The organism is Paraburkholderia monticola (assembly GCF_001580545.1).
In the GTDB taxonomy this organism is placed as follows: Bacteria; Pseudomonadota; Gammaproteobacteria; order Burkholderiales; family Burkholderiaceae; genus Paraburkholderia; species Paraburkholderia monticola.
The window spans coordinates 1-222229 of sequence record NZ_LRBG01000007.1; the positions used below are offsets into that span (position 1 = coordinate 1).

Genomic DNA, 222229 nt, shown 5'->3' on the forward strand with positions numbered 1-222229 from the left:
GTCCCCGCAACGGTAAGCGACCTGCGGCGCGCGACTCGATTCCGTCTTCGATTCCGCCGCGCCGCGCATGCGTTTTTTGATGCCACTGTCCCGCGAATTCGCAAACAGGGACGGGAAGGCAAAGCGCGTGAGGCCGCCAGCCCGGATACCGGCCAGACGCGGAGGCGGCGCCGCATGCATCCGTGCATCACGTGCGCCGCCGGCCGCCGGAATCCGCGGGGAACGGATGTGAAGGCGTTCAAGCGCGGCATCGCGTGTGTCGTGGCGTTTTTTCTGATGAATTCGCCGCGCGCCGCGCGTTTCACCGCGCCCGGATTCGCAGTAGCGCATGACCTCAATGTTCACCGCCGCGTGCGCTGTCGCGCGCCGCATCTCCTCTCCCCACACCGCATGGCGCGCGCCATGCATGCCGCGATGACGCGCGCGTGGCTGATCGGCGCCGGTCCCGGCGACGTCGAACTGATGACGCTCAAGGCCACCCGCGCGCTCGCGCAAGCCGATGTCGTGCTCGTCGACGATCTGGTGAATCCCGACGTGCTGCAGTTCGCGCGCGCCGACGCGCAAGTCGTGTACGTCGGCAAGCGCGGCGGCCATCCATCCACACCGCAAGCGGACATCGTCGCGCAAATGCTCGCGCATCTGCGCGCCGGGCGCAGCGTCGCGCGGCTCAAGGGCGGCGATCCGTTCGTGTTCGGCCGCGGTGGCGAAGAGTTGCAGGCGCTGCACGCAGCGGGTATCGACGCCGACGTGATCAACGGCATCACGGCCGGCATCGCCGCACCCGCGGCGCTCGGCATCGCCGTCACGCATCGCGATTACGCGCAGGGTGTCGTGTTCGTCACCGGCCACGGCGCCGGCAGCAGCGAGCCTGACTGGGCCGCGCTCGCGGCGACGCGCATGACGCTCGTCATCTATATGGGCATGCGGCGGCTCGGTGAAATCGCCGGCGCGTTGCTCGCGGCCGGCCTGCCAGCCGAGACCCCCTGCGCGGCGATCGAATCGGCGACGCGGCCCGGGCAGCGTCACGTGCTCGCGCCGCTGCGCGAGTTTGCCGAGGCGGTCGCGCGCGCAGGGCTCGGCTCGCCGGCCATCGTCGTGATCGGCCGCGTGGCATCGCTCGCGCTGGCGCGTGAGGCCGCGCAAGGCGACGCACGCGCGCGGCAAACATTGAGCGTCGGCATCGGTTGCCGCTTGCACAGCGAAGCCGCCGATATCGAAGCGGCCGTACGCGCCGCGCTCGGATCGAATGACTTCGCGCAGATCCGCACCATCGCGACGATCGACAGCAAAGCCGACGAGCCGGGCCTGCTCGAATTCTGCTCACGCCATCAGCTGCCGTTGCGACTGTTCAGCCGCGAGCAGATCGCCGCCGTAGCGGTCGCGTCGCCGTCGGCGGCCGCGCGCGCGCATCTCGGCGTCGACGGTGTGTGCGAGCCGTGTGCGCTGCTGGCGGCAACAGCAACGGATTCAACGACGGCCACGCAAGCCGCGCGTCTGGTCGTACGCAAGCGCACGCACGCCGGCATCACCGTGGCGATCGCAGCGGCGACCCGTGCTGCTTTTAGCGAAGCACCCAGCGACGCGCCCCCAATCCATCCCGCCTCTCAAGACCAGGACCCTCGATGAAAACCGATCCCGAATCGCATCAACGCATGACCGAACGCCGCCGTGAAGGCCACGAAAAAAAGCAGGCCGGCGCGACCGTCGAAAAAGGCCTGCTGATCGTCAACACCGGCACCGGCAAGGGCAAAAGCACGGCCGCGTTCGGCATGGCCGTGCGCGTGCTCGGCCACGGCATGCGGCTCGGTGTCGTGCAGTTCATCAAGGGTGCGCTGCATACGTCGGAGCGCGACTTCCTCGGCGCGATCGCGCAATGCGATTTCGTCACGATGGGCGACGGCTACACCTGGAACACGCAGAACCGCGAGGCCGACATGGCGACCGCGCGCAAAGGCTGGAACGAAGCGCGGCGGATGATCGAAAGCGGCGACTACCAGATGGTGATCCTCGACGAGCTGAACACCGTGCTCAAGTACGAATACCTGCCGCTCGACGAAGTGCTCGCCGTGATCCAGGCGCGCACGCCGATGCTGCACGTCGTCGTGACCGGCCGTCACGCGCCCGACGCGCTGATCGAAGCCGCCGACCTCGTCACCGAAATGCGCGCGATCAAGCATCCCTATCGCGAGCAGGGCGTGAAAGCGCAGCGCGGCGTGGAGTTCTGAGCGATGTCAGCGTGCCCCGCGCTGTTCATCAGCGCGCCCGCGTCGGGACAAGGCAAGACCACGATCACCGCCGGGCTCGCGCGCTATCACCGGCGGCTCGGACGGCGCGTGCGCGTCTTCAAGACCGGCCCGGATTTTCTCGACCCGATGATCCTCGCGCGCGCGAGTGGCGCGGCGGTGCTGTCGCTCGATCTGTGGATGGTCGGCGAAAGCGCGTGCCGCAATCTGCTCGCGCAGGCGGCGCAAGAGGCTGATCTGATCCTGATCGAAGGCGTGATGGGTTTATTCGACGGCACGCCGAGCAGCGCCGATCTTGCGAGCGCGTTCGGCGTGCCGGTGCTCGCGGTGATTTCCGCGCAGGCGATGGCGCAGACCTTCGGCGCGCTCGCGTTCGGGCTCGCGCGCTTCAGGCCGCAACTGCCGTTTCATGGCGTGCTCGCGAATCGCGTCGGTTCCGCGCGGCACGCGCAGATGCTGCGGGAAGCGCTTCCGCCCGAGCTGCGCTGGTGCGGCCACATCGCCGCGAGCGACGAGATCACGCTGCCCGACCGCCACCTCGGCCTGCACCAGGCCGACGAAATCGACGATCTCGAAGCGCGCCTCGAACGCGCGGCGGATACGCTCGCGTCGACCGCGCTCGCCGAACTGCCGCCGCCGGTCGAGTTCGGCGCGCCCGCGCCCGAGGTGCTGCCGCGCCTGCTGGAAGGCAGGCACATCGCCATCGCGCGCGACGCCGCGTTCTCGTTCATCTATCCGGCCAACGTCGCGCTGCTCGAAGCGCTCGGCGCGCGGCTCAGCTACTTCTCACCGCTCGCCGACGAAGCCCTGCCCGACGACACGCACGCGCTCTATCTGCCCGGCGGCTACCCCGAGTTGCACGCGGCGACGCTCGCGGCCAACGCGCACAGCGCCGCCTCGATCCGCGCGCACGTCGAGGGGAACAAACCGGTGCTCGCCGAATGCGGCGGCATGCTCTATCTGCTCGACACGCTGACCGACACCCACGGCACGCGCACGCCGATGCTCGGCCTGCTGCCCGGTCACGCGACGATGCAAACCCGCTTCACGTCGCTCGGCATGCAGCAGATCGACGGGCTGCACGGAACGCTGACTGGCCATACGTTTCACTACTCGAAGCTCGCCACGCCGCTCGCGGCAGAGCGCTTCGCCACGCGCGCGCACAGCGACACGCCCGGCGAAGCGATTTTCCGCGTGGGCCCGATTGTGGCAACCTATATGCACGCTTACTGGCCCTCCAACCCGGCCTTCACGGCCGCCCTCTTTCATGGCGAAGCCTTTTGACGACTCCGAGCGCGACGCGGTCTATCGCGCGATTTACGAACGCCGCGACATGCGCCACTTCGTGCCCGATCCGGTCGACCCCGCGGTGCTGCGGCGTCTGCTCGACGCGGCGCATCACGCGCCGAGCGTCGGCTTCATGCAGCCCTGGCGCATCGTGCGCATCACCGATGCCGGCCTGCGCGAGGGCTTGCGCGACATCGTCGAACGCGAACGGCTCGCGACCGCCGACGCACTCGGCAAGCGCCGCGACGAGTTCATGAAGCTGAAGGTGGAAGGCATGCGCGAATGCGGGGAACTGCTCGTGATCGCGCTGATGGACGGCCGCGAGCGGCACGTGTTCGGCCGTCGCACGCTGCCGGAGATGGACCTCGCATCGGTCGCGTGCGCGATCCAGAACATGTGGCTCGCCGCGCGCGCGGAAGGATTGGGGCTGGGATGGGTGTCGCTGTTCGACGTCGACGCCGTGCACCAGTTGCTCGGCATGCCCGAAGGCGCGCGGCCGGTGGCGATTTTGTGCCTCGGCCACGTCGACGCGTTCTACAGCGAGCCGATGCTCGAAACCGAGCGCTGGGCGAGCCGTCTGCCGCTCGCCGATTGCGTGTTCGAAAACCACTGGCCACGCGACGAGCCGACGCAGGAATAGCTCACCCGCCCGGCCATCGTGGCGCGACCCGGACGGCCAGCACGCGTCGAATCAACGCTGCAGCGGTTGCATCGACTCGACGTTCGGCACGCCGCTCGCCTTGTCGATGCTGAGTTTCACCCGCCAGTCGGCCGGCGCGTCGAACGGCAGCTTCGCGAGCGCGGTTTTCACGAGCAACGGCAGCGCCTCCTGCGGGTCCGCGTTTCGATCCGTGAACACCGCGCCGACCTTGTAGCGCTCGGTGCCGCTCGCGTAGTCGAAGAAGCGCAGCGTCAGCGCGTGCTGATACTCGCGCCCGAACAGCAGCGCGCCGAGACCGCCGCCGCCCGCGCCGCAATCGGCGGGCGCGCAATCTTTGCCGCCAACGCCGATCGACGCCGGCCGCGTGCCATACGCGACCGACAGCAGATAATGCGCGGGCTTGCCCGCCGTATCGACGAAGCCGTGTTTCGCCAGTTCGTCGCGCAGCAGCTTTTCGGCTTGCGGATGGTCGGCGCTATCGTCCTGCGGTTGCGTGCGCGCGAGCGTATAGGTCTGCTCGCCTTGCAGCGCAACGGTGTGGTCGGCGCCGTCGTTGGCGACGGTGTGCACGTCGGCGGTGAGGCCCGCGCAACCGGTAAGGCTCGCCGCGGCCAGCGCGGCGCAAAGGTGAGCGATCCTGGTCATCTTTTCTTTTCTCTCTAGTCCATCGATTTCGTCAACGTCGGGTCAGGCGCCCGGTGCGCTCAATTCGGCGTGCTGCGCGTCGTCGAGCGCGGGCAGCCAGATCGTAAAGGCCGTCCCCTCGCCCGGCGCGCTCACGACCTCGACGCTGCCCCCGTGGCGCGTGACGACGGTTTTGATGAACGCCATGCCGAGCCCCGCGCCGCCCACCTCCGGCCGCTCCGCCTCGTGAAAGCGGCGGAAGCGCTCGAACAGCCCCGCCTGTTGGTCCTTCGGGATGCCATAGCCCTGGTCGCGGATCGTGCACGACACGCGCCGCGGCGCGCTGTCCGTGGGGTTTGCTCGCGACTCGCTCGCGAAACTGCACACGATGCGCGTGTCGGGCGGACTGTACTTGACCGCGTTGTTCAGAATATTGACGAGCGCGCGTGTCATCAGCGAGCGGTCGGCGCAGATCCAGGGATCGTCGTCGCTGTCTTCGCCGGTTTCCGTATGCAGCGTGATGCGCTTCGCGTGGGCCTGCGGCCAAACCTCGTCGCTGGCATCGATCACCAGTTCGGTCAGGCTCAGCGGCTCGAGCACATAGGTCTGCGATTCGGCCCGCGCCAGCTGCACGAAGTCGTCGGCGAGCGTCAGCGCGCGTCGCGCGTAGCGTTCGATGCGCTCGAGCAGACTGCGCGCGAGCACCGGCTCGGTCCGCGCGCGCTCGATCTCGACCAGCGCGAGAATCGATGCCTGCGGCGAGCGCATGTCGTGCGACAGCAGCCGCAGCGCGTCCTCGCGCTGACGCTCGGCCACATGCAGCGCCGACACGTCGACGAGACCGGCGATCCAGCCGGTCGTCTCGCCCTGCGCGTTGGTGCAGGTGGCGTAGCGCAGCAGATGATCGCGTTCGTTCGCGTCGCGCACCTCGACGCCCTGGGCCATCAGCGCCGCGAACTCGCCGCGCGTCGGATCGAGCAAGGCCGGCCAATGCGCGTGCGCTTGGAGATTGCGCTCGGTGTCCGTGGCCGCGCCGGCATCGATCGTCTTCACGAGCGTGAGACCGCCGAGCACGCTTTGCATCGGCCGCCCCTCCGGCATCGGCGCGCCGAGCCGGGCGAAATGCGCTTTCGCCGCATGATTGGCGATCAGCACGACGCCGGCCAGATCGCTGACGAGAATCGGCTCCGGCACGCTGTCGAGGCTGTCCCACACGAAGCGCTTCATGTCCTGCACCCGTTGCGCGGCCTGCGCCATCAGCGCCATATGCTGCTCGAGCACATCGCCGCCAAACTCGCGGCGGCGCTTCGGCGCTTCGGGCAGCAGATGCGGCTCGTCGGCGAGCCGTTGCAGCTCGCCGCGCAGATACGCCATCGTCATTTCGAGGCGGCGCCAGTTCCAGATCGGATACACGATCACGACGCCTAGAATGGCCGGCACCGGCGACATCCAGAGCCGGCCGCCATACAGCAGCAGCGCGCTGCCGGCCGCCGCCAGCAGCACCAGCGCCACGGTCAGCAAGAGCGAGCGGCGCGGCGACAGCACGAGGAAACCGGCGAGCAGCGCGGCGAGCGGCCCCAGGGCGGCCGCGAACACGACCCACCACCCGACCGGCTGGATCTCGCGGCCGGTCAACAGCGTATCGAGCACGTTCGCGTGGATGTAGACGCCCGGCAGCGGACCGAGCTCACCCGACACCGGCGTCGCGAAACGGTCGTACAAGCCCGACGCCGTCACGCCGACCACGACGATGCGCCCACGCAGCTGATCGGCCGGCACCTTGCCCGCGAGCACGTCGGCGAAACTGAGCTTCGCGTAGTTCGCGGCATTCGTGCCGAACGGAATCAGGAACCGGCCTTCGCCGCCGTCGCTACCGTCGTCGCTGCCGCGCGCGGGTTCGTTCGCGCGACGCGGCGGCAGCCCGCCGCGCAGATGCAGCTTGCCGCGTTCGACGGCGTCGGCGACGAGCACCATTAGCTGCGGCCAGCGCGAGCCGTCGTCCCCCTGGAAGCGCGCGACGCTGCGCGCGATGCCGTCGCTGTCCACCTCGAAATTGATGTGACCGAGCCCGGCCGCCGCCTGCGCGAGCGGCGCAACGGGTTGGTCGACGGTGCGCTCGCCCCTCGCGTCGGCCGGTGTCAGCAACACCGGCAGGTAGGTCGGCGAGAGCGCGATGGCGTGGGCGAGTTGGGCGTCGTCGGCGTTGGGCTCCGTGAACAGCACGTCATAGATCACCGCGGCGGGTTGGGCCGCGGCAATCCGTTCGAGCAAGCGCGCATGCACGCTGCGCGGCCACGGCCAGCGGCCGAGCTGGTCGATGCTCGCGTTGTCGATCTCGACGACCACGATGTCGGACAGCAGCGGCTGCGCGCGCCAGTTCAGAAACCGGTCGTACACCAGTTGATCGATGCGGGCGCTTACGTGCCCGAACGAGGTCAGCAGGATTACCGCGATGCCCAGACAGCCGACGCTCACCCACTCGATCAGAAAGCGCCGGCCGGCACGCCGTCCGAGACGGGCGCGCGGATCGAGGCTCAAGCGCGTAGAAGTGGCGGGCAATGGACGATGGAGTCGGGAACGTGGGGATGGGCCGGCCAGCAGGCCGGCCCCGAGAATCTACCAGCGTCAGCGCGCGAGCGTAAAGGAACGAACCGGGCTGCTCTTTTCGTAGAAGCGGCCGTTGTCGAATTGCTCGGCGACGATCGTCCAGTAGTAGACACCCGGCGGCAGATCGCTGATCACCAGTTCGCCGCCGGGCAGATCGGTGCGATCGATGACTGGCTGGCTCAGATCGGCCGTCTTCGCGAGCACGAAGCGAAAACGCGTCGGCACGTTGCTGTGGCTGACGAACCAGCGGAATTCGTAGTCGCGGCTACCCGCGCGCTGCGCGGCCGAAGCGTCCAGCCCCAGCTGGCGCCGCTGGAACGCGTACACGTTCGGCAGGCCGTCGAGACCGTTGCGATCGGTCGACGCCACGCGCACGAAGTACGTGCCGTCCGGCAGATCGCCGAAGTCGGCGCGCGGCTCGCTCACGCGCAGATCGCGCACCAGATCGAGCTGATCGGCGTCGTGGGAAATCTGCAGCCGGTAGCCGACCGCGTGCTCCGCCGGGGTGACGTCGAACACGACGGTCTTGCCGTCCTGCACGCGCGCCGGCCGCGCGAGCGCGGGGGCCGGCAACAGCTGGACCGGACTGCCGACCGCGCCACCCGAGCGCGTCACGTTGCCAAAGCTCGCATTGACCAGTTGCTCGGACGCCTGCAACGGCACGCCTGGCGCCGGCGCGGCGCGCTGGCCGCGTAGGGTGATCGCATCGACACCGACCGCGCCGTCGAGCACGGCCACCGCCGTAGTCTGCGCGCCGCCGTCGTAATCGACGCGAAAACGCGTGCCGCGAACGCCCGCGACCACCGAAGGTGAACGAATCTGGAAGCGATCGTCGCGTCGCGTCGCGTGCGTGACCTGACTCTCGACCTCGCCTCGACGCAGCTCGAAGATGCGATCGGCCACGCCGGTCAGCGTGACGTGCCGCAGTTTCGCGATATTGAGTTCGCCGTTCTGCGCGACCGTCACGTACGAACCGTCGGCCAGCTCGAGCGTCGCGAAACCGTTCGTGCCGGTGCGCAAGCGATCGCCCTCGCCCAGCGTTGCCCCGGCGTTCAACGGCAGATAGGGGTTCGAGTCGAACGCATGCTCGACTGGACCGCTGGTCGCGACCACGCGGGCCGTGTCCCGATCCTGGCGCAGCCTCGAGGCCGGCAGACGCAGCACGATGCCGGCCGACATGCGACGCGGCGCGGGCACGTGATTGAGGTTGCTCAACAGCGCCCAGTCGGTCGGGTCGGCCATGTAGCGAGCGGCGATGTCGTACAGCGTGTCGCCCTCGTGCGTCGTATACGAAGTGTAGACCGGCGGCGCCTTTGGGCCGGCTTTGCCGCCCGCGGGCTGCGCATGGGCGTGTGCGCTCCAGCCCGTCGCGCCCGCGGCAATGAGGCAGGCCAGCGCAAGCCACGCCCCGGCGCCACGGCCGGGCATGGCAGCGCGGCTCGGCGCTGCCGCGTCCACGAAAGCCGTCACGCCTCACCCGCCTCTTCAGTGGGTTCGTCGTCGGCGGCCGGCCGGGTGTCGCTTTCGATCCGCTCGAGGCGGTAGCCGTAGCCGTAGATCGGCGTCAGCCGATAACCCTGCTCCGGACGCAGGCCGAGCTTGCTGCGCAACATCGACACGTGGGTGTCCATGGTGCGCGACGGGATGTCCGTGGCCTGCTTCCAGATCACGTCGAGAATGTGTGCGCGCGACAGCGGCCGGCTCAGATGCTGGAACAGCAGCAGCGCGAGCTCGAACTCCTTCTGCGTGACGGCAACCGGCGTACCGCGCACGACGACGTGCTTCGCGCTCAGGTCAAACTCGAACTCGCCGAAGGCTTCTTTCGTGGCCGGCGGCTTCAGGTAATAGGCGCGACGCAGCAACGAGCCGACCCGCGCGAGCAGCACCGCGCCCGACACGGGCTTGACGAGATAGTCGTCCGCACCGATGTTCAGAATCGACGTGATGTCCGTTTCGCGGCCGCGGCTCGTCATGAACAGGACCGGCAGGCGCTCGGACAGGCTTTCGCGTACCCAGCGCAGCACTTCCTCGCCGGACATGTCGGGAACGTTCCAGTCGAGCACCAACAGATCGAACGTTTGGCGGCGCAGCTGGCGCACCAATTCGCGCCCTGCGCCATACGCGTGACAGACGTGTCCCGCTGCTGACAGCGTTTGACACACAAGATCGGCCTGAGCCGAATCGTCATCGAGGACTGCGATTCTCATAAAACTCCACAACGCAACAGCGCCTTTCGTGGCTGACGGCCGGCGAACCGGCTGACGACCGGGATGACAGCACAACGCCGCCGATCCGGCTTCCCCATAAAACTCCGGCTGCTACTTTTCCGATTAATGGTCCTTTGCCGTGCCCCCGCTTGACGCCGCTTTCGTGAAGCCGAAATCAGCGCGTATATGAATTTGTCATAGCAATTATGCGAGGCAGATCATCATAATCGAAAACCCTGTTCTTTCCCGCTTGCCGTGTACCGGCAATGCGTCGCGAAAAACCCTGATTGAAAATGGTTGATGCGCTTTTTTAAGGTTCGTCCGGTCTGACAGCACGTGCCGGCGCCCTTCCGGGGATGACAGTCGAGGCGGCAAACCGCTGCTGGAACAGCCTTTTGCTTCATCGCCTATTCCCCTCTTTTAAGATTCCTGCCAAATACTCTTATTTAACAATTCCGTAGTCAGTATAAGAATTATCGCAAAATAAATCGTTTAAACATTGTTAGATTTCGTCGTATGCAAATTGTAAATTTGATGCGATCTGCGTGGCCAAATGTGAACTCAATCTGCATTTTGTATGAACGCATCGGACTGTCTCGCATTGGGTGGCCGAGGCGATGACGCACGATCATGCCAGCGGCGCATCGCGGGCAAAAAAAGCGGCGTTGCCTCTTCCGAAGCAACGCCGCTCAAAACACTACACACGCTCGCCGGGGTCTAGCCGCGCGAGTAATGTCACGTTAGCCCGGCGGAGCACCGCACTCAAGACGAAAGAACTTCCTTTGTAACCGCCGCCGAAGTAGTTGTTACCGCCAGCCGACCCTTCGCAGTGCGCGAGTCTTATGCGGTGCGAGTTCGAAATTGGTATGAATTGAAGCCACCTCGGCGGGAATTTACATACACAGACGTTTTGTTACAGTCTGGCCCCCTTTGATGTTGCCGCCACGCATCAGATCAGCGCGGTCAGCGCGAGCCTTCGATCTCCGGCATCGGCGCGAACAGCGCATCGAGATCGTCGTCGGAGAACTTTGAAGCGCCGGCCGCGTCTTCCGCGAGAATGCTGTCGGCGAGGCTGGCCTTGTGCTCCTGCAATTCGACGATCTTCTCCTCGATGCTGCCCGCCGCGATCAGCTTGTAGACGAATACCGGTTTGTCCTGTCCCAGCCGATGTGCGCGGTCGGTCGCCTGGTTCTCGGCGGCCGGGTTCCACCACGGATCGTAGTGGATCACCGTGTCGGCGGCGGTCAGGTTCAGCCCCACGCCGCCCGCCTTCAGGCTGATCAGGAACAGCGGCACCTCGCCCTGCTGGAACCGTTCGACCGGGCTCACGCGATCGACCGTGTCGCCCGTCAGCATCGCATACGGAATCGCGGCTTCGTCGAGCGCCTCGGCGATCAGCGCGAGCATGCCGGTGAACTGCGAGAACAGCAGCACGCGGCGGCCCTCCTCGATCAACTCGGGCAGCATCGACAGCAGCAGATCGAGCTTGGCCGAGCGCATCGCGCGCTCGCCGTCCACGATGCCGCTCGCCGCGCGCAAGAGCCGCGGGTCGCAGCACACCTGGCGCAGCTTCAGCAACGCATCGAGCACGATGATGTGGCTGCGCGCGAGCCCCTGCGCGCTGACCGCCGCGCGCACCTTCTGCTGCATCGCCGTGCGCACGGTTTCGTACAGGTCGCGCTGCGCGCCTTCGAGATCGACCGGACACACGATCGTCGTCTTCGGCGGCAGTTCCTTCGCGACCTCGTCCTTGCGACGGCGCAGCATGAACGGCCGGATACGGCGCGCGAGCAACGCGCGGCGCACGTCGTCGCCGTTCTTTTCGATGGGATTGCGCCAGCGTCGCGTGAAGTCCTTCTGGCTGCCGAGAAAGCCCGGCAGCAGAAAATCGAACTGCGACCACAGCTCGCCGAGATGATTCTCGAGCGGCGTGCCGGTCAGACACAGCCGATGGCGCGCGCGCAAGCCGCGAATCGCCTGCGCGGCCTTGGTGGTCGCGTTCTTCACGTACTGCGCCTCGTCGAGAATCAGCAGATGGTAGTCGTGTTCGGCGAGCACTTTCTGATCGCGCCACAGCAGCGCATAGGTGGTCAGGATCAGCTCGTGTTCGCCGATCTGCTCGAAGCGCTCCTTCCTCTGCGGCCCGTTCAACACCAGCACTTTCAACTCGGGTGCGAAGCGGCGCGCTTCCTCGCGCCAGTTGTGCACGAGCGTGGTCGGCACGACGATCAGCGCGGGATGCGTGAGCCGCCCCGCTTCCTTCTCCGCGAGAATGTGCGCGAGCGTCTGGACGGTCTTGCCGAGCCCCATGTCGTCGGCGAGCACGCCGGCCAGATCCTGTTCGCGCAGGAATTGCATCCAGTTCAGGCCCTGGTGCTGATACGCGCGCAGCTCGGCCTTCAGACCGCGCGGCAGCGGCACTTCGCGCAGGCCCGGACCGGCCTGCAGACGGCGCGCGAGCTCGCGGATCGACGCGTCGCCGCTGAACTGCCAGCGGCCGGTATCGTGCAGCGCGTCGAGCCGGCCGGCATCGACCGCGGGCACGCGCAACGGCGCGCCTTCGGCAAGCGCGCCGCCGAGCGAATCGAACAGATCGACCAGCACGCGCACCACCGGCTTCAGACGATCGGCGCGCAACCGCAGGCGTTTGTTCTCCTCGGTTTTGAGCTCGATCGGCTCGTCGTCGCGGATGCTTTCCAGCGCGCCGGAGAGCCAGCGCCGGTCGCGCCGGAACAGATCGGCCAATAGCGGTTCGAGCCGCACGTTGCGCTCGCCGACGCGAATGCCCATCTCCAGATCGAACCAGCCGTCGCCGGCTTGCTGCGCGGTGCCGTCGATCGCGTCGATCTCGATCACGTTGTAGCGGAACTCGGGCGCCATCGTCACGCGCCAGCCCTTCGCGACCAGATCCGGTACCGCGTCGTTGACGAACTCGGACCATGCATCGGCGTCGGGCAGACCGAGCATCGTGTCGGGCAACAGGCGCGAGGCGTGCAGGTTGCGCGTCGGCACCTTCTGCAGCCCGGTCTTGCGCAGCTCCAGCAAGCGCTTTTTCTCGCTGTCGTAGCGTCGGCGAATGTGGATCACGTCGCCGCCCGGCAGCGGCACCAGCGTCACGCTGCTGTCGGCGTTGATGCTGACGCCGTCGTAGTCGAAGCTCGCGGCGGCCAGTTCGACGGCGGCGGAGATGCGCTCCAGGCCCTTCGCGGTCTTAGCGGTTTTCGCGGCTTTAGAAGTTTTAGCGGTTTTCGTCCCCTTCGCGACGCCCGGCAGCGCGTGGCTATTCAGCGTCAGCACCGGCACCGGCTCGACGTCGATCACCCGGATCGCGGGCGTGTCGTGGGTCGGCGGCAGCGGCAACCCGGGCGCGATCTCGCGCAACACCGATGCGACGAGCGGCGCCTCGGCCAGCGAGATCGGCGGCATCGCGAGGTAGTCGGGCAGTTGCTGGAACGGCAGCGTCAACGGCACGACGCCCGCCTCGTTGGCGACGCCGTCCACGTACCAGACCGGCTCGGTCGGCAGCACCATGCTCGCGCGCGGTTCGGTGCGCAGCACCGGGCGCAGGCGCTCGTCGGCGAGCGGCTCCCATTCGATCCGGCCGGGCCGGTCGGCGGCCCGCGCGAGCGGCGTCGGGCCCGCGTGACCGGGCGCGATGCTGAAGTCGAAGAACAGGCGCCCGGTGGCGATCAGCTTTTGCAGCGTCTCCGCGCCGCTCGTGCCGCGCAGCACGAACTGGCCCAGATCCTCGCGCGAGCGGCCGAGCCACAGGCCGCGCAGGATCGACAGGTCTGCGTCGGAGACGAAACGCGGCTGCCTGAGCAGCGCGCCTTCGACGTCGCCCCAGCTATCGCCCACTTCGACGATCACGCCCTCCGCGTCACAGCGCGCGCGATGCAGCACGACTTCGTGGCGCATATGGAAGCTCGACCAGTTGAGCCGATAGGCGAGCGTTTCCGTGCGCGCGGCGTCCACCTTGCGGGCGGCATCTCTTTCGGTGACGGACTCGGCCGCGCGGGCGCGCGCGCGAAATCGCTCGAGCCAGCTGACCAGTTCCGGTCGCACGCCCGGCGATGGCGATGGCGACGGCGGCACACCCGGCACCGTGATCCGCCGCGCGATGAATACTTCCGAGGTGGCCGGCTCGCTGTCGTCCTCGACCTGGGTGATGTGATCCATCTCGTCGTGGTAGTCGAGTTCCGCGAGCAGCAGCGCCGCGACGTGCTTGCAATTGCGGCCGACCGGGCACGTACATTCGCCTTCGGCCCACGGCGACCCGCCATCGGTACGGAAGCGAACCCGCGTCCGGTATGGCTGCGGCTGCGAGCCCTGCACCTCGCCCGAGAGCGTCTCGCCCTGCCATTTGACGTGGCTGACCGCGCCCACCGAGCGAGCCTTGGCCACGGTGCGCTCACCGAGCCATTCCGCAATGCGTTCCCGATCGAAGAAAACTGACGACATCCGCGTGCATTCCTTTTCAAACCGGCGAAGGCAAGCGCGCGCGGGCCAAAACAGTGCGCCGGGCGACGCTCGCACGCGACGCCCGGCCGATTCTGTCCAGCTGCGCTTTGCCAGTGGTAACCGGCCATTTTACGCGTTGGACGCAAATGGCTGGGGGCCGCTTGGCACGGTTTTGGGAACGGCCCGATCGAGCCGCGAGTCGAGCGGTTTCAGCGTGCGCCGCGCGCCATGCTGCTCCACACGCCATCGCGCAGGATCAGCGCGTGCAACAACGCCGCCGCCAGATGCAGCAGCACCGTCGCGAACAACGCGAACGCGAGCCACGTATGCAGCGCGCGCAGCAGGGCGAACAGCGCGACGTCGTGCGGCGCGATCGGCGGCAGATGCAGCGCGCCGACCAGCGTGACCGGGTACCCCGCCGCCGACAGCATCGCCCAGCCGATCAACGGCATCGCGAGCATGAGCCCATACAGCACCACGTGCGACGCATGCGCCGCGAGCCGTTGCGGCTTCGACATGCGCGACGGCAATGGCGGACTGCCGCGCACGATGCGCACCCCGAGCCGCACCAGCACGAGCAGCAGCAAGGCGATACCGAGCGGCCGATGCAGCGCGACCAGCGCATCATGGGCACGCGACACCGTCGCGACCATGCCGACCCCGATAAACAGCATCGCGACGATCAGCGGCGCCATCGTCCAATGCAGCAGCCGCGCCAGCGGGCTGAAATGTGTGCGCTCGCGCGTCATGAGTGCTCTCCGGTTGTCTGAACTCGATGGATCTCGGGATGCAGCGCCTCCTCGCGCGTGCGACGCTTGTACGACAGCGCGTAGGCTGCCGAGCGCGCGGCGAGCAGCGGATCGTCCGATGGCGCGATCCCGGCCGGCACGATCGTCGGATCGAAGTTGATGTCGCGGCAGGTACCGTCCTCCTGCGACGTGGTGCGCTCGATCACGAGCGTGCCCGCGTCGACGCGCTGACGATCGTCGGGCCATTGCAGCGTCGCGTCGTTGATCGGGTCGCCCGGCTGCGCGACGCTAAGCAGCAGATGCCAGCGCAAGGGTCCGTGCTGCAGACGCTCGTCGAGATCGGCGGCGAGGAAGTTTTTCTCGGCCTGCTGCGCGGCGCTGACCGGCGCGTACGGTGTGTCGGGCACGACGGCCCAACGCACCGCGCGCGTCGTGCCGTGGGCGTCGGTAAACAGAAACGCGTTGATGCTGTAGTACGCGGCGTTCGCGAGGCTCGACGACGGCGGGTGCGCCTTGACCCAGCGCTGGAACGGTAGCGTCTCGGGATTGGCCGCGTAGAACGCCTTCAGCTTCGCGGGGTCCGGTTTGCCGGTGGCGGGGTCGGGCTTCGCGGCCAGCAATTGCTGATAGAACTGCGCGGGCGTATGCACCGCGAACACCGGCGTCGAATTCATGCCGGTGCGCCACTGTTCGCCGTCCTGAAGCCGGAACTGCAGCGCGAGACTGCGCACCGGCGAACTCGTATCGGGCGCGGACGGATTACCGCCGGGCACCGCGAAGCGACCGGACACCGGCGTGCGGCCCGGCGCGAACACCGCCGCATGCGACAGGGCCGCGCCATTGCCCTTGCTGTCGAAATAGCCCTCGACGCACAGGCCTTTGGCGTGATTGCGTCGATAGCCGGGATGCTGGCCCGCGACTGCTTCGAACGTATCGATGATGCGCGGCGCGCTCAAACGCGCGGGCGTCAGCCAGCCTGCGGTATAGGCGAAGCCGGCCGCGAGCGCGAGCACGGCCGCGCCGATCGCGGCGAGCCGGCATGGCACGCAGATCGGCTGATCGCCCGAGCGGGGATTGGGAACAGGGGGTGGTGTCACGAATACTCCTTTGCCGGATGGATCGATGATTCGATCGACGAAGCGACCAACGTACGGGCGAACACACCGCGCGACGATCTATTCCATCCGGCACCGGCGCGCCCCTTCGATCGCGTTCGCGCGCCGGTGGCCGAGGCCGCTTCAATGGGCGCCGACGGCCGGTGCGCTCGAGCTCGCGACATGGCTCGCGGCGGCCGCCGCCTGCGCGGCGAGCGCCTGCTTGTGCTGCTCGACCTGACGCGCGAACACGGGACTGACGTCGGGGTAGGACGCATCGGTGATGTAGTCGAGACCGTTCTGCTGCGCCTCGATCAATTCCTGGTACACCTGAGCGCGCGTCTTGCCCTGCGCAAACGCGCTCGACGAAGCGGCGAGAACGACGAACGACAATGCAACGAACGAAAGCTTTTTCATGATCGACTCCTCAGAGAGTGGTGCGGGTTCGCACGAGGGAGAACCACGGCCCGGCAGCGTTTATTCCTCGATACCCCGCGTGAAAAAAACATTGCAGGGGCCGGGAATAAATGCGCGCAAAGCGGTGTTCGCCATCGAATCGCCGAAATCCAGCACGCATCATCATGACCTCGACCCGCCCCCCATCCGGTGCTCCGCCCTCCGAACACGACATCCAGGCCTATGCCGACGGCACGCTGACGCCCGAACGGGCCGCGTCGTTGCGCGACTATCTCGGCAAGCATCCGGCGGAAGCGCGGCGTGTCGCCTTTTATGACCGGTTGAACGCACAGATTCAGGCAAGCTTTCAGACCACCGAAGAACCCGTGCAGGGCCATATCGGCGCATCGGGCCGACTGCGCATGCTCCTGCAACCGGCTGCTCGCGCGCGTCGGATACTGGCCGCCCTGGTCGCGCTCGCGCTGTTGCTGATCGCCGTCAGCGGTTGGCTCACGGCGATTCAGGTGTCCGCGCAAGCGCTCAATAACGCCGCCGTAATGGCGCTCGCCGAAGTCACCGCACAGCCCTTTTCGGCGACCTCGCCGACGCGCGTCGATCCGGCCGCGCCGATTCTCGACGCGATCGGCTTGCGCCTCGTCGAGCAACGCGTGCTGCGGCTCGGACCCTGGCAGCGCGCGACCGAGTTCGTGTATCTGAACGGCGATCAGCAGCCGGTGGTGGTGCTGTCGGCTGCCGCGCCGTTCGCGCGTGAAGAACCCCAATGGGCCGCACGCCGCATCGGCGACCTGCGGCTGTTGACATGGACCGCGCGGCGGCAGCGCTTCGCGGTCGCGGGCGATGCGCGCACTCACGGCCTGATGCGCGCCGCCGACGTGATCAGCGCGCGCTGACGGCCCCGCGCACCGCCCTCGAAAAACCGGCGCGCCAGATTGCGCGGAATAAAATGCACAAACCCGTGTTTGCAGTTCGAACGCCTCGTGCGACGGCAGCCTCCGCGACCGTCCCGGCGCGTACCGATATCGACGACGCGAGTGAACAGTGAACCCAATGCCGCCCCCACGCCCCCTGACCGGGATCGACCATGGATGTCCGTGACGAGCTGATGGAGCACGTGCCGCGTCTGCGGCGCTACGCGCGGGCGCTGATCAACAATCGCGAGCTCGCCGACGACCTCGTGCAGGACACGCTCGAACGCGCGCTCGGCCGCACCCGACAGTTCCAGCCGGGCACCGATCTGCGCGCGTGGCTGTTCACGATCATGCACAACGTGTTCGCGAATCAGGCGCGCAAGGCGTCGGCGCGGGCCGTCCACGTCGCCGTCGACGACGACAGCATCGCCGAAACCGAGCTCGCGGTGCCGTCGGGCCAGATGCATTCGCTCGAAATGCGCGACCTCGACTACGCGCTGCAGCGGCTGCCGGTCGAGCAGCGCGAGGTGGTGCTGCTGGTCGGCCTCGAGGAGATGAGTTATGCCGATGTCGCGCTCGCGCTGAACATTCCGATCGGTACGGTGATGTCGCGCTTGTCGCGCGGACGCGAACGGTTGCGGGCTTTGATGGCGGGCGCCCAGCCCGGTGCGAAATTACAGGTGGTGCGATGAGCGAGCCGCAAATGCCGATCGGCGAAGAAGACTTGCACGCGTACGTGGACGGCACGCTGTCCGACGAGCGACGTGCCGAGGTGGAGCGCGCGCTCGAACAGAATCCGGAGCTGGCCGCGCGCGTCAGCGATTATTTTTCGCTCAATGGCCTGCTTCACGAGCGCTATGACCGCGTGCTCAGCGAGCCCGTGCCGAAGCGTCTACAGACGGGCACGCCGCGCCACGCGCGGCTGGCCGCGAACTGGCCGCGTTATGCCGCGCAGTTCGCGGGCATGGCAGCGGCACTCGTGCTCGGCGTGGGTATCGGCATGCACCGGAACGATCTGATTCCACCGGTGGCGATCGGTCAAAGCGACGCCGGGGCAGACACTCAGGCTGGCAATCGTCCGGTCAGCGCGGACAGCGCCGAAGGTTTCGCGCGCCGGGCGGCGGTGGCGCACGTCGTCTACATGCCGGCGATCGACCGGCCGAGCGAGATGGGCGCCGATCAGGAGCAGGACTTCGTGCAGTGGCTCGCGAACCGGCTCGGCACCCAGGTCCATCCGCCGATGCTCTCGAAGGAAGGCTTCATGCTGTCGGGTGGCCGCCTGTTGCCCGGCGACGATGGCCCGACTGCGCAGTTCATGTATCGCGGACCGAACGGCGAGCGCGTCACGCTGTGCATCTCGCATCGGCGCGAGAACGCGAATACGACGGCGTTCAAGCTGTATCAGGCGGGGCCCGTCAACGTGTTCTACTGGGTCGACGGCGATTTTGGCTATGCGGTGTCGGGCGGAATCGATCGCAAGGCGCTGTTGCAGCTCGCGCATGCCGTCTATGCGCAGCTGACGGGGGCGGCGCCTGGTTGAAGCGGATCGGTCCCGCGCAGTTGGCGCGGCGTGACGCCCAATAGACGCGACATCCACTGCGCCATATGGCTCTGATGCGCGAAGCCGGTGTCGAGCGCGATCTGGCTGGCGCTGAGGCGGCCTTGCAGCAGCAGCGCTCGCGCGCGTTCCACTCGACGCTGTACCACGTACTGATGCACGGGCACACCGAGCGTGTCGCGAAACAGCGCCTTGAAATGCGGCACGCTCAGTTGCGCCTGTGCGGCGAGTTCGTCGAGCGTCAGGCGCTGATCGAGATTCGCGTCGATGAACTCGATCACACGCGCGGCCGTGCGCGGCGCAAGCGTGCGGCGCTGCTTGCCCGATGCGGGTTCGGCGCCGATCAGCCGCACCAGCATCGCTGTGCACAGACTTTCGGCGTAGAGCGGATCGGACGCGTCGTCCGCCTCGAGTTCCGCGCGCAGCGCCCACGCGAGATGCTGAAAGCGCGGATCGCGCATCTGGAAGCGCGGGCGTAGCTGCGCGTCGGCCGATTTCAGCGCGAGCTGCTCGACGGTCCTTGTTGCAAAGTCCTCGGCGAACCAGATGCTGAAAATCGTGCACGCGGCATCATCGTTCCACTGGCCTTCGAGCCCCGCGGGGATCACATCCGCGTCGCCGTGAGCCTGAATCCGCGCGTGGCGGCGCGCATCGCACAGGCAGCGCGCCGTCACCGGCGCGCCGACGTGCACGCCCACGCGGTGATGGCCGAACGCGGGGATTCGATGCAAGCCGGCCGACACGTTGACCAGTTCCGCACCGAAGCCATGCCAGCCGAGCGCCCTGCTCGTGCGCACGGCGATGCGCGTGCCGCTGTGCGGCGCAGGCGCGGGAATCGGGGTGACGGCGTTCATCGCTTGTCTCCTGAATGACCTGAATGACGGGGAGATCCGTGCATTGTGCGGCGTTTTTGGCGAGTTCGCCGGAGTGACGGAATTTCGTAGCGCGTGGACGGCCGATGCGATTCGCTCGTTCCGCACGGCGTCGCTGCAAAAAATCATCCGTATCTGCGCAATGTCATCCAGATCTGAGCGCCCCGCGAGCCCCGCACCTCTACGATCAGGCCATAGCGATCCTCAAAGGAGCACAACGTGTTCGTCATTTTCGGAGCTACCGGTCATGTGGGCCGAGCGAGCGCGGCGGCATTGCGTCGCGCGGGCCACCCAGTACGGGCAGTCGTGCGCGACGCCACGCAAGCCGACGCGCTCGCGGCAATCGGTTGCGAGATCGCGCTCGCCGACCTGAGCGACGCGAACTCGATCACGCGCGCCATCGAGGGCGCCCATGCAGTGCAATGGCTCTGTCCGGTGCCGCAAGCGCACGACGATCCCGCCGCCGAGATGCGGCAAATTATCGACACGGGTGTCGCCGCTTTTCGCACGGCCGCGCCGCCGCGAATCCTCGCGCTGTCCGACTACGGCGCCGAGCACGCGCACGGCACCGGCATCACGACGCTGTTCCACTACCTCGAAACGCGGCTGCGCACCGTCGCGTCGCCGCTGATCTTGCTGCGCTCGGCCGAGCATATGCAGAACTGGGCGCGCGTGTTGCCCGTCGCGCTCGAACGTGGTGTGTTGCCGAGTCTGCATGATCCGCTCGACAAGCTGTTTCCGACCGTCGCCGCACAGGACGTCGGCGAGCTTGCCGCACAGTTGCTGCTCGATGACGAGCCTTCGCGCACGACGCCGCGCGTGGTCAGTATCGAAGCCAGGGAGAGAGTGAGTGCGCTCGACGTCGCGCGCATCCTGGCGGAACTGTCGGGGCGGCCGATCGTCGCCCATCGGGTGGCGCGCCACGAATGGCCTGCCGTGTTGCGCGGCGCCGGGCTCGGAGAGCGGCACACGCAGCTGATCGTCGATCTGTACGACGCGCACAACGCGGGCCGCATCGACGTCGAGGCGAACATCAGCGAGCGATGCTTCGGCGCGACGACGCTGCAACAGGTATTGGGAGCGCTGCTATCGCGCGTGGGCGGTACAGAAGCGGCGGCGAGCTGAGAAGAGCGCCACGGACGGTCAACCAAGGAGAGCCAGCATGCAGACCTGCCCGTTGCGTCGCGCATGGATCGACGCCGAATCGACGAAAACGGCAATGCGGCGGATGCGCTGCGCCGTGCCGACCCCGCCAGCGAGCCCGCATTCACGCGCCGAGCTTTGGCTGCGCGTCGCGATATCGCTAGCGAGCCTGATCGGCTGGCGCGCGCTGGCGAATCTGCTCAACGCGATTCCCGACAGCAACGACGATTTCGGCTTGCTCTAAAGATGAGGCGCGCCGGCGCGTTCTATCCCATGTGCCCGGGTCAAGCGGACGCCGGGACATGGACCTCGAGCGTCGCCAGCCCACGCAAGGCAATGCGATGCGGCCCAAAGCCGCATCACGAGCGCTTCGCGAGGACGGCCCGGCCCACCCGCGAGCCGTTCTCGCGGCCGAGTTGCGCCGAGATCCACGCGCCGCAATCCACCAGCGCATCCAGATCGATGCCGGTGCTGGCGTTCAGTCCGTGCAGCAGGTACACGAGGTCTTCGGTCGCGACGTTGCCGGTCGCCCCCTTCGCATAGGGACAGCCGCCCAGCCCGGCCACCGAGCTGTCGAACACCCGGAGTCCGAAGTCGTACGAAGCGTGCACGTTGGCCGTCGCCATGCCGTACGTATCGTGGTAATGGCCGGCCAGCGCGGCGAGCGGCACCCGCGCCGCGACCGCTTCGAGCATGGGCAGCACCGAGCCCGGCGTGCCGACGCCGATCGTGTCGCCGAGCGACACCTCGTAGCAGCCGAGTTCGTAAAGGCGTGCCGCCACATGCGCGACCTGGCGCGGCGCGATCGCGCCGTCATACGGACACGCGATCACGCACGACACGTAGCCCCGGACCTTGACGCCCTGGCGTTTCGCGGCATCGAGCACGGGCACGAAACGGTCGATCGACTCGTCGATCGAGCAGTTGATGTTCTTCTGCGAGAAGCCTTCCGACGCGGAAGCAAATACGGCCACCTCGCTCGCGCCCTCCGCCACGGCGGCCTCGAAACCCTTCAGGTTCGGCGTCAGCACGGGGTAGTTGACACCGGCCCACCGGCGCAAGCCGCGCATCACCTCGGCCTGGTCCGCCATCTGCGGCACCCACTTCGGCGACACGAACGAGGTGACCTCGATATCGCGCAGGCCCGCCACGGCCAGTCGCTCGATCAGCTCCAGCTTGATCTCGGTCGAGACGTCCTGCTTCTCGTTCTGCAAGCCGTCGCGCGGACCGACTTCGACGATGCGCACCTGTTCCATCATTCGACTCCTTCGAAATCCAGCAAGCCGGTTCTGTCGGCAACCCGCCTGCGCGCGCAATCACACCGCTGAACCATGAACCTCTCCCGTCGATGCGATCACTTCGAGCGGTCCTGCACGAGCCGGAGCTCCTCGATCATCCGCTCGCGCATCGCAAACTTCTGGACTTTGCCGGTGACCGTCATCGGCATCTCGTCGACGAAGCGGATGTAACGCGGAATCTTGTAATGCGCGATCTGATCGCGGCAGAACTCGCGGATCTCGTCTTCGGTGGCCCGCTCGCCCGCCTTCAGGATGATCCAGGCGCAGATCTCCTCGCCGTACTTCTGATCGGGCACGCCGAACACCTGAACGGTCTGGACCTTCGGATGACGGAACAGAAACTCCTCGATCTCGCGCGGGTACACGTTCTCGCCGCCGCGGATCAGCATGTCCTTCACCCGGCCGACGATGTTGCAGTACCCGTTGGCGTCGAGCGTCGCGAGGTCGCCGGTGTGCATCCAGCCGTCGCGCACAGCTTCAAGCGTGCGCGTTTCATCGCCCCAGTAACCCTGCATCACCGAATAGCCGCGGGTGCACAACTCGCCCGTCTCGCCGACCGGCACCACGTTGCCGTCGATGTCGACGATCTTCACTTCGAGATGCGGCTGCACGCGGCCGACCGTCGTCACGCGCTTGTCGAGCGGGTCGTCGGTGCTGCTCTGGAACGACACCGGGGAGGTCTCGGTCATCCCGTACGCGATCGTCACCTCGCGCATGTTCATTTGCGACACGACGCGTTTCATCGTCTCGATCGGGCATGGCGCGCCGGCCATGATGCCGGTGCGCAGCGTCGACAGGTCGTACTGCGCAAATTCGGGGGCCTCGAGCTCGGTGATGAACATCGTCGGGACGCCGTGCAGCGCGGTGCATTTCTCGTCCGAGACCGCCGCGAGCGTCGCCGACGGATCGAACAGCTCGCCGGGAAACACCATCTTCGCGCCGGTCGACACACAGGCCAGTACCGACATCACCATGCCGAAGCAGTGGTAGAGCGGCACCGGGATGCACAGCGCGTCGTGCTCGGTGAGACGCATCGCCTGCGCGACGAAGCGCGCGTTGTTGACGACGTTGTGGTGCGTCAGCGTGGCGCCCTTCGGATTGCCAGTCGTGCCGCTGGTGAACTGGATATTGATCGGATCGTGACAGTCGAGCGACGCGGTGAGGTCGTCGAGCGATTGGCGATCCAGCATCGACGCGCCGCGCGACACGACCTCGTCGTAGCCGAGCATGCCGGATGTGCGCGTCTCGCCCATCCGGATCACGCACTGCAAGGAAGGAAGCTTCCGCGCTGCCAGCTTGCCGGGTTCGCTTGCGGCCAGTTCCGGGGCCAGCGTCTGCAGCATCTCCAGGTACTGCGACGTGCGCAGACGTTCTGCAGAGACGATCGCGCGGCAACCCGATGCATTGAGCGCGTATTCGAGTTCGTGCAGGCGATAGGCCGGATTGAGATTGACGAGAATCACGCCGATGCGCGCGGTCGCGAACTGGGTGACGAGCCATTCGACGCGATTCGGCGACCAGATGCCGAGCCGCTCGCCGCGCCGCAAGCCGAGCGACACGAGCCCCGCGGCGAAGCGATCGACTTGCGCGCTGAACTCGACCCAACTCCAGCGCACGTTCTGTTCGCGGAACACGACCGCAGGCCGTTCGGCGAAGCGGGCGACCGTCTCGGCCAACAGCGCAGCGACGGTCGCCGTCGACAACGCGGCTTCGGTCGATCCCCGCACGTGGGACAGGTTGTCTCGCGGCGCAATACCCGGCGGCGAACCGGCTGATTGGCTCATGGCTGGTCTCCTCATGTCAGGTCGATACAGGAGCAATCGACCGGAGTCAGCTTAAGCGAGCGCAGCGCGCATGTTCTGCCGTTGTGGTAGCTTATCGTGCCAACTTGTGCGAGCCCGACAGCGCCATGCCCGCCGCCTCTTCCCGACGCTCTGTGCGGACCGATCGCGCCGCGACCCCAATGGCATTCGTGAATGCCGCGCTGCTCGGCTACGAGAAATACGGCGCCGATCCGTCCGACGCGCTACGCGAGGCACAAATTGCGCCAGCGCTACTGAGCGATCCCGACGCCCGCGTGACGGCGACGCAATTCGAAGCGCTGTGCCGCGTCGCGATGCAGCAGCTCGACGACGAAGCGTTGGGCTGGTTCTCGCGCCGGCTCCCCTGGGGCAGCTATGGCATGCTGGCCCGCGCCTCGCTGACCTCACCGGACCTCGGCATCGCGCTGAAACGCTGGTGCCGGCACCATCGGCTGCTGACCGACGACATCCTGCCGACCCTGAGCATCGAAGACGACATCGCGACCCTCGAAATCGAGGAACGACGGCCGCTCGGGGCGCTGCGCGAGTTCTGTCTCGTCACCGTGTTGCGCAACGTGCACGGATACGCGTGCTGGCTGATCGATTCCCGCATTCCACTGATCGAAACGGACTTCCCGTTCCAGCGGCCGCCGCACGGCAGCGTTCATTCGCTGATTTTCCCGGGGCCGGTGCAATTCGACCGCGATCGGGCACGCATGCGCTTCGCGGCGCAGTACCTCGCGTTACCGCCGCGTCGCGACGAACGCGCGCTGCGCACGATGCTGCAGCACGCGCTGCCACTCACCGTGCTGCAATACCGTCGCGATCGTCTGTTGGCGAGCCGCGCGCGTGCGCTGATGCTCGCCCGGCCGAGCGAGCCGCACACCGCCGCCGCGCTGGCCGGCGCGCTGAACGTGTCGGTGCGAACGCTGCATCGTCAACTGGAAGAGGAAGGGACGTCGCTGCAGGAGCTGAAGGATGCGGTACGACGCGAGCGGGCGATCGAACAGCTATGCCGCACCACGCATTCGATCAAGCAGATCGCGTTGTCGATCGGCTTCGCGAGCGAAAAGACCTTTGCGCGCGCGTTCCGGCAGTGGACGGGCGCGTCGCCGAGCGAATACCGGCAGAAGAACACCTCTCTCGCGATGAAGTAAGTCGCCGTGAGCGTGAGGCGTAGCGGTTTTCCGGGCCGCCAAAAGAAAACGCCTGCGCGAATCACACAGGCGTTTCCGTGGCCCCGCTACCGCGCCCCCATGAACGATTTCTCGTCCGTTTGTGCATTAGGGGCCGGCTTCCGCGCGGCTGATTCTCATTATAGGACGCGCAGCGCGATATCCAAGCTGGCAGGAATGCCGCGCCGTTCGCGTTTTGCATCAAACATGCGTATGTTGAAAGACCGGGCGTCCCTTCGACGGCCGTGTCGGGAAGGATGCAGGAGGTCTGCGATGAATGCACCGGATAACGAATTCGTGCTCGTGGGAAGCCTTGAAGAGCTGAATGCGAAGGGGCGGCTCGTTGTGCAAGGTGGCCATGGTCCCATCCTCGTCATCTACGACCGCGGCCGGGTCTTTGCTCTGGACAACCGATGTCCCCACATGGGCTTCCCGCTCGATCGAGGCACGATCGAGGACGGCATCCTGACCTGTCACTGGCACCACGCCCGCTTCGATCTAGCAAGCGGCTGCACCTTCGACCTTTGGGCGGACGATGTCCCGAGCTGCGCGGTCGATCTGCGCAATGACGACGTGTGGGTCACCACCACGTTCGGTCATGCCGATCCTGCAGCGCACTGGCATCGGCGGCTCGCGGACGGCCTCGCGCACGACCTCGGACTCGTCATCGCCAAAGCCGTGCAGGGCCAGCTCGCGGCCGGCGTACCCGTGGCCGATATCGTGCGTCAGGTGGCACTGTTCGGGGCGCAGAACCGTGACGGCTGGAGCGTCGGTCTCACGATCCTCACGGCGCTCGCCAACCTGTTGCCCATGCTGCCCGAGGAGGACGCCTATCTCGCCCTGTTCCAAGGCGCGCGCCGGGTGGCGGCGGACTGCGAGGGCGAGGCGCCGCGGCGGGACCGTGCGCCGCTCGATAGCCGGCCGGAGCCTGACATGCTCAAGCGATGGCTGCGCCTCTGGACCAACGTGCGCCATCGCGAGGCGGCCGAACGCACCTTGTTGACGTCGATTGCCGCTGGTGCCTCACCGTCCGTGCTTGCCGACGCCCTGCTGACGGCTGCAACCGACCGGGCCTTCGCGGACACCGGCCATGCGCTCGACTTCATCAACAAAGCCTTCGAGTGCCTCGACCTGATCGGATGGCAGCACGCATCGACTGTGCTGCCGACGATCGTTGCCCAGATGGTGACCGCCCGTGGCGCCGAGGAATCGACCGCCTGGCGCCAGCCGCTTGATCTCGTCGCGCTATGCGACGAGGCAGCCAGCCAGATGGCGCAACTCTTCGCGGCGGGGCGCAACCCGCAAGGCTGGTCGAACCACACGGCGCTCGCCCGGGAACTGCTCGGCGACGATCCCAGGGTGATCATCGATGCGCTGAAATCGGCGATTCGCGCGGGCGCCGCGCCTGCCGACCTGGGGCAATCGCTCGCTTACGCAGCGGCGCTGCGCGTGGCTCGCTTCGGCAATGCCAACGAGCACGCCGACTGGGAAACGGCGCACCACGTCTTCACCTACGCCAACGCGGTCCACCAGATGCTCAAGCGGATCGACAGCGCTGACATCGACAGTGATGCCACTGCCGTGCGCGCCATCCTGCACGGCGCCATGGCGCTCTATCTCGCCCGTTATCTAAACGTGCCACCAGCCCGCATCCCGGGCGAGGGCAACGATCAGCTCGACGATCTTCCCGCCGACGAGGCGACGATCCGCACCGCCTTGCTCGATGCCTTCGACCGGCAACGACAGGTTGATCTTGCGGCAAGGCTGGTGGCGCGGCATCTCACGCTTGGCTATCCGCCCCAGACGCTGATCGCCACGCTTGCGCTCGCGGTGCTGCGCGAGGATGCGGGCTTCCACGCCTATCAGATGCTGGAGGCCGGGGTCCGGCAATTTACCGGGTGGGGCAATACTGACGAGGACCGGCACATTCTCATTGCGCTCGCCCGTTATCTCGCGGCCCATTCGCCGACTGAACGCGCCACGCTGCAAACGGCCGACATCGCCCAGCGCCTGATGCGGGGCGGCGAACTCCATCAGGAAACTGGAGTGTCGTGACGGCAAGTTGGATCAGGCACGCACCTGGATACGATTGACGACGCCCCCGCTCGCATCCAGGCACCAGGCATCCTGTTCGGCCTGCCGTCTTTCGGCTTCGGTGGCCACCCAACCTGCCAGCGTGATCCTGTGGTTTTCCACGTTGATGGTGATTTGCTCGGCACGCACGCGCGGATCGGTTTCGAGCACCAGGTGCAGCACGTCGGATATCTCTCCGTCGCCGTCCGCTTCGACGGGCACCAGATCGAGCAGGTTCACCACGTCGCGGCAACCGCCGACCCACCAGGCCGTCACACTCGCGAGGCGCTTGTGAGACAGGCTGATCACTTGACCCGTCAAGGTCACCACACCGTCCTTGACCGTGATCTCGATGACGCCGCTGCCAACGTTGCCCGCTTCGTCCATGGTGCCGCGCAGCACTTCGAGTTGACCCTTCACGCGGGCGCAGATCACGCAGTTGCGGAAATCCACCGCCTGAGCGAGCCGTTCGCAAATATGTGTGCGCAACTCGCCATCAGCGACTGGCGGGTTGGCGGTGACACGTAGCTGGTCGACCAGCCGCTCGCCGTTGCTGTGTAGTCTGGTTAGCTGAAGAAAGCGCTTCTTGGATGCGACATCCGGCACCTCGCCTGTCACGATCAGGGCACCGTCGTCGAAAGATAGATGAACGGGATGATGGTGAAGCTTCAGGTGTGATTCGCGTTCGAAGGCTGCCACGACCTGCTTCAGGACTGTATCGCTGCGTTGCATGATGTGCCTCGCGCAAGGTTGATGACGCAGCGCGCGTGATGGGGCGCTGCGCAAACCAGGCCGGCCGGTCACATCGGCAGACCCTGCATGCGACGGGCGAAGCGTGTCCGCTCGGCTCGGTCCATCAGTTGCAGGAATTGATCCGTGCCCATGTGGATCAACTCTTCATGATCGCCGGCCTCGAAGTAAATGTCCGGCTGCGAGGCGAGGCTCTCGTCAAGATAGGTTTTCATGCCGTAGGCCGTACATACCGGCGGCAGCGCGCCCGCGTCGCAATCCTTGAACAACTCCCGCAAATCGGTCTCTTTGGCCAACAGGAGATGGCGTCCGGTTTTGGCCCAAAGCTCGGACAGTCGCACGGCATAGGTCGATGGCAGCACCGTCGCCACATAGCCTTGCTCGTCTTCAAAGAGCACGGTCTTGGCGAGGCGATCGCCGGGAATATGCGCGGCCGCCGCGGTTTCGACGCTGGAATGGCTGTAGGGATGATGCACGATTTCGTACTGCGAGCCCTTGCTGCGCAGGCAGTCCTGGAGCGTGGCTGACATCGACATGACGCACCTCCACTGAAAGCAGACAGGAAACGACTTGTGCAAGACCCTTTAAGGATAGTTCGCTTTCGCTAGCGCGGGAAAGACATGCGGATCGCAGCGCCGTGACTACGCGGGCGCATCAACGAATGGAACGATTACCCCAATGGCCCACCGGTCTGCTTGCGCCGACGTTGGGCCCGGGAGTCAGATCATCCGGCAAGCTTCCGCGCACACGCGGCAAGCATCGCTGCACGTGCCACAATGCTCGGGCGCATGACGGCTGCATTCCTCCGCACATTCATCGCAGATCCGCGCGCACAGTGCACAGAGTTCGAAGGCGAGATGGCTCTGCCGGGCGAGCGCAGCGGAGGTAAAGCGGCACAGGGAACTGCAATCGGCGTCGAGCCGGATGCACTTGGTCATTGCTGCGACGCCCGGGTCTGCGAGGCATGCAGATGCACAGCGGTCGCAAGCGGCGGCGCACGCGTCGCATGCGTCGATACAGGGCTGGTAGGCTTCTGTGTTCATGCTGCGTCTCCTGTCTCTGACGAGGTGACTTCGATGCCGGCCAGCGCGGCGCATCTGATCGTGCCGGCCACTGTCGAAGTATGCAGCACAAAGCGAGGCCACGGTTCGCTTCACAGGAGTCGCCATCTTGCTGGATCGCTTTCTCTACTTCCCCGCGAAAGCGGCAACCGAGGAGCTCGTTTCCGGCGGGCTTCGCGCGTGGCCGACACCTGAAGCGTTCCGGGGTCTAGTGGCCGAGCCGCCCGGATCCGCGCGCGCGAGCGCCATCGTCTTTCACGGGAATGCGGGGCATGCCGGCCACCGTTCGTTCTACGCGGCGGCGCTCACCCGGCTGGGGCTGCGCGTGATCCTCGCCGAATATCCGGGCTACGGGCCGCGCGATGGCACGCCCTCCGAAGAGACGCTGGTCGCGGATGCCCGACAAACCATCGCGCTGGCGCATCGCCTCTATGGCGCGCCGCTGCTGCTGATCGGCGAATCGCTCGGCTCCGGCGTGGCGGCCGCAGCCGGCTCGCGTGAACGCGACAAGATCGCGGGCATGATGCTCATCACGCCATGGGATCGGCTCGAGCATGTCGCGGCTCATCACTATCCCTGGCTGCCCGTGAAGTGGCTGCTGCGCGACCAGTACGACAGCGTGACCCACCTGGCGTCGTTTGGCCGCTCTATTCTCGTCGTGATCGCGCAACGCGACAGCATTGTCCCCGCGCGCTTCGGCGAAGCGCTCTACGACTCGCTCGCCGAACCGCGACAACTGATCGTCGTGAAGGCGGCCGACCATAACGACTGGCCTGGCCGCGTCGATGAAACCTGGTGGCGGGAGGCGATCGGCTTCCTGCTCATGCCGTCGCATTGAGAAATGAGATCAAGCGCCAGCCCGCCGGGCAGCGAACGCTTCTTTGTCCTCGACGCGAAGAACAGACCGGTCGAGGTGTCCGATCGTGGCGAGTGGTCGCGTTGGATGAGCGAGAACGAACTGATCTTCCGGCGCACGCTGCTGGACGAATCCGGTGTGATGGTCACAACCCGCTTCCGGGGTGTGTCCGAACCGAAAACCGGAAAGGCTTCGCTGTTCGTGACTCGCGTCGCCGGGATGCAAGCGCGAGACAACCAGAGCTACGGATCGTCCACGCTCGCGGAGGCGCTCGAGCAGCATGAACTCGTCGTGCAGAAAATCCTCCGCATGCTGAGCGAGCGGTGATCGTCACCCGCGACTCATAGCGACAGCAGTGGAAGCGGGAATTCCGTTATTCGTTCTCGTCGAAGTAATGCCCGAACTTCAGCTGCTTCGTGCGGATATAGCGCTCGTTTTCCTCGCGCATCGGAATCGCGAGCGCCACACGCTCGCACACCGGAATACCGTGCTTCGACAGCGTGTCGAACTTCTCCGGATTGTTGCTCATCAGCCGCACCGACGTGACCTTCAGTGTGCGCAGAATGCCCGCGGCCGAATCGTATTCGCGCGAATCGTCGGGCAGGCCGAGATCGAGATTGGCTTCGACGGTATCGCGCCCCTGCTCCTGCAGCGCATACGCGCGAATCTTGTTCGACAGGCCGATGCCGCGTCCTTCGTGGCCGCGCAGATACAGCAGCACGCCGCAACCCTCGGCCGCGATATAGCGCAGCGCGAGATCGAGCTGCTCGCCGCAGTCGCAGCGATAGGAGCCGAGCACGTCGCCCGTCAGACATTCCGAATGCAGGCGCGTCAGCACGGACGACTGATTGGCGACATCGCCCATCACGAGCGCGAGATGTTCGGCGCCGCTGTCGACCACGCGAAACACATAGGAAGTGAACGTGCCGTAGCGCGTGGGCAGCGTGGCGGTGGCGTCGAGAACGACGCATTCGCCGGTGACGGCGCCGTCTGCTGCGGGCGAGGAATCCTGAGACGTGAGCATGGTGTTGAACAATGGTGCTGGCATGAACCCGGTCGCGCCGGGGGTAAGGTTTGGATTGCGAGTTTACCGCTAATCCGCATGCCAGGTATTCCTGGTGTACCGCGAGCGCACGCCGCGCCTATACTGGAATCGCCTGTCCCACACGACAGCGCGCCATTTCGGCGTGCTGCACTGCGAAACGGAGCCGCTCAATGACAAGCGTTGCACAGCTTCTTAAAACGAAACCGAACCCCTCCGACGTCTTCACGATCGGCGCCGACGATTCCGTCTACGAGGCGATCCGGCTGATGGCCGAAAAGGGCATCGGCGCGCTGGTGGTGACGGACGGCGACAGCATCGCCGGCATCATCACGGAGCGCGACTACGCGCGCAAGGTGGTGCTGATGGACCGCTCGTCGAAGGCGACGCCGGTACGCGACATCATGAGCAAGGCGGTGCGCTTCGTTCGTCCGGACCAGACGATCGAAGACTGCATGGCGCTGATGACCGAGCGGCGCATGCGCCACCTGCCGGTCATCGACAACGACCGGCTGATCGGCATGGTGTCGATCGGGGACCTCGTGAAGAACATCATCGCGGAACAGCAGTTCACGATCCAGCAACTCGAGTTCTACATTACCGGCGAACGACCCTGAGACGAGGCACCGGTTGCGCTGAGCGAGGACGTATCGGTATCCGCGCGGCACGGCACGCAAAATCGGACGCAAAAAAAGCCCAAACCTCGAAGAGCTTGGGCCAAGCTACCTTGCGGCAGCGGAGGTTCCTTCAGAAAGAGGAACGCAACGCGCGCACGGATGACACGCTTGCGGGCAGATCGGTGCGGTGCGCTCGACTTCAACAGTAGCTTGTGTGACACGCATGTACGCCATCAAAACTGGCGTACATGCGTTGTGCTGTGCGCGTGCCGGCGTTCAGTTACCGAAATACACGCTCTTCGCGCCGGTCATCGGCTGGGTCATTGCGCCCGATTGCGTCGATCCGCTCATCGGTGCGCCGTAACCGCTCGTGTCGGCGGTCGGCTGGGTCTGGGTCTGCGCGAGGGCCGGGTTTTGCGCCTCTACGCGCTTCTCGGCGGCCTGGACGTCGGCCGGGTAGTTCGCGTCGTTCGACGTCGCCGGGTTATAGCCCGCATGCTCCAGCTGGATCAGTTCGCCGCGGACTTCCGCGCGGGTGATCGGTTGCTGGCTCGACTGCGCGAACGATACGACCGGCGCGGCGAGAACGGCTGCAATAGCGACTGCCTTGATCAGCGATCTCATGATGACTTCCCTCCAATCTGGTTTTATCTGGATCGCGGCCACCGTGGTGTGCAGCGAATGAATCCAGTCTAGTCACCGCATTGCCGAGGGAAAACCCTTAATTACGAGATTTAAAATTGTTCGGTTCGCAATAATCCGCGGGAATATAGTGGAACCGACTCAACCAGCACCATCTTTCGGTTAACAATTGTCGGGATCGAAACGTTTGCGTCTGATGTTTGCGCAATACGTCTGATCAGGAGAAGAATTCGCCCCGCGTGCAGGCCTAAACGCTTGAATCGGCGGTCACGCGAGGCCGCGACGTCACGCGCCCGCAGGCGGCATCGTCAACAGCTTGCGCGGCCCGCTGACGAACAGGTTGCCCGGCTCGAAAAACCGCAGCGGCCGATGCATTTCGCGCGACAGGCCGATGCGCGTCGTCACGCCGATCGGTGCATCGCCGGTCTCGATCACGCCGATCCATAGCCCCTGTCCCGTGCACAGGTCGCGGCCGTCGAACGGCTGGCCGATGCCGAACGCCACCGTCAGGCGGCCAGGTCCGCGCGCGAGATCGCGCAGCGGTACGCCGGGGCGTCGCGCTTCGATCTGCGCGAGTCCTTCGAGCGGTTCGATCGCGCGCAGCAGAATGCCGGCGCCGACCTCCTCCGCTTCCGCCGACATGTTCAGCATGTACGACACCCCGTAAGTCAGCCGCACATAGGCATGACCGCGCGCGAGAAACAGCGAGCCGTTGTACGGACGACGTCCGATGAACGCATGGCTCGTCGAGTCGCCGACCGGATACGCCTCGGTCTCGACGATGCGACCGCTCAGACGTCCTTCGGGCAGATCGTGCACGAGATATTTGCCGACCATGAAGCGCGCGAGTTCGACGGTGTCGACGGGCAGATCGTCACGGCGCAACGGGCGGATCGGGAGAGGCTCGTTTCGCATGGGTTGGTGTCCTGGTTTGCGTTCGGCGAATGCGTTGTAGCAAAGCCTCACTTTCGCCGCTCTATCGAGTCAACATGGCACTAATTGTTGTATTGTGTGTTTCCGGCCGGTCACACGGCCGTTTGTATGTTCCGGCGCGCTTCGCGGCTCGCCGCAACGGTATTTCGGCTGACAGCGTTCGCCCGGCTGCTGTACCCGCTCCACTCGCATTGAATCCCGCTGTACCCGCTGGTGTAAAGATCGTCCCCATCCGGGGATCGACGTTTCTACGACAACAGGAGATGGTTAATGAAAGCATTCTCGGCAATCAAGATGATCGGTGGCGCGCTGGTGGTTCTCGCTTCCCTCAACGCGTACGCGCAAGGCAGCGATGCGGCCGCGACCGCGGGGACGACGGCGCCGACCGCCAAGCAGACTAAACAGGCCAACCGGGCGCTGCAGAAGAAGGTCCGCGCCACGCTCGCGCGCACGAAGGGCCTGTCGGTCGGCAACATCATCGTGCGCGCACGCGATGGCGCGGTCACGCTGGAAGGCTCGGTGCCGGAACAGGCTCAGATCGAACTGGCAACGAACGCCGCTCAAGGCGTGGCTGGCGTGACGTCGGTGAAAAGCGCGCTGACGATCCGTGCGGAAGGCGGCCAGTAAGCCGGCCATCCAGCCGAAGAAGTTGCGGTAACAGCAGCAAGCTGGCGTCGACGGCGGAAGTCCTGCCGCGACGCCGGCACCCGACACACTCGCCTCGCCTCGCAGCACGGCATTCGAAACCCTCCGTGCGACGATTCCCCAGCCCTCTCCAAACCGCGATACTTTCAGCGCGCGACCCACGTCACAGCGACAGTTCTCTGCGCGACACGCATGTCTTCACGCTGACGATTCAGCGACACAGCAGCATCCATCTCGCGACAAACTATCCTTTATAATATAATAACTTAGCGCCTCTTTTTGAGACATCACATCAAGTCACAACACGCATCGAAAGGAAGCCCATGACTTCCCCCACCACCGTCTTGCCCCGCTGGACCCTCGTCGTGCCATTCATCGGCTGGATCGTGCTCGCTGCCGCCTATGCGATGCCGGGCCACGCGCTGCTGCTCGCGGTGGTCGGCGTGTCGCTGTGCGCGGTCGTGTTTGCCGCCGTGCATCACGCTGAAGTGGTCGCGCATCGGGTCGGCGAGCCGTTCGGCACGCTGGTGCTGGCGGTCGCCGTCACGGTGATCGAGGTCGCGCTGATCGTCTCGGTGATGCTGACGTCCGGCCCCGAGAAAGCCGGCCTCGCGCGCGATACCGTGTTCGCGGCCGTGATGATCGTCTGTAACGGGCTCGTCGGGCTGTGTCTGCTGGTGGGCGGCATCCACCATCGCGAGCAGGATTTCCAGAGCCGCGGCGCGGCGGCCGCGCTGGCGGTGCTCGCGTCGCTGTCGGTGCTGACGCTCGTGATGCCGAACTTCACGACCGCCAACGCCGGGCCGGTCCTGTCACCGTCGCAGCTCGCGTTCGCCGGCGTGTCGTCGCTGGTGCTGTACTGCGTGTTCGTGTTCGTGCAGACCGTGCGCCATCGCGATTACTTCCTTGCCGGCGTACCCGACGAAGACGTCCACGCCGAACCGCCGAGCGCGCGGCTCGCCGGCATCAGCGGCGGGCTGCTGCTCATCAGTCTCGTCGCGGTGGTCCTGCTCGCGAAAGTGCTGTCGCCGACGATCGAATCCGCGGTGCTGAACGCGGGCGCGCCGCCAGCGGTGGTCGGCATCGTGATCGCGTCGCTGGTGCTGTTGCCGGAAGGGCTGGCGGCGCTGCGCGCGGCGCGTGGGGATCGGCTGCAGACCAGCCTGAACCTCGCGCTCGGCTCGGCGCTGGCCAGTATCGGCCTGACCATTCCGACCGTCGCCGGCGTATTCCTCTACATCGGTCAGCCTATCGTGCTCGGCATCAACGGCAAGGACATGGTGCTGCTCGCGCTCACGCTCGTGGTCTGCACGCTGACGCTCAGCACGGGTCGCACGACGATCCTGCAAGGCGCCGTGCATCTGTCGCTGTTCGCCGCGTATCTGTTTCTGTCGTTCGCGCCGTGAGGTGAGGCGTGATGCGTTCCGCGCAAGCGGACGGCCGCCTCAATCTTCCCAATGCTCGACCATCCAGTCGCGGAACAGATTCAGCTTCTGCTGTTGCGCGACCGAATCCGGATAGACGAAGTAATAGCGCCAGCCGGTCTTCAATACCGTATCGAACGGGCGCACGAGGCGCCGCGCCGCGACGTCCTCGTCGATTAGCGCGAGGTCACTGATCGCGACGCCGAAGCCCTGCGCGGCGGCGTTGGTCGCCATGTCGAGCGTATCGAAGCTCGGGCCGAGTTCGGCGTCGATCGTGGCGGCGCCCGTTGCGTCCGCTTCCGCCACCTTCGCGAGCCACATCTTCCAGTCGCGGTGATCGCGCGTCGGATGCAGCAGCGTGTGGCGCGCGAGATCGGCCACGTGGGCGAGCGGCTTGTCCTTCAGCAACTCGGGCGTGCAGACCGGCGTCAGCCGCTCCTCGAACAGCGACACCGCCTGCACGTCGGCCCCCGGCGACGAACCATAGATGATCGCCGCGTCGAACGGCTCGCTCTGGAAATCGACGTCGTGCTGCCAGGTGGTCGTGATCTGCACATGGAGATCGGGATACTCGGACTGGAAGCGCATAATCTTCGGCAACATCCAACGCATCACGCAGGTCGGCACCTTCAGCGCGAGATCGGTGCGCTGGCGCGTGAGGCGCAGCGACATTTCCTCGATGCGCGCGAAGCTCTCCTTGACCGTCGGCAGCAGCATTTCGCCCTCGGCGGTCAGCGTCAGGCCTTTCGCGTGACGCTTGAACAGCGGGAACTTGTAGTACTCCTCGAGCGCGATGATCTGCCGGCTGACCGCGCCTTGCGTCAGGCATAAATGGTCGGCGGCACGCGTGAAGCTGCGATGGCGCGCCACGGTTTCGAAAATCTGCAGCGCGTTGAGCGGCGGTAGGCGTCGCATCGGATATCCAGGATCAGAAAAAATCATTGCGAGGCAGTGACAGCGCCCGTCGCCGCCCTGCCCGTCCATCCCACAGGATACGCGATCGGCCACGGGCGCACGAGATCGTGCGCAAGCAAACCCGCATGCATTGGGCTCATGGCGCGCGCGATATCGCCCGTTCCGCCCGAGGTCGCACCGACGTGGTGCAAAAAGCCTTCAGCAACCGCACCAGAACTGAGCTTTCCTCATACCTCGATGCAAGCCGCGATTATTCAGCCAGGTATGGACGTTAACCCGCATACGCCACCGCCCCTAGCTTCCCGCCGCATCGTCGCAGCGTGCGCCGCCACGTTCGCCGGCGGCGAGCCATGAGCGTACGTCATGCGATCCATGCGCATATTTCGATTGTTGCGCGATTTTGGCAAACCTACAGTGCATTCACGCGCGGTGTATCCGGCAGCGGTCACGGCAAATCATCGGCAACGGGCGTTCAACACAGGAGACCGCCATGCAAGAGATCAAACGGGGTAGAAGGCAGGCCATCAAGACGATCGGTACGGCGCTCGCGGCATCCGCACTGCCGATGCCGTTCCTGAACCTGCGCGCGCAGGAACACAACTTCAGCGGCAAGACGCTGCGCATCCTGACGTGGTCGGACGACACCGGCACGGCCGCGCTGCGCAACATCGCCGCGACCTTCACCGCGAAGACCGGCGCGAAGGTGATCGCCGATCGCGCCGACGGCACCTCCGGCATGGTCGCCAAGGTCAAGGCGTCGGGCGAGCGCCCGACCTACGACGTGATCACGCTCGCGGGTGTCGGCGCATCCGGTCTCGCCGACGCGGGCCTCCTGATGAAGCCCGACCTCGACCGCCTGCCGAACCTGAAAGAAGTCGCGCCGCAGTACCGCACCGGCGCGAACGGCTTCGGCGTCGGCTATCTGCTGTGGTCGGACGGGCTCATCTACAACACCGCGACGGTCAAGACAGCGCCCTCGTCGTACGAAGCGCTGTGGGACCCGAAATACGCCGGTCGCGTGTTCCTGCCGCCGCCCGAGTGGGCCGAGGCGGTCGACCTCGCGATCATCGCCGCGAAGATGAACGGCGGCTCGCAGCAAAACATCGAGCCCGGCTTCAAGAAGCTCGCGCTCCTGAAAGACCACGTGATGACGCTCGGCGAGAACCCGAACCAGGTGGCCGACCTGTTCCGCACCGGCTCGCTCGATATCGGCGGCATCTACTCGCCCGCGTTTTTCCCGGACCAGATCCGCAAGCCCGAGTACAAGATGGGCGTGACCTATGGCATGAAGGAAGGCTTCGCGACGCAGCTGATGTTCACGGTGATCCCCAAAGCGCATCCGGGCGACACCGACCTGATCCACGCGTTCATCAACCATTCGCTCGACGCCGGCGTGCAAGGCCGCATGGCCGCCGACGTGCTGAACGGCCCGGTCAATTCGAAGGCGATGATTCCGGCCGAAAGCCGCGCGTTCGTGCCGAGCCCGCAGCAGATCGCCGAGAAAGCCGTGCTGCATGACGACAAGGCGCTCGCCGCCGTGCAGCCGGCGTGGATCAAGCGCTACACCGAAATCTTCTCGGCGTAACCACGATGCTCGCGCGCTTCTCGCGGCGTACCGCGATGATGCCGGACGAAGCGGCGCCGGGCCCGACGCCCGGTGCCGCTACCGCCGCGGCCGCCACGCCACCCGCCGCCGCTGGGGCAACGACGACGCTCGCCAGAGCGCGGCCGTGGCTGCTGCTCGCGCCGATCCTGCTGTTTCTGGCCATCCTCGGCGCGGCCGCGCTGGTCGTGCTGCGCATGAGCTTCGGCACCTCCGGCAACGAATGGCGCAGCTTCACGCTGCAAAACTACGCGGACCTGCTCGACGGCTATTTCCTGAAGTCGCTGTGGCTGACGCTGCGGCTCGCGTTCCAGAGCATGCTCTGCGCGGTCGTGCTCGCGATTCCGGTCGCGCTCGCGATGGCGCGCACGAAATCGCGCCTGGCGCGCCGTCTGCTGCTCGCGGGTGTGCTGCTGCCGTTGCTCGTCAATCTGCTGCTGCAAGGCTATGGCTGGCTCGTGATCCTCGGGCCGGCGGGTCTGCTCAATCACGCGCTGCTCGCGAGCGGTCTCGTCGAGCGTCCGGTGATGTGGCTGTATCGCGAACATGGCGTGCTGCTCGGGTTGATCCAGACCGCGTTTCCGCTCGCGGTGCTGCCGCTCTCGAGCGCGATGCGCGCGGTATCGATCTCTTATGAGGAAGCCGCCGCGACGCTTGGCGCAACCCGGTGGCAAACGCTGCGCCACGTGCTGCTGCCGCTCGCGATGCCGGGCCTCGTATCGGGCGCGCTGCTGGTGTTCGCGTATAACGCGAGCGCCTTCGCGGTGCCGCTGCTGCTCGGCGGCCGGCGCGTGCCGATGCTCGCGGTGCTCGTGCACGATCAGGTCGCGCCGCTCCTGAACTGGCCGGCGGCCTCCGCGTCCGGCGTCGTGCTGATGATCGCGACGCTCGCGGTGATGGCGCTGTCGCAACGGCTCGTACGCCGGACTCAACGTTTGACCGGGGAGCCTCACGCATGAGCACGCCGCTGCCGACCTCGCGCCTGCCGCGCACCGCCCCGCCCTCCCCGCGTGCGCCGCGTGCGCCGCGCTTCCCGCGCCTGCCTCATACGATGCCCGGCCAGCTCGGCCGCGCGACCGCGCTCGTCGCCGGCGTCGTGCTGTTTCTGACCGCGCTGCCGATCCTGACAATGATCGCGATGTCGTTCAGCGCGGCCGACACGCTCGAATTCCCGCCCCACGCATACAGCCTGCACTGGTATCGCGCGGCCTGGCACAGCTTCGTGTCGCCGGACGCGACCGATACGCTGTCGATGGGCGCCGCGCTGAGCACGAGCCTCGTCGTCGCCCTCTCGACGATGCTGATCGCGACGCTCGTCTCCGTGCCGGCCGCGTACGCACTGTCGCGCTACCGCTTTCGCGGCAAGCCCGCGGTCGAGCAACTGGTCGCGCTGCCGCTCGTCTATCCGCTCGTGATGCTCGGGCTGTCGCTGCTGCTGGTGTTCAACGTGCTGCCGGTCGAGCTCGGCGTCGGCCGGCTGGTCATCGCGCATGTGATTCTGGCGCTGCCGTTCACGGTGAAGAACTGCGCGGCGTCGGTCGCCTCGATCGGCCCCGAGTTCGAGGAAGCCGCGCTCGTGATGGGCGCGAGCCCCAGTCGCGCGCTGATCGACGTGGTGCTGCCGCTGATGCGCCCCGGCATTCTCGCCGGCATGCTGTTCGCGTTCATCGTCTCGTTCAACGAATTCACGGTGACGTTCTTCCTGTACAGCATCGATACGATGACGCTGCCGGTGTGGCTCTATAGCCGCACGGTGTCGTCGCTCGATCCGACCGTGTTCTGTTTCGCCGTGGTCATCGTCGCGATCGACTTCGCGCTGATCTGGCTGCTCGAAAAGCTGATCGGCGACGAAGGCGTCGCGCTATGAACCCGCCACCTTGCTGGAGCCTGCGATGACCCACCTGACCTTGCAAGCCGTCACGCGCCGCTTCGGCGCCGTGCATGCCGTCGACGACGTCGACCTCAGCGTGCCCGACGGCAAGCTCGTGTGCTTTCTCGGCCCGTCCGGCTGCGGCAAGACCACGCTGCTGCGGATGATCGCCGGGCTCGAAATGCCGAGCTCGGGCAGCATCCATTTCGCCGGCCGCGACATTACGCGACTGCCGGCCAACCGGCGCGACTTCGGCATGGTGTTCCAGTCGCTCGCGCTGTTTCCGCATATGACGGTCGCGCAGAACGTCGCATATCCGCTGAAGCTGCGCAAGGTCGCGAAAGACCGGCAAACGCGCCGCGTCGCCGAGCTGCTCGAACTGATCCAGCTGCCGCACATGGCGGACCGGCCCGTCACGCAGCTCTCGGGCGGGCAGCGTCAGCGCGTCGCGATCGCGCGCGCGATTGCTTCGGAGCCCAAACTGCTGCTGCTCGACGAACCGCTGTCCGCGCTCGACGCGAAGCTGCGCGAAGCGATGCAGGTCGAAATCCGCCTGCTGCAGCAACGCCTCGGCATCACGACGATCATGGTCACGCACGATCAGCGCGAAGCGATGACGATGGCCGACGAGATCGTCGTGATGGAGAAAGGCCGCATCGCCCAGGTCGGCAAGCCGCTCGACATTTACCGCGATCCGGTCAGCGAGTTCGTCGCCGACTTCATCGGGCTCGGCAATATCCTGCCGGTGCAGTACGATGGCGCGGGCGTCGTGAGCCTGCCGGGCGGACGCCGCATCGCGGTCACGCCGAATCCGGACACGCTGCTCGCCGATGCCCGGCCAGCGCCCGGGTCCGGCGACGCGATCCGTTTGCTGATTCGCCCCGAGGACATCTGCGTGAAGGCGGCCACGGAACCCGCGCACCCGAACCGGTTGCCTGGCACCGTCACGTTCATTCGCGACGTCGGTTCCTCGCTCGAAGCGACGATCGATTGCGCGGGCTTCACGCTGACCGCCGCGACCACGCCGCGCGAAACGCCGGGACTCGCGCTCGGCATGCCGGTGCTTGCCGAACTGCCGCCGCATGCGTGCAAGCTGATCGCCCCGCGCGCCGCGTGACGGCCGACTGACGGCCGGCTGACCACCTCACACACGCTTCGCCTTCAATAAAACCGCCTTTCGACAGAGGAACCCATCATGAACCAGCGCTCCGCTCTCCACTCGCCCCGCCGCGTGTTCGCGACGCTCGCCGCGACACTCGCGATGACCGCGCTCGGCGCGCTCGCCGCGCTGCCGTCGGCCGCGCATGCCGACGCGCTCGACGACATCGCGAAGTCCGGCACCGTGCGCATCGGCGTGTTCGAGGACTATCCGCCGTTCGGCTCGATCGGTCCGGACATGAAGCCGGTCGGCTACGACATCGACATGGCCAATCTGATCGGCAAGACGCTCAACGCGAAGGTCGAGCTGGTGCCGGTCACCGGCGACAACCGCATGGCCTTCCTCGCCGACCGCAAGGCCGACATGCTGCTGTCGGTCGGCCAGACGCCGGAGCGCGAAAAAGTGATCGACTTCTCGCAACCGTATGCGCCGTACTACCTCGCGGTGTTCGGCCCGAAGACGCTGCAGGTGAAGAGCGCCGCCGATCTCGCCGGCAAGTCGATCTCGGTCGCGCGCGGCACGCTCGAAGACCTGAGCGTGACGAAGATCGCGCCGCCGTCGGCCAACATCAAACGTTTCGACGATCCGAACGGCGCTATTTCGGCGTTTCTTTCTGGTCAGGTACAGTTGATGGTGGTCGGCAACGACGTCGGCGCGACGATTCTCGCGCGGCATCCGGCCAACGATCCGGAGCAGAAGTTCGCGCTGTTCAGCTCGCCCGATCACGTCGGTCTGAACAAGAACGAGCCGCGCCTGAAGGCGAAGGTCGACGAAACGATTGCCAAGGCCCGCAAGGACGGCACGCTGAACGCGATCTCGCAGAAGTGGCTGCGCGCGCCGCTGCCGGCCGATCTTTGAACCCTGTGGCGCGACGCCCTGAACGCCGCGCCGCAACCTGATCCCACGATGGGCACGAGGCCATGACTTACGCGTTCGATTTCAGCGGCTTCGGCCTCTATGCGGGGATGCTCGCTCGCGGCGCCGCCGTGACGCTCGGGCTCACGGCCGTCTCGACCCTGGCGGGCGGCCTCGTCGGCATCGCCGGCGCGAGCATTGCGGCGGCCGGGCCGAAGTGGGCGCGCTGGCTGGTCGCAAGCTACGTCGAGCTGATCCGCAACACGCCGTTTCTCGTGCAGTTGTTCTTCGTGTTCTTCGGCTTGCCGAGCCTCGGCATTCATATCGACGAAATCCAGGCCGCGATTCTCGCGATGACCGTCAATCTGGGCGCGTACGCGACCGAAATCGTGCGCGCCGGCATCGATTCGATTTCACGCGGCCAGGTGCAGGCCGCCCAGGCGCTCGGCCTGCATGGACGCCAGGTGTTCCGCTACGTCGTGCTGCCGCAGGCGCTCGCCAATGTGTTTCCCGCGCTGCTCGGCCAGGTGCTGATCGTGATGCTCGGCTCGGCCGTCGTGTCGCAGATCTCGGTGCCCGACCTGACCTATGCGGCGAACTTCATCCAGTCGCGCAACTTCCGCTCGTTCGAGAGCTACCTGATCATCACGGCGACGTATCTGCTGATGTCGATCGCGTTGCGGCTGTTGCTGAACCGCTTCGGCCGCGGGCTGTTCGCGGGCCGCGCGGCACGCGGTAACAACAGTAGCGGCAACGACGGCTTGCCGCGCAACTGGCGCAGCCGCCTGATGTGGCGCGGCGCGCGCACCCTGCCGACGGAGCGCTGATCATGGTCGAATTCACGCTGTGGGACATCGCCCGCAATCTGGTGCTGGCCGCGCGCTGGACCGTGCTGCTGTCGTTGATCGCGTTCGTCGGCGGCGGGATAGTCGGGCTCGTGCTGCTCGCGATGCGCGTGTCGCCGATCGCATGGCTGCGGCGCATCGTCGTGCTGTACGTCGAGGTGTTTCAGGGCACGCCGCTCCTGATGCAGCTCTTTCTCGCGTTCTTCGGCTTGCCGCTGCTCGGTATCGACGTGTCGCCGTGGGCAGCCGCGACCGTCACGCTGACCCTCTACACGAGCGCGTATCTGGTCGACATCTGGCGCGGCTGCGTCGAAGCGGTGCCGCGCGGTCAGTGGGCCGCGGGCGCGAGCCTCGGCATGACGTTCGGCCAGCAGTTGCGCTATATCGTGTGGCCGCAGGCGCTGAAGATCGCGGTTGCGCCGACCGTCGGTTTTCTGGTCCAGGTGGTCAAGAGCACCGCGCTCGCGTCGATCATCGGTTTCATCGAACTGACGAAGACCGGCACGATGATCACGAATGCCGCGTTCCGGCCGTTTCCGATCTACGGCATGGTCGCGATGCTCTACTTTGCGATGTGTTTCCCGCTGACCTGGTATGCGCGCGTGCTGGAGAAGCGGCAGAAGGTGGGACAGCATCGCTGAAGTGCGGGAAGTGAGGGTTGTGGCCGGGTCCCGACGCTGCTATTGCACCGGTCTCCGGGCCCGCTTTACGCGATCCCGTACAATGAACGATCGCCGATCAATCGACCCATTGGATTGATGCACCGATCTTCATTGCCATGAACCCCGATATTGAACATGCTCTTGCCACCGCGCAAAAGTACGTCGCGGCCGGGCAATTCGACGATGCCGTACTTCTGCTGCGCAATATGCTGGCGACCGCGCCCGATCACGGCGCCATTCTCGAAGGCCTCGGTTATATCGCCGTCAGACAGGGCGATCATGCACGCGCGGCCGAGTACCTGATACAGGCATCCGCGCAGATGCCCATGGCCGCGGAGCAACTAAATTTCGCCGCCCAGGTCTGTCAGTCCGCGCAACGTCACGATGGTGCGATAGCGTTGTTCGAGCGCTGCCTCGCCCGGTTTCCGGACCATGCCGCCTCGCTGCATGGCGCCGCCATGTCGCTGACACAGATTGGCGAGCCGCAGCGCGCGCTCGACATGCTGGAGCATCTGTGCAAAACCCACCCACGATCAGCCGAAGCGCACTACAACCGGGGAACCCTGCTCGGTGCGATGGCGCGTTACGACGACGAACTGGACGCCTACCGACAGGCGATCGCGATCAACCCGCGCTTCGTGCGCGCCTACGTCAATCTCGGGGTCGCGTTGCGAGATCTGCTACGCTTCGACGAGGCCTTGCTTCAGTTCAAGAAGGCGCTTTCGCTCGATTCGAACGACGCCGGCGCCCGCACCAATCGCGCTCAGACGAATTTGCTGCTCGGTGAATTCGAGCACGGCTGGCGCGAATACGAATGGCGTTGGCGCGATGGCACCCAAAACCACGGGCTTGCGCAGAGCACTCAATGGACAGGCGCCCAGCCGATCGATGGCAAGACAATTTTTGTTCACCATGAGCAGGGGTTCGGCGACACGCTGCAATTCGTGCGCTTCGTGGATCGACTCAGTGAGGCGGGTGCTCGCGTCGTGTTGCGGGTTCAGGATGCGCTACTGCCACTCCTCCTGAATTACCGGGGCGCGGCCGAAGTCATCGGCGAGACAGCGCCGGTTCCAGATTTCGACTATCACATTCCAACCCTGAGTCTGCCGTTTGCGCTCAAGATGCGTGCCGCCGATCTCGGGGTGCCTGGACCCTACGTGCACGCAGACGGTGCACTTGCCGCTCAATGGGATCATCTGTTTGCAGACTCCGCTCGACGGCCGAACATCGGAATCGTGTGGTCGGGAAGCCGGACACATGTGAATGATCGCAATCGGTCCATTTCGCTCGAGCAACTGAAGCCCTTGCTGGAGGCCGATGCGAATTTCTTCGCGCTGCAAAAGGATGTACGCGACAGTGATCGTGCGTGCCTCGCGCAACTCGATCAACGCGGGTTGCTGCGAGATGTTTCCGCGCGACTCACCACGTTCGCCGAGACCGCTGCGCTGATCGATCGACTCGACCTCGTTATCACTGTTGACACGGCTGTGGCGCATCTGGCTGGGGCGCTTGGGAAGCGCGTATGGATTGCTCTGCCGTTTATGCCGGACTGGAGATGGCAACTCGACAGGAGCGATAGCCCTTGGTATCCGACGGCGCGGCTGTTTCGACAGGCGACGCGAGGTGACTGGACTGGCGTGGTTGCTGTGCTTCGTGCAGAGGTCGACGCTTGGGGAGACGGCTGAGGGGCGGCCGATGCACGTCCTGGTGACTTGATTGGCGCGCGCGGTAGTGGGACGTGCCGCGGCCACTTTGAGCCATTCGACACAGGACCCTGAATCGCCGACAATCGCCGACCAATGGTTGGCTTTTAGAGGACCGCATGGCCACTGTGAAGACCTCAGCTCCTGTCGCTCTCGTGACCGGCTCGACCTCCGGGATTGGCGCTGCGATCGCGCGACGGCTTTCAAAGGATGGATATTCTGTCGTTCTCCATTCGCGCAGTTCCGTCGATGCGGGGCTCGCGTTGGCCCGCGAGCTCGGTTCCGCCGCGTACGTGCAAGCCGATCTGGCCAACGATGCAGAGCGAGTGAATCTGATCCGCGAGGCGATCGGCGTTTGGGGCCGACTCGACGTTCTCATCAATAACGCGGGCATCAGTCGAGTCATCCCCCATCACGATCTGGCGGCTGCCACGCCGGACGTTTGGCAGGAGTTGCATGAAGTCAATGTGGTTGCGCCGTTTCGCCTGGTAAGCGAAGCGCAATCGGCGCTGCGTGGATCTGCGGCGCGAGGAAGGCCGGGGTGCGTCGTCAACGTGAGTTCGCATGCCGGAGTACGACCTAAAGGTGCGTCCATTCCTTATGCAGCAACCAAGGCGGCGTTGAACCATGTCACGCGCTTGCTCGCACTTTCGCTTGCCCCGGACATCCGCGTCAATGCTGTCGCGCCAGGGTTGGTCGACACGCCTCTAACGGCGGAGTGGACGCAAGTTCAGCAACTCTGGAAAGAGCGTTCACCGATGCGGCGGCCCGCAAGCCCCGGCGATATCGCTCAGGCGGTTGCCTTCCTGGTCGCTTCGGATTATCTAACGGGTGAGATTCTGCTTTCGGACGGCGGTTTGAATCTTACGTAAGCAGATCCCGCCGAACCACTACCCGCGTCTGCTGTACGTTGATCGTCTGTCTAGCGATGACATGACCAGCGCGCTGTTGGGCTCCGTGCGGCCATCAATGCAACCTTGCACGGGTGCAGTCTCTCAAATGGCGTTAAGCGGCTGGGCACTTCTTACAGCACCTTACCGAGTGTGTGCCCTCACGCACATAAGTCACAGAAATAGAAAGCTGATGAGGCGCACGCTCGCCTAGCATCAAGAACGCACCTCGCAGCCTCGCGACGATCAGCCAGATACTTCGGAATCCCTCGGCAAGGCACTCGAACGGAACACACATTGTGAAGACGATCACCAGTCTGGCTTTAGCAGCCATCGCCGTGGGCTTTTTCCTACCTTGTGCCGCGCAGGAGGCGGGAGCCGTCAAGCCTCAAATACTGCTTCAGCAAACTGTAGATGGCATGCCGAGAGGCGAAAAGCAGGAACTACGCGTCCTGACAGCGACTTTCAAACCCGGTGATAAAACCGTCTTTCATACCCACAGGTTTCCGGTGACGGTCTATGTGCTGGAGGGTGCCTTCACGCTGGAAATGGAAGGCATGGCGCCCGTCACCGTGAGGCAAGGTCAGGCGATGGTAGAGCCACCGAATGTGAAGATGACCGGCTATAACCGCAGCAACAGCGATTCGCTCCGCGTCGTTGTATTTTATGCCAGTGACCCAGACACACCATTTCTCGATGCATTGCATTGATCTGCCCGGCGAACACGATGACATGTGCGGCCCACGGTCATTTCAAGGGAATCGCATAGAAAGAACCCGGTTCAAAAACTGACCGGGTTTTCATTTTCCTGCACGACATTAGCGAGGCACTGTCTTTGCGTCCGCGTCGGTCAGGGTATCCAGGAACGCCACCACGTCGCGGATATCCGAGTCTGACCAGACCGGTTTGCCGCCCAGGTGATTCGTCAGCGGCTGCGTCTTGATATCCACGTTACTGCGCAGATTCTTCGGCAGGTCGTCAAACTTCACGACGTGCCCGTGCGCGTCTTTCGGATACCACTTCTCCGGGTTCGTGTCGCGTTGAACATAGAAGCGCATCGAGTCTTCGAGCGTATGGAACATGCCGTTGTGGAAGAACACGCGGCGCGTGGCGACGTTGCGAAGCGTGGGCGTGCGGAACATGCCGCAGAACCACTTCTGCTTTGCCTGGTCTTCACGCAGCGGCCCGCATAAGCCCATGTCGAAGAAATTCGGATTGCGGTTGGCCGGAATGTCCATGTTGCGTGGCACACCCAGCGTCTGGAAGTTGTAATCCGTCAATGCCGGATGCGAGCCGTGAGCACCTTTGTCGACCAGGTGACAGCTTGCACAGTTGCCCTTGTCCGGGTCGCTGAACAGCGCCAATCCGTGCGCTTCCGCTGGCGTGAATTGATCCTTGCCGTCGAGCACGCGGTCGAACTTGCTGGAATACGGCGCGAACGACGGATCATTGAACTGGAATGCCTGCAATACTTTTCCAAGGTCCGCCAGCGCTTGCGCCGGTCGCGAGAAAACGTCCTGGCCGAATGCGTCCCGGAACTGCTGTGCGTAGGCGCTTTGGCTCAGCTTCTTCGCCACGTCATCCGCGCTGGTGTTGGCCATTTCATCCGGATTGAGCAGGGGAAAAGCAGCCTGATCCGCGGGGGTGTTGTAGCGCCCATCCCAGGTGTATCCGCCGATGGGCTGATTGTCGCCGTCCTCGAGGCGCTCTTTCAGGCTATTTGCCTGGGTGTACGTCCAGTAAGGCACGGAACGCAGATAACGCAGCGACGGCACCGAGCGCAGCCCGGCTCGATCGAGGTGCGGGCCACCCAGCTGGACAGCCAGACCGTTCGGCGGCCCATAGGCATTCGCGGGGCTGTGACAGGAGGCACACGACTGCTTGCCGGAAGCCGACAGCGACGGATCGAAGAACGCTGCCTTGCCGATAGCCGCCAGATCAGAAGCACCTGCTTTGACCGGGGCTGCTTGAGCGTCCGCCGCGTGTTTGTCGCATGCGGACAGGAGGAAAAGGCAAAGGGCCGTTGCGAGAACAGCCCTTGAAGAAAATTGGCGCATAACGGATCAAGAAAACAGCCCGGTTCGAACGGAGAACCGGGCTGGGACAACAGAGTTCTTGCAGGACCGCCAGAGATTAGCGGTTATCGATGTTGGCCGACGTGAAGATCGGCTTGAGCGATGCATCGTCGGCGTAGCCAAGATACGAGCCGATGCCGAAGTTGTCTTCGAGCGAATGCAGCAGCGCGTAGTGGTTGTAGCCGGTGCTATCCACGTGACCGCCCTTGATGAACGGCGACAGCAGAAGCGTACCAATCTGATCGCCACCGACGCCGAGGTAGTTCAACGCAATCGACACGTTCTGCACGGATGCAGGCAGCGTTGCCGGGTTAATACCGAGCAGGCTTGCTTCAGCCACCGGCAGCGTGGACATCGTGACCTGTTCCGGACGCGTCACGTTCGGACCCGTTTGCTGGTTGCAGCCAGGGCACTGGTTACCCATCTCCGGCTCCAGCAGGGAGAGCGTCTTGCCATCGGCACTGACTTGCGTGGTCGGCGTAAGCCCGGCCACGACGCCTTCATCCGTGGTGATGATGATCAGGCCGTCCTGCTTGTAGGCGGGCGATGCCTGGATCATCGGGATCGTCTTCTTCAGGAACGCGTCGATCGAAGTCAAACCGCCAGGCTGACCGTTTGCGCAGCCCTTGCCCGCAGTGCCCGTACCGTCACCATCATGACCGTCGTCACACAGGTTCGGCGTGATGAAGGAGAAGTTCGGCGTAGTGGCAATCGACTGAAGATCCGTTGCCAGATCGTCTTGCAGGTTGACCACGTGCGCGTCGCAGTTCGCCAGATCGTCGATGGTCGAGTGGAAATACGGGAACGGATTGTGTCGCGTTGCGTACTCATCGCTCGGCTTGTCACCCGAAGCCGAAGGAGCCTGCGCGGCTTGCGTGCCGTCCACAGCCTTGGTCGGGTCGGTGCCCGCAAGCTGTGCGGTACGGCGCGGGAACGAGCATGTTCTCGTGCCGTCACGGTTCAGGTCGTTGCCCATGTCCTCGTTGTAGCTGCGCCACGTGAGCTTGGCCTGTTCCATCTGGTTGCCAAGATGCTGCACGCGAGCCGGGAACACGCAGCCGCCGCTCTGGTGGCCGTTGACGTCCGTGCCTGCCTTGAGAACTTTGGGGTTCGTCGAGTCGCTGCCCGAATCCACGATATCAGACCACACCTGGAAGCAGTCCGTTTCGGTGTCGTGCGTCGACGGCTGGCCCGATACCATCGAGATGTAATTGTCCAGCGACACGTGGCCGGTGCCGTAGTAGTTCGCAAGGTAAGTACCCTGCGGCACCAGCGATTTCAGGTACGGGTCCTGGTTCGAATCCGAGGCCGTCGTGCCGTACGTCGATTCCGCGCTCTTGTTTTCGAGCACGATAACCCAGACGTGCTTGATCGCCTTGCTCGAAGCGACGGTTGCAATGTACTGGTCGCTCGCTGCCTTCACCACGGCGTTGCCGTTGGTGTTGAAGTCGCCCAGCAGGGCGTCCGGCGTCGTGCCGATCTTGTTCGCCAGTTGCGTTTGAGCATCCGACTGCGACAGGCCGCTGTCCATCAGTTGCGAAAGCTGCGTCGTGATCGCGCTGACGGAACTGACACCGCGCGGCGAACGGAACGTAGCCGTGCTGTTGAACGCCGTGCCCATGTTCTTGCCCGATGCGTCGTTCTCCGTGGCAGCGCTCAGGTCGGCAACGACATACTTCCAGGAGCCGTTGCTCGTATCGGAGATCGAGAACTTGCCCTGGGCATCCGAGCGCGCGACAGGCTCGCCCTGGTCGCACTTGCCGTTGTTGTTCACATCCAGGCAGACCGCCGCATTCTGGATATAGCTGCCGAGCACCTGACCGGTGACCTTCGGGCTGCCGTCCGAACCGCTGATGCTGCTTCCACAGGCAGACAAGCCTGCCATTACGCCGATGCTTGCCAGCATCGAGAGCGCACCCCTGCGCAACCGAATTTTATTCACAACTATCCCTCGTTATAAGCCGGATACACCCGACGGTATTTGACCCGCACGAAGTTTATGTAAGTTGTGTTACAAGTTTGTTAAGGGATTTGTCAACTCGGTGTCAACCAGGGGCAGTCAATGAAGACGACAACGTGCATGACCGCTTCGCCGATCCGTGCAAGGGGCATAAAACACCCCCGCACGCAGATGGCACTGATCGGCTATCAACTATTTATTGGGCTTGAGCACCTTGCGCTCTCATCTGCCGAACATCGGCGAGACCCGCATTCGACCGTTCATGCAGGTGTCCGTAGGCCAGATCGGGATACTGATCGAGCATTCCGCGATAGATCGCTTCGGCTTCGTCCAGACAATGTTTGGCCTTTGCCGTGTCGCCAAGATCGAACGCGGCGACATAGTGCTTCAACCTGAGATCTGTCGCGCCCGGGTCAGTGGACGCCCCAGCCCTCGCAACCTCGGCGCTCAATTCATTGACGGCATTGGTGGCCGCCTGGAACGACGGCCCCCGGCAGCCGGGCTCGTTCTTGTAGGCATCGATCGCCAACTCGGCCTTCACATACGGGCTTTGGGGTCCGGCGGAGGCCATCGGCGCGGTGGTGGTGATGTGGCTGCACGCGGCCAGAGCGGCCGCCACGGAGACAGCCGCCATAAGTTTCATCGACATTCTGATCTCCTTGCTCGTCAAATTTCGCGGTGCGCGATGTCCGACAGCATCATGTCGGGCAGGCTGCGGCTTCCCGTGACGCGGAAACCACTCACCCTGTTCAGCACGAATGCCGGGCCACCGCGGCCCTTCGACAAGGTCAGGCGGGAAAAATCAGAGTCGTTCACGTCGTCCAGCCAAAGTGCCGGCCGCGCATCGGCGGCGACATTGGCGATTTCCACATTGCTGAATTCGATGTTGTTGACATGGCGCATGTAGAACCCGTACGCCGGGAGCGGGCCAAAGCGGAACGGCTCGGGATAATCCGTTTCCCGTTCGGACGGAGTCCATTGATTCAGTTCGTTCGTCCCGCCGCCCTTCTGCTGGACGAAGAAGTCGCTGATCTTGATGTCCTCGATCGAGGATCCGGGTATGCCGCTGATGATCGACGGCATGGTGTTGGCCGGGCCGCTGCAGGTCACGTTGCTGACCAGCACGCGGCGGAAGGTGCTGCGCGGCATGCCCTTTGGACCGCGCATTCGCGCCCCCAGACGGAAGAACAGCGGCGAATTGCGCACATCACGCATGGTGATGCCGGTAATGGTGATGTCCTCCAGAACCGCGCCGTCCACGGTCTCCAACGCGAGCCCGCGACAGCTTTCCAGAACGCAGTTCGAAATCGTGATGTTTTTGAACCCGCCATTCGACTCGGTTCCGCATTTGATGCGGCCGGTACGGTTCCAGGGATTCAAGTCGAATTCCGGCCCGAAGCGCTTGAAGCTGCCGTCGAGAACAGACCCCATCTCATAGCCGCCGGTCACGTAGCAATTGGTGATCGTCACGTTTTCCGTGGCCCGTGGATAGCCGAGAGCATAGGTACTCTTCGGGCAGATCCCATCGTCCCAGGGCGAATTGACCGTGCAGTTCGACACGCGGACATTGCGACAGCAATCGATGTCGATGCCGTCGCGGTTGGTATCGATGATCAGATTGTCGACGGTGAAGTTGTCGACGCCGGTCGCCAGAATGCCGAAATGTCCGCCCGCCAGGATCGAGAAATCGCGCAGGATGACGTTGCGACAGTTCTTCAAGGCGATCGCCTTGTTGCCCACACCGGGCCGTTCGGCAATGGGCAGATCCGGGTCGCCGCCATGCCCGCGACTGAGCCCTTTGCCCCAAATGCGACCCGGGCCGAGAATGGCGACGTCGTGCAGTCCTTCGCCCCAGATCAGGCTGTTGTGCCAATGGTTGTGACCAAAATCCTGGTAGGCTTCCCAAGGCGCGTTGGATTCCGCCGCGTCATAGCCGCCGCTCGACGTTCCCTCCCGCGGGGTGCTCGCCGCCAGGATCGTCGATCCTTGTTCGAGGTAAAGCGCCACCGAGCTCTTCAGGCGAATCGAGTAGCACAGGTAGGTACCTGCCGGAAAGCGAACCGTCCCTCCTCCCGCGGCCGCGGCCGCTTCGATGGCCCGATTCACGGCCGGGGTATCGATGGCCTTGCCGTCGCCCAGCGCACCGTAAGCACGCACATCGAAGACACCGCCTGAAGCTGCATCGATCAGCGATGCAGTCGCGCGCGCCCCTGCAATCGATGGCAACAGCAGCGAGGTCGCCGCAAGCGCCCCGCCCAGTCCGATGAAATCACGGCGCGAAATACGCAAGGCGTCGCCCGTTGCGGGCGACGCTTTTTCAAGATTCTGATGCTTCGACACTAACTTTTCCCCAACGAAATGGTTTCGATTCGCTTGCATCTGTCACAACCGCCACATCTTGTAAGACAAGAGGCGAAGTGTAAATACAAGTGCAAGGAACCGTCACTCGGGGGGACCCTTAATGCTCAACGCCCTGCCTGCGTCGATTGCCGCAACTTCGCCACTTCCGCCGCCCCGACCGCCGGCGCGCCGTTGTTCCAGCCCGCGCGCACGAAGCTCAGCACGTCGGCGATCTGCCGGTCGTCGAGTACCGCAGCGAAGCCCGGCATCGGGAACGGCGACGGCACGCCGTTGATCACGAGATCGCCGGTGCCGTTCAGCGTCACGTTGATCAGCGACGACGCGTCCTTCGCGAGCACGTTCGGATTGCCCGCGAGCGGCGCGAGCATCGGCGCGAAGCCGCGTCCGTCGACGCCGTGGCAATGCATGCAATACGCGGTATAGACGCGCGCGCCGGCATCGTTCGCGGGTCGATCGAGCGATACCTTCGTCGCCTGCGGATCGTACGCATAGGGCGGCGCGGCGTTGCCGCCCGCCGGCGGCAGCGACTTCAGATAGGTCGAGATCGCCGCGACATCCTGATCGCTCATGGCCTGGGTGCTGTTGTTGATCACGCTCGTCATCGAGCCGAACGCGGAAGCATGGCGATTCGCGCCGGTCTTCAGAAACGTGCGCAGATCTTCGTCCGTCCAGCGGCCGAGCCCGGCGTTGTGCTCGCCGGTCAGATTCGACGCGAACCAGCCGTCGAGCAGCGCGCCGCTCAGGAACGCGCTGCCGCTTTCGTCGAGCGCGCTTTCCTGGAACGCGACGCCGCGCGGCGTATGGCACGACCCGCAATGCCCGAGCCCTTGCACCAGATACGCGCCGCGATTCCACGCAGCGTCCTTGCCCGGCTTGTCGCGATAGGCGCCCTTGTCGAGGAACGCCATGTTCCAGAACATCAGCGGCCAGCGCATGTTCAGCGGCCACTTGATGTCGGCCTCGCGATTCTCCTGCTGGACCGGTGCGACGCCGTGCATGAAGAATGCGTACAGCGCCTTCACGTCGTCGTCGTTGACCTTCGCGTACGACGGATACGGCATCGCTGGATACAGATTGTGGCCGTCCTTAGCCACGCCCTCGCGCAACGCTCGCGCGAACTCCGCTTCCGTGTAGCCGCCGATGCCGGTCTGCGCATCGGGCGTGATGTTGGTCACGTAGATGCGGCCCATCGGCGTGCTCATCGGCAAGCCGCCGGCGAACGGCTTGCCTTTCGGCGCGGTGTGGCAGGCAGCACAATCGCCAAGCTGCGCGAGATAGGCGCCGCGTTGCACGAGCGCTTGATCCGCGCCGGCGTTGGCCGCCGCGGTCGCCGCCCCGGCAGGCGTCTGGACGAGCAACGGCAACGCAACGCACAACGCCGTGCCAAGACCCTTCAACGTGTTTTTCATGTCGGGCTCCTTTCGCGTCACGCGCTGTGCAGTTGACGGCCGACCGGCAATTGCCGCAGCCGCGTGCCGGTCGCCGCATAGATCGCGTTGGTCAGCGCGGGCGCGAGCGCGGCGGTGCCCGGCTCGCCGATGCCGCCGGGCGCCTCGACGCTCTTCACGATATGCACGTCGATCGGCGGCGTCTGGTTGATGCGCAGCATCCGGTAGTCGGTGAAGTTGTTCTGCTCGACGCGGCCGTCCTTGATCGTGATCTCGCTATAGAGCGCCGCCGTGATGCCGAAGATGATGCCGCCCTGCACCTGCGCCTCGATCGTGTTCGGATTGACGAGCATCCCGCAATCGACCGCGCAGCTCACGCGCGTGACCGTCACCTCGCCCTGCTCGACCGCGACCTCGAGCACGATCGCGAAGAAGCTGCCGAACGCGTGCATCACCGAGACGCCTCGCCCTTGCCCCTTGGGCAGCGCGCTGCCCCAGTTGCCGGCCTGCGCGGCCACGTTCAGCACGTTCAGCGCGCGCGGCGATTTGCCGAGCAGGTCGCGCCGGTACTGCACCGGATCGATCTTCGCGTGCGCGGCGAGTTCGTCGATAAAGCTCTCGACCACGAACGTGCCGCGCGTCGGCCCGACGCCGCGCCAGAACGCGGTGGGCACCGCGTGCGGCTCCACGCGCACGTAGTCGATCAGTTGATTCGGCAGGTCGTACGGCAGATCGGCGGCGACTTCGACGGCGTCGGGATCGACGCCATTCTTGAACGCGGGCGGCGCGAAGCGCGCCAGAATCGACGAGCCGGCTATGCGATGCTGCCACGCGAGCGGCTTGCCGTTCGCGTCGAGCCCGGCCGAGATCGTGTCGTAGTAGTACGGGCGGTACATGTCGTGCTGGATGTCTTCCTCGCGCGTCCACAGCACCTTGACCGGCGTCGATACCTGTTTGGCGACCTTCACGGCCTGCGTGACCATATCGGTTTCGAGCCGCCGCCCGAAGCCGCCACCGATCAGATGGTTGTGCACGATGATCTGGTCGGCCGACAGACCGGTCACCGCCACCGCCGCATCGACGACGCGCGTCGGCACCTGCGAACCGAGCCAGATTTCGCACGCGTCGCCGCGCACATGAACCGTGGCGTTGACCGGCTCCATCGTCGCGTGCGCGAGGAACGGCTGCTGATAAACCGCGTCGACGCGCGACTTTGCATCACCGAACGCGCGACCGACATCGCCTTCCTTGCGCGCCACCGCGCCGCCGTGCTGCGAGGCCGCGGCGAGATCGTCGACGATGCGCTTCATCGATACCTGCGCGCCCGCGCCTTCGTTCCACTTGATGTCGAGCGCCTGCAGGCCGCGCTTCGCGGCCCACGTATGGTCGCCGACCACCGCGACCGCGTTGTCGAGCTTGATGACCTTGCGCACGCCGGGAATCGTCTTCGCATGCGTATCGTCGACGCTCGCGAGCGTGCCACCGAACACCGGACAGTTCGCGATCGCCGCGTAGACCATGTCGGGCACGCGCACGTCGAGTCCGAACATGGCGGTGCCGTCGACTTTCTCCGGCGAATCGAGACGCTTCGCCGGCGTGCCGACCAGCTTGAAATCCTTCGGGTCTTTCAACGGCACGTTCTGCGGCACGGGCAGCGCGGAGGCGGCCTGCGCGAGCTGGCCGTAGCTCGCGCTGCGATTGCTCGCCGCATGGATCACCTGACCGGCCTGCGCATGGCAACTCGCCGCATCGACCTGCCACTGCTGCGCGGCCGCGCCGATCAGCATCACGCGCGCGGTCGCGCCCGCGCGGCGCATCGGCTCCCACGCGAAGCGGATCGACGTCGAGCCACCGGTCAGCTGGCCGCCGAGCAGCGGGTCCATAAAGAGCTTTTCGTTGGGTGGCGCGTGATCGAGCGTGACCGCGTCGAGCGGCACTTCGAGCTCCTCGGCGATCAGCATCGGGATCGAGGTATAGACGCCCTGACCCATCTCGACCTTCGGTATCACGAGCGTGACCTTGCCGGCCGTATCGATCTGGATGAACGCGTTCGGCGCGAACACGCCGCTTTGCGGCGCCTCGTTCGCATCGCCGCCGATCACGCTCTTGCCCGCCTTCTGATCCTGACTCGCGGCCGGCATGCTGAAGCCGAGCAACAGACCGCCGCCGGCCGCGGCGCCGACCGTCACGCCGAATTTGAGGAAGCTGCGCCGCGAGATGCCGCGCGCAGACTGCGTGCTGGTGTCCGGCGTCTGCGCGCCGCTGTGTGCATCGAGCAATCCCTGGGACATGTCAGGCCCCCTTCGCGGCGTGCTTGATCGCAGCGCGCACGCGGTGGTAGGTCCCGCAGCGGCAGATGTTGCCGGCCATCGCGGCATCGATGTCCGCATCGCTCGGATTGGGATTGCGTGCCAACAGCGACGCCGCCGACATCACCTGCCCCGACTGACAGTAGCCGCATTGCACGACGTCGAGCTCGCGCCACGCCTGCTGCACTTTCTGGCCCGTGGGCGTCGCGCCGACCGCCTCGATCGTGACGATCTTGCGCTCGCCGACCGCCGCGGCCGGAAACACGCACGAACGCACCGCGACGCCGTCGAGATGCACGGTGCATGCGCCGCATTGCGCGATGCCGCAGCCGAACTTGGTGCCGGTCAACCCGACGAGATCGCGCAGCACCCATAGCAGGGGCATGTCGGGCGGGGCATCGACGGTATGGGTTTCGCCGTTGATATTGAACGTCGTCATGAGCGGCTCCGGTGGGGTGTTGTTGTGGTCACGCGGTTTAGATCGCGACGCCGCACCAGACCGCGAGCACCTGCCGGTTTTGTTCGGCATGACGCGCTAATACGCAATGAAAATCGGCCTGTGGTCGAGCGGATGTCGCCATAAAACCGGCTGATTGTAGTCGTGGCGAAAGAAGTTCGCTTTGAGCCGCACAGCGGCATGTGGCGTGCTATGCGCGGCGCATCGGATGGAGCGACGGAACCGATGCGTTTACATCGACGCTTCAACCCGTTAGCGTGATCGGGTAAGCGTTCTATCGCACTGTGTCGTGTCACGATGCGCGATACTGTCGAGTCACCTCAGCCGCAGGAGCCGCCGATGAACGACCCGCAATGCACTCAATTCCTCTCGGATATTCGCCGACCGTTGCTTGCGCTGCACAAGGCGATTCTCGATCACGAACGCGCCGCGTATGAAAAGGAATTCGGCCCGGTGACGCCGGCGGCATTCCTGCAGGTGCTGATCAACGGCTCGGGGTTTCGCTGGCTGACGCCGCTATCGACGGTGATTGCGAGCGTCGACGAAATTCTCGACGACCCGGAAGCCGAACCGGGCGACCGTCTCGCGACCGCCGAGGCCGTGGTCGGCCTGTTCTCGCCCGATCAGCCGAACAACCACTTCCTGCCGCGCTATCTACCGCTCTTGCAGGCCGATCCCGCGATTCTGCATTACCACGGCGAGGTATCGCGATTGCTGCGCGGTGTGCAAACCAGGTAACGAAGATTCACCCGGAGCACGGCGACGGCGTGCGCGCCGCCTGCCGGCTCCTGGATTTCCTCACCGTTGCAACGACGGTAGATTCGCAACGATTCGACGACCGCCGGAATGCGCGGTCGATCGAATTACCTGGCTTAGCTGAATAAATTCGCCTTGAGCTTTTGCGGGAACAGGAAAGCTCAGCCGCGCCCCTGCGGCAGATAAGGCAGCGGATCGACCGGCTTGCCGTCGCGCCGCACTTCGAAGCCGACCGACACACGCGAGTTGTTTTCGTCGCCCATCTCCGCGATCTGCTGTCCCTTGCGAACGATGTCGCCCATCTTGACCAGCAGCTTGCGGTTGTGCGAATACGCGGTCAGAAAATCCTTGTTGTGCTGCACGATGATCAGGCTGCCGTAGCTGTTCAGACCGGTACCCGCATACATCACCCTGCCGTCGGCGGCGGCACGGACCGGATCGCCCGCTTTGCCGCCGATCTCGATGCCGCGCGTCTCGCCCGGCTGGAACGCTTCGACGACGCCACCCGTGGCAGGCCAGGCGAGCGTCACGCTGCTCGCATGCCGGCGGGTTTCCTGCGTGACGGCGCGGACTTCGTTGGCATCCGGAGCCGCTGCGGCCGATTGCGCCGCAGTATGCGGGGCGGTGGGTGCCGCAGCTTGTGAAGCGCTCTGCGCCGCAGGTTGCGCCGCGGCCTTCGCGGCGGCCGCCGCATTGGCCTGCTGCACCGCGCGCACCGTCTCCGGCGACGCGACATGCAGCACCTGCCCCGGCTTCAGCCGCGCCGACGCCTTCAGCCCGTTCCACGCCTGCAACTGTTTGACGCTGACATGGTGACGCTGCGCAACCCGCGCGAGCGTGTCGCCACGCCTCACGCGATACACGAGCGGCGGCGATTTTTTCAGCGACGCGTTATCGCTGGCATCGGTCGACAGCGGTGCCACCGCTGATGGATCGCCAGCCGCTGTTGCACCCGCGTTTGCGGTCGCCACGCCTGAGGCCGCGGCGGCCACACCGTTCTGCGCATTCTGCTGGCCGACGTTCGCGCAACCGCTGACGGCCAACGCAACCCATGCGCCGGCGAGACTGGCCAAGATCGTTCTGTCGAAACGCTTTCTCATTGTTGTTCGACTCCTGCTGTATGGGTGCCTGTTTGCCGATCGAAAAGCTGGCGGGATTGTAAAGTCACATTTAATAAAAACGCCCCGCTCTCACACACTGATACAGACGTTACGAGCCGTATTTCCGTGTGACGACGGCACATGTTTTCGGACGCCAATCGAGCAAACACCGCCGCTTGCCTGCGGCGGGTTCAGATTTGTTGACATTCGCCTTATCGGCAGGTGAAGGGGGAACTTGAATAGCCGGGCGTCGCGGCGGCAGGCGCACAAAAAAAGCCAGCCTTCGAATCCGAAGGCTGGCCGTTTTGCGTCGATGAGCGACGAACTAGAACTTATGCCGGATCGCCGCGCGCACGACGACCTGCTTCGACGTCGAGGACGGCGACTGCGTGCCGGGGATGAATGCGTAATCGAAAATCGACAGCGTGGAATCGCCGGTGACCTGCTGGTAGGCGCCCTGCAGATAGACATCGGTACGCTTGGACAGGTTGTAGTCCGCCATCAGCCCGAACGTATGGATGCGCGGCTTCACGCCGCCGTTCGACGCGTCATAGGTTTCCATCGTGTACACGTACTGCGCGCCGACGAACAGCGCCGGCGAAAACTGATACTTGCCGTTGACCTCGAAGTTCTGAAACTTGATCGAGTTCAGCAGCACACCCGGCGGCGTGACGGGCACGAGCGGCACCAGCGGCTCGATGCCGAGAAAACCGTTTGCGGTCGGCTCCAGGTAGTTCGAGTTGGTATAGACGAAGCCTGCCGTCGCCGGTCCGAACGTGTAGTTGATGCCGCCGCCGAACACGCGCATGCGCGTCGCGATGAAGCCTGCGTCGTTGGTGGCGATCGCGCCGTTGGCGCTGCTGCCCGGATTGTTGGCCTGCAGGTACGCCGCGGCGACCAGCAGCCCGCCGTACGCGTACAGGCCGCCGAAGCTGTATGCCCGATTGTTGGCAAAGCCCGTGTCGTTGCTGAAGCTGTAGGTGCCGCCGAACTGGAAGCCCGCGATCGACGGGCTCGTGTACTTGACCGTGTTGTTAAGGCGGAACGTGTTGTCGGTGTTGTCGTTGTCGTAAGGGTGCGAGAACAGCTCGCCGCCCCAGTTGCCGTTGGCCGTGGTCTGCGCCAGATAATCGACGACCGAATCGTATTGGCGGCCGAATGTCAGCGTGCCGTAGGGTTCCGAGCTGAGTCCGACGAAAGCCTGTCGGCCGAACAACCGTCCGCCCTGCCCGAGTCGCCCGGAATTCAGATCGAAACCATTCTCGAGCTGGAAGACCGCCTTCAGACCGCCGCCCAGATCCTCGGCGCCCTTCAGACCCCAGCGGCTGCCTTGGGCAAGACCGCTGGAGAGTTCATAAACATGGCCCCGGCCGACATTGTTCGTGTAGTTGATGCCTTCGTCGATCACGCCATACAGCATGACGCTAGTCTGCGCGGCGGCAGGCGCGGCAAAAATGGTAGACGCAGCAACGGAGACAGCCAGCGCGAACACTTGCTTGGTCATCATGATCTCCCTGCACCTCGAGTGACAGGACAACTCGATCCGGCCGCTTTCTTCTCTGCGTTCGTTTTTTTCGTCACTTTCGCAGCAGTTCTGAAGACTGCTCCAAGGGCTGCTCTTTCCGGAAATCCTCACACGACATCGGCTGGCCGTCCATGAGAGGATGCGCCGATCTTCGAGAATGTTGCTAATTCTCCACTGCGGGTGGCTGCCTCTTTTTTCGGAGCGCCGCTTCAGGTAAACGGCAGCCGCTGCTGCGTCGTTCGCTGCGTCATTGTCACGAAAAGAAATATAATCCTGCGCCTTTGCTGCAATGCAACGGAACTCGACGCCGCAGCGAGGGTCTGCTTTACACCCCGCTGACACGGCTGCCTTGCGAAGGCGGCCGAGCGCGGCGAGGCGGGCCACAGGCGAGGCCAGCACGGATCACCTTCCCGCCGCCGCACCAATCCCATATTAAAAAGCCTTGTGAGACGCCCGCCGCGCTGGATCAGCGCGCCGTCGCACAGGGCTGCTGTTGACGCCAACCATGCCCAAGTCATCCTCCCGTCTCATCGAGCTCGACTTTTTCCGCGGACTGGTTCTGCTGATCATCGTCGTCGATCACATCGGCGGCAGCATTCTGTCGCGCGTGACGCTGCATGCGTACGCGCTGTGCGATGCCGCCGAAGTGTTCGTGTTCCTCGGCGGCTTCGCGACCGCCACCGCCTATGCGGCGCTCGCCGAGCGGCGCGACGAGACGATCGCGCGCGGTCGCTTCCTGCGCCGCTCGTTCGAGATCTATCGCGCGTTTCTCGTCACCGCCGGGCTGATGCTGCTGGTCAGCGCGGTGCTCACCGCACTCAGCATCGACGGGCCGAATCTCGCCACGACCGATCTCGACGACCTGATCGACTCGCCGCTCGCCGCGCTGCGCGACATCGTGCTGCTGCGCCGCCAGCCGTATCTTGCGTCGGTGCTGCCGATGTACGCGTTCTTCGCGCTGCTGGTGCCGACTATCCTGCCGCTCGCGCGCAGCAAGCCGTGGCTGCTGCTCGTCGGCAGCGTCGCGCTGTGGGCCGGCGCGCCGGCGATCAGCCAGTACCTGCCCGCCGCGCCCGACATGCACTGGGACTTCAACCCGTTCGCGTGGCAGCTGATGTTCGTGCTCGGCGTGCTCGCGCGCTGCCAGCCGGTCTATCAGCGCATCAGCGCGCATCGGTTCGGCTGGCTCGCCAGCGTGCTGGCCTTCGCGGTAGTCGTGGGCGCCGCGTACTACAAACTGTTTCTGCTGCATGCGCCGCTCGCCGCGAGCCTCAAGCAGAACCTGTCCTGGCTGCGCGCGGGCAACTTCGTCGCGATCGCGTGGCTCGTCGCGAATCTGATCGAGCTCGGCTGGGCGAAGAAGGTCGCGCGCCGGCTGCCGTGGGTCGGCGCAATCGGGCGCCAGGGCTTGCTGTGCTTCATCGCCGGCGCGGTGATTTCGCTGGTGGTCGACTCGGTGCTCTATGCGGCCACCGATGGTTACCTCAACTATCCGCTCGGCCTGCTCGCGGATGCGGTGGCGGTCGGCGCGCTGTTCGCGGTCGCGCTGGGCGTGGAGCCGCTGAAGCGGTGGGTCGGACGCATCGTAACGGGGCGGCTCGAGACGTCGCCGTGAGCGTCTCGCGTCGATAGCAATTCCTGCGGACCTCGGGGCGATGGCAGAACTTTGCGCGCATCAAGCCTGCCGCCGCTTTCCGTCTCAAATTTCGCGCCAATGCTGATAGCATGACGGCCGCGCATGACTCCCGCGCCGGCCTTCCACACTGACATGCGTCGATTCCTCTCTTTCGCCCTCGCACTGCTTACCTTCGTCGTCGGCGCGCCCGCGTTCGCGAGTACGGTCGCGAGCCACCGCTTCCATTCCGATGCGCTCGGCCGCGACTGGGACTACACGATTTATCTGCCGGGCGGCTATCGCGCGGACGGCCCGCGCCTGCCCGTGCTCTACCTGCTGCACGGCAATAACGGCGACGCCAACGACTGGCTCACGCAAGGCCATCTGCAGAGCGCCGCGGACACGCTGATCGAACGCAAGGAGATCCCGCCCGTCGTGATCGTGATGCCGCAGGGCGGCACCGACTGGTACGTCGATCGCAAGGAGAAGATGGAGACCGCGTTCTTCGACGATCTGCTGCCCGAGATCGAAACGCACTACGCGGTCTCGACCCAGCGTGGCGGCCGGATGATCGGCGGCGTGTCGATGGGCGGCTTCGGCGCGCTGCGCTACGCCCTGACGCAGCCCGAGATGTTTTGCGGCGCGCTGTTGCTGAGTCCCGCGATCTATACGAACGAGCCGCCGCGCGCATCGGCGGCGCGACGGGTCGGCGTGTTCGGCGAGCACCAGTTCGACCCGCGCGTGTGGCACGAGCTCAACTATCCGGCGCAGTGGGACCACTACATGAGCCGGCCGTATCGCCTGCCGATGTTCATCGCGTCCGGCGACGACGACCTCGACATCCAGGCCGACGCGTCGCTGCTCTACACGCATCTGCGGCTCGCGGGCAATCCGGCGGCGCTGCGGATCATCGACGGCGGCCATACGTGGGACGTGTGGAGCGCGCTGTTGCCTGCCGCGCTCAAATACACGCTCGGCTGCGTGAAGCCGCCGGCGCAGGAGCATCCGTCGAATCAACGGCCTTGAGCCGACGCCGCACTGCATGCGTCGGGACGTCCACGCCAGCGCCCAACCACGTCCGCGCTACTGCACGAGATCGGTCCACAGCACCATCAGCACCGTCATCAACGCGGGGCCGATGAAAATCCCCAGCAGGCCGAACGTCTCCGCGCCGCCGAGAATGCCGAACAGCACGAGCAGAAACGGCAGGCGCGTCGAGTTGCCGATCAGCACCGGCCGCACGAAGTGCTCGGCGACGAACACGACGATCGAGCCGAACACGACGAGTCCGATCGCCTGGGCCAACGAGCCCTGCACGAGCAGCCACAGCGCCGCGAGACCGAACACGATCGGCGCGCAGAACGGCAGCATCGCGGCGATCGCCGTGACGAAGCCGAGCAGCGCCGCGTGCGGCACGCCGGTCACGAAATAGGCGACGCCGAGCAGCGCGCCCTCGCCGACGCCGACCACGACCAACCCCGACACCGTGCCGCGCACCGCGGTCCCCATATGCGCGACGAGGTCCGCGCCACTATCGCCGAAGCCGCGTCGCGCGGCCTTCAGCAGCGAGCCCGAGAGCCGCGGGCCGGCCTGAAAAATCACGAACAGCGTGACCAGCATGAAGGCGAACACCATCGCCGCATGCGCGGCGCGCGCGCCGAAATGGCGGCCGAGCGTCATCACCGTCTCGCTATGCAAACCTTTCATCGCGGCCGAGCCGCGCAGCGGCTGCGCGAGATTGGCCTGCCACCACGAGGTGATCTGCTGCACGCCGAACGGCAGACGGTTGACGAAGTCCGGCAACGCGATGCCGTTCTCCTGCACGTCGCGGAACCACTCGTTCAGCTCATGCGCCTCGCGCAGGGCCTGGGCGAGGCCGAGCGCCACCGGCAGCAGCACCAGCAGCGCGATCACCAACGTGAAGACCGTCGCGAGCAAGGTCGTGCGCCCCTTGAACCAGCGGCTGCCCGCCACCCTGTGCAGCAGCGGCCACAGCGCAATCGCGACGACCCCGGCCCACGCGACCACCACGATGAAATCGCGCACGACCCACAAGGCGAGCAGCACGAGCCCGATATAAAGCGCGACCGACGCGACTTTCTGCCTTTTCAGGCACTCGTCGGCGGACGACGGCCCAGGAGAATTGGGAGGCACTGCGGGAGGGCGTGGAATCATGTGAACTCTGGTGTTTTTGAACGGTGTGCGCGCGAGCCGACCTGAAAAAATCAAACCCGCTACACTGGCGACTCAGTTGGCCGCCCGACCGTCACATCTTAAAGGAAGCGTCGCCACCCCTTGCCGGCCGCGCTGTTCGTCGCGCCACGGGCAACACAGCGTTGCAGAAATGCGCGTTATTAAAAAATCACATAAAAAGCGCGCAACGCCTGTCATTTCAGCCAATCACGGTTGTCAAGTCTGATTATTGCTAATTCCGGAACAGTGTTTCAACTCCCACACAATGGCACTCCGGCGCGCGCAGGACTAAATTCGGCACTCCACAATACGGAGCCGATGATGACCCTGGAGTCCATCCCCCTCGACGGCAGCAATGGCGTACGCATCGAAATTCTCGAGAGCTCCGACACGACGCTGGTGATCCGCTGGGTCGAGCCGGGCCGTTGCCACTACGGTGAGCAGCGCTGGCGCCGCCGCTCGGCGCATTCGTCCGGCACCTGCGCGGTGTCGCGCCGCAAGATTCGCCGCGGCGACCCCGTGTTCAAGCCGGCCGAACGCCCGGCGCCCTCGAATGCCTCCGCGATGATCTGCGCGGAAATCCTCGAACCGCTGCTCGAAGCGGCTTGACGCACGCAGCGTTCCCGCATGGCGCGCGCGGCTCGCCGCCGCGCCGACCCTTTGCCCCAAGTTGATCTGCCTCCAGCCGACGCCCAGGTCGCACCGCTAGCGCCGGCGTAAGCCGGCCGCCGCGGCCTCGCTCGACGCACCACGCCGCCGGCCTCGTTCCCCGTTGCCGCCTGGTGCCTGGTGCGTTAAGGTGGACTCGTTGCGCCTCCCGCTCGCCGGCTCGCTATCCGGCGCCGGCGGCGCGCCTTCCACCACCGCGTTGCGCCCGCCGCGACGCCGCTTGAGGGCCGATCATGGCAGAAGACACGCCGCAAACCCGCGCGGCCACCGCCGCTTCCTCACCTCCCGCTTCTCCCGCTTCCCCCGCTCCTCCCGCTTCGCTGATCCCGCCGCAGCAGTTCTCGCTCGACGTGCTGGTCGAAAAGTACGCGAAAGGCGACGAGCAATCGGCCGACGACGTGTTCCGCCGCGTCGCGCACGGTGTCGCCGAGGCCGAGCCGCCCGAGTTGCGCGCATCGGTCGAAGCGCTGTTCGTCGACAACCTGCGCCACGGCGCGCTCGGCGCGGGCCGCATCATGAGCGCGGCGGGCAGCGGCATCGCCGCGACGCTGATCAACTGCTTCGTGCAGCCGGTCGGCGATTCGATCCAGGGCGTCGACGAACAGGGCTTGCCCGGCATCTACGTCGCCCTGCTGCAGGCAGCCGAAACGATGCGCCGCGGCGGCGGCGTCGGCTACAACTTCTCCGCGATCCGGCCCAAAGGCGCGCGGGTGCATACGACCAGTTCGGCCGCCTCGGGTCCGTGCAGCTACATGGACGTGTTCGACGCGTCGTGCCGCACCGTCGAAAGCGCGGGGTCGCGGCGCGGCGCGCAGATGGCGGTGCTCGATTGCAACCACCCCGACCTGCTGGAGTTCATCGAGGCCAAGCATTCGAAGGGGCGCTGGAACAACTTCAACGTCTCGGTCGGCGTCACCGACGAGTTCATGCGCGCAGTCGAAAACGACGAGCCGTGGCAACTGGTCCATCGCGCCGAGCCGTCGCCGGCGCTGCGCGCGGCCGGCGACGTGCGGCAGCGCGACGATGGCCTGTGGGTCTACAGCGAACACCCCGCGCGCGCGATCTGGGATCGCATCATGCGCTCGACGTACGACGTCGCCGAGCCTGGCATCGTGTTCATCTCGCGGATGAACGAGGACAACAATCTGCGCGCCGTCGAGACGATCCGCGCCACCAATCCGTGCGGCGAGCAGCCGCTGCCCGCGTATGGCTGCTGCAACCTGGGGCCGCTCAATCTGACGCGCTTCGTCGTCGATCCGTTTGCGCAGTTGCAGGGCCGCGAGCCGTCGTTCGACTGGGATGCCCTCGCGCAACGCACCCGCATCCAGGTGCGTTTCCTCGACGACGTGCTCGACGTCACGCTGTGGCCGCTGCCCCAGCAATACGACGAATCGCGGGCCAAGCGGCGCATCGGTGTCGGCTTCACCGGCCTCGGCGATACGCTCGTGATGCTCGGTCTGCGCTACGACTCGCAGGAAGGCCGCGATTTCGCGGTGCGGATCGCGCGGCTGATGCGCGACGAGGCGTACCGCGCGTCGGTCGAACTCGCGAAGGAGCGCGGCGCGTTTGCGCTGTTCGACGCGGCGCGTTATCTGGAGCCCGGCACGTTCGCCTCGCGCCTGCCCGACGACATCCAGCAGGCGATCCGCCGCGACGGCATCCGCAACAGCCATCTGCTGTCGATCGCGCCGACCGGCACCGTCAGCCTCGCGTTCGCGGACAACGCGTCGAACGGCATCGAACCGGCGTTCTCGTGGACCTACACGCGCATGAAGGTGATGGCCGACGGCGGCCGCGAATCATTCGACGTCGAGGACTACGCGTACCGGCTCTATCGCGAACTCGGCGGCGACGTGACCCGGCTGCCCGACTATTTCGTCAGCGCGCTGCAGATGTCGGCGCGCGACCATCTCGACATGATGGCGGCCGTGCAGCCGTACGTCGACACGTCGATCTCGAAGACCGTCAACGTGCCGGCCGACTATCCGTTCGACGCGTTCGAAAGCCTCTATTTCGACGCCTGGAAGAGCGGCCTGAAGGGCCTCGCGACCTATCGCCCGAACGACACGCTCGGCGCGGTGCTGAGCGTGACGCCCGCGCAGGCCGACGACACGCTCGCCGAGACGGATCAGGACCCGCTGCGTATCGCGATCGATCACCGGCCCAAAGGCGAGTTGCCGGCGATCATCGAGAAGGTCGAGTATCTGACCCAGGCGGGCAAGAAGTCGCTGTACGTTGCGGTGTCGTTCATCGAGGTGACGGGGCGGCTCGGCGGCGAAGACGTGACGATCGAGCGGCCAATCGAGTTCTTCATCCCGACCGGTCAGCGCGACGAGTCGCAGCAGTGGATCACCGCGACGATGCGTTCGCTGTCACTGGCCGCGCGAGGCGGCTTTGTCGCACGCAATCTGCAGGACATGCGCAAGGTGTCGTGGGATCGCGGTCAGGTGCGGCTTGGCGACGTGCAGCGGCTCGACGGTCATCGCGCGCCGCGCTGGCACGATTCGGAGGTGGCCGCGCTCGCGTTCGCGATCCAGCAGATCCTGTATCGACGCGGCTTTCTCGACGCCGAGGGCAATCAGGTGCCGTCGCGGATGCTCGCGCGCTTGCCGCGCGGGCAGATGAAAACCGAGATCGCGCTGTCCGCCGATTTCGGCCTGCGTCCGAATCCCGAGGATAGCGCCGACGCACTGCTACAGCCGAATGGCACGCAAGGGCTGCATACGATGCTCGGTCGCAAATGCGCTTCGTGTGGCGCGAATGCGGTGATTCGCAAGGACGGGTGCGATTTTTGTACCGCGTGTGGGGAGGTGGGGGCCTGCGGGTAGTGCTGCAATTTCGTTCCAAATTGCACAAGACCGTGCAATCCTTCGCGGCTACCGATTCCGTATTCTGGGCGCGCGATGGAGAATCATCGCGACGACGCATTCGCAACTCGCCGGCGCACGGCACGGCCCGGAGGTAGAGGCGCGATGAATCAGCGAAGAGTCCTTGTTTATTACGCATGGAGCCGGCCGGCCGAGAGCGCTGCGCCGCTCCATGTGATCGACGATCGATTTCCGGCGCTTTTCGAAAGCCGCAGGACGAGCTTTCCTCAATTTCATGAGTTCGCCGACCCGCAGCGCTTTGACCAGGGCATTGCCGGTTTCCTCGATCACATCATGAAGCGCAACTTCGCCGCCTTCGTCGAGCTGGCGTCCGGGCTGACCGGCCACGCGGTCCGCGAGATCGAACGCGTCGCCGACGACGGGACGCTGACACCGCTCGGCCCCGAAGTTCTCGACGGCGTGGACACGCTCATCGTCATCAGCTTCGATTCGTTCGTGACGGACCAACGGGCCGGCAGCGGCGAAATCGAAGCGGTCGAGGCGTTTCTCGGCGATCCCGACCATCTGGCGTTCGTCTGTCCGCATCACGACATTGGAGAGCTGGAGAGTCTGCCGGAAAGCAGCCATCTGCAGCGCCAGATCGAAGAATATCGACATCACGGCGACAGGACGATTCCGTCGCGGCAAGGTTTCGGAGCCTTCGCGCGTTCTCTGCTCGCGGGTCTCGGCGTTCCGGTGGAAAACCGCTATGGACTTCGTCCCGCCGTCGACGCGGACGGATCACCCGCCGCCATCGAAATCGACGCGCCGCTCGACAGATTGGGCGTTCTGGCAAACGTCAGGACCTTCAATCTTCATCCGCATCTGCCGCAGCTCGAACGACTCGGCGATGCGATAGGAAAGCTCGACGTGCTAGCGCGGCAGCGCATTGATACCGGCGCGCCGCCGCATCTGTTCTCGCGCGAGCACACGACCTTCGACGCTCTCCTGCAGTCGCGTCCCGAAGCGTTCAACGGCAGCCTCTTCGTCAGCGATACGACGCTCTGGAGTTCGATGGCCGGCGGCGTCGACAGCCTTCGTCAGCTGTGGACGAATGTCGTGCAGCGGCCGTCGCGAGCGGACCCACAGCGCGGCTCGTGAGATGCCGCGATCAGCGGGAAATGCTGCCGCTGTTGTGCCAAACTACGCCATCAGCATCACGGCGGGCCCCGCCGTTCGATGCTTCCGGATCGCATAGGGCGGAGGCACGGATGATCTCGATTGACGAAATCCTGCACGCGCGTCCGCAGCAGCCTATCGCCACCACGCGCGGACGAGGCTGGGGCGGCGTGACGGTCGATGTTCATCGTCCCTATTTCGACTGCGCCGAATCCTACGCCGGTCTCGATCATCACCTGGTTTGCTACTGCCCCTCCGGTCGCGCCACGCTGATCCAGCGCCGGGCCGGGACCGTCCATCGCGGCATCGTCAGCGCCGGGACTTCGTACATCATGCCGGCCGGCTACGACTCGGCATGGGAAGGCGATTCGGGGCGCACTGTGAGGTTACGCGTTCCGCCTGGGCTCGTTGAGCGCGCCGCCGAGCAGCTCGGTCACCATTGCGTTCAGGTCGAGATCAGCAATGTCTTCCTGGTGCGCGACCCCGTGATCGAGCAATTCGCGCGGAGTCTCCTGCTGGAAATGGACCTTAAGGCGCATCCGGCTCAGGCGCTGATCGTCGATTCGATCTCGAATGCATTGGCGGCACATCTGCTTCGCAGCTATTCCGTTTTCGGCGCACCCGAATGCGCACCGGACCGCTCGCTCGGTCAGCTCGAGATCGCCCGACTCACCGAGTTCATCGAGGACAATCTCGACCGGCCAATCTGCCTCGACGACCTCGCGAACATCGCGAACGTCAGCCGGTTTCATCTGAGCCGTCTCTTCAAACGGGCCATGGGCGTCACGGCGATCTGCTTCGTCGAGCAGTGCCGGATTCGCCGGGCTCAATCGTTGATCGCCGAGACCAATCTATCGCTGGCGGAAATTGCATTGGAGACGGGCTTTGCCGACCAAAGCCATTTCACCCGGCGATTTCACCGTCACGTCGGTTGCACCCCGGCTGTGTTCGCGCGCGAGCAGGGGCGGCGTCGAACGAGGCCGACTCACCCCACCCTCGCGTAATAAAGATTCTGCGGATGCTTCGCTTCCGCGAAGAAAAACCAGCGCTCCGCGACAAGCCCCGCATACTGCACGAGACACGCCGCGGCCAGCAAGCCGAACGACGCGCCGATCGAGTGCAGCCCGGCGCCGAGCGCGATCAACACGATCGGCACGACAAACGCACCCGCGAGAAAGCCCCATTTGACACCACGCAACGTGCGCGCCGATTTGCCGTGAAAGAACTCACGCAGATTGAACGCGCCGGCGGTAAAGCCTCGCGACACCTGCACGAGCTTCGGATTGCGGATGCCGGTCGCACTCTGCACCGTCGACTTCGGCCGCAAGCGCGCATTGCGCAGCAGCGATGCCGAGCGGCTCGCGCAGCCGGCGAGCGTCAGCACGCAAGCACTGACCGCAAGCCCCACCGTCAACGCGGGCGCGAACCATGCGCTCAATGCGGTCGCGAGCGTCAAACCCGATGCGCAGCCGAGCAACACGAAGTTCACCAGCGTCAGCGGCGTCGCCCATTCCTGCAGAAAGCGCAAGCACGCATAGATCATCGCGGTGCAGACGAACAGCGCGGCGCTCGCGAGCACGCCGAGCCAGCCGAGCGCGAGCGACCACGGCGAACCGAGCCAATGCGCGAGACCGTACAGGCACGCGCAGGCGAGAAACGCCGGCAGGCACAGGCATTCGCGCGACAGCCACGAGGTGCGCCACATCGCGATGGCGCGCCACGCGCGTTCCGGATGGCCGAGATGGAAGAACGACGCGATCAGACCGAGACCGCCCAACAGCACCGCCAGTGCCGCGCCGCTCACGTAGAACGCGGCGGTGGGTTGCGCCACGACGCCCAACCACGCCGCACTCTCGACGCCGACGAGCGCAATCAGCAACCCTTGCGCCGCGCCGCTCAGTGTCGTCAGAAACACTACGGAAAAAGCCGGATTCATCGTGTGGCCTCGTTGTCGTTCAAATGCGCGTCGCGATCGACGCGAGATGCAGCTCACCGCGCTCGAGCTGCGACTCCAGTTGCGAGTCGGGCGAGCCCGACGCCTCGCTCACCTCATCGGTCGTCGATCCGGCCGATTTGCACGAGCACCCGTCGCTGCCGCAACCGGCGGCCGTGGTCGGCACGCGCGGCAAGTAATGATTCGCGGGACGTGTGCCCCACTCGGGCATCAACTGATAGCCGCCGCGCTCGCGAATCGCTTGCGACACGACCGATTGCGGATCGTGAATATCGCCGAACAGCCGCGCGGAGGTCGGGCACGCGAGCACGCAGGCCGGCTTGCGATCGCGTTCGGACAGATGCTCGTCATGAATACGATCGACGCACAGCGTGCACTTGGTCATCTCTTTGCGCGCCTCGTCGAGCTCACGGGCGCCGTACGGGCAGGCCCACGCGCAATACTTGCAGCCGATGCAGCGATCGAAATCGACCAGCACGAGGCCGTCTTCCTTGCGCTTGTAGCTCGCACCGGTCGGACACACCGGCACGCACGGCGGGTCTTCGCAATGCAGGCACGACTTCGGAAAGTGGATCATTTCCGTGTCGGGGAAGCTGCCCGCCTCGAAACTCTGCACGCGATTGAAAAACGTGCCGGACGGGTCCGCGTCGTACGGATTGAAATCGGCGAGGCTGCCCGATTCGCCCGACGTGTTCCACTCCTTGCAACTCGTCACGCACGCCTGGCATCCCACGCATACGTTCAGATCGATGACCAACGCCATCTGGGTCATTGGAAGCTCCTTGCCGTTGCTTCAGCGAGCGTCGCCATTATTTGCGACCCGACACGCCACGCAAGCGCGCGGCGAATTCGCCGCGTCCCGCGAAATAGGTCTGGACGATGCGCGACACCACACCCTTCTGCGCCACCGCACCGGGCAATTCGGGCATCGCCTCGAATTGCGGCAGCGTGTTCCGCGCGTCGGCTTCGGCCGGGTAGATGCGCACGCGCACGTCGAACCACGCCGCCTGCCCCGTCACCGGATCGGAATTCGACATGCGCGCGGGCGCTTCGTCGCGGCCGGGCAACTCGTCGGTGATCAGGTGATTGAGCAGGAAGCCGCGCTGCGATTCGTTCGCGTTCGGACCGAGATTCCATGCGCCCGCGGCCTTGCCAATCGCATTCCATGTCCAGACGGTGCCCGGCTCGACGGTCTCGCTGTAGCGCGCCATGCAGCGCACACGGCCCCATTGCGATTCGACGTAGATCCAGGCGCCATCGGCGATGCCGTTCTCGCCTGCCATTTGCGGATTCACATAGAGATAGTTCTCGCCATGAATCTGCCGCAGCCACGCGTTCTGCGAATCCCACGAGTGATACATCGCCATCGGGCGTTGCGTGACCGCGGCGAGCGGGAACTGTCCGTGATCCGTCACCGCACTTTCGAGCGGCGCATACCAGAACGGCAGCGGGTCGAAGTACTTCTCGACGCGCGCGCGCAGAGAGTCGGGCGGCTGCCGGCCGCTCGTGCGTCCTTGCGCGGCGAGCCGGAATTTCTGCATCACGTCAGAGTAAAGCTGGATCAGGATCGGCTCGCGGAATTTGCGGAAGCCGTTCTCGACCGCCCAGTCGAGATACGGTCCGTTGCAGTTGCGCATGTACTGCAAGGTTTCGGGCAAGCGGTAATGGAACACGCAGTTATTCTTCGCGTACTGCTCCCATTGATTCGGATTCGGCTCGCCGACGAGCGCCTTGTCGCCATCCTTGCCGCGCCAGCCGATCAGAAAGCCGACGCCGGAATCGGGCGAGGTCGTGTGATTGACGATGAACTCCGGATAGTCGCGGTAGCGCCGCCCGCCATCGGCCTTGGTGAAGGCCGGAAACTTCAGGCGCGAAGCCAGTTCGATCAGTACTTCCTGGAACGGCTTGCATTCGCCGGTCGGCGGCACGACCGGGACGCGCACCGAATCGACGGGGCCGTCGAACTCGGAGATCGGTCGGTCGAGCATCGACATCGCGTCGTACCGTTCGAGGTAAGTCGTGTCGGGCAGGATCAGATCGGCGAACGCGGTCATCTCCGACTGGAACGCATCGCAGACGACGAGGAACGGAATCTTGTACTCGCCGTTCGGATGCTTGTCCGCGAGCATCTCGCGCACTTTCATCGTGTTCATCGACGAATTCCACGCCATGTTGGCCATGAAAATCATCAGCGTGTCGATCGGATACGGATCGCCGCGCCACGCGTTGGTGATCACGCTGTGCATGACGCCGTGCACCGCGAGCGGATATTCCCACGAGAACGCCTTGTCGATGCGCACGGGGCCGCCGTGTTCGTCGATGAACAGATCCTCGGGCGCGGCGGGCCAGCCGAGCGGACCGGTCGCGAGCGGCGTGTTCGGCTTGACGGCGTCGGGGTGGTTCGGCGGTTTCGCCGACGGCGGCACCGCGCGCGGAAACGGCGACTTGTGGCGAAACCCGCCGGGACGGTCGATTGTGCCGAGCAGCGACATCAGCACGGCGAGCGCGCGGATCGACTGAAAGCCGTTCGAATGCGCGGCGAGTCCGCGCATTGCGTGAAAGGCGACCGGGTTGCCGGTGACCGTCTCGTGCGTTTCGCCCCACGCATCGGTCCAGGTAATTGGCAGCGTGATGCGGTGCCGGCGGCTCGTCTCGATCATCTCGCCGGCCAGCCGCCGGATCGTGGCGGCGGCGATGCCGGTGATGGCTGCCGCCCATTCGGGCGTGCAAGCGGCGACGCGTTCGCGCAGCAACGCGAACGATGGCGTGACCGGCTTGCCGTCAGCAAGGATATAGCGCCCTTCCAGCGCGGGGGTCACGCCGCTCGCATGATGCGGCACCGCGCGTTGCGTAGCCGGGTCCCACCACAGATGATTCTGCGGAAACAGCGGATTGCCTTCCGGCCGCTCGGGGTCTCGCACGAACAGGCCAAAGGTCTCGCTCGCTTCGTCGAGATCGATCAGCTCCGCCGCATTCGTGTAGCGCTGCACGAACTCGTGATCCCACGCGTCGGCGGCGATCAGTTCGTGCAGGAACGCCATGAACAGCGCGCCGTCGGTGCCCGGCCTGATCGGCACCCATTCGTCGGCGATCGCCGCATAGCCGGTGCGGATCGGATTGATCGCGATGAAACGGCCGCCCGCGCGCTTGAACTTCGAGATCGCGATCTTCAGCGGATTCGAATGATGATCTTCCGCGGTGCCGATCATGAAGAACAGCTTCGCGCTGTCGAGATCCGGTCCGCCGAATTCCCAGAACGAGCCGCCGATCGTATAGATCATGCCGGCCGCCATGTTCGCCGAACAGAAGCCGCCGTGCGCCGCATAGTTAGGCGTACCGAACTGCTTGGCGAACAGGCCGGTCAGCGCCTGCATCTGGTCGCGGCCGGTGAACAGCGCGAACTTCTTCGGATCGGTCGAGCGAATCGCGGCGAGACGCTTTTCGAGCACGTCGAACGCGACTTCCCACGAGACCGGCTCGAACTGCGCGCTGCCGCGCTCGGCGCCGGCCTTGCGCATCAACGGCTGCGTGAGGCGCGCGGGCGAGTACTGCTTCATGATCCCGGAGGCACCCTTCGCGCAGATGACGCCTTGATTCAGCGGATGCTCCGGATTGCCGTCGATATAGCGCACCTCGCCGTCGCGCAGATGCACGCGGATGCCGCAGCGGCACGCGCACATGTAGCAGGTGGTGGTCTTGATTTCGAGCCGTTCGTTCTGCGTGCGGGCGCGGTGCTCCATGGCCATCTCCGTCGCTGTTCCTGATGCGGCGAAAGCGCGGATCGAGCGCGCTGTCGGACGATACCGAGATCGTATTCGCGTCGGCCTTACAAGGGAAATCGCGATTTGCGAGCGAAACTATCTGGCGTGCCGATAGTTTCGGTTTCGCTTTCAGCCGGGGGCGCCCAGCCGGGGGCGCCCAGCCAAGCGCAGCCGGCTAGGCGCGCCCGGCTAGGCGCCCCTCTCCAGTTGCGCGATCAGCGCGTCCGGAATCTCGACGCCCTCCTCGTGCGCCGCCTCGGCGAGCCGCTCACGGCGATAGCCCGGCAGACGCACGTCGTCGTCCATCAGCATCACCTCGATCAGCGCCTCGACCCGCGACAGATACGCATCGTCGCCGGCCAGCGCGCCCGGGTCGATCGCCCAGAACAGATGGCCGATGCGCGAGCGCTCGCCCTCCTCGGTCAGGAACGAGCCCGCTTCGTAGCCGAAGTTCGCGCCGGTCAGCGCGGCGGCCAGCAGCTCGACCACCAGCGCCAGCATCGCGCCTTTGGCGCCGCCGAACGGCAGCATCATGCCGTCGAGCGCGGCGCGCGCGTCGGTGGTCGGCAGGCCGTCGCGCGTGGTGGCCCAGCCTTCGGGGATCGGCTGGCCGTCGCGCGCGGCCAGCGCGATCTTGCCGCGCGCGATCTGCGACAGCGCCAGATCGATCACGAGCGGCGCGCCGTTGCGGCGCGGAAACACGGCGGCGATCGGGTTGGTGCCGAACAGCGCGCGGCGGCCGCCCCAGGCGGGCATCGCGGCCGGCGAATTGCTGAACGCGAGCGCGACCAGGCCGGCTTCGCCGAGCGCGGCCAGATGCGCCGCGCCAACGCCGAAATGATGGCTGCGGCGGATGCCCGCGACCGCGCTGCCATACTGCCGCGCGCGTTCGACGAGCGTCGCGACCGCGAGATCGCAGGCCGGATACGCGAGGCCGTCCGCCCCGTCGATCAACACGGCGGCGCCGCGATCCGCGACGATGGCAGCCTGCGCGGCCGGATCGACGCGGCCGTTGCGCAACTGCGCGCAGTACATCGGCAGACGCGACACGCCGTGCGATGACAAGCCGCGCAGGTCGGCATAGACGAGCGCGCGCGCCGTCGATTCGGCGGTCGCGGACGACGCGTCCGCGCGGCGCAGCGCGCCAATCGCGAGTGAGGTCAGCGCGTCGGGAAACAGTCGGGCCATCGGGGATTCCTTGGTTTTATTGTCGTCAGCGCATCACTGTGTCACTGCCGCGATGAGGCATCAAGTCCGGCGTTATCGTGCGCTGCCGTGGTCCTCACTTCGCCGCCTTTTCGAACAGCGCCGTCGCGTGAGGCAGGCCGGGCTCGTCCTCGCGCGCCTGAGCCGATTGCCCCGGCTGCCCCGCTTGCGCCGCGTGCGGCTTGCGCGCCGGCTGCGCCAATGCCTGCGCCTGCACTTCGCGCGGCGCGGCCAAAAATTCGCGCGCGGCGCGTGCATCGAAGGCGCCCTCCCAGCGCGCGACCACCAGCGTCGCGACCACGTTGCCGATCATATTGGTCAGCGCGCGGATCTCGTTGAGCACGCGATCGACGCCGAGAATCAGCGTAATGCCGGCGACCGGAATGATGTTGTGCGTCGACAGCGTCGCGGTCAGCGCGACGAGCGCCGCGCCCGCCACACCCGCTCCGCCTTTCGACGTCAGCATCAGAATCGCCAGCAAGCCGAGCTGCTGCATCAGCGTCAGATGCGTGTTGGTGGCCTGCGCGATGAATAGCGAGGTCATCGTCAGATAGATTGCGGCGCCGTCGAGATTGAACGAGTAGCCGGTCGGCAGCACGAGACCGACGATCGCGCGCGGACAGCCCATGCGCTCGAGCTTTTCCATCAGACGCGGCAGCACCGACTCGGTGGTCGAGGTGCCGAGCACGATCAGCAGCTCCTCGCGGAAGTACTTCAGCAGCGGCCACAAGCCCACGCCGGCCCAGCGCGCAGCCGCGCCGAGCACGATCGCGATGAACAGGATGCTGGTGATGTAGAAGCACAGGATCAGCAGCCCGAGTTGCTGCAACGTGCCGATCCCGTACTTGCCGACCGTGAACGCAATCGCGCCGAACGCACCGAGCGGCGCAAGCCGCATGATCATTTCGACGATGCGCATCAGCGTGTCGCCGAACTGCTCGATGCCGCGCATCAGCAGCCGGCTGCGCTGCGACATGATCGACAGCGCGATGCCGAACAGCACCGAGAACAGCAGCACCTGCAACAGATCGCCGCGCGCGAACGCACCGACCACCGAGTTCGGCACGATCATGTCGATGAAGCTCGACGACGCCGCGTGCGCATCGGCGACGTAGTGCGTCACCGCATGAGGATCGAGCGAGGCGGGATCGATATTGAGCCCCGCGCCCGGGCGCAGCACGTTCGCGACGACGAGGCCGAGCACGAGCGCGATACTGGTGACGACCTCGAAATACAGCAGCGTCTTGAAGCCGACGCGGCCCACCTGCTTGAGGCTTTCCATGCGCGCGATGCCCACGGAGACCGTGCAGAAGATCACCAGCGTGATCAGCATCTTGATGAGGCGGATGAAGGTGTCGCCGAGCGGTTTCATCTGCACGCCGAACGCGGGTGCGAAATGACCGACGAGAATGCCAGCCGCAAGTCCGATCAGGACCTGCACGTAGAGATGTTTGAGCACGCGCAAGGTGGTGTCTCCTCCACTCGCTGCTGCCAGATGTCGAGCCGGCGCCACTGCCTGCTTGAGCTGCCGGTCACGGGAGGCGTCGATGGCGCACTTCTGCGTGCCGGCATGCGCCGGGAAGGTGCGAAACGCCACGCGCGAGCCATGCGGCTCCCCGCGTGGGTCAGGCCGCCCGCGTCAGGCGCTTTCGAACAGACGCGTCAACACGAACTCGCGATGACCGAGCGCTTCGGCCGCGGTGAAACGGCCATTGATCGTGGCCATCATGCATTGGAGCAGTTTGTCGCCGCTCTGGTCGAGGTTCTGCTCGCGCTGCAGAATGCCGGTCACGTCCACGTCGATATGCTCGCCCATCGTGCGGACCGTGCGCGGATTCGCGCAGATCTTGATGACCGGCACGATCGGATTGCCGATCACGTTGCCCTGCCCGGTCGGGAAGAAATGGACGACGAAACCCGACGCCGCGCACAAGGTCACCATCTCGGCCGCCGCGGACGACGAATCCATGAACCACAAGCCCGCATGCGTCGGCTCCTCGGCTTTGTCGAGCACGCCGTCGACCCTGCACTTCTTGCCGATCTTCTGAATGTTGCCGAGCGCCTTTTCCTCGATCGTGGTCAGGCCGCCCGCGATATTGCCCTTGGTCGGCTGCGACTCGGACAGGTCGTCGGTCTTCCAGCGGTTGATCATGTCCTGGTAGCGGTCGAACATGAACTGGAAGCGCTCGCGCACGCCGTCGTTCGCGCAGCGCGCGGCGACGATCTGCTCGCCGCCCGTGAGCTCCGAGGTCTCGCCGAACACCAGCGTGGTGCCGAGGCCGTAGAGTTTGTCGAATGCGTTGCCGACGGTCGGATTCGCGCCGCAGCCCGAGGTGGTATCCGACTCGCCGCACTTGGTCGACACCCACAGCTCCGAGATCGGGCACGTCTCGCGCTCGAGCGAGGTCGCGTACTGCACCATTTCCTTCGCGGCCTTCGAGGCCCGCATGATCGTGTCGTGATCGCCATGCAGCTCGATGCCGAAGCCCATGACCGGCTTGCCAGTCTTCGCGATACCGTCGACGACGCGTTTGGTCCAGCCCTCCTCGATGCCGATCACGATCACCGCCGCGACGTTCGGATTGCTGCCCGCGCCGATCAGCGTGCGGAAATGCAGCTCGAGGTCGGCGCCGAATTGCAGCCGCCCATACGGGTGCGGCAGCGCCATGGTCCCCTTGATGTTGTGTTCGACCGCCTGCGCCGCGGCATTGGACAGATCGTCGACCGGCAGGATGATCACGTGGTTGCGTACGCCCACGCGGCCGTTGTCGCGACGATAGCCGCGGAAAGTCGTATCCAGGTCAATCACGCTCATGGTGTCTCTCTCGTTCGGGTTGATGGCAGTGAGGGGCGGTTCTGCTTACCAGCGCTTCGTCTTGATGTTGTGCACGTGCGCGTGCTCGCCGGCCTTGATCGGCGCGACCACCTTGCCGATATCGACCCCGTACTTGAACACCGTGTCGCCGACGGCCATGTCCTTCAGCGCGACCTTGTGACCGATCGGAATGTCCTGCTTCGCCGCGACGGTGACGACTTCGTCGTCGTCCATGATCCATGCGTTGAGCTGCATGCCCGCCTTGATACCCTCGACCACCGCCACGCCGACCGTGTCTTTCGCCTCGTGCAGCACGATGTGAATCGTCCTGCGCGGCGCCGATGCGCCCGCTGCGGTGTCGTTGATATCTGCCGTGGGATTGCTCATGAGCGTCTCCATTCGTAGTTTGAATGCGGTGTGGGGGTGCCGCCGGGGCAGCGCAGCCAGGTGCGCCGCGGTGAATCGATATTAGGCGGCGACTTACCCAATGTCAACTAGGTCATCTATATGTGTTAGAAGACCGAGTGAGATCCGTGCGGAGACCCGTGCGGAGACCCGTGCCGCTGTCGCGAAGCGGCGACAACATACGATTCATCCAGGTGGACTAGATGACCTGGTCGTTTAGAATCAGGGCAGGTTCAACCCGGCGAGCGGTACGACTCGCGTATCCCAGAGGTTTTCATGAGCACGCTCGCGATCAATGCGCCCGCGCTGGGCGGCACGCGGTACAAGGAGGTCAAGAGCGCGATTCTCGCCGCGCTCGCGGCCGGCGAATGGAAAGGCGGCGAATGCATTCCTTCGGAAAAGCGTCTCGCCGAACGCTTCGGCGTGTCGATCGGCACGCTGCGCAAAGCCATCGACGAACTGTGCGCCGAGAACATTCTGATCCGTCATCAGGGGCTCGGAACGTTCGTGGCGATGCATCAGCGCGACCGGCACTTCTTCCGCTTCTTTCGCATCGTGCGGCGCGACGGCGACAAGGCCTACCCCGTCGTCACGCTGATCGGCTTCAGGAAGGCGCGCGCATCGCGCGAGGCGGCCGCCGCGCTCGGTATCGACACCGGCGCGCGGGTGCTGCAGTTCGTCAACGGGCTCGCGCTGCACGGCAAGACCGTGCTGATCGAACATATCACCGTGCCCGAAGCGCTTTTTCCGGGTTTGACGGAAAGCAAGCTGCGCAACCGGCCGAACACGCTGTACAACTTCTATCAGGACGGTTTCGGCATCAACGTGGTCGAAACCGATGAGCATGTGAGCGTGGCGCTCGCGAATGAACTCGAAAGCGAACAACTCGGCGTCGCGCTCGGCGCGCCGCTGCTCGAGATTCGCCGCATCGCGTACTCGTATCACCGCAGCGCGGTCGAACTGCGGATTTCGCGGCTCAATACCGAGGAGTACGAGTACATCGGCACACGCGCCGCGCGCGACGATCAGAAATAGCGCGGCAAGGTCGCTGGCCGCGCTTCAGATCGGCGTCAGCACCGGTTCGCCCGCGAAATGCCGCCGCGCGTTGTCGAGGAAGTTATCGACCGAGGCCGTGATCGCTTCGGGCGAGCGGCCACCCACGTGCGGCGTCAGCACCACGTTGCGCAGGCCGATCAGCGCCTGCGGCGGCTCGGGCTCGCCCTCGTACACGTCGAGTCCGGCGCCCGCGATCGTTCCCGCGGCGAGCGCGCGAGCCAGCGCGGCGGTATCGACGACACTGCCGCGCGACACGTTGACGATGAAGCCTCGTGGACCCAGCGCCGCCAGCACCGCCTCGCCGATCAGATGCCGCGTGCCGGCGCCGCCCGGCGTCGCGACGATCAGGAAGTCGCTCCATTGCGCGAGCGCCTCGACGCTGTCGAAATAGCGCAGCGACGGCGCATCGCCGCGCGGCTTGCGGTTGTGATAGCCGACTTCCATGTCGAAGCCGGCCGCGCGCCGCGCAATCTTGGTGCCGATATGGCCGAGCCCGACGATCCCCAAACGCTTGTTCGAAACGTTCGGCCGCATCGGCAGATGGTCGCGCCACACGCCTTCGCGCGTCGCGCGGTCCAGTTGCGGCACGTCGCGCACGACCGCGAGCAGCAACGCGAACGCGTGATCGGCGACGCAGTGATCGTTGGTCCCCGCGCCGTTGACGAGCACGATGCCGCGCGAGCGCGCGTGCTCGACGGGCAAGTTCTCGTAGCCGGCGCCCAGCGCGCTGATCAGTTCGAGCCGCGGCATGCGCTCGATGTCAGCCACGCCGAGACCCGTCGTGCCGTTGGTCAGCACCGCCCGGATTTGCGCGCCGTGGGTCGCGAGCGCGGCTTCGCGCTGCGCTGGCTCGGGGGCATAGATGACGTCGAACGTGGCCGCGATGCTCGCGCGGCTCGCGTCGTTCAGATGGATCAGGACCAGCAGCGATGGCTTCATGAAGGCATTTTTCCCGAGGGCGTGATTGACAGGAATCTGCATGGAATCTTCGGCGATCGAGTGTAGCAAGCCTCCACGGCACGCGCAGAATGCTCACGCGGTGGTTCCGGCCACGCGCGCTCGCCATGTCGACGAGCACATCTGCGCAAAAACGACAGGCCAATCGCCTTCCATTTTCGGCCTGGCCGCAACGCGTCTAAAATAGCCGCACATCCGACCCCGAGAACCCCATGCTGGATACCCTGCCGGGCGGCTCCGCGCCCATCAACGACGACTCCGGTATGTTCGAACTCGCGCCCGTGTCGCTGTGGCTCGAAGATTTCAGCGGCGTGCGCGCGCTATTCGATGAATGGCGCGCTACGGGCGTGACCGATCTGCGCGCTCATTTCGCCGAAGACCCAGGCCGTGTCGCCGACTGCGCGCACCGCATCCGCGTGATCAAGGTCAATCGCCAGACGCTCACGCAGTTCGAGGCCGCCGATTTCGACGCGCTGACCAGCAACCTCGCGTCGGTGTTCCGCGACGACATGCTGAAAACGCACCTCGAAGAGCTGTGCCAGTTGTGGGCCGGGCAATCGAACTTCACGAGCCATACGGTCAACTACACGCTCGGCGGACGGCGCCTCGACGTGCTGCTCAAGGGCGCGGTGCTGCCCGGTCACGAGGAGCGCTGGGACCGGGTGCTGGTGTCGACCGAGGACATCACCGAGCTCGAAGGCGCGCGGCGCCGCGTCACGCTCGCGGAGGAATATGCGCGCGGGCTCTTCGAACATTCGCCGGTGTCGCTGTGGGTCGAGGATTTCAGCGCGGTCAAGCGCCTGCTCGATGGCGCGCGGGCGGCCGGCATCAATGATTTCCGCGTGTTTACCGACGTGCATCCGGAGTTCGTCGAGCGCTGCATGGCGGAAATTCACGTGCTCGACGTGAACCATCACACGCTCGGGATGTTCGGCGCGAAAGACAAGCACACCCTGCTCGCGCGGCTCGCCGACGTGTTTCGCGACGACATGCGCCCGCATTTCCGCGAGCAGCTGATCGACCTGTGGGACAACAAGCTGTTCCAGCAGCGCGAGGTGCTCAACTACTCGCTCGATGGCAGCGAAGTGCACGTGCACCTGCAATTCTCGGTGCTGCCAGGCCACGAGCAGGACTGGGACCTCGTGCTGGTCGCGCTGACCGACATCACCGCGCGCAAGAAGGCCGAGGCGTACCTCGAATTCCTCGGCAAGCACGACGTGCTGACCAAGCTGCGCAACCGCTCGTTCTATGTCGACGAGCTGAACCGGCTCGAACGCAAGGGACCGTGGCCCGTGACGATCATCATGGCCGACCTGAACGGCCTGAAGCGCGTCAACGATCAGCTCGGTCACGCGGCCGGCGACGCGCTGCTGCGGCGCGCCGGCGAAGTGCTCGCGAAGGCGATGGAGTCGCCGTTCCACGCCGCGCGCATCGGCGGTGACGAGTTCGCGATCCTGATGCCCGATACCGACGAGCGCGGCGGCGCGGCGATGATCGACGCAATCCATCAGCTCGTCGAGATGAACAACCAGTTCTATCCCGGCTCGCCGTTGAACTTCGCGATGGGCGCGGCGACCTGCCAGCGCGGCGACCGGCTCGAAGCGGGCGTGCAGCGCGCCGATCTGCTGATGTACGAGGAAAAGCGCGCGTACTACGAGGACCGGCCGGGAGCGGATTTGGCGGCCGGCTGAAGGCCACCAGGCGGCCACCAGGCGGCCACTTAAGGGCCGCCTGAGGGCCGGCCACCTCGGGCGCTCAGCCCGGCAGCTTGGCTGCCAGCACGTCCACCTTGACGATGCTCGGCGGCGCCCCGAACAGGTCGCCCGCCTTCGCCATCAACGCGGCCGCGACCTTGCCGTTCAGATGCGCGTCACGGCCGGCTTCGTCCTCGAATGCGTCGAAAATGCCGTATGTCGAGGGCCCGAGTTTCAGGCCGAACCAGGCGGCGGTGGCCGGTTCCTGCTCGACGAGCGGCAAGCCGCTGAGCAGAAACGCCTCGACCTCCTGTTCCTTGCCGGGCTTGGCTTCCAGACGGACATACAGCGCGAGCTTGACCATGATGCGACTCCTTGATGAGTGGCGGCGGACGGCGATGCTCCGAAAAGGGCTTTTGAAAGGCGCTTTGAAAAGTATAGGCGGCGCCGCTTCAAGCGACGCCCGGTCTAACCCTCGACCCGCGCGCCAGTCACGCGCCCGGAAAGCGCAGCTCGAACCGCACCACGCCCGGCAGCGGGCACACCACGCGCGCACTGCCGCCGTGCAGATGCATGATCGCCTTGACGATCGCGAGCCCGAGTCCGTTCGATTCGGTGAACGCGCTGCGCGCCGCGTCGCCGCGATAGAAGCGGTCGAATAGCCGGTCGAGTTGCGCGGCCGGAATCGGCTCGCCCTCGTTTTCGACCGTCACGAGCGCACCCGCCGCGTCCTGCGCGCCGCGCAGCCTCACGGTCGTATCGCCCGCGCCATAACGCACCGCGTTGACGACCAGATTGTTGATGGCGCGGCGGCACAGCATCGGATTGGCCGACGCGATGCCCGCCGCGTCGACTTCGAAACGCATGCCGCGTTCGTCGGCGAGTCCTTCGAAGTAGTCGGCGATCCTGACGAGCTCGCCGTGCAGATCGACCGGCTGCCGCTCGATCGACAACGCAGCATGGTCCGCATGCGCGAGAAACAGGATGTTCTCCGCGATATGGCTGAGACGGTTCAGCTCCTCGAGATTCGATTCGAGCAGCTGCTGATATTCGTCGGGCTCGCGCGGCTGCGCGAGCGCTACCTGGGTCTGGCCGACCAGCGCGCCGACCGGCGTGCGAATCTCGTGCGCGAGATCGGCGGAAAACTGCTGCAGACGTTGATAGCCTTCGGCGAGACGGTCGAGCATCGCGTTGAACGCGTGCGTGAGCTGGCGCAGTTCGACGGGCGCGGCCTCGTGGTCGAGCCGCACCGCCAGATTCGTCGGGCTGATCTGCGCGGCACGCGTCGCGATCTCGCGCACCGGTCTGAGCGCGCGGCGCAGCACGAAGTATGCGAGCAGCGTCGCGGCCAGCATGCCGGTCAGCGTCGCCAGCACGATGCGGTTGCGGTATTCGGCCAGCATGCGCACCTCGTGAGTCATCGGGTGGCCGGCGATCACCTCGACTTCGGTACCGTCCTCGCGCGCTCTCGCGGTCGCGATCGCCCAATGCACGGGTACGCCGTCGGGCAAGCGCGTCTGCGGGATATCGGCCGCGCGCGGCGGATCGCCCGCCGCGCCGGCCGGCAGATCGGGCACCGCGAGCCTGGCTGGATTCACGTCGACGAACGGCGCTTCGCCCGGCCGACGAAACAGCAGCACGTCCTCTTCCGCGCCGAGCATCGTCTCGAACAGCAGCGGACGCTTTTTCAACTCGCTCACCGAATAAAGGTCGTGCACGATCCGGCTGAAATGCTCGACGCGGCCGCTCAGCACGACGTCGGCGCGGCGTTGCAGCGAGACTTCGGCGGAATGATAGAAATACGCGCCGAGCGAGCCGATCACCACGCAGGCGATCAGCGCGAACAGCAAGGTGGTGCGCGCGATCAGCGAGCGTTCGGTCCAGAATTTCATACGCCGTCGCCGAACGCGTAGCCGATGCTGCGCACCGTGTGGATCAGCTTCTTTTCGAACGGGTGATCGACCTTCGCGCGCAAGCGCTTGATCGCCACGTCGACCACGTTGGTGTCGCTATCGAAGTTCATGTCCCACACCTCCGAGGCGATCTGCGCGCGCGACAGCGCCTCGCCCTCGCGCCGCACCAGCAGATGCAGCAGCATGAACTCCTTGTTGGTCAGCGGAATGTCGACGCCCTCGCGCGTGACCCGGCGGCGCAACACGTCGAGCTTCAGATCGGCGACTTCGAACACATCGTTCTCGCGGATCACGCCACGGCGCAACAGCGTGCGAATCCGCAGCACCAGCTCCGTGAACGAAAACGGCTTGACGAGATAGTCGTCGGCGCCGAGTTCGAGACCGCGGATGCGGTCGCTGACCTGGTCGCGCGCGGTCAGGAAGATCACCCGCAGATCGCGCCGCGCACGCAGCGCCCGCATGATCTCCCAACCGTCGATACCCGGCAGCATCACATCGAGCACCACCAGCTCGTAATCGTGCTCGAGCGCCAGATGCAGGCCGTCCGTGCCGGTGCGCGCGAGGTCGACCGCGTAGCCGTTCTCGCGCAGACCTTTCTTCAGGTAGTCGCCGGTCTTCGGATCGTCTTCGATGACGAGAATACTCATGATGCCCGCTGCTCCTGCGCGCGATTCGACCCGTGGGGCCGCCGCCGCGCGCGCAAAAAAACGCCTGACGAAAGCGCTCGAAAGAAAGCGCTCAAAAAAACCATCCAGCGCTCCCGGCGCCCATTCTACGTGGCCGCCGTCGGTCGTTCATGACGTTTTTGTCATCCTCCCGTCACCCGGATGAGCCGATGCGGGGACTAGTCTGAGCGCACCGTTCACCACGCTGCACCCTTTCCTGGAGCTGCCTCATGAAGACCCGCATGAAGATGACCCGCACGCGAACGCTGCGCGCCCTCGCCGTCCCCGCGCTCGCCGCCGCGCTGTTCGCGACGACGTCCGCGGCTTGGGCCCAGAGCTCGATGCCGACCGGCGTACGCGGCACGGTGACCTCACTCTCGGGCGATCTGCTGAAAGTCCATACGCGCGACGGCCAGGACGTCGACGTCAAGCTCGCCGGCGACACGCCGATTCGCGGCGTCACGCTCGCCAACGTCAACGACATCAAGCCGGACAGCTACGTGGGCACCGCCGCGATTCCGCAGTCCGACGGCACGCTGAAGGCGCTCGAAGTGCACGTGTTTCCGCCGAGCATGCGCGGCTCGGGCGAAGGTCATCGCCCGTGGGATCTCGGCGCGAACAGCACGATGACGAACGGCACGGTCGGCTCGCTCGTGGTCAGCAACGGCCGCACGATCACCGTCAAGTACAAGGACGGCGAGAAGAAGATCGTGATTCCGCAGGACGTGCCGATCGTCAGTCTCGAGCCGGGCAGCCGCGCGTTGCTCACGCCCGGCACGAAGGTCGTGCTGTTTGCGCACAAGGATGCGGACGGTTCGATGGCGGCGAATTTCATTTCGGCCGGCGAGCATGGGGTGACGCCGCCGATGTAATGCGGCGCGTCGTTGCTACTTTTTCACCTCGCCTCTGAAGCCCATGCCCGAATCGCAAGCATTCCCGATCGTCCATCCGCTCGTCGTTCGCGTGACGCACTGGATCAACGCGTTCGCGATGGTCTGCATGTTGATGAGCGGCTGGGCGATCTATAACGCCTCGCCGATCTTCCCGTTCCGGTTTCCGGTGTGGGCGACGGTCGGCGGCTGGCTGGGCGGCTCGATCGCATGGCACTTCGCGGCGATGTGGCTGCTGTGCGCGAACGGCCTGCTGTATCTCGTCTATGGCGTGTCGAGCGGCCATCTGCGGCGCAAGCTGCTGCCGGTTCGTCCCCGCGACGTCGCGCGCGATGCGGTGCTGGCGTTGCGCTTCAGACTGCCGCACGAGACTGGCAGGTACAACGCCGTGCAGCGCGCGCTGTATCTGTTGGTGCTGCTGCTCGGCGTGCTGCTCGTCGCATCGGGACTGTCGATCTGGAAGCCGGTGCAGTTCTCATGGCTGACCGCGCTGTTCGGCGGCTTCGATTTTGCGCGGCGCGTGCATTTCGTCGCGATGGCGGGCGTGGTCGGCTTCGTCGTCGTGCATCTGATGCTGGTGCTGCTGGTGCCACGCACGTTGCCGCCGATGGTCACCGGACGCGCCCGGCGCAGCAGTCATCGCATCGAACCAGCACACGAGAGGACTCGCGCATGAGCGCCCCTAATCGTACCGATACGCGCACCAATGCGCGCACCGATACGCGCACCGATCCGGCCAGCCAGACGGACGCCAACACAGAAGACGCGCGCCGCTCACGCATCGTGCTGGCCGAGCACCGGCCGCAGATCGAGCGGCTGCAACGCCGCCTGTTCCTGCGCTCGTCGCTATCGATCGGCGCGCTCGCGATGCTGTCCGGCTGCAACCTGCAGGACAACGATTCCGTCGATAAGGTGCTATGGGCGATGTCGCGCTGGAACGATCGCGTGCAGGCGTGGCTGTTCGATCGCAACAAACTCGCGCCGACCTATTCGGCGCGCGATATCACCGATCCGTTTCCGTTCAATGCGTTCTATCAGGAGTTCGACGCACCGGATATCGACGGCTCGACCTATCGGCTCGAAGTGTCGGGGCTCGTCGCCGACAAACGCAGCTGGAGCCTCGAGCAGTTGCGCGCGTTGCCGCAGGTCTCGCAGATCACGCGTCACGTTTGCATCGAAGGCTGGAGCGCGATCGGACAATGGCGCGGCGTGCCGTTTCGCACGTTTCTCGAACGGATCGGCGCTGATCTGAGCGCGCGCTACGTGGGTTTCAAATGCGCGGATCGCTACTACTCGAGCCTCGACATGGCGACCGCGCTGCATCCGCAAACGCAATTGACGCTCGATTTCCGCAACGCGCCGCTGCCGGCCAAATACGGTTATCCGCTGAAGCTGCGCGTGCCGACCAAGCTCGGCTTCAAGAACCCGAAGCACATCGCCGCAATCTTCGTGACCAATACGAATCCGGGTGGCTACTGGGAAGACCAGGGGTATAACTGGTTCAGCGGGCTCTAGGGTTTAAGACCTTTAGGGTTTAAGACCTTTAGGGCTTAAGACCTTTAGACCGCAGTGACGTAACGCGGCACCGGTTTCTGCACGCGCGGCGGCGGCGCATCGTGAGCGCAGCGCATGCGTTTGACTTCGTCGACCGGACTGAGGCCGAACAGCCGCTTGAACTCGCGACTGAATTGCGACGCGCTTTCGTAACCGACACGCGCGGCAGCCGCCCCCGCATTCAAACCATCCTGCACCATCAACAGACGCGCGTGATGCAAACGCGTGGTCTTCACATACTGCATCGGCGAAGTCGCGGTGACCGCCTTGAACTGCGCATGAAACACCGCGAGGCTCATGCCGGCTTCGGACGCGAGCGTGTCGACATCGAGCGACGCGTGATAGTCCGCATGAATGCGGCGCAGCGCCTTCGCGATGCGGCCAAAGTGATTCTGATGCGTGAGCGCCGCGCGAATCGCGCCGCCCTGCTCGCCGGTCAACACGCGATAGCAGATTTCGCGCACGATGCCCGGCGCGAGGATGCGCGCGTCGAGCGGCGATGCGAGCGCTTCCATCAGACGCTGCACGGCGCTGCTCAACGCGAGATCGAGCGGCGTCGAATACATGCCGGCGGGCTCATAGTGCGCGAGTCCCTGGGTTTCGTTCAGCGCCATCAGCAACTCGGCCACCATCGTCAGATCGACGCGCACGGACATGCCGAGAAACGGCTGCTCCACGCTCGCCTCGGTCTCGCATTCGAACGGCAACGGCACCGACAGCACCAGGTACTGCTGCGCGTCGTACTGGAACACCTGATCGCCGAGATAGCCGCGCTTGCGTCCCTGACAGACGATCACGATGCTCGGCTCGTACATGACCGGCATGCGCGGCATCGGACGATTCGCGCGCAGCAGGTTGACACCTTCGAGGCTCGAGTGCGTGATGCCGGTATTCGGTGCGAGCAGATCGAACAATTCGACCATGCGGCGTTGCGCGGGATCGTCCGTAATGGGACCGACAGCTTGAGTGGACATGACGATAGGGTGACGAGCAAGAGAATAATGCTTGAAATTTAGCACCAAAGAGCCTATCGCGCTGCCCCTCAGTAGTTTTAGGCAAATCTTCAAGACGATCAGGTATTCCCCGAGCGGCACCGGACTCCTAACATGGGAACCCTGCCGGATCGCCTTTTCCCCGCGCGCAGCGTGCGCGGTCATTGGCCGCCATCAGCCGGGAGCTTGCGACCGGCGGCCATCGACGCTAGCGCGCCGATTCCGGTTCATGCCGCGGCACGCCGCATCCGCAACCCGTGTTGCGCATCGCCGGCGCGTCGCCTGTTGCGCCATCACCCTCTTTGCTGGAGCTACCCATGAGCACGACTTATGCCTATGCAGCGACGGACGCCACCGCGCCGCTCGCCCCGTTCGAAATCCAGCGCCGCGCGCCGCGTGCCCATGACGTGCAGATGGAAGTGCTGTTCTGCGGCGTGTGCCATTCCGACCTGCATCAGGTCCGCAACGAATGGAAGAACACGATTTATCCGGTGGTACCGGGCCACGAGATCGTGGGCCGCGTGACCGCGGTTGGCCCGAACGTGACGAAGTACAAGGTCGGCGAGCTCGTCGCGGTCGGCTGCCTGGTGGATTCGTGCCGCACCTGCGCGAGCTGCGCGGAAGGTCTCGAGCAGTATTGCGAGAACGGTTGGGTGGGCACGTATAACGGTGTCGATCGCGTCGACGGACAGGTCACGTACGGTGGCTATTCGACGCAACTGGTCGTCGACGAGGCCTTCACGCTGCGCGTGCCGCAGAATCTCGACCCCGCGGGTGTTGCGCCGCTGCTGTGCGCGGGCATCACAACGTATTCGCCGCTGCGCACCTGGGGCGTGGGTCCGGGCAAGAAGGTCGGGATCGTCGGCCTCGGTGGTCTCGGCCATATGGGCGTGAAGCTGGCACGGGCGATGGGCGCGCATGTCGTGCTGTTTACGACGTCGCCGTCGAAGATCGAGGATGCGAAGCGGCTTGGCGCGCATGAAGTCGTGATTTCGAAGAATCCGCAGGAGATGGAAGCGCATGTGAATAGCTTCGATTTCATTCTCAATACCGTGGCTGCGCAGCATGATCTGAATCCGTTTTTGAATCTGCTCAAGCGGGATGCGACGATGACGCTGGTGGGGGCGCCGGAGCATGATCATCCGTCGCCGCAGGTGTTCAATCTGATTTTCAAGCGGCGGCGCCTGGCTGGGTCACTGATTGGCGGTATCGCCGAGACGCAGGAGATGCTCGATTTTTGCGGTGAGCATGGGATTACTTCTGATATTGAAATGATTCCGATGCAGAAGATTAATGAGGCGTATGAGAGGATGCTCAAGAGCGATGTGAAGTATCGGTTTGTGGTTGATATGGATTCGTTGAGGAAATAATTTGGAGTTTTTGGCCGCGCAGCGGGTGGGGGTTTTTGCCGCCTGCGGCGCGGGGTTCTGTTTGTTGTTGTTTTTTTGCTTGTGGTTTTGTCGCTGTTTTTGCGGTGTTGGCCTTTCCTTGATTTCTTGTCGGTCTATTGGCGTTGCCCCTGTGCGGGGCGGCACCTACTTTCTTTGCTGCTGCAAAGAAAGTAGGCAAAGAAGACAGCTTTAAACCGCTAACTCTTAAGCGGGTCCCTTGGTTAATTGCGGGTAGTGGTGCATCTGGAATCTGTGTTCTCGCACACTCCGCATTAGTGACAAGGCAGTCATACCTCCGGCGGCGCTACGCGCGCCGAAACCCCGGTCACACCATCGGTCTTCTCGGCGCATCGCCGAGGCGAAGCCGATGGCACCCACTAACACAAGAAAATACGGCTGGTTTCCCCTGCATACCCGTCCGCGACGCACGTAGTGCGGAGCGGGTGCGGATGACGGCTTTGTCACTGCCGCGGAGTGTGCGGGAGCACGGATTCCAGATGCACCACTGCCGTTTGCGAGGCACGGTGCCCACTTAAGAATTAGCGGTTTAAAGCTGTCTTCTTTGCCTACTTTCTTTGCAGCAGCAAAGAAAGTAGGTGCCGCCCCGCATAGGGGCAACGCTAATAGACCGACAAGAACACAAGGAAAGGCCAACACCGTAAGAACAACGATCAACCGCCGCAGGCAAAAAAAAGAAACCCATTTGGAGCACAAAAGTGATCGACAGAATAACGGCAATGCGCACCTTCATCCGAATTGTAGACACCAACAGCTTCACCCGCGCAGCGGAATCATTGAACATCCCACGCGCAACAGCAACGACGATCGTCCAGAACCTGGAAGCCCTGCTGGGCACAGCATTACTAGTCCGCACAACGCGCCGCCTCAGCATCACCCCAGAAGGCGCAGCCTACTACGACCGCTGCGCGCAAATCCTCGCCGACATCGACGAAATGGAAACCAGCATCCGCAATTCGACCGACAATCTGACCGGCCGCCTACGCATCGAAATGCCCAGCGCGGTAGCAAGCTCCATCGTGCTCCCGTCGCTAGACGACTTCCACACCCGTTACCCGAACCTCGATCTCGCGATCGGTGTCAGCAACCGCACCGTCGATATGGTCTCCGAAGCAATCGACTGCAGCATCCAGCTCGGTGAATTGCCCGACTCCAATCTCGTCGCGCGGCAATTGGGCACGCTCGAGCAGGTGACCTGCGCGAGTCCAGCCTATCTGGACCGCTACGGCACGCCCGCCGATCTCGACCAGTTGCGCGCACACGTCGCGGTCAACTGCGTGTCGCCCCATAGCGGCCGCGAATGCGACTTCGATTTCGAAGTGGATGGCGAAGCGCGCAAGGTCAAACTCAACGGCTTCGTGCAGGTCAGCGACGAACAGGCATACCTGACCTGCGGACTGCAAGGCCTCGGCATGATCCAGCCCGCGCGGATCGCCGCGCAGCCGTTCCTCGATTCGGGGCTGCTGTGTGAAGTGCTGCCGCAATGGAAGCCCGTGCCGATGCCGGTCTCGGTCGCGTATGTGAAGAACCGTCGCGTGTCGCCGCGCGTGCGTGCGTTCGTCGACTGGCTCGCGGAGCTGTTCGAGAACGCCGGCCATGTCGAGCAGGATCTGTCGCGCGTGCATCAGCTGCTGCGTGGCCTGCATCCCGCGTAACACGGGTGTGGGCGCGCGGCGCTCGCGCGTTCATGGGTCCTGCGACCGCACCGGCACCGGTCGCGTCAACAGATCGACATAGAAATCAAAAAACGCCGGATTATCAAATCGTTTGACGACCGTCATCTTCTGCAATCCCGGCGGCGGCGAACTCGTGTAGCCCCTTGCCTTGCCATCGTTGGCGCCGAAGCCCGTATCCACGTCCACCCACTCCTCGACGGTCTGCGTCGCGAACGACGGATGCATCAGATACGCAAGCGTCAGCGTGTCCCAGATGTTCGTCGTGTAGTTCGGATTGGTCTCGAAGCCGTTCTTGCCGTCGTAACCATAGCCGTTCAGCGTCTTGAACAGTTGCGTGATGATGGTCTGCTTCGCCGGATCATGCGCGACGCGATCGTAAAGCGCCTTGTCCATTTGCACGGTATCGGTCACGTCGAGCGGAATCACCGTCTGTTTGATCGGCAGACGCAGCACCGCTTTCGCCGCTTTGGGATCGAACCACCAGTTGAACTCGGCGGTTCGCGTGGTATTGCCAGGCACGTCGATCGCGCCGCCCATATAGATGATCTGTTTGATCAGCGGCACGATCTCGGGATGTTCGCGCGTGGCCAACGCGATGTTGGTCAGCGGCCCGATCGCCAGAATCGTCACTTCGCCAGGATTGCGCTTCACCGCTTCGGCGATGAAGTCGATCGCGCTCTGACGCTGCACCTTCGTGTGCGTCGCGAAGCCGTCCGGCGGCGCGACGAGGTCGCGGTCCGATTTCGGCTCGGGCTTGCTCCACGCGCCGATATAGCCGTCGCCGCCGGGGAACGCCTTCAGCTCGCGCTGGACCGTCGTGAAGTCGCGGGACAGTGGGTGATTGGCGCCCGCATACACGCCGATCTGTTTTTCAACGCCGAGTCGTTCGACCGATTTCAGCGCGTCGGCAACACCCTGCCTCAGCCATTGATTGCCCGACACCACGGTAATGCCGAGCACTTTCAACGAACCCTGGGCCTGCAATTGCGCGGCCATCACGCCTAGCTGACCGTCGTCGCTGAGCGTGTTGTAGTCGCTGTCGATGATCACCTTTGGCGGATCGGTCCGTGCATTGAGTTCGTCGGCGCCGTAAGCAGGGAGAGTCAGAGTGGTTGCCACGCTTGCCGCCCAGGTCAATGCCACGAGAATTCGCCTCATCGATCTACACCTCCCAGCGAATACAAAAGCGGCTCGCGACGCCTCTGCAACGTCACGAGCCGCATCAACAGCATGTTGTCAAAACGTCGTTACTGCGATTCTTCCTCCACCCACACCGCATTCTCCCGCGTCATCAACGCGGTCGATGCGGCCGGCCCGAAGGTGCCCGCCGAATACGAGCGCGGCCGCTCGCCCGACTTCGCCCAGCCGTCGAGAATCGGCTCGGCCCAGGCCCATGCCGCTTCGAGTTCGTCGCGGCGCATGAAGTGCGTCAGACGTCCGCGGATCACGTCGATCAGCAGTCGCTCATAGGCTTCCGCGCGACGTTCGGTGAACGCCTGCTGCAGGTCCAGGTTCAGGCTCACCGGCAGCATGTGCATGCCGCTGCCGGGCTCCTTCGCGAGCATCTGCAGCTGGATCGACTCTTCCGGCTGCAACTGGATCACGAGTCGATTGCCGTAGTTGCGCCCACCGCTCGGGATGATCGAGAACGGCAGCTCGGAGAATTCGATGACGATCTCCGACAGCTTCTTCTGCATCCGCTTGCCGGTGCGGAGGAAAAACGGCACGTTGGCCCAGCGCCAATTGTTGATACGTGCGCGCAACGCGACGAAGGTTTCGGCGCGGCTGCCCGCCGGCACGTTGTCTTCCTCGAGGTAGCCCTTGACCGCCTCGCCATCGACCGCGCCGGCCGTGTACTGGCCGCGCACCGTGTCGCGCGCGATGTCCTCGGGGGTCATCGGCCGCAGCGAGCGCAGCACCTTCAGCTTTTCGTCGCGCACCGCGTCGGGATCGAGCGATACCGGCGGCTCCATCGCGACGATGCACAGCAGTTGCAGCAGGTGGTTCTGCACCATGTCGCGCAGCGCGCCGGTCTTGTCGTAGAACCCCGCGCGGCTGCCGACGCCGACCGTTTCGGCCACCGTGATCTGCACGCTCTTGATGTACGGCGCCTGCCACAGCGGCCCGAAAATCGGATTGCCGAAGCGCAGCACCATCAGGTTCTGCACGGTTTCCTTGCCGAGGTAGTGGTCGATCCGGTAGATCTGCGCTTCCTCGAAATGCTTGCCGACGTCGTTGTTGATCTCCTGCGCGGAGGCCAGATCGTGGCCGAGCGGCTTTTCGAGCACGACGCGCGAATTGGCGTCGATGAGCCCGGCCGAGGACAGGTTATCGCAGATGTTCGTAAACAGATCCGGCGACGTCGCCAGATAGAACACGCGACGCACGCCCTCGCGCGACGCTTCCTTCAGGCTCAGATAGTCCTCGGCCGAATCGACGTTCATCCGCACGTATTCGAACAGCGCGAGGAATTTGTCCCACGCGGTCGCATCGAAGGCCTTCTTGTCGATGAAGGGCTTCGCCTTCTCCTCCATGAATTGGCTGATGTATTCGTCGCGCGACCAGGGTTTGCGGCCGATCGTCAGAATGCGGGTTTCCGGCGGCAGGTTGCAATGCAGATGCGCCATGTAAAGCGCGGGCAGCAGCTTACGGAACGACAGGTCACCGGTACCGCCGAAGATGATCATGTCGAGCGGCAGGTCGGGTGTGGCGGATGCTTGTTGGGTCGTCATGGCACGGTCGCAGCGTCTAGGGGGAAGGCGTCGATCAGGAATCGGCGGCCGGCGGACGGGCTACGGCTTTCGTCCGCGGTGGCGCTTTTTTCCGGCAGACGCCTATGGTGCAACGTTTTGGGATAGTTTGCACGGCAAGATCTGCCGCAGGTTCGCGAAAAGTGCCGACCTTGCGCGGCAGACGATTGTTTTTACGGGATTTTTGCGAGATTTTTGCAAAACGGGCCGATGCCGGTCAGCCGCGCTCCAACGCGGCGCGCGCGACCCGGCAGGCGGCCAGATCCCACGCCGCGCAGCCGACGCTCTTGAACACCACCGGCCCCGTGGGCGCCGGCTGCGTCTGATCGAGCACCGCGGCGATGCCGCCGACCCGCGCCCAGTCGACGCCCGCCTGAATGAAATCGCCGGCCTCGTGCCGGGCGCCCGCCGGATCGTCGACGAACAGCGCGCTGCCGGCGAGCGTGGTCGCGCCGATCTCGACCATCTGCGGCGTGAACGCGCCGACGCCGATCACGAGTCGCCCGGCACGGGCCATCTCGTCATAGACCGGCTGTTTGCTCGTGGTCAAGGCGATCACGACGTCGACCGATGCGGGAATCGTCGTGCCCGCCTCCGTGAGCGGGCGCAACTCGCGCACCTTGTCGCGCTGCGCCGCGCAGAATGCCTCGGCGCGCGCGGGCGCGCTGCCCTTGACCCACACTCGCGCGTCGGGATACAGCTCGCCGATCGCTTCCAGATGATTGAGTGCCTGCATGCCGGTGCCGATCAGCAGGAATTCGTGGGGCGCGCGCTGAGCAAACGTCGCGATGCCGAGCATCGACATCGCCGCGGTCCGGCGGCCCGTCACGGTCGGGCCGTCGAGGACGAATAGCGTCTCGCCGGTGTCGGCATCGAAGGCCATCACCTGACCGTGGATCGTCGGCAGATTGCGCGCGCCGTTGCTCGCGCACACGTTGACGAGCTTGTGGATCGCGAGATCGGACGCGGTGGCGGGCATCGACAGCATGATGCCGCCAGCGTTCAGCGGCACGACGAGCCGCTCGGGGCTCACGATGCGCTCATGCGCGTAATCGATGCTTGCGCGCCGCAACGCGTCGACAAGCGCTGCGTAGGGCATCAGCCGCGCGGTGGCGGCGGCGTCGAAGATCTGCGTGGTCGGGCGGGTCATAGGCGGAACGGTCCAATGCAGGATGGAGTGAGCATGACGTCACCGTAACCGAGCGCAAAAGAATTGGCCAGTCGGGCGACCGCTTTACGGGCCGCCGTTCTTGCCGCCGTTGCTGGTGCCGTTGTTGCCACCGTTCTTGCCGTTCTTGCCGTTCTTGAACATCGCCCGACACGCCGGGCTCAGTTCGTCGATGTGTCGCTTCATGCAGGCGGTGATCTTTTCTTCGTTCGGGATCTCCCCGGCGCAGAAATGGATCGCGTCGCCGCGGCACGCGTGGGTCTGTTCGTCGCGGCTCGCGGCCCGCGCGGCAGCGGAACCGCCAAGCACGACAAGGCTGGCGGCAAGAAGACAGAAGCTTCGGTTCATAGGAGATCCACCAGGTCGAACGTCATAGCAACCGCTTTAGCAGGAAACAGACCTCGCCCCTAATGCGCGATGCGCTAGAACGTGCCGCGACTGAGCGTCATCCCCCGCCCCGCATAGAAACGCGACATCGTCGCGAACGGCAGGTACACGTCGGCCTGATGCGGCACGACGCCCGACGGGTTGTGAAACCACACGCCCTCGCGATCGCGGCCGTGCAGCAGGATCAGATGACCGCCTCGCTGCTGGTTCGGCCGCTCGGGATAGCGGATCTCCGGACTCACCGACACGATCGCGAGCGTATCGGCGTCAAGGCGCGCCGCGATCTCTTCGAGCGAGACCTGCGGCAGCACGTCGATAGCCAGGCCGAATGCGGTGCCCGCCCAGTCGGCGAACGGCCGGTAGATCAGACCGTCGACGCCGCCATCGTCGCGCAGCCGGTACACGCCGTGCCGCAGCGCGTCGTCGAGCAAGGCCGCACGCGGTGCATGTTCGATGCGCCAGTAGTCGAGCGCCGATTCGAGGCAGGTGAGCCCGCACAGACGTTGCGCCCAGAAACGATAGCGCTCGGGGTCGGCGAAACCGCTGCGCTGCCAGTGCGGATCGTCGCACGGGTCGCGCTGCTGTTCGACGATGTCGCGCACCCACTCGGGGCTGCCCCATTGTGTGTAGTACGGGACGTCGGCGTGGCGCAGAGCGGGTTCGTTCATCGGTGGTACCGGTTATGGGGTGTTGGACAGGATTACAGCATGCTGCGCGGCCGTTGCATCGTGCCGTCGAAGAAACGCTGCAAACGGAACGCCGACAGATCGAGCGACGGCTCGCCGCCATCGTTCAGTTGCGCAAGCAGCTTACCGACGATCGGGCCCATCGCGAAGCCATGCCCGCAGAAGCCGGTTGCGATCGTGAGGCCTGGGACCTGCGGCGGCGCATCGATGACCGGAATGCCGTCGGGCAACACATCGATGAGTCCGGCCCACGCTTCGACCACCTGCGCATCCCGCAACGCCGGAAACAGCGCGCGCAGCTTTTTTAGCGCGCGCGGCGCATGGCTCGCGTTCGGCTGCGGCTGCGGATCGCGTGGCGCGAGCACGCGTTCGGCGGCGGCTACGCCGCCCGGCAGGCGCTCGCGCAGATCGCGCAGGCAGGCGCCGTTCAGATGGAAGCTGAACTTCTCGCGCTGCGTCCACAGTTCCGGCAAGAACCATTTGAGCGCGCGGAAATGGCCGAGCGTCATGTCGACGTCGACCTGCATGTCGTCGGCGAGATTGATCGCGCCGTTCGCACGCTGGCGGATGCCGAGGCCGTGGCCCCAGAACGTCGACGCGGTGATCGGCGGCAGCGGGTTGGTACGCATGCAGGTGCCGCGCACCGCCTGCTGCGGCAGTTCGAGACCGAGCGTCCTGAGCAACCGCCAGCTGCTGGCGCCGGCCGCGCAGATGAAGCGCGGCGTGCGAATCGTGCCGCGCTCGGTCACCACGCCCGCGATCGCGCCGCCCGCACGTTCGACGCCGAGCACGCCGCAGCCCTCGAAAAACAGCGCGCCGGCACCAGCCGCGCGGGCCGCGAAGGCCGCGGCGACGCGGCGCGGCTCGGCCTGACCATCGCTCGGCGTGTACAGACCGCCTAATGCGGGGCCTTGCATGCCGGTCACGACGGCGTCGATCTGCCTGCGATCGAGCGTGCGGGTGTCGAGGCCGTGCTGACGCGCGACCTCGGTCCATTGCTGGAACGAGGCCCAGTCTTCGTCATGGGTGGCGACATACAGGCATCCACCCTGGCGCCATTCGAGATCGAAGTTCAGCTCGCGCTCGAGCTCTTGCCACAATGGAATGCTCGCCATCATCAGCGGCACTTCCGCGGCCTCGCGGCCCTGCTGACGCACGAAGCCCCACGCGCGCGACGACTGCTGCCCGGCGATCCGCGACTTGTCGAGCACCACCACCGACAGGCCGCGCCGCGCCAGATAATAAGCGGCCGCGCAGCCCATGATGCCGGCCCCGGCGATCACCACGTCGGCGTGCGTCGGCAACGCCTGGTCGGCGGGAGTGAAGCTCGAGTGCAGCGGGTAAGTCGTGGTCATCGGATGGGTGGGCGGGCTGAAGAGGTGGGCGTCATCTTCGCAGCCGGCGCGGAAATCTTCAAATATCCGTCACACGAATATCTGCCCATTATGTGCCACACGAATATTTGACAAATATTCGTCTCACGCATAAATTACATTTATTCGTCCCGCAGATAATCCGCCATGCTCCACCTGATCGCCACGCCTGACCAGCTCGCGCAACTGCTCGCGGCCAGCCGCCACCAGGCCGGCCTCACGCAGGCCGAGGCGGCCGCGCGCGTCGGCGTTAGCCAGAGCCGCATTTCCACGCTCGAAACCGATGCGAGCGCGCTCACCCTCACGCAGCTGCTGGCGCTGTGCGGCGCCTACGGCCTGCAACTACAGTTGCGCGACAGGGATGAGCCGAGCGCCGAGCCGGCGCCGCTCGTCGAGTGGTGAGATGGCACGGCAAACCGCTCTGAAGGCGTTGTCGGTCTGGGCCAACGGCGAGCGTATCGGCGTCTGGCGCCTGCCCGCGCGCGGCCCGATGGAATTCGCCTACGACGCCGGCTGGATCGCGTCGCCCGCGGGTCGCCCGCTGTCGCTGTCGCTGCCGTTCACGCCCGGCAACCTGCCCCACAAGGGGCCGCGGGTGCTCAACTACTTCGACAACCTGCTGCCCGACAGCGACGCGATCCGCAAACGCATCGCGCAGCGCTACCGCACCGATACGCTCGATGCGTTCGACCTGCTTCAGGCAATCGGCCGCGACTGCGTCGGCGCGGTCCAACTGCTCGCCGAAGACGACGTGCCGGCCGGAGTCCAGCGCATCGACGGCACGCCGCTGTCCGACGACGACATCGAGCAGCTGCTCGCGCAAACGGTCGGCAGCCCGGCGCTCGGCGTGCCCGACGAAACCGACGACTTCCGCATCTCGCTCGCCGGCGCCCAGGAGAAAACCGCGCTGCTGTGGCACGACGGCCGTTGGCACCGTCCGCACGGCGCGACGCCGACCACGCACATCTTCAAGCTGCCGCTCGGGCTGGTCGGCAACCGGCTCGCCGATCTGAGCACATCGGTCGAAAACGAGTGGCTGTGCCTGCGGATTCTGCGCGCGTTCGGCCTGCCGGTCGCGAACGCCGAAGTGCTCAGTTTCGGCAAGCAACGCGTGCTCGCCGTCGAACGCTTCGACCGGCAGATGCATTCGAGCGGCACATGGCTGCTGCGTCTGCCGCAGGAAGATTTCTGCCAGGTGTACGGCGTGCCGTCGCATCGCAAGTATGAAAACGAGGGCGGCCCGGGCGTGCTCGACCTCGCGCGGATTTTGCAGCAATCGGTCGACGCGCGGCAGGACATCGAGACGCTGGTCGCGAGCCAGATCCTGTTCTGGATGCTCGCCGCGCCGGACGGCCACGCGAAAAACTTCAGCATCCGTCTGCTGGCGGGCGGCCAGTACCGTCTGACGCCGCTCTACGACGTCATGTCGATCTGGCCGGTCGAAGGCAATGGTCCGAACCAGTGGTCGTGGTACAAGGCGCGGCTCGCGATGGGTCTGTGGTCGCGCAGCAAGCACGATGCGTTTCGCGACGTGCAGCGGCGGCACTTCAACGCGATGGCGTTGAAGTGCTCGTACGGGGCCGATGCCGAGCCGCTGATCCAGCGCTTGATCGAACAGACGCCAGGGGTGATCGAGCGGGTATCGGCGGAGTTGCCCGAGCGCTTTCCGGGCAAGGTCGCGGAGCGGATTTTCAAAGGACTTCAAAATTCGGCGGCCCGGCTCGAGACGATGCCGGCGAGCTGAATGCGCGCGAGCCCTGACGCCAACCCAAAACTTTCGGACAGGCCTTTTAACGCAACTCTCGCGTGCGTCTTTCCGGGCGTTGCGCGCGTTCGAGTATTTCCCCCATTCGCGCATTCCCTAGCGTTTCGTCATGATTTCACCGGTAGAATACTTTTGATGCTCAATGCATCAAACGTCGCCGGTACGGCCGTTGCGTCGCTCGCATCAGCGACCTCGGCACACGGCAGACAAAATCATAAACTGTGAATTTTTTTACGGTACATTGGCTGTCCCCGCGTGGCCGACTGATGCGCATTACATGCGCAGGGTTGGTCTGCGCCGGTCGAACGCGCGTCCTCTGTACCTTTTAACCCGGCGGATTTTCACGCAGCATGGCCAACGAAACACACTCACCCGACTCCATCGCGGTTGCCGAGCGCGTGCGCGAGTTGATGAGCCGGCATGGTATCGGCAAGCGCCAGCAAACCACGGAGCTATGCCGCATCCTCGACCTCAGTTTTTCCCAGGGGCATCGCAAGCTGCGCGGCAATAGTCCGTGGACGCTGTCGCAGATCAAGAAAGTCGCCGAGGTATTCGACGAACCCGCGGCGCAGTTGTTCGGCGCGCAGTCGCTCGATCCGGGCGTGGTCGGCGCGATCGCCCAGGAGGCGGTGTTCTGCATCGGCGCGACCGAGATCGCCTGCACCGCGTGGGTCGGCGCCGCGCTCGAGCCAGGTAGCCGCCCCGAGTTCGTCGCCTATTCGCGGCTCGGTCAATGGCGCGTCGCGCGTCACGACGGCGCGCTGTATCAGAGCGCGTACGAAGTTCACAAGATCGAGATCTATCCGCGCCGCGCGGAAACCGACAAGCCGACCATCGCGGTCGTCGACGACGATTGCTCGAGCGCCGACAACCTGCGCGACTACCTGGAGCGCAGCGGCTTCGCGGCGGTCGCGATCTACGGGCTCGCGGCCTTCAACGAGCAGTTGCAGACGCAGGTGTTCGACGGCGTGATCATCGACTGGCTGTTCGGCGCGCAGACCTCGGCGGCCGCGATTCGCGCGGTGCGTGCGTCGGAGAACCCGGATGCGCCGATCTTCGTGCTGACCGGCGAACTGCTGACCGGCAAGGCCAGCGAATCGGAGATCAGCCAGGTGATCCGCGATTTCGACGTCGCGTGCTACGAGAAACCCGCGCGCATGGCGATTCTCGTCGCCGATCTGTCGAAGCGGCTCAATCGGCCTTGAACCGCCGGTGCGAACGCGCGTCCCGCGCGCCGCATCGCCACCCTCACCCCTGATGCCGCGCCGCCAGCGCCCGCTGCAGGGCGTGTCTCAGATCCTCGTAATGTACCGGCTTTAATAACGCCTCGAAAATCGCCGGCGCGTCAGTTTCCCCCTCCCGCACGACCTCCGGCGCATACGCGCTGACCACGATCACCGGCACGCCCGCCGACGGTCCGCCGCGCGTCTCGAAGTCCTCGAGAAACGTGTAGCCGTCGCGCTCCGGCATGTGCAGATCGAGCAACACCACGTCGCAGCGGTGCGTGTCGAGCCACGCGAGCGCGTCGTTGGCATTGCCGAGCGCGAACGCGTCGTAGTCCATGTGCGCGACCATTTCGCTGAGGGACTCGCGGATCAGCCGATTGTCGTCGACGATCAGCACACACGGTCGCGCGCCGCCCGGTTCGGCCTGCGCCTCGACGCCGGCGGGCTCGACGGTCGCGACCGGCACGACCGGAATCGTCACCGTGAAGGTGGTGCCCTCGCCGACCGTGCTGGCGACATCGACCGTGCCGCCGAACAGCTTCAGCAGCCCCTGCACGATCGTCAGTCCCATGCCCGCGCCTTCGAAGCGGCGCGTGCGCGACGCATCGAGTTGCGTGAACTCCTCGAAGATCAGCGGAATCTGCGCGGACGGCACGCCCGGTCCCGTATCGCTGACGACGAAAATCAGCAGCGCCGGCTGCTGCCGCAGCTCGACACGCACGGTGCCGGTTTCGGTGTAGCGGATCGCGTTGGTGACGAGATTGTTGACGATCTGCCGGATCCGGTGCGGGTCCGATTCGACCAGCCCGCTCGCGCCGCTCGCCTCGCTGTCGAGCTTGAGCCCGCGTGCCTCGGCGGACATCGTGTGTTCATCGACGATCGATGCCAGCAGCTCGCGCGGCTCGAAATGCTCGTGCCGCAATTCGAGCTTGCCGGCACCGAGACGCGCGTAATCGGTCAGGTCCTTCATCTGCGCTTCGAGATGGCGCGCCGCGGTTTCGAGCCGCTGGATCACCTTGCGGTCGGCCTCCGAGTGATAGTTGAAGCCGAGCAGCTCGACCGACGACACGATCGCGTGCAACGGCGTGCGCAACTCATGGCCGATCATGCCGAGAAATGCGTCCTTCGCGAGGCTTGCCTCGCGCGCCGCGCGGCTCGCCTGATGCTCGGCCTCGAGCGCCGCGCGCTGCTGATGCAGCAGCCGCGCGCGGCGTCGGCCATTGAGCACGAGCAGGAGCGTCGCCGCGGCCGACAGCAACAGCAGCACCAGACCGCCCGCGAACAGGATGCGGCGCTTGTCGATGAAATCGCGGTTCATCGCCTCGCGGTCGGCGACATCGGCGAACCGCCGCGACAGCGCGAGATCGTTGACCTCGCTCCAGTGCTGGCGCAACTGCGCATCGATCCGCGCGGCACGGGCACGGTCGCGCGGCAGCACGTCGATCTCGGGCTGGATGTCGTCGAGCACGACCTCGAGCGCCTTGATTTCGTCGAGCTGCCGTTGCAGCAGCGCGAGCTGCGCGGAGAGCCGCTGCGTCGAGCCGGCCATCACGCGCAGCTTCGATTGCAGCAGCTGGAAGCGCAGCAGCAGCCGCTGATAGTCGTCGTCGGCACCGGACTCATACAGCAGCAACTGGTTCTCGAAGCGCGCGTAAGCGATCTGCAGTTGCGCGGCGTCCCAGTAGAAACCGTCGTAGGTGCCGGTGAGCTGCTCGGTCGCGCGCGGATTCAGCAGGCTCGCATACAGCAGATAGCCGATCGCGCCGGCCGGCGCCGCGAGCGCCATCAGCCAGATCAGCACGTACAACACGCGCCGCCACGGACGATGCGCTATTTGACGATGAGGGCCTTGATCTGCCATATAAATTTCGAGTCGCCGAGCGCGCCCTTCAGTTCATCCGGATATGCGTCGCGCGGGTAGATCAGGAATAGCGGCCCGAAATCACTGAGTTTCAGGCGCTGGCCGTTCATACTGTACGCGACGATCACACCGTAGCGGTCGCAGTCGGACACCGGCACGGTGTAGACGTAGTCGTCGAAGGTGTGGAATTCGACTTCGGTGCCGTGCGCGCCGACGACCTTCAGGATGTCGGCGAGCCTCGGGCCGCTGAACGTCGAGCGCGGCGTCCAGGTGGTCGAGGTCGTGATCGGATGCACGGGCAGCGCGAGCAGTTGGGCTTCGCTGAAGTGATAGACGTGATGCGCGGCGTCGTTGGTGTTGGCGATCTTGCCCTGCACGTCGAGCGACAGCACCGGTATCTGCCGCGAGGGCGGCTGCGCATGCGCGCAACCGACGGCCAGCCCGACGATCAGCGCCATCAGCCCCATCAGCCCCGCCCGCCAGCGCGCCCGCCACGGAACAGCGCTTGCGCCGGTCGCCTTGCGCAACGTTGCAATCAGGTTGGCCATTGAATTTTTTATCCGCTTCTTCGATTGATTCGCCGGACTACGGGCGGCAACACGGCTTGCCGATCTCATTGCACGCGAACTAGCGATCGCACCGCGCCGTGGCGTCGGACGCGCGTCACCCCGACACGCGACCTTTGACCCGCATGCATAATATCGCCAAAATCCGCTGACTCAAAAACGGGGACGAGCAGTGTCGCGCCAGTGCGTCAGCCGCGCCGCGCGCATCCCCGCGGACCTTCGCCTTCCCTCGCGCCACGCGGCGCCTCGATAGTCATGAACAAGCCGGTCCTGCCTCTGACGTACGAACAGCTCGATCACTGGATCGAATCGCTGCAACCCGCGTTGCTCGCCGAGCGTTTCACGATGGCGCTCGGCATTCTGCGTGGTGGGGCGCCGCTTGCTCTGATGGTGTCGCACGCGGTCGGCGCGCCGGTCGCGTTCCTGCGCTACGACCGCGAGACGCGCGCGGTCGCCTGGGATTCGACGCTGCCGATTCCGCCCGCGGGCTCGAAAGTGCTGCTGTGCGAGGACATTGCCGGACGCGGTTTTACGCTTGTCGATTGCATCGCGTTTCTGCAGGCTCAAGGGCTCGAAGTCAGAACGCTGACCGGCGCGGTCGACGACATGAGCCGCACGCAGCCCGACTACGCGATCGACGCGCGCGGCTACTTCGCCCTGTTTCCGTGGGAGCGCCAGGCGTACACCGAGCGCTACCGCGACGACTGGGCGCGCGTCGAAGCCGGAGTCGCACCCGCGATGGCCGACGATCACGAATACGCGGCCTACGCGATCGACCTCGACGGCATCCTGCTACCCGATGTGCCGCTCGCGCGCTACGACGAAGACCTCGCCGCCGCACTGGCCGAGCGCGACGCGCTGCTGCCGTTCGAGGTGCTGCCCGGCATCGACCTGCAGCAGGTGCGCACGATCATCACCGGTCGCCCGGAAATGGATCGCGCGCGCACCGAAGCCTGGCTCGCGCGACACGGCTTCGCGCACCTGCAACTGGTGATGCGCGCGCCCGGCCTGCACGACGACAGCCCCGCCGGCGCGGCCGCGCACAAGGCGAGCGCGGCGCTGCGCGCGGGCGTTACGCACTTCGTCGAAAGCGATCCGGTGCAGGCGCTGCTGATCGCCCAGCAGGCGCCGCTCCTGCGCGTGATCTGGTGGGATGCGCTGACGCGCACGGGGATGCTGGTGGGCGCAAGGGCGTGGCGTTGAGCCCAATGCGCCGAGTGGGCGCGGCGGATCGCCCGCGCCTTATTGTTCCTTGCCCTCGCGCTGCTGCAAATGCCGCGCGGCCCGCTGCGACGCCACGACGATCAGCTTCATCGTCGCGCGCGTCGCGCCGACGAAGAGCTTGCGCGCGCTGCGTTCGTCGAACGCATCGAAGTCGATCTCGGTGAAGATCACGCACGGCGCCGCCTGCCCCTTGAAGCGGTAGATCGACTCGAACAGCACGTCGCCTTCGCGATACTCCGGGTTGCCGAACAGATCGTATTTGCCGGTGAAACTGCGCAGCCGATGCGGTCCGAGATGATCGAGCGCGCTCATCGCCGAGCCCTCGCGGCCGCGAAACGACAGCACCGCGATGTCCTGCTTGCGAAAGCCGAGCGAGAGCGCCTGGGTGATCGCGCGTTTGGTCGCGTCGATACTGCTTTCGGCGCCCTGCGCTTCGTCGTAGACCGACAGCGATACCTGGGAGCCGTCGAACGGACTACCCGAGGCGAGCGCCGCGGCAAGCGGCACCGACGCGCCCAGCACGTCGCGCAGATAGTCGAGGATGTCGCGAGGACTGCGGTAGTTGGTGGTTTCCTTCAGCGTGGTCCAGCCGGGCAACGTGACCGGCTCGCGCATGTACAGATTCTGCAACGGATCTTCGAGCCACCACCACGCGCCGCCCGGCCGCAGCAGCCGTTCGAGCGCGGCAACCCACGGCTGCTGGAAATCCTGCCCTTCGTCGACGATCAGCACGTCGAACTGCCAGCGCGATTCGATCGGCGTGTCGGCGAAGACGGCCTCCAGTCGTTCGAACACCTGCGCGGACTCGAAATCGGGCGCGCGGCCCGCGTCGCGCGCGATCCAGTCGCATAGCTGGTGATAGTTCGCGACCTTCGCCTCAGGCGGCGCGACCCGCGCGATGTGATCGGCGAGCGGCCGGTTGAAACACACGTACAACGGCCGCTCGCCACGCGCGACCGCGTCCTTCATCACCTGCACCGCGAGTTGCGTCTTGCCCGAGCCCGCTGTGCCGATCACGCGCAAACGGAACGGCGCGAATTCGAGCCGCCGCGCCCAGGTGGCCAGTCCGCCCGCGAGGCGGGTGACGAGCGTGCCGGCCTGCCCGACGAGCGCGCTCGTGTCGGGCGTCAACGCGAGTTCGTCGGCGAGAAAGTGGTGGATTTTCGGCGCGCAGGCAAGCCGCGCTTCGTCGGCCGGCAGCGCTTCGCGGATGATTGCAGCGAGCCGCTCGCGCCGCGTCGCATCGACGATGCGCGCGGGATTCACGCCGGCGATCGCCGCCTCCTTGACGATGTGGTCGGGACAGTACAGCAGTTCCTCGATGAAATACGTGCCCGCGCCGAACGCCGCGGTAAAGCGCCGGTGCAGACTCTCGATCGTGTGCGCGAGCGCGATCGCGACGTTGCGCTCGGTCTGCAGATAGACCTTGACGAGCCCCTTCTGCGTTTCGCGCAGAAAGCCGGTTTTCTGCTCGATGATCATCACGCGCCCCGCGGGACTCACGATCACGAAGTCGGCCTCGCCGAACACCGAGAAGTTCTGGTTCAGGCGCGTCCAGTGCACGCCGTGGTAGACGGTGTAGTCGGGAGGTAGCGCCGTTTCGAGCAGCGCGAGCGTTTCGCGTTCGCGCGCCGCCGCGCCGGTCGCTTCCAGGCTCTTCCAGTCGTCGGGAACAATGCGGGCCATGCGGTGCCTTAGTGGGTTTGGATGCGGGTGTTCAGCACCCGATCCGGAGTGCGGACATTGTACGCAACGCCATGTCAGCCGGGCGGCCCGTCGCGCAAAGGCGCGCGCATCGTGTATCGTTACTGGCTGAACGCCGCGCGCGTGGCGCGGCTTGCCAACCGTAAGAAAAAAAGGATTTACCGGATGATTACGATCTGGGGACGCGCCAATTCGGTCAACGTCCAGAAAGTGTTGTGGTGCTGCGACGAACTGGTGCTGCCGTTCGACCGCATCGACGCCGGCCTGCAATTCGGCCGCAACAACGAACCCGACTATCTCGCGATGAATCCGACCGGCAAGATTCCGACGCTGGTCGACGACGATTTCGTGCTGTGGGAATCCAACTCGATCCTGCGCTATCTGGCCATGCAATATGGCGACTCGAGCCTGCTGTATCCGCCCGAACCGAAATCGCGCGCGAGCATCGACCGCTGGCTGGACTGGTCGCTCTCGACGCTGCAACCCACGGAGCGCCCCGTGTTCTGGACGCTCGTGCGCACGCCGGAGGACCAGCGCGACGCCGTCAAACTCGCCGCCGATGTGAAGGCGGTCACCGTGTTGTGGCGGCTGCTGGATACGCACCTGCAAGGCCGCTTCTTTCTCGAAGGCGAGCGATTCACGCTCGCCGATATCGTGCTCGGCGCCTACGCCAGGCGCTGGTTCGGTCTGAACGGTCTGCAGCGGCCGCCGCTGCCGAATCTCGAACGCTGGTACGCGCGTCTCGCGACGCGCTCGGGGTTCAAGAAGTATGTGGATTTTGCGTTGACGTGAGCATGGCGCGGGTCGCGCGGACAAGGTTTCAGCTAGTCGCGCGACCCGCAAATTCTTCGACCTTGCTGGCCGGGCCCGAAACGATCAGCAGATCCCCCGGCATGACAACCGTTTCGGGCAGCGCGTGCTGGAAGTTTTCGCCCGCGCGCTTGACGCCCACTACCATGACACCGAACGCGTTCAGCACGCCGCAATCTCCGAGCGGACGATTGTGGGTGGGCACGGGGGCATGAATCGTCGCAACGGCAAATCCTTCGCCGAATTCGATGTAATCCACGATTCGGCCTGTTATCAGGTGAGCGATCCGTTCACCCATTTCCGCTTCCGGATGAACCACATGATGAGCGCCGATGCGCTCGGCGATCTGGCCGTGCTCCGGGGTCACCGCCTTCAGCCAGATGTCCTTGATCTGAAGTTCCGTCAGGGCCATCACCGTCATCAGGCTCGCCGAAAGATCGCTGCCAATGCCGACGATCGCATGGCGGAAGTCGGCCACGCCCAGCTGACGCAAGGTGTTCACGTTGGTCGAATCGGCCTGAACGGTATGCGTCAAGCGGTCCGCCCATAACTGCACCTGCTGCGCGTCCCGGTCGATTCCCATGACCTCATGCCCCAGTCGAACCAGCGATTGAGCCACGGCGCAGCCGAAACGCCCCAACCCGATGACGACGACACTGTCGCCTTTCGAAAAGGCGAGCGAAGTCTTGAACAGATCAGCCAACAATTGGATGCTCCTCGGGGTACCTATATTGCGCGCGCCGTTCGTTCAGCATCAGCGACGTCGCGAAGGTAATGGTTCCAACCCGGCCGATAAACATCAGCGCGATGATCACGAACTGCGCCGGCGCAGGAAGTTGAGCCGTGATACCGGTCGACAGACCGACCGTGCCGAACGCCGAAATAATCTCGAAGATCACCTGATCGGTCGGCACATTGGTGAGCGGCAGAATGACAAGCGTGCCGAGCGTGATCATGAAGGCACCCAGCGCGACGACGGTCATCGCTTGCCTCTGCGCGGACACGCTGACCCGGCGTCCGAACGCTTCGATATCGCTGCGCCCGCGGATCTCCGCCATCACCAGCAAACCCAGAATGGCGACGGTCCCGATCTTGACGCCCCCTGCCGTTCCCGCACTGCCCCCGCCCACGAACATCAGGAAGTAATGCAGGGCCCAGCTGTCATGAGTCATTGCGCCGATGTCGACCGAGTTGAAGCCGGCCGTGCGCGACGATACCGAGGCGAAAGCTGCCGAAAGGAACTTCTCGCCGGGCGGCATCGGACCCAGCGTCTTCGGATTGCTCCATTCGAACAGCAGCAGCGCAAGAAAACCCACGAGCAACAACGCTCCCGTGACCACCAGGGTGAGCCTGCTGTGCAAAGAAAGCTGACGCGCACCGCGCAGTTTTTCGCGCAGATCGTATAGGACCGGAAACCCGATTCCCCCCAGGACGATCGCGACCATCAGCGGCACCAGCATCGCAGCGTCGGCGGCATAGCGCATCAGATTGTCCGGGTGAATTGAAAAGCCGGCGTTGTTGAACGCGGAGACGGCATGGAACAACCCATTCCACGCGGCCTCGCCCCATGCGAGGTGGTAACCGAGATGAAGCCTCACCGTCAGCCAGAGTGCGGTGATCAGTTCAGTGAAGAGGGTCATGCCGAACACCAGTCGCGCCACGCTGCCGACGTCCCCCAGACGCAGCGTGTGCGTCTCGACCTGGGTGATCAGTTTCGCTCGCAGCGGCAACGAGCGGTTGACCATCAGTCCCAGCAACGTGGCCGCCGTCATCATGCCAAAGCCGCCAATCTGAAACAGCCCCAGGATGACCCATTGTCCAAAGGACGACCAGTAACTGCCCGTATCGACGACGACGAGTCCAGTCACGCAGACCGCGGAGGTCGCCGTGAAAATTGCGGTCAGCCACGGCGCCGTCTCACCTTTGGCCTGCGACAAGGGCAACTTCAGAAGGAGCACCCCTGCGGCGATCGTCAGCAGGAAGGCCAAGGCTACTGCCCGGGAGGGGTGGAGCAGTTGTCGCATCGATACCCCGGCGAAACTCATTGAGAAGCTGCCTGACAAAGAATAGGCACTTTTTGCCAGTAAGAGCCCTATTTTTCTTTTGTCGTCAGTGGTCGGCCGACTCCAGGCAAAGCCTTCTCCCGACGCTTCGGCCGGCGCGGCGCCGCCCCCCGCATGCCTCTATAATCGACGCATGAAAACCGCCAAGTCCGCCGCGACCGCTCATCCGGTCACTCCCCCACCTGCCGCCCCCGCCGCTGATGCACACGATCACGCTGCGCAGCAAGACGCGCATGAGCCGTCGCACACGCACGGCTCGTCGCAGGAAGCGGCTCTCTTGCTCGCCGAGGACTACTGCCGCGAACGCGGCGAAAAACTCACGCCGATCCGGCGCAAGGTGCTCGAACTGCTGCTGAACTCGGGACGCGCAACGAAGGCCTATTCGCTGCTCGACGAAATGCGCCAGATCCACCCCGGCTCGGCGCCGCCCACCGTTTATCGCGCGTTGGATTTTTTACTGTCGGCGGGGCTCGTGCATCGGATCGAGTCGATCAATGCGTTCACGGTCTGCCATGACCTGACGCAATGCCAGCACGGCATTCTCGTCGTGTGTCAGGAATGCGGCAGCGTCACCGAACTGCATCAGCCGAAGCTGCGTCAGGCCCTCGTCGCGCAGATCGAGGACGCGGGCTACCGGCTCGCGAGCGACGAAATCGAATTGAAGGGTCTGTGTTCAGCCTGTCAGGCGGCCAAAGCGACCAGCGAAGCCGCGCCGGCGGCCGTGGCGAAATAACGGCACGTCGCCGGCCTGCGCGGCCCAGCCACTGTCCGACAGGATCGCTGCGAAGCGTCGATCAGCCCGCGCCGCGGGCGTCGATCGCGTCGTGCAGCAGCGTCACGAGCGCTTCGGGCAACGCGGGTTTGGTCATGAAATGCTGGAAGCCTTCGCCGATGCTGCGCAGACGGTACGCGTCTTCCGTATGACCGGTGAGGGCCACCGCCACCGCGGGCGCGTGACCACCGCAAATCTCATGGTCGCGCAGCCGCTGGATCAGATAGAAGCCGTCCATGGTCGGCAAATCGAGGTCGCAGACGACCGCGTCGGGAAGCAGGCGCATCGCCGCTACGACGCCCTCTTCCGCATCGGCGACCGCGCAGACCTTCGCGCCTTCCGCCTCGAGTAGCAAGGTCAACGATTCCCGGCTGTCCGGGTCGTCCTCCACCAGCACGATCGTGGCTTGATCGAGCCTCATTGCTGCATTCATCGTATGTTGTTGCTCTGGAAAGCCGGTTAGGCCATCGGAAATGGCCAACGTTTCAGTTTGCTGATTGCCGCCGAACTGCACGGCCATGATGTTGCTGTCCATGATTCCGACTCGATTTCGCACGCCGAGTTGCAGACAGGTCCGCGATTGTAAAACATCGTTCAGCACCTTCCCGAGTACAACGCGTGCGCACGGTAACGCGCCAAAATTGCACGCCGATGAAAAAACGGCTCCCGACGCCTACCGCGATTTATCTGCTGACTGCCCGCAGTTTTCAGCGGCTCGCCGATCGCCGGCACCCGATGTTCCAGCGCGGTTCGTGCGAACCCCGTTCACACGGCCTTTCTCCGCCTGGTATCGATTCCGTCCTTCACAACGTTCGCGCGAGGCGGCGCTGTCGTTCGGCTGGCGTCGCTCGCATCCGGTGTGTGTGGAAGCATGTCGCGTGCCTCGTGGCAACGATCCGCATCGTGCGAACGAGGGCCTTGCTTCCCGCTTGACCGTCGTGCCGCGAGGCATTGGCGCTGCCCTGCTAGCGTGTGGCGGCGTGGCGCTATCATCGTGGGCGCGCAAGCGCCTACAGATCTCCCCGCACTCCAACCCGAGGCCACCCGACACCATGTCCGCTCCATCGCCCGCCCTTTCCGCCGCGACGCTCGATATCCTCCGTCACGTCAGCACCGCCACGCTGACGACCCAGCTGTTCAAACGCGGTTTGCGCAACACGTTCATGCAGGGCGTCGCGCCACTCGGCGCGCAGCGCGGCGCGAATCTGGTCGGGCCGGCGTTCACGCTGCGTAACATCCCCTCGCGCGAAGACATCGACGTGCTGGAGCTGTTCGCGGACCCCGAGTACGCGCAGCGCAAATGTGTCGAGACCGTTCCGCCGGGCCATGTGCTCGTGCAGGATTGCCGCGGCGAGCGCGGCAGCGCGTCGTTCGGTTCGATTCTGTCGTTACGTTTGCAGGTGCGCGGCGTTGCCGGCATGGTGTCCGACGGCCCGGTGCGCGACAGCGCGACGATCGCCGCGCTCGACATGCCGGTGTTCTGCGCAGGCGCGAGCGCGCCGCCCAATCTGATCCGCCATCACGCAGTCGATATCAACGTGCCGATTGGCTGTGGTGGAGTCGCGGTGTTTCCGGGCGACGTGATCGTCGGCGATGTGGATGGGGTCGTGGTGATTCCGCTGAAGATGGCCGACGACGTCGCGCAAGCCGCGGTCGAGCAGGAACGGCTCGAAGCGTTTCTGACCGAACGGATTCGCGCCGGCGCGGCGCTGCCCGGCACTTATCCGCCGAACGAGGCGACCAAGGCGGCGTTCGACGAGTGGAAGAAAAATCGCAAAATCTAGCGCCCTTTCAAAGGGCCGGACGGCCGGCCCTTCAGACCGGCCGTCGCTTCAATCGCTCTTGCTGGGCCCAATGCCTTGCACCAGCAATGCCACTGCATGCCGCGCGATTTCCGGGCCGCCGATATTGCGGCGCAACGGATCGTTGCGCCACAGCTTCGAGGTCGCGAGCGGCAGAATCGTCATGCCGAGCAGCGTGACGAACACGAGCGCGGGCTCGAGCGATGCATTCAGGCGCCCCTCCTTCTGCCAGCGCGCGATTGCCAGCAACGACGCCTTCTGATGCGCGAAACCGAAACGCTCATGCATGCGCTGCCGCAGCAACCCGCCGTCGCTGATCACTTCGCGCACCCACAGCGACGGGAACCACGGGTTATCGCTCGCGATCTGCACGAGCCGCACGGTCAGCTGCGTGATGGCCGCAACGGGGTCGTCGGGATTCTCCTGGAACGGCAGGCCTAGGCTTTCGCGTAAGGGCCCGAAACACTCGTCGATCAGCACGTCGAGCAGTTGATCGCGGGTCTTGAAGTAGTAGTGCACCATCGCGGGCGTGAAACCGGCCTCGCGGGCGATTTCGCCCAGCGATGTCTCGACGATGCCCTGCTTCGCGAACAGCGTGAGTGCGGCATCGATCAAGCGCGCGCGCTGCTCGGGGCCGCGCGCCGCGCCCGTTGGCCGGCCGGGTCGGCGGGCGGTTGGTGCGGCGGTCGGCGCGGCGGTTGGTGCGGCGGGTGCGGGGCTCGCGATATTCGCGGGGTCATCAGACGAGATACTTGCCATTGCATTGAATTTGACGTGAGAGGCGATGTCGCATATATTAATCTCTCGGTTAATTAATTTCAACGCGTTGCCGCCATGGAACAATCCGCCACGTCCCTGTCCGTCGATTCCGCACCGCAGGATCCGCGCTCGGCCTCGTCCGCTGCCGATCATCCGCCGGTCCGGCTGCTGTTTCCGGCGCTGCTGCTTGTCATGCTGCTCGCCGCGCTCGATCAGACGATCGTCTCGACCGCGCTGCCGACCATCGTCGGCGACCTCGGCGGGCTCAACAACCTGTCGTGGGTCGTCACCGCCTACCTGCTCAGCTCGACGATCGTCGTGCCGCTGTACGGCAAGTTCGGCGACCTGTTCGGCCGCAAGATCGTGCTGCAGACGGCGATCGTCATCTTTCTGGTCGGCTCGGCGCTGTGTGGCATCGCGCAGAACATGACTCAGCTGATCGTGCTGCGAGCGCTGCAAGGTCTCGGTGGCGGCGGCCTGCTCGTCGTCACGATGGCCGCGATCGCCGACGTGATTCCGCCCGCTGAACGTGGCCGCTACCAGGGCGTGTTCGGCGGCATCTTCGGTCTCGCCACCGTGATCGGTCCGCTGCTCGGCGGCTTTCTGGTCGAACATTTGACATGGCGCTGGATCTTTTACATCAACCTGCCGCTCGGCATCCTGTCGCTGATCGTGATCGGCGCGGTATTCAAACCGCACGTGCGCCACGTCAAGCACACCATCGACTACATGGGCGCCGCGTTCCTCGCGGGCGCCTTGACCTGCATCATCCTGTTCACGAGCCAGGGCGGCACGATTCTGCCGTGGTCGTCGCCGCAACTGTGGTTCACGCTCGGCATGGGCCTCGTGGCGATCTGGGGCTTCATCCACGAAGAGCGCAGCGCGGTCGAACCGATCATGCCGCTCGCACTGTTCAAACAACGCACGTTCCTGATCAGCAGCCTCGTGAGCTTCATCATCGGCGTGTCGCTGTTCGGCTCGGTCACGTTCATTCCGCTGTATCTGCAAGTCGTGAAGGGCTCCACACCGACGGAAGCCGGCATGCAGATGCTGCCGATGATGGGCGGCTTGTTCATCCTGTCGATGGTGACCGGCCGCTTGATCAGCAAGATCGGCAAGTACCGGCTGTTCCCGATCATGGGCACGTTCCTCGTCTCCGTTGCGATGCTGCTGCTCGCACGCCTGCAGATCGACACGCCGATTCATGTGATGTATCTGTACATGGGTCTGCTCGGCTGCGGCCTCGGCATGGTGATGCAGGTGCTGGTCCTCGCGGTTCAGAACACCGTCGAGTTCAAGCACATGGGCGTAGCGACGTCGGGCGTGACGCTGTTTCGCTCGATCGGCGGCTCGATCGGCGTGGCTGCTTTCGGCGCGGTGTTTTCGAACGGTCTCGCCGCGCGCCTCGAAAAGCTGGTCCCGCCCGACACCGAACTGCCGCACGCGTTGGGTCCGGCCGCGATTCATCAGCTTCCCGAAGCATTGCGCAACGACTATCTGCATGCGTTCGCGGGTGCGCTTCACACGGTGTATCTATCGGCGGCATGCGTCGTGGTGCTCGCCTTCGTGCTCGCATGGCTGCTGAAGGATCATCCATTACGCAAACACTGATCGTGCATGAGCGCCTGATCCCGCACTGACCGCCAGGCGCCCAATAACAGATTGATGACGAGGCCGCACGCAAAACGCGTCGGCCTCGTTGTTTTTTTATCGTGCCCACTTCGACTCGCGCGATGTTCCTCGCTGTTTTCCATTTTTCGCGACACAACAGGCACATACACTCGTTTTTAGCGCATAGCCAAGGTTTCTTCATACCTCCGAATGAGCGCTAGCGCACACAAGGTAGGGGCCAACCGCGTTGACGTCCCCGGCGAAACGCCACATATTGGAAACAGCGGAAATGTAGGCACTGCCTACATCCCCGCGACCTCCGGCGCATGTGGATCGTGATTCCGCGGACAAGGCTCCAGCCTCAACACGATCCGGAGCATGCCTTCATGGCATCGTTTTCCAAAGGTGGGTCCACGGCATGTCCACCCAGACAGCAACCGGCCAAAGCTTTCCCACGCCCTGCAAACGCTGCGGTGGCGCACTCTACCGGCAAGTCGACGCCTGCCCATACTGCGGCGCGGCGCACCCGTTCGAACAGGACGATCCGCACATACGCACCGGCACGCCAGGCAGCCGCGCGAGCGCCACGCACAAGCCCCTGCCCCGATTCGACGACGAGTTCGGCGCAGCGGACGAACACGCGGTCGCCACAGCAGCGGTGGCACCCGAGCCGCTGTTGCCGAACCCGCCGGTCATGCATACCGCGCTCGTATCGACCGACACCAACGTCCCGACCTACGCAGATGAAGATCCGATGTATGCGCCGCGCAACACTGCGCAGACGATCTGGCGTGTGTTGTACGCGATCGGCGCGGTTGTCGCGATCGGCCTTGCGTATGTCGGATATACGCTATTCAGCGACGGTGGCGACTCGGAAGACAAAGGCGTGGAGCAGATCACTCAGGACGCCAGAACAACGACCGGCATGATCGCGCCGTTGGCGTCCGCGCCGGTGGTGACGCCAGCACCAGCACCAGCACCAGCACCAGCGCAGACAGCGCATGCGTCGGTTGCGGTCAAGCCCGTGCCCCCCGCCGTGCCCGAACTGGCGGCGAAGCCCGCGCCCGTCGTGCCCGTCGCCCCCGCTGTTCCGGCGACACCGCCTGCCGCCCCGCCGCTGGCAGCGATACCCGCGCGGCCCACGGCGCAATTCCACGACGCCGGACAGGCATTGCAGGTCGCGCGCACCGCGTTCCGCGAGAACGATCTGTCCAAGGCGCAAGCCGCGCTCGCAGCCGCGCAGACGCTGCAACCCGGCAACAGCGACGCGCAGGGTCTGGCCGATCAGATGCGGCCGCTCGTCCAGCGCCGTGATACCGCGCTGCAGGCCGCTCAGACTTGCGTCGCGCAGCAGTCGTGGCCGTGCGCAAAGCAGCACGCGAACGAGGCGCTCGCGATCGACAGCGGTAACGACGCGGCAAAAGTGATCCTCGAGCGCGTGATTCGCGAGACTGGCTGGGCGCCGCTGCCTGCGCCTCGTGCGCAGGCGCAGCCACCCGGGCCTGCCGGCACGTAAGCCGCGGATAAGCGCACTGGGGCTTGTCCCGAACTCAATGAGCGCCGGCGCGGCGAAAACCGCGACGACGCGGGGTGAGTAGTGCCCACGCGCGTCGCAAAGACTTGAGCAGAGCCAGTAGAGGCGAAGGAGCGCGCCGTCGTCCGACGCGCATTAATCCGCATACCGAAGAGAAAGGCCGCCGTCTGTGCCGATTCGCACATTAACGTGCGTCCTCTGAGCGGAAACAGACGGATCGACCCTTGCAGCAGCTTGAACATGACATGGCAACCGGATCACTGGTGCTTTCACGCGCCACGCGTGAAGCTGGATCAACCTGACCGATAGGTAGAAAGACCATGCTGAAGAGACTTCTCGCGGGATGGCTGGGGCTGGTGGCGCTGATCATCTGTTCGCTGGCCAGCGCGGAACCGACACACTACAAGATCGTCACCGGACCAGAGCGCGGCACCTATATCCAGATTGGTAACGACCTGTCGAAATGGGTGGCCCAGCCGGCCAACATCGACCTCGAAGTGCTGGCCACGAAAGGCTCGGCCGAAAACGTGCAGCGCATGCGTTACGAGCCCGGCGTGAAGCTCGCGCTCGTGCAGTCCGACGTGTACCAGGCGTTCATCGACATGGCCAACTCGGGCAACCCCGACGCGGGCACGACGATCCGGCCGCTACGGCTGATCATGCCGCTCTACGACGAGGAAATTAACGTCGTCGTGCGCGCGGATTCGCCGCTGAAAACGCTCGCCGATATCAAGGACAAGACCATTAGCGTCGGCCTGCTGGGCAGCGGCACCGCGCAGTCGGCGACGACGCTTTACCGCCTGATGTTCGGCCAGCCGATTCCCGAGCAGAACGTCGTGCATCTGAGCAATGAGGACGCGCTCGCCGCGCTGATCGTCAAGAAGATCGACGTCGCGATCATCGTGGTCGGGCAGCCGGCGAATCTGTTCACTGGCATGAAACCCGAGCTGCTGTCACAGCTGCGCCTGCTGCCGGTCGACCCCAACGCGCCCGAGACGACGCGCGCCAAGCAGACCTACTTTCCGACGACGATCCGCCAGAGCAGCTACCCGGACTGGCTGAAGGAGGACGTGCCGGGCCTGACCGTCAAAGCGTTCCTGGTCACCTACGACTACGGCCTGCGCGACACCGTCGTCAATCTGAATCATTTCGCCGACTCGCTGTGCGCGAACTTCGACAATCTGCAGGAGCACGGCCATCCGAAATGGAAGCAGGTGAAGCTGGAATTGCCGACGCTCGTGCGCGGATGGAAATACTACGGTCCGGTCGAGAAGCATCTGCGCGCGTGTCTCGCCAATCGCAGCGCGGCGATGAGCTCGACGGCCGCGCAACAAGCCGCGCCCAAACCGCACACGCCCTGCTCGGAACAGGAACGCATGCTTCTGCTGTGCAAATAGCGCCGTAAGCGGGCCGACGCCTGATCAAACGCGGCTGTCGGCCGACACGGCGCACGCATCCATCGCCCGTTGCAATGCCTCGTACACCTTCGGGCGATTGCATTGCGACACATTGAAGCGCAGAAAACCCGCCGCCGTTTGCGACGCACTGAACACGTTGCCCGGCGCGAATACGACGCCCGCCGTCAACGCATGACGCGCGATGTCGGCGGCGTCGAGCGCGGCGGGCAAACGCGCCCAGACGAACAGGCCCGCGCGCGGCCGGGTCCAGATCTCGAGGCCCGCATAGCCGAGACGCCTGACGGTCTCGCCCATCGCATCGGCGAGCTTCGCGCGCATCGCTTCGAGATGACGCCGATACGTGCCATCGACGAGCATCCGATGCACGACACTCGCCGCGAGTTGCCCGTTGCCGAACGATGTCGCGAGCTTCAGATCGATCAACGGTTCGATCCATTCGGCGCGCGCGGCGATATACCCGCAGCGCACCGCCGCCGACAGCGTCTTCGAGAAACTGCCGATCGACACGACCCGCGCCAGGCCGTCGAACGCGGCGAGACGCGGCGCGGCTTCGTCCTCGAAGTCGGCGAAGATGTCGTCCTCGACGATCAGCAGATCGTGCTCGCCGGCGAGCTTCAGCAGCCGGTGCGCGACGGCCGGCGCGAGTGTTGCGCCGGTCGGATTGTGGATCGCCGAATTCGTCACGTAGAGGCGCGGACGCTGTTCGATCAGCACGCGCTCGAACGCCGCGAGATCCGGTCCTTGCGGCGTATACGGCACGCTCGCGATCCGCACGCGATGCGCGCGCAGTAAGGCCTGAAAGTTGAAATAGCACGGATCGTCGATCAGCACCGTATCGCCGGGTTCGAGCAGGAAGCGGCACACGAGATCCAGCGCATGCGTGCCGCCGTCGGTCAGCATGATCTGCTCGGGCGGCGCATCGACACCGTGCGCGGAAAGCCGCCACGCGAGTTGCTGCCGCAGCGCGGGCAAGCCGGCCGGACTTGCGTAATCGGCCAGCAGCGACTGCGGATCGCGCGCAACCGCGCGCAGCGCACGGCGCACTCCATCTTCCGGCAGCCACGAAGCCGGCATCCAGCCGCAACCGGGTTTCAGCACTTTCGTGCCTGCTTCCAGCGACTGCCGCGTGAGCCACAGCGGATCGACCTCGCGATCGAGCCGCGGCCCGAGATCGGCGAGCGCGAGCGGCGGCGCATGGCCCGACACGAAGAAACCGGAGCCGCGCCGCGCGACGATCACCCCTTCGGCGACCAACCGGTCGTAGGCTTCCACCACCGTCGACTTCGACACGCCGAGCGTTTCCGTCATTGCGCGAATCGACGGCACGCGCGCGCCCGGCATCAACGAACGGCTCGCGATGCGTTCGCGCAGATTGTCCATCACGAGGCCGACGCGCGTGCCCGGCATCGTCTCATTGTTGCCACTTTCCGCCATCTGTACTGCTCCATGTTCAGTACAGTTCGTGCAAACTGTACTGATCTGTAGCTTAACGTTTATCGCCGCGGCGCGCATCATGAGACTCTTTCAGTGCAGGGACGTTTGCAATGGACAAGACCACCAACGGCTGGCTCAGCGGGTTCGCGGGCGTGCTGATCTTCAGCGGCTCGCTGCCGGCCACGCGGCTCGCCGTGCAGGGGCTCGATCCGCTGTTTCTGACCGTGGCGCGCGCGACGATCGCCGGCATCCTCGGTCTGCTGCTGTTGCTGGTGTTCCGCGAGACGCGGCCCGCGCGGCGCGATCTGCTGCCGCTCGTGGTGGTCGCGCTCGGCGTCGTGGTCGGCTTTCCTTTGCTGACCGCGCTCGCGCTGCGTCATGTGAGCGCCGCTCATGCGGTCGTGTTCATCGGCCTTCTGCCGCTCGCCACCGCGATCTTTGGCGTGCTGCGCGGCGGCGAACGTCCGCAGCCGGCGTTCTGGCTGTTTTCGGCGCTCGGCAGCGCGGCGGTGGCCGCGTTCGCGCTGCGGCACGGCATCGACGCCTCGCCGCTCGGCGACGCGCTGATGCTCGCCGCGATCGTCGTGTGCGGGCTGGGCTACGCGGAAGGCGCGCGGCTCTCGCGTCATCTCGGCGGCTGGCAGGTGATTTCGTGGGCGCTCGTGCTGTCGCTGCCGCTGATGCTGCCGCTCGCATTGTGGACGCGGCCCACGTCGTTCGACGGTGTCGGTGCCGCCGCGCTGTGGGGACTCGCGTACGTGTCGCTGTTCAGCATGCTGATCGGCTTCGTGTTCTGGTATCGCGGGCTCGCGCTCGGCGGCATCGCGGCGGTCGGCCAGTTGCAGTTGCTGCAGCCGTTTTTCGGGCTGCTGCTCGCCGGCGTGCTGCTGCACGAGGAGGTGCCGCCGTCGATGATCATCGTCACGGTGATCGTGGTCGCCTGCGTGGCGGGCGCACGGCACTTCTCGCGCGCGGCGCCGGCGCGGCGGGCGGTCTGACGCGGCTCGCTCGTCTCACGTCGAGCGGCCTTTTTCAGGATCGAACTGCGCGGGCAGTGGATCGATATGTCATCATTTCGTCGATTGGCTCAACCCAGGCCCCGCGCCGCGACTGACGATGACGACCGCCTTTGCCCAAACCGTCGAAGCCCGTTTTGCCGAACTGACGCCGACCTCGAAACGCGTCGCCAGCTACATGCTCGCGAATCTCGACCGGCTCGGCCTCGAAACCGCCGACCAGATCGCGCAGCAGGCCGGCACCAGCGGCATTTCGGTCGGCCGCTTTCTGCGCAGCATCGGCTATCGCAATCTCGACGACCTGAAGCGCGAACTGCGCGGCACGCAGCAGCGCCCCTGGTTGATCACGGATCGGCTCGACGCGTTCCGCCGCGCTGCGAGCGATAGCACGCAAACGGATGAACCTGCTCATCCCAGCGACCTGGACGGTTCCGCGCCGCGCGAGGCCGCGCTCGCCCAATCGCTCGAACTGGAGATCGGCGCGATCCAGCATGTCTACGAACTCGCGCGTTCGCCGGCCTTCGCGCGCGTCGCCGAGCGCCTCGCCAACGCAGATGCGGTCTATATCCTCGGCATTCAGTCGACACGCGGCATCAGCAACGCGTTCTATAGCTACCTCGAATACATTCGCCCACGCGTGTTCTATTCGGATGGCACCTCAGGCTCCTACGTCGATGCCCTGAACTCGGAATTCGCCGCACCGTACCTGATCGTGACCGACACGCGCGCCTATTCGACGATCGCGCGACGCTTTTGCCAGGCGGCGTCGCGCCGTGGCCTGCGGTTCGCGCTCGTCACCGATATCTATTGTCCGTGGGCGCGCGATTTCGATGGCGACCTGCTGCAGGTGAAAACCGACGTCGGTCAGTTCTGGGATTCGCTCGCGCCGCTGACCTGCCTGTTCAATCTGCTGATCTCGGCGGTCGTCGAACAGCGCGGACCGACCATCGACGAACGTGTGGCGCGCAATCGCGAACTGCAGAGCGAGTTCGATCAGTTTGATCTCTGATGCCGGGCGCTCTTGCCCCTTGTTCCCGTGAACCAGCGTATCCGTGCCCCGTTGCCGCCTGAATGGCCGTTCCCGCCAAGTCGCGATGTCGCGGGTCGCACCTTTGGCGATCTCGTCGCGCTTCAATATCGCGGCGCCGACATGTGGCTTTGGAGGTGTCGGTGCGGCAACTATCTGACTGCCGGGCTGTATGAGGTGGAGAGCGGCCTGACGCGGGATTGCGGCTGCCGTGAGCAGCGTCGCGTGTGGCGCTCTCGGCCGGGCTCGACCGCACTGCGAGGCGGCGAGGTGTTTGGCCAGCTAACGACGGATCGGTACGCCGGCGATGGTTTGTGGATTTGCCGGTGCGAATGCGGTGCTCAGGTGATAGTGAGTGCCGGGCGCCTACGCCTGGGCAAGGCGCGTTCGTGCGGCGGCTGCCTCGGTGGTTCGACCGATTGAGCGCCACTGCGCCAACACCAGACCCTCGCGGGACCGATTTTTGACCCGCTTCAAATCCGCAACGCCGACAGGCATAGTGAAGGCTTCTCCCGACCCACGCCTGCGACGCCAGGCCCTCGCATGAGCCTCACTGACCCTCCGCGCAACGCCCCGCTCATCCGCGACGCCACCGAAGCCGACCTTGGCGCGATCCAGGCAATCTACGCACACCACGTGCTGACCGGCGTGGCGTCGTTCGAGGAAACCCCACCGTCCGTCGACGATCTGCGCGCCCGGCTCGCATCGGTACGCAGCCACGGACTGCCGTATATGGTCGCGGAGATCGACGGCGAAATCGCAGGCTATTGCTACGCGACGCCGTATCGGCCGCGCGCCGCCTATCGCAACACGATCGAAGATTCGATCTATGTGAACGACGCGTATCGCGGACGCGGCATCGGACGGGTGCTGCTACAGGCGCTGATCGAGCGTTGCGAGGCCGGACCGTGGCGCCAGATGATCGCGGTGATCGCCGATGGCGGCAGCGGCGGCTCGTTGTCGCTGCACACGCAACTCGGCTTCGAGTTGACCGGCACGCTGAAGGCGGTCGGCTACAAACACGGCCGCTGGCTCGACACGACGCTGATGCAGCGCACGCTCGGGCGCGGTGCATCGACCGCACCCGACGACGTTGCAGCCGCGGCGGGCGGCACGCGCGGCTAGGGCCGAACGCCAAACCTAACGCGCACGCGGCAAACGCGTGAACAAGGTCGGATAGTCGATCACGAGCCCATCGCTATCCACGGTCAGATTCGCGGTGAAATCGCGAAAAATGCCTTCATAGCGGTATTCCCGATTCAACTCGATGCACGTGTAGGCCTGCCCGACGCGCGTGACCTGCAAGTCCGGCGTCGAGATATACGCGAGCTCGATCGGCCGACGTTCGCCTTCGGCCAGTTGCAGGCGGCGGATCGGCAACGTGTTGGTGTACGGCGTCGCGGCGATGTCGATGTCGATGCAGCCTTCGAGCGCGCTGAGCGCGAGGCCGTGCCCATCGTGCCAGTGGCCATCGCCGTCGCCATGCAATTCCACTTCGCCACCGCCGACGATCTTCAGTCGTGCATAGCGCGTGCGCCAACGCGCATCGCAGCGTACCGCGTAATGCAGCCCGTATGCCTTGCCATAGCGCTGCCCAATCACGACGCTCTCGACGGCGAAGCCGTTCTCGCTCGCATCGAATACCAGATGTTCGATGCCTTCACCCTCTTCCGAGGTCCATCGTACTTCACGCATCGGTGTCTCCTCGCGAAACGGCGCAACGAGCGCGCCGGACTTTCATCGTAGCGCGAAAGCCCACGCGACAGGCAGCCCCAACCCAGGCGCGCACGGCCGGCAAATAGCCACTATCAACGCGCGACGATGCCTGCGCGGCTTCTTCTCGACTATGCTCGCGGTTTGCCGAGACTCCGAACCCGCCTCCGATGCACGCCGCCGCGACCGATGCGCCATCCTCCTCGCTCAGCGCCCCGCTGCGTACGCTGCTGCGCAGCTTCGGTCAGATCGTGCTGCAACCGAACGCCGCGACCGGCGCGTGCATGCTCGGCGCATGGCTGCTGAGCGAGCCGCGCCTCGTGTGCGCCGCGCTGCTCGGCGCGATCGCGGCCAACGTGAGCGGGCTGCTCGCCGGCGCCGCCGACACCGAGATGCGCGCCGGCCTGCTCGGCTTCAACGGCGCGTTGGCGGGCCTCGCCGCGTTCAGCTTCATCGACGATCGCCCGACCGCCGCGGCTGTCGCGATTCTCGCCGCGACCGGCAGCGCATGGCTGTTGCAACCGTGGTCGCGCTGGCTGCGCGCGCGTGGCCTCGGCTATCTGTCGAGCCCGTGCCTGATCGTGACGTGGCTATGGTTATCGCTGATCGCGAGCGGTCCGTTGCCAGTGAACTCCCCTACGGCTCATCCGCTCGACGCAACGCGTTTCGCGAGCGGCGTGCTCGCGGGCGTGGCGCAGACCGGCTTCGCGTCGGGCGCGCCGGCGGGTGTGCTCGTGCTGCTCGGGATTGCCGCCGCCTCACGGAAGCACGCGCTCCATGCGCTCGCCGGCGCGGCACTCGGGAGCAGCGCGCATCTGCTGCTCGGCGCGAGCGTTCCTTCATTCGACGCCGGTTTTTCAGGGTTCAACGGTGCGCTGACCGCGCTCGCGCTCGCCGACGCAGGCTATGCAGCGATGCTCGTCGGCGTCGCGCTGTCGGTACTGCTGCAAGCAGCCGTTATGCACTTCGGTTGGCCCGCGATGACCGCGCCTTTCGTGCTCGCGACATGGAGCGTACAGGCGCTCCGGCGGCGCCTCGCGTAACGGCACGGCACGTCGTGCCGCGTCGCCACCGCAGCGGTATTGTGCGGTAGCATCGCAAGCCGGTTCGCGCGTCGCGCGGCCTCGCATGCCAGCAAGCTTCTTGCACTGGCGATCAATCGCCTGAGGCCAACAGGAGACAGATATGTCGTTCGCCCACTCCCCCACCGGCCGCATCGCCGAGTCCGGTCCGCTGTCGGAGGCGGAACAGCAGACCCGCATCGATCTGGCCGCAGCCTATCGACTGGCCGCACTGAACGGCTGGGACGATCTGATCTACACCCATATTTCCGCAAGCGTGCCCGGCGAGCCCGGCCACTTCCTGATCAACCCGTTCGGACTGGCGTTCGATGAAGTGTGCGCGTCGAATCTCGTGAAGATCGACATCGCGGGCAACATCGTCGGCGCGAGCGAGCATGCGGTGAATGCGACCGGCTTCGCGCTGCACGCGGCCGTGCACGCCGCGCGCGACGACGCGTTCTGCGTGATGCATCTGCATAACACCGCGGGCGTGGCCGTGTCGGCACAACCTGCCGGCCTGCTGCCGGCCTCGCAGCACGCGCTGCGCTTTTACGGCCAGCTCGCCTATCACGACTACGAAGGCCTCGCGTTCACGCCGGCCGAAGGCGAGCGCCTCGTCGCGCATCTCGCCGACAAGCCCGCGATGCTGTTGCGCAATCACGGCACGCTGACGCTCGGTTGCACCGTTGCGGAAGCCTATGTGCTGATGGCGACGCTGCTGAAGGCCTGCGAAATCCAGATTCAGGCGCAAACGTGCGACGCGCCGCTGATCGTGCCGAGCGATGCGGTCGCCGCGCGCACGGCGGAGCAACTCTACGATGGCGGTGCGATCGAAGGTGCGCTCGAATGGCCCGCGCTGCTGCGCAAGCTCGATCGGCTCGATCGCACTTATCGCGCGTGAACGCGCGAGCGGATTCGCTTCACCCTATCCCCACCCCTCAACCCCACGGAGCAACCTCATGCCCACGTTTCATATCGAACTCTTCGAAGGCCGTACGCTGGAACAGAAACGCCAGTTCGTCGAAGCGATCACGAAAGCCACCTGCGAGTCGCTCGGCGTCGAGCCGAACTCGGTCGACATCATTCTCACCGACGTGAAGCGCGAAAACTGGGCAACCGGTGGGCGGTTGTGGTCTGAGGCCTGATCGATCTGAAGACGACAAAACCGTCACCCTGATGTCGCGATGATCTGGCAGCGCTGGCGAGGCCAGCGCTTTCGATGCATCAAAATGGCGTATCGAAAAAAAAAAGCTGCGCACTCGACGTGCGCAGCTTGCGAGACTGACGACGCGAAAAAACTGCGTCGATGTGGCGGCAAAACAACGTGCCGCCACGTATTCAGTAACTGTTTAGAACTTGTGGATGATACCGACGCCGATCGCGGTCTGGCTACGCGACGAGGACGGCGAACCGTTCTGGCCGTCGCCGATGCTTGCCACTGCGTTGATGATCGACTTGCCGTTGCCCGACAGCGTCTGGCCGCTAGCACGCTGATACGCTTCGAGTGCGTACAGGCCGGTGCGCTTGGACAGCGTGTAGTACTGCGACAGGTTGAACTGGTTGTACGTAGCCGTTTCCTGGATGCCGTTCGACGACGTTGCACGGGTGTAGCTATAGCCAGCAGCCACGTCCAGCACCGAGATCGGCTTCCAGTGCAGCACTGCGCCACCGGTGTTCCAGATCTGCGTGCCGTGGAACAGCGAAGCCTGACCTGCCGAGTATTGAACGTTCGAGTATGCGAACGAAACGTCCCACTGCTGGTTGAACGCGTAACCACCGGTCACCGCGACGCGCTGCTGCTTTGCTGCGGTCTGGAAGCCGTTGTTGATTGCCGACACCGACGGCTGCGAGCCGTTGTTCGTCGTCGTGGAATTCCACGCCGGCGTGCCAACCGTTGCCGCGTTGTCGATGCGCTGGATACCTGCAGCGATACCGACCGGGCCGTTCAGGTACTGTGCCGCCACGCTCCACGTCTGGCCGGCTGCGAAGCTACCCGCGTTGCCGCCCAGTGCGTACGAACCGCTGACCGTCAGACCAGCGAAGCTCGGCGACGTGTAGACCAGCTGATTGTTCACACGGAAAGTCGTATCCAGCGAGTCGATATCACCCGGGTGTGCACCGTATGCGCCGGTGAGCCACGTGGTCGGGCTGTACGGCGACAGCAGCGTGTAGTACGACGTGTAGCCGCGGCCTGCCGTCAGCGTACCGAACTGAGCGTTCGTCAGGCCAACCCATGCCTGGCGGTTGAATGCCAGACCCGTCACGCTTTCCGCGCCGTTCGCGCTGTTAAAGCCTTGTTCCAACTGGAAAATCGTCTTCGTACCGCCACCCAGATCTTCCGAGCCCTTCAAACCGAAACGGCTGCCTGCCCAGATGCCTTGGATCATCTTGACTTGCGAGTTGCCCGGGATGGTTTGCGGCTTCGCTGCCGTGGTCAGCCCAGCCGAGCTGTTCTGCCAACCAATACCCGTATCGACGATACCGTAAAGCGTCACGCTGCTTTGCGCATGCGCGCCCAGGGCGACCAACCCCAAGGCAGAAGCTAAGAGAGTCTTTTTCATTTTTACTCCTCTGTTAAAAACTTTCTGATGCGGCCTGGGCAAGCGCCGCTGAGTGTGGGAAAGACGTTTTTATTTGGATCAGAACACCGGGTGACCGTTGATGATGCTCGGCAACCAGGTCGAGAACCACGGGACATAGGTGACGATATTGATGGCCGAGAAGATAGCGAGGTAATACGGCCACGCCACCTTAGTAGTTTCACCTATCGACACATTACCAATAGCGCAACCAATGAACTGCACCGAGCCAATCGGCGGATGCACGAGACCCAATGCGCAGTTCAGCAGAATCATGATGCCGAACTGAACCGGGCCCACGCCGTTGTGCATCGCCATCGGCAGGAACAACGGGGTCGTGATCAGGATGTGCGCCGCCATGTCGACGAACGTACCGAGGAACACCTGAATCACGTTGATGTACAACAGCATCAGCCAGGGCAGCGAGGTCGCGCCGTCGAGCATGCGTTCGATCGCATCCGGAATTTCCAGGTACGCCATCTGGAAGCGCAGCATGTTCGACACACCGATCAGCAGCAGCACCACGCCGGTCGTTTTCGCTGCCTTGCCGAGCGCATGGCCGAGCTTCTTCATCGTCAGCGTGCGATACACGACGATGGTCAGTATCAGCGAATAACCCACGGCGATCGCGGCCGCCTCTGTTGCGGTGGCAATACCGCGCGCAACACAGAACAGAATGATCGCGATGACCATCAGTCCCGGCACCGCACCGATGAACGTGCGCAGCACCGCCATCCAGCCCGGGAAACGCTGCAGCTGGGTCGAACCGTCCGGACGTCGCGGATAGCCGAACTTCACGGCCTGCCAGTAAGCGGCGAGCAGCACGAGGCCCATCACCCACAGCACCGGCAGCAGACCCGAGAACAGCAGATCGCCGATCGACACACCGCTCATCTGCTTGCCGTTCAGCACGCCGCTCACGCCTTGTGCCGCGAACGCATAGATGATCATGTTGGTCGACGTCGGCATCAGCGCGCCGGCCAGCGACGAGTGCGTGGTCACGTTGACCGCGTAAGCGGCGCTATAACCTTCGCGCTTCATCAGCGGGATCACGACGCCGCCCATGGCCGAGGTATCCGCGGTCGGCGAACCCGACACGCCGCCGAACAGCGTACAGGCGACCACGTTGGCCATGCCGAGGCCACCGCGGAAATGGCCGACCGTGGCCTGCGCGAAACGCAGGATGCGGTCAGCGATACCGCCGTGGAGCATCAGTTCGCCCGAGAAGATGAAGAACGGGACCGCGAGGAACGAGAAACCGTTCATGCCCGAGATCATCGCCTGCATCGCGGTCGCGGTCGGCAGACCTTCGAACAGATACGTCAGAACGCAGGACAGGCCCAACGCGAATGAAACGGGAACCCCTAGAAAGAGGAAAACAAGAAAGCTAAAGCCAAGAAGGGCAAGTTCCATGATGGTTCTACTTTTATTCCGTGGCGGAGAGTTCGAGCGCCGGCTCTTCCCGTTTTTTCCCGGAGAAGAGCTCGAGCAGGTGCTCGATCGAGAACAACGCGATGCACACACTCGCGATGATCGGGATCACGTAGCGCACGCCTTCCGGCACGCCGATGATCGGAATGCGGTCGCCCATGGTGGTTTCCGCCATCTCGAAGCAACCGACGAAAATCGCCACCGCGAAAGCGATCAGGCACAGGTGCTGAATGCCTTTCGCGATCAGTTGGCCCTTCTCCGGCAGTTTCTTGACGAGCGAGTCGAGTCCAATGTGACCGCCCTCGCGAACCTTCAGCGCGGCGCCGAACATCGCGATCAGGATCACCAGCAACAATGCGATGGGCTCGACGTAATCGGGTGCGTCGCTAAATACGTAGCGCATCACCACGCTATAAATCACGAGCAGGCAAAGTGCGGCGAGGCTAAACGACGCCACGACCAGCAGCACGCGAAAAAGAAAATCATTTGGGCGTTTCAGGAAACTCATGACCCTGTCCTTGCTTACGACCGACTTATGCTTGAAATTCAGCCATTCCGTTGCGACGCGATCCGCACGCGCGCGACATCGCGCGGCGGCCGGTCTCGCGAGTTTCCTCGCGGGACCAGTCACGCCGCCGTTGCGACATAGGTTGCCGATGCCGATTGCGTCCGGGACGCGAGACTTACTTGATTGCTTCGATCTCGTCGACGATCTGCTTCATCTGCGGGGTCTTTTCGTACTTCGCCCACACAGGCTGCATCGCCTTCACGAAAGCCGCACGGTCGATCTGCGCAGCCGGGACGATCGTTGCGCCACCCTGGGTGACGGCCTTCGCCGCGTCGGCTTCGCGCGCGGTCCACAGCTTCTGGTAGTACGGCACCGAGTCAGCCGCGGCCTTCTTGATGATCTGCTGCTCTTGCGGCGACAGCGTGTCCCACACCTTCTTCGAGAACACCAGCACCTCCGGCGTCATCGAATGCTGGGTTTCCGAGAAGACCGTTGCGACTTCAAAGTGCTTGGTTTCATCGTACGACGGCAGGTTGTTTTCGGCGCCGTCGACGAGGCCGGTCTTCAGGCCCGTATAGACTTCCGAGAACGGCATCGGGGTCGGCGTGCCGCCCATTGCCTTGATTTCGTCGACCATCAGATCCGACGGCTGCACGCGAACCTTCAGGCCCTTCATGTCAGCCGGCGACTTGATCGCCTTCTTTGCGTACATCGAGCGTGCGCCGCTCTCGTAGAACGTCAGGGCGATGATGCCCTTCGCGGCAAACGCGTCGAGAATCTTCTGGCCTTCCGGACCGTACATGACCTTGCGGAAATGGTCGATGTCGCGGAACAGGAACGGCAGCGACGGGATCATCGATTCCGGCACGATCTCGTTGAACGCGGCACCGTTGATACGCCCCATGTCGAGCGCGCCGATGCGGATCTGGTCGAGCGTGTCGTTTTCGGAACCGAGTGCGCTGTTGCCGAAGACCTTGATCGAGTCCTTGCCGTTGGTCGCCTTGTTGATCTCCTCGCCCATGAACTTCACGGCCATGTTGGTCGGGAAGGTATCGCCGTGCACGTCCGCGGAGCGGAACACGCGCGCTTCAGCCGACATCGTGCTGAACGCCAGCGCCGCGGCTGCGACGATCATCGAAACACGGGTATAGGCAAACTTCTTGTTCATCGTGACATTCCTTGAAAAATAGACCATCCCATCAAGAGCGGATGTGACATGGTTTTGATGCGTCTCCGGCTTCGCGCTCACCCCCTCGCGGGCGCGGGCGCTGGCCGTACTGGCTGTGCAACTTCCCCGGCACAGTTAGCCCAGCACTCCAGTCGATAGCTCGACTACTTACTTCAATCACGCCAGCCGGCTTTCGGCATGCATGCGGCATATACCGCTACCGCACTGCCCACCTGAAGCCCGCCGCATTTCACTGCCACACAAACACAGAAAGCCATTTGTTTGGGCTTATATGTTGTACGACGACATACGAAGTCTATAAAAGGGGTTTTAACTTGTACAGACGGTATTTACCCGCATCAAGAAAGACGCCGGTACGGATGACCGAGCGGGCATGGCGCCGAGGCCCCGCGCCGTCTGGCATTGGATGGTGACAGAATTGACAGGGTCTCCGAAGCCGTTGTTTTTTTGCTAAAGAAACAGGATGAATCGTGGCTTTCAGACCACAAGTTGTACGACGAGTGACGAATAAAGGGCCATAAAAACCGCCCCAAAAATGAAAAAAGCCGGGAGAAAATTTTCATCCCGGCGTATGTACTTCGTAATGTTTATTACAGTTTCCCCGCGAACTCGGGCTCGGGCAGCCCGCTCACGCCAGGCCGCAGCGCGAACACATGACCGTCGTGTTCGCTCGCGCCGTTGGCCGGGCGAATCGACGTGACGAACAGCGTGTCGAGGTCGCGGCCGCCGAACGCGCACATGGCCGGCTTGATGGCCGGCACGGGAATCTGCCGGTCGAGCTTGCCTTGGGGCGTAAAGCGCAGCAGCAGACCGGCGTCGTTCGCGCAGATCCAGTAGCAGCCGTCGGCATCGACGGCCGCGCCGTCCGGACGGCCCGAGTAGTGATGCAGATCAGCGAACACGCGACGGTTGCGCGGCTCGCCGGTCTCGACGTCGTAGTCGAACGCCCAGATCAGCCGGCGCAGCGGATGCGAGTCGGACAGATACATCGTGGTGCCGTCCGGCGACCAGCCCAGGCCGTTCTGCGTGATCAGCGAATCGACGACCGGCGCGGACAACACGCCCTTCTCGTCGAAGCGGTACAGCGCGCCGCCCGGGATCGCCGCCGCCATGTCCATGACCATCGTGCCGGCCCAGAAGCGTCCCTGCCGGTCGCAGCGGCCGTCGTTGAAACGCATGCCGGCGTGCGGGAATTCCGGTGCCGCGAGCTTGCGAAGCGACGCGCTCAGCGGCTCGCCGCCGGCCGCTTTCGACGCATCCGCGAGCGTCACCGCGAACAGCCCGGTCTCGCAGCCGGCGAGCACCGTGCCGGCATGATCGAACGCGATACAGGCAACCTGTTCCGGCAGCAGCCATTCGGTGCGCTGGCCCGTTTCGACCGAGCCGCGCACGATCTTCTTCGCGGGAATGTCGACCCAGTACAGCGCCTGCTCGGCCGCGCGCCAAACCGGGCTTTCACCGGTGGCAGCGGGCAACGGGCCGGCCGCTTCGAAACGCTCCACTCGAGGATTCGCGCTCATTATTTCGGCTCCCGCTTCGGCTCCATCGGACCGGCGAGCACGAACGGGCCGCCCTGGTACTGCTGCGTCGGGTCGTCGAAGCGTGTGTCGGGGGCGCTCGGCGGGAACAGGTGCTCGAACTGCGCCGAGCTGTCCTGCGGACGGAAGCCGAGGAACGCGGCGTTCGTGTTGTCGACCCACGAGATGCGATTGTTCGACACACCATAGACGATCGCGTGGCCGACGCGGTTCGTGAACAGCGAGCAACGCACGAGCTCGATGAAGTCGCGGTAGCTCAGATAGGTGACCAGCATGCGCGCGCTCTTCGGCTGCTCGAACGACGAGCCGATCCGCAGACACACGGTTTCGAGACCGAAGCGGTCGAAGTAGTAGCGCGACAGCGATTCGCCGAAGCACTTCGTCACGCCGTACAGGCCGTCCGGACGCAGCGGCGCGTTGGTATCGACGACCGAGGTCACCGGATGGAAGCCCACCGCGTGATTCGAGCTCGCGTAGATGATGCGCTTCACGCCTTGCTTCTGAGCAGCCGAGTACAGGTTGTACAGGCCGCGGATGTTCGCTTCGAGCAGGTCTTCGAACGGCGCCTCGACGGAAATGCCGCCGAGATGCACCACCGCGTCCACGCCTTCGAGCAGCGCGTGCACGGCCGCTTCATCGGCCAGATTGACGACGGCCGCTTCTTCGTGCGCGGCGAGTTCGCCGAGCGACGCGATATCGGATACGCGCACGACGTCGGCCCATTGCGCGAGCGCGGGACGCAGTTGCTTGCCGAGGTTGCCCGCGGCACCGGTGAGCAGCAGACGGCGGAAAGGTTTCTTTGCCGCGGAGCGGTCAACGTTCAAATCGGTCATGTCTCTATGCTTTTGTGATTGCGATCGGATCGATGGAAGAGAAAGGCGAGCGCCGGATGGACCGGCGCTCGCCTGGAGTTTGATGGCGCAGCGTGCCTGATCAGGTCACCGGCGCCGGGTTGAACAGCGTCAACGCATTGTGCAGTCCGAGCTTCTCCGCGCAGGTCTCCTGGCGGCCGCTGGCGACTTCGAGCATCAGGCGGAACAGCTCCCAGCCCACCTCTTCGATGCTGGACTGGCCGGTCGCGATCGTGCCGGCGTTGATATCCATCAGGTCATGCCAGCGACGTGCTAGGTCCGAACGCGTCGCGACCTTGATGACCGGCACTTCGGCGAGGCTGTACGGCGTGCCGCGGCCGGTCGTGAACACGTGCAGCGTGATGCCCGAGGCAACCTGCAACGTCCCGCAGATGAAGTCGCTGGCCGGCGTCGCCGCGTAGATCAGGCCCTTCTGGCGGACCTTCTCGCCCGGCGACAGCACGCCCGAGATCGCCGAGTTGCCCGACTTGATGATCGAGCCCATGGCTTTTTCGACGATGTTCGACAGGCCGCCCTTCTTGTTGCCGGGCGTCGTGTTCGCGCTGCGGTCCGCGCCACCGCGCTTCAGGTAATCGTCGTACCACTGCATCTCGCGGATGATCGCCGCGGCGACGTCCGCGTTGGCCGCGCGCGCGGTCAGCTGATCGACGCCGTCGCGCACTTCGGTGACTTCCGAGAACATCACGGTCGCGCCGGCGCGCACCAGCAGATCGGTCGCGAAGCCGACGGCCGGGTTCGCGGTCAGGCCCGAGAACGCGTCGCTGCCGCCGCATTGCACGCCGATCACCAGATCCGCCGCCGGGCAGGTTTCGCGGCGACGATTGTTCAGGCGCTTCAGATGACCCTCGGCCATCTTCATGATCGAGGTGATCATCGACTGGAAACCGACGTGCGATTCGTCCTGCAGCACCACGACGTCGCCGTTCTGATCCAGCGCCATGTCGCCGATGTCGGCGACGTCGTCGACGACCGCGGCCGCCGCGATCGGGATCGTGCCCGGCGGCATCAGACGCTCGGGCTGCAGCTTCTCGCAGCCGAGGCTCACCATCATCACTTCGCCGCCGAAGTTCGGATTCAAGGCGATGTTGCGCACGGTGCGGATCGGCACCATGGCATCGGGCGCGTCGATCGCGACGCCGCAGCCGTAGGTGTGACCGAGGCTGACTACATCGTCGACATTCGGATATTTCGGCAGCAGTTCGGCCTTGATGCGCGTGACCGCGTGTTGCACGACGTCGGCCACGCACTGCACCGTGGTCGTGATCGCGAGGATGTTGCGCGTGCCGACCGAGCCGTCCGCGTTACGGTAGCCCTCGAACGTGTAGCCTTCGAGCGGCGCCATGTCCGGCGCCCTGGTGGTCGCGATCGGCAGATCTTCGAGTCCCGGCGGGCTCGGCATGCGGATCACGTGCTCGTTGATCCAGCTGCCCTTCGGCAGCGGCTTCAAGGCGTAGCCGATCACCACGTTGTAGCGGATGACCTCGTCGCCTTCGGCGAGATCGGCCAGCGCGACCTTGTGGCCCTGCGGCACACGCTCGCGCAGCCTGAGGCCGTCGGCAAATACCGCGCCCTCGCCCAGACCGCCGTCGTTGACGACGATCGCGACATTGTCATTGGGATGAACGCGGATGTAGAGCGGAGTTTGTTCCATTGAATCGATCCTTAAGGCGTAATGTGCCTGCTTCGCCAGCAATCATACGTCATCCTACAACGTGAAAGTTTGCCCGGATGTTCCGTATTTACCCTATAGGGTGCATTATGCCGCGAAAACCCCGTTGAGTTACCGGATTTGTTGTTGTACGATGACGTATAAGAAATCTAGTTTCCAAAGAATTTCTACTAGTACGACGTCTGTTGTACTAGGTGGAACCGACTAACGACCTAATCCGACGCCTGGATATTTTTGATCATGACGACACCGCAGGAACTCAAGCAGATCGTTTCCGAAGGCCTCCTGTCCTTCCCCGTTACCGACTTCGACGCTAAGGGCGACTTCCGCGCCGACACTTACGCAGAGCGCCTCGAATGGCTCGCTCCGTACGGCGCTTCGGCGCTGTTCGTCGCCGGCGGCACGGGCGAATTCTTCTCGCTGACGCAAGACGACTACACCCAGGTCGTCAAGACCGCGGTCGAAGTCTGCAAGGGCAAGGTACCCATCCTCGCCGGCGCCGGCGGCCCGACCCGCGTGGCGATCGCCTACGCGAAGGAAGCCCAGCGCCTCGGCGCCCACGGCATCCTGCTGATGCCGCACTACCTGACCGAAGCGAGCCAGGACGGCATCGCCGACCACGCCGAAGAGGTCTGCAAGTCCGTGCCGAACATGGGCGTGATCATCTACAACCGCGCGAACTCCAAGCTTAACGCCGACATGCTCGAGCGTCTGGCCGACAGCTGCCCGAACCTGATCGGCTTCAAGGACGGCGTGGGCGAGATCGAAAACATGGTGACGATCCGCCGCCGCCTCGGCGAGCGCTTCTCGTACCTCGGCGGCCTGCCGACCGCGGAAGTCTACGCAGCGGCGTACAAGGCGCTGGGCGTGCCGGTGTACTCGTCGGCGGTGTTCAACTTCATCCCGAAGACCGCGATGGACTTCTACCGCGCGATCGCCGCTGACGACCACGCTACGGTCGGCAAGCTGATCGACGAATTCTTCCTGCCGTACCTGAAGATCCGCAATCGCCGCGCAGGCTACGCGGTCAGCATCGTCAAGGCTGGCGCGAAGCTGGTTGGCCACGACGCGGGTCCGGTGCGCGCACCGCTGACCGACCTGACTGCGGAAGAAATGGAACAGCTCGACGCGCTGATCAAGAAGCTCGGACCGCAGTAAGACACCGGCGTCACGGCTTCGAGCGAAGAAGCTCGTGAGCCTCATCGACGAGGGCCGCATAGACGGTCCCGTTGCGAACGCCCGGCACGGCAACGTCGCCGGGCGTTCGTGCTTTTGCACGACGGGCAGGTGGTCCACGGGCCGCCAGGCCTCCAGATCCCGCCTCGCCCGACAATACAGGAGATGCCCCATGGACATGACCCGCACGGCCAGTCCCACCGACGCCGCGTCCAGCGCGGCCCGCACCAAGGTCCGCTACGGGATTCTGCTGCTGATCTTCGTGATCACCACACTCAACTATGCCGACCGCGCGACGCTGTCCGTCACCGGTTCCGCGATGCGTACCGCGTTCAACCTCGACGCGATCCGCATGGGCTATATCTTTTCCGCATTCAGCTGGGCCTACGTGCTGTCGCAACTGCCGGCCGGCTGGCTGCTCGACCGCTTCGGCGCGCGTCGCGTGTACGCGGCGAGCATCTTCTCGTGGTCGCTGTTCACCTTGCTGCAAAGCTCGGTCGGCCTGCTCGGCAGCGCCGGCGCAGCGATCACCGCGCTGTTCGCGCTGCGCTTCGTGATGGGGGCGGCCGAGTCGCCGGCCTTCCCGGCGAACGCAAAGGTCGTCGCGAGCTGGTTCCCGACCAACGAGCGCGGCACCGCGTCGGCAATCTTCAACGCCGCGCAATACTTCGCCGCGGTGGTGTTCACGCCACTGATGGCGTGGCTCACGCACGCGTTCGGCTGGCACATGGTCTACGTCGTGATGGGCGTGATCGGCCTGGTGCTCGCCCTGACGTGGCTCAAGGTCATGAAGAATCCGGCCGACCATCCGCGCGTGTCGCGCGCCGAACTCGAATACATCGAGCAAGGCGGCGGCCTCGTCAACGGTGCGCGCACGACCCGCACGGACGACGTCTCGAAGGCGGGCGGCTGGACGCTGGTGCGCCAGTTGCTCGGCAATCGGATGCTGCTCGGCGTTTATCTCGCGCAGTACTGCATCAACGTGCTGACCTACTTCTTCCTGACCTGGTTTCCGATCTACCTCGTGCAGGCGCGCGGCATGACGATCCTGCAGGCGGGCCTCGTGGCCTCGCTGCCGGCGATCTGCGGCTTTCTCGGCGGGGTGCTCGGCGGCGTGCTGTCGGATGGCTTGATCCGCCGCGGCTGTTCGCTGACCGTCGCGCGCAAGGTGCCGATCGTCGGCGGCATGCTGCTGTCGACCTGCATCATCGGCTGCAACTACGTGTCGACCGACTGGATCGTCGTCGCGCTGATGTCGCTGGCGTTCTTCGGCAAGGGCATCGGCGCGCTGGGCTGGGCCGTCGTCGCCGATACGTCGCCGAAGGAAGCGCTCGGCTTGTCCGGCGCGATCTTCAACATGTTCGGCAACATCGCCGGCATCGTGACGCCGATCGTGATCGGTTATCTCGTTGCGCGCTCGGGCTCGTTCAATGGCGCGCTGGTGTTCGTCGGCGTGAACGCGCTGCTGACGGTGATCAGCTACCTGGTGATCGTCAAGGACATCCGGCGAGTCGAGTTGCGCTCGGCGTGAGCCCGTTATAGGCTGGGACCTCGTCTCAGTTATCGTACTTCCAGCCGGCGGACGCCCGGCGCCGCGCGCGATATATGCGCCTGCGACGCATCGAGAGCTCGGGCATCCGCCGATTTACCTCACATTTGCGCCGAAAATGATTCGGCGCTTATATAATCAGTCGTCAGACGACGATATAATAAAAATGCAGCAATCTTCCAGAGGAGCGTTTTCGATGGCTACACCACTAGCATCCACGGCACCGCCACGACGCGCTCGCAATCTTGCCGAGTTCGTCGTCAGCTACGTCACCGAGCAGATCGCGGCCAACGTGCTGAAGCCGGGCGACAAACTCCCGACCGAATCGCAGCTGATGAACACACTCAGCGTGAGCCGCACGGTGATTCGCGAGGCGATTTCGCGCCTGCAGGCGGGCAAAGTCATCGAGACCCGGCATGGCATCGGCAGCTTCGTGCTCGAACCGCAGCGCGAAAAGCTCGGCATCGACATGGTGCCCGCCACGACGCTGCGCGACGTGCTTTCCATTCTGGAGCTGCGCATCAGCCTCGAAACCGAATGCGCGGGTCTCGCCGCACAACGCGCGAAGCCGGACGACCTCGCGCGCATGCGCGCCGCGCTCGACGCGATCGAAGCGACGCGTCACAACGGGCTGGACAGCGTGGACGCCGATCTGCAGTTCCACATTTCGGTCGCGCGCGCCACGGGCAACCGTTATTTCGTCGACATCCTCTCGCAGATGGGCAGCGCGCTGATTCCGCGTAACCGGCTCGACTCGGCCGGCATCGCGCGCGCCGATCCCGACGCGTATCTGTCGCTGGTCAATCTCGAGCACGAGAGCATCCTCGAAGCGATTTCGCGGCACGACGCAGAAGGCGCGCGCGCGGCGATGCGCATGCATCTGTCGAATAGCCGTGAGCGGCTGCGTCGCGCGAACGAAGTGAGCGAAGCGAACAGCTGATCGTCGCGAAGCTCGCGGGCGAAAAAAATGGCCGGGAATCTCCCGGCCATTTTTTTATCTTGCGATGCCTTGCGCCCTTCCCTTCGATGCGCGCCCGGCCGCAAGGCCTGGGCGCGTATCCGTTCAGGGCCGCTTCACATGCTTAACCGCGCGTGAGTTCGCCGTCGCGACGACGCCACAGTTCCAGCGGATTGCCGTCAGCCAGCGTTTGCGGCAGCAGCTCGGCCGGGAAGTCCTGGTAGCACACCGGACGCAGGAAGCGGTCGATCGAGGTCGTGCCGACCGAAGTCGCGCGGCTGTCCGACGTTGCCGGGAACGGGCCGCCGTGGACCATCGCGTGGCACACTTCGACGCCGGTCGGGAAGCCATTGACCAGAATCCGGCCGGCCTTGCGCTCGAGGATCGTCACCAGCTTCTTCGCGCCCGCCACATCGGCGCTGTCCATCTGCAGCGTCGCGGTCAGCTGACCGGCGAAGTGCTCGGCGACCTTCAGCATTTCCTGCTCGTCCTTGCAGCGGACGATCGTCGACACCGGGCCGAACACTTCGTCTTCGAGCGCCGGGTTCGCGAGGAACGTCTGCGCGTCGGTCACGAACAGCGCCGCGCAAGCCTGGGTCGGGCCGCTTGCGGCAACGCCGCGCGCCACGACTTCGACGCCCTTGGTCGCAGCCAGCTTGCTTTCGCCGTCTTCATACGCGGCGTGGATGCCCGCGGTCAGCATGGTTTGCGCCGGCTTGGCGGCGAGCGCCTCCGATGCCGTGGCAACGAAACCCTTCAGCGCGTCGCTGTCGATCGCGATGGCGAGGCCCGGGTTCGTGCAGAACTGGCCCGCGCCGAGCACGAGCGAGTCGACGAAACCGCGCGCGATGCTGTCGCCGCGTGCCGACAGAGCGTTCGGCAGCAGGAACACCGGGTTGATGCTGCTCATTTCCGCATAAACCGGAATCGGCTCCGGACGTGCCGCCGCGACGCGCATCAGCGAGGTGCCGCCCGCGCGCGAACCGGTGAAACCGACCGCCTTGATGGCCGGGTGCGCAACCAGCGCCTCGCCGACCGAATTGCCCGCGCCGACGATCATCGAGAACACGCCTTCGGGCAGATCCATTTCCTGCGCGACGCGCTGGATCACGCGACCGACCAGCTCCGACGTGCCGAGGTGCGCGCGGTGCGCCTTCACGACGACCGGGCAGCCAGCCGCGAGTGCCGCGGCGGTGTCGCCACCCGCCACCGAGAACGCCAGCGGGAAGTTGCTCGCGCCGAACACGGCGACCGGGCCGAGCGCGATCTTCTGCATGCGCAGATCCGAGCGCGGCAGCGGCTTGCGATCCGGCAGCGGCGAATCGAGCGTCGCGTTGAGCCACTGGCCGGCGCGCACGGTTTGCGCGAACAGCTTCAGCTGGCCGGTGGTGCGGCCGCGCTCGCCTTCCAGACGCGCCTTCGGGAGGCCCGACTCAGCCTGCGCACGCTCGATCAGCTCGTCGCCGAGCGCCGTGATGCCGTCCGCGATACGATCCAGAAACTCGGCACGCGTTGCGAGCGGCAGTTGACGATAGGCGTCGAACGCCTGTTGCGCGAGCGCGCAGGCCTGCTCGACGTTCTCGACGGTGCCGCTGCCGAACACCGGCTCGGCAATCTCGGAACCCGTGGCAGGATTGAACGCGCGCAGCGGTTTTTCTTCGCCGCGCACTGCTTTGCGACCGATCAGCATTTCGCCGGTAATAGGCATTTTGGCTTCCCTTGGATGAAGGCTTAAGATATAGGTCATCCTACAACATTGCGGGGGCTCCATGCAACCGGAAACGCTTGTCGTACAGGGACATTCGGGTTTACTCGCCCGTTACAACAGAGGCATGCGATGCTAATCTGCCGTTAGTCATACGACGACTTATAACCTCGCGTTCCGCGTGGTTTTGGGGTCGCCGAAGCTTTTTCCCGATCCATCGTAGTTCGAGGAGACACCGCATGCCCGCCGTCACGCCTTATGAATCTTTGCCCAACCGCTTCCGGCGCGCGGTGCGCGAAGGAAAAACCCAGATCGGCTGCTGGGCATCGCTCGCCAGCCCGATCGCCACTGAATTGCTGGGCACGGTCGGCTTCGACTGGATGCTGCTCGACGCCGAACACGCGCCCAACGACGTGCTCACGCTGATCCCGCAACTGATGGCGCTCAAGGACAGCGGCAGCGCGCCGGTCGTCCGACCACCGGCCAACGACAGCGTCGTGATCAAACGTTTCCTCGACAGCGGCTTCTCGAACTTCCTCGTGCCCTTCGTCGACAGCGCCGAGGACGCCGCCCGGGCGGTCGCGTCGACGCGCTACCCGCCGCAGGGCATTCGCGGCGTGTCGGTCGGCCATCGCGGCAACCGCTACGGCACCGTGCCCGACTACTTCTCGATCGCCAACGACAACGTCTGCGTGATCCCGCAGATCGAAAGCCGCAAGGCGGTCGAGGCGATCGACAGCATCCTCGCGGTGGACGGCATCGACGCGGTCTTCATCGGTCCGTCCGACCTCGCGGCTTCGTTTGGCCATCTCGGCAACGCGAACCATCCGGACGTGCAGCAAGCGATCGCGCATGTGTTCGAGCGCGCGCAGGCGGCCGGCAAGTCGAGCGGCATTCTCGCGCCGCTGCAGGCCGACGCGGAACGTTATCTGTCGATGGGCGCGCGCGTCGTCGCCGTCTGCGCGGATCTCGGGCTGCTCAAGGGCGCCGCGCTAGCGGCGCAGAAACACTTCATGCAGAAACCGGCGGGCGAAGCTTGAACGTCGCCGCCACGACATCATCGGAGCATTCCATGCAAAAAGCAGGCTTTATCGGACTCGGCATCATGGGCAAGCCCATGGCCGCCAACCTTCTGAAAAACGGCGTGTCGCTCGCCGCGTTCACGCGTAGCGGCGTGCCCGCCGAGCTCACGCAGGCCGGCGCCGTCGCATGCGACAGCCCCGCCGCGGTCGCCGCGCACGCGGATGTGATCTTCATCATGGTGCCGGACACGCCGGACGTCGAACGCGTGCTGTTCGGCGAGAACGGCCTCGCGAGCGCGCTGCGCGCCGGCCAGACCGTCGTCGACATGAGCTCGATCTCGCCGATGGCAACCCGCGACTTCGCGGCACGCGTGCGCGAAACCGGTGCCGATTATCTCGACGCGCCGGTATCGGGCGGCGAAGTCGGCGCCAAGGCCGGCTCGCTGACCATCATGGTCGGCGGCGAACAGGCCACCTTCGACAGCGTGAAGCCCCTCTTCGACATGATGGGCAAGAACGTCACGCTGATCGGCGCGGTCGGCGCGGGCCAGGTGTGCAAGGTCGCCAACCAGGTGATCGTCGCGGCGACCATCGAAGCGGTCGGCGAAGCGCTGCTGCTCGCATCGAAGGCCGGTGTCGATGCGGCGCGCGTGCGTGAGGCGCTGATGGGCGGCTTCGCGTCGTCGCGCATTCTCGAAGTGCACGGCGAGCGCATGACCAAGCGCACGTTCGATCCGGGCTTCCGCATCGAACTGCACCAGAAGGACCTGAATCTCGCGCTGTCGACCGCGCAGGCGCTCGGCGTGTCGCTGCCGAACACCGCCACCTGCCAGGCCCTGTTCAACGCATGCGTCGCGCACGGCGGCAAGGCGTGGGACCACTCGGCGATGGTGCGCGCGCTCGAAGTGCTCGCGAACCACGAGATCGGCCAGAAGACCGCGTAAGCGCATCAGCGCACGCGGCGCGAAGTTACGCCGCTGCGTCTGCTCCGGGTTGTCGATGGAGTGGGCGCAGCGGCGTTTTTGCGTGCGCGGGTGGTGTCGTGCTGATGTGCCGCGTGTCGAACCCGGTTTGCAGCGCGCCAGAGGGGTTTCGATAGAGAGATAGATAGTGTCCAACGAACGAACCGCACGCGACGACCGCCAACCCAGCAGCAACAAAAAAAGAGGCGGCACCCGCTTGATCGGGCACCGCCTCTTCTCACTTCAATTGCCAATCAACCCTGCAAGAGTCGACCCTGCCTGGTTTTACCTGGCAGTCGCCGCATCGTTCGACGTCCACGTCGGCTCGGGGATCTTTTCCGAGCTCTTCGCCATCAGGCAGACCACCACCGCGGCAATCAGGTCGAACACCGCGAGCACGACGAACAGCGGGCTGTAGCCGACCTGCGTGACGAGCACGCCGAACAGCGCGGTGAACGCCGCGGCGCCGAGGTAGCCGGCCATGCCGCCCATGCCCGTCGCGGTCGCGACTTCGTGCTTGCCGAACATGTCCGACGTAATCGCATACAGTGCGCCCGACAGCGTCTGGTGCGCGAAGCCGCCCAGGCACAGCAGCGCCACCGCCATGTACGGGCTCTCGACGAGACCGATGCTCGCCGGTCCGATCATGAACAGCGCACCGACCACGAACACCATCTTGCGCGACGTGAACAGCGACACCTTCGCGTACTTGTGGAAGAACGGGCTCAGATAACCGCCCAGCACGCAGCCGATATCGGCGGCGAGGAACGGCATCCACGCGAACATCGCGACTTCCTTCAGGTTCATGTGACGCTCGGTCATCATGTACAGCGGAATCCACGCATTGAACGTTTGCCACGCCGGTTCGGACAGAATCCGCGGAATCCCGATCGCCCAGAAGTCGCGGCTCACCAGCATCGAGCGCCAGTTGCGCTTCGGCGTGTTGATGTCGTCGTGATGCTTCGCTTCCTGGCCGCTCAGAATGTAGTCGCGCTCGTCGTTGCCCAGCAGCTTCTGGTTGCGCGGATGCTTGTAAACGAGCATCCACAGCACGCTCCACACGATGCCCGCGACGCCGACGATCACGAACGCGAGTTGCCACTTGCCGTGAAACAGCGCCCACACCACGAGCGGCGGCGCCAGCAGCGCGCCGATCGACGAGCCGATATTGAACCAGCCGATCGCGACCGAACGCTCCTTCGCCGGGAACCACTCGCTGGTCGCCTTCACGCCGGCCGGAATACCGGCCGATTCAGCGAGGCCGAGGATACCGCGGAACACCGCGAGGCTGCGCCAACCGGTCGCCCACGCGGCCGCCGCGCACGCAACCGACCACGCGAGCGCGAACACCGCGAAACCGATCTTGGTGCCGATCGTGTCGAGCACGAAACCGGCGACCGGCTGCATGAACGCATAGCAGAGCTGCCATGCCACGACCACGTGCGAGTACTGCTCGGTCGTGATGTTCAGCTCTTTCATCATCGTCGGTGCCGCGACCGACAGCGTGTTGCGCGCCAGGTAGTTGATGATCAGCCCGGCCGCGACCAGAGCGACCATCCACCAGCGAATTCCCTTGATCTTCATTGCTGCTACTCCTAGTGATGCGATGCCCGTCGAACCGACCGGGACTTAAGCCTTGCGCGAATAGTCGATGCCGACGAAGCTGCCGCCCTGGTAGCTTTGGCACAGTTCATCGAGCGGATTCGGGCGCGACAGAATGTCTTCCGCATAGTCCTCGGCGTTCTGCTTCGGCTCGTAGCCGAAACGCGCGGCGCCGCTGTTGTCCCACCAGCTGCGCGTATTCGCCGACACGCCCCAGATGGTCAGGAAGCCGACGTCTTCCGCTTCGATGCAGCGGTCGAGGAAATGGAACAGGTCCTTGTGGCCGAACCAGGTGCTCAGGTGGCGCTGCTCGGTCGGACGCTCGAGGCAGCTGCCGATGCGCACGCATACGCTTTCGATGCCGTGCTTGTCCCAGTACATGCGTGCGAGCGCTTCGCCCCACACCTTCGACAGGCCGTAGAAGCCGTCCGGGCGCAGTTCGCAGTCGAGGCTCAGATGCTCGGTGACCGGATACATGCCGATCGCGTGGTTCGAGCTCGCGAACACGATGCGCTTCACGCCGTTGCGGCGCGCGCCTTCGTAGACTTCGACGAGGCCGCGCAGGTTGTTCTCGATGATCTCCGGCAGCGGACGCTCGACGCTCGTGCCGGCGAAATGGATCAGCACGTCCACGCCGTTGAGCAGCCGGTCGACGACGGCCGGATCACGCAGATCGCCGTTCATGACGTCTTCGCCGTCGACGAGCGGCGTCAGCACTTTCGAGCCCGCGGCCGAGCGCAACGGCACGCCGCGCGCGACGAATTCAGCACGTACCACGGAGCCGAGCTGGCCGCCGGCGCCACTCAAGGCAATCTTCTTCATAAGGGGTTCCTTTAGCGCGTCGCGCGCGAGGTCTACAGAGGACAGACAGAAAGTTGAGCGGCCAGCGGAAGCGCATTGCGCGCGTCGCATAACACACTCAAGTTGTACGATAACGTACTATCGACGATGGCCAAGCGGATTTCAACTCAGCATTTACCCTTAAACGACGGGCTTGGTATTTTGCATCTCTTTATAAAACAACGAGATACGAATGCCACGTTCGTGTGACATCGTATAACTCGAAACAGAGATTTGTTCCAACCGTGGGTGCTCGTCGCGCCAGCGCATGCCCGACGGGCAGCGCGAGCGGCGGCCATGCGCCGCCCGCGCCGTCAACTGATCACATCATGACGTGGCCGAGCGCTCAGGAGCCGATGAATTCGAGCAGGTCGGCGTTGACCTTGTCGGCCTCGACCGTGCACATGCCGTGCTGGCCACCCGGATAGACCTTCAGCGTCGCGTTCTTGACGATCTTCGCGGTCTGTCGGCCGGCCGCGTCGATCGGCACGATCTGGTCGTCGTCGCCGTGCAGCACCAGGGTCGGCACGTCGATCTTCTTCAGGTCTTCGGTGTAGTCGACTTCGGAGAACTGCTTGATGCAGTCGTACAGCCCCTTGATCGACCCAGCCATGCCTTGCCGCCAGAACGAATCGATCACGCCCTGAGACACCTTCGCGCCCTCCCGGTTGTAGCCGTAGAACGGCACGGCCAGATCCTTGAAGAACTGCGAGCGATCGTCGAGCACGCCCTTGCGAATGCCATCGAACACGTCGATCGGCAGGCCGAGCGGATTGTCCGCGGTCTTCAGCATCAGCGGCGGCACCGCGCCGATCAGCACGGCCTTCGCGACGCGCCCCGTGCCATGCCGGCCGATGTAATGCGCGACTTCACCGCCGCCCGTCGAATGGCCGACCAGCGTCGCGTCCTGCAGATCGAGATGTTCGATCAGCGCGGCAAGATCGTCGGCATAGGTGTCCATCTCGTTGCCGTCCCACGGCTGCTCCGAGCGGCCATGACCGCGACGGTCGTGCGCGATCACGCGAAAGCCCTTGCTGCCGAGAAACAGCATCTGCGCATCCCAGGCATCGGCGGTGAGCGGCCAGCCGTGCGAAAACACGACCGGGCGACCCTTGCCCCAGTCCTTGTAGAAAATCGCGGTACCGTCTTTCGTCCTGATCGTGCTCATCTGCTGACTCCTTGTGGATGAAGTCTGCCGTTGCCGGCAGGTGGATGAAGCGGAAGCTGTTCACGAAGCATGCGCGCGACGCATGACAGAACGCCGTGCGGATAAGGCAATGGATAACGGAAACCATGGAAACGGCCGGCGTGATCGGCGTGCGGTAAGTCGCTATTGAGCCATGCCGATGGGAAATAACCGCGCCGATGACACCATCAATAACGAGCCAATACGATTTACGCAATACCACCGAATGCGAAACGAACGGCGCATGGACAATGCGCGACAAAACCGATTGCTGCAGCGCGGTCGATTGCCGCAGCGAATGTCACGACCCGCACGCGGCCGCACCGCCGCCGACCAAAGAAACTTGATACTCATCAACGGCTTGCCAAACCGATAAACGTCTTTCGCATAAAACAAGGCGGTTTATTGACGCACATCGCATTGCAACACATTTTCCATCGATCCCCTACTCTTGCGCCATCTGCCCCGCGCAGTGCGCACCGACATCGGTCGACGCGCGTAAGTCCGTTCACGCGGTCATCACGCACAACAGGATCATGAACTCCGCACTATCGGCATTCGATCTCGCTCGCATTCAATTCGCGTTCACCGTTTCTTTCCACATTGTTTTTCCCGCACTCAGCATCGGTCTGGCCAGTTTCATTGCCGTTCTCGAATGGCGTTGGCTGAAAACCGGCAAGGCGTACTACAAAGATCTTTGTCTGTTCTGGTCGAAGATCTTCGCAGTGGCCTTCGGCATGGGCGTCGTCTCCGGCGTCGTGATGAGCTATCAGTTCGGCACCAACTGGTCGGGCTTTTCGAGTTTCGCCGGGCCCATCACCGGACCGCTCCTGATGTACGAGGTGATGACCGCGTTCTTTCTCGAAGCGGGCTTCCTCGGCATCATGCTGTTCGGCTGGCAACGCGTGAGTCCGCGCGCGCATTTCGGCGCGACGCTGATGGTCGCGATCGGCACGCTGATCTCGACTTTCTGGATTCTCGCGTCCAATAGCTGGATGCAAACGCCGCAGGGCTTCGAGGTCGTCGACGGTCATGTCGTGCCGCTCGACTGGTTCAAGATCATCTTCAATCCGTCGTTCCCGTACCGGCTCGCGCATATGGCGCTCGCGGCGTTCATCGTCGCGGGGCTGGTGGTCGCGGCAGTCGGCGCGTGGCATCTGCTGCGCGGCCGGCGCGATCCGGCCGTGAAGAAAATGTTCTCGATGGCGCTTTGGCTGCTGCTGATCCTCACGCCGATCCAGGCATTCGTCGGCGATCAGCACGGCCTGAATACGCGCCAGTATCAGCCGGCCAAGATCGCGGCGATCGAAGGCTTGTGGGACACCGAGAAAGGCGGCACCGCGCTGAACCTGTTCGGCATCCCCGACATGAAGGCGGAAACCACGCGCTACGCGGTGTCGATTCCCCACCTCGGTAGCCTGATCCTCACGCATAGCTGGGACGGCGAAATCCGCGGCCTGAAGGAATTCCCGCCGCAGGACCGCCCCGATTCCACCGTCGTGTTCTGGAGCTTCCGCATCATGGCGGGCCTCGGCGTGCTGATGATCGCGATGTCGATCGCGGCCTGGGTGCTGCGCCGCCGCGGGCGTCTGTTCGAAGCGAAGTGGTTCCAGCGCCTGTGCGTCGCGATGGGGCCGAGCGGCTTCATCACGCTGCTGGCCGGCTGGGTCACCACCGAAGCGGGCCGCCAGCCGTGGGTCGTGTACGGCGTGATGCGCACCTCGCAAGCGGTGTCGCCGCTGAGCACGCAGCAGGTCGGTCTGTCGCTGATGACGTTCGTGCTCGTCTACTTCCTCGTGTTCGGCACCGGCATCTACTACATGCTGAAGCTGATGCGCTCGGGCCCCGCGCTGCCAGGCGGCAAGCCGCACGACACGGCGCACGGCCTATCGCAACCGTCGCTCGCGCAGAGCGCGCGCCGGCCGCTGTCCGCCGCCGATCAGATGATCGACGCCGTCTAACCACGATTCGAGAGAAACCAAATGGACGTAACCGTCGTATGGGCCGCGATCATCGCGCTGGGCCTTTTCATGTACGTCGTGCTGGACGGCTTCGACCTCGGCATCGGCATCGTCTTCCCGTTCTTTCCCGATGAAAAGGAACGCGACCTGATGATGAACACGGTCGCGCCGGTGTGGGACGGCAACGAAACCTGGCTCGTGCTCGGCGGGGCCGCGCTGTTCGCGGTGTTTCCGGTCGTCTACTCGACCGTGCTGTCGGCGCTCTATCTGCCGCTCGTCTTCATGCTCGTGTGCCTGATCTTTCGCGGCGTGTCGTTCGAGATCCGCGCGAAGTCGCGTCGCACGAAGCATCTGTGGGATCTCGCGTTCATCGGCGGCTCGGCCGGTGCGGCGTTCTTCCAGGGCAGCGTGCTCGGCGCCTTCCTGCAAGGCATCCCGGTCGTCGATGGCGCCTATGCCGGCGGCGCGTTCGGCTGGCTCACGCCGTTCAGTCTGCTGACGGGCCTCGGGCTCGTCGCGACCTACGCGCTGCTCGGCTGCTGCTGGCTGATCGCGAAGACCGAGGGCGATCTGCAGCGGCGGCTGCATCGCGTCGTCTGGCCGCTCACGCTGGTGCTGCTCGGCTTCATCGCCCTCGTGAGCCTTTGGACGCCGCTGATGGACGCGGGCATCGCGCAACGCTGGTTCCATGACGGGATCTTCCACCGTCTGTTGCCGGTGCCGTTCCTCGTCGCGATCTGCGCGTTCTTCATGCATCGCGCGGTGCGCGCGCGCCATCACAACACGCCGTTCGTGCTTGCGCTGGCGCTCGTGCTGCTCGGCTATCTCGGGCTGCTCGTGAGCCTGTGGCCGTACGCGATTCCGTCGAGCATCACGCTATGGGAAGCCGCCGCGCCGCGCACGAGCCAGACGTTCACGCTGGCCGGTGCGGCGGTGATCCTGCCGATCATCGTCGCGTACACGACGATGGGTTACTGGGTCTTTCGCGGCAAGGTGCGTCATGGCGACCAACATCACTATCACTGAACCCCAAAGCCGCAAACTGCCGGGCTGGCTCTGGTTCATCGCGCTATGGTGCTTCGGCGTGGCCGCGGCGATGTCGCTCGGTTTCGCCTTCAAGCTTCTGATGAATGCGACGCTGTTCGCGGTCAGATAGCGGCGCGCGAACCGACATCGATCCGCTGCGCATAAGCGGCCGGATCGCGCGCGCAAGCGCTTAAAAAACGGCGCGCGCGGCTCGTCTACCTAGCAAGCCGGAACCTCTGCGCGGGAGACCTGCCTTATCATCACGAAGCGCATAGAACGAGACCGGCAGCCCTCAACGGACAGGCGCGACTCGCGGAGACATCATGAAGTTTCTTGTAGCCGACGACCATGAACTGATCCGGCAAGGCGTCAAAGGGATGCTGCGCGGCTTCGATCCCGACGCCCAGTTCGACGAAGCCGACAGTTGGGAAACCCTCGCGAGCGCGGCGCGCCCCGACGCGAATCACGATCTGGCGATCGTCGATCTGCATATGCCGGGCATGAGCGGCGCGAGGTCGCTCGAAACGCTGCTGAAGGCGAACCCGGCGTTGCCGGTCGTCGTGCTGTCCGCGGAGGAATCGCCCGACGAGATGCGCGCGGTGCTCGCGGCCGGCGCGCTCGGCTTCGTGCCGAAGCGCCAGCCCGCCAGCGTGATGCTGAAGGCAATCGAACTGGTGTTGTCCGGCGGTGCTTATGTGCCGATGGAAGCGCTGAGTCTGCTCGGCACGCGCGAGACGCAAGCGGCCGGCTGCGCGGGGGCCGATGCCGAGGGCTCGGCTGGCGTGTCGGCGCAAGCCGGGCGCGCGGCGGGTCCGGGCAGCGCCTCACAGACCGAACCGCTGACGCTGGTGCCCTCGCTGCAACCGCACCAGCAGCATCTGCTGGAGAACCTCTCCCCACGTCAGCAGGACATCATGCGGCTCGTGCATCGCGGCTGGACCAACAAGATGATCGCGCGCGAGCTCGGTGTCGCCGAAGGCACGGTGAAGGTCCATCTGTCGGTGATCTTTCGGGCGCTCGGCGTGCACAACCGCTCGACCGCGATCGCGGTGATCAATGGATGGTTGGAGGCGGGGAAGACGTTGTAGCGCCTTGCGCCGCGCCGTCCCCCTGCACCGCCGCGCCCGCCGGCCGCCCCTCGTCGATCGCCTGCTGCCACAGCATCTCCAGCGTGCGCCGCAAGCGCGCCGGCGTCACCGGCTTGTGCAGCACTGGAATCCCCTGCAACGCGAGCGCCGTCAGCTCGGCCGATGCCATGTCGCCCGTAATTAGCACCGTCACCACATGGTCGTGCCCTTCTCGCGCGAGCGCGCCGCGCAGCGCGCTGAGCGCCTGCGCGCCGGTGCGACGATTGGCGAGCTGGTAGTCGCACAGCACCGCGTCGGGCACGAAGCCGTCCGCGAGCGCGGCGAGCGCCTCGGCTTCGTCGCGCGCGCCGCGCACGGCGCAGCCCCAACGCTCGAGCAGACTCGCGAGCCCTTCCAGTATCGACGGATCGTCGTCGATGCACAGCACGCGCCGCCCCAGAGCGGCCGGGCCGCCCGCAACCGAGTCGTTCAGACTCGCCACGATCCCGCTCGCATCGCCCGCCTGCACCGCAAAGCGGAACACCGAGCCGCGTCCCGGCGCCGAGCGCAGCTGCAACTCGCCGCCGAGCAGGCCGACGAGCCGCTTGACGGTCGGCAGCCCGAGCCCGTGGCCCTGGCGCGCGTCGCGCTGCGGATTCTCGACCTGATAGAACTCCTCGAAAATACGCTCGTGCTCTTCCGGCGCAATGCCGACGCCCGAATCGCGCACCTCGATATAGCCGCCATTCGGTCGACCCGCGCGTCGCAAGCCGAGCCAGATCGCCCCTTGCTCGGTATAACGCACCGCGTTCGACAGCAGATTGCTCAGCACCCGCTCCAGTAGCACCGGATCGTCGTAGACGATCATCGAAGTCGGCGCGATACGCAGTGCGAGCCCCTTCGCCGCAGCCTGCGGACGATACTGGCTGCCGACCCGCTCGAACAGCTCGGCAAGCCGGAAGTGCAAACGGATCACCTGGGTCACGCCGCTTTCGAGCCGCGCGAGATCGAGCACCTGGTTGAACAGCTCGTTGAGCGCCTCGACGTTGTAGACGATATGCCCGGCGGTTTTCGCGTGTTGCGCGGGCGTCGCCGCCGGATCGTTCAGGGCCGCCGCCAGCAGGCCGATCGCATGCAGCGGCTGACGCAGATCGTGGCTTGCCGCCGCGAAAAACCGCGTCTTCGCGAGGCTCGCCTCTTCGGCGACACGCTTTTGCGCGGCAAGCGATTCCGCGAGGTACTGCTGATCCACGCGCGCCTGCACGACCTGCCGGAACAGCTTGCGATAACTCATCGCGTAGACGTTGATCGCGCAGAAGAAGAACGCGAGCACGATCGCGAGAATCGTGCGATCGAACGTGTGGGAGCCGAAGTGCAGCACGATCGACGGCAGCAGCAGGAACGGAATCGACGTCGAAAAATTGAGGAGATCGAAACCATTCGACATGAACACGCCGGCCGCGAGCGTCACGAGCATCACGGTATGCAGCAGCGGCAGGTCGGTCTGCGGACTCTGGAACGCGAACCACACCGCGAAGCCCGGCCCGCTGTACAACAGCACGCCGCGCAGCGCGTGCAGATAGATCCAGTCGCGCGGCGAGACCAGCTTCGGATAGCGCCGATTGCAGATCCACAGCGCGAGCCCCGCGCAATTGGCGAGCGCGTAAAAAGTGAAGCACGCGATAAAGAGCGGCGGCGAAGGAATATGCGGCCAGTAGATCGCCACGAGCACCGCGATCGAAAACCAGTGCGAAAAGAACGCGATCGGGTCCTGCGCGTAGAGCACGCGCACGAGGTCTTCGTCGATGGCACGTTGGATCGGGTCGGCCCGCATGGAGCGGTCTCCTAAGTCGATCGGCGCTGGAGCAAGGCTCCGACTCCGATCCCACGCAGTTTGTCGCGGCGGGGCCTTGCAACTCCGCTGGGGCGAAGCACTGACCAAGCGCCGGCGCACCGGCGCTCCGGCGCTCCGGCGGAACCGCGGGTCGAACCGGGCGACGCGACACGCCGCCCGCGCGGCTCATTCTACGGCGAATGCCTTACCTTCAGACGAATAGTCAGCAATCCGTCAGAAGGTTTACCCGGCAGTTTACCCATCAGCTAACACTTAATCCATATAGGCGAAGGCGTTGCCGCGACCCATACTGAATTCACGTTTCAGCGCGGCACTTCAGACTCCTTCCCTCGCCTCGCGGCCTACACGCCGCGGGCCACCGCGCTCCTCGCCAACCGTGATGGAGGTTTCCATGGGCGCAGTCCCGAGCTACGAGTTCGCCCGCCAACTCGACGACGCGATCCTGCCCGACCTGTGGCGCAGGCGCACCCGGCTGTCCGCCGACGAAATGGTGTCGATGGTCGAACTCGTCAAGCGCGCGTTGCGGACCTACCACCCGCTCGAATTGCAGGCGCTCGGCGAGGACAAGGAAGAACTGGTCGCACAGTTCATCTATGCGAAGGTGCTGCGCCTCGCGCCCGGTCACACCGAAACGAACGCGTGCGCCGACAGCGCGCCGTCCAACAGCTACGCCGTGTGCGCGTATTTCCGCCGTTACCTGATCGACTGCCTGCGCAGCGCGTGCCATCAGCGCAACGTGTCGATGGAAACCGAGGGCATCGAGCAGGAGATCGATCTGCACGCGCAAGCGCTCGAAGACCCGGTGCAAAGCATGCTGCTGCAATACGGCCTCGACGAACAGGGCGTGCGGCGCGCGGCGCGCGAGTTCATCGAAGGGCTCGACGAGCCGGAGCGGATCGTGCTGGCCGGCAGCCTCGGCTGGTGCTCGGAGGGCAAAGGCGGCCTGTCGGCGGTCGCGGCTCAGCATCGGGTCCCCTCTTATCACTATCGCGCCGTCAAACTCGGCGTCACGATGAAAAAGACGGCCGGTGCCGAAGAATTTTCCAACACGAAGATCGGCCGCTGGCTCGCCGACGTGCTCGGCATCGCGATCGACGTCGACAATCGCGCGGCGATTCTGGTGGCGCTGAATCTGCTCGCGGCGGAATCGATCGATAGTGAATGCAATGAAGTGGCCGCGTAATAGTTCGTACAACCAACAGGCCACATAAAAAGCGAACTAAAGGCGCATGCCCAACCGGCCGGCGACACCCGGCAACGGCGGGCCGGACATGCCCCCTGAACGTCGCACGCTACGACTCCGGCGCGCCTTCCACGGCGCGCCTTTTTTTGCGCCCATATTCCGCCTACGATAAAAAAGCTGTCGCCGCACGCCGTCTTTGTTCAGAAGCCGAGCTTCCGTTCCCCGCATCCGATTTCAGACGAGGTGGTCCTGATGAACCGCTTATCGAGCGCGCCGACGGCGCTGCAAGGGCATTACGAGGTGGTCGTGATTGGTTCGGGCTACGGCGGCGGGATCGCCGCGAGCCGGATGGCGCGCGCGGGCCGCCGCGTGTGCGTGCTCGAACGCGGGCGCGAATTCATGGCCGGCGAGTTTCCGCGCACGCCCGTGCAGGGCGTCGAGCAGATCCAGTACAACACCGCCGAGGCACAGATCGGCTCGCCGCTGGCGTTGCTCGAAGTGCACGTGAACGAGGACGTCAACGCGGTGGTGGGCTGCGGGCTCGGCGGCACCTCGCTGATCAACGCGAACGTCGCGCTCGAGGCCGATCCGCGCCTGTGGGACGACCCGCGCTGGCCGGCCGCGCTGCGCGCCGACCAGGCCGGACGCGACGAGGGCTATGCGCTTGCCCGGAAAATGCTGTCGCCGTCGCCCGTGCCCGACGATTTCCCGCCGCTGCCGAAGCTGCAGGCGCTCGAAAAATCGGCGCACGCACTCGGGATGGCCGAACACTTCAGCCGTCCGCCGATCACCGTCACGTTCAAGGACGGCCCCAACGCGGCCGGCGTCGAGCAGCAGCGCTGCGTCGGTTGCGGCGATTGCAACTCAGGTTGCAACTACGACGCGAAGAACTCGACGCACATGAACTATCTGCCCGACGCGGTCGCGCACGGCGCGCAGATCTTCACCGGCACGGCCGTGCATTCGGTGCTGCGCGATCCCGACACGCAGCAATGGAAGGTCAGCTTCCAGCTCGTGAAGCTCGGCCGCGAAAGCTACGACGCGCCCGATCTGTTCGTGCTGGCCGATATCGTCATCGTCGCGGCGGGCGCGATCGGTTCGAGCGCGCTGCTGCTGCGCTCGCGCGATGCGGGCTTGGGCACCTCGGACATGCTCGGCCGGCATTTCACCGGCAACGGCGACGTGCTCGCGTTCGCCTACAACACGAAGGACACGATCAACGGCGTCGGCTGGGGCGCGCACAAGAAAGGGCAGATTCCGCCGGTCGGCCCCACGATCACCGGGATCATCGACAATCGCGCCGACGAGGAAACCGTCAAGAATGGCTATGTGATCGAGGAAGGCTCGCTCGCCGGGCCGGTCGGCGAGGCGCTGGTCGGCATGCTCGGCGCGGTCGCGCCGCTCGAAGGCGTGGATCCGGACGGCCCGCCTCCGCTGCTCGACAGGATCGCCTACGACGCCCGCGCGATCGAAAGCCTGATTCGCGGGCCGTACCACGGCGCGCTCAATCACACGCAAAGCTACCTCGTGATGGCGCACGACGACGAAAGCGGCCGCATCACGGTCGGTGACAAAGGCCGGGCGCGCATCGAGTGGAAAAACGCGGGACGCCAGCCGATCTTTCAGGCCATCGAGGACGTGCTGATCGCGGCGACGAAGCCGCTCGGCGGCAAATATCTGCGCAACCCGATTTCGACGAAGATCGCCGGCCGGCGCACCGTCACCGTGCATCCGCTCGGCGGCTGCGGCATGGGCGAGGACGCCTGGCACGGTGTGGTCGATCATCTAGGCCGCGTGTTCAGCGACAAGGCCGGGGCCGCGGTGCACGACGGCCTCTACGTGATGGACGGCGCGGTGATGCCGCTGTCGCTCGGCGTCAATCCGCTCCTGACCATCTCCGCGCTCGCCGAACGCAATTGCGCGCTGCTGGCCAAGGCGCATGGCTGGCCGATCGATTACACGTCGCCGGGCACCGCCGCCGCGCCGCCGGCGCAGAAGATCGGCCTGCGCTTCACCGAGACGATGGTCGGCACCTACACGCCCAACGCAGCGGGCGAAGCCGCGAAGAGCCCGATCGAATTCACGCTGACGGTCGAATCCGACGATCTCGCCGACATGCTGAGCAACCCGAATCATCTCGCGCGAACCGCCGGCACGCTGACCTGCCCCGCCCTCTCCGCGCAATCGCTGACGATCAGCGACGGCACGTTCAACCTGTTCGTCGTCGACGAGTCCGACGTCGACGAGCGCAACATGAACTACCGGATGACGCTCACCGCGGTCGAAGGCAAGACCTGGTATCTGACCGGCAAGAAGATCATCACCCGCACCTCGCCGATCAATCTGTGGGAGCAGACCAACACGTTGTACACGGAGATTCGCGCGTCGGCGCAGGACGATGCGCCCGTCGTCGGCACCGCGACGCTGATCGTCACACCGGAAAACTTCCTGAAGGAGCAGCGCACGCTCGAAGTCACGCATGCGCCCGATCTGAAGACGCGCCTCGAATGGACGCTGAAGTTCGGCAAGTTCTTCGCGGGGGTGCTGTACACCGAATACGGCGGGGTCGCGGCGCCGCTGCAGTTCTACGATCCGTACACGCCGCCGCGCGCGAAACGCGCACTGCGCGCGCCGGCACCGCAAATCACCTACTTCGATACGCCCGACCGCACACGACTCAAGCTCACGCGCTACTTCGATCCAGGCGCGGGCAAAGCCTCGAAGCCGATCCTGCTGATCCATGGCTCGGGGGTATCGAGCCGCATATTCTCGACCGATCTGACGCCGACCAATCTCGTCGAATATCTGTACGCGTCGGGCTATGACGTGTGGCTCGTCGATCTGCGCGTCAGCATCGAACTGCCGAGCGTGCTGGTGCCGACCAACGTCGACAAGGTCGCGCGCGAGGACATCCCCGCCGCGGTCGCGAAGATTCGCGAGCTGACCGGCGTGCCGCAGATCCAGGTGCTCGCCCACTGCCTGGGCGGCCTCGCGCTGACCATGTCGCTGCTGAACGGGCTCGACGGCGTGCGCTCGGCCGTGATTTCGCAGGTGTCGGCGCATCCGGTGCCGGGCACGCTGCAACGCATCAAGGCCGGCTTGCATATTCCCGACCTGATGCAGCATCTGCGCGTGCGCGATCTCACTGCCTATACGCAGGAAGACTCCTGGCCCGCGAACCTGTTCGACGAGGCGCTGCGTCTGTATCCGCTCGATCATGGCGAGGGCTGCGGCAATCCGGTCTGTCATCGCGCGACGTTCCTGTATGGGCTGCTCTACGAGCACGACAAGCTGAACGAGACGCTGCACGCGAACCTGCAGGAACTGTTCGGCATTCACGACATGGCCGTGTTCCAGCATCTGGCCACGATGGTGCGTGCCGGCAAGGTCGTCGATGCGGCCGGCGACGATGTCTATCTGACCGGCACGAACGGCATGCGAGGACTCGAGGGCATGCGTCTGCCGATCGGCTTTATCCACGGCGAGAAGAACGAGACCTATCTGCCGGTCAGCACCGAGCTCACTTACGACCTGCTGCGCAAGCGCTTCCCCGACGAGCCGTACGAGCGGCATCTGATTCCGGGCTATGGGCATATCGACTGCATCTTCGGCAAGAACGCGGCGCTCGACGTTTATCCGTTGATCGTCACCTATCTGAACGCGCATTGACGGCGGCGCGGGGCCGATGCGCCACGCGTTATCTGCGCGTGGCGGGTTCTCGGCGCGCCGTCGTTCCGGTATGGTTGCGGTGGCGTATCGATCCCCTTCGCATTCTCCCAACCCTACCAATGAAAAAATTCTTTCTGGCCTTGTTCACCGCCGGGCTGCTCGGCAACAGCGTCGCCGCCACCCAGGTCGAGGCGGCCGAACTTCACGTGATGACCTCGGGCGGCTTCACTGCCGCGTATAAACAGCTCGGACCGCAGTTCGCGGCGTCGACCGGCAACACACTAGACACGATCCTCGGCCCGTCGATGGGTCAATCGCCCGAAGCGATTCCGAACCGGCTCGCGCGCGGCGAACCCGCGGACGTCGTGATCATGGTCGGCTATGCGCTCGACGAGCTGATCAAGCAGGGCAAGGTCATGCCCGCTTCGCGCGTGGAACTCGCCGATTCGCGCATCGGCATGGTGGTGCGCGACGGCGCGCCGAAGCCCGATATCAGCACCGTCGACGGCCTGAAGGACGTGTTGCTGCATGCGAAGTCGATCGCCTACTCGGACAGCGCGAGCGGCGTCTATATTCAGCGCGAGTTGTTCAAGCGGCTCGGCATCGAAGCTCAGGTCGGCGCGAAGGCGAAGATGGTGCCGAAGATTCCGGTCGCCTCGGTCGTGGCGAGCGGCGAGTATGAAGTCGGCTTCCAGCAGGTCAGCGAGTTGCTGCCGGTGAAGGGGGCGACCTTCGTCGGCAAGATCCCGGATTCGGTGCAATCGGTCACGCGTTTTGCGGCGGGGATTCCGGTCAACGCGCCCCATCCGCAGGAAGCGAAGGCGTTGCTCGAGTATCTGGCGTCGCCTGCCGCGCAGGAAACGGTTCGGGCGACGGGGCTCGATTCGGTGTCGGCGCACTGATCAATGAGGCGGCGCACGCGCCGCCTCCCTCAGTATCAGAACAACTTCCCCGGATTCAAAATTCCGTGCGGATCAAGCGCATGCTTGATCGCGACCATCGCCGCAAGCTCGGCCGGCGAGCGTGAAATCGGCAGAAACTCGCGCTTCAGCGAACCGATACCATGCTCCGCCGACACCGACCCATGCAACGGCCCCAGCATCTCATAGACGAACGCATAGACCGCGTGATGATCGACGCCGGGTATCGAACGGCCATCGACGGTCAGATGCAGATTCGAATCGCCGATATGCCCGAAGAAATACGCTTCGTTGCCGGGCCAGCGTTGATCGAGCGCCGCGCGGCAATGGTCGACGAATGCGCCGATCTCGCCGATCGGCAGACTCACGTCGAAGTTGATCGGATCGAGCTTGATTGGAAACTCCGCGGTGCACTCGCGAATCGCCCACAGCGCGTGCGCATCGCCGACCGATTGCGCGATCACCGCATCGCGTAACGCGCCCGCTTCCAGCGCATCGGTCAGCACTTGCGCGAAGCGTTCGCCCCCGTCGTCGGCATCGAAGCCCGCATGTTCGATCAACGCATAAAGCGGATGCGGGGCGTCGAACGGCGAGCGCGCCCCCGTCAGATTCACGCCGAAGTCGTAGAAGTCCGGCCACATGATCTCGAACGCGCCGATGTCGTTGCCGAAACGCGTCGCGAGACGGCGCAGCAGGCTCACCGCGGCATCGTAATCGTCGAGCGCGACGAGCGCCGTATGCCGCGCCGCGCGCCGCGGATGCAAGCGCAACACCGCGCGCGTGATCACGCCGAGCGTGCCCTCCGAACCGATGAACCAGTGCTTCAGGTCGTAGCCGGTGTTGTTCTTGACCATCTTGCCGAGCGAGCTCAGCACGTCGCCATTCGCGAGCACCACTTCGAGGCCGAGCACCTGATCGCGCGCGGTGCCGGACTGGATCACGCGATTGCCGCCCGCGTTGGTGGCGAGATTGCCGCCGATCTGACACGAGCCGCGCGCGCCGAGATCGAGCGCGAGTTCGAAGCCCGCTGCTTCGGCGGCTTCCTGTGCGGTCTGCAACGTGGTGCCGGCGCGCACGGTCAGCGTGGCCGACGCGGCGTCGAGTTCCTCGACGCCGGTCAGTCGTTCGAGCGACAACGCGATATCGGTGGCGCGCGCGATCGCGCCACCCGCGAGTCCGGTCATGCCGCCTTGCGGAACCACCGGCTGATGCGCGCCGTGGCAGATCGCGAGCGCGCGCGCCACCTCGTCCGTCGTGCGCGGCAACAGCAGCGCCGCCGGACGCGTCGGCTCGTGGCGGGTCCAGTCGGTCATCGCATGTTCGCCGATCTGCTCGCCGACTCGCACCGCATCGGCGCCGAGCGCGGCGCGCAAGGCGTCGAGTGTCGTCGCGAGCGGGGCGGCCGTGGTCGCGGTCCGTGTCGTTCTATCTTCAGTGATGCCGTGCTCTGTCATGCGGGATTTCCTTGCTGTGCCGTGGCGGCGAGTTTCTTGCGATAGCCCATCGAATCGTTGATGCGGCCGAGGATATAGTCGCCTGCGGCGACCGGCGGATATTTGCTGTGCGTGTCGCTCGCGCCGAGTTCGCGCGGATCGACCAGCGCGCCATAGGTCGGATCGTAGAACGTCGCAATCGAATAGCGCTCGCGCCCCGACGCATTGATCACGCGATGCAGCGTCGAGCGGAAGCGGTCGTTGGTCCAGCGCGCGAGCAGATCGCCGACGTTGACGACGAAGCTGCCTTCGACGGGCGGCGCCTCGACCCACGTATCGTTGGCGATTTCGCGCACCTGCAGCCCGCCGACCTGGTCCTGCCAGAGCAGCGTGATGCAGCCGTAGTCGGTATGCGGCGCGACGCCGAACTGATCCTCATCCGATTGCGGCGGCTGCGGCGGGTAGTAGACCATCTGCGTGCGCTGCATGCGCTTGGTGTAGCGCGGCGCGAAAAAATTCGCATCGATGCCGAGGCTCACGGCGACCGCGCGCAGCAGATCGGCGCCGCACGCGCCGACCGCCTCGTAATAGTCATACAGCATCGGCCTTAGCTCGGGCATGAAGTCCGGCCAGTTGTTCGGTCCGCGTAATGCCTGCCCTGCCAGCACGTCGAGATCGTCTTCCGGCAGTTCGAGGCCGATGCTGAAAAACTCCTTGTAGTCGGGGCGCTTCGCCTGATACATCGTCGCGTCGCCCAGCGCATTGAAGCCGCGATGCCGATGATTGACCGCCGCGCGGCGCTTGGTGTCGACCGGGAACGCGAAGAACCTGCGCGCGGCCTGCGCGGCGGCGTCGATCGTCGCTTGCGGCACGCCATGATTGACGATGTAAAAAAAGCCGATCGTCGTACACGCTTCGTGAATTTCCTTCGCGACACGTTGCAGCGCGAGCGGATCGCCTGCGCGCACGCCGGCGAAATCGATGATCGGAATATGGGTCACAGGCATCGTGCTGCTCCTTCAAGGATCGGCATTGCAGTGGTATATACCGCCAAAAGCGCCTTCGCAAGTTGCATCGCGCGACTTCATATCAGGGCTTTTCTCTACTCGCGCGAGCATTTATTTTTCACTTGAAACGCGGTATATACTGCTCTGCAGAGCCGCAGCGCCACCGGCGCGGCGAGTTCCACACAGAAATCGACACGCGGCAATCCAACACCCATTCGCCCCCGGAGAACCCCATGCGTATCCTTGCAGACTGGAAATGTGGTCTGGTCATGCTGGCGCTGTGCGCGGCAAGCGTCGCCGCGCACGCCGAAGACCAGCTCGCCAAAGTGAAGAAGGCCGGCGAACTGGTGGTCGGTACCGAAATGCAGTTCGCGCCGTTCGACTTTCTCGAGAACGGCCAGCAGGCCGGCTTCAACAAGGACCTGTTCGCGGAGATCGGCAAGGAAATCGGCGTGAAGGTGCGCTTCATCGACCTGCCGTGGCCGAGCGTGCTGCCTGGCCTCGAAGCCGGCAAGTTCGACATGGTGGGGGGGCCGCTGACGGTCACGAAGGCGCGCATGGAACGCTACACGTACACGCTGCCCGTCGCCGATGCGACCGACGCACTGCTCAAGCGCGCGAACGACGCCTCGGTCAAGCAATCGTCGGATATCGCCGGCAAGACGGTCGGTGCGGGCAAGGGCACCGCGCAGCTCGATCAGCTGAAGAGCTACGTGGCCACGCTGCCGAAGCCGCCTGAAATCCGCGAGTACGTCGACAACAATCAGGCCTACGCGGACCTCGCCGCGGGCCGGATCGCCGCGGTCGCGAACTCGATGACCAACATCGCGTATGTGGCCAAACAACGCCCCGAGATGTTCGCGGTCGTGCAACCGCCGTTCGGCTCGAAGGTGTACTTCGCGTATGCATTGCGTAAGGACGCCGACAGCAAGCCGCTCGCCGACGCGTTCGACGCCGCGCTCGTGAAGATGCAGAAGGATGGCCGCCTCGCCGCGCTGCAGAAGAAGTGGTTCGGCGTCGCGATGGAGATGCCGGCCACGCAGCCCACACCGAACTACTGAGCGTCATTGACGTGGGCCTCACGCGCTGCGCGATAGTATTTTCGCCATAGCGCTGCGCGCGTCGCCCTCCCCGTTCCACCAGCCGCGATCCATGTTCAACACGACCGTCTTCGTTCAGGGCCTGCCACTGCTGTTGCATGCGGCGCTCGCTACCGTCGCCATTTCGCTGACGGGGCTCGTGATCGGCTTTTTCGTCGGCATCGGCGTATGCACCGCGCGGCTGTCGCAGCATCGCGCGGCGCGTCTCGCGGGCGGCGCCTACGTGTTCTTCTTTCGCGGCGTGCCGATGCTCGTGCAGTTGCTGCTCGTGTACTACCTGCTGCCGTTCGCGGGCATCAACGTCTCGCCGATCGTCGCCGCGATCAGCGCGGTGTCGCTGTGCTCGGCTTCGTATATCGCTGAAATTCTGCGCGGAGGCTTTCTGAGTATTCCGCCCGGCCACCTCGAAGCCGCGCGCATGCTCGGGCTGTCCCCGTTCGATACGCTGCGACGCATTCTGGTACCGCAGGCGTTCCGTTTGACGCTGCCCTCGCTCGTCAACGAAATGGTGCTGCTGATCAAGGCTTCCTCGCTGATCTCGGTGGTCGGTGTCGCCGAGTTGACGCGCACCGCGCAGAACTTCGCGGCGAGCACCTACCGGCCGCTCGAAGCGTATGTCGCCGCGGGGCTCATCTATTTCGTGATCTGCGGTTCGCTCGCGCTCGTCGCGCATGCGGCCGAACACCGCTTGCAGCACGCCTGACCGACCCCAAGCCTACGCCCACTGCCCCATGCAAACGTTCGACCCGACCGTCATCACGCACAACCTGCAGCCGATCGCCGCCGGCCTCGCGACGACGCTCGGCAGTTGGGCCGCGGGCGTCGCGATCGGTCTTGTGATCGGCTTTCTGATCGCGGTGCTGCAGCTGTTCTGCGGACGCTGGCTGCGCGCCGCGCTGCGCGTCTATATCGAACTGTTGCGCGGCACGCCGTTTCTCGTGCAACTGTTTCTGCTGTACTACGGCGGCCCGTCGATCGGACTCACGCTCGAACCGATGACGGCCGGTATCGTCGGTCTCGGCCTCTATGGCAGCGCGTATTTCGCCGAAGCGTTCCGCTCCGGCTTCCAGTCGGTGCCCAAAGGCCATCTCGAAGCGGCTTCCTGTCTCGGGCTCACGCGCTGGCAGGCAATCCTGCGCATCCAGGCGCCGCAGATGATGGTGCTGATCGTGCCCGCGCTGACCAATCTGATCATCGTGCTGAGCAAGGAAACCGCTGTGCTGTCGATCGTCACCGTGCCCGAGCTGACGTTCGTGCTGACGGGCATCGGCTCGGCCACCTTCGCCTTCGTCGAAACCCTGCTGGTTTTGTGCGTGTGCTATCTCGCGCTGGTCGAGTTGACCTCGCGCGCGGGCATGTGGGCCGAAGCCCGCCTCGCACGCTTCATGGCATGATTCCGGAACACCTATGAACGCCATCGCCGACATGCCCTCCTCCGCGCAATCTTCCGCGCCGCCCGCCAGCGCCACGGCGAACGCACCGCACGCCGCGCCGCTGATCGACGTGCGCGATCTGCGCAAGCGCTTCGGCGATGTCGAGGTGCTGCGCGGCGTCGATCTGCAGATCGCGCGCTCCGAAGTCGTCTGCATCATCGGGCCGTCGGGTTCGGGCAAGAGCACGCTGCTGCGCTGCCTCGCCGCGCTCGAAACCTACGATCACGGCGACGTGCGCATCGAAGGCGAACTGCTCGGCTATGCAGAGCGCAATGGCAAACGCGTGCGCGCGTCGCAGGGCGAGATCAACCGCGTGCGCCGCAACGTCGGCATGGTGTTCCAGCAGTTCAACCTGTGGCCGCACATGACCGCGCTCGGCAATGTGATGGAAGCGCTGCTGCGCGTGCGCGGCATGTCGGGCGACGAAGCGCGCCGCCGCGCGAACGCGATGCTCGAAACGGTCGGCCTCGCGCACAAGGGCGACGCCTATCCGGCCAAGCTGTCGGGCGGTCAGCAGCAGCGCGTGGCGATTGCGCGTGCGCTCGCGATGGAGCCGCACATCATGTTGTTCGACGAGCCGACTTCAGCGCTCGACCCGGAGCTGGTCGGCGAAGTATTGCAGGTGATGAAGCAGCTCGCGCGCGACGGCATGACGATGGCCGTGGTCACGCATGAGATGGGCTTCGCGGCGCAGGTCGCCGACAAGGTCGTGTTCATCGATCAAGGCCGCATCGCCGTGCAGGGCAAGCCGCGCGACGTATTTCACGATGCCGCGCAGCCGCGTCTGCGGCAGTTTCTGCAAAACTATTTCGACCGCAATGCGTTCTGGACGCGCGGCCCTGACGACACCCAGCCGCTATGAGCACCACCGTTCGCAACAAGCCTCACGGCAAATCCTCCGCCAGCGCGTCCCGCGTTGCGCCGAAAATCGCGCGCGGCAGCGACGAAGCACCCGCCGCGCGCTACGAGCAGGTCAAGCAGCACATCCAGCAGATCATCGAATCGGGCGAGCGCCAGGCAGGCGACCGTCTGCCTTCGGAACTCGACCTCGTCGCGACGCTTGGCGTGTCGCGCATGACGGTCAATCGCGCGCTGCGCGAGCTCGCCGATGCGGGGCTCGTCACGCGCGTATCAGGTGTCGGCACCTTCGTCGCGCCGAACAAGCCGCAATCGACCCTGCTGATGATCGCCCACATCGGCGACGAAATCCGCTCGCGCGGCCATGCGTATCGTTGCGACATGGTGCTGTTGCAGCGCGAGAGCGCGTCGGTCACGGTGTCGAACGCATTGGGGTTGCCGCCGGGCGCTTCGGTGTTTCATGTGATCTGCGTGCATCGCGAGAACGGGCTGCCGGTGCAGCTCGAAGATCGCTATGTGAATCCGGCCGTCGCGCCGGATTTTCTGCAACACGATTTTTCAGCGCTCAAACCGTCCGAGTATCTGCTGACGGTCGTGCCGATGCACGATCTCGAACACGTGGTCGACGCCGCACTGCCGACGCCCGCCGAAGCCGAGCTGCTCGAAATTCACGCCGAGGAACCGTGCCTGACACTGACGCGCCGCACGTGGACGAGCGGTGTCGCGGTGACGTTCGCGCGCTTCGTGCATCCGGGTTCGCGCTATCGGCTCGGCTGCCGCTTTTCGCCGAATACGTCGCAGCGGCAGGGATGAAGCGCGCGTCGGGAACCGGACTAAACGGTCCCCGCCAGATGAAACCGCGACGCCGGATGCCATAGCCGCACCGACGTCGCGACGTTCTCGCCGACCCACGTGCGCCGCCACAGCAACAGACACGGCTCGCCGATCTCCATCATCAGATGACGCCGCACGTAGGCGTCGGGCTTCTGCGCATAGATGCGAAACTCCGCGCGCTGCACGGGCGCGAGCCGCACCATGTAGTGATTCGGCGTCTCGACCGAGAAATCCTGCTGCAGATATTCAGGGAACACCTTCGGATTGACGAAGCGGTCCTCGTACTGGATCGGCTCGCCCTCCTCGCTGTGCACGATGCACGAATGAAACGCGGGACCGCTCGCGAGACCGAGCGCTTCGAGCGCCTCGGCATCGTCGCTCGGTTCGAGCGTCAGCACGCGCGCCGAATGACGATGACCGCGCGCGGCGATTTCATCGGCGATATTGCGGATCTCCAGCACCGTCGATTCATACCGCTGCGGCGCCACGAAGGTGCCCGAGCCTTGCACGCGCGTGAGCACACGCTCGGTGGTCAGCTCGCGCAGCGCGCGCGACACCGTCATGCGCGCGACGCCGAACTCCTTGACCAGCTCCGTTTCAGAAGGGATCAGTCCGCCCGGTTTCCAGGCGCCCTCGCTGATGCGCTGAAGCACGTAGCGTTTGATCTGCTCGTAGGCGGGCATCGCCTTGACCGGCGTGTCGCGATCCTGATCGCTCCCGGCGGCATGCTGTTTCTGCTCGGCCTGTGCGGCGGGCGTTGTGTGCGCCTGTATAGTTGTTTTCACTCCAAACCTCGTCGGTGGTTCGCCGGTGGTACTTGAGGTACACCGTGGCCGGATCTCCGGCGGCCGGGCCCAATCTTACCCGGTTCGGCGGTGCCCGTACCAGCCCAACGCGCTACCAGATATACGGCACGAAACGGTAGCGCACGCGCGCCATGTAGGCCGTGTAGCCGTCGAGCTGCCCGGCGAGCAGGCGTTCCTCGCGCACGGCCCGCCAGCCCATGCCGTAGGCCATCACGGGCGGCGCCACGAGCCCCCACCACGAGCCGAGCAGCAGCGGCGTGCCGACGAAGAACACCAGCGCGGCCGCGTACATCGGATGACGCACGTATGCGTAAGGACCGGTGTCGGCAACCTGATGGCCGCGGCTCGCCTGGATCTTCACGACCGGCGCCGCATAGCTGTTCGCGCGGAACACGAAGCGGCACATGAAGATGCACAGGAACACGCACAGCGCGCCCAAGGCCATCAGCCACGCCGGCAACGGCGCGGACCAGCGAAAGCGCATCGCGTCGAAGCCCATCAGGATCAGCCAGCCGCACCACGCGGTGCCGATCGCGACCATGAACAGACGATCCCAGCGGCTCTGCTGCGCCTGCACGAACGGCGCGAGCCGCTCCGCGAGCAGCGCGGGATCGTGACGCGCAAGCCACAAGCCGATCCATAGACTCAATACCGCCAGCTCGAGCAGATACCACCATGCGGCCGGCCAGGCGAGCGTGCCGGCCGCGCCGAACAGCAGCACGCCCATGAACGCGAGCCACGCCAGCGATTGCAGGATCAGACGCGCGACCATGGCGGCTCCCTCGTGCGCTCGGGCTAGGCGGTCGCGTCGCGCGTGCGCACGCGCTCGAACACGTCGGCGATGTCGATGTCCTCCAGATTCACACCGAAGCGCTCGCGCAGACAGTCGGCGAGTTCAGCGGCGCTCGCGAGGCGTCGCTCGCTGACGAGTTGCCCTTCGCCGTCGCGCTCGCTGAGCTGATCGTTCAGCAGCGCGAGGCGCGACTCGGGCAACACGCGGCACACCAGCAGGTTGTGCACGAAGATCGAATCCGGCGATGTCGACGTGTACCAGTTCGAGGTCTCATAGTCGATCCATTCGGCTGCGCGCAGATCGACGTGATAGATGCGCGTCCAGCTTTCGTCGGGCGTCTGCACCTCGAGGTAGACGGTGTCGTGCCCCGCGTCGGCGAGACGAAACGTGCCGAGCGGAATCGGCTGCGCGAGGCCGGCGGTCAGACGCAGCGGCGCCGTCAGCGTCACGCCGCCGAAGCCGACATCGGCGATCCATGCTTCGCCCTCGATATCGACGCGCAGCACCATATGCGTGCGCGGCGCAATCGTGCCGGGCTCGCGGCCCCACACGACGCGCGCGAGCAGCGGCGTCACCTTGAAGCCAAGTTGCATCAGCACGTTCGCCAGCAGCGTGTTCTGCTCGAAGCAGTAGCCGCCGCGCTTTTCCGTCACGAGCTTGCGTTCGACGGCGTCGAGTTCGAGGCTGACGGGCCGGCGCGTCAGCGGGTTCAGGTTCTCGAACGGGATCGCCTCGGGGTGCAGCCGGTGAATCGCCCGCAGCACGTCGAGCGTGGCGGCATGCGGGCCTTGATAGCCGATGCGGGCGAAGTAGCGTTCCAGATTGATGGCGTGGGACATCGGCGGAATTCCGGTTGGGTTGCGGGTTCGACGCGATCATAGCGGCATTGGGCGCGAGACCGGCCGCGGCTACATCCCTTTCAACGCCGACGTCGCGATCGACGGCACCGTGATCCCGTGGCTCGATGCGAACTGCACGGCCGAGTTGAGCGTCGACATCAGAGACTGCAACTGCCCCGGCGCCGATTTCGCGATATACGAAGCGGTTTGCGCGGTCTGCGGATTGAGGCCCGATTGCAGCAACGACGATGGACTCATTTGACCGATGCTGCCGAGCCCCGACTGCAAGCTCGAATACTGACTCACACCCTTGCCGAGCGACGACAGTCCTTCGGTAAACGCTTCCTTGTTGACCGGCGTCGCCGATGCGCCGCTGCTTGCCTGACTCGTGAACGCATCGGTCAGTTTCTGCGACAGCGATTGCTGCGTGTTGCCGACCTGCGTCAACTGACTGACCGACGGCGTGCCGCCGCTCAGCAGCCCCGCCGCCTGCTGCGCCTGGCCTGCCGCGCTCGTCATGCCCATCGCGGACGCGAGACTCGATTGCCCGCTCAGCACCTGCTGATTTGCGCCGAGGTAGCTCTGCAACAGCTGCGACACGCCGCCCGACGTCGCACCGCCAGCCGCCGCATTGTCGCCGCCCCCGCCGATGCCGAACTGCTTCAGATTCAACTGCGCATGCGCGGCGCCGCCCAACAACAGACCGCCACTCGTCAGCAACGAAACCAGAAGAATGCGCTTGCTCATTTCGATCTCCTTATCGGGACTTTCGGGGTGATGCGTGTGCTTCGACAACTCGCCCTTTCGCACGTTCGGTCTGACCACATCAATACGATTTCATTACATCACTATTAATACCTCATTACGCTTTCATGCCGATTACGCGTAGTCCGTAAATCAAGGCATTACATGTCAGTAATATTGATGAGAATCGTTCTCATTTGTGTTGACTCTCGCAATAGGCCTGCGTACGATCACGCCATCTGCTGCTTTGGCATTGATCGCATCGATCGAAACAAGACTAATAAGGATTTCGATGAAGTTCGTCCAATTCACTGGACCGCGCCTCAGCGCACGTCCATTTTGCGATTCTTCAGCACGTACCAGCGCAATTCATCGTACGCGTTTGCCTTCGATGCGGCGCGTCGCGCTGTGCACGGCCTTCGCGTGGGCCTCGTTGACCGCCCACTCGGCGCTGGCCGAAGCCAATCCCGACGCCAACCCGGAAGCGCCCGAAGCGGACCTGCAGATTCAGGCAACCCAGGCCAACCAGTGGACCGGGTTCTGGAATCGTCAGCAAATGCTCGGCGACATGGGCGGCCTGCGTCCGTGGCTCGGCAAGTACGGCATGACCTTCACGCTGACCGAAACCAGCGAAGTGCTGGCCAATCTGCGCGGCGGTCTCGCGCGCGGCGCGGATTACGACGGCCTGACCACCGCGACCTTGCAGATGGATACGCAAAAAGCGTTCGGTCTGCCGGGTGGCCTCTTCAACGTCAGCGCGCTGCAGATTCACGGCGCGAACCTGAGCGCCAACAAGCTCGGCACGCTGAACACGGCGAGCGGGATCGAAGCCGACGACGCGACGCGTCTGTGGGAACTCTGGTATCAGCAGTCGTTCCTGAACAAGCGCGTCGACGTGAAAATCGGTCAGCAGAGTCTCGACCAGGAATTCATCACGAGCACGTATGCGGCGCTGTTCCTCAACACGATGTTCGGCTGGCCCGCGCTGCCTTCGTACGACCTGCCGTCGGGCGGTCCCGCCTATCCGCTCGCCGGTCTCGGCGTGCGCGTGCGCGGCCAGATCACGCCGTCGTTGACCGCGCTCGCCGGCGTGTACTCCGGCGATCCGCTCGGCAACGACCCGAACAACATGAGCGGCACGAACTTCAACCTGCATAACGGCGCGTTGTGGATCGGCGAGTTGCAATACTCGATCAACCAGCCGGCCGAAGGCGAAATGGTCGGCATGGGCGGCGGCGGTCTGCCGGGCACCTACAAGCTCGGCGTCTGGTACAACACCAACAAGTTCGCCGATCAGCGTTTCGACACCATGGGGTTGTCGCTCGCGAATCCCGCCTCGAATGGCATTCCCGCGAATCACAGCGGCAACTACAGCATCTACGCGGTCGCCGACCAGATGGTGTGGCGCCCCGACCCCGACGAACCGCGCAGCCTCGGCGTGTTCGCGCGCGTGATGGGCGCGCCCGGCGATCGCAACCTCGTGAGCCTCGCGGCCAACCTCGGCGTCGTGCTGAAGGCGCCGTTCAAGGGCCGCGACAACGACAGCGCCGGCCTCGCGCTGACCTACATCAAGATCGGCAATCACGTGAACGGACTTGATCAGGACTTCCTGGCATTCAACGGTCCCCCGTACGGCGTGCGCACCAGCGAAACCGCGCTCGAGGCGACCTACCAGTACCAGGTCAATCCGTGGTGGCAACTGCAGGCCGACGCCCAATACACGTTCAACGCCGGTGCCGGCCAGAATCCGACCGATCCGACGCAGCCGCTGCGCAATACGTTCGTCGTCGGCGTACGGACCATCATCAACTTCTGATGCCGCTCGCCACGCTTTGACACGCAAACCCACGTAACCGGACCAGCACTTCCATGCTTTCGATCGTCACCGTCATCCCCGCTTTGCGCGCCCTCACGGAGGCCCAATCGTGAACCGACTCACGCGCAAGTTTTCGCCGCGCGCCGCGCGGGCCCTGCTCGCCGCGACCGTCGGCGCCGCCGCCTTCGCGGTCGCCGCGAGCGCGCAGGCCGAGCCGCAAGGCTTCCTTGAAACCATCAAGCATCACACGACGCTGATCAACACCGTGCCCGATAACGGCGACCAGAACCCGTACGCGATCGTGGTCGCGCCGGTCAGCGCGGGCACCGTGAAGAAAGGCGACGTGCTGGTCGGCAACTTCAACAACTCGACGAACCTGCAAGGCACCGGCAGCACGATCATCAACTATCACCCGGACACCAAGCAGATGACGGTGTTCGCGACCGTGCCGCGCGACCTGAAGGAGTGCCCGGGCGGCATCGGCCTGTCGACCGCGATGACGATGCTGAAGTCGGGCTGGGTGATCGTCGGCAGCACGCCGAGCAACGACGGCACGACCGGCACCAAAGGCGCCGGCTGCCTGATCGTGATCGACCCGCAGGGCAAGATCGCCTCGACGATCTCGACGCCGAACATCAACGACCCGTGGGGCAACATGGCGGTCGTCGACAACGGCACGAGCGCGACGCTGTTCCTCAGTAACGCGGGCTTCGGCGTCGGCGGCGCGGACGGCAATCCGCCCGTGTTCAAGCAGGCTACCGTGCTGCGCCTCGACCTCGACGTGCCGGAAGGCAAGCCGCCCGTCGTGAAGAAGGAAACCGTGATCGGCAGCGGCTTCGGCGCGCAGGCCGACCGGGGCGTGTTCCTCGTCGGGCCGACCGGGCTCGCGCTGTCGGCCGATCAGAAACTGCTGTACGTGTCCGACGCGATTGGCAATCGCATCACCGAGATCGACGATCCGCTCACGCGCGACACCAGCGCGGGCGTCGGCCGCCAGTTGACCGCCGACGGCCTACTGCATCGTCCGCTCGCGATGGTCACCGCGCCCAACGGCCACCTGCTCGTGACCAACGCGTTGAACGGCCAGGTCGTCGAGATCGATCCCGCCACCGGCAAGCAGCTCTACGCACGCTGGATCGATACCGACAAGGCGCAATCGCCCCCCGGCAACGGCGACCTGTTCGGTATCGCGATGACGCCGGAAGGCGACGGCTTCTACTACGTCGAAGACGACGTGAATACCCTGGTGCTCGCGAAGTAAGCGACACCCGCGCAGGCTTCAAGAAGGTGAAGTGACCATGACAAACGATCAACCCCCACGGCCGTCACGACGCGGCTTCCTGAAAGCGGGCGGCGCCGCGGTCGCGGCCGGCGCGAGTCTCGGCGCCGGGCTGGCAACCTCACAAGCCGCGCTCGCGAAGGCGCCCGCGCACAGCGCGCAGAACGCCGATCCGCAACTCGCGGTCGAGCCGTTCTACGGCCCGCATCAAGGCGGCATCGTCACGCCGCAGCAGAGCCACACCTACGTCGCCGCGCTCGATCTGACCACCGACAAGCGCGACGACGTGATCGCCCTGCTGCGCACCTGGACCGAAGCCGCCGCGCGCCTCACGCAAGGCGGCACGGCCTTCGCGATGCCCAGCGGCGACGGCGGCGACGCCGGCAACAATCAGCCCGCCCCCGATTCCGGCGATGTGCTCGGCCTCGGCCCGAACGGTCTGACGATCACGTTCGGCTTCGGCCCCGGCCTCTTCACGAAGGACGGCAAGGACCGCTACGGGCTCGCCTCGCGCCGCCCCGCCGCGCTCGTCGATCTGCCGCGCTTCAACGGCGATCAGCTCGTCAAGGAGAAGACCGGCGGCGACCTGTACATCCAGGCATGCGCCAACGACGCGCAAGTCGCGTTTCACGCGGTGCGTCAGCTGACGCGTCGCGCCTATGGCGTCGCGACGATGCGCTGGGGCCAGGCCGGTTTCCTGTCGGGACCGCGCGGTCAGACGCCGCGCAATCTGATGGGCTTCAAGGACGGCACCAACAATCCGTCGACCGCGAAGCCGGAACTGATGAACCAGTTCGTGTGGGCCCGCGCCACCGACGACGCGCCGTGGATGGAAGGCGGCACCTACACGGTCGTGCGCCGCATCCGCATCACGCTCGAGCACTGGGACAACACCGAGCTCGGCTTCCAGGAGCAGGTGTTCGGCCGCCACAAATACAGCGGCGCGCCGATCGGCAGCAAGAACGAATTCGACGCGGTGGACCTGAAGGCCGAGGACAAGGACGGCAATCCGGTGATCCCCGAGAACTCGCACGTGCGTCTATCGAATCAGGCGAGCAACAACGGCGCGCAGATTCTGCGCCGCTCGTATTCGTACAACGAAGGCACGAACTTCTATATCGAGCGCTGGCCGCCATGGCGCCAGGAAACGGAGTACGACGCGGGGCTGATTTTCATCGCGCACCAGAGCGACCCGCGCACCGGCTTCATCCCGATCAACGACCGGCTCGCGAAGTTCGACATGATGAACCAGTTCACGACCCCCATCGGCAGCGCGATTTTCGTCGTGCCGCCAGGGGCGAAGCCGGGTTCGTATGTCGGCGCGGGGCTGTTCGAGGCGTGACGAAGCAGATGAAGACCGCCGGGCGCGCAGCGCCTGGCCCACTCAACACCAACAAAACGGACTTCTGCAACATGGCTTATTCCTGGTTTGCCACCCGTCTGCGCGCGCTCGGCAGCGTGGCCGCGCTCTCGCTCACCGCGCTCGCGACGATGCCGTCGGCGGCCGATGCGGCGTCGATCACGCTGTACAACGCGCAGCACGAGCAGGTCGTCAATCTGCTCGCGAAGGACTTCGAAAAGCAGTCGGGCATCTCGGTGAAAATCCGCAACGGCGAAGGCCCGGCGCTCGCCGCGCAGATCGTCGCGGAAGGCGCGGCCTCGCCCGCCGACGTGTACTTCACGGAGAACTCGCCCGAGCTGATGCTGCTCGAGGAAAAGGGTCTGCTCGCGAAGGTCGACGAAGCGACGCTCGCCGCGGTGCCGGCGCGTTACAGCTCGCCGAGCGGTGTGTGGGTCGCGGTGACCGCGCGTGAAAACGTGCTCGCGTACAACACGACCAAGCTGCAGCCGTCGCAGCTCCCCGCTTCGCTGTTCGATCTCGCGAAGCCCGAATGGAAAGGCAAGATCGGCATCGCGCCGAGCGACGGCGACTTCCTGCCGCTCGTGAGCGCCGTGCTCGCACTGAAGGGCGAAGAGCAGACGCTCGCATGGCTGAAGGGCCTGAAAGCCAACTCGCAGATCTTCGACGACGACGAAGGCGTGGTCGCCGCGGTCAATCGCGGCGGGGTCGCGACCGGTCTGATCAACAACTACTACTGGTCGCGTCTGCATGCGGAACTCGGCGATGCGAAAACCCGCAGTGCGATCTATCACTTCGGCCACGGCGACGCTGGCGCGCTCGTCAACGTATCGGGCGCGGCCGTGCTGAAGTCCGCGCACAACGCCGACGGCGCGCAGAAGTTTCTCGCCTATCTGGTCAGCGAACGCGCGCAGCAGCTGATGGCCAATAGCCACGTGATGTTCGAGTATCCGCTGCACGCGGGCGTCGCGCCGGACCCGGTCCTCAAGCCGTTCGCCGAACTGACTCCGCCCACGCTGACGATCCAGCAGCTCGGCGACGATAGCCAGGCCGGCAAGCTGCTGCGTCAGGCAGGCCTGCTGTAAATGAGCGAAGCACTGTCAGCCGGTCCGCCGGCTGTCCCCCCGGCCCCGGCGCCCGCGCGTACGCGCACGCCGCGTGGCCTGTTTGCGGCGGCGGCACTCAGCGCTTTGCTGGTGCTGCTGCCGATTGCGTTTACGTTCTGGCGCGCGGCGAGCTTCGGCCCCGGCGACGCGCTCGATCTGATCTGGCGGCCGCTCGTCGGCGAGCTGCTCGTCAACACGGTGATGATCACCGTCGCGACCACCCTGGTCTGCGCCGTGATCGGCACGGCCGCCGCGTGGTTCGTCGAACGCACGCATCTGCCCGGACGGCGCGCATGGGCCGTGTTGTGCGCCGCGCCGCTCGCGATGCCGGCGTTCATTTCGAGCTATGCGTGGGTGTCGTTGAGCGAAGACCTGCAGGACTTCAACGGCGCGCTGCTGGTGCTGAGCTGCGCCTATTTTCCGCTCGTCTATCTGCCGGTCGCCGCCGCGTTGCGCGGCATGGACCCGGCACTCGAGGAAAGCGCGCGCGCGCTCGGCTGCAACCGTTGGACCAGCTTCGTGCGCGTCGTGCTGCCGCAATTGCGGCCGGCGCTGCTCGGCGGCATGCTGCTGGTCGCGCTCGGCGTGCTATCGGAGTTCGGCGCATTCACGCTGCTGCGCTTTCGTACGTTCACCACGCAGATCTACGCGGAATTCCGCACCAGTTTCGACGGTGGCGGCGCATCGCTGCTCGCCTGTCTGCTGATCGTGATCTGCCTCGTCGTGCTCGCGTTCGAGTTTCGCGTGCGCGGCGCGGCGCGCTATGAGCGCGTCGATCGCGGCACCCGTCGCGCGGTGCTGCGCTACCAGCTCGGCGCGTGGCGCTGGCTCGTCGTCGCGGGCTTTGCGCTGCTGACGCTCGCGACGCTCGGCGTGCCGCTCGGCATGATCGGCTTCTGGCTCACGCAGCCGGGCGCGGCCGCCGTGACGCCCGCCGATGTCTCGCCCGAGTTGCTATGGAACGCGACGCTGTCGTCGCTCGGTTTCGGCCTCGCCGCCGCCGCGTTGACCACGCTGCTGGTCGTGCCGCTCGCGTTCTTGCTGGTGCGTTATCCGACGCGTTTCGCGACGCTGTTCGAGCGCACCGTGTTTCTCGCGCAAGGCGTGCCGGGGCTCGTGATTGCGCTCGCGATCGTGTCGCTCGCGGTGCATGCGCTCCAGCCGCTTTATCAGAGCGCGACGCTGCTGGTCGTCGCTTACGCAATCCTGTTCATGCCGGTCGCGCTCGTCAGCGTGCGCGCCGCGTTCATGCAGGCGCAACCGCGTCTCGAGGAAACCGCGCGTGCGCTCGGCCTGAACTGGACGCAGACGCTCGTACGCGTAGTCCTGCCGCTCGCCGGCCCCGGGCTCGGCGCGGCCGCGGCGATGGTATTCATCTCGGTCGTCACCGAGCTGAACGCCACGCTGCTGCTCTCGCCGCTCGACACCCAAACGCTCGCGACCCAGGTGTGGGCCGATACCTCGACGATGGCGTTCGCCGCCGCCGCGCCCTATGCGGCGCTGCTGACCGGCATCTCGCTGTTCGCCTCGGGGCTGCTGTTCGCGCTGCTGGGCCGCTCGGCGCTGCTCGGCGAGCGCGGCTAGCACGCGCCCGGATTTTTACCGCTGCCTTTCTTCGACCTCCTTCGAATTTTCATGAGCGAACTTCGTATCCGCGGACTGCAGAAATCGTTCGACGGTCATCCGGTGCTGCACGGCATCGATCTTTCAGTCGAGCGCGGCACGCTGCTCGCGCTGCTGGGACCTTCGGGCAGCGGCAAGACCACGCTGCTGCGCCTCCTGTGCGGCTTCGAACGCGCGGACGGCGGCAGTGTCGAGATCGACGGGCGGCGCGTGGTCGGCGACAACCTGCACGTGCCGTCGGAGCAGCGCCGCATCGGCTATGTGCCGCAGGAAGGCGCGCTGTTTCCGCATCTGTCGGTCGCCGACAACATCGTGTTCGGCCTGCCGCGCGCGCAGCGCCGCGCGCGCCATCGCGTCGCCGAGCTGCTGGAGCTGGTCGGCCTGCCCGCGCAGTTCGGCGAGCGCGCGCCGCAGCAGTTGTCGGGCGGTCAACAACAGCGTGTCGCGCTCGCGCGTGCGCTCGCCCCGGCGCCGACGCTGGTCATGCTCGACGAGCCGTTCTCGTCGCTCGATGCCGCGTTGCGCCTCGAAACACGCCAGGCGGTCGCGAGTGCGCTCGCGGCGGCCGGCGCGACGGCCGTGCTGGTCACGCACGACCAGTCCGAAGCGTTGTCGCTCGGGCATGAAGTCGCGGTGCTCTGGAACGGCAAGCTGATCCAGACCGCGACGCCCGAAGCGCTGTACCGTCGGCCGGTGACGCGCGAGCTCGCCTCGTTCGTCGGCGAGGCGGTGTTGTTGCCGGGCGTCGCGCAACAGGGTCGCGCGAGTTGCGAGCTCGGCGAGCTTGCGCTGGTCGCGCCCGTTGGCAACGGCGCGGTCGACGTGATGTTGCGTCCCGAGCAGATCCGCCTGCTGCGCGCCGATGAAATCGCGCGCACAGGTGCCGCGCACGACGCGCTCGTCACCGATGTGATCTTCCAGGGGCAGGACGCGAGCGTCGCGCTGCAATTGCAGTCCGCCACGCGCACGATGGTGCGCGCGCGCGTGCCCGGTTATCTGTGCCCGCGGCCGGGCGAGCGCGTGCGGCTCGCGGTCGAGGGAGAAGTGACGGCTTATTCGCGTGCCTGAGCCGCAAGGGCTGGCGTTCTCGACTACCGCAACGACAGATCCTGCACCATCTGCTGCGCCAGATAATCGCAGGTCGGCCGATCCGATTTCGCACTGCGCGCGACGACGATTTCGAGCGGCGCGATCTTCGGCAGGCCTTGCGCTTCACCGAGAATCGCGAGCCGCGCCGGCACGCTGCATCGCGTCAGCGCAATCACCGACAAACCGGCATCCACGGTCGCGACGAGCCCCATCAGACTCGCGCTGCTGAACGCCGCGCGATAACGGATGCGCGCGCCATCCAGTGCGGCCAGCGTGTGCTGACGCGCGACACAGCCCGGCTCGTACAAGCCCACCGGCAACGGCGAGGTCTTCAACACCGGCGTATCGACCGACGCCCCCACCCACACCATCGGCTCGCTGCGCACGAATTCGCCGCGCAGCTTGTGGTCGCGCGTGACGAAGGCGAGGTCGATCTTGTTGTCGGCGAGCATCGGCGCGAGCGCCGTGCTTTGCGCACAGACGATTTCGATCTCGACGCGCGGATAGAGCGTCGCGAACCGCCGCAACACCGGCGAGAGCAACGACGACACGTAGTCGTCCGGTGCGCCGAGCACCACCCGCCCGGTCACTTCGGGCCGCACGATCGCCGACCATGCCTCCTCCTGCAAGGCAAGCGCGCGCCGCGCGTATTCGAGCAGCGTATTGCCCGGCCGCGTCAGCGCCAGGTTGCGCGTGTTGCGCGCGAACAGCGTCGTGCCGAGCATCGTTTCGAGCCGCTTGATCTGCATGCTGACCGCCGCCTGCGAGCGATGCACGCTCGCCGCCGCCTTCGTGAAGCTGCCCGCCTCCACCACCGCGACGAAGCTGCGCAATAGATCGACGTCGAATTCAGGGTTCACGATTTATCAACCAGGCTTATGGAATTTCTCAATTTAATTCGTTTGTGATAAGCCCGCAAGCGGCGCAATACTTCCAGGCACTATCTTATGGAGTCGTTGCGCATGTCCCTCACCTCACGTCAACAAGGCGCGATCACGCTGGCGAGCGGCGGCCTGCTGATGGGCACGATCGGCGTGTTCGTCGAGGAAGCGCGGCTCGATGCGTTGACGCTCGTGTTCTTCCGCTGCCTGTTCGGCTTTCTGTCGCTGGCCGCGTATTGCGCGTGGAAGGGCTTTTTCACGCGCACGCAGTTCACGCGCCGCACGGTCACGCTCGCGCTGATCTCGGGCGTGCTGATGGTCACGCAATGGGTCGGCTTCTTCGATGCGATTCATCGCACCAGCATTGCGGTCGCGACCGTCGTGTTTCATGTGCAGCCGTTCTGGGTCGTGCTAATCGGCGCGGCGCTGTTCAACGAGCGGCTCGGCGCGGACCGGCTCGGCTGGATCGCGACCGCGTTCGTCGGACTCGTGCTCGCGTCGGGCGTGCTCGCCGCCGGCAATCTGCAAGGCCACACCAGTTATCTGATCGGCTTGAGCGAAGCGCTGCTCGGCTCGCTGCTGTATGCGAGCGTCACGCTGATCGCGAAGAGTCTCGGCGAATTGCGCCCGCATCTGCTGACGCTCGCGCAATGCGCGGTCGGCGTGATCTGCCTGCCGCTGATTGCGCCGCTGATCGCGCCGTTGACGCTCACGCATATCGGTCCGATGCAATGGTTCTGGCTGATCGGCATGGGCGTGCTGCACACGGGATTGTCGTACGTGCTGATTTACGGCGCGCTGCCCAAGCTCACCACGCCCGTGATCGCGGTGCTGCTGTTCGTTTATCCGCTGACCGCGATCGTGGTGGATGCGCTCGTGTACGGCCGCGCGCTGACGCTGTCGCAACTTGCCGGCATGGCGCTGATCGTCGCCGCAAGTCTCGGCGTCAATCTCGGCTGGCCGTTGCTCACGTTGCTGAATCCGAACGGGCGGGCGCGCAGTCACGCGAAGTGAAGCGCGCCCCACCCCGCTCTCACTGAGGGAGAACCTCGCCGCGCGTCTCCGGCGCGAACGGGATCACGAACAGGCCGACCACGAAGGCCAGCGCGGTCAACGCGACCGGCACGCCGAGCGTGTGCATATGCAACACCGCCGCGCCGAGCATGAAGTTGACGCCCGCGCCGACGAATCGTCCAAACGACGTGCAGAACGCAAACGCGGTCGCGCGCACGCGGGTTTCGAACTGCTCGGGCAGCCACAGGCTGAACAGCGCGAAGTTGCCGCCGAAAAAGCCGAGCACGAACAGCCACGCGATAAACGGCACGAGTCCGTTCGGCAGATAGAACGCCCAGCCGAAGCTCGACGCGATCGACACCGCCATCCCCGCGAAGTACACCGCGAGCGTCATCTTGCGGCCGATGCGCTCGGCGAGCGGCGGCAGCGCGAGACACCCGAGGATCGTGCCGATCGACAGGATGCCGGTCGCGATCGACGCAGTGCGAATCGAATCGCCCTTCGACATGCCGGCGCGCGTCGCGAGCTGGATCACCGCGGACGGCTCGTACACGGCGCCCGCCCACAATCCGATGATCGCGATCGTCAGCAGAATACAGGCGACCCACGTGCGACGACGGTAAGCCGGTCCGAGGATCTCGCGCAGCGGCTTCACGCGCACCGTCTTGGCGTCGGCCTTCTGCCACTTCTCCGGCTCCTTCACGCGCAGCAGAATCAGAATCGCGACGACGACCGGCACCGCGCCGGTCAGGAACATCGCGCGCCAGCCGAAATGCACGCCGACCGTGTAGTTGAGCGCGGCCGCGAGAAAGAAGCCCGCGTAGTAGCCGGTCTGCAGATAACCGGCGCCCATCTTGCGGCGATCCTCGGGCCACGCCTCAGCAACGTAAGTCCCCGCCAGCGCCCATTCGCCACCGATCCCGACGCCCGCGATAAAGCGATAAATACCCAGTTGCCACACATTGGTCGAGGTCGCTGCAAGCCCGGTGAAGATCGCGAACGTGAAGATCGTCGCGGCGAGGACTTTAGTGCGGCCGAACCGATCCGCGAGCGGTCCCCAGATGAAGGACAGCCCCCAACCGACCAGAAACAACGCGAACAGGATCGAGCCCGCGAGGCCGACGTTCGATGGCGTCGCCGCGAAGCCCGAACGCGGCAGCAGCTCGGTCAGCGCGGGCGTGAGCACCAGCGCGTAAATGAACGAGTCCATGCCGTCAAGGGTCCAGCCGGCCCACGCGCCCCAGAACCCGGCGATCTGCGAACGATTGAGCGGTGTGCGCTGACGACGCGCGACCCCTCGTCGATCGGACAGTGTATTCATCATGCTCCTCCAGCCTACGATGGTTGAACGTCACGAAGAACGACAAGCGCGCTCGGAAGCGAATCGCCGACGTTGATTGATCGGCGATGTCCTCATACAACTAATTCAGAGGACGGCGGGGGCACTCGCGGGGACGGTTCGTGAAAACTCTTCCGGGTTTGCCCGCGCTGAAATGCGCGTCTTTTTATATATAATATTTGATATCATGAGTCACGCAACTGAAGGTTTTCCCCTGGATGCCCCCATGCACGGTTCACTTCTTCCGGCTGCCGCGCCGCGCGAGAGCACCTCGCACGTGATCGCGGAGGCGCTGCGCGCGGCGATCGTCGACGGTACGCTCGCGCCTGGCGCACCGTTGCGACAGGACGCGATCGCCCGGCATTTCTCCGTGAGCGCAATTCCTGTGCGCGAGGCCCTGCGCCAGCTCGAAAGCGAGGGCTGGGCCCGCGCGGCGGTGCATAAAGGCGCGACGGTCGCGCCGCTGTCCGCCGACGAAGCGCGCGAGATCTACGAGATCCGCTCCGCGCTCGAAAGTCTCGCGCTCGGCCTCGCGATTCCTAATCACTCCGCCGCGACGTTGCGCGAGGCCGCGGAGTTGTGCCGCGCCGCCGAGCTCGAAGCGGACCCATCGCTCTACGTCGCGCGCAATGCCGCGTTTCACATGAGCCTTTACGCGCCCGCCGGGCGGCCGCAGCTCGAGGACATGATCGAGCTGCTGCACCGGCGCGGCGAACGCTATCTGCGCCTGAAGTTCGGCTTGCCGTCGTACAAGGGCGAGTCCGACACCGAGCACGCCGCGCTGCTCGACGCGGTCGAGCGCCGCGATATCGCGGCCGCGCAGTCGCTGGTCGTCTCGCATCTGCTCGGCACCGGCGAGCTGCTGCATCGTTTCCTGACCGAGCGCGCGCGCGAAGAAGCCGCGCTTGCGCATCAACCGAAGCCGCGCGGCCGACGCCCGCGCGTCACCACCGGGAGCTGACCCAGCCGATGACCGAGCCGATGAACCACCCCGCCCACGCCACCGCATCGCCGTCCACGGCTCGCTCATGGACGACCCGCCGCGACGAAAAGAACCGCCGCCTCGCGGCCATCGCGCCGTGGCTCGAAGACGGCGTGCTGCCGTCGCACCGTATCGTCGATGCGCTCGAAACGCTGATCCAGCCCGGCGAGCGCGTCGCGCTCGAAGGCGACAACCAGAAGCAGGCCGACTTCCTGTCGCGCTCGCTCGCCCAGGTCGATCCACACAAGCTGCACGACGTGCATCTGCTGATTTCGAGCATTAGCCGTCCTGAGCATCTGACGCTGTTCGAGCGCGGCATCGCGCACAAGGTCGACTTTTCGTTCGCGGGGCCGCAGAGTCTGCGCGTCGCGCAACTGCTCGAAGACGGCCAGCTCGAAATCGGCGCGATCTATACCTACGTCGAGCTGTATGCGCGCATGTTCGTCGACCTGAGCCCGCACGTCGCGCTGTTGTGCGCGGAACAGGCCGACCGTCACGGCAATCTGTACACCGGCCCGAATACCGAGGACACCCCCACCATCGCCGAGGCCGCCGCGTTCCGTCACGGCATCGTGATCGTGCAGGTCAACGAGGTCGTCGACGAACTGCCGCGTGTCGATATTCCGGGTTCGTGGGTCGACGTGGTCGTGCAGGCGGACCGGCCGTACGCGGTCGAGCCGCTGTTCACGCGCGATCCGCGCCATATCGGCGACTTGCAGGTGCTGACCGCGATGATGGTGATTCGCGGCATCTACGAGCCGTACGGGGTCACGTCGCTGAATCACGGCATCGGCTTCGATACCGCGGCGATCGAACTGCTGCTGCCCACCTACGGCGAATCGCTCGGCCTCAAGGGCAAGATCTGCCGCAACTGGACGCTCAATCCGCACCCCACGATGATCCCCGCGATCGAATCGGGCTGGGTCGACAGCATCCACTGCTTCGGCAGCGAGGTCGGCATGGAGGCGTATATCGAGGCGCGCCCCGATGTGTTCTTCACCGGCAACGACGGCAGCCTGCGCTCGAACCGCGTGCTGTGCCAGTTGGCCGGACAGTACGGCGTCGATCTGTTCATCGGCTCGACGTTGCAGATCGACGCGGACGCGAATTCGTCGACGGTCACGCGCGGGCGGCTGGCCGGTTTCGGCGGCGCGCCGAACATGGGCCACGATCCGCGCGGCCGGCGTCATTCGAGCGAGGCGTGGCTGAAGCTGCTGAAGGGCGACGGCGCGGTGTCGCGTGGCCAGAAGCTGGTCGTGCAGTTGGCCGAGACGTACAAGAAAGGCGGCGAGCCGACCTTCGTCGATGAACTCGACGCGGTCGCCGTCGGCGCCAAAAGCGGCATGCCGATCGCGCCGGTGATGATCTACGGCGACGACGTGAGCCATGTGGTCACCGAAGAAGGCATCGCGCACCTGCACAAGGCCGAGGGCATCGACGAACGGCGCGCGGCGCTCGCCGCGGTGGCCGGTGTTACGCCGATCGGTCTGCGCGCGAAGCCCGAGAAAACCGCGGAATTGCGCCGGCGCGGCATCGTCGCGTATCCGGAAGATCTCGGCATCCGGCGCGGCGAAGCGAAGCGTTCGCTGCTCGCGGCGCGCAGCATCGACGATCTGGTCACGTGGTCGGGCGGACTGTACGCACCGCCCGCGCGCTTCCGGAGCTGGTGACGATGGCGTCCGCGGCGGCTCTTCTCGAACGGTTGGACGCGCCGGTTGCTTCGGTCTCGGGCGAGGCGTGCGATACATTGCCGGCCGCGCCGATGGCGGCCCCACCGTTTTCCGACACCCAACTCGCGCGCAACGCGATCACCGCGCTGATCGACGAAGCCGAGCTCACGCCGAAGCCCGCGCTCGTCGACCGACGCGGCAGCGGCGCGCATCGCGACCTCGATCTCCCGATCATGCGGCGCTCCGCGCACGCGCTCGAACCCACTTTCGCGGCGCTGGCGCGCACGGCGCGCCGCCGCGGCGAACCGTCGGCGCTGCTGCGCACCGAGCTCGCGCAGATCGGCCGCGCGGGCGAACAGGACATGATGCACGCGACGGGCGGCAGCAATGCGCATCGCGGCGCGATCTGGATCATCGGCCTGCTGGTGGCCGGCGCCGCGCTCGACACGTCGTCGAGTCCGTCCGCCCGCTCGCACCTGGCTGGCAATCCTAACGATGTGGATACCTCGCGCGTCTGCACGCTGGCCGCGCAGATCGCCTGCTTCCCGGACCGCTTCGCCGCTTCGTCCGACAGCCACGGCGAACGCGCGCGTCAGCGCTATCAGGTCGGCGGCGCGCGGCGCGAAGCGCAGGACGGCTTTCCGCATGCACTCGACGTCGGCCTGCCCGCCTTGCACGCGGCGCGCGCACGCCAGCTCGACGAAACCACCGCGCGCATCGACGCGCTGCTCGCCATCATGAGCACGCTCGACGACACCTGCCTGCTGCATCGCGCCGGCCTCGCCGGCTTGCATGCCGGCCAGCGCGGCGCGCGGCGTGTGCTCGACGCGGGCGGCAGTTCGACGGCCGCGGGCCGCGTCGCGCTCGACGCGCTCGAGAGCGAACTGCTGTCGTTGAACGCATCGCCTGGCGGCGCGGCCGATCTGCTCGCCGCCACCCTCTTTCTCGACATGCTGGCGCATCGCGACGCCAGCCGGAGCTGAGACTCATGGAACATCTGACCTTCGACTATCCGGCGCAACGCGCCGTCACGACCCGCGCGCACGTCGGCGTGGTCGGCTCGGGCGATCTGGAAGTGCTGCTCTCGCCCGCCGCCGCCACGGCAAGCGGCTCGGCGCTCGTCGCGCACGTGGTCGTGCGCACCAGCGTCGACGGCTATAGCCACATCTGGAAGAGCGTATTCGACCGCTTCTTCACGCGCTACGACGGCGCCGCGCACATCGAGATCAACGACTTCGGCGCGACGCCCGGCGTGGTCGCGTTGCGGCTCGCCGAAGCGGTCGAAGCGGCCGAGGAAGGAGACCCGGCATGAGCACGACCGCCACCATTCACAGCACGCCGCTCCTGCACGAGAGCTTCATCGAACTGCCGGCGCGCGAGCGCGCCCGGTCGCTGCTCGACGCGGGCAGCTTCCGCGAATTGCTCGGCCCGTTCGATCGCATCGAGTCGCCGTGGCTGCCCTTGCAGGGCATCGTCTGCCAGGCCGACGACGGCTGCGTGATCGCGCGCGGCACGATCGACGGCGAGCCGGCCGTGGTCGCCGCGATCGAATCGGCGTTCCAGGGCGGCAGCATCGGTGAGGTATCGGGCAGCAAGATCGCCGCCGCCCTTGAAATGGCGTTGCGCGACTGCGAGCGCGGCAAGCTCGTGCGCCCCGTCGTGCTGTTCGAAACCGGCGGCGTGCGGCTGCAGGAAGCGAACCTCGGGCTCGCGGTGATCGCCGAGATCCAGGCGGCGATCGTCGCGCTGCGCCGGCACGTGCCGGTGGTCGGCGTGATCGCGGGCATGGTCGGCTGCTTTGGCGGGATGTCGCTCGCCGCCGCGTTGTGCTCGTACCTGATCGTGACGAAGCAGGGGCGGCTCGGCATGAACGGGCCGGAAGTGATCGAGCAGGAAGCCGGTATCGAAGAGCTCGATGCGAGCGATCGGCGCCGCGTGTGGCAACTGATCGGCGGCGAGCAGCGCGTCGCGAGCGCACTCGCCGACACGCTCGTCGACGACGATGCCGACACGGTGCGCGCCGCCGTGCACGCCGCGTTCGCGCAGGGCGTGCCGGCCGCGCACCGCAGCGAGCAGGTCGACACGTTCCTGCGGCGGCTCGCGCAGATCGATCCGGCGAACGTCACGCCGGAGACCGTGCGTGACGTATACGAAGCGCAAGGCCGCGCTGCATCGAACAAGGAGCAGGCATGAACGACACGACACTCACACGCGGCGTACGCTGGTTCGAGGCACTGGCAGGTGCGCCGTCGAGCGCGGCGCCCGTCTGGCGAGGCGATGCGCCGCTCGGCGGCGAGACCGCGCGCTTCATCACGGTCGTGCCCGACCCCGCGAACCGCTTTCCACGCGCGACTACCAACGTGGTTGGGCTCGAACAGGGTTGGCAACTCGCGCGCGCGGTGCGCGAAGTGATCGACGCGGATGCAGGTATGGACGCCAGCGCGCGCCGCCCGATCGTCGCGATCGTCGACGTGAAGAGCCAGGCATACGGCTATCGCGAGGAAATGCTCGGCATTCACCTCGCCTGCGCGGCCGCCGTCGATGCCTACGCAAGCGCGCGTGATGCGGGACATCCGGTGATCGCGCTGATCGTCGGTCCGGCGATGTCGGGCGCGTTCCTCGCGCACGGCTATCAGGCGAACCGCATCGTCGCGCTCGACGCACCCGGCACGATGGTCCACGCGATGGGCAAGGAAGCGGCCGCGCGCGTCACGCGCCGCACGGTCGAAGCGCTCGACGAACTTGGCGAGACGATCGTGCCGATGTCGTATTCGATGGCGTCGTTCGCGAAGTTGGGGCTGCTCGATCAGCTGATCGAAGGCATCGACGCGGATGCGCCCGACGCGGCGCAGATCGAGCGCGTGCGTGCGGTGCTGGCAGCGCAGATTCGCAGCGCGCGCGAGGGGAATCGGACGCTCGCGCGCCGGCTGGAATCGGCAACGGCGCGGCAGACTCGCGCGGCGTCGATCGAGGTGCGTCGGCGTCTCGCCGAGCAATGGGATGCTGTGTGATGGGCGTCTGTGCGGCGGCGCCCTTCTCCACCGAGTGCGCCACGTCGTGCGACGCGCGCTGGCGACCGCATGACCTGTTGTGCTTGCGCCGGCTGCATGCGTTCGCCGACGAACCGGCGTGGGTTCGCGACGCGTTCGAACGTGCGCCGTATGCGGTCGTTCGACGCGCGCTTGCCGCGGATGGTTTCGTTGCGATCGGCGTGCGCGGCGCGCAGCGAGCAGAGCGCTACGGCACATGGGTGCATGCGGACGATATCGTCAGTGCCGTGTCGCCTGAATCGCTGGCGCGATCGCAAGCCGATGACGGACGTGATGCATTGCCCGCTTTCGCTGCGCTGATTGCATTGCAACGTGATTCGACTGGCCCGCTCGCGAGATTCGTTTGGGGTCCTGCGGGTAGTACGGGATTTGAACTGGCGACACGCGTGCCGACCGTCAACGAAGCGAGCGATCTCGATCTGTTGATTCGCATGCCTGAGCGGCTCGCATTGGAGCTCGCGCGTGCGTTGTTGGAGCAATTGCATACGCACGCGGAACGTATCGGCGCCCGCCTCGATGCGCAACTCGAAACGCCCGCGGGCGGCGTGGCGCTCGCCGAATGGGCCGGGGGCAAGGCGCGTGTGCTGGCCCGGCATGCTAGCGGTCCACAGTTGATCGCCGATCCATGGGCCGCTGCTGCTAATGATGGCGGCATCTGATGCTCGGCCTTCTCTTCCCCGGTCAGGGTGCGCAGAGCGAAGGCTTTCTGCATCGGCTGCCGCAGCATCGCGCGGTACAGGACACGCTCGCTGAAGCAGCCGACACGCTCGACGTCGACGTGCTGACGCTCGACTCATCCGAGGCTTTGAATTCGACCGTTGCCGTGCAACTGGGCTTGACGATCGCGGGCGTCGCGATCGCACGCGCGCTCGCCGATGAAGGACTGACAGCGCAAATCAGCGCGGGGCTGTCGGTCGGCGCTTATCCGGCAGCGGTCAGTTGCGGTGCGGTGGCGTTTCGCGACGCATTGAGGCTGGTGCGCCGACGCGCCCAGTTGATGGAAACCGCTTATCCATCGGGCTATGGTCTCGCGGCGGTATCCGGCTTGAGCGAGCATCAGGTCGAAACGCTCGTCGCGCAGCAGGGCGCCGAGCCACGGCATCGCGTGTATATCGGCAACGTCAATGCGCCGCGGCAGATCGTAATGGCCGGCGCTAACGAGGCACTCGACGCGTTCATCGAACGCGCGCTCGCGGCCGGCGCGCGCAAGGCCACGCGGCTCGAGGTCAGCGTACCCTCGCATTGCGAATTGCTCGCGCATGCAAGCGACGAACTGCTGGCGTATTCGCGCGAGTTGCGCTTTGAAAGACCTGGCGGTGTTTATATCGGCAATCGCGGTGGACGGCCGTTATATACGGCCGAGGCGATTCGCGACGATCTTGCGACCAATATGCGCTACACCGTGCGCTGGTTCGATGCGCTGACGGCGATGCAGGAAATGGGCGCGCATGTGCTGGTCGAGGCGCCGCCGGGCCAGGTGTTGACGGATATCGTGAAGGAGCATTTTTCGCAGGTTAGTGCGCTTGCTGCCGGCGCGTTGCCGTTTGACAGGTTGGTGGGGACGGTGGGTAGGCGGTTGGAGCGTGGGTGATGGGTGCGCTTTGGGGGGTGGGGGGCCTAGGCGACAACCTGCCGGCCAGCGAACCGGGAACGCTGCCTTTCGATTGGCTGCATTGCTCCGGAACCTGACGGACGCGCTACGCCCACGATTCGGCCATTGCCGCTATTGGGGACGACTGGATTCTACGTCGGCAATCTGGCGGCGGATTCAACCGGTCGATGCCCTCAGCCCCGAGCATGGGCGAGCGCCACAAGCAGATGTGGGCAGGCGTCGTACAAACCTAAACACTTTCAGAAGTTCGACATCGATCAAGTCCGAAACATGTAGGCGCTCCTGATCCGACAGGCGCATCCAGAACGCTACATTTGTGTGTATAACTTCGGATCGCGCCCTGCTATTCTGTTTGAATTGCACGCTGCCCCTATCCGCAGGCGGCGAATTTCCTGATCGAGCGTCGTCATGAGATCGTCAGGCCTCAGGGTGCGCAGGTTCAGCTCGGCGGCTCAGGAGCGCGCGTTCCGGTGGGACTACGCGCGACGGTTCTCCGGACAGCGCAGACTCGCCATCGCAATCTTCACCGCATTGTGGATCGTATTTTCCATCCGCGACTTCCCCCGGTTGAACGTACTCGATCCCGCCCATCTGCACCACAACGAGCTAATTGTGCTGCGAGTCGCCGGAGCGATCGGAATGGCGATTCCCGTGCTGTTCTGGACCCCGCGCGCACTCGATGAGCGATGGGCCGTCGGGCTGCTCAGTGTCTGGACGATCAGTTGCTGGCTCACCACCCTGAGAATGCTGCAGTTCTATCCGGGCGACCTTGGCTGGCGGGAAGTCTATCCGGTGTTGATGCTTTGCCTTTTCGTGATATTCATGGCCTTTCGGCTTCGGGTCACCACGGCGGCTTGGCTAATAGGGATATGCGTCGTCAGCTATCTGATCATGCTTTATTTCAAACCCGTCGGCGGGAGTGTCGAACTGCGCATGGAGTCGGTGGCTGCGCACGCCACGATGGTGCCGTTGATGTCTGTCGTCGGTGTGCTGCTCAGCATTCCGCTGGAACGTGCCGCGAGGCGCGAATTCATGTACCGGCGCACCTTGCGCGCGGCCAAGGCTCGCATTGAAGCGGCGTCGCGCGCGGTCAACGAGCAGAACAGACGCATGCAAGAGCTCGTCAGGGAGAAAGAGCGATTCTTTTCGTCGGCGTATCACGACATCCAGCAGCCTCTCGCCGCAATCAACCTTTTCATCCGAAGCGCCCGGACGAGGATCAAGGACGGCTACGCCGTGGATCGCGAGCTCGATGTCGTCGAGGAGGCCGCGTCCGACATCCTCGAAATGTTCAAGGACATTCAGGACTACAGCGAGCTGGGCTCATATGTTCCGCATGTCGTACCGGTCGATACCCACGGCCTATTGACCGAGGTCTTCGAACAATACCGGGAGACGGCCCGGTTGCGTGGCATCGATCTAAGAATTGCGGGGCGGCCAAGGTACCCACCGTCCATCGAGACCGACCGATCGCTCTTCAAGCGGTCCGTATCGAATCTCGTATCTAACGCGATCAAGAACACGTCATCGGGTGGCGTTGTGCTTGGCTGGGTGCAACTGAATGAACGGCTGCGAGTCGATGTATGGGATACCGGCATCGGCATTGCGCCTGCCCATCGGGACGCGATCTTCTCCGAGTACTATCAGATCAACAATCCGGGGCGCGACCGTTCGAAAGGGCTGGGACTAGGGCTGTCGATTGTGCATCGTGCGATCCATATTCTGCCGGGGCACAGCATGAGTTTCGCCTCCGTGGAGGGGCGCGGATCGCGCTTTTCCCTTTACGCAACGGTTTCGGCATCAACCCCGGTCGTCGGGGCAAATGCTCAGGAGGGCGACGCCTACACGCCCGATCTCACCGGCACGTTCATGCTCCTGTGCGACGATGAACCTACCGTCCTCGAAGGCCTGAGGCGTCTTTTCTCAAGCGCGGGCGCGCTCGTGTACGCCGCCGAGTCAATGGCAGGATTCGAAGCCATCCTTGCCGATGACAGCCGCATTCCCGATCTCGTCGTCGCCGATATCCGTCTGCGCGAGGGAGTCACCGGCAAGGAGGTTGCGAATCGGATCAGGCGTCATTTCGCGTGGGCGGGCGTTATTCCCGTCGCTTTTATCACCGGCGAACTGCTGTCCGATCACGTCCTTCGCGACTTCCCCAAACCGTTCGTGCTATTGCGCAAGTCCTCCGCCCCCAAAGACCTGCTGGCGGACATCAGCCGGTACGTGAACGCTCAACGCAAGATGAAACTCGATCTCGCGAACGATCAGTGACTGAACGCGCCCCGAGTGCGGTGGTCCTCCTGGTACGCTTGATTCGTCTAATGATGGGTGAAAACCGCCACTTTTCAGGCGATGCCGTATAGATCAGCCGCCACTGGGTACTATCTGACCTGAAGACATCGGACGATCACTACCGGTTTAGCCATCCTCCGATGCGTAATCGCAGCTCGGCTCGAAGACAGTTCTGGGAGACGATGGAATGCGCGTACTGATCGTCGACGACCATGAACTGTTCAGAGCCGGATTGGCGCTTCTACTGACGGAGCTCTTTCCGAACATCGAGTTGCTACACGCGAGCACATTGTCGCAGGGGGTGAATCATGCGCTTTGCGAGCACCTGAACATCGTTTTTCTCGATCTCGACCTGCCCGATGGCAACGGTTGCAACGCGCTTGCCGAATTGAAGGAGTCGCGACCGTCGTTACCGGTGATCGTGATATCGGCCGATGAGCGAGTGGAAACCATCAGTCGATGCATCCAACTTCGCGCCATGGGATACGTGCCCAAATCATCGCCGCCGGGAGCGCTTCGTGCGGCGATAAGCGCGGTGCTTGCCGGGGGCGTGTTCCTACCAGCCTCGAGCATCGCCAGCCTCGGTCGTGATATGGACACTGACAAGGCTCCGGCTAATGGACCTGAGGATAGACAGCCACGCGTTAAATCGGAAACGAGCAATGCATCCGAGATGGGACTCACGCCGAGAGAGTTCGAAACGTTGGTGTGGCTGGTACGCGGACTTCCGTCCAAGGCCATTGCCCTAAGAATGGGCCTCGAGGACATTACGGTACGGAAATACATCAGCCATCTGCTTGCGCATTTCAATCTGCGGCGCCGTACGGAACTCATCGTCATGCTGGCAGATAGAGGGATCAAGCTCGGCGTCCCGCCGGTCACGGATCCAGCGCTTGACCGAAGCCTGCCGCCTGCCGGCGGCCACCCAACCCACTGACTTCAGCCAGCGTGCTTTCGATCGATCGCATTCGATACACAAATGTATCAGCGACGTAACGTGCGCTCGCCCCGCACCCTGAACAGTTCAGGAAGGGGCGCCGTCGGGACGCGAGTATCGACATGTCACCGGAATCGGACGGCGAGCATGCATACATCTTTCGCCGACGATGGCTGTCTACCGCCTACGCATGTGCGTTGCGACGGCATTTCGCCTGACCAAGAATGAATATGACAGCAACGCTGAGGGGGCATTCGTCGGGTGCACCCGGAGCGGTGAGTCGTCGTGATGAGCTGAATCGGCCTTGGCTCGTGCGAAACGCGAATAACGAATCGCATGAATAGAAAACTCAACGTAGATAAAGGAACCAACATGAAATCACCTCTGATGGTTGCATCCGCTGTCGTGCTGTTTGTCATGGCCGGTGTTGCTCATTCGCAAGGCACACCACAAGCCTCTCAACCCGCCCCGCAAGAAAACGCCGCAACACAAGCCTCTGACCCGAGTGCGGGGATGGAAGCATACGGCGGCACGCCCGACACACGGGTACAAAGCGGTGCAAAACGTGCCAGACCGTGCCGGATAGATCCACAATGCAACGTTTTTTTCGGAGGGAGCTAACAACGATCTGACGGCGCGCGAGGCATGCAACCCGTTGACAACGAAAAGGTGAAGAAATGAAAGTGCAACCCTCGGCCGTAGCCATCCTGCTATTCCTGCTCACTGCGGCCGGCTCTGCCGACTCTCAGGAAACGCAACCGTCAGACGTCGCTAGCCATTCATCCAGTCAGCAGCCAATAAATCCATCGCAGCGGGCAATGCCGATGGACGGCGACAGTACGTGGGACTATGGAGCCCAACCGGGCGGACGAAATGGCTACGGCAAAACCCGAGATGGGCAACCGTGCATGGTGGGACTGTCGTGCGATATTTATCAGGGTAGTTAGCCTGGGGGCTGTGTCGCGATGAGCCACATAGCTGACGTAGAACTGGGCCCGCTCCAACGTCAGCTATGGCCGAATCGCTGTCCCCAGCGAACCGGCCTGGATGCTTAGGCATCAACTCCGCACCAAAGCACGTCCAATCCACAACCGAAAAAACTTCACTTCGCCAGCGAAGGCTGCCCTTCCAACCACCCCTGAACATCACCAATCACCTCAGTCTCAATCCCAAGGAACCCATGCGGCGAATGCCCACCGCACCGGGTCGCCACATCGCCTTCCCCTTCCGTCGAACCGACTTCGACGTACGCATAGTGATTACGCTCAGCGAGGCGCTTACCCGCATAGGCCGGCGACGACACGCATTGATCGTTCTTATTGGAGACAACAAGCACCCGATGTGTGTTGCCATCCACGTCGAGATCCGAGATATTCGCGCCGCCCCCTTTGCGAGAAACCGTAACGGGCGACGTCAAAACGAACGCATCCGCGATTCCAGCATCGCGCTCGAGCGCATTGCCGACCGACACCGTCCCCGCACTCGTCCCGACCAGTGCGATCTTCGACGTAGGAAACCGCTCACGTACCTTCGCCACGATGGCTTGCGTATCGGCGAACGACTTCTTGCTGCGACGGAACAGGTCATCGACGCCCTCCACATGATCGGAAGGCGTATCGACCAACACCACGGCATCTCCCCGATCGATCCAGTGATGCGCCGAGCGAATCAGAAAATTGCCCTTGAGCGTCGTCGCACCGGAAGTGTCCAGATGCAGCGCACCCGGCGTGCCCCCGAACAGGACGACGACCCACGCCGGGCTCGACGAAGGCGACTCGACGAAGATGCTTTGCGTGACCGCATCGCGCGTCGCAAACGTCACGAGATCGCCATGGTCGAGCGGGTCGGCAAGGCTATGGGCGGATAGCACGAGAACAGCGAGCGCACAGCAGAAACGTTTCATACAGGATTCCTCGAACAGGGTTGAGAGAGTCGAATCATCATGAACGGACTGCGAAACTATCTGCAAATCAGCTCCGGCGCCGCCCAGACCGCTCCTTCACCTTCTCACGCACGAACTCCATGAAGGCGGTCGTGAGACGCGACGGCGCCTGCCTGTCGGAGGTCACGACGCCGTATTCAAACGGGATCGCCGGCGCGAAGTCATGCACGGAAACGCGCTCCGTCAGATAGTCGGTGGACACCGGGTCAATGATCGACACACCAGCACCACGCGCGACGAATGTTGCGATGGCGGCCGACAATTGACACTCCGCGCTCATCACACGTTCTATTTGCCGCTCGGCGAAGATCTCGTCGACGATACGGCGCGTGTCGTACTCACGCGGCATGGAAATGAACTTCTCACCGGCCAGGTCTTCGGGCGTGATGATCCGCTTGCGCGAGAGCCGGTGTCCCTTGGGCAGAATGCATTTCATGTCGGCACTGAACAGTGCCTCGAGTCGCACGCCCGGCTGCCATGTCGTATAGGTCACGAATCCGATGTCGCATTGCTCGCTTGCGACGAGTTCACCGACCAGTTTCGTGCCGTGAATGAGTAACGACACGGTCACGCCTTCGTGGGCCTGCGTGAAATCGGTGATCCATTCCGGCAGCAGGTTCAACGCCAATGCGGGTGCCGCCGCGACGTTCAGCGAGCCTCTCGTGAGCGAGCGGATCTGCTGTGCCGCATGGGCGATGCGTTCGACACCGACAAACGAGCGCTCCACCTCCTGATAGAGCAGCAACGCGTCCGAAGTCGGGAACAGTCTGCCCTTCTCGCGTGTGAACAGGCTGAAGCCGATTTCCGTCTCCAGGTCGAGGATCAGGCGTGTCACCGCTGGCTGCGTGATGTGCAGCATTTCGGCTGCCCGGGTAATCGACTGTCGCAGGATCACCGCCCGGAACGCTTCAAGCTGCCGGCTCTTCATCCCCCACTCCATAACATTTATGCATCGTTCGCGATTATTTCCTGATTTGACGATGCCGATTTGGCGCACAAAACTGTGCGTCAGACGGGCTTATACCCGATAACCAGCAGCATAACATTTAGATATCGATGGAGGCTTCAATGCGCAAACGTATCGTCCCGATCCTGCTCGCCGGCGTTTTTGCCGCGGCGCAAGCCCACGCTGAAACGACGCTCTACGTCGGCGCCTTCGGCGGCTCCTTCGAACAGCTGCTGCGAGAGAAGATCATTCCGCCGTTCGAGAAGGCCAACAACGTCAAGGTCGTGGTCGTCCCCGGTGATTCGACGACGACGATGGCGCGCCTTCAGGCGCAAAAAGGCAAGCAAAGCCTCGACGTGGTGTTTCTCGACGACGGTCCGATGTATCAGGCGATCCAGCTCGGCTATTGCGACACCCTCACCGATGCGCCGGTCTACCAGAACCTGTTCGACGTAGCCCGCTTCAGGAGCAACAAGGCGGTGACGATCGGGCTGAACGCGACCGGTCTCGTCTACAACGAGCGCCTCTTCGCCGCGAAGGGATGGGCGCCGCCGACTTCGTGGCACGACCTGGCCGACCCGCGCTACAAGGGCAAGGTCGCGTTTCCCACCATCAGCAATGGGTATGGTCTGCAATCGCTGATCGTGCTCGCCCGGCTCAACGGCGGCAGCGAGAAAAACATCCAGCCCGGCTTCGACATGGTGAAAGCATCGGTCGCGCCGAACGTGCTGTCGTTCGATCCATCGCCGGGAAAGATCTCCGAGCTGTTCCAGACGGACAGCATCGCGCTTGCCGCATGGGGTGACGGCCGCACCCAGGCATTGCGCAATCAGGGCGTGCCGGTCAAGTTCGTCGCGCCGAAGGAAGGCGCGGTGGTACTGGGTCTGAGCATGTGCCCGGTCAAACACGACGCGCCGAACGAGCTCGCACAGAAGTTCGTGCAGTTCTCTTTGTCGCCGGACATCCAGGCGCTGTATGCGGCGGAAGAAGGCGTCGCTCCGGTCAACAAGCTGACCCACTTGTCACCGGAGGTGGCGGCGCGCGTCGCGAGCCCGGACGCCGTCGCGAAGATGCTGAGGGTCGACTGGGACGTGGTCAACGACAAGCGCGCGTCGTGGACGCAGCAATGGAATCGTGACGTCGAGCGCTGAGCCGCTGCCGGCACCTGAAGTCGCTCGACACAAGCCCGTCCGCGAGCGCGAACGGGCCTCAGGTGCCTTTCCGTCGTCGCCAGAAAAATTGCAAGGTCTACCCAAGTCATGACTTATTTACGGATCGAACGCCTGAACAAGCAGTACGGCGAGACTGTCGTGGTCGACGGCCTCAGCATCGACGTCGCGCGCGGCGAATTCGTCTCCCTGCTCGGACCATCGGGCTGCGGCAAGACGACGACCCTGCAGATGATCGCCGGCTTCGTCGAGCCGACCTCGGGCGATATCAGCCTCGAAGGTCGATCGCTGATCGGCACGCCGCCCGCGCAACGCGGCCTCGGCATCGTGTTCCAGAGTTACGCGTTGTTTGCCCACATGACGGTTGCGGAGAACGTCGAGTTCGGACTGCAGATGAGGCGCGTCGACCGTGCAGCGCGCAAGCGCCGCTGTCTGGCCGCGCTGGAGCTGGTTCAACTCGGCCGCCATGCATCGAAGTATCCGCGCGAACTGTCGGGGGGGCAGCGTCAACGCGTGGCGCTCGCGCGTGCATTGGTCATCGAGCCGCCGTTGCTGCTGCTGGACGAACCACTGTCCAACCTCGACGCAAAACTGCGTCACGACATGCAGGCCGAGTTGCGCGCGATCCAGCAGAAGGTCGGCACCACCACCGTCATGGTCACGCACGATCAGGCCGAGGCGCTGGCCATCAGCGACCGCGTCGCGCTGCTCAATCAGGGCACGGTGGTCCGTTTCGATACCCCGACCGGTGTCTATGACGATCCGGGCAGCCTGTTCGCCGCGGATTTCATCGGTCGTGCCAACGTGCTGCATGGACACGTGAGTTTCGACGGCGCGCGGCGGATGCTGAAGGTGGGCCCGGCGAGCCTGCCGCTCGACGCGCCGCACGCGTGTGGCGAACACGCGTTCTCACTGCGTCCCGAACGCATCGAGCTGGTCGCGAGCGGCGCCGGGCAGGTGGACGGGCGCGTCAGTGCGTGCGCGTTTCACGGCAACTGCTGGTCGGTCAACGTGAGCACCGAAATCGGCGAGCTGCAGGTACAGCTTGCGAATGGCGGCGGGCACGTCGCGCAGGTCGGCGACGCGGTCGGCCTCGACTGGTCCGGCGCCGCGCTGCGTCCGCTCGCACCGCACACCGTGGGGGCCCCGCGATGAGCGCCACGCGCCCCATGATCCGGCCGCTGCCGCCGGACACGACGCGCCGCCGGCGGCCGAACGGTCCGCTGCTCGTCGCGCCCGTGACGCTGCTTTTCACGTTGCTGCTCGTCGTTCCGATGGCGCTCGTCGGCATGCTGAGCCTGCAAGCCTTCGACGCGGCCTCGGGCGGCGTGCTCGATGTCTATTCGTGGCATAACTACGCGCAGATCATCAGCGATCCGTACTATCACGAGATCTTCCTGCGCACGTTCGCGCTTGCCATCAGCGTGACGCTTGGGACGATCGTGCTAGGCGTCCCCGAAGCCTGGTTCATCTTCCGCATGTCGGCTCGCTGGCGTGCCTTCTTCCTGATTCTGACGCTCGGGCCGCTGTTCATCTCGGCTGTCGTACGCACGCTCGGCTGGTCGATCCTGTTGGACGGCCAGGGTGTCGTCGCGCAAGTGCTCGTAGGCCTGCACCTCGTCGACGCGCCGCCGCAGATGCTGTTCTCGTTTTCCGCCGTCGTGGTCGTGCTGGTGCATGCGCTGGTGCCATTGATGGTGCTGTCCGTCTGGACCTCGTTGCAAAGCATCGACCCGCAGATGGCCAACGCGGCCATCTCGCTCGGCGCTAGTCCGCTGACGGTATGGCGCCGCATCGTCCTGCCGCAGACCGCGCCGGGCATTCTGTCCGGAAGCCTGATCGTCTTCGCACTGAGCGCGAGCGCGTTCGCGACCCCCGCGTTGATCGGCGGCCGGCGCCTGAAGGTCGTCGCAACGGCGGCCTACGACGAGTTCCTGCACAGCATGAACTGGCCGATGGGCGCAGCGATCGCGGTGTGCCTGCTCGTGCTGAATCTCGGCACCGTCGCGTTGTACAGCCGCGTCGTCGAGCGACGCCTGAAGCGCCGCCTTGGGGAGACTGCAGCATGAATCGAAACGGTCCGGTGGCGCTCGGCTTCCATGCCCTGTTCACCGTCTTTCTGATCGCGCCGCTCGCGATCGTCTGTCTCGTTGCCTTTACGCCGGGCAATCTGCTGAGCGTGCCGACTCTGCATTATTCGACGCGCTGGTTCAGGGCGCTCGTTTCGAATCCGGATTTCACTCAGGCGTTTTCGAACAGCCTGTGGCTCGCGACACTCTCCGCCACGCTCGCCGCGGTGCTAGGCGTGCCGGCCGCGTTGGGTCTATTGCGCTACCGCTTTGCCGGCCGCGACGCGATCAACTCGCTGCTGCTCTCCCCGCTGATGATTCCGCCCGTCGTGCTGGGCGTCGCGCTGCTGCAACTGTTCACGCGCGTTGGCGTATCCGGGTCGTTCGTGTCGCTCGTGTTGGCTCACGTGATGCTCGTGTTCCCGTATTGCCTGCGGCTCATCATGGCGTCGCTGGTCGCGACGACGCGCGATGCCGAGCACGCCGCCGTCTCGCTGGGCGCGAATGCATGGACCACCTTTCGGCGCATCACGTTGCCCGCGTTGGTGCCGGGCATTGCCGCCGGCTGGGTGCTCGGTTTTGCCAGCAGCTTCGACGAGCTGACCGCCACGATCTTCATCGCGGCGCCCACCACGATCACGCTGCCGGTACGCATCTACATGAGCATGAGCGAAACCGTCGACCCGCAAGTCGCGGCGGTCGCCACGGTGATCATGGCGGTCACGCTCGGCCTGATGTTCGCCCTCGACAGGCTCGTGGGGCTCGACAAGGTTCTGACGGGAAAACATTGATGAAACACGAATACGATTTTGCGATCGTCGGCGGCGGCCTGGTGGGAATGGCGATCGCCTACGGACTCGCCAAGCGCGGCCAGAAGACGATCGTGCTCGACGGCGAAGACTCCAGCGTCCGGGCGGCGCGTGGCAACTTCGGCCTGATCTGGGTATCGGGCAAGGGCAGGAAACATGTCGACTACGGTCGCTGGTCGCTCGAATCGGCGCTGCTCTGGCCGGCGTTCGCCGCGGAGCTCGAAGCCGTGTCGTCGCTCAGTCTCGGCTATTCGCGGCCCGGCGGCGTCAGCATCGCGATGTCCGATGACGCGCTGGCGGGCAGCGTGGATACGCTGCGTCAGTTGCAGGCCCGCGATGCACGGCTCACCTACGACATCCTCGACCGCCAGCAATTGGCCGAGCGCATCCCGGAGGTCGGTCAGAACGTGGCCGGCGCGGTCTACTCGGCAAACGACGGTCACGTGAGCCCGCTCTACACGCTGCGTGCGCTGTTCCTCGCCTTCGAGCGCGCGAACGGACACTACGTGCCGGAGGCCCGGGTGAAGTCGATCGAGCGCGCGAACGGCGGCTATCGCATCGATACCGGCAAGCGCACGCTCGAAGCGGGGCGCGTGGTTCTGTGCGCGGGGCTCGGCAACCGCGAACTCGCGCCGATGGTGGGACTGAGTTCGCCGGTCGTGCCGCTGCGCGGTCAGATCCTCGTGACCGAACGCGTGCGTCCGTTCCTCAAGTACCCGACGCTCTCCGTGAGACAAACCGCCGAAGGGTCGGTCCTGCTCGGCGAATCCGCCGAAGACGTGGGCATGGACGACGGCGTGACGCCTGAGATCGTCGCGCACATCTCCCGCAAGGCCGTGACGCAGTTTCCGCTGCTGAAGAACGTGCGCGTCGTGCGCGCATGGGGCGCACTGCGCGTGATGACACCGGACAGCATGCCCGTCTACGAGGAATCCCCGACGCATCCCGGCGCGTTCATCGCGACCTGCCACAGCGGCGTGACGCTCGCGGCCGCGCATTGCGAGTTGCTCGTGAGCTGGCTGCTCGGCGGCCAGCGCCCTTCTCTTCTGGACTACTTCTATGCAAAACGTTTCGCTGTTTAGTCAGATCGATGGTGCCTCGCCCCGCACCGTGCGGATCGTCGTCGATGGTTGCCCGGTGGACGTGCCGGAGCACGCGAACGTAGCCGCGGCGCTGCTGTGCGCCGGAGTCAGCGTGTTCCGTCACACGCCGGTAGGCGCCGCGCCGCGCGCGCCGTATTGCATGATGGGCGTGTGCTTCGATTGCCTCGTCGAAATCGATGGCTTGCCGAACCAGCAAGCCTGCATGGTGCGCGTGCGCGACGGGATGGAGATCAAGGCCATGGCTGGCGCGAGGGCACTCGTATGACGATCGTGACAGTGGACCTCGTCATCGTCGGTGCCGGGCCGGCCGGCATGGCGTGCGCGCTCGACGCCGCGCGCGCCGGCCTCGACGTGCTCGTGCTCGACGAAAACCCGCTGCCGGGCGGGCAGATCTATCGCAACGTGGGACGCTCGCCGCTGCCCGACGCGGCACTGCTCGGCAATGACTACACCGATGGCGCCAGGCTGGTCGCCCGCTTCGGCGAGGCGCGCCTGCGCTATTGGTCCGACACGCTCGTGTGGCAGATCACGCGCGCGTTGGAGATCAGCTACACACGTCGCAGCGGCACAGCGGCAAGCGGACAGATCCGTGCAAAAGCCGTGGTCATCGCCAACGGCGCTTACGAACGGCCCTGCCCGGTTCCAGGCTGGACGCTCCCCGGCGTCATGGGCGTGGGCGCCGCCCAGACGCTGCTCAAATCGTCAGCCGTGCTGCCCGATGGACCTGTCGTGCTGGCGGGAAGCGGACCGTTGATGTATCTGTTCGCCTGGCAGTTGATTCAGGCAAACCGGGCCCCGGCGGCGATCCTCGATACGACGCCATCGCGCAACTATTGGCGCGCGCTCGCGCAACTGCCGGGCGCATTGCGCACGCCAGCCTATCTGGCGAAGGGCCGGCGTCTCTTGAATGCGATCCGGCGTAGTGGCATTCCGCACATTCGCCAGGTGACCCGATTCTCCGTGGAGGGCGACGGCCGCGCGGAGTCGGTGCAATACACGGCCAAGGGGCGAACGTCGAAGATCCCCGCGAGCGTCGTCCTGCTGCATCAGGGCGTGGTGCCCAACGTGCAACTGACTCGCTCGATCGGCTGCGAGCATCGCTGGGACGAGGCCCAACTCTGCTGGCACCCGCGCACCGATGCATGGGGCGAGACCACGGTGCCGAACCTCTTCGTCGCGGGCGACGGCGGCGGCATCCACGGCGCGATCGCAGCCCAGGCAGCGGGCGCGCTGAGCGCGCTGGGCGTAGCGCATCGGCTCGGCGCGCTACGCCGCGAGTCGCGTGACGAGCGAGCCGCACCGTTGCGACGACAACTAGACCGGCACCGCGCCGTACGCCCTTTCCTCGACACGCTCTATCGTCCGGCGGATGCGTTTCGCCGTCCCGCCGACGCAACCATCGTCTGTCGTTGCGAGGAAGTCAGTGCCGGCGAGATCCGGGCAATGGCGCGTCTTGGCTGCACCGGACCGAACCAGAGCAAGTCGTTTTCCCGTTGCGGAATGGGCCCGTGCCAGGGGCGTCTATGTGGCCTGACCGTCGCCGAACTGCTGGCCGAAGCGCATGCGAAACCCGTGGCGGAAGTCGGTTACTACCGGATTCGCCCGCCGATCAAACCGGTGAGCCTCGGCGATCTCGCCGAATCCCATGTCCCGGATCTGAATGCAGCACAACCGACGGAGTTCGTCCCCAAATGAATGCGTTTCCTATCGTAAGAACCGCTGGCAATGCACGCATGAGCAAGATGGTGCGTGCGGGCAATCTGCTCTTCCTCGCGGGGCAAACCTCGTCCGGCGCCCCCGATGCAGGCACGATCGAGGAGCAGGCGACCGTTGCGCTAGCGCGCATCGATGCGTTGCTGCAACAGGCTGGCAGCAGCAAGCAGCGACTCCTGTCGGTGACGATCTACCTGAAAGACATCGCGCTGTTCGACCGCATGAATGCGGTCTGGCAGAACTGGGTCGATCCGGAGCATCTGCCTGCGCGCTGCACCGTACAGGCGACGCTCGGATTGCCTGAACTGCTGGTGGAATTCAGCGTGACGGCAGCGGTTTGAGGTATCGCCCGCGCGCCCCGCTTCGCGCGAGTTATCCGGGGCTCTGGCCTGCTGGCGCGTCGACTCACCTACACGTTTTGCGTTGATAAATTGACGCTGAATGTAGCGGGGCCATATCGACCGGTAGCATGGGCGTTGGCCCCGTCCCTGCGTGCGAAGGCGCAAAACGATCAGAATAAGGCGCAAAACGTGGAGATTCCCCGACCGGTTTTGACAACTTCAACTGCTATCCTTCAAAACTTGAACCCGATCACTATCGTGGCTTTTTCCAGGTAGTCGACGCCGCAGGTCTCGCCAAACGCAGTCCATCAGCGCACAAAACCGGAGTAGTCAGCGTCCCGCGAAATGCTCACTCCGATGCCACGGGGATAGCAAAAGCCGGCACTCCGGAAACGAGTTGCGCAGATCTCAACATGGTCCATGGATTACCAGCATACTGGCCCGGTAGCGTCTGGAATTCGTCGCATCGTTTTCGCACCGATATGAGGGAAATATGCATAGACCCATCGACACTGAAACGATCCCGAGTACTGAATTGCAGCAGGTCAAGGCGACTTATGCCAAGCTTTGCGAGGAGTACGTTGCTCATCGCAGCAACGGTGAATACCGGGACTATGTGCAATCGGTGATCGCCAACGACGCCAGTCTCGATCGCCACGTACGCGCGTTCGAGATTTACGCGCCGTATATCAAGCCTGGAATGAAGGTGCTCGACTGGGGATGCAGGCATGCTCCCGATTCGTGCATGCTTCGCACGCTCTACCACGACATCGACATATCTGGCTGTGATATCTGCAAAGATGGGCAATTCGCGGAGTTCCATCAGTACGCCGGCTTGTCTTTCCGCTCCCTCGAGCATGAATTTCTGCTGCCCTACGAAGACAATCAATTTGACGTGGTGATCGGAAGCGGCGTACTCGAGCACGTGGCCCGCGAGCAAAAGAGTGTCGATGAACTATGGCGCGTGCTGAAAGACGACGGTTTGTTGATCATCACATTTTTACCGAACCGTTTATCGGTGACCGAAAATGCCTGCAGAGTCATGAAGAAATACACGGGCCATAATCGGCTGTACAGCCTCAGCGACGCGAAGCGCCTGTTTCTCAGCTCGGGGTTCGTGCTCGAAGAATGCGGCTATCACCAGGTCTTTCCGACGTTCGCAAAAGGCATAAAGGGCGGCGGAGCGCTTAATGCACTCGCCAATATCGGCATGAAGCTGAACCGGCCTTTCGAGCGGATACCGATCGTGAATACCGTCTCGGCCAATCTGTTTTTCATCCTCCGCCGCGTGCACGAGATGTAGTGGGTGGCCCCTCGGGGCCTACTTCAACGGATCATCGCGCAATGCCGCGCCCTCCTGTTGGGAAGTCGCAAACGCGCTCAATGCAGGGACGCGCCGAATCACGAGCTTCTCTATTTCCACCACGAGGAAAAACAGGAACCCGCCGACGACGAGCCACACCCATGCCGAGATGGGTAGAGACTCGGTATCGAAGATGGCGTGGAACGGCAGCGTATAGGTGAACAGCAGCTGCAACACGATGACCCCGGCTATTCCGTACCAGAGATAGTGATTGCCCTGATGGGCGCGCACGGTCAGCGACGAATCGAGCAGATGCCGGATGTTCAGCAGATAGAACACCTGGCCGAGCGTAATGGCGTTGACCGCGGCCGTGCGCGCCATCTGATCCGACGCCCCGTGCGACTTCATCCAGAAGAAGGTCGACAGCGTATAGAGCACGAGCGCGAGGCCCACGAACAGGATGCGCCAGATGCCGAAGCGCGTGACAATCGGCCGGTCGATAGAACGGGGCGCGCGGCGCATCACGTCCGCCTCGTGCGGCTCGAACGAAATGGTCAGGCCGAGCGCGACCGAAGTGATCATGTTGACCCACAGGATCTGCGGCGCCGTGATCGGCAGCGTGAAGGCGAACAGGATCGCCACCGCGATCACCGCGCCCTGGGCGACATTGGTCGGCAGCAGGAACAGCATCGCCTTCTCGATGTTGTTGTAGACCGTGCGTCCCTCCTTCACCGCCGCGGAGATCGAAGCGAAGTTGTCATCGACGAGAATCATCCCCGCCGCCTCTTTCGTGACCTCGGTGCCCTTGATGCCCATCGCGACGCCGATGTCGGCTTTCTTGAGCGCCGGCGCATCGTTGACGCCGTCGCCCGTCATCGCGACGATCTGCCGGTTCGCCTGGATCGCCTTGACGAGCCGCAGCTTGTGCTCAGGGCTCGCGCGCGCGAAGACGTCGACGCCGCGCACGCATTCCTGCAGCGCCGCATCGTTCATCGCCTCGATCTCGGTCCCGGACACGGCCGTCTTGCCGTCGCCGATCCCCAGCATTCTTGCGATTGCCGCCGCGGTGATCTTGTGGTCGCCCGTGATCATCGTGACGCGGATGCCCCCGCCGTGGCATTCGCGCACGGCATCGATGGCCTCTTTGCGCGGCGGGTCCATGAGGCCCACGAGGCCGAGCAGCACGAGCGTACGCGGCAGGTCCTGCGGACCCAGACCGCCGCTGCGCAGGCCCGGCTCCGACAGCCACGCCAGTCCGAGCACGCGCTCACCCTGCGCGGCGAGCCGGTCTCCCTCCCTTGCGAAGTGCTCGCGATCGAGCGGCGCGGGGCCTAGCGCTGTCTGCTGCCGGTCGCAGTGATCGAGGATCACTTCCGGGGCGCCCTTGACCAGCAGTATCTCGCCGTCCGCCGACCGGTTCAGCGTCGCCATGAACTTGTGCTCGGACTCGAACGGAATCGCGTCGAATCTCGGTGCGGCGGCCGTCTCGGTCGCACGGTCCATGCCCAGCTTGGCGGCGAACGGATAGAGCGCGCCCTCGGTCGGGTCGCCCTCCACTTTCCATTTTCCGTCTTCCTCGAAAAGCTCGGCGTCGTTACACAACACCGACACGCGGCCCATCAGCCTGAGCACGTCCGGCGCCGCGCCGAGCGGCTTGCCATCGGCCTTGACCTCTCCCTCGAGGGCATAGCCGTCGCCGCTCACGGTATAGGCCGCTTCCGCCGTCACGACGGAGGTCACCATCATCTCCATCAGCGTCAGCGTGCCCGTCTTGTCCGAGCAGATGCGCGACACGGCGCCCAGCGTCTCGACCGCCGGCAGGCGGCGAATAATCGCGTTGCGCTGAACCATGCGCTGCACGCCGATGGCGAGCGTGATGGTGATGAGCGCGGGCAGCCCCTCAGGGATCACCGATACCGCGATCCCCACGATGGCCTGGAACAACTGGACGAAGGTCATGTGTCCGAGCCAGTGGCCCCACGAGAACAGCAGCACGCTGACACAGGCGATCACCGCGGTGATGACGTAGCCGAATTTTTTGATCTGGCGCAGCAGCGGGGTCTCGAGCGCGCTGACCTCGGCGAGCATCTGATTGATCCGGCCGAGTTCCGTTTGGCTCCCGGTCGCCACGACGACGCCGGTCGCGCGGCCGGACAACACCATCGTGCCGCAGAACGCCATGTTCTCGCGGTCGCCGACCGTGGCTTTGGCGGGCACCGGCGCGGTGCTTTTCTCGGCCGGGATGGATTCGCCGGTCAGGGCCGCTTCCTCCGTGCGCAAATTCCTGGCCTCGACCAGACGCATGTCCGCGGGGATTTTGTCGCCCGACTCCAGCAGCACGATGTCGCCAGGAACGAGTTCGTCGGCGGGAATCAGACGGACCGCCGCGCCGCGCATCACGCGCGCCTCGGCGGACAGCATGTTGCGAATCGAGTCGAGCGCCTTCTCGGCCCGCCCTTCCTGCAGGAAGCCGAGCAGCGAGTTGAGGATGACGACGGCCAGGATGACCGAGCCATCGAGCCAAAGTCCCAGCATGAACTTGATGAAACCGGCCGCGAGCAGCACGTAGATCAGAATGTTGTGAAGCTGCGCGAGGAATCGCGCGACCGGCCCTTTCTTCTTGCCTTGGGGCAGCCGGTTCGGTCCATAGGTGGCGAGCCGGCCGGTCGCATCCGCCGCATCGAGGCCGCGCGCGGGATCCACCTTGAACTGCCGCTCGATTTCGTCGGCCGGTAGCGCATGCCACGGTGCCGCAGTCTCTACTGAGCTCATCCTCGTCTCTCCCGGTTCCAGGATCAGCGATCGCCCCTGGGTCGAGCGCCTTTCGTCCCCTCTACCGCTTCGGCGCCAAGTTCCTCCCGCGCCGCGGCGAGATCCTTCATATGCTCATGCGTGGGTTTCGGATATTCGAGGTCGAGCTTCTCGACGGCCTCGACGATCGCGGCCGCGACGATCAGGCGCGTGAACGGCTTATGGTCGGCGGGCACGACGTACCACGGAGCCGCTTCGGTGGCCGTCGCGCGGATGGCCTCTTCATAGGCATGCATGTAGTCGTTCCAGTATCGACGCTCGCGAATGTCGGCTGCGGAAAACTTCCAGTGCTTGTCGGGATTGTGAAGGCGCTCCATGAAGCGGTTCTTCTGCTCCGCGAACGACAGGTTCAGATAGAACTTGAGGATGACCACGCCCTGGCGCGTCAGATAGTCCTCGAATCGCGCGATGTCGGCGAGCCGCTCGTCCCAGATCTTCTTGCCGACCCGTCCTGGCGGGATCTTCTGCGCATGGAGCAGATGCTGATGCACGCGCACCACCAGCACCTCTTCGTAGTACGAGCGGTTGAAGATGCCGATGTGCCCACGCTCGGGGACCTTCGTGCAATAGCGCCAAAGGAAGTCGTGGGAGAGCTCTTCGACCGACGGCTGCTTGAACGAGACGACATCGCAACCCTGCGGATTGACGCGCGACATGACGTGCTTGATCGTCCCATCCTTACCCGCGGCGTCCATCGCCTGGAACACCAGCAGCACGGACCAGGAATCCTGCGCGTAGAGGATTTCCTGTTCCATCGCGAGCCATTTCGACCCGCGCTGGAGAAGTCGCCGCGCTTCCTCCTTCTCCATTTCGAGTCCTAGCGTCTCGCCCGGATCGAATTTCTTCAGGGAGAAATCGCTGCCCCTGGTGACGCGGAACGGATCGGTGTACACCCGCAGCGCGTCGAGTATCTCTTTTCGAACCATCGCTCTTTCTCCCGGACGAGCACCGTCGCGACAGCAGTCGTCCTACTCATACCTTCCCTGATAATAGGTCACGCATGATGTAGCGCTTGGGATATTTGATGGCACGCGCCAAGGGTTCCGATCGATCAGGTGCGGCGCGCCTCGAACCGGTCGATGCCGCGCAGAATGTGTTGAGCCAGACGCGGCTGCTTCAATTGTTCAAGCCACCATTTCAGCGCCCGCCCCGAACTGTCGGTCCGCCAGCCCGCGAACAACGTGTTGGGTTCACGGGGTTCGCGGGTCTGCAATTCCAGCAGTTCACCGCGCGCCAGCAATGAGGCAACACGATGGCGTGGAAGCCAGCCAACGCCGAGACCGGCCCGTTGCGCGACGATCTTCGCGTACATGCTGGGCACGGCAAGAACGGATTGGCCGCCCAGGACGCCATAAACACGCGCATGTTGCGTGCGCGAACTGTCGGCGACGACCACCGAGCGGTGCGCGGCGATCTGCTCGCGCGTCAGCGGTTCACCAGCCTGGCTCAATGGGTGCCGTGGCGAGACCGCGAACACCCACTCCATGACGCCGAGCTCGGCCCATTGCAGCTTCGAGATCGCTGGCGGTTCGTTGGTTGCGCCGATGACGAGATCGGCCCGGCCGTCACGCAACGCTTCCCAGGTGCCACCCAGCACCTCCGACGTGAGACGCAGGCTCACACCTGATTGCAATTTGTCGAAGGCATCGATCAGCGGCATCAGCAGTTCGAACTCGACGATTTCATCGGTGACGATCCATAGCCGATCCTCCCACCCGTTTGCAATCTGACGGATGCGCTGATTCAAACGTTCGCTGTCCGCCATCAGGCGTCGCGACTCGTCGGCCAGAAGCTGACCCGCCGGCGTCAGCTCCATGCGGTACCGCCGACGATCGAACAGCAGCGCATCGAAACGGGATTCCAGCTGGCGCGCGGCATGCGAGACGGTGGACGGCGCCTTGCCGAGCCGTGCAGCGGCGCGCGACAGGCTGCCGCTGGTCCGGATCGCTTCGAGCATGGTCAGTTCGTCGTCGGTCAGCACATTCAGCTCTCTGGCGGGTTGGCTTGATGGAAACGGCGAGGCACTCGTCGGTCAGGCGATTGTATCCACGACGCCACCATCGACGCGCAATGCCGCACCGGTCGTGGCCGACGCCAAAGGCGAGCTGACATAGACGATCATGTTCGCCACTTCTTCGACGCTCGCCGCCCGTTCGATGATCGAGGATGCGCGATGGGTCTTCACAAAACGCGTGGCGACCGCCTCGACCGTTTCTCCGCTGGCCGTGGCGTCCTCCTTCAGCATGTCCGCGACGCCCTCGGAAAGGGTCGGCCCCGGCAGCACCGAGTTGACCGTGACGCCCGTGCCGGCAAGCCGCTTGGCGAGCCCGCGCGAGACCGCCAGTTGGGCGGTCTTGGTAAAGCCGTAATGAACCATGTCGCGCGGAATATTGAGCGCGGATTCCGACGAGACGAACACGATGCGCCCCCAGCCTTTGGCAACCATGCGGGGTGCATAGGCGCGTGACAGGCGAATGCCTGACATCACGTTCGTTTCGAAAAAGCGTGTCCATTCGCTGTCCGCAATTTCGAAGAAATCCTGAAGCTGGAAGATGCCCATGTTGTTGATCAGGATGTCGACCTCCGGATGCGCGCTCAACAGCGCGTCACAACCGTCGGCGTGAGCGAGATCGGCCACCGAGCCCACCACCTGCGCATGGGGAAATTCCGCCGTGATTCTCCCCACGGCGCTGTCCACTTTCTCCTGGCTGCGGCCGTTGACGATCACAGAAGCGCCCGACTCGGCCAACTGTCGCGCTGTTGCAAAGCCAATACCTGAGGTCGAACCGGTCACAAGCGCACGTTTGCCGGAAAGATCGATGTTCATTTTTCAACTCCTCGTGAAGGTGTCTGGATCGGCATTCCGCGGCCGGATAACGGCCCGGGTGCCACGGTCATAAGGTAGAGCCACTCGTTCATTGAGACGTTCGAAGAATCCGAACGTTTCCGTCGAAAGTCTGGAACAACACCGCCCCTCGCAATCGCCATTATGTGTCCAGAGGCGGAAACGATCCGTACCGTCTTGCACTTTGATCGATTCGATCTATTGAAACTACCTCTTGAGGAAAGCGAAATGACTAAGGAATTCAGTGGCAAGGTTGCCTTCGTGACCGGTGGTGCGCGTGGTATCGGCGCCGCGGTGGTGCAGCGTCTGGCTCGCCAGGGCGCGGCGGTGGCATTTACTTATCAAGGCTCGGTGGCCCGGGCGCGGCAACTGGTGGACGCGGTCGAAACCGAAGGCGGCCGCGCGCTGGCGATCCAGGCCGATTCGGCCGATGTCTCTGCGCTGACGGCGGCGATCGATCAGGCCGCCCGTGAGTTCGGCCGCATCGACATCCTGGTCAACAATGCCGGCGTGCTGCTGCTCGGACCGGTCGACGCGTTCTCGCTCGAGGACTTCGACCGCACCCTCGATATCAACGTGCGTTCGGTGTTCATCGCGGCGCAGGCCGCACTGCCGCATATGGGTCACGGCGGCCGCATCATCAATATCGGCAGCGTCAATGCGGAGCGCATGCCGTTTCCGGGCGGCGCCGCGTACGCGATGAGCAAGGCCGCGCTGCAAGGGCTGGTGCGCGGCATGGCACGCGACCTTGGCCCGAAGGGCATTACCGTCAACAACGTCCAGCCGGGTCCGACGAACACCGACATGAATCCGGAAAACGGTGAATTCGGCGGTGCGCTGCATGGTTTGATGGCCATTCAGCGCCATGCGCATCCGGACGAAATTGCCGGCCTGGTGGCGTACGTGGCGAGCTCGGAAGCGGGTTTCGTGACCGGGGCCAATTTGAGCATCGACGGCGGCTTCAGCGCTTGAGATTTTCACCAGGACATACAGGAGTTTCATATGCATGAACGTACGTTTCTGGTCACGGGCGCCAGCAAGGGAATCGGCCGCGCGCTGTCGGACAGGCTCGCCGCCGACGGTCATCGGGTTGTCGGTCTGGCGCGTGGGGCCGACGATCCGACTTTCCCCGGGACGCTCGTGTCCGTCGATCTGACCGACCGCGATGCGACGGCGCGAACGCTCGCCACGCTGGCCGAGCGCTACGCCTTCGACGGCGTGATCAACAACGCCGGCTTCGTCCGCCTGGCCGGTGTCGAAGCGGTCGATCTCGACGATCTCGAGGCGTCTTTCCGCCACAACCTCAACTCCGCGGTGCAAACCGTGCAAGCGCTGCTACCCGGCATGCGGGAGCGCGGCTGGGGGCGCATCGTCAATCTGTCGAGCCTCGTCGTGCTCGGCGTCGCCAATCGCACCGCTTACGCGGCGGCCAAAGCGGCGATGCTGAGCTTTACGCGCACCTGGGCGCTTGAACTTGCGGAAACCGGCATCACGGTCAATGCTGTAGCACCGGGGCCGACCGAGACCGAACTGTTTCGGCAGAACACGCCAGCCGGCAGTGAGGCCGAGCGGCGCTTTCTCTCGCTGGTGCCGATGAAGCGGCTCGGCAAACCGGAGGAACTGGCCGCTGCCGCGGCATTTCTCCTGTCCGAGGACGCGGGCTATATCACTGGGCAGACCTTGTTCGTCGACGGTGGCGCGTCGGTGGGCAAGGCGGCGCTCTGATCGCTGGCCTGTTTGAGAAGGGCACGCAGCGCGAACGCAACCGCGGAGAGCGTCATGAACTGGCTAGCCAATACCGTTCTCGTGTTGCACGCGCTGATCGTGCTCTTCATCGTCGGCGGACTGCTCGCCATCTGGGCGGGTGCATGGCTGAAACGCGACTGGATACGCAACCGCGTGTTCCGACTGGTGCATCTCGGTGCGATAGGCATCGTCGCGCTTCTCGCTGTGCTGGACATCCCGTGTCCGCTGACGGTTCTCGAGGACTGGCTCCGTACCGGGCACGCAGGGCCGCAAGGTTTCGTCCAGCGCTGGGTCAGCTACTGGCTGTATTACGACTTGCCCGCTTGGGTGTTCGTGACGGCCTATGCGGCGTTTCTGCTGGTCGTGGCGCTCACGTGGTTGCGTATCCCGCCGCGTTCGCGCCACTGAGCGTGCCTTATCCCGGCGCCCTCCCCAGCACCTGCGAATCCGACGACGATGCCGTCGACGGCTGCTCATGCCCCTGCGCATGCCCCGTCGTCGCGACCGCACCGGTGCCGCCGAGCCGCCCCACCGACTTCGCATGCCGCTCGATCAGGCGTTGCAGCAGACAGAACGCGCACAGCAGCGCGCCGATCACGATCCGCGTCCACCACGAGCTGAGCGTGCCGTCGAACGTAATCAGCGTCTGAATCGTGCCGAGAATGCCGACGCCGAACAGCGAGCCGAGCACGTAACCGACGCCCCCGGTCAGCAGCGTGCCGCCGATCACCGTCGCCGCGATCGCATCGAGTTCCATGCCCTGCCCTTGCAGCCCATAACCCGACAGCACATAGAACGTGAACACCGCGCCGCCGAGCGCCGAACAGAAGCCGCTCAGCGCATACACGCCGACCCGCGTGCGCGCGACCGGCAAGCCCATCAGCAGCGCCGAGCGCGCGTTGCCGCCGACCGCATACACGTTGCGTCCGAAGCGCGTGAAATGCGCGACGTAGATCGCGGCCGCGAGCGTCGCGAGCGCGATCAGCACATTCGCCGACACGGAACCGACGCCGATATTCAGGCGGAACGCGGAGATCGCCTTGAAGGTCGGATCGCTGATCGTGATCGACTGCGTCGTAATCAGAAAGCACAGGCCGCGCGCGAAGAACATCCCCGCCAGCGTCACGATGAACGCCTGCAAGCGGAAGTAGTGAATCAGCGCGCCCTGCACCGCGCCGAACACGGTGCCCATCAACAGCACGATCGGAATGATCAGCCACACCGACAGATGCATGTGCTCGGACAGCACGGCCTCGACGATCGTGGTCAGCGCGACGATCGAGCCCACCGACAGATCGATGCCGCCCGACACGATCACGAACGTCATGCCGATCGCGACGATCAGCAGGAACGCGTTGTCGACGAGCAGGTCGAGCAGCACCTGCCACGAGAAGAAACCGGTGTACATCACCGAACCAAAGCCGAACAGCGCGCAGAACAGCAGGATCGTCACCGCGATCGGCAGCGTGCGCGGATCGATCACCCGGGCGAGTGCTTCGAGAACGCGCCTCATCGTGCCACCCCGCGCGATTTGACGAGCGACGCGCCGAACGACACCGCGAGCGCGCGCGCCGCCGGCGACTGGATCACGCTGACCGCGAGCACGACGGCCGCCTTGACGACGAGCGTCGCCTCCGGCGGCACGCCGATCGAATAAGTCGTGTAGGTGAGCGTCTGGATGATCAGCGCGCCGAGTATCGTGCCCGCGAAACTGAAGCGGCCGCCGAGCAGCGAGGTGCCGCCGAGCGTCACGGCGAGAATCGCGTCGAGTTCGAGCAGCAGGCCCGCGTTGTTGCCGTCCGCGCTACGCACGTTCGAACTGATCAGGATGCCGGCCATGGCCGCGGTCAGGCCCGAGAAGCTGTACACCGCGAACACGATCGCCTTCGAACGCAGGCCGACGAGCCGCGTCGCAACCGGGTTCACGCCGATCGCGCGAATGAACAGCCCGAGCGCCGTTCCCTCCACCAGCGCGGCGGTCGCGAGCACGGCCACGGCGGCGATCCACACCGAGAATGGCACGCCGAGCCAGTAGCCGCCGCCGACGAACAGATAGCCGGGCGCGCCGATCGGGATGATCTGCCCTGAGGTCAGCAGTTGCGCGATGCCGCGGCCCGCGACCATCAGAATCAGCGTCGCGATGATCGGCTGCATGCCGACGAACGCGACCAGCAGCCCGTTCCACATGCCGCTCAATACGCCGACGACGAGCGCCGCCACGAGTGCCAGCGCGATCAGGCTGCCGCTCGGCACGGCCTGCGTGGCGAGAATCTCCGCGGCCGCGGCGCCCGCGATCGCGACCACCGCTCCAACCGAGATGTCGATGCCGCGCGTCGCGATGACGAGCGTCATGCCGATCGCGACGAGCACGAGCGGCGCCGCGCGATTAAGAATGTCGATCGGCGCGCCGAACAGGTGGCCGTCGAGCGTGCGCAGCGAGAGAAAATGCGGATTGACCAGCAGGTTCAGTCCGCACAGCAACACGAGCGTCAGGCAGGGCCACAGCAGCGGACGCTCGGCGCCGTCGCGCGCGAACCAGTTCGATAGCTTCATTCGCCGCTCCCTGCGATGAGTCGGTAGATGTTGTCTTCGTTCGATGCCTTGCCGGCCACCTCGGCGATCTTGCGGCGATCGCGCAGCACCGCGACGCGGTGGCTCACGCGCAGCACCTCGCTGATCTCCGACGAGATGAACAGGATCGCGAGGCCGTTCGCGCACAGCGCGAGCAGCCGGTCCATGATGTCGAATTTCGCGGCGACGTCGATGCCGCGAGTCGGTTCGTCGAGGATCAGCAGTTTTGGATCGGTCGCGAGCCAGCGCGCGAGCAGCGCCTTCTGCTGGTTGCCGCCCGAGAGCAACGCGATCGGCTGCTCGGCGTCGGCCGCCTTGATGCCGAGCCGCTCGATCCACAGATCGGCCAATTCGCGCGCCCGTTGCCGGCTGATCTTGCGCCACCAGCCGCGCCGCGCCTGCAACGCGAGCATGATGTTTTCGCGGATCGACAGCTCGGCGACGATGCCTTCCTTCTTGCGGTCTTCCGCGCAATAGCCGATGCCGTGGCGCACCGCGTCATGCGGCGAGCGCAGCCGCACGGCGCGGCCCTTCACGAGGATCGTGCCGCTGTCCGCGCGATCCGCGCCGAACAACAGACGCGCGGTCTCCGTGCGGCCGGAGCCGAGCAGACCCGCGAGGCCGAGAATCTTGCCGGACTGCACTTCGAGATCAATCGGCTGCAGCGTGCCGCGCCGGCCGACGCCGCGCAGCTCGACGAACGCCTGCGCGGGCGTCACGTCGGCGCTGCCGGTGTGCTCCTCGGCGAGCTCCTGCGGATCGTCGGCGGCGTGCCCCTCGTGCGCTGCTTCGCGCAGACGCGCGCTCATGCGCTCGTGGCCGACCATCTTCGCGACCAGCTGATCCGCCGACAGATCGCGCGCCAGGTATTCGCCTTCGCGCTCGCCGTTGCGCATCACCGTGATGCGATCGGAGATTGCGTAGGTCTGCTCGATGAAGTGCGTGACGAACAGGATCGCGATACCCGATTGCTTAAGATGGCGAAGTATTTTGAAAAGCTGCGCGACTTCGCTGTCGTCGAGACTCGAGGTCGGTTCGTCGAGAATCAGCACGCGTGCGTCGACGGACAATGCGCGTGCAATCGCGACCATCTGCTGCACGGCGATCGGATAGGCGTCGAGCGAGCGCGTGACGTCGAGCGACACGTCGAGGCGCGCGAGCGCTTCCTGCGCGCGCCGCTTGATGTCGGGCCAGTCGATCGCGCCGAAGCGGCGCGGCTGCCGGCCCGCGAAGATGTTCTCCGCGACCGACAGATTCGGGCACAGGTTCACTTCCTGGTACAGCGTGCGCACGCCGGCCGCCTCGGCTTCCTGCGGCGACGCGAACGCGACCACCTCGCCGCCGAGGCGGATCGTGCCGGCATCGGGCGAGTACACGCCTGTCAGGACGTTGATCAAGGTGGATTTGCCGGCGCCGTTCTGGCCCATCAGCGTATGGACCTCGCCGGGAAACAGGCGGAAGTCGACGCGTTGCAGCGCCTTCACGCCCGGAAATGTCTTGCTGACGCCGGAGGTCGCCAGAATCGGTTCGCGCGCGCTCGCGCCATCCTGTGGGCTCGGCGTGCCGCGCTCCGGCTGATTCGGTTTGGTAGCGGAATGGGTCATGGACCTCGCTCGATCGGCTATGCGTGGTTCGGCAGGCTCCCGCGGGCGCATGCGCCTGAAAAGAGACCGCCCGCTGCCGAAGCAGCCCGGGCGGTCAGGCACCACTGGAGAAACCTGTTCGATGCGTCCGTATTGCACATCTCCTTCGCGCCGTGGGCCACGTCGGCCCCGGCGTCTGAACACCGGACGCGCCGCGGCGCCCGCGCGAGCGGTGCCGCAGCGGCTTTGCGCGTCGCGTCAGTACTTACGCGACGGCAGCGTCTGCGCGGCCACGCTCATCGGGAAGACGGTCTCCTGAGTCAGGATCCGCTTCGGCAGCTGCTTGCCGGCCACCACGTCCTTGACCGCCGACATCAGTTGCGGTCCGAGCAGCGGGCTGCATTCCACGTCGACGTTCATCTTGCCCGCGGCCATCGCCTGGAAGCCGCCCTTGGTCGCGTCGAACGACACCACGATGACGTCCTTGCCCGGATGCATGCCGGCTTCTTCCATCGCCTGGATCGCGCCGAGCGCCATGTCGTCGTTATGAGCATAGACGACGTTGATCTTGTTGCCGTAGGTCTTGATGAACGCTTCCATCACCTGCTTGCCGCCAGCGAGCGTGAAGTCGCCGCTTTGCGACGCGATGATCTTGAACTTCGGATCGTTCTTGATGACCTCGATCAGACCGGCGTGGCGGTCGTTGGCCGGCGCCGAGCCGACCGTGCCTTGCAGCTCGGCGATATTGATCGGGCCTTTGGCGTCCTTGTAGTTTTCTTCGAGCCACTTGCCGCCGCGCCGTCCTTCTTCCAGGAAGTCCGAGCCGATCATCGTCACGTACAGCGACGTGTCCTTCACATCGATGTTGCGGTCGGTCAGGATCACCGGAATCTTCGCAGCCTTGGCTTCGAGCAGCACCGGTTCCCAGCCCGATTCGACGACCGGCGAGAACGCGATCACGTCGACCTTCTGCGCGATGTACGAGCGGATTGCCTTGATCTGGTTTTCCTGCTTCTGCTGCCCGTCCGAGAATTTGAGGTTGATACCGGCTTCCGCCGCCGCCGACTTCACCGATTCGGTATTCGCGGTGCGCCATGCGCTTTCCGCGCCAACCTGCGCAAAACCGAGTGTAATTTTCTTGTCCTCGGCATGTGCGCCGGGCGTGCCCAGCGTCAGCGCCCCGAGACTCGCGGAAAGCGCAAGCGCGCCCAGAGCGCGACACGCCGCACGTCGTGTATTCGCCATGACTGTCTCCAATCGTTGTTGTGTAGACGACCCAGCGGTCTGCCCGGCCCTCGCGGCCCTCACGGTGCCTGGATCGTGATGTAGCGTACTGTGCGACGCGTTAACCGTCCAATCATATGATTCGCGCCCTCGATACCAATTTTGGTATAGGGCGCCGCCCAGCGCATGGCTGCTGCTTGCCTCAGGTTGGCGTGGCTCTCGGGGTGACCCAGCGAAACGTCAGATTGATGCGCTCGCCGCTCACGCGCGGCTCCTTCGGCACCCGATGCCGCCACTGCGCCTGGGTGTCACCTTTCATCACGAGCAGGCTGCCGCCCTTCAGCGAGAACGATTGCACCACGCCGCTGCGGTTGTGCCGCAGATCGAAGGTACGCGCCACACCAAGGCTCACCGACGCGATCACCGGCTGTCTGCCGAGCTCCGGCTCGCGGTCCGCGTGCCAGCCCATGCTGTCGGCGCCGCTGCGGTAACGATTCAGCAGCACGCTGTTAAAACGCGCGCCACTGGTTGCTTCGACGGCGGCCTTCAATTCCGCGACGGCGGGTGTCCACGCTTGCGGCACGTTGCGGATGCCCGAGTAGACGTACACCGCGTCCGGCTCGCCCTGCCAGGCGGTCAAGCGCGGCAGGGCCACACGGCCGGCGGGCGTGCCCATCATGTCCTGGCGCCATTGCACTTCGTCGACGACGCGGGCGAGTAGTTGTTCGGCCACGGCCGGTGCGAGCCAGTCGGGGTACCAGTCGACCTCGGGTGTGGGCAGGTCGTTGAAGAGATCGGTGCTCATTGGCATGTCTGGGTGCGAGCGGGAGAGTAAATACCCTGGCTATTATGGCGAGAACGGCACGCCCGCTGCTTCACGCGCGTTGCTCTTTCATTCGACGCGGCTTTCCGCTTTCCCTCTGTTCTTTCGCACGGAGCACTTTCATGACACTTTCCGATCAGGCGCTCGCACAACTCTTTCGCGACGCGCGTACCCACAACGGCTGGCAGAACAAGCCGATCGACGACGCCGTGCTGCGCGAACTCACCGAACTCGTGCTGCTCGGCCCGACCTCGGCCAATTCGAGCCCGGGCCGCTTCGTGTTCGTCAAGACGCCGGAAGGCAAGGAAAAACTGCGCCCGGCGTTGTCGGCCGGCAATCTCGACAAGACGATGGCCGCGCCCGTCACGGTGATCGTCGGCATGGACATGGCGTTCTACGAGCATCTGCCGACACTCTTTCCTCATGCCGACGCGCGCAGCTGGTTCGTCGGCAGCGAGCGCCTGATCGCGGACACGGCGTTTCGCAATTCGACGCTGCAAGGCGGCTATCTGATTCTTGCCGCGCGTGCGCTCGGTCTCGACACCGGGCCGATGTCCGGCTTCGATGCGGCCAAGGTCGACGAAGCGTTCTTTGCCGGCACGACGGTGAAGTCGAACTTCCTGATCAATCTTGGCTATGGCGATCCGTCGAAGCTGTTTGCGCGCAGCCCGCGCTTTTCGTTCGACGAAGCGGCGCGGATAGTGTGACGGTGCGTGGGTGATGGATGGCGCGACGGGCGTCGCGCCGTGCGTTCGATGAAACCGCCTCAGCTCAGCAAGGCGATATAAAACACCACGGTGCCGATCAGCGCGCCGATGAAGCAGAAGCCCTCTTCGGCGTCGTCGCCATTCGAGCGCAGCCAGGCGCCCACCGCGCCGAACAGGCCCGCGATGCCGAGCGCGACGCACACCATCACGACGTCGAATAGCGCGTTTTTGCCGAGCTCGGAAAAATCGAAGTTGCGCACGCCGACGTAGAGCGCGATCGCCATCAGCGAGATGCCGACGAGTGGCAGCATCACATGGCAGCCCTCGTGTCCGACGTGATGCTCATGATGAACATGAGGCACGCCTTCCGCGTGATGCCACAGGTGGCCTGATTTGAGCAGCTTCATGATGTGCCTCCCCCCGCCCGATCTTTCCCGGCGACAGAACCAGTCGTGGCCGAAGCGCCGCTGCGCTGGCCCGGTGACAAGCTGGCTTGTTTCAAGCATAGCGCAGACATGAATACAACTCAAAGCCCATTTAATTCGCTTGCTTAGGCATTGAAATGCGCGGCGCGAGGCCTTGTAAGCAGGTGGTCAACATGGATCGGGACTGCGTTGCGCGAATCCCCGTCGCGCCGGGCCGGACGGCCTCCTGGCAGCAGATCGTGCAGTGCGGGAGCACGAATCTTGCGGCGGCAGCAAGGGACTGGACATGCCGGTAGAATGGTTCGCCGCATTCGCCCGTCGTCGCGCATGCGGGCACCGCCCGCCAATCGATCGCCGCCGCGCTGGCGCTGCTGCCGGCCCTTCGGCCCCCTTCCCGCCCCGAACTTCTTTATGCGACGTTCATCGTTTTTTGTCCGCTTCATCCTGATTGGCATCCTGCTGCATGTCTACGTCGGCTTGCGCCTGATTCCCGACATGCCAATCGACGCGGCCGCCCGCGGGCTGTGCGTGCTGTGGCTCCTGCTCTCGATCTTCCTGATTCCGGTCGGCATGATGGCGCGCAGCTTCAAGCGTCAGCCGCTCGGCGACCGGCTCGCGTGGGTCGGCCTGCTCGCGATGGGTTTCTTCTCGTCGCTGCTGGTGCTGACGTTCGCCCGCGACCTCGTACTGGCGTCGCTGCTGACGATCGACGCGATCTGGCCGAACACGCTCACGATCGCGCATTGGCGCACCGGCTCGGCGGCGGCGGTGCCGCTGTTCGCGTTGCTGTCGACGCTGGTCGGCCTGTTCAACGCGCGCCGACGTGCGCGCGTCGTCACGATCGACGTGCCGATCGACGATCTGCCCGCCGCGCTCGACGGCTTCACCATCGTCCAGATCACCGACATCCACGTCGGCCCGACGATCAAGGCACGCTATGTCGATGCGATCGTCGATGCGGTGAACCGGCTGAAGCCGGACCTGATCGCGGTGACGGGCGACGTCGTCGATGGCAGCGTGCCGCAGCTGAGCCGGCATACCCAACCGCTGTCGCGGCTCGCCGCGCGGCACGGCGCTTTTCTCGTGACGGGCAATCACGAGTACTACTCCGGCGCGAACTCCTGGATCGCCGAATTTCGCAGGCTCGGCTTGCGGGTGCTGCTGAACGAACACGTGATCGTCGATCATGACGGCGCGCGCGCCGTGATCGCCGGCGTCACCGACTACTCGGCGGGTCATCACGACCCCGCGCACCGCAGCGACCCGGCGGCGGCGCTCGCGGGCGCACCGGGCGACGTGCTGATCCGGGTGCTGCTCGCGCATCAACCGCGCTCTGCCGAGGCGGCCGCGGCGGCCGGGTTCACGCTGCAGCTGTCGGGTCATACGCACGGCGGTCAGTTCTTTCCGTGGAATTTCTTTGTGCGCCTACAACAGCCCTTCACGGCGGGTCTCGCACGTCTGGACGGGCTGTGGGTTTATACGAGCCGGGGCACCGGCTACTGGGGACCGCCGAAGCGGCTCGGTGCGCCTTCGGAGATCACGCGCTTGCGGCTCGTGCCGGGAGAGCCCGATTGAATTCTATATTCGGACTCCGACTTAATTTACCGCGACTCCTCCGCATGCTTGACTCGGCTTTGCGCAGCCCCCTAAAATTCGCGCAATTCTTTTGACCGGAACCCCGATCTTGGACAGTAGCTGTTGTACCAGCCGAGTTTCGATTTGCCCGCTCGCTTGAGCGGCAGGCTTTCCGCGTCAGTCTCCCCTGTCGCCGTCCTGCCCTCTGGCTCGATGGCGCACGTCGCTCTCATTTCATTGTCATTACCGTACTGCTGGTGAAGCGCAGCATCGCGCGATGCCACGCCGACACCGCACGCTCCGTGCACGCGGTAGACGGCGTGAGGTCGTCGCGCGTAGGCTTCACACTGCAGCAGCGCGCACGCCAACCTTTCTGAACGATGACACTCGAATTTTTCCTGCGGCTTTTCACCGCCTTTGCTTGCGGCGTCGCGATTGGCCTCGAACGGCAGATGCGCCAGCGCAATGCCGGCCTGCGCACGATCACGCTCGTTGCGAGCGGCGCCTGCCTGTTCGTCACGCTTGGCGTGCTGACCGGCAATGGCGTCAGCGGCATCACGCAGATCGCCGCGTATGTGGTGTCCGGCGTCGGCTTTCTTGGCGGCGGCGTCATCATGCGCGACAAAGGCTCGATTCAGGGGATCAACACCGCGGCGACGCTGTGGTGCTCGGCGGCCGTCGGCGTGTTGAGCGGCGCCGGACATTATGGACCGGCGCTCGCGGGCACGGCGGTCGTGCTGCTGACCAACACCGTGCTGCGCGAAGTGAGCCGGATGATCAACCAGACGCCGGTTTCAAACGCCGACCTCGTCCAGGAGTACGTGCTGATGATCGTCTGCCGCGAAGCCGACGAGATCCACATCCGCACGGCGATCTCCAACTCGATGTACTCGACGCCGTTGTCGTTCCAAAGCCTGACGAGCGAAGATGTCGAAGACGAGCCGGGCCGCATTCGCGTGACGGCGACATTGAAGATGCATCCGAAGGATCAATCGAAGCTCGAACAGATGGCGAGTCGCCTGAGCATGGAAAAGAGCGTGTCCAGCGTCAGCTGGACTGCGCGAGAAGCGGAGCCGACGCCCGAGTGAAGTCCGTCGCACAAGTACCCCTTTGTTCTCGTGCATCGTCTACACTTAGCTTGCAGCAGATTTAGATAATGTTAATTCCGCGTCCTCAATGTGGACTGTCCCATAACCTTCGACTAAGCTCTGTCACCGTGAATTTTTCACACTCAACCAGGGAGTCTCGAATATGGAACACGGCATCATCGCATGGCTCATCATCGGCGCGATTGCGGGCTGGCTCGCGGGTGTGCTGGTCAAGGGCGGCGGCTTCGGCCTGATTGTCGACATCATCGTCGGGATCGTCGGCGCGTTCATCGGCGGCTGGCTGGCCGGCGTCCTGCATATCTCGCTCGGCGGTGGCTGGATCGGCTCGATCATCACCGCATTGATCGGCGCGGTCATTCTGCTGTTCATTATCCGGCTCGTGCGACGAGGCTCCTGAGTCCGGCATCCGATGTCATGAAGCGCCAGCGGGCTCGTGCCGCTGGCGCTTTTTTCTTGCCGGTTTCCTCTGCTTTTATCGCGGCCATTGTGGCCGTCGCCGATCAGGCCGGCAGCATCGACCCGGTATCGCGAAGCCGCGCATGCCATGCAAACGCCTGATCGAGGCAATGCGGCGTCTGCCCACCCCAGCGCAACGCATCGCGGTAGTAGTCGCGCAGCGGTTCGCGATACCGCGGATGCGCGCAATGCTCGATGATCAGCGTGGCGCGTTCGCGCGGCGCGAGCCCGCGCAGATCGGCGAGACCCTGTTCGGTCACGACGACGTCGACGTCGTGTTCGTTGTGATCGCAATGCGGCACCATCGGCACGAGGCTCGAAATGCGGCCGTCCTTCGCGGTCGACTTGCTCGCGAATATCGCGCATGACGCATTGCGCGCAAAGTCGCCCGAGCCGCCGATGCCGTTCATCATATGCGTGCCGCCGACATGGGTCGAATTGACGTTGCCGTAGATATCGAATTCGAGCGCGGTATTGAGCGCGATCAGACCGAGCCGGCGAATCACTTCGGGATGGTTGCTGACTTCCTGCGGACGCAGCACGAGCCGGTCGCGATATCGCTCGATTTCGCCGAATACCTGCGCCTGCCGCTCCGCCGACAACGTGATCGACGCGCCGGACGCGAATGCGACCTTACCCGCGTCCAGCAGATCGAACGTCGAATCCTGCAGGACCTCTGAATAAATCTCGAACACATCGAAAGGCGAATCGACGAAACCCGCCAACACCGCATTGGCGATCGTTCCGATGCCCGCCTGCAGTGGCGGCAGTTGCCTCGGCATGCGGCCGCGCGTGACTTCGTGCTGGAAAAATTCGATCAGATGACCGGCGATCTGCGCGGTGTCACGATCCGCGGGGAGCACCGTGGACGGGCTGTCGGCCTTGTCGGTGACGACGATCGCCGCGATCTTGTCGGGCGGAATCTCGATGGCGGGCGTACCGACGCGGTCCTGCGCGCGCACGATCGGCAAGGGCTCGCGATGCGGCCGTCGACCCGGAATCCAGATGTCGTGCAAGCCCTCGAGCCCGAGCGGCTGGGCAAGATTGATCTCGACGATCACCTTGTCCGCGAGAATCGCGAAGCTCGCCGAATTGCCGACCGAGGTCGTCGGCACGATGCCGCCGCTCTCTGTGATCGCGGCAGCTTCGATGATCGCGACATCGAGCTTGCCGAGCTGGTTCGCACGCAGCATCTCGACCGTCTCGGACAGATGCTGATCGACGAACATCACTTCGCCGCGATTGATCGCGTCGCGCAAGGTCTTGTCCACCTGAAACGGCAGACGACGTGCGAGCACGTGGGCTTCGGTCAGCATGCGGTCCACGTCGTGACCGAGCGAGGCGCCGGTCATCAACGTGATTTGCAGCGGCTCGTCCTGCTGGCGCGCACGCTCGGCGAGCGCGACCGGCACGGCCTTCGCGTCGCCCGCACGCGTAAAGCCGCTGGCGCCGACGCGCATGCCGTCGTGAATCAGGAGCGCCGCCTCGGCAGCCGTGGTGATTTTTCCGCGCAGCGCGGCGCAGCGAATGCGGTCTTCGTACATGAAAGGGGTCTCTCCATAGTCGCCAGCTCCTCCTAGTGGTGCGCACGTCTGCGGTGTGCTTCGCTCAATAGGCGGTTGCCGCACCCGTCGCGGCGTCTCGATCGGACGGCGTCGCGAGCAGGTGTTGGGTCGCGTGATAGGGTCCGCGACAGGTGTTGCGCGTGATGCAGGTTGATGCGGATACGACGCGCGATGCGGCTCGTTGGCCGCGCTTATTCGCGAGCCTTAGCTGCCGAAATAGAGGTTGCAGAAGCTCATCGGGCCAACGCATTCGTCGGCTTTCGCTTTCGGTGCTTCCGTATGCTTGCGCGCAGGGACTTTCTCGGCGCGCGGGCTATCTGCTTGCGCAACCTGTTGCTCCGGCGCCGCCGGTTCCGCTTGTGCGTAGGCAGCGACAGCGGTGGACAAAGAACAGGCAATCAGGACCATCTTCAACACTTTCATCTCATTCTCCAGGGCTTACGAGTACTGCGACGATTACCTCGAAGCAGTGTCGAAACTATATGACCGCCACCTATGCGGATAAACGGGGTCGCCCGGAAGGGATCTTTCCATCTGGCAGAAAGATCCGTGCAGCACTGCTCAGCGCGGGTTGAACGGCGCGTCTTTGTCGAGCAACGCGCTACGAATGAAGTGCAGACAGCTCAGGATGCGTTGTAGATCGTGGCGCCGGCCGCGGTCCGCATGCACCGCTTGCAGTATGTCCTGCGCGAGCCAGGTGGCCGAGCGTACGGCGACAAGTGCACTTTCGAGCGCATGCGGGCCCGGGTGCTCGAAGAGCCGCGCGAGCTCGTCGCAGACGCGTTCGAGCCCGCCGCGCCAATGCGGCTGAAGGACCTCTGCGTAGTCAGCGCGTGTGGCTTCGTTGCGCAGATCTATCACGGCGTGACCGATTTCGATCGTCGCGAGCATCCAGCGAAGTGCGTCGCGTCGTCGTCGTGAACGGTGCGTCAACAGCATGCGCAGTTGCGAAGTCAGATCGTGCGTACTCGACTGGAAACGTCGGTTGAGACCGGGCAGACGGTCCTTGCATGCCGATATCGCTCTTGCTCGCAAGTCGCCCAAGATGCGCTCGACGAGCCAGCGCATATCGGCGGGAAAGACCACCGCGAAAACGAGGCCGGCGAGCAGCATCGATGCCGTGAGCGCAATGCCGTTGTTGATCAGCAGATCGGGGACGTAGCTGCCGACGTTGTCTGGCCCGGCAAGCAGACAGAAAAACACCGAAAAGCCGATGCCGTAGCCTGCCGCGCCGCGACGCGTCGCGATGAATGCGCCGAGCGCGAGCACCGGCGCGAGTACCGTGCAAAGCAACGGGAATCCGTCGATGCCCGGGTACACGTAGCAAATGAACACGTAGCCGGTCAGCGTTGCGAACACCGCGCCGACCGCCATCTGAATGGCCATCCTGGTGGCGCTCGGCGCGGCCGACGTCAAGGCACACACCAGCGTTGCCCCGATGACGGCGAGACCGCCGCTCGGCCAGTCGGTCGCAATCCAGAACGAACCGGCGATCCCGATGACGACCGCCGAGCGCAGGAATGTAAACAGTAGGACGAAGTGATTTGTCCTGCTTTCGGGTTTGTTCATGCGGTGGGCTTTTTGCGGGTTTTGACCGCGCCGTACGCTTTGCTGTTGGCTTTCAGCTCTTCGCCACAACGATGCATAGGTTTCCGAATAATTGACCCACTCGCCAACGAAGCGATATAGCAATTCGGCAGCCGTGTCGAAGTCTGATAGCGCTTCCGCGGACGCGGCTTCGAGTGGCCGCCTCGTCTCACGTATCCGGCGTGGCAGGTTCGCACGAAAGAGGCCTAAGTCCTCAACTACGCGCGATACGTCGGCACCTGCTCCACGATGTACTTCGAGCAAGGCTCCCAGTTCGTCGAAGCACGGTCCGATTGCTGCAAGGATCAACGCCGCATGGCTCGCGCGCAAGCGTTTGAGCAACTGATGCAGCGCATGCAGACGCGCGCATGCATCCATGAACTCGCTATTCAGACGCGCCAGATGCGCACCGCGCGAGCGCATCGCCGAATCTTCGAAGGCGACGAATGTTCGCGTTGCTTCGAAGCCGGCGATTTCGTCGACGAAATCGGCGAACCGCCGTTCGAACTGATTGCGCTTGAGCCCGCGAGCGAGCACATCGACAGCGAACGCCGTAAAATTCGCGTACCTGATCTCAAGGGTACGTCGCAGCGCGAGGCTCGAGCGCCGCGGCAACAGCAACGCGCTGACCGCGCTCGAACACAAGATGCCGACCGCCACTTCCGCCGCGCGCGTGAGTGCCGCGACGAACAGCCCCTGAGGCGCCATGACGTTCGGAATGCCGATCAGCGCGGCGGTGTAACCCGCGAGCACAAAACCGTACCACCTGAAATGCCGATACCGGACCGCCGCAGCAATACAGGCGCTCACCCACACGATCATCCCGAGCATGTACAGTTCGGGCTGCTGGACGAACAGCCCACCGAGCACGAGTGCGGCCATAGTCCCGACTGCCGTTCCGAGAATCCGGTAGAAGCTTTTCGCGAGCACCATGCCGCTGAACGGTTGCATCAACACGAAGACCGTCGTCATCGCAATGCGCGGCTGCGGCAGATCGAGCAGCATTGCCATGCCCAGCGCCAGCAGACCCGCGGTGACCGTTTTCAGCAGATGCAGCCAGATCAAACCGTCGCTGTTGACCCAGTCCCGCATGGCCCGGGTGAGTGTGGGTCGGCTGAGTCGCCGCCGCATGACGCCGTGCGGACCGAAAAAGTCCGCCGGCGGCTTGATCGCATGATCGCGTTTCATCTGAAAACAGTGCGTCCCGCTTGGTCGCTGAAAGAACCTCCGGGCAAAATCGCTGACACCGGCAGGCGAGGCGCCGATTGTAGGAGCCCGCGATGCGCGCATTAATACGATGCGTGCAGAACATCTGTTCTAGAACGGACAACAATAGGTCGTCGAGACGGGCGGAAAATATGATCTCGGTCACGAAACAGAAGGTTTGATGGACACGCTACAAAATATGCGAGTGTTCGTGCGCGTGGTGGAAGCCGGTAGCTTCACCGCGGCCGCACAATCGCTGAATTCAACGACCGGCGCGATGTCTCGCGCGGTCTCGGAGCTTGAAGCACATTTGCGCACGCGCCTGCTGAATCGCTCGACGCGGCGGCTTGCACTCACCACCGCCGGCGAGCGCTATCTGAAGCGATCGCAGCAGATTCTCGCCGATGTCGATATTGCGGAAGAAGAAGCGAGTTGCGCGCATGAACGGCCGACCGGCGCGCTGCGCATGCATAGCTTTGCCAGCATCGGGCAGCATTACATCCTGCCCGCCATTTCGCGTTATCGCGCGCTTTATCCGGATGTGTCGGTGGAGTTGACGTTGTCGCAGCGCATGCCCGATCTGTTCGAAGGCAGCGCCGATGTTGCTGTGATCGGTGCGTCGTCGCTGCCGAATTCGGACCTCGTATCGTTTCCATTGGGGGCGACGTTCAGCATCCTGTGCGCATCGCCGGCCTACGTGCGCTCACACGGCGCGCCGCAAAGGCCGACTGACCTCGCGAATCACGAGTGTCTGATCCTTCATACGCCGGCGTTTCCGCCACACGAATGGACGCTCGACGGCCCGAATGGCAGCGAGTTGATGGAAGTCGACGGACCGGTCCATGTGAACATCGCCGAATCATTGATCGTCGCGATCCGCGAAGGAATGGGCATCGGCATGGTGCCGCTTTACGCCGCCGTCTCGGGATTGCTCGATGGAACGCTGGTGCGTGTATTGCCGGAATATACGCTGCAGAAGACGACTATTTATGCGCTATATCCGTCGCGCAAGTTCATCGATGCAAAGACGCGCACTTGGGTCGAATTCCTGCGCTCGCATCTACCGAAGGTTATAGCCCGCGACGAAGCACTGCTTGCTGAGGTCGGGCAAATGGGCGCCATGGAGAGGCTCGTCAAGGTTGACGCTAGCCTTGGGCATGGGAGCGGAGATCTGGAGTAGCAGCCGGAAGGGACTCGACGCTTGTCTGAGTGCAGGTATATGCGCATACAAGCGTCGGGGAAACACGCGACGTTTTTGATGGTGACCGCTTGCCGCTACGTTTTTTTCACTGGGCTCTGTCGAGCATACTGCTGTCGATAACGGCTGCGTAAACGCAAAAACCCCACCCTGGAAGGGGTGGGGTTTCTGACTGGGTAAGGAGCCTGACGATTACCTACTTTCACACGGGCAATCCGCACTATCATCGGCGTGGAGTCGTTTCACGGTCCTGTTCGGGATGGGAAGGGGTGGGACCGACTCGCTATGGTCATCAGGCATGAGGGGTTGCTGCGTCG

At 64.8% G+C, this 222229-nt stretch carries 199 protein-coding genes, 1 rRNA gene and 1 pseudogene; 109 read left to right on the plus strand and 92 right to left on the minus strand.

Features of this window, described 5'->3' with window-relative positions; genetic code table 11:
• Window positions 1-372: hypothetical protein (locus tag CI15_RS38240; RefSeq protein WP_420915852.1), on the minus strand; the 372-nt coding region annotated here is incomplete at its 3' end.
• Window positions 373-414: 42 nt separating this feature from the next.
• On the opposite strand from CI15_RS38240, the pseudogene cobA reads away from it, so the two are divergent.
• From cobA to bluB, 5 genes and pseudogenes are all read left to right on the plus strand, one after another.
• A pseudogene (cobA, locus tag CI15_RS38190) lies at window positions 415-1140 on the plus strand (uroporphyrinogen-III C-methyltransferase); the annotation flags it as partial.
• A gap of 27 nt (window positions 1141-1167) precedes the next feature.
• Window positions 1168-1626 carry a cobalamin biosynthesis protein gene (locus CI15_RS38195; RefSeq protein ID WP_338152544.1) on the plus strand — a complete coding sequence of 153 codons (459 nt, stop codon included), beginning with the start codon at window positions 1168-1170 and terminating at the stop codon, window positions 1624-1626.
• Entirely contained in the window at window positions 1623-2225 is a 603-nt protein-coding gene (cobO, locus tag CI15_RS10150) for a cob(I)yrinic acid a,c-diamide adenosyltransferase (RefSeq protein WP_062127243.1), read from the plus strand. Before CI15_RS38195 ends, cobO begins: the two co-directional genes overlap by 4 nt.
• 3 nt (window positions 2226-2228) lie before the next feature.
• Complete coding sequence (locus CI15_RS10155) at window positions 2229-3527, plus strand: cobyrinic acid a,c-diamide synthase CobB (protein WP_062127246.1); 1299 nt, start codon at window positions 2229-2231, stop codon at window positions 3525-3527.
• Window positions 3511-4170, plus strand: coding sequence for a 5,6-dimethylbenzimidazole synthase (gene bluB, locus CI15_RS10160; RefSeq protein WP_062127248.1), 660 nt, complete (start codon window positions 3511-3513; stop codon window positions 4168-4170). The genes CI15_RS10155 and bluB overlap by 17 nt, the downstream gene beginning before the upstream one ends.
• A 51-nt stretch (window positions 4171-4221) precedes the next feature.
• Here the strand turns inward: bluB and CI15_RS10165 are convergent, their stop codons facing one another.
• From CI15_RS10165 to CI15_RS10200, 8 genes are all read right to left on the minus strand, one after another.
• Entirely contained in the window at window positions 4222-4836 is a 615-nt protein-coding gene (locus CI15_RS10165; RefSeq protein WP_062127251.1) for a DUF4136 domain-containing protein, read from the minus strand.
• A gap of 42 nt (window positions 4837-4878) precedes the next feature.
• On the minus strand, window positions 4879-7374 hold the full coding sequence (locus tag CI15_RS10170) for a CHASE2 domain-containing protein (protein ID WP_062127253.1): 2496 nt from the start codon (window positions 7372-7374) through the stop codon (window positions 4879-4881).
• Window positions 7375-7440: 66 nt separating this feature from the next.
• Window positions 7441-8850, minus strand: a complete 1410-nt coding sequence (locus CI15_RS10175; protein WP_062127645.1) for a FecR family protein — start codon at window positions 8848-8850, stop codon at window positions 7441-7443.
• A 38-nt stretch (window positions 8851-8888) separates the two neighbouring features.
• Complete coding sequence (locus CI15_RS10180) at window positions 8889-9629, minus strand: response regulator transcription factor (RefSeq protein ID WP_062127256.1); 741 nt, start codon at window positions 9627-9629, stop codon at window positions 8889-8891.
• A 963-nt stretch (window positions 9630-10592) separates the two neighbouring features.
• A complete protein-coding gene (locus tag CI15_RS10185; RefSeq protein WP_062127259.1) occupies window positions 10593-14090 on the minus strand; it encodes a DEAD/DEAH box helicase in 3498 nt (1165 codons plus the stop codon).
• Between the two features lie 209 nt (window positions 14091-14299).
• Window positions 14300-14839, minus strand: a complete 540-nt coding sequence (locus CI15_RS10190) for a cytochrome b (protein WP_062127262.1) — start codon at window positions 14837-14839, stop codon at window positions 14300-14302.
• Window positions 14836-15936 (minus strand): catalase family peroxidase, encoded by a 1101-nt coding sequence (locus CI15_RS10195; RefSeq protein WP_062127265.1) that lies wholly within the window; start codon window positions 15934-15936, stop codon window positions 14836-14838. Before CI15_RS10195 ends, CI15_RS10190 begins: the two co-directional genes overlap by 4 nt.
• Before the next feature lie 141 nt (window positions 15937-16077).
• Entirely contained in the window at window positions 16078-16350 is a 273-nt protein-coding gene (locus tag CI15_RS10200) for a DUF4148 domain-containing protein (protein WP_062127268.1), read from the minus strand.
• 164 nt (window positions 16351-16514) lie between these two features.
• Here CI15_RS10200 and CI15_RS10205 point away from each other — a divergent pair, with 164 nt between their 5' ends.
• The 3 genes from CI15_RS10205 (at window position 16515) to CI15_RS10215 (ending at window position 18798) form a co-directional block, all read left to right on the plus strand.
• Entirely contained in the window at window positions 16515-17240 is a 726-nt protein-coding gene (locus CI15_RS10205; RefSeq protein ID WP_062127271.1) for an anti-sigma factor family protein, read from the plus strand.
• A 191-nt stretch (window positions 17241-17431) separates the two neighbouring features.
• A complete protein-coding gene (locus CI15_RS10210) occupies window positions 17432-17950 on the plus strand; it encodes an RNA polymerase sigma factor (protein ID WP_062127274.1) in 519 nt (172 codons plus the stop codon).
• Entirely contained in the window at window positions 17947-18798 is an 852-nt protein-coding gene (locus CI15_RS10215) for an anti-sigma factor family protein (protein WP_062127277.1), read from the plus strand. The genes CI15_RS10210 and CI15_RS10215 overlap by 4 nt, the downstream gene beginning before the upstream one ends.
• Here the strand turns inward: CI15_RS10215 and CI15_RS10220 are convergent.
• Entirely contained in the window at window positions 18765-19670 is a 906-nt protein-coding gene (locus CI15_RS10220) for an AraC family transcriptional regulator (protein ID WP_062127280.1), read from the minus strand. The genes CI15_RS10215 and CI15_RS10220 overlap by 34 nt on opposite strands.
• Before the next feature lie 237 nt (window positions 19671-19907).
• On the opposite strand from CI15_RS10220, the gene CI15_RS10225 reads away from it, so the two are divergent.
• Both CI15_RS10225 and CI15_RS37145 read left to right on the plus strand, forming a co-directional pair.
• Complete coding sequence (locus tag CI15_RS10225; RefSeq protein WP_062127282.1) at window positions 19908-20813, plus strand: NmrA family NAD(P)-binding protein; 906 nt, start codon at window positions 19908-19910, stop codon at window positions 20811-20813.
• A gap of 37 nt (window positions 20814-20850) precedes the next feature.
• Window positions 20851-21075, plus strand: coding sequence for a hypothetical protein (locus tag CI15_RS37145; protein WP_062127283.1), 225 nt, complete (start codon window positions 20851-20853; stop codon window positions 21073-21075).
• 115 nt (window positions 21076-21190) lie between these two features.
• On the opposite strand, the gene CI15_RS10235 is transcribed toward CI15_RS37145, so the two are convergent.
• A complete protein-coding gene (locus CI15_RS10235) occupies window positions 21191-22090 on the minus strand; it encodes a hydroxymethylglutaryl-CoA lyase (protein WP_062127286.1) in 900 nt (299 codons plus the stop codon).
• A gap of 95 nt (window positions 22091-22185) precedes the next feature.
• Complete coding sequence (locus tag CI15_RS10240) at window positions 22186-23913, minus strand: AMP-binding protein (protein ID WP_062127289.1); 1728 nt, start codon at window positions 23911-23913, stop codon at window positions 22186-22188.
• A gap of 179 nt (window positions 23914-24092) precedes the next feature.
• Between CI15_RS10240 and CI15_RS10245 the strand changes: the two genes are divergently transcribed.
• Window positions 24093-25088: an AraC family transcriptional regulator gene (locus CI15_RS10245; protein ID WP_082814197.1), complete on the plus strand. Its 996-nt coding sequence runs from the start codon at window positions 24093-24095 to the stop codon at window positions 25086-25088.
• 291 nt (window positions 25089-25379) lie between these two features.
• Window positions 25380-27161 carry a Rieske (2Fe-2S) protein gene (locus CI15_RS10250; RefSeq protein WP_062127294.1) on the plus strand — a complete coding sequence of 594 codons (1782 nt, stop codon included), beginning with the start codon at window positions 25380-25382 and terminating at the stop codon, window positions 27159-27161.
• 12 nt (window positions 27162-27173) lie between these two features.
• On the opposite strand, the gene CI15_RS10255 is transcribed toward CI15_RS10250, so the two are convergent.
• The 3 genes from CI15_RS10255 to CI15_RS35265 all read right to left on the minus strand — a co-directional run bounded on the left by CI15_RS10255 (window position 27174) and on the right by CI15_RS35265 (window position 28972).
• On the minus strand, window positions 27174-27911 hold the full coding sequence (locus CI15_RS10255; protein ID WP_062127297.1) for a BON domain-containing protein: 738 nt from the start codon (window positions 27909-27911) through the stop codon (window positions 27174-27176).
• Between the two features lie 68 nt (window positions 27912-27979).
• The gene (locus CI15_RS10260; protein ID WP_062127300.1) at window positions 27980-28465 is read right to left on the minus strand and encodes an aminoacyl-tRNA deacylase; all 486 of its coding nucleotides are present in this window, start codon (window positions 28463-28465) and stop codon (window positions 27980-27982) included.
• A gap of 183 nt (window positions 28466-28648) precedes the next feature.
• On the minus strand, window positions 28649-28972 hold the full coding sequence (locus CI15_RS35265; RefSeq protein WP_075643686.1) for a four-helix bundle copper-binding protein: 324 nt from the start codon (window positions 28970-28972) through the stop codon (window positions 28649-28651).
• A gap of 70 nt (window positions 28973-29042) precedes the next feature.
• Between CI15_RS35265 and CI15_RS10265 the strand changes: the two genes are divergently transcribed.
• Both CI15_RS10265 and CI15_RS10270 read left to right on the plus strand, forming a co-directional pair.
• Window positions 29043-29828: an alpha/beta hydrolase gene (locus CI15_RS10265; protein ID WP_062127303.1), complete on the plus strand. Its 786-nt coding sequence runs from the start codon at window positions 29043-29045 to the stop codon at window positions 29826-29828.
• Between the two features lie 3 nt (window positions 29829-29831).
• A complete protein-coding gene (locus CI15_RS10270) occupies window positions 29832-30173 on the plus strand; it encodes a hypothetical protein (protein WP_062127306.1) in 342 nt (113 codons plus the stop codon).
• 46 nt (window positions 30174-30219) lie between these two features.
• On the opposite strand, the gene ribA is transcribed toward CI15_RS10270, so the two are convergent.
• Window positions 30220-30870 carry a GTP cyclohydrolase II gene (ribA, locus tag CI15_RS10275; protein WP_062127657.1) on the minus strand — a complete coding sequence of 217 codons (651 nt, stop codon included), beginning with the start codon at window positions 30868-30870 and terminating at the stop codon, window positions 30220-30222.
• A gap of 191 nt (window positions 30871-31061) precedes the next feature.
• On the opposite strand from ribA, the gene CI15_RS10280 reads away from it, so the two are divergent.
• Complete coding sequence (locus tag CI15_RS10280; RefSeq protein WP_062127309.1) at window positions 31062-31505, plus strand: CBS domain-containing protein; 444 nt, start codon at window positions 31062-31064, stop codon at window positions 31503-31505.
• A gap of 276 nt (window positions 31506-31781) precedes the next feature.
• On the opposite strand, the gene CI15_RS10285 is transcribed toward CI15_RS10280, so the two are convergent.
• Both CI15_RS10285 and CI15_RS10290 read right to left on the minus strand, forming a co-directional pair.
• The gene (locus CI15_RS10285) at window positions 31782-32129 is read right to left on the minus strand and encodes a DUF4148 domain-containing protein (RefSeq protein WP_062127312.1); all 348 of its coding nucleotides are present in this window, start codon (window positions 32127-32129) and stop codon (window positions 31782-31784) included.
• A 303-nt stretch (window positions 32130-32432) separates the two neighbouring features.
• Entirely contained in the window at window positions 32433-33062 is a 630-nt protein-coding gene (locus CI15_RS10290; protein ID WP_062127315.1) for a DNA-3-methyladenine glycosylase, read from the minus strand.
• 288 nt (window positions 33063-33350) lie between these two features.
• On the opposite strand from CI15_RS10290, the gene CI15_RS10295 reads away from it, so the two are divergent.
• Together CI15_RS10295 and CI15_RS10300 are read left to right on the plus strand one after the other, a co-directional pair.
• On the plus strand, window positions 33351-33707 hold the full coding sequence (locus tag CI15_RS10295; RefSeq protein ID WP_062127318.1) for a BON domain-containing protein: 357 nt from the start codon (window positions 33351-33353) through the stop codon (window positions 33705-33707).
• A 341-nt stretch (window positions 33708-34048) separates the two neighbouring features.
• The gene (locus CI15_RS10300) at window positions 34049-35131 is read left to right on the plus strand and encodes a calcium:cation antiporter (RefSeq protein ID WP_062127321.1); all 1083 of its coding nucleotides are present in this window, start codon (window positions 34049-34051) and stop codon (window positions 35129-35131) included.
• Between the two features lie 39 nt (window positions 35132-35170).
• On the opposite strand, the gene CI15_RS10305 is transcribed toward CI15_RS10300, so the two are convergent.
• Window positions 35171-36064, minus strand: coding sequence for a LysR substrate-binding domain-containing protein (locus CI15_RS10305; protein ID WP_062127324.1), 894 nt, complete (start codon window positions 36062-36064; stop codon window positions 35171-35173).
• A gap of 490 nt (window positions 36065-36554) precedes the next feature.
• On the opposite strand from CI15_RS10305, the gene CI15_RS10310 reads away from it, so the two are divergent.
• The 10 genes from CI15_RS10310 to CI15_RS10355 all read left to right on the plus strand — a co-directional run bounded on the left by CI15_RS10310 (window position 36555) and on the right by CI15_RS10355 (window position 46361).
• Window positions 36555-37649 (plus strand): ABC transporter substrate-binding protein, encoded by a 1095-nt coding sequence (locus CI15_RS10310; RefSeq protein WP_062127325.1) that lies wholly within the window; start codon window positions 36555-36557, stop codon window positions 37647-37649.
• A 5-nt stretch (window positions 37650-37654) separates the two neighbouring features.
• Window positions 37655-38626 (plus strand): ABC transporter permease, encoded by a 972-nt coding sequence (locus tag CI15_RS10315; protein ID WP_062127328.1) that lies wholly within the window; start codon window positions 37655-37657, stop codon window positions 38624-38626.
• Window positions 38623-39534 carry an ABC transporter permease gene (locus CI15_RS10320; protein WP_062127331.1) on the plus strand — a complete coding sequence of 304 codons (912 nt, stop codon included), beginning with the start codon at window positions 38623-38625 and terminating at the stop codon, window positions 39532-39534. The genes CI15_RS10315 and CI15_RS10320 overlap by 4 nt, the downstream gene beginning before the upstream one ends.
• Window positions 39535-39559: 25 nt before the next feature.
• The gene (locus CI15_RS10325; RefSeq protein ID WP_062127334.1) at window positions 39560-40654 is read left to right on the plus strand and encodes an ABC transporter ATP-binding protein; all 1095 of its coding nucleotides are present in this window, start codon (window positions 39560-39562) and stop codon (window positions 40652-40654) included.
• Window positions 40655-40732: 78 nt separating this feature from the next.
• On the plus strand, window positions 40733-41554 hold the full coding sequence (locus CI15_RS10330; RefSeq protein ID WP_062127337.1) for a transporter substrate-binding domain-containing protein: 822 nt from the start codon (window positions 40733-40735) through the stop codon (window positions 41552-41554).
• Between the two features lie 62 nt (window positions 41555-41616).
• Window positions 41617-42378: an amino acid ABC transporter permease gene (locus CI15_RS10335; RefSeq protein WP_062127340.1), complete on the plus strand. Its 762-nt coding sequence runs from the start codon at window positions 41617-41619 to the stop codon at window positions 42376-42378.
• Between the two features lie 2 nt (window positions 42379-42380).
• A complete protein-coding gene (locus CI15_RS10340; RefSeq protein ID WP_062127342.1) occupies window positions 42381-43037 on the plus strand; it encodes an amino acid ABC transporter permease in 657 nt (218 codons plus the stop codon).
• Between the two features lie 137 nt (window positions 43038-43174).
• A complete protein-coding gene (locus CI15_RS10345; RefSeq protein WP_062127344.1) occupies window positions 43175-44743 on the plus strand; it encodes a tetratricopeptide repeat protein in 1569 nt (522 codons plus the stop codon).
• A gap of 137 nt (window positions 44744-44880) precedes the next feature.
• Window positions 44881-45633 carry an SDR family NAD(P)-dependent oxidoreductase gene (locus CI15_RS10350; RefSeq protein WP_062127348.1) on the plus strand — a complete coding sequence of 251 codons (753 nt, stop codon included), beginning with the start codon at window positions 44881-44883 and terminating at the stop codon, window positions 45631-45633.
• Between the two features lie 317 nt (window positions 45634-45950).
• A complete protein-coding gene (locus CI15_RS10355) occupies window positions 45951-46361 on the plus strand; it encodes a cupin domain-containing protein (RefSeq protein WP_062127350.1) in 411 nt (136 codons plus the stop codon).
• A gap of 108 nt (window positions 46362-46469) precedes the next feature.
• Here the strand turns inward: CI15_RS10355 and CI15_RS10360 are convergent, their stop codons facing one another.
• From CI15_RS10360 to CI15_RS10390, 7 genes are all read right to left on the minus strand, one after another.
• The gene (locus CI15_RS10360; protein ID WP_062127352.1) at window positions 46470-47708 is read right to left on the minus strand and encodes a cytochrome-c peroxidase; all 1239 of its coding nucleotides are present in this window, start codon (window positions 47706-47708) and stop codon (window positions 46470-46472) included.
• A 76-nt stretch (window positions 47709-47784) separates the two neighbouring features.
• Window positions 47785-49611 (minus strand): alkaline phosphatase family protein, encoded by a 1827-nt coding sequence (locus tag CI15_RS10365; RefSeq protein ID WP_062127355.1) that lies wholly within the window; start codon window positions 49609-49611, stop codon window positions 47785-47787.
• A gap of 271 nt (window positions 49612-49882) precedes the next feature.
• Window positions 49883-50335 (minus strand): hypothetical protein, encoded by a 453-nt coding sequence (locus CI15_RS10370; RefSeq protein WP_062127358.1) that lies wholly within the window; start codon window positions 50333-50335, stop codon window positions 49883-49885.
• Window positions 50336-50352: 17 nt separating this feature from the next.
• Window positions 50353-52026: a rhamnogalacturonidase gene (locus CI15_RS10375; protein ID WP_206597767.1), complete on the minus strand. Its 1674-nt coding sequence runs from the start codon at window positions 52024-52026 to the stop codon at window positions 50353-50355.
• 125 nt (window positions 52027-52151) lie between these two features.
• Window positions 52152-53456 (minus strand): c-type cytochrome, encoded by a 1305-nt coding sequence (locus CI15_RS10380; RefSeq protein WP_062127361.1) that lies wholly within the window; start codon window positions 53454-53456, stop codon window positions 52152-52154.
• 17 nt (window positions 53457-53473) lie between these two features.
• A complete protein-coding gene (locus CI15_RS10385; protein WP_062127364.1) occupies window positions 53474-55726 on the minus strand; it encodes a xanthine dehydrogenase family protein molybdopterin-binding subunit in 2253 nt (750 codons plus the stop codon).
• 1 nt (window position 55727) lies between these two features.
• Complete coding sequence (locus CI15_RS10390; protein WP_062127367.1) at window positions 55728-56183, minus strand: (2Fe-2S)-binding protein; 456 nt, start codon at window positions 56181-56183, stop codon at window positions 55728-55730.
• Window positions 56184-56540: 357 nt separating this feature from the next.
• On the opposite strand from CI15_RS10390, the gene CI15_RS10395 reads away from it, so the two are divergent.
• Window positions 56541-56939, plus strand: coding sequence for a hypothetical protein (locus CI15_RS10395; protein WP_062127370.1), 399 nt, complete (start codon window positions 56541-56543; stop codon window positions 56937-56939).
• 179 nt (window positions 56940-57118) lie between these two features.
• On the opposite strand, the gene CI15_RS10400 is transcribed toward CI15_RS10395, so the two are convergent.
• A complete protein-coding gene (locus tag CI15_RS10400) occupies window positions 57119-58057 on the minus strand; it encodes a peptidoglycan DD-metalloendopeptidase family protein (RefSeq protein ID WP_062127373.1) in 939 nt (312 codons plus the stop codon).
• Window positions 58058-58382: 325 nt separating this feature from the next.
• The gene (locus CI15_RS10405; protein WP_062127660.1) at window positions 58383-59561 is read right to left on the minus strand and encodes a porin; all 1179 of its coding nucleotides are present in this window, start codon (window positions 59559-59561) and stop codon (window positions 58383-58385) included.
• A 526-nt stretch (window positions 59562-60087) separates the two neighbouring features.
• Between CI15_RS10405 and CI15_RS10410 the strand changes: the two genes are divergently transcribed.
• Both CI15_RS10410 and CI15_RS10415 read left to right on the plus strand, forming a co-directional pair.
• Window positions 60088-61197, plus strand: coding sequence for an OpgC domain-containing protein (locus tag CI15_RS10410; protein WP_062127376.1), 1110 nt, complete (start codon window positions 60088-60090; stop codon window positions 61195-61197).
• Window positions 61198-61350: 153 nt separating this feature from the next.
• A complete protein-coding gene (locus CI15_RS10415; RefSeq protein WP_062127379.1) occupies window positions 61351-62223 on the plus strand; it encodes an alpha/beta hydrolase in 873 nt (290 codons plus the stop codon).
• A 57-nt stretch (window positions 62224-62280) separates the two neighbouring features.
• Here the strand turns inward: CI15_RS10415 and CI15_RS10420 are convergent, their stop codons facing one another.
• Window positions 62281-63372 (minus strand): AI-2E family transporter, encoded by a 1092-nt coding sequence (locus tag CI15_RS10420; protein WP_062127382.1) that lies wholly within the window; start codon window positions 63370-63372, stop codon window positions 62281-62283.
• Between the two features lie 339 nt (window positions 63373-63711).
• Here CI15_RS10420 and CI15_RS10425 point away from each other — a divergent pair, with 339 nt between their 5' ends.
• The 4 genes from CI15_RS10425 to CI15_RS10440 all read left to right on the plus strand — a co-directional run bounded on the left by CI15_RS10425 (window position 63712) and on the right by CI15_RS10440 (window position 69049).
• Complete coding sequence (locus CI15_RS10425) at window positions 63712-63999, plus strand: DUF3331 domain-containing protein (RefSeq protein WP_013091570.1); 288 nt, start codon at window positions 63712-63714, stop codon at window positions 63997-63999.
• Window positions 64000-64292: 293 nt separating this feature from the next.
• Window positions 64293-66887, plus strand: coding sequence for an adenosylcobalamin-dependent ribonucleoside-diphosphate reductase (locus CI15_RS10430; RefSeq protein ID WP_062127385.1), 2595 nt, complete (start codon window positions 64293-64295; stop codon window positions 66885-66887).
• A gap of 144 nt (window positions 66888-67031) precedes the next feature.
• Window positions 67032-68027 (plus strand): hypothetical protein, encoded by a 996-nt coding sequence (locus CI15_RS10435; RefSeq protein ID WP_062127388.1) that lies wholly within the window; start codon window positions 67032-67034, stop codon window positions 68025-68027.
• Between the two features lie 20 nt (window positions 68028-68047).
• Window positions 68048-69049, plus strand: coding sequence for an AraC family transcriptional regulator (locus tag CI15_RS10440; RefSeq protein ID WP_082814200.1), 1002 nt, complete (start codon window positions 68048-68050; stop codon window positions 69047-69049).
• Here CI15_RS10440 and CI15_RS10445 read toward each other — a convergent pair.
• From CI15_RS10445 to CI15_RS10475, 7 genes are all read right to left on the minus strand, one after another.
• The gene (locus CI15_RS10445; RefSeq protein ID WP_062127394.1) at window positions 69031-69981 is read right to left on the minus strand and encodes a dimethyl sulfoxide reductase anchor subunit family protein; all 951 of its coding nucleotides are present in this window, start codon (window positions 69979-69981) and stop codon (window positions 69031-69033) included. The genes CI15_RS10440 and CI15_RS10445 overlap by 19 nt on opposite strands.
• 19 nt (window positions 69982-70000) lie before the next feature.
• Window positions 70001-70771 carry a 4Fe-4S dicluster domain-containing protein gene (locus tag CI15_RS10450; RefSeq protein WP_062127397.1) on the minus strand — a complete coding sequence of 257 codons (771 nt, stop codon included), beginning with the start codon at window positions 70769-70771 and terminating at the stop codon, window positions 70001-70003.
• A gap of 37 nt (window positions 70772-70808) precedes the next feature.
• Window positions 70809-73739 (minus strand): molybdopterin oxidoreductase family protein, encoded by a 2931-nt coding sequence (locus CI15_RS10455; RefSeq protein WP_062127400.1) that lies wholly within the window; start codon window positions 73737-73739, stop codon window positions 70809-70811.
• 210 nt (window positions 73740-73949) lie between these two features.
• The gene (locus CI15_RS10460; protein ID WP_062127403.1) at window positions 73950-74948 is read right to left on the minus strand and encodes an Ldh family oxidoreductase; all 999 of its coding nucleotides are present in this window, start codon (window positions 74946-74948) and stop codon (window positions 73950-73952) included.
• A gap of 94 nt (window positions 74949-75042) precedes the next feature.
• Entirely contained in the window at window positions 75043-76431 is a 1389-nt protein-coding gene (gene dctA, locus CI15_RS10465) for a C4-dicarboxylate transporter DctA (protein WP_082814201.1), read from the minus strand.
• A 174-nt stretch (window positions 76432-76605) separates the two neighbouring features.
• A complete protein-coding gene (locus CI15_RS10470; protein ID WP_062127406.1) occupies window positions 76606-77781 on the minus strand; it encodes a UxaA family hydrolase in 1176 nt (391 codons plus the stop codon).
• A gap of 45 nt (window positions 77782-77826) precedes the next feature.
• Window positions 77827-78168, minus strand: coding sequence for a UxaA family hydrolase (locus tag CI15_RS10475; protein WP_193790987.1), 342 nt, complete (start codon window positions 78166-78168; stop codon window positions 77827-77829).
• A gap of 294 nt (window positions 78169-78462) precedes the next feature.
• Between CI15_RS10475 and CI15_RS10480 the strand changes: the two genes are divergently transcribed.
• Window positions 78463-79221, plus strand: a complete 759-nt coding sequence (locus CI15_RS10480) for a GntR family transcriptional regulator (RefSeq protein ID WP_062127408.1) — start codon at window positions 78463-78465, stop codon at window positions 79219-79221.
• Between the two features lie 24 nt (window positions 79222-79245).
• On the opposite strand, the gene CI15_RS10485 is transcribed toward CI15_RS10480, so the two are convergent.
• Window positions 79246-80181 (minus strand): 2-hydroxyacid dehydrogenase, encoded by a 936-nt coding sequence (locus tag CI15_RS10485; RefSeq protein ID WP_062127664.1) that lies wholly within the window; start codon window positions 80179-80181, stop codon window positions 79246-79248.
• A 230-nt stretch (window positions 80182-80411) separates the two neighbouring features.
• Between CI15_RS10485 and CI15_RS10490 the strand changes: the two genes are divergently transcribed.
• Entirely contained in the window at window positions 80412-81890 is a 1479-nt protein-coding gene (locus CI15_RS10490) for a sensor domain-containing diguanylate cyclase (RefSeq protein WP_062127410.1), read from the plus strand.
• Window positions 81891-81954: 64 nt separating this feature from the next.
• On the opposite strand, the gene CI15_RS10495 is transcribed toward CI15_RS10490, so the two are convergent.
• From CI15_RS10495 to CI15_RS10505, 3 genes are all read right to left on the minus strand, one after another.
• Window positions 81955-82257, minus strand: coding sequence for a putative quinol monooxygenase (locus CI15_RS10495; protein ID WP_062127412.1), 303 nt, complete (start codon window positions 82255-82257; stop codon window positions 81955-81957).
• 127 nt (window positions 82258-82384) lie between these two features.
• The gene (locus CI15_RS10500; RefSeq protein WP_062127414.1) at window positions 82385-83785 is read right to left on the minus strand and encodes a heavy metal sensor histidine kinase; all 1401 of its coding nucleotides are present in this window, start codon (window positions 83783-83785) and stop codon (window positions 82385-82387) included.
• On the minus strand, window positions 83782-84453 hold the full coding sequence (locus CI15_RS10505) for a heavy metal response regulator transcription factor (protein ID WP_062127416.1): 672 nt from the start codon (window positions 84451-84453) through the stop codon (window positions 83782-83784). Before CI15_RS10505 ends, CI15_RS10500 begins: the two co-directional genes overlap by 4 nt.
• Before the next feature lie 248 nt (window positions 84454-84701).
• Here CI15_RS10505 and CI15_RS10510 point away from each other — a divergent pair, with 248 nt between their 5' ends.
• The 3 genes from CI15_RS10510 to CI15_RS10520 are packed head-to-tail and all read left to right on the plus strand — an operon-like array spanning window position 84702 to window position 86876.
• Entirely contained in the window at window positions 84702-85343 is a 642-nt protein-coding gene (locus CI15_RS10510; protein ID WP_062127418.1) for a DUF5666 domain-containing protein, read from the plus strand.
• Window positions 85344-85386: 43 nt separating this feature from the next.
• Window positions 85387-86037, plus strand: coding sequence for a cytochrome b/b6 domain-containing protein (locus tag CI15_RS10515; RefSeq protein ID WP_062127420.1), 651 nt, complete (start codon window positions 85387-85389; stop codon window positions 86035-86037).
• Window positions 86034-86876, plus strand: coding sequence for a molybdopterin-dependent oxidoreductase (locus CI15_RS10520; RefSeq protein WP_082814202.1), 843 nt, complete (start codon window positions 86034-86036; stop codon window positions 86874-86876). Before CI15_RS10515 ends, CI15_RS10520 begins: the two co-directional genes overlap by 4 nt.
• 44 nt (window positions 86877-86920) lie before the next feature.
• Here CI15_RS10520 and CI15_RS10525 read toward each other — a convergent pair whose 3' ends face one another.
• Complete coding sequence (locus CI15_RS10525) at window positions 86921-87889, minus strand: AraC family transcriptional regulator (protein ID WP_062127422.1); 969 nt, start codon at window positions 87887-87889, stop codon at window positions 86921-86923.
• A 335-nt stretch (window positions 87890-88224) separates the two neighbouring features.
• Here CI15_RS10525 and CI15_RS10530 point away from each other — a divergent pair, with 335 nt between their 5' ends.
• Together CI15_RS10530 and CI15_RS10535 are read left to right on the plus strand one after the other, a co-directional pair.
• Entirely contained in the window at window positions 88225-89277 is a 1053-nt protein-coding gene (locus tag CI15_RS10530; protein ID WP_062127424.1) for an NAD(P)-dependent alcohol dehydrogenase, read from the plus strand.
• Window positions 89278-90014: 737 nt separating this feature from the next.
• Window positions 90015-90971 (plus strand): LysR family transcriptional regulator, encoded by a 957-nt coding sequence (locus CI15_RS10535; protein WP_062127426.1) that lies wholly within the window; start codon window positions 90015-90017, stop codon window positions 90969-90971.
• Window positions 90972-91001: 30 nt separating this feature from the next.
• Here CI15_RS10535 and CI15_RS10540 read toward each other — a convergent pair whose 3' ends face one another.
• From CI15_RS10540 to CI15_RS10565, 6 genes are all read right to left on the minus strand, one after another.
• Window positions 91002-92150: a nucleoside hydrolase gene (locus CI15_RS10540; RefSeq protein WP_062127428.1), complete on the minus strand. Its 1149-nt coding sequence runs from the start codon at window positions 92148-92150 to the stop codon at window positions 91002-91004.
• 89 nt (window positions 92151-92239) lie between these two features.
• Window positions 92240-93724: a glucose-6-phosphate dehydrogenase gene (gene zwf / locus CI15_RS10545; protein WP_062127430.1), complete on the minus strand. Its 1485-nt coding sequence runs from the start codon at window positions 93722-93724 to the stop codon at window positions 92240-92242.
• A 235-nt stretch (window positions 93725-93959) separates the two neighbouring features.
• Window positions 93960-94892: a bifunctional Delta(1)-pyrroline-2-carboxylate/Delta(1)-piperideine-2-carboxylate reductase gene (lhpI, locus tag CI15_RS10550; protein WP_062127432.1), complete on the minus strand. Its 933-nt coding sequence runs from the start codon at window positions 94890-94892 to the stop codon at window positions 93960-93962.
• Between the two features lie 84 nt (window positions 94893-94976).
• Window positions 94977-95258, minus strand: a complete 282-nt coding sequence (locus tag CI15_RS10555; protein WP_062127435.1) for a hypothetical protein — start codon at window positions 95256-95258, stop codon at window positions 94977-94979.
• Window positions 95259-95332: 74 nt separating this feature from the next.
• Complete coding sequence (locus CI15_RS10560; RefSeq protein ID WP_062127436.1) at window positions 95333-95965, minus strand: C39 family peptidase; 633 nt, start codon at window positions 95963-95965, stop codon at window positions 95333-95335.
• Between the two features lie 32 nt (window positions 95966-95997).
• Entirely contained in the window at window positions 95998-97338 is a 1341-nt protein-coding gene (locus CI15_RS10565; RefSeq protein ID WP_062127438.1) for an NAD(P)/FAD-dependent oxidoreductase, read from the minus strand.
• Between the two features lie 165 nt (window positions 97339-97503).
• On the opposite strand from CI15_RS10565, the gene CI15_RS10570 reads away from it, so the two are divergent.
• The 3 genes from CI15_RS10570 to CI15_RS10580 all read left to right on the plus strand — a co-directional run bounded on the left by CI15_RS10570 (window position 97504) and on the right by CI15_RS10580 (window position 100326).
• On the plus strand, window positions 97504-97758 hold the full coding sequence (locus CI15_RS10570; protein WP_062127441.1) for a helix-turn-helix domain-containing protein: 255 nt from the start codon (window positions 97504-97506) through the stop codon (window positions 97756-97758).
• 1 nt (window position 97759) lies between these two features.
• Entirely contained in the window at window positions 97760-99100 is a 1341-nt protein-coding gene (locus CI15_RS10575; RefSeq protein ID WP_062127443.1) for a type II toxin-antitoxin system HipA family toxin, read from the plus strand.
• 371 nt (window positions 99101-99471) lie between these two features.
• A complete protein-coding gene (locus tag CI15_RS10580) occupies window positions 99472-100326 on the plus strand; it encodes a helix-turn-helix domain-containing protein (RefSeq protein ID WP_062127444.1) in 855 nt (284 codons plus the stop codon).
• 43 nt (window positions 100327-100369) lie between these two features.
• Here the strand turns inward: CI15_RS10580 and CI15_RS10585 are convergent, their stop codons facing one another.
• Both CI15_RS10585 and CI15_RS10590 read right to left on the minus strand, forming a co-directional pair.
• Window positions 100370-102208, minus strand: a complete 1839-nt coding sequence (locus CI15_RS10585; RefSeq protein ID WP_062127446.1) for an ATP-binding response regulator — start codon at window positions 102206-102208, stop codon at window positions 100370-100372.
• On the minus strand, window positions 102178-102756 hold the full coding sequence (locus CI15_RS10590) for a putative pterin-binding protein (protein WP_062127448.1): 579 nt from the start codon (window positions 102754-102756) through the stop codon (window positions 102178-102180). Before CI15_RS10590 ends, CI15_RS10585 begins: the two co-directional genes overlap by 31 nt.
• A gap of 273 nt (window positions 102757-103029) precedes the next feature.
• On the opposite strand from CI15_RS10590, the gene CI15_RS10595 reads away from it, so the two are divergent.
• Window positions 103030-103977, plus strand: coding sequence for a phosphoribosyltransferase (locus CI15_RS10595; protein WP_062127450.1), 948 nt, complete (start codon window positions 103030-103032; stop codon window positions 103975-103977).
• Between the two features lie 39 nt (window positions 103978-104016).
• On the opposite strand, the gene CI15_RS10600 is transcribed toward CI15_RS10595, so the two are convergent.
• Window positions 104017-105684: an ATP-binding domain-containing protein gene (locus CI15_RS10600; RefSeq protein ID WP_062127451.1), complete on the minus strand. Its 1668-nt coding sequence runs from the start codon at window positions 105682-105684 to the stop codon at window positions 104017-104019.
• Between the two features lie 183 nt (window positions 105685-105867).
• Here CI15_RS10600 and CI15_RS10605 point away from each other — a divergent pair, with 183 nt between their 5' ends.
• Window positions 105868-106494, plus strand: a complete 627-nt coding sequence (locus CI15_RS10605) for a glutathione S-transferase family protein (RefSeq protein ID WP_062127667.1) — start codon at window positions 105868-105870, stop codon at window positions 106492-106494.
• Between the two features lie 28 nt (window positions 106495-106522).
• On the opposite strand, the gene CI15_RS10610 is transcribed toward CI15_RS10605, so the two are convergent.
• Window positions 106523-107218, minus strand: coding sequence for a potassium channel family protein (locus CI15_RS10610; protein WP_277621030.1), 696 nt, complete (start codon window positions 107216-107218; stop codon window positions 106523-106525).
• Entirely contained in the window at window positions 107208-108536 is a 1329-nt protein-coding gene (locus CI15_RS10615; protein WP_062127669.1) for a TrkH family potassium uptake protein, read from the minus strand. Before CI15_RS10615 ends, CI15_RS10610 begins: the two co-directional genes overlap by 11 nt.
• Before the next feature lie 172 nt (window positions 108537-108708).
• Between CI15_RS10615 and CI15_RS10620 the strand changes: the two genes are divergently transcribed.
• The gene (locus CI15_RS10620; RefSeq protein WP_062127456.1) at window positions 108709-109308 is read left to right on the plus strand and encodes a Fur family transcriptional regulator; all 600 of its coding nucleotides are present in this window, start codon (window positions 108709-108711) and stop codon (window positions 109306-109308) included.
• Between the two features lie 61 nt (window positions 109309-109369).
• On the opposite strand, the gene CI15_RS10625 is transcribed toward CI15_RS10620, so the two are convergent.
• Window positions 109370-109882, minus strand: coding sequence for a response regulator (locus CI15_RS10625; RefSeq protein WP_062127458.1), 513 nt, complete (start codon window positions 109880-109882; stop codon window positions 109370-109372).
• Between the two features lie 517 nt (window positions 109883-110399).
• Between CI15_RS10625 and CI15_RS10630 the strand changes: the two genes are divergently transcribed.
• Window positions 110400-111131, plus strand: a complete 732-nt coding sequence (locus CI15_RS10630) for a ribonuclease activity regulator RraA (protein ID WP_062127460.1) — start codon at window positions 110400-110402, stop codon at window positions 111129-111131.
• Window positions 111132-111179: 48 nt separating this feature from the next.
• On the opposite strand, the gene CI15_RS10635 is transcribed toward CI15_RS10630, so the two are convergent.
• Window positions 111180-111908, minus strand: a complete 729-nt coding sequence (locus CI15_RS10635; RefSeq protein WP_062127461.1) for a TetR/AcrR family transcriptional regulator — start codon at window positions 111906-111908, stop codon at window positions 111180-111182.
• A gap of 75 nt (window positions 111909-111983) precedes the next feature.
• On the opposite strand from CI15_RS10635, the gene CI15_RS10640 reads away from it, so the two are divergent.
• The 3 genes from CI15_RS10640 to CI15_RS10650 all read left to right on the plus strand — a co-directional run bounded on the left by CI15_RS10640 (window position 111984) and on the right by CI15_RS10650 (window position 116450).
• Window positions 111984-113519, plus strand: a complete 1536-nt coding sequence (locus tag CI15_RS10640; RefSeq protein ID WP_062127463.1) for an MDR family MFS transporter — start codon at window positions 111984-111986, stop codon at window positions 113517-113519.
• A gap of 418 nt (window positions 113520-113937) precedes the next feature.
• The gene (locus CI15_RS10645; protein WP_063910534.1) at window positions 113938-115035 is read left to right on the plus strand and encodes a hypothetical protein; all 1098 of its coding nucleotides are present in this window, start codon (window positions 113938-113940) and stop codon (window positions 115033-115035) included.
• 338 nt (window positions 115036-115373) lie between these two features.
• Entirely contained in the window at window positions 115374-116450 is a 1077-nt protein-coding gene (locus CI15_RS10650) for a TAXI family TRAP transporter solute-binding subunit (protein ID WP_062127466.1), read from the plus strand.
• A 24-nt stretch (window positions 116451-116474) separates the two neighbouring features.
• Here CI15_RS10650 and CI15_RS10655 read toward each other — a convergent pair whose 3' ends face one another.
• Entirely contained in the window at window positions 116475-117905 is a 1431-nt protein-coding gene (locus tag CI15_RS10655; RefSeq protein WP_062127468.1) for an aminotransferase-like domain-containing protein, read from the minus strand.
• 110 nt (window positions 117906-118015) lie between these two features.
• Between CI15_RS10655 and CI15_RS10660 the strand changes: the two genes are divergently transcribed.
• From CI15_RS10660 to CI15_RS10670, 3 genes are all read left to right on the plus strand, one after another.
• The gene (locus CI15_RS10660) at window positions 118016-118903 is read left to right on the plus strand and encodes a DMT family transporter (protein WP_062127469.1); all 888 of its coding nucleotides are present in this window, start codon (window positions 118016-118018) and stop codon (window positions 118901-118903) included.
• 118 nt (window positions 118904-119021) lie between these two features.
• Window positions 119022-119930 (plus strand): sap1 transcriptional regulator SapR, encoded by a 909-nt coding sequence (gene sapR, locus CI15_RS10665; protein WP_062127471.1) that lies wholly within the window; start codon window positions 119022-119024, stop codon window positions 119928-119930.
• 561 nt (window positions 119931-120491) lie between these two features.
• Window positions 120492-121073 carry a GNAT family N-acetyltransferase gene (locus CI15_RS10670; RefSeq protein WP_062127473.1) on the plus strand — a complete coding sequence of 194 codons (582 nt, stop codon included), beginning with the start codon at window positions 120492-120494 and terminating at the stop codon, window positions 121071-121073.
• Between the two features lie 15 nt (window positions 121074-121088).
• On the opposite strand, the gene CI15_RS10675 is transcribed toward CI15_RS10670, so the two are convergent.
• Entirely contained in the window at window positions 121089-121643 is a 555-nt protein-coding gene (locus CI15_RS10675; RefSeq protein ID WP_062127475.1) for a putative glycolipid-binding domain-containing protein, read from the minus strand.
• A 188-nt stretch (window positions 121644-121831) separates the two neighbouring features.
• Between CI15_RS10675 and CI15_RS10680 the strand changes: the two genes are divergently transcribed.
• From CI15_RS10680 to CI15_RS38025, 3 genes are all read left to right on the plus strand, one after another.
• Window positions 121832-122704, plus strand: a complete 873-nt coding sequence (locus CI15_RS10680; RefSeq protein WP_062127477.1) for an urea transporter — start codon at window positions 121832-121834, stop codon at window positions 122702-122704.
• 142 nt (window positions 122705-122846) lie between these two features.
• The gene (locus tag CI15_RS10685; protein WP_062127478.1) at window positions 122847-123623 is read left to right on the plus strand and encodes a class II aldolase/adducin family protein; all 777 of its coding nucleotides are present in this window, start codon (window positions 122847-122849) and stop codon (window positions 123621-123623) included.
• Window positions 123541-123867 (plus strand): 4-oxalocrotonate tautomerase, encoded by a 327-nt coding sequence (locus CI15_RS38025; RefSeq protein WP_075643687.1) that lies wholly within the window; start codon window positions 123541-123543, stop codon window positions 123865-123867. Before CI15_RS10685 ends, CI15_RS38025 begins: the two co-directional genes overlap by 83 nt.
• A 204-nt stretch (window positions 123868-124071) precedes the next feature.
• On the opposite strand, the gene CI15_RS10695 is transcribed toward CI15_RS38025, so the two are convergent.
• The 7 genes from CI15_RS10695 to garD all read right to left on the minus strand — a co-directional run bounded on the left by CI15_RS10695 (window position 124072) and on the right by garD (window position 132490).
• A complete protein-coding gene (locus tag CI15_RS10695; protein ID WP_062127480.1) occupies window positions 124072-125283 on the minus strand; it encodes a porin in 1212 nt (403 codons plus the stop codon).
• 78 nt (window positions 125284-125361) lie between these two features.
• Complete coding sequence (locus tag CI15_RS10700) at window positions 125362-126714, minus strand: TRAP transporter large permease (protein ID WP_062127482.1); 1353 nt, start codon at window positions 126712-126714, stop codon at window positions 125362-125364.
• Window positions 126715-126727: 13 nt separating this feature from the next.
• Window positions 126728-127240, minus strand: a complete 513-nt coding sequence (locus tag CI15_RS10705) for a TRAP transporter small permease (RefSeq protein ID WP_062127483.1) — start codon at window positions 127238-127240, stop codon at window positions 126728-126730.
• A gap of 175 nt (window positions 127241-127415) precedes the next feature.
• Window positions 127416-128408 (minus strand): TRAP transporter substrate-binding protein, encoded by a 993-nt coding sequence (locus tag CI15_RS10710; protein ID WP_062127485.1) that lies wholly within the window; start codon window positions 128406-128408, stop codon window positions 127416-127418.
• A gap of 611 nt (window positions 128409-129019) precedes the next feature.
• Complete coding sequence (locus CI15_RS10715) at window positions 129020-129949, minus strand: SMP-30/gluconolactonase/LRE family protein (RefSeq protein ID WP_062127486.1); 930 nt, start codon at window positions 129947-129949, stop codon at window positions 129020-129022.
• On the minus strand, window positions 129949-130800 hold the full coding sequence (locus CI15_RS10720; RefSeq protein ID WP_062127488.1) for an NAD-dependent epimerase/dehydratase family protein: 852 nt from the start codon (window positions 130798-130800) through the stop codon (window positions 129949-129951). Before CI15_RS10720 ends, CI15_RS10715 begins: the two co-directional genes overlap by 1 nt.
• Window positions 130801-130900: 100 nt before the next feature.
• Window positions 130901-132490: a galactarate dehydratase gene (garD, locus tag CI15_RS10725; RefSeq protein ID WP_062127490.1), complete on the minus strand. Its 1590-nt coding sequence runs from the start codon at window positions 132488-132490 to the stop codon at window positions 130901-130903.
• A gap of 258 nt (window positions 132491-132748) precedes the next feature.
• On the opposite strand from garD, the gene kdgD reads away from it, so the two are divergent.
• The 3 genes from kdgD (at window position 132749) to CI15_RS10740 (ending at window position 136173) form a co-directional block, all read left to right on the plus strand.
• Window positions 132749-133666, plus strand: coding sequence for a 5-dehydro-4-deoxyglucarate dehydratase (gene kdgD / locus CI15_RS10730; protein WP_062127492.1), 918 nt, complete (start codon window positions 132749-132751; stop codon window positions 133664-133666).
• 190 nt (window positions 133667-133856) lie between these two features.
• Window positions 133857-135215, plus strand: a complete 1359-nt coding sequence (locus tag CI15_RS10735) for an MFS transporter (RefSeq protein WP_062127494.1) — start codon at window positions 133857-133859, stop codon at window positions 135213-135215.
• Window positions 135216-135429: 214 nt separating this feature from the next.
• Window positions 135430-136173, plus strand: coding sequence for a FadR/GntR family transcriptional regulator (locus tag CI15_RS10740; protein ID WP_062127496.1), 744 nt, complete (start codon window positions 135430-135432; stop codon window positions 136171-136173).
• Between the two features lie 142 nt (window positions 136174-136315).
• Here the strand turns inward: CI15_RS10740 and CI15_RS10745 are convergent, their stop codons facing one another.
• Window positions 136316-137899, minus strand: coding sequence for an aldehyde dehydrogenase (NADP(+)) (locus CI15_RS10745; protein WP_062127498.1), 1584 nt, complete (start codon window positions 137897-137899; stop codon window positions 136316-136318).
• A gap of 236 nt (window positions 137900-138135) precedes the next feature.
• Between CI15_RS10745 and garL the strand changes: the two genes are divergently transcribed.
• Window positions 138136-138936 carry a 2-dehydro-3-deoxyglucarate aldolase gene (gene garL / locus CI15_RS10750; RefSeq protein WP_062127500.1) on the plus strand — a complete coding sequence of 267 codons (801 nt, stop codon included), beginning with the start codon at window positions 138136-138138 and terminating at the stop codon, window positions 138934-138936.
• Entirely contained in the window at window positions 138933-139862 is a 930-nt protein-coding gene (locus CI15_RS10755) for a 2-hydroxy-3-oxopropionate reductase (protein WP_277621031.1), read from the plus strand. The genes garL and CI15_RS10755 overlap by 4 nt, the downstream gene beginning before the upstream one ends.
• A gap of 303 nt (window positions 139863-140165) precedes the next feature.
• Here CI15_RS10755 and CI15_RS10760 read toward each other — a convergent pair whose 3' ends face one another.
• From CI15_RS10760 to CI15_RS10770, 3 genes are all read right to left on the minus strand, one after another.
• Window positions 140166-141464, minus strand: a complete 1299-nt coding sequence (locus CI15_RS10760; protein ID WP_062127504.1) for an MFS transporter — start codon at window positions 141462-141464, stop codon at window positions 140166-140168.
• A gap of 45 nt (window positions 141465-141509) precedes the next feature.
• On the minus strand, window positions 141510-142304 hold the full coding sequence (locus CI15_RS10765; RefSeq protein WP_062127506.1) for an NAD-dependent epimerase/dehydratase family protein: 795 nt from the start codon (window positions 142302-142304) through the stop codon (window positions 141510-141512).
• Between the two features lie 364 nt (window positions 142305-142668).
• Window positions 142669-143490, minus strand: coding sequence for an alpha/beta fold hydrolase (locus CI15_RS10770; protein ID WP_062127508.1), 822 nt, complete (start codon window positions 143488-143490; stop codon window positions 142669-142671).
• Between the two features lie 554 nt (window positions 143491-144044).
• On the opposite strand from CI15_RS10770, the gene CI15_RS10775 reads away from it, so the two are divergent.
• The 4 genes from CI15_RS10775 (at window position 144045) to CI15_RS10785 (ending at window position 147583) form a co-directional block, all read left to right on the plus strand.
• Window positions 144045-145469: a cytochrome ubiquinol oxidase subunit I gene (locus CI15_RS10775; protein ID WP_062127510.1), complete on the plus strand. Its 1425-nt coding sequence runs from the start codon at window positions 144045-144047 to the stop codon at window positions 145467-145469.
• Window positions 145470-145490: 21 nt separating this feature from the next.
• On the plus strand, window positions 145491-146495 hold the full coding sequence (gene cydB / locus CI15_RS10780) for a cytochrome d ubiquinol oxidase subunit II (protein WP_062127512.1): 1005 nt from the start codon (window positions 145491-145493) through the stop codon (window positions 146493-146495).
• Complete coding sequence (locus CI15_RS37250) at window positions 146470-146625, plus strand: hypothetical protein (RefSeq protein ID WP_162842043.1); 156 nt, start codon at window positions 146470-146472, stop codon at window positions 146623-146625. Before cydB ends, CI15_RS37250 begins: the two co-directional genes overlap by 26 nt.
• A gap of 193 nt (window positions 146626-146818) precedes the next feature.
• Complete coding sequence (locus CI15_RS10785; protein ID WP_062127513.1) at window positions 146819-147583, plus strand: response regulator transcription factor; 765 nt, start codon at window positions 146819-146821, stop codon at window positions 147581-147583.
• Here the strand turns inward: CI15_RS10785 and CI15_RS10790 are convergent.
• A complete protein-coding gene (locus CI15_RS10790; RefSeq protein WP_062127515.1) occupies window positions 147549-149396 on the minus strand; it encodes a hybrid sensor histidine kinase/response regulator in 1848 nt (615 codons plus the stop codon). The genes CI15_RS10785 and CI15_RS10790 overlap by 35 nt on opposite strands.
• 412 nt (window positions 149397-149808) lie before the next feature.
• On the opposite strand from CI15_RS10790, the gene CI15_RS10795 reads away from it, so the two are divergent.
• The 3 genes from CI15_RS10795 to CI15_RS10805 all read left to right on the plus strand — a co-directional run bounded on the left by CI15_RS10795 (window position 149809) and on the right by CI15_RS10805 (window position 155171).
• Window positions 149809-150600 carry a hypothetical protein gene (locus tag CI15_RS10795; RefSeq protein ID WP_062127518.1) on the plus strand — a complete coding sequence of 264 codons (792 nt, stop codon included), beginning with the start codon at window positions 149809-149811 and terminating at the stop codon, window positions 150598-150600.
• 252 nt (window positions 150601-150852) lie between these two features.
• On the plus strand, window positions 150853-154269 hold the full coding sequence (locus CI15_RS10800) for an alpha/beta fold hydrolase (protein WP_062127520.1): 3417 nt from the start codon (window positions 150853-150855) through the stop codon (window positions 154267-154269).
• A gap of 119 nt (window positions 154270-154388) precedes the next feature.
• The gene (locus CI15_RS10805) at window positions 154389-155171 is read left to right on the plus strand and encodes a substrate-binding domain-containing protein (protein WP_062127522.1); all 783 of its coding nucleotides are present in this window, start codon (window positions 154389-154391) and stop codon (window positions 155169-155171) included.
• A gap of 35 nt (window positions 155172-155206) precedes the next feature.
• Here CI15_RS10805 and CI15_RS10810 read toward each other — a convergent pair whose 3' ends face one another.
• Window positions 155207-156643 (minus strand): FAD-binding oxidoreductase, encoded by a 1437-nt coding sequence (locus CI15_RS10810; RefSeq protein WP_062127524.1) that lies wholly within the window; start codon window positions 156641-156643, stop codon window positions 155207-155209.
• Window positions 156640-157629, minus strand: a complete 990-nt coding sequence (locus CI15_RS10815) for an isopenicillin N synthase family dioxygenase (RefSeq protein WP_062127526.1) — start codon at window positions 157627-157629, stop codon at window positions 156640-156642. Before CI15_RS10815 ends, CI15_RS10810 begins: the two co-directional genes overlap by 4 nt.
• Before the next feature lie 233 nt (window positions 157630-157862).
• Here CI15_RS10815 and CI15_RS10820 point away from each other — a divergent pair, with 233 nt between their 5' ends.
• The 5 genes from CI15_RS10820 (at window position 157863) to hutC (CI15_RS10840) (ending at window position 161833) form a co-directional block, all read left to right on the plus strand.
• Window positions 157863-158690, plus strand: a complete 828-nt coding sequence (locus CI15_RS10820; RefSeq protein WP_062127528.1) for a transporter substrate-binding domain-containing protein — start codon at window positions 157863-157865, stop codon at window positions 158688-158690.
• Window positions 158691-158781: 91 nt separating this feature from the next.
• Window positions 158782-159432: an amino acid ABC transporter permease gene (locus CI15_RS10825; protein ID WP_062127529.1), complete on the plus strand. Its 651-nt coding sequence runs from the start codon at window positions 158782-158784 to the stop codon at window positions 159430-159432.
• A 28-nt stretch (window positions 159433-159460) separates the two neighbouring features.
• Window positions 159461-160123 carry an amino acid ABC transporter permease gene (locus CI15_RS10830; RefSeq protein WP_062127531.1) on the plus strand — a complete coding sequence of 221 codons (663 nt, stop codon included), beginning with the start codon at window positions 159461-159463 and terminating at the stop codon, window positions 160121-160123.
• Between the two features lie 13 nt (window positions 160124-160136).
• Window positions 160137-161024, plus strand: coding sequence for an amino acid ABC transporter ATP-binding protein (locus CI15_RS10835; protein ID WP_062127533.1), 888 nt, complete (start codon window positions 160137-160139; stop codon window positions 161022-161024).
• Window positions 161021-161833 (plus strand): histidine utilization repressor, encoded by an 813-nt coding sequence (gene hutC / locus CI15_RS10840; RefSeq protein WP_062127535.1) that lies wholly within the window; start codon window positions 161021-161023, stop codon window positions 161831-161833. Before CI15_RS10835 ends, hutC (CI15_RS10840) begins: the two co-directional genes overlap by 4 nt.
• A 20-nt stretch (window positions 161834-161853) precedes the next feature.
• On the opposite strand, the gene hutC (CI15_RS10845) is transcribed toward hutC (CI15_RS10840), so the two are convergent.
• From hutC (CI15_RS10845) to CI15_RS10860, 4 genes are all read right to left on the minus strand, one after another.
• Window positions 161854-162639 carry a histidine utilization repressor gene (gene hutC, locus CI15_RS10845; RefSeq protein ID WP_062127537.1) on the minus strand — a complete coding sequence of 262 codons (786 nt, stop codon included), beginning with the start codon at window positions 162637-162639 and terminating at the stop codon, window positions 161854-161856.
• Between the two features lie 112 nt (window positions 162640-162751).
• On the minus strand, window positions 162752-163432 hold the full coding sequence (locus tag CI15_RS10850; protein ID WP_062127538.1) for a methyltransferase family protein: 681 nt from the start codon (window positions 163430-163432) through the stop codon (window positions 162752-162754).
• A 23-nt stretch (window positions 163433-163455) separates the two neighbouring features.
• The gene (locus CI15_RS10855; protein ID WP_062127541.1) at window positions 163456-164292 is read right to left on the minus strand and encodes an arylamine N-acetyltransferase family protein; all 837 of its coding nucleotides are present in this window, start codon (window positions 164290-164292) and stop codon (window positions 163456-163458) included.
• 69 nt (window positions 164293-164361) lie between these two features.
• Window positions 164362-165039, minus strand: coding sequence for a hypothetical protein (locus CI15_RS10860; protein ID WP_062127671.1), 678 nt, complete (start codon window positions 165037-165039; stop codon window positions 164362-164364).
• A 289-nt stretch (window positions 165040-165328) separates the two neighbouring features.
• Here CI15_RS10860 and CI15_RS10865 point away from each other — a divergent pair, with 289 nt between their 5' ends.
• From CI15_RS10865 to CI15_RS10890, 6 genes are all read left to right on the plus strand, one after another.
• Entirely contained in the window at window positions 165329-166852 is a 1524-nt protein-coding gene (locus tag CI15_RS10865) for a carbohydrate porin (RefSeq protein ID WP_062127543.1), read from the plus strand.
• A gap of 109 nt (window positions 166853-166961) precedes the next feature.
• A complete protein-coding gene (locus CI15_RS10870; RefSeq protein ID WP_062127545.1) occupies window positions 166962-168113 on the plus strand; it encodes an NHL repeat-containing protein in 1152 nt (383 codons plus the stop codon).
• A gap of 37 nt (window positions 168114-168150) precedes the next feature.
• Entirely contained in the window at window positions 168151-169473 is a 1323-nt protein-coding gene (gene efeB, locus CI15_RS10875) for an iron uptake transporter deferrochelatase/peroxidase subunit (protein ID WP_062127547.1), read from the plus strand.
• 71 nt (window positions 169474-169544) lie between these two features.
• Window positions 169545-170576 (plus strand): iron ABC transporter substrate-binding protein, encoded by a 1032-nt coding sequence (locus CI15_RS10880; protein ID WP_062127673.1) that lies wholly within the window; start codon window positions 169545-169547, stop codon window positions 170574-170576.
• Entirely contained in the window at window positions 170577-172181 is a 1605-nt protein-coding gene (locus tag CI15_RS10885) for an ABC transporter permease (RefSeq protein WP_062127549.1), read from the plus strand.
• Window positions 172182-172232: 51 nt separating this feature from the next.
• On the plus strand, window positions 172233-173288 hold the full coding sequence (locus CI15_RS10890; RefSeq protein ID WP_062127551.1) for an ABC transporter ATP-binding protein: 1056 nt from the start codon (window positions 172233-172235) through the stop codon (window positions 173286-173288).
• A 23-nt stretch (window positions 173289-173311) separates the two neighbouring features.
• On the opposite strand, the gene CI15_RS10895 is transcribed toward CI15_RS10890, so the two are convergent.
• Complete coding sequence (locus CI15_RS10895; protein ID WP_062127553.1) at window positions 173312-174169, minus strand: LysR family transcriptional regulator; 858 nt, start codon at window positions 174167-174169, stop codon at window positions 173312-173314.
• Between the two features lie 102 nt (window positions 174170-174271).
• Here CI15_RS10895 and CI15_RS10900 point away from each other — a divergent pair, with 102 nt between their 5' ends.
• On the plus strand, window positions 174272-175204 hold the full coding sequence (locus tag CI15_RS10900; RefSeq protein ID WP_062127676.1) for a DMT family transporter: 933 nt from the start codon (window positions 174272-174274) through the stop codon (window positions 175202-175204).
• A 19-nt stretch (window positions 175205-175223) separates the two neighbouring features.
• Here the strand turns inward: CI15_RS10900 and CI15_RS10905 are convergent, their stop codons facing one another.
• Window positions 175224-176525, minus strand: coding sequence for an MFS transporter (locus tag CI15_RS10905; protein WP_174543221.1), 1302 nt, complete (start codon window positions 176523-176525; stop codon window positions 175224-175226).
• Between the two features lie 205 nt (window positions 176526-176730).
• Here CI15_RS10905 and CI15_RS10910 point away from each other — a divergent pair, with 205 nt between their 5' ends.
• The 11 genes from CI15_RS10910 to CI15_RS35275 all read left to right on the plus strand — a co-directional run bounded on the left by CI15_RS10910 (window position 176731) and on the right by CI15_RS35275 (window position 187707).
• Window positions 176731-177504, plus strand: coding sequence for a GntR family transcriptional regulator (locus CI15_RS10910; RefSeq protein WP_062127557.1), 774 nt, complete (start codon window positions 176731-176733; stop codon window positions 177502-177504).
• Between the two features lie 20 nt (window positions 177505-177524).
• Entirely contained in the window at window positions 177525-179195 is a 1671-nt protein-coding gene (mdcA, locus tag CI15_RS10915) for a malonate decarboxylase subunit alpha (protein WP_062127678.1), read from the plus strand.
• Between the two features lie 2 nt (window positions 179196-179197).
• The gene (locus tag CI15_RS10920; protein WP_062127559.1) at window positions 179198-180178 is read left to right on the plus strand and encodes a triphosphoribosyl-dephospho-CoA synthase; all 981 of its coding nucleotides are present in this window, start codon (window positions 179198-179200) and stop codon (window positions 180176-180178) included.
• A gap of 5 nt (window positions 180179-180183) precedes the next feature.
• Entirely contained in the window at window positions 180184-180507 is a 324-nt protein-coding gene (locus CI15_RS10925) for a malonate decarboxylase subunit delta (protein ID WP_062127561.1), read from the plus strand.
• A complete protein-coding gene (locus CI15_RS10930; protein WP_062127563.1) occupies window positions 180504-181388 on the plus strand; it encodes a biotin-independent malonate decarboxylase subunit beta in 885 nt (294 codons plus the stop codon). The genes CI15_RS10925 and CI15_RS10930 overlap by 4 nt, the downstream gene beginning before the upstream one ends.
• Window positions 181385-182206: a biotin-independent malonate decarboxylase subunit gamma gene (mdcE, locus tag CI15_RS10935; RefSeq protein ID WP_062127565.1), complete on the plus strand. Its 822-nt coding sequence runs from the start codon at window positions 181385-181387 to the stop codon at window positions 182204-182206. The genes CI15_RS10930 and mdcE overlap by 4 nt, the downstream gene beginning before the upstream one ends.
• Entirely contained in the window at window positions 182206-182904 is a 699-nt protein-coding gene (locus CI15_RS10940; protein WP_062127567.1) for a malonate decarboxylase holo-ACP synthase, read from the plus strand. Before mdcE ends, CI15_RS10940 begins: the two co-directional genes overlap by 1 nt.
• Window positions 182904-183836: a malonate decarboxylase subunit epsilon gene (gene mdcH / locus CI15_RS10945; protein WP_062127569.1), complete on the plus strand. Its 933-nt coding sequence runs from the start codon at window positions 182904-182906 to the stop codon at window positions 183834-183836. The genes CI15_RS10940 and mdcH overlap by 1 nt, the downstream gene beginning before the upstream one ends.
• Window positions 183837-184265: 429 nt before the next feature.
• The gene (locus CI15_RS10950; protein WP_062127571.1) at window positions 184266-186128 is read left to right on the plus strand and encodes a hybrid sensor histidine kinase/response regulator; all 1863 of its coding nucleotides are present in this window, start codon (window positions 184266-184268) and stop codon (window positions 186126-186128) included.
• Window positions 186129-186336: 208 nt separating this feature from the next.
• On the plus strand, window positions 186337-187086 hold the full coding sequence (locus tag CI15_RS10955; protein WP_062127573.1) for a response regulator transcription factor: 750 nt from the start codon (window positions 186337-186339) through the stop codon (window positions 187084-187086).
• Between the two features lie 336 nt (window positions 187087-187422).
• Complete coding sequence (locus tag CI15_RS35275) at window positions 187423-187707, plus strand: hypothetical protein (RefSeq protein ID WP_241495829.1); 285 nt, start codon at window positions 187423-187425, stop codon at window positions 187705-187707.
• A gap of 481 nt (window positions 187708-188188) precedes the next feature.
• On the opposite strand, the gene CI15_RS10960 is transcribed toward CI15_RS35275, so the two are convergent.
• A complete protein-coding gene (locus CI15_RS10960) occupies window positions 188189-188989 on the minus strand; it encodes an alpha/beta fold hydrolase (protein WP_062127575.1) in 801 nt (266 codons plus the stop codon).
• A 67-nt stretch (window positions 188990-189056) separates the two neighbouring features.
• Window positions 189057-190025 carry a LysR substrate-binding domain-containing protein gene (locus CI15_RS10965; RefSeq protein WP_241495830.1) on the minus strand — a complete coding sequence of 323 codons (969 nt, stop codon included), beginning with the start codon at window positions 190023-190025 and terminating at the stop codon, window positions 189057-189059.
• Between the two features lie 71 nt (window positions 190026-190096).
• Here CI15_RS10965 and CI15_RS10970 point away from each other — a divergent pair, with 71 nt between their 5' ends.
• The 9 genes from CI15_RS10970 to CI15_RS11010 all read left to right on the plus strand — a co-directional run bounded on the left by CI15_RS10970 (window position 190097) and on the right by CI15_RS11010 (window position 198481).
• Entirely contained in the window at window positions 190097-191125 is a 1029-nt protein-coding gene (locus CI15_RS10970; protein WP_062127578.1) for an ABC transporter substrate-binding protein, read from the plus strand.
• A gap of 108 nt (window positions 191126-191233) precedes the next feature.
• The gene (locus CI15_RS10975) at window positions 191234-192298 is read left to right on the plus strand and encodes an ABC transporter ATP-binding protein (RefSeq protein WP_062127580.1); all 1065 of its coding nucleotides are present in this window, start codon (window positions 191234-191236) and stop codon (window positions 192296-192298) included.
• A gap of 14 nt (window positions 192299-192312) precedes the next feature.
• Entirely contained in the window at window positions 192313-193212 is a 900-nt protein-coding gene (locus CI15_RS10980) for an ABC transporter permease (RefSeq protein ID WP_062127581.1), read from the plus strand.
• Complete coding sequence (locus CI15_RS10985) at window positions 193209-194003, plus strand: ABC transporter permease (RefSeq protein WP_062127584.1); 795 nt, start codon at window positions 193209-193211, stop codon at window positions 194001-194003. Before CI15_RS10980 ends, CI15_RS10985 begins: the two co-directional genes overlap by 4 nt.
• Window positions 194000-195103, plus strand: a complete 1104-nt coding sequence (locus CI15_RS10990) for an NAD(P)/FAD-dependent oxidoreductase (RefSeq protein WP_420915853.1) — start codon at window positions 194000-194002, stop codon at window positions 195101-195103. Before CI15_RS10985 ends, CI15_RS10990 begins: the two co-directional genes overlap by 4 nt.
• Window positions 195081-195389 (plus strand): (2Fe-2S)-binding protein, encoded by a 309-nt coding sequence (locus CI15_RS10995; protein ID WP_062127588.1) that lies wholly within the window; start codon window positions 195081-195083, stop codon window positions 195387-195389. Before CI15_RS10990 ends, CI15_RS10995 begins: the two co-directional genes overlap by 23 nt.
• Window positions 195386-196819: an NAD(P)/FAD-dependent oxidoreductase gene (locus CI15_RS11000; RefSeq protein ID WP_062127590.1), complete on the plus strand. Its 1434-nt coding sequence runs from the start codon at window positions 195386-195388 to the stop codon at window positions 196817-196819. Before CI15_RS10995 ends, CI15_RS11000 begins: the two co-directional genes overlap by 4 nt.
• 38 nt (window positions 196820-196857) lie before the next feature.
• The gene (locus tag CI15_RS11005; RefSeq protein WP_241495831.1) at window positions 196858-197178 is read left to right on the plus strand and encodes a RidA family protein; all 321 of its coding nucleotides are present in this window, start codon (window positions 196858-196860) and stop codon (window positions 197176-197178) included.
• A 493-nt stretch (window positions 197179-197671) separates the two neighbouring features.
• Window positions 197672-198481 (plus strand): class I SAM-dependent methyltransferase, encoded by an 810-nt coding sequence (locus tag CI15_RS11010; RefSeq protein ID WP_062127594.1) that lies wholly within the window; start codon window positions 197672-197674, stop codon window positions 198479-198481.
• Window positions 198482-198499: 18 nt separating this feature from the next.
• Here the strand turns inward: CI15_RS11010 and CI15_RS11015 are convergent, their stop codons facing one another.
• From CI15_RS11015 to CI15_RS11030, 4 genes are all read right to left on the minus strand, one after another.
• A complete protein-coding gene (locus tag CI15_RS11015; protein ID WP_062127596.1) occupies window positions 198500-201253 on the minus strand; it encodes an HAD-IC family P-type ATPase in 2754 nt (917 codons plus the stop codon).
• Between the two features lie 23 nt (window positions 201254-201276).
• Window positions 201277-202218, minus strand: coding sequence for a polyphosphate kinase 2 family protein (locus CI15_RS11020; RefSeq protein ID WP_062127598.1), 942 nt, complete (start codon window positions 202216-202218; stop codon window positions 201277-201279).
• 125 nt (window positions 202219-202343) lie between these two features.
• Window positions 202344-203273, minus strand: a complete 930-nt coding sequence (locus CI15_RS11025) for a LysR family transcriptional regulator (protein ID WP_062127600.1) — start codon at window positions 203271-203273, stop codon at window positions 202344-202346.
• A 51-nt stretch (window positions 203274-203324) separates the two neighbouring features.
• A complete protein-coding gene (locus CI15_RS11030; protein WP_062127601.1) occupies window positions 203325-204119 on the minus strand; it encodes an SDR family NAD(P)-dependent oxidoreductase in 795 nt (264 codons plus the stop codon).
• 246 nt (window positions 204120-204365) lie between these two features.
• Between CI15_RS11030 and CI15_RS11035 the strand changes: the two genes are divergently transcribed.
• The 3 genes from CI15_RS11035 to CI15_RS11045 are packed head-to-tail and all read left to right on the plus strand — an operon-like array spanning window position 204366 to window position 206291.
• Entirely contained in the window at window positions 204366-205109 is a 744-nt protein-coding gene (locus CI15_RS11035) for an SDR family oxidoreductase (RefSeq protein ID WP_062127608.1), read from the plus strand.
• Window positions 205110-205139: 30 nt separating this feature from the next.
• Complete coding sequence (locus CI15_RS11040) at window positions 205140-205862, plus strand: SDR family oxidoreductase (protein WP_062127609.1); 723 nt, start codon at window positions 205140-205142, stop codon at window positions 205860-205862.
• A gap of 54 nt (window positions 205863-205916) precedes the next feature.
• Window positions 205917-206291, plus strand: coding sequence for a DUF2784 domain-containing protein (locus CI15_RS11045; RefSeq protein ID WP_062127610.1), 375 nt, complete (start codon window positions 205917-205919; stop codon window positions 206289-206291).
• A gap of 7 nt (window positions 206292-206298) precedes the next feature.
• Here CI15_RS11045 and yjfF read toward each other — a convergent pair whose 3' ends face one another.
• The 5 genes from yjfF to CI15_RS11070 form a co-directional block, all read right to left on the minus strand.
• Complete coding sequence (yjfF, locus tag CI15_RS11050) at window positions 206299-207396, minus strand: galactofuranose ABC transporter, permease protein YjfF (protein ID WP_062127612.1); 1098 nt, start codon at window positions 207394-207396, stop codon at window positions 206299-206301.
• Window positions 207393-208436: an ABC transporter permease gene (locus CI15_RS11055; protein ID WP_062127615.1), complete on the minus strand. Its 1044-nt coding sequence runs from the start codon at window positions 208434-208436 to the stop codon at window positions 207393-207395. The genes yjfF and CI15_RS11055 overlap by 4 nt, the downstream gene beginning before the upstream one ends.
• Window positions 208433-210058 carry a sugar ABC transporter ATP-binding protein gene (locus CI15_RS11060; protein WP_062127617.1) on the minus strand — a complete coding sequence of 542 codons (1626 nt, stop codon included), beginning with the start codon at window positions 210056-210058 and terminating at the stop codon, window positions 208433-208435. Before CI15_RS11060 ends, CI15_RS11055 begins: the two co-directional genes overlap by 4 nt.
• 237 nt (window positions 210059-210295) lie before the next feature.
• Window positions 210296-211282, minus strand: a complete 987-nt coding sequence (locus CI15_RS11065) for an ABC transporter substrate-binding protein (protein ID WP_062127619.1) — start codon at window positions 211280-211282, stop codon at window positions 210296-210298.
• A gap of 181 nt (window positions 211283-211463) precedes the next feature.
• Entirely contained in the window at window positions 211464-212066 is a 603-nt protein-coding gene (locus tag CI15_RS11070; protein WP_062127621.1) for an alpha-ketoglutarate-dependent dioxygenase AlkB family protein, read from the minus strand.
• A 140-nt stretch (window positions 212067-212206) separates the two neighbouring features.
• Here CI15_RS11070 and CI15_RS11075 point away from each other — a divergent pair, with 140 nt between their 5' ends.
• Entirely contained in the window at window positions 212207-212791 is a 585-nt protein-coding gene (locus tag CI15_RS11075; RefSeq protein ID WP_062127623.1) for a malonic semialdehyde reductase, read from the plus strand.
• 59 nt (window positions 212792-212850) lie between these two features.
• On the opposite strand, the gene CI15_RS11080 is transcribed toward CI15_RS11075, so the two are convergent.
• Entirely contained in the window at window positions 212851-213198 is a 348-nt protein-coding gene (locus tag CI15_RS11080) for a hypothetical protein (RefSeq protein WP_062127625.1), read from the minus strand.
• Between the two features lie 429 nt (window positions 213199-213627).
• On the opposite strand from CI15_RS11080, the gene CI15_RS11085 reads away from it, so the two are divergent.
• The 3 genes from CI15_RS11085 to CI15_RS11095 all read left to right on the plus strand — a co-directional run bounded on the left by CI15_RS11085 (window position 213628) and on the right by CI15_RS11095 (window position 216297).
• Complete coding sequence (locus CI15_RS11085) at window positions 213628-214791, plus strand: metallophosphoesterase (protein WP_062127627.1); 1164 nt, start codon at window positions 213628-213630, stop codon at window positions 214789-214791.
• Window positions 214792-215171: 380 nt separating this feature from the next.
• Entirely contained in the window at window positions 215172-215879 is a 708-nt protein-coding gene (locus CI15_RS11090; RefSeq protein ID WP_062127629.1) for an MgtC/SapB family protein, read from the plus strand.
• A 163-nt stretch (window positions 215880-216042) separates the two neighbouring features.
• Complete coding sequence (locus tag CI15_RS11095; protein ID WP_062127631.1) at window positions 216043-216297, plus strand: GlsB/YeaQ/YmgE family stress response membrane protein; 255 nt, start codon at window positions 216043-216045, stop codon at window positions 216295-216297.
• Window positions 216298-216400: 103 nt separating this feature from the next.
• Here the strand turns inward: CI15_RS11095 and CI15_RS11100 are convergent, their stop codons facing one another.
• The 3 genes from CI15_RS11100 to CI15_RS11110 all read right to left on the minus strand — a co-directional run bounded on the left by CI15_RS11100 (window position 216401) and on the right by CI15_RS11110 (window position 220639).
• Entirely contained in the window at window positions 216401-217900 is a 1500-nt protein-coding gene (locus CI15_RS11100; RefSeq protein ID WP_062127633.1) for an acetyl-CoA hydrolase/transferase family protein, read from the minus strand.
• A 225-nt stretch (window positions 217901-218125) separates the two neighbouring features.
• Window positions 218126-218344 (minus strand): hypothetical protein, encoded by a 219-nt coding sequence (locus tag CI15_RS11105; protein WP_062127635.1) that lies wholly within the window; start codon window positions 218342-218344, stop codon window positions 218126-218128.
• 138 nt (window positions 218345-218482) lie between these two features.
• Window positions 218483-220639, minus strand: coding sequence for an FUSC family protein (locus tag CI15_RS11110; protein ID WP_420915854.1), 2157 nt, complete (start codon window positions 220637-220639; stop codon window positions 218483-218485).
• A gap of 256 nt (window positions 220640-220895) precedes the next feature.
• Between CI15_RS11110 and CI15_RS11115 the strand changes: the two genes are divergently transcribed.
• Window positions 220896-221894 carry a LysR family transcriptional regulator gene (locus tag CI15_RS11115; RefSeq protein WP_062127639.1) on the plus strand — a complete coding sequence of 333 codons (999 nt, stop codon included), beginning with the start codon at window positions 220896-220898 and terminating at the stop codon, window positions 221892-221894.
• 201 nt (window positions 221895-222095) lie between these two features.
• On the opposite strand, the gene rrf is transcribed toward CI15_RS11115, so the two are convergent.
• Window positions 222096-222209, minus strand: a 5S ribosomal RNA gene (gene rrf / locus CI15_RS11120).
• Window positions 222210-222229 lie beyond the last annotated feature (20 nt).

Bases quoted from the DNA above. Each gene is read 5' to 3' on its own strand.
- cobO (WP_062127243.1), top strand. From the start codon at position 1,623: ATGAAAACCGATCCCGAATCGCATCAACGCATGACCGAACGCCGCCGT.
- CI15_RS10155 (WP_062127246.1), top strand. From the start codon at position 2,229: ATGTCAGCGTGCCCCGCGCTGTTCATCAGCGCGCCCGCGTCGGGACAA.
- bluB (WP_062127248.1), top strand. From the start codon at position 3,511: ATGGCGAAGCCTTTTGACGACTCCGAGCGCGACGCGGTCTATCGCGCG.
- CI15_RS10165 (WP_062127251.1), bottom strand. From the start codon at position 4,836: ATGACCAGGATCGCTCACCTTTGCGCCGCGCTGGCCGCGGCGAGCCTT.
- CI15_RS10175 (WP_062127645.1), bottom strand. From the start codon at position 8,850: ATGCCCGGCCGTGGCGCCGGGGCGTGGCTTGCGCTGGCCTGCCTCATT.
- CI15_RS10180 (WP_062127256.1), bottom strand. From the start codon at position 9,629: ATGAGAATCGCAGTCCTCGATGACGATTCGGCTCAGGCCGATCTTGTG.
- CI15_RS10185 (WP_062127259.1), bottom strand. From the start codon at position 14,090: ATGTCGTCAGTTTTCTTCGATCGGGAACGCATTGCGGAATGGCTCGGT.
- CI15_RS10190 (WP_062127262.1), bottom strand. From the start codon at position 14,839: ATGACGCGCGAGCGCACACATTTCAGCCCGCTGGCGCGGCTGCTGCAT.
- CI15_RS10200 (WP_062127268.1), bottom strand. From the start codon at position 16,350: ATGAAAAAGCTTTCGTTCGTTGCATTGTCGTTCGTCGTTCTCGCCGCT.
- CI15_RS10205 (WP_062127271.1), top strand. From the start codon at position 16,515: ATGACCTCGACCCGCCCCCCATCCGGTGCTCCGCCCTCCGAACACGAC.
- CI15_RS10210 (WP_062127274.1), top strand. From the start codon at position 17,432: ATGGATGTCCGTGACGAGCTGATGGAGCACGTGCCGCGTCTGCGGCGC.
- CI15_RS10215 (WP_062127277.1), top strand. From the start codon at position 17,947: ATGAGCGAGCCGCAAATGCCGATCGGCGAAGAAGACTTGCACGCGTAC.
- CI15_RS10220 (WP_062127280.1), bottom strand. From the start codon at position 19,670: ATGAACGCCGTCACCCCGATTCCCGCGCCTGCGCCGCACAGCGGCACG.
- CI15_RS37145 (WP_062127283.1), top strand. From the start codon at position 20,851: ATGCAGACCTGCCCGTTGCGTCGCGCATGGATCGACGCCGAATCGACG.
- CI15_RS10235 (WP_062127286.1), bottom strand. From the start codon at position 22,090: ATGATGGAACAGGTGCGCATCGTCGAAGTCGGTCCGCGCGACGGCTTG.
- CI15_RS10240 (WP_062127289.1), bottom strand. From the start codon at position 23,913: ATGAGCCAATCAGCCGGTTCGCCGCCGGGTATTGCGCCGCGAGACAAC.
- CI15_RS10245 (WP_082814197.1), top strand. From the start codon at position 24,093: ATGGCATTCGTGAATGCCGCGCTGCTCGGCTACGAGAAATACGGCGCC.
- CI15_RS10250 (WP_062127294.1), top strand. From the start codon at position 25,380: ATGAATGCACCGGATAACGAATTCGTGCTCGTGGGAAGCCTTGAAGAG.
- CI15_RS10255 (WP_062127297.1), bottom strand. From the start codon at position 27,911: ATGCAACGCAGCGATACAGTCCTGAAGCAGGTCGTGGCAGCCTTCGAA.
- CI15_RS10260 (WP_062127300.1), bottom strand. From the start codon at position 28,465: ATGTCGATGTCAGCCACGCTCCAGGACTGCCTGCGCAGCAAGGGCTCG.
- CI15_RS35265 (WP_075643686.1), bottom strand. From the start codon at position 28,972: ATGAACACAGAAGCCTACCAGCCCTGTATCGACGCATGCGACGCGTGC.
- CI15_RS10270 (WP_062127306.1), top strand. From the start codon at position 29,832: ATGAGATCAAGCGCCAGCCCGCCGGGCAGCGAACGCTTCTTTGTCCTC.
- ribA (WP_062127657.1), bottom strand. From the start codon at position 30,870: ATGCTCACGTCTCAGGATTCCTCGCCCGCAGCAGACGGCGCCGTCACC.
- CI15_RS10280 (WP_062127309.1), top strand. From the start codon at position 31,062: ATGACAAGCGTTGCACAGCTTCTTAAAACGAAACCGAACCCCTCCGAC.
- CI15_RS10285 (WP_062127312.1), bottom strand. From the start codon at position 32,129: ATGAGATCGCTGATCAAGGCAGTCGCTATTGCAGCCGTTCTCGCCGCG.
- CI15_RS10290 (WP_062127315.1), bottom strand. From the start codon at position 33,062: ATGCGAAACGAGCCTCTCCCGATCCGCCCGTTGCGCCGTGACGATCTG.
- CI15_RS10295 (WP_062127318.1), top strand. From the start codon at position 33,351: ATGAAAGCATTCTCGGCAATCAAGATGATCGGTGGCGCGCTGGTGGTT.
- CI15_RS10300 (WP_062127321.1), top strand. From the start codon at position 34,049: ATGACTTCCCCCACCACCGTCTTGCCCCGCTGGACCCTCGTCGTGCCA.
- CI15_RS10305 (WP_062127324.1), bottom strand. From the start codon at position 36,064: ATGCGACGCCTACCGCCGCTCAACGCGCTGCAGATTTTCGAAACCGTG.
- CI15_RS10310 (WP_062127325.1), top strand. From the start codon at position 36,555: ATGCAAGAGATCAAACGGGGTAGAAGGCAGGCCATCAAGACGATCGGT.
- CI15_RS10315 (WP_062127328.1), top strand. From the start codon at position 37,655: ATGCTCGCGCGCTTCTCGCGGCGTACCGCGATGATGCCGGACGAAGCG.
- CI15_RS10320 (WP_062127331.1), top strand. From the start codon at position 38,623: ATGAGCACGCCGCTGCCGACCTCGCGCCTGCCGCGCACCGCCCCGCCC.
- CI15_RS10325 (WP_062127334.1), top strand. From the start codon at position 39,560: ATGACCCACCTGACCTTGCAAGCCGTCACGCGCCGCTTCGGCGCCGTG.
- CI15_RS10330 (WP_062127337.1), top strand. From the start codon at position 40,733: ATGAACCAGCGCTCCGCTCTCCACTCGCCCCGCCGCGTGTTCGCGACG.
- CI15_RS10335 (WP_062127340.1), top strand. From the start codon at position 41,617: ATGACTTACGCGTTCGATTTCAGCGGCTTCGGCCTCTATGCGGGGATG.
- CI15_RS10340 (WP_062127342.1), top strand. From the start codon at position 42,381: ATGGTCGAATTCACGCTGTGGGACATCGCCCGCAATCTGGTGCTGGCC.
- CI15_RS10345 (WP_062127344.1), top strand. From the start codon at position 43,175: ATGAACCCCGATATTGAACATGCTCTTGCCACCGCGCAAAAGTACGTC.
- CI15_RS10350 (WP_062127348.1), top strand. From the start codon at position 44,881: ATGGCCACTGTGAAGACCTCAGCTCCTGTCGCTCTCGTGACCGGCTCG.
- CI15_RS10360 (WP_062127352.1), bottom strand. From the start codon at position 47,708: ATGCGCCAATTTTCTTCAAGGGCTGTTCTCGCAACGGCCCTTTGCCTT.
- CI15_RS10365 (WP_062127355.1), bottom strand. From the start codon at position 49,611: ATGGCAGGCTTGTCTGCCTGTGGAAGCAGCATCAGCGGTTCGGACGGC.
- CI15_RS10370 (WP_062127358.1), bottom strand. From the start codon at position 50,335: ATGTCGATGAAACTTATGGCGGCTGTCTCCGTGGCGGCCGCTCTGGCC.
- CI15_RS10380 (WP_062127361.1), bottom strand. From the start codon at position 53,456: ATGAAAAACACGTTGAAGGGTCTTGGCACGGCGTTGTGCGTTGCGTTG.
- CI15_RS10385 (WP_062127364.1), bottom strand. From the start codon at position 55,726: ATGTCCCAGGGATTGCTCGATGCACACAGCGGCGCGCAGACGCCGGAC.
- CI15_RS10390 (WP_062127367.1), bottom strand. From the start codon at position 56,183: ATGACGACGTTCAATATCAACGGCGAAACCCATACCGTCGATGCCCCG.
- CI15_RS10395 (WP_062127370.1), top strand. From the start codon at position 56,541: ATGAACGACCCGCAATGCACTCAATTCCTCTCGGATATTCGCCGACCG.
- CI15_RS10400 (WP_062127373.1), bottom strand. From the start codon at position 58,057: ATGAGAAAGCGTTTCGACAGAACGATCTTGGCCAGTCTCGCCGGCGCA.
- CI15_RS10405 (WP_062127660.1), bottom strand. From the start codon at position 59,561: ATGACCAAGCAAGTGTTCGCGCTGGCTGTCTCCGTTGCTGCGTCTACC.
- CI15_RS10410 (WP_062127376.1), top strand. From the start codon at position 60,088: ATGCCCAAGTCATCCTCCCGTCTCATCGAGCTCGACTTTTTCCGCGGA.
- CI15_RS10415 (WP_062127379.1), top strand. From the start codon at position 61,351: ATGCGTCGATTCCTCTCTTTCGCCCTCGCACTGCTTACCTTCGTCGTC.
- CI15_RS10420 (WP_062127382.1), bottom strand. From the start codon at position 63,372: ATGATTCCACGCCCTCCCGCAGTGCCTCCCAATTCTCCTGGGCCGTCG.
- CI15_RS10425 (WP_013091570.1), top strand. From the start codon at position 63,712: ATGACCCTGGAGTCCATCCCCCTCGACGGCAGCAATGGCGTACGCATC.
- CI15_RS10430 (WP_062127385.1), top strand. From the start codon at position 64,293: ATGGCAGAAGACACGCCGCAAACCCGCGCGGCCACCGCCGCTTCCTCA.
- CI15_RS10435 (WP_062127388.1), top strand. From the start codon at position 67,032: ATGAATCAGCGAAGAGTCCTTGTTTATTACGCATGGAGCCGGCCGGCC.
- CI15_RS10440 (WP_082814200.1), top strand. From the start codon at position 68,048: ATGCTGCCGCTGTTGTGCCAAACTACGCCATCAGCATCACGGCGGGCC.
- CI15_RS10445 (WP_062127394.1), bottom strand. From the start codon at position 69,981: ATGAATCCGGCTTTTTCCGTAGTGTTTCTGACGACACTGAGCGGCGCG.
- CI15_RS10450 (WP_062127397.1), bottom strand. From the start codon at position 70,771: ATGACCCAGATGGCGTTGGTCATCGATCTGAACGTATGCGTGGGATGC.
- CI15_RS10455 (WP_062127400.1), bottom strand. From the start codon at position 73,739: ATGGAGCACCGCGCCCGCACGCAGAACGAACGGCTCGAAATCAAGACC.
- CI15_RS10460 (WP_062127403.1), bottom strand. From the start codon at position 74,948: ATGGCCCGACTGTTTCCCGACGCGCTGACCTCACTCGCGATTGGCGCG.
- CI15_RS10470 (WP_062127406.1), bottom strand. From the start codon at position 77,781: ATGAGCGTGATTGACCTGGATACGACTTTCCGCGGCTATCGTCGCGAC.
- CI15_RS10475 (WP_193790987.1), bottom strand. From the start codon at position 78,168: ATGAGCAATCCCACGGCAGATATCAACGACACCGCAGCGGGCGCATCG.
- CI15_RS10480 (WP_062127408.1), top strand. From the start codon at position 78,463: ATGAGCACGCTCGCGATCAATGCGCCCGCGCTGGGCGGCACGCGGTAC.
- CI15_RS10485 (WP_062127664.1), bottom strand. From the start codon at position 80,181: ATGAAGCCATCGCTGCTGGTCCTGATCCATCTGAACGACGCGAGCCGC.
- CI15_RS10490 (WP_062127410.1), top strand. From the start codon at position 80,412: ATGCTGGATACCCTGCCGGGCGGCTCCGCGCCCATCAACGACGACTCC.
- CI15_RS10495 (WP_062127412.1), bottom strand. From the start codon at position 82,257: ATGGTCAAGCTCGCGCTGTATGTCCGTCTGGAAGCCAAGCCCGGCAAG.
- CI15_RS10500 (WP_062127414.1), bottom strand. From the start codon at position 83,785: ATGAAATTCTGGACCGAACGCTCGCTGATCGCGCGCACCACCTTGCTG.
- CI15_RS10505 (WP_062127416.1), bottom strand. From the start codon at position 84,453: ATGAGTATTCTCGTCATCGAAGACGATCCGAAGACCGGCGACTACCTG.
- CI15_RS10510 (WP_062127418.1), top strand. From the start codon at position 84,702: ATGAAGACCCGCATGAAGATGACCCGCACGCGAACGCTGCGCGCCCTC.
- CI15_RS10515 (WP_062127420.1), top strand. From the start codon at position 85,387: ATGCCCGAATCGCAAGCATTCCCGATCGTCCATCCGCTCGTCGTTCGC.
- CI15_RS10520 (WP_082814202.1), top strand. From the start codon at position 86,034: ATGAGCGCCCCTAATCGTACCGATACGCGCACCAATGCGCGCACCGAT.
- CI15_RS10525 (WP_062127422.1), bottom strand. From the start codon at position 87,889: ATGTCCACTCAAGCTGTCGGTCCCATTACGGACGATCCCGCGCAACGC.
- CI15_RS10530 (WP_062127424.1), top strand. From the start codon at position 88,225: ATGAGCACGACTTATGCCTATGCAGCGACGGACGCCACCGCGCCGCTC.
- CI15_RS10540 (WP_062127428.1), bottom strand. From the start codon at position 92,150: ATGAGGCGAATTCTCGTGGCATTGACCTGGGCGGCAAGCGTGGCAACC.
- zwf (WP_062127430.1), bottom strand. From the start codon at position 93,724: ATGACGACCCAACAAGCATCCGCCACACCCGACCTGCCGCTCGACATG.
- lhpI (WP_062127432.1), bottom strand. From the start codon at position 94,892: ATGACCCGCCCGACCACGCAGATCTTCGACGCCGCCGCCACCGCGCGG.
- CI15_RS10555 (WP_062127435.1), bottom strand. From the start codon at position 95,258: ATGAACCGAAGCTTCTGTCTTCTTGCCGCCAGCCTTGTCGTGCTTGGC.
- CI15_RS10560 (WP_062127436.1), bottom strand. From the start codon at position 95,965: ATGAACGAACCCGCTCTGCGCCACGCCGACGTCCCGTACTACACACAA.
- CI15_RS10565 (WP_062127438.1), bottom strand. From the start codon at position 97,338: ATGACCACGACTTACCCGCTGCACTCGAGCTTCACTCCCGCCGACCAG.
- CI15_RS10570 (WP_062127441.1), top strand. From the start codon at position 97,504: ATGCTCCACCTGATCGCCACGCCTGACCAGCTCGCGCAACTGCTCGCG.
- CI15_RS10575 (WP_062127443.1), top strand. From the start codon at position 97,760: ATGGCACGGCAAACCGCTCTGAAGGCGTTGTCGGTCTGGGCCAACGGC.
- CI15_RS10580 (WP_062127444.1), top strand. From the start codon at position 99,472: ATGGCCAACGAAACACACTCACCCGACTCCATCGCGGTTGCCGAGCGC.
- CI15_RS10585 (WP_062127446.1), bottom strand. From the start codon at position 102,208: ATGGCAGATCAAGGCCCTCATCGTCAAATAGCGCATCGTCCGTGGCGG.
- CI15_RS10590 (WP_062127448.1), bottom strand. From the start codon at position 102,756: ATGGCCAACCTGATTGCAACGTTGCGCAAGGCGACCGGCGCAAGCGCT.
- CI15_RS10595 (WP_062127450.1), top strand. From the start codon at position 103,030: ATGAACAAGCCGGTCCTGCCTCTGACGTACGAACAGCTCGATCACTGG.
- CI15_RS10600 (WP_062127451.1), bottom strand. From the start codon at position 105,684: ATGGCCCGCATTGTTCCCGACGACTGGAAGAGCCTGGAAGCGACCGGC.
- CI15_RS10605 (WP_062127667.1), top strand. From the start codon at position 105,868: ATGATTACGATCTGGGGACGCGCCAATTCGGTCAACGTCCAGAAAGTG.
- CI15_RS10615 (WP_062127669.1), bottom strand. From the start codon at position 108,536: ATGCGACAACTGCTCCACCCCTCCCGGGCAGTAGCCTTGGCCTTCCTG.
- CI15_RS10620 (WP_062127456.1), top strand. From the start codon at position 108,709: ATGAAAACCGCCAAGTCCGCCGCGACCGCTCATCCGGTCACTCCCCCA.
- CI15_RS10625 (WP_062127458.1), bottom strand. From the start codon at position 109,882: ATGGACAGCAACATCATGGCCGTGCAGTTCGGCGGCAATCAGCAAACT.
- CI15_RS10630 (WP_062127460.1), top strand. From the start codon at position 110,400: ATGTCCGCTCCATCGCCCGCCCTTTCCGCCGCGACGCTCGATATCCTC.
- CI15_RS10635 (WP_062127461.1), bottom strand. From the start codon at position 111,908: ATGGCAAGTATCTCGTCTGATGACCCCGCGAATATCGCGAGCCCCGCA.
- CI15_RS10640 (WP_062127463.1), top strand. From the start codon at position 111,984: ATGGAACAATCCGCCACGTCCCTGTCCGTCGATTCCGCACCGCAGGAT.
- CI15_RS10645 (WP_063910534.1), top strand. From the start codon at position 113,938: ATGTCCACCCAGACAGCAACCGGCCAAAGCTTTCCCACGCCCTGCAAA.
- CI15_RS10650 (WP_062127466.1), top strand. From the start codon at position 115,374: ATGCTGAAGAGACTTCTCGCGGGATGGCTGGGGCTGGTGGCGCTGATC.
- CI15_RS10655 (WP_062127468.1), bottom strand. From the start codon at position 117,905: ATGGCGGAAAGTGGCAACAATGAGACGATGCCGGGCACGCGCGTCGGC.
- CI15_RS10660 (WP_062127469.1), top strand. From the start codon at position 118,016: ATGGACAAGACCACCAACGGCTGGCTCAGCGGGTTCGCGGGCGTGCTG.
- sapR (WP_062127471.1), top strand. From the start codon at position 119,022: ATGACGACCGCCTTTGCCCAAACCGTCGAAGCCCGTTTTGCCGAACTG.
- CI15_RS10670 (WP_062127473.1), top strand. From the start codon at position 120,492: ATGAGCCTCACTGACCCTCCGCGCAACGCCCCGCTCATCCGCGACGCC.
- CI15_RS10675 (WP_062127475.1), bottom strand. From the start codon at position 121,643: ATGCGTGAAGTACGATGGACCTCGGAAGAGGGTGAAGGCATCGAACAT.
- CI15_RS10680 (WP_062127477.1), top strand. From the start codon at position 121,832: ATGCACGCCGCCGCGACCGATGCGCCATCCTCCTCGCTCAGCGCCCCG.
- CI15_RS10685 (WP_062127478.1), top strand. From the start codon at position 122,847: ATGTCGTTCGCCCACTCCCCCACCGGCCGCATCGCCGAGTCCGGTCCG.
- CI15_RS38025 (WP_075643687.1), top strand. From the start codon at position 123,541: ATGGCGGTGCGATCGAAGGTGCGCTCGAATGGCCCGCGCTGCTGCGCA.
- CI15_RS10695 (WP_062127480.1), bottom strand. From the start codon at position 125,283: ATGAAAAAGACTCTCTTAGCTTCTGCCTTGGGGTTGGTCGCCCTGGGC.
- CI15_RS10700 (WP_062127482.1), bottom strand. From the start codon at position 126,714: ATGGAACTTGCCCTTCTTGGCTTTAGCTTTCTTGTTTTCCTCTTTCTA.
- CI15_RS10705 (WP_062127483.1), bottom strand. From the start codon at position 127,240: ATGAGTTTCCTGAAACGCCCAAATGATTTTCTTTTTCGCGTGCTGCTG.
- CI15_RS10710 (WP_062127485.1), bottom strand. From the start codon at position 128,408: ATGAACAAGAAGTTTGCCTATACCCGTGTTTCGATGATCGTCGCAGCC.
- CI15_RS10715 (WP_062127486.1), bottom strand. From the start codon at position 129,949: ATGAGCGCGAATCCTCGAGTGGAGCGTTTCGAAGCGGCCGGCCCGTTG.
- CI15_RS10720 (WP_062127488.1), bottom strand. From the start codon at position 130,800: ATGACCGATTTGAACGTTGACCGCTCCGCGGCAAAGAAACCTTTCCGC.
- garD (WP_062127490.1), bottom strand. From the start codon at position 132,490: ATGGAACAAACTCCGCTCTACATCCGCGTTCATCCCAATGACAATGTC.
- kdgD (WP_062127492.1), top strand. From the start codon at position 132,749: ATGACGACACCGCAGGAACTCAAGCAGATCGTTTCCGAAGGCCTCCTG.
- CI15_RS10735 (WP_062127494.1), top strand. From the start codon at position 133,857: ATGGACATGACCCGCACGGCCAGTCCCACCGACGCCGCGTCCAGCGCG.
- CI15_RS10740 (WP_062127496.1), top strand. From the start codon at position 135,430: ATGGCTACACCACTAGCATCCACGGCACCGCCACGACGCGCTCGCAAT.
- CI15_RS10745 (WP_062127498.1), bottom strand. From the start codon at position 137,899: ATGCCTATTACCGGCGAAATGCTGATCGGTCGCAAAGCAGTGCGCGGC.
- garL (WP_062127500.1), top strand. From the start codon at position 138,136: ATGCCCGCCGTCACGCCTTATGAATCTTTGCCCAACCGCTTCCGGCGC.
- CI15_RS10760 (WP_062127504.1), bottom strand. From the start codon at position 141,464: ATGAAGATCAAGGGAATTCGCTGGTGGATGGTCGCTCTGGTCGCGGCC.
- CI15_RS10765 (WP_062127506.1), bottom strand. From the start codon at position 142,304: ATGAAGAAGATTGCCTTGAGTGGCGCCGGCGGCCAGCTCGGCTCCGTG.
- CI15_RS10770 (WP_062127508.1), bottom strand. From the start codon at position 143,490: ATGAGCACGATCAGGACGAAAGACGGTACCGCGATTTTCTACAAGGAC.
- CI15_RS10775 (WP_062127510.1), top strand. From the start codon at position 144,045: ATGAACTCCGCACTATCGGCATTCGATCTCGCTCGCATTCAATTCGCG.
- cydB (WP_062127512.1), top strand. From the start codon at position 145,491: ATGGACGTAACCGTCGTATGGGCCGCGATCATCGCGCTGGGCCTTTTC.
- CI15_RS37250 (WP_162842043.1), top strand. From the start codon at position 146,470: ATGGCGACCAACATCACTATCACTGAACCCCAAAGCCGCAAACTGCCG.
- CI15_RS10785 (WP_062127513.1), top strand. From the start codon at position 146,819: ATGAAGTTTCTTGTAGCCGACGACCATGAACTGATCCGGCAAGGCGTC.
- CI15_RS10790 (WP_062127515.1), bottom strand. From the start codon at position 149,396: ATGCGGGCCGACCCGATCCAACGTGCCATCGACGAAGACCTCGTGCGC.
- CI15_RS10795 (WP_062127518.1), top strand. From the start codon at position 149,809: ATGGGCGCAGTCCCGAGCTACGAGTTCGCCCGCCAACTCGACGACGCG.
- CI15_RS10800 (WP_062127520.1), top strand. From the start codon at position 150,853: ATGAACCGCTTATCGAGCGCGCCGACGGCGCTGCAAGGGCATTACGAG.
- CI15_RS10805 (WP_062127522.1), top strand. From the start codon at position 154,389: ATGAAAAAATTCTTTCTGGCCTTGTTCACCGCCGGGCTGCTCGGCAAC.
- CI15_RS10810 (WP_062127524.1), bottom strand. From the start codon at position 156,643: ATGACAGAGCACGGCATCACTGAAGATAGAACGACACGGACCGCGACC.
- CI15_RS10815 (WP_062127526.1), bottom strand. From the start codon at position 157,629: ATGCCTGTGACCCATATTCCGATCATCGATTTCGCCGGCGTGCGCGCA.
- CI15_RS10820 (WP_062127528.1), top strand. From the start codon at position 157,863: ATGCGTATCCTTGCAGACTGGAAATGTGGTCTGGTCATGCTGGCGCTG.
- CI15_RS10825 (WP_062127529.1), top strand. From the start codon at position 158,782: ATGTTCAACACGACCGTCTTCGTTCAGGGCCTGCCACTGCTGTTGCAT.
- CI15_RS10830 (WP_062127531.1), top strand. From the start codon at position 159,461: ATGCAAACGTTCGACCCGACCGTCATCACGCACAACCTGCAGCCGATC.
- CI15_RS10835 (WP_062127533.1), top strand. From the start codon at position 160,137: ATGAACGCCATCGCCGACATGCCCTCCTCCGCGCAATCTTCCGCGCCG.
- hutC (WP_062127535.1), top strand. From the start codon at position 161,021: ATGAGCACCACCGTTCGCAACAAGCCTCACGGCAAATCCTCCGCCAGC.
- CI15_RS10850 (WP_062127538.1), bottom strand. From the start codon at position 163,432: ATGGTCGCGCGTCTGATCCTGCAATCGCTGGCGTGGCTCGCGTTCATG.
- CI15_RS10855 (WP_062127541.1), bottom strand. From the start codon at position 164,292: ATGTCCCACGCCATCAATCTGGAACGCTACTTCGCCCGCATCGGCTAT.
- CI15_RS10860 (WP_062127671.1), bottom strand. From the start codon at position 165,039: ATGAGCAAGCGCATTCTTCTGGTTTCGTTGCTGACGAGTGGCGGTCTG.
- CI15_RS10865 (WP_062127543.1), top strand. From the start codon at position 165,329: ATGAAGTTCGTCCAATTCACTGGACCGCGCCTCAGCGCACGTCCATTT.
- efeB (WP_062127547.1), top strand. From the start codon at position 168,151: ATGACAAACGATCAACCCCCACGGCCGTCACGACGCGGCTTCCTGAAA.
- CI15_RS10880 (WP_062127673.1), top strand. From the start codon at position 169,545: ATGGCTTATTCCTGGTTTGCCACCCGTCTGCGCGCGCTCGGCAGCGTG.
- CI15_RS10885 (WP_062127549.1), top strand. From the start codon at position 170,577: ATGAGCGAAGCACTGTCAGCCGGTCCGCCGGCTGTCCCCCCGGCCCCG.
- CI15_RS10890 (WP_062127551.1), top strand. From the start codon at position 172,233: ATGAGCGAACTTCGTATCCGCGGACTGCAGAAATCGTTCGACGGTCAT.
- CI15_RS10900 (WP_062127676.1), top strand. From the start codon at position 174,272: ATGTCCCTCACCTCACGTCAACAAGGCGCGATCACGCTGGCGAGCGGC.
- CI15_RS10905 (WP_174543221.1), bottom strand. From the start codon at position 176,525: ATGAATACACTGTCCGATCGACGAGGGGTCGCGCGTCGTCAGCGCACA.
- CI15_RS10910 (WP_062127557.1), top strand. From the start codon at position 176,731: ATGAGTCACGCAACTGAAGGTTTTCCCCTGGATGCCCCCATGCACGGT.
- mdcA (WP_062127678.1), top strand. From the start codon at position 177,525: ATGAACCACCCCGCCCACGCCACCGCATCGCCGTCCACGGCTCGCTCA.
- CI15_RS10920 (WP_062127559.1), top strand. From the start codon at position 179,198: ATGGCGTCCGCGGCGGCTCTTCTCGAACGGTTGGACGCGCCGGTTGCT.
- CI15_RS10925 (WP_062127561.1), top strand. From the start codon at position 180,184: ATGGAACATCTGACCTTCGACTATCCGGCGCAACGCGCCGTCACGACC.
- CI15_RS10930 (WP_062127563.1), top strand. From the start codon at position 180,504: ATGAGCACGACCGCCACCATTCACAGCACGCCGCTCCTGCACGAGAGC.
- mdcE (WP_062127565.1), top strand. From the start codon at position 181,385: ATGAACGACACGACACTCACACGCGGCGTACGCTGGTTCGAGGCACTG.
- CI15_RS10940 (WP_062127567.1), top strand. From the start codon at position 182,206: ATGGGCGTCTGTGCGGCGGCGCCCTTCTCCACCGAGTGCGCCACGTCG.
- mdcH (WP_062127569.1), top strand. From the start codon at position 182,904: ATGCTCGGCCTTCTCTTCCCCGGTCAGGGTGCGCAGAGCGAAGGCTTT.
- CI15_RS10950 (WP_062127571.1), top strand. From the start codon at position 184,266: ATGAGATCGTCAGGCCTCAGGGTGCGCAGGTTCAGCTCGGCGGCTCAG.
- CI15_RS10955 (WP_062127573.1), top strand. From the start codon at position 186,337: ATGCGCGTACTGATCGTCGACGACCATGAACTGTTCAGAGCCGGATTG.
- CI15_RS35275 (WP_241495829.1), top strand. From the start codon at position 187,423: ATGAATAGAAAACTCAACGTAGATAAAGGAACCAACATGAAATCACCT.
- CI15_RS10960 (WP_062127575.1), bottom strand. From the start codon at position 188,989: ATGAAACGTTTCTGCTGTGCGCTCGCTGTTCTCGTGCTATCCGCCCAT.
- CI15_RS10970 (WP_062127578.1), top strand. From the start codon at position 190,097: ATGCGCAAACGTATCGTCCCGATCCTGCTCGCCGGCGTTTTTGCCGCG.
- CI15_RS10975 (WP_062127580.1), top strand. From the start codon at position 191,234: ATGACTTATTTACGGATCGAACGCCTGAACAAGCAGTACGGCGAGACT.
- CI15_RS10980 (WP_062127581.1), top strand. From the start codon at position 192,313: ATGATCCGGCCGCTGCCGCCGGACACGACGCGCCGCCGGCGGCCGAAC.
- CI15_RS10985 (WP_062127584.1), top strand. From the start codon at position 193,209: ATGAATCGAAACGGTCCGGTGGCGCTCGGCTTCCATGCCCTGTTCACC.
- CI15_RS10995 (WP_062127588.1), top strand. From the start codon at position 195,081: ATGCAAAACGTTTCGCTGTTTAGTCAGATCGATGGTGCCTCGCCCCGC.
- CI15_RS11000 (WP_062127590.1), top strand. From the start codon at position 195,386: ATGACGATCGTGACAGTGGACCTCGTCATCGTCGGTGCCGGGCCGGCC.
- CI15_RS11005 (WP_241495831.1), top strand. From the start codon at position 196,858: ATGAGCAAGATGGTGCGTGCGGGCAATCTGCTCTTCCTCGCGGGGCAA.
- CI15_RS11010 (WP_062127594.1), top strand. From the start codon at position 197,672: ATGCATAGACCCATCGACACTGAAACGATCCCGAGTACTGAATTGCAG.
- CI15_RS11015 (WP_062127596.1), bottom strand. From the start codon at position 201,253: ATGAGCTCAGTAGAGACTGCGGCACCGTGGCATGCGCTACCGGCCGAC.
- CI15_RS11020 (WP_062127598.1), bottom strand. From the start codon at position 202,218: ATGGTTCGAAAAGAGATACTCGACGCGCTGCGGGTGTACACCGATCCG.
- CI15_RS11030 (WP_062127601.1), bottom strand. From the start codon at position 204,119: ATGAACATCGATCTTTCCGGCAAACGTGCGCTTGTGACCGGTTCGACC.
- CI15_RS11035 (WP_062127608.1), top strand. From the start codon at position 204,366: ATGACTAAGGAATTCAGTGGCAAGGTTGCCTTCGTGACCGGTGGTGCG.
- CI15_RS11040 (WP_062127609.1), top strand. From the start codon at position 205,140: ATGCATGAACGTACGTTTCTGGTCACGGGCGCCAGCAAGGGAATCGGC.
- CI15_RS11045 (WP_062127610.1), top strand. From the start codon at position 205,917: ATGAACTGGCTAGCCAATACCGTTCTCGTGTTGCACGCGCTGATCGTG.
- yjfF (WP_062127612.1), bottom strand. From the start codon at position 207,396: ATGAGGCGCGTTCTCGAAGCACTCGCCCGGGTGATCGATCCGCGCACG.
- CI15_RS11055 (WP_062127615.1), bottom strand. From the start codon at position 208,436: ATGAAGCTATCGAACTGGTTCGCGCGCGACGGCGCCGAGCGTCCGCTG.
- CI15_RS11060 (WP_062127617.1), bottom strand. From the start codon at position 210,058: ATGACCCATTCCGCTACCAAACCGAATCAGCCGGAGCGCGGCACGCCG.
- CI15_RS11065 (WP_062127619.1), bottom strand. From the start codon at position 211,282: ATGGCGAATACACGACGTGCGGCGTGTCGCGCTCTGGGCGCGCTTGCG.
- CI15_RS11070 (WP_062127621.1), bottom strand. From the start codon at position 212,066: ATGAGCACCGATCTCTTCAACGACCTGCCCACACCCGAGGTCGACTGG.
- CI15_RS11075 (WP_062127623.1), top strand. From the start codon at position 212,207: ATGACACTTTCCGATCAGGCGCTCGCACAACTCTTTCGCGACGCGCGT.
- CI15_RS11080 (WP_062127625.1), bottom strand. From the start codon at position 213,198: ATGAAGCTGCTCAAATCAGGCCACCTGTGGCATCACGCGGAAGGCGTG.
- CI15_RS11085 (WP_062127627.1), top strand. From the start codon at position 213,628: ATGCGACGTTCATCGTTTTTTGTCCGCTTCATCCTGATTGGCATCCTG.
- CI15_RS11090 (WP_062127629.1), top strand. From the start codon at position 215,172: ATGACACTCGAATTTTTCCTGCGGCTTTTCACCGCCTTTGCTTGCGGC.
- CI15_RS11095 (WP_062127631.1), top strand. From the start codon at position 216,043: ATGGAACACGGCATCATCGCATGGCTCATCATCGGCGCGATTGCGGGC.
- CI15_RS11100 (WP_062127633.1), bottom strand. From the start codon at position 217,900: ATGTACGAAGACCGCATTCGCTGCGCCGCGCTGCGCGGAAAAATCACC.
- CI15_RS11105 (WP_062127635.1), bottom strand. From the start codon at position 218,344: ATGAAAGTGTTGAAGATGGTCCTGATTGCCTGTTCTTTGTCCACCGCT.
- CI15_RS11110 (WP_420915854.1), bottom strand. From the start codon at position 220,639: ATGCGGCGGCGACTCAGCCGACCCACACTCACCCGGGCCATGCGGGAC.
- CI15_RS11115 (WP_062127639.1), top strand. From the start codon at position 220,896: ATGGACACGCTACAAAATATGCGAGTGTTCGTGCGCGTGGTGGAAGCC.